The organism is Acinetobacter sp. NEB149 (assembly GCF_012516415.1).
In the GTDB taxonomy this organism is placed as follows: domain Bacteria; phylum Pseudomonadota; class Gammaproteobacteria; order Pseudomonadales; family Moraxellaceae; genus Acinetobacter; species Acinetobacter lwoffii_V.
This window is the reverse complement of sequence record NZ_CP051208.1, coordinates 1,614,797-1,845,482: the sequence shown is the minus strand read 5'-3', so window position 1 is coordinate 1,845,482 and position 230,686 is coordinate 1,614,797. Positions and strand designations below refer to the sequence as shown.

The 230,686-nt window shown below is 42.9% G+C and carries 199 protein-coding genes, 2 tRNA genes, 3 rRNA genes, 11 pseudogenes and 2 riboswitches (1 of these 217 only partly in view); of the genes and pseudogenes, 123 read left to right on the top strand and 92 right to left on the bottom strand.

Features of this window, described 5'->3' with window-relative positions; translation table 11 throughout:
* Nucleotides 1–95: 95 nt before the first annotated feature.
* Nucleotides 96–488, bottom strand: a pseudogene (locus HGD77_RS08805) (transposase family protein); the annotation flags it as partial.
* A 37-nt stretch (nucleotides 489–525) separates the two neighbouring features.
* Nucleotides 526–849 (bottom strand): IS5 family transposase, encoded by a 324-nt coding sequence (locus HGD77_RS08800; protein ID WP_032031561.1) that lies wholly within the window; start codon nucleotides 847–849, stop codon nucleotides 526–528.
* A 268-nt stretch (nucleotides 850–1,117) separates the two neighbouring features.
* Between HGD77_RS08800 and HGD77_RS08795 the strand changes: the two genes are divergently transcribed.
* The 8 genes and pseudogenes from HGD77_RS08795 (at nucleotide 1,118) to HGD77_RS08760 (ending at nucleotide 8,238) form a co-directional block, all read left to right on the top strand.
* The gene (locus HGD77_RS08795; protein ID WP_004645375.1) at nucleotides 1,118–1,552 is read left to right on the top strand and encodes an I78 family peptidase inhibitor; all 435 of its coding nucleotides are present in this window, start codon (nucleotides 1,118–1,120) and stop codon (nucleotides 1,550–1,552) included.
* Nucleotides 1,553–1,665: 113 nt separating this feature from the next.
* Complete coding sequence (locus HGD77_RS08790; protein ID WP_004645374.1) at nucleotides 1,666–2,025, top strand: hypothetical protein; 360 nt, start codon at nucleotides 1,666–1,668, stop codon at nucleotides 2,023–2,025.
* A 209-nt stretch (nucleotides 2,026–2,234) separates the two neighbouring features.
* Nucleotides 2,235–2,504, top strand: coding sequence for a hypothetical protein (locus HGD77_RS08785; protein ID WP_004645372.1), 270 nt, complete (start codon nucleotides 2,235–2,237; stop codon nucleotides 2,502–2,504).
* Between the two features lie 297 nt (nucleotides 2,505–2,801).
* The gene (locus HGD77_RS08780; protein WP_004645371.1) at nucleotides 2,802–5,441 is read left to right on the top strand and encodes a bifunctional aconitate hydratase 2/2-methylisocitrate dehydratase; all 2,640 of its coding nucleotides are present in this window, start codon (nucleotides 2,802–2,804) and stop codon (nucleotides 5,439–5,441) included.
* A 135-nt stretch (nucleotides 5,442–5,576) separates the two neighbouring features.
* Nucleotides 5,577–6,176 carry a hypothetical protein gene (locus HGD77_RS08775; protein WP_228761423.1) on the top strand — a complete coding sequence of 200 codons (600 nt, stop codon included), beginning with the start codon at nucleotides 5,577–5,579 and terminating at the stop codon, nucleotides 6,174–6,176.
* Nucleotides 6,177–6,195: 19 nt separating this feature from the next.
* Nucleotides 6,196–7,223, top strand: a pseudogene (locus HGD77_RS08770) (transposase).
* A gap of 241 nt (nucleotides 7,224–7,464) precedes the next feature.
* Entirely contained in the window at nucleotides 7,465–8,001 is a 537-nt protein-coding gene (locus HGD77_RS08765; protein WP_004645369.1) for a PolC-type DNA polymerase III, read from the top strand.
* A 15-nt stretch (nucleotides 8,002–8,016) separates the two neighbouring features.
* Nucleotides 8,017–8,238 (top strand): hypothetical protein, encoded by a 222-nt coding sequence (locus HGD77_RS08760; RefSeq protein ID WP_004645368.1) that lies wholly within the window; start codon nucleotides 8,017–8,019, stop codon nucleotides 8,236–8,238.
* A gap of 199 nt (nucleotides 8,239–8,437) precedes the next feature.
* Here the strand turns inward: HGD77_RS08760 and HGD77_RS08755 are convergent.
* Nucleotides 8,438–9,300 (bottom strand): annotated as a pseudogene (locus HGD77_RS08755) (alpha/beta fold hydrolase).
* A 117-nt stretch (nucleotides 9,301–9,417) separates the two neighbouring features.
* Here HGD77_RS08755 and HGD77_RS08750 point away from each other — a divergent pair.
* Nucleotides 9,418–9,876, top strand: coding sequence for a hypothetical protein (locus HGD77_RS08750; protein WP_004645285.1), 459 nt, complete (start codon nucleotides 9,418–9,420; stop codon nucleotides 9,874–9,876).
* 113 nt (nucleotides 9,877–9,989) lie between these two features.
* On the opposite strand, the gene HGD77_RS08745 is transcribed toward HGD77_RS08750, so the two are convergent.
* Together HGD77_RS08745 and brnQ are read right to left on the bottom strand one after the other, a co-directional pair.
* Nucleotides 9,990–10,208: a hypothetical protein gene (locus HGD77_RS08745; protein WP_004645284.1), complete on the bottom strand. Its 219-nt coding sequence runs from the start codon at nucleotides 10,206–10,208 to the stop codon at nucleotides 9,990–9,992.
* 593 nt (nucleotides 10,209–10,801) lie between these two features.
* Entirely contained in the window at nucleotides 10,802–12,088 is a 1,287-nt protein-coding gene (brnQ, locus tag HGD77_RS08740; RefSeq protein WP_004645282.1) for a branched-chain amino acid transport system II carrier protein, read from the bottom strand.
* A gap of 350 nt (nucleotides 12,089–12,438) precedes the next feature.
* Here brnQ and map point away from each other — a divergent pair, with 350 nt between their 5' ends.
* On the top strand, nucleotides 12,439–13,233 hold the full coding sequence (gene map, locus HGD77_RS08735; protein ID WP_004645281.1) for a type I methionyl aminopeptidase: 795 nt from the start codon (nucleotides 12,439–12,441) through the stop codon (nucleotides 13,231–13,233).
* A 249-nt stretch (nucleotides 13,234–13,482) separates the two neighbouring features.
* Here map and HGD77_RS08730 read toward each other — a convergent pair whose 3' ends face one another.
* The 4 genes from HGD77_RS08730 to HGD77_RS08715 all read right to left on the bottom strand — a co-directional run bounded on the left by HGD77_RS08730 (nucleotide 13,483) and on the right by HGD77_RS08715 (nucleotide 16,688).
* Nucleotides 13,483–14,382 (bottom strand): LysR substrate-binding domain-containing protein, encoded by a 900-nt coding sequence (locus HGD77_RS08730; protein WP_004645280.1) that lies wholly within the window; start codon nucleotides 14,380–14,382, stop codon nucleotides 13,483–13,485.
* A gap of 86 nt (nucleotides 14,383–14,468) precedes the next feature.
* Complete coding sequence (locus tag HGD77_RS08725; protein ID WP_004645279.1) at nucleotides 14,469–15,173, bottom strand: SIR2 family NAD-dependent protein deacylase; 705 nt, start codon at nucleotides 15,171–15,173, stop codon at nucleotides 14,469–14,471.
* A gap of 19 nt (nucleotides 15,174–15,192) precedes the next feature.
* On the bottom strand, nucleotides 15,193–16,125 hold the full coding sequence (locus HGD77_RS08720) for an alpha/beta fold hydrolase (RefSeq protein ID WP_004645278.1): 933 nt from the start codon (nucleotides 16,123–16,125) through the stop codon (nucleotides 15,193–15,195).
* A 14-nt stretch (nucleotides 16,126–16,139) separates the two neighbouring features.
* The gene (locus tag HGD77_RS08715; protein ID WP_004645277.1) at nucleotides 16,140–16,688 is read right to left on the bottom strand and encodes a PadR family transcriptional regulator; all 549 of its coding nucleotides are present in this window, start codon (nucleotides 16,686–16,688) and stop codon (nucleotides 16,140–16,142) included.
* 166 nt (nucleotides 16,689–16,854) lie between these two features.
* On the opposite strand from HGD77_RS08715, the gene HGD77_RS08710 reads away from it, so the two are divergent.
* From HGD77_RS08710 to HGD77_RS08685, 6 genes are all read left to right on the top strand, one after another.
* Complete coding sequence (locus tag HGD77_RS08710) at nucleotides 16,855–18,879, top strand: NADPH-dependent 2,4-dienoyl-CoA reductase (RefSeq protein WP_004645276.1); 2,025 nt, start codon at nucleotides 16,855–16,857, stop codon at nucleotides 18,877–18,879.
* 184 nt (nucleotides 18,880–19,063) lie between these two features.
* On the top strand, nucleotides 19,064–20,296 hold the full coding sequence (locus HGD77_RS08705; protein WP_004730312.1) for a transposase: 1,233 nt from the start codon (nucleotides 19,064–19,066) through the stop codon (nucleotides 20,294–20,296).
* A gap of 146 nt (nucleotides 20,297–20,442) precedes the next feature.
* Nucleotides 20,443–21,675 (top strand): transposase, encoded by a 1,233-nt coding sequence (locus HGD77_RS08700; RefSeq protein WP_004730312.1) that lies wholly within the window; start codon nucleotides 20,443–20,445, stop codon nucleotides 21,673–21,675.
* Nucleotides 21,676–21,868: 193 nt separating this feature from the next.
* Complete coding sequence (locus tag HGD77_RS08695; protein WP_004730312.1) at nucleotides 21,869–23,101, top strand: transposase; 1,233 nt, start codon at nucleotides 21,869–21,871, stop codon at nucleotides 23,099–23,101.
* A gap of 79 nt (nucleotides 23,102–23,180) precedes the next feature.
* Complete coding sequence (locus HGD77_RS08690; RefSeq protein ID WP_004645275.1) at nucleotides 23,181–23,591, top strand: nuclear transport factor 2 family protein; 411 nt, start codon at nucleotides 23,181–23,183, stop codon at nucleotides 23,589–23,591.
* A gap of 71 nt (nucleotides 23,592–23,662) precedes the next feature.
* The gene (locus HGD77_RS08685) at nucleotides 23,663–24,775 is read left to right on the top strand and encodes a YheT family hydrolase (protein WP_004645273.1); all 1,113 of its coding nucleotides are present in this window, start codon (nucleotides 23,663–23,665) and stop codon (nucleotides 24,773–24,775) included.
* 56 nt (nucleotides 24,776–24,831) lie between these two features.
* Here the strand turns inward: HGD77_RS08685 and HGD77_RS08680 are convergent, their stop codons facing one another.
* On the bottom strand, nucleotides 24,832–25,254 hold the full coding sequence (locus HGD77_RS08680) for a hypothetical protein (RefSeq protein ID WP_370940779.1): 423 nt from the start codon (nucleotides 25,252–25,254) through the stop codon (nucleotides 24,832–24,834).
* A 225-nt stretch (nucleotides 25,255–25,479) separates the two neighbouring features.
* Between HGD77_RS08680 and HGD77_RS08675 the strand changes: the two genes are divergently transcribed.
* From HGD77_RS08675 to rodA, 6 genes are all read left to right on the top strand, one after another.
* The gene (locus HGD77_RS08675) at nucleotides 25,480–27,120 is read left to right on the top strand and encodes a CTP synthase (protein WP_004645272.1); all 1,641 of its coding nucleotides are present in this window, start codon (nucleotides 25,480–25,482) and stop codon (nucleotides 27,118–27,120) included.
* Between the two features lie 32 nt (nucleotides 27,121–27,152).
* Nucleotides 27,153–28,010 carry a 3-deoxy-8-phosphooctulonate synthase gene (gene kdsA / locus HGD77_RS08670; protein ID WP_004278721.1) on the top strand — a complete coding sequence of 286 codons (858 nt, stop codon included), beginning with the start codon at nucleotides 27,153–27,155 and terminating at the stop codon, nucleotides 28,008–28,010.
* Between the two features lie 59 nt (nucleotides 28,011–28,069).
* Nucleotides 28,070–29,359, top strand: coding sequence for a phosphopyruvate hydratase (eno, locus tag HGD77_RS08665; RefSeq protein ID WP_004278719.1), 1,290 nt, complete (start codon nucleotides 28,070–28,072; stop codon nucleotides 29,357–29,359).
* 7 nt (nucleotides 29,360–29,366) lie between these two features.
* Nucleotides 29,367–29,759 carry a septum formation initiator family protein gene (locus tag HGD77_RS08660; RefSeq protein WP_004645271.1) on the top strand — a complete coding sequence of 131 codons (393 nt, stop codon included), beginning with the start codon at nucleotides 29,367–29,369 and terminating at the stop codon, nucleotides 29,757–29,759.
* Complete coding sequence (ispD, locus tag HGD77_RS08655) at nucleotides 29,728–30,441, top strand: 2-C-methyl-D-erythritol 4-phosphate cytidylyltransferase (RefSeq protein WP_004645270.1); 714 nt, start codon at nucleotides 29,728–29,730, stop codon at nucleotides 30,439–30,441. The genes HGD77_RS08660 and ispD overlap by 32 nt, the downstream gene beginning before the upstream one ends.
* Before the next feature lie 112 nt (nucleotides 30,442–30,553).
* The gene (gene rodA / locus HGD77_RS08650) at nucleotides 30,554–31,693 is read left to right on the top strand and encodes a rod shape-determining protein RodA (protein ID WP_004645269.1); all 1,140 of its coding nucleotides are present in this window, start codon (nucleotides 30,554–30,556) and stop codon (nucleotides 31,691–31,693) included.
* A gap of 146 nt (nucleotides 31,694–31,839) precedes the next feature.
* Here the strand turns inward: rodA and HGD77_RS08645 are convergent, their stop codons facing one another.
* From HGD77_RS08645 to HGD77_RS08590, 12 genes are all read right to left on the bottom strand, one after another.
* A complete protein-coding gene (locus HGD77_RS08645; protein ID WP_004729329.1) occupies nucleotides 31,840–33,144 on the bottom strand; it encodes an IS4 family transposase in 1,305 nt (434 codons plus the stop codon).
* 103 nt (nucleotides 33,145–33,247) lie between these two features.
* Nucleotides 33,248–33,550 (bottom strand): cyd operon YbgE family protein, encoded by a 303-nt coding sequence (locus tag HGD77_RS08640; protein ID WP_004278714.1) that lies wholly within the window; start codon nucleotides 33,548–33,550, stop codon nucleotides 33,248–33,250.
* Between the two features lie 3 nt (nucleotides 33,551–33,553).
* Nucleotides 33,554–33,655, bottom strand: coding sequence for a cytochrome bd-I oxidase subunit CydX (gene cydX, locus HGD77_RS08635; protein WP_004278713.1), 102 nt, complete (start codon nucleotides 33,653–33,655; stop codon nucleotides 33,554–33,556).
* Between the two features lie 25 nt (nucleotides 33,656–33,680).
* On the bottom strand, nucleotides 33,681–34,826 hold the full coding sequence (cydB, locus tag HGD77_RS08630) for a cytochrome d ubiquinol oxidase subunit II (RefSeq protein WP_004731264.1): 1,146 nt from the start codon (nucleotides 34,824–34,826) through the stop codon (nucleotides 33,681–33,683).
* Nucleotides 34,823–36,409, bottom strand: coding sequence for a cytochrome ubiquinol oxidase subunit I (locus tag HGD77_RS08625; RefSeq protein ID WP_004731262.1), 1,587 nt, complete (start codon nucleotides 36,407–36,409; stop codon nucleotides 34,823–34,825). The genes cydB (HGD77_RS08630) and HGD77_RS08625 overlap by 4 nt, the downstream gene beginning before the upstream one ends.
* Nucleotides 36,409–36,600 carry a cytochrome oxidase putative small subunit CydP gene (gene cydP, locus HGD77_RS08620; RefSeq protein WP_004645265.1) on the bottom strand — a complete coding sequence of 64 codons (192 nt, stop codon included), beginning with the start codon at nucleotides 36,598–36,600 and terminating at the stop codon, nucleotides 36,409–36,411. The genes HGD77_RS08625 and cydP overlap by 1 nt, the downstream gene beginning before the upstream one ends.
* A 383-nt stretch (nucleotides 36,601–36,983) precedes the next feature.
* A complete protein-coding gene (locus HGD77_RS08615; RefSeq protein ID WP_080591915.1) occupies nucleotides 36,984–38,012 on the bottom strand; it encodes a transposase in 1,029 nt (342 codons plus the stop codon).
* Nucleotides 38,013–38,141: 129 nt separating this feature from the next.
* Nucleotides 38,142–39,275, bottom strand: a complete 1,134-nt coding sequence (locus HGD77_RS08610; RefSeq protein WP_004731260.1) for a porin — start codon at nucleotides 39,273–39,275, stop codon at nucleotides 38,142–38,144.
* A gap of 344 nt (nucleotides 39,276–39,619) precedes the next feature.
* Nucleotides 39,620–40,033 carry an HIT family protein gene (locus HGD77_RS08605; protein ID WP_004278705.1) on the bottom strand — a complete coding sequence of 138 codons (414 nt, stop codon included), beginning with the start codon at nucleotides 40,031–40,033 and terminating at the stop codon, nucleotides 39,620–39,622.
* Nucleotides 40,034–40,064: 31 nt separating this feature from the next.
* Nucleotides 40,065–40,334, bottom strand: coding sequence for a YARHG domain-containing protein (locus HGD77_RS08600; RefSeq protein ID WP_004278704.1), 270 nt, complete (start codon nucleotides 40,332–40,334; stop codon nucleotides 40,065–40,067).
* Between the two features lie 86 nt (nucleotides 40,335–40,420).
* The gene (locus tag HGD77_RS08595) at nucleotides 40,421–41,293 is read right to left on the bottom strand and encodes an NAD(P)-dependent oxidoreductase (protein ID WP_004731256.1); all 873 of its coding nucleotides are present in this window, start codon (nucleotides 41,291–41,293) and stop codon (nucleotides 40,421–40,423) included.
* A gap of 61 nt (nucleotides 41,294–41,354) precedes the next feature.
* On the bottom strand, nucleotides 41,355–42,452 hold the full coding sequence (locus tag HGD77_RS08590) for an alpha/beta fold hydrolase (RefSeq protein WP_004731255.1): 1,098 nt from the start codon (nucleotides 42,450–42,452) through the stop codon (nucleotides 41,355–41,357).
* Nucleotides 42,453–42,594: 142 nt separating this feature from the next.
* Between HGD77_RS08590 and HGD77_RS08585 the strand changes: the two genes are divergently transcribed.
* From HGD77_RS08585 to trpB, 9 genes are all read left to right on the top strand, one after another.
* Nucleotides 42,595–43,782 (top strand): O-succinylhomoserine sulfhydrylase, encoded by a 1,188-nt coding sequence (locus tag HGD77_RS08585; RefSeq protein WP_004731253.1) that lies wholly within the window; start codon nucleotides 42,595–42,597, stop codon nucleotides 43,780–43,782.
* Between the two features lie 28 nt (nucleotides 43,783–43,810).
* Nucleotides 43,811–44,140, top strand: coding sequence for a YbaB/EbfC family nucleoid-associated protein (locus tag HGD77_RS08580; RefSeq protein ID WP_004731251.1), 330 nt, complete (start codon nucleotides 43,811–43,813; stop codon nucleotides 44,138–44,140).
* A 13-nt stretch (nucleotides 44,141–44,153) separates the two neighbouring features.
* Complete coding sequence (recR, locus tag HGD77_RS08575; protein ID WP_004731249.1) at nucleotides 44,154–44,750, top strand: recombination mediator RecR; 597 nt, start codon at nucleotides 44,154–44,156, stop codon at nucleotides 44,748–44,750.
* Nucleotides 44,751–44,927: 177 nt separating this feature from the next.
* Entirely contained in the window at nucleotides 44,928–46,070 is a 1,143-nt protein-coding gene (locus HGD77_RS08570) for a ribonuclease D (protein ID WP_004731246.1), read from the top strand.
* 130 nt (nucleotides 46,071–46,200) lie between these two features.
* Nucleotides 46,201–46,506 carry a YcgL domain-containing protein gene (locus HGD77_RS08565; protein WP_004278695.1) on the top strand — a complete coding sequence of 102 codons (306 nt, stop codon included), beginning with the start codon at nucleotides 46,201–46,203 and terminating at the stop codon, nucleotides 46,504–46,506.
* 21 nt (nucleotides 46,507–46,527) lie between these two features.
* Entirely contained in the window at nucleotides 46,528–46,911 is a 384-nt protein-coding gene (locus HGD77_RS08560) for a hypothetical protein (RefSeq protein WP_004731244.1), read from the top strand.
* Between the two features lie 20 nt (nucleotides 46,912–46,931).
* Nucleotides 46,932–47,783 carry an AAA family ATPase gene (locus tag HGD77_RS08555; RefSeq protein WP_004278691.1) on the top strand — a complete coding sequence of 284 codons (852 nt, stop codon included), beginning with the start codon at nucleotides 46,932–46,934 and terminating at the stop codon, nucleotides 47,781–47,783.
* Nucleotides 47,784–47,796: 13 nt separating this feature from the next.
* A complete protein-coding gene (locus tag HGD77_RS08550) occupies nucleotides 47,797–48,984 on the top strand; it encodes a vWA domain-containing protein (protein ID WP_004731242.1) in 1,188 nt (395 codons plus the stop codon).
* 107 nt (nucleotides 48,985–49,091) lie between these two features.
* The gene (trpB, locus tag HGD77_RS08545) at nucleotides 49,092–50,300 is read left to right on the top strand and encodes a tryptophan synthase subunit beta (protein WP_035341010.1); all 1,209 of its coding nucleotides are present in this window, start codon (nucleotides 49,092–49,094) and stop codon (nucleotides 50,298–50,300) included.
* 129 nt (nucleotides 50,301–50,429) lie between these two features.
* Here trpB and HGD77_RS08540 read toward each other — a convergent pair whose 3' ends face one another.
* From HGD77_RS08540 to HGD77_RS08530, 3 genes are all read right to left on the bottom strand, one after another.
* Nucleotides 50,430–50,861, bottom strand: a complete 432-nt coding sequence (locus tag HGD77_RS08540) for a CBS domain-containing protein (RefSeq protein WP_004278688.1) — start codon at nucleotides 50,859–50,861, stop codon at nucleotides 50,430–50,432.
* A 104-nt stretch (nucleotides 50,862–50,965) separates the two neighbouring features.
* Nucleotides 50,966–51,346, bottom strand: coding sequence for a DUF2750 domain-containing protein (locus HGD77_RS08535; RefSeq protein WP_004278687.1), 381 nt, complete (start codon nucleotides 51,344–51,346; stop codon nucleotides 50,966–50,968).
* Nucleotides 51,347–51,497: 151 nt separating this feature from the next.
* Complete coding sequence (locus HGD77_RS08530) at nucleotides 51,498–51,731, bottom strand: hypothetical protein (RefSeq protein ID WP_004278686.1); 234 nt, start codon at nucleotides 51,729–51,731, stop codon at nucleotides 51,498–51,500.
* Nucleotides 51,732–51,955: 224 nt separating this feature from the next.
* Between HGD77_RS08530 and HGD77_RS08525 the strand changes: the two genes are divergently transcribed.
* Both HGD77_RS08525 and HGD77_RS08520 read left to right on the top strand, forming a co-directional pair.
* Complete coding sequence (locus tag HGD77_RS08525) at nucleotides 51,956–52,315, top strand: hypothetical protein (protein WP_004278683.1); 360 nt, start codon at nucleotides 51,956–51,958, stop codon at nucleotides 52,313–52,315.
* Between the two features lie 98 nt (nucleotides 52,316–52,413).
* On the top strand, nucleotides 52,414–52,737 hold the full coding sequence (locus HGD77_RS08520) for a hypothetical protein (RefSeq protein ID WP_004731236.1): 324 nt from the start codon (nucleotides 52,414–52,416) through the stop codon (nucleotides 52,735–52,737).
* On the opposite strand, the gene HGD77_RS08515 is transcribed toward HGD77_RS08520, so the two are convergent.
* Together HGD77_RS08515 and HGD77_RS08510 are read right to left on the bottom strand one after the other, a co-directional pair.
* Nucleotides 52,661–54,235 carry a M16 family metallopeptidase gene (locus HGD77_RS08515; RefSeq protein WP_004731233.1) on the bottom strand — a complete coding sequence of 525 codons (1,575 nt, stop codon included), beginning with the start codon at nucleotides 54,233–54,235 and terminating at the stop codon, nucleotides 52,661–52,663. The two genes, HGD77_RS08520 and HGD77_RS08515, sit on opposite strands and share 77 nt — an antisense overlap.
* Nucleotides 54,235–55,644 (bottom strand): M16 family metallopeptidase, encoded by a 1,410-nt coding sequence (locus HGD77_RS08510; RefSeq protein WP_004731232.1) that lies wholly within the window; start codon nucleotides 55,642–55,644, stop codon nucleotides 54,235–54,237. Before HGD77_RS08510 ends, HGD77_RS08515 begins: the two co-directional genes overlap by 1 nt.
* 177 nt (nucleotides 55,645–55,821) lie before the next feature.
* On the opposite strand from HGD77_RS08510, the gene ftsY reads away from it, so the two are divergent.
* The 9 genes from ftsY to rrf all read left to right on the top strand — a co-directional run bounded on the left by ftsY (nucleotide 55,822) and on the right by rrf (nucleotide 65,294).
* A complete protein-coding gene (ftsY, locus tag HGD77_RS08505; protein ID WP_004278679.1) occupies nucleotides 55,822–56,925 on the top strand; it encodes a signal recognition particle-docking protein FtsY in 1,104 nt (367 codons plus the stop codon).
* 177 nt (nucleotides 56,926–57,102) lie between these two features.
* Nucleotides 57,103–57,792 (top strand): nitroreductase family protein, encoded by a 690-nt coding sequence (locus HGD77_RS08500; RefSeq protein ID WP_004731229.1) that lies wholly within the window; start codon nucleotides 57,103–57,105, stop codon nucleotides 57,790–57,792.
* A 196-nt stretch (nucleotides 57,793–57,988) separates the two neighbouring features.
* Nucleotides 57,989–58,582: a nitroreductase family protein gene (locus HGD77_RS08495; RefSeq protein ID WP_004731228.1), complete on the top strand. Its 594-nt coding sequence runs from the start codon at nucleotides 57,989–57,991 to the stop codon at nucleotides 58,580–58,582.
* Between the two features lie 203 nt (nucleotides 58,583–58,785).
* Nucleotides 58,786–59,400, top strand: a complete 615-nt coding sequence (locus tag HGD77_RS08490; protein ID WP_004731226.1) for a DUF2057 family protein — start codon at nucleotides 58,786–58,788, stop codon at nucleotides 59,398–59,400.
* A gap of 470 nt (nucleotides 59,401–59,870) precedes the next feature.
* Nucleotides 59,871–61,408, top strand: a 16S ribosomal RNA gene (locus HGD77_RS08485).
* Between the two features lie 60 nt (nucleotides 61,409–61,468).
* Nucleotides 61,469–61,545, top strand: a tRNA-Ile gene (locus HGD77_RS08480).
* A 71-nt stretch (nucleotides 61,546–61,616) separates the two neighbouring features.
* Nucleotides 61,617–61,692, top strand: a tRNA-Ala gene (locus HGD77_RS08475).
* Between the two features lie 415 nt (nucleotides 61,693–62,107).
* A 23S ribosomal RNA gene (locus HGD77_RS08470) occupies nucleotides 62,108–65,002 on the top strand.
* A 177-nt stretch (nucleotides 65,003–65,179) separates the two neighbouring features.
* Nucleotides 65,180–65,294, top strand: a 5S ribosomal RNA gene (rrf, locus tag HGD77_RS08465).
* Together the 16S, 23S and 5S rRNA genes with 2 tRNA genes alongside form the textbook arrangement of a ribosomal RNA operon.
* A 399-nt stretch (nucleotides 65,295–65,693) precedes the next feature.
* Here the strand turns inward: rrf and HGD77_RS08460 are convergent.
* The 6 genes and pseudogenes from HGD77_RS08460 to HGD77_RS08435 all read right to left on the bottom strand — a co-directional run bounded on the left by HGD77_RS08460 (nucleotide 65,694) and on the right by HGD77_RS08435 (nucleotide 71,605).
* Nucleotides 65,694–66,275: a lytic transglycosylase domain-containing protein gene (locus tag HGD77_RS08460; protein WP_004731225.1), complete on the bottom strand. Its 582-nt coding sequence runs from the start codon at nucleotides 66,273–66,275 to the stop codon at nucleotides 65,694–65,696.
* 124 nt (nucleotides 66,276–66,399) lie between these two features.
* Nucleotides 66,400–66,891: a GNAT family N-acetyltransferase gene (locus HGD77_RS08455; protein ID WP_004731223.1), complete on the bottom strand. Its 492-nt coding sequence runs from the start codon at nucleotides 66,889–66,891 to the stop codon at nucleotides 66,400–66,402.
* Between the two features lie 113 nt (nucleotides 66,892–67,004).
* Nucleotides 67,005–68,204: an acyl-CoA dehydrogenase family protein gene (locus HGD77_RS08450; protein ID WP_004731221.1), complete on the bottom strand. Its 1,200-nt coding sequence runs from the start codon at nucleotides 68,202–68,204 to the stop codon at nucleotides 67,005–67,007.
* A gap of 23 nt (nucleotides 68,205–68,227) precedes the next feature.
* Nucleotides 68,228–69,514, bottom strand: a pseudogene (locus tag HGD77_RS08445) (acyl-CoA dehydrogenase family protein).
* A 245-nt stretch (nucleotides 69,515–69,759) separates the two neighbouring features.
* On the bottom strand, nucleotides 69,760–71,136 hold the full coding sequence (locus tag HGD77_RS08440; protein ID WP_004731216.1) for an ABC1 kinase family protein: 1,377 nt from the start codon (nucleotides 71,134–71,136) through the stop codon (nucleotides 69,760–69,762).
* A gap of 160 nt (nucleotides 71,137–71,296) precedes the next feature.
* Nucleotides 71,297–71,605 (bottom strand): hypothetical protein, encoded by a 309-nt coding sequence (locus tag HGD77_RS08435; protein WP_004731213.1) that lies wholly within the window; start codon nucleotides 71,603–71,605, stop codon nucleotides 71,297–71,299.
* A 200-nt stretch (nucleotides 71,606–71,805) separates the two neighbouring features.
* On the opposite strand from HGD77_RS08435, the gene HGD77_RS08430 reads away from it, so the two are divergent.
* From HGD77_RS08430 to HGD77_RS08405, 6 genes are all read left to right on the top strand, one after another.
* Nucleotides 71,806–72,192, top strand: coding sequence for a hypothetical protein (locus HGD77_RS08430; protein ID WP_004731211.1), 387 nt, complete (start codon nucleotides 71,806–71,808; stop codon nucleotides 72,190–72,192).
* Nucleotides 72,193–72,395: 203 nt separating this feature from the next.
* Entirely contained in the window at nucleotides 72,396–73,403 is a 1,008-nt protein-coding gene (gene prmB, locus HGD77_RS08425) for a 50S ribosomal protein L3 N(5)-glutamine methyltransferase (protein WP_004731208.1), read from the top strand.
* A 13-nt stretch (nucleotides 73,404–73,416) separates the two neighbouring features.
* A complete protein-coding gene (gene aroC, locus HGD77_RS08420) occupies nucleotides 73,417–74,511 on the top strand; it encodes a chorismate synthase (protein WP_004280471.1) in 1,095 nt (364 codons plus the stop codon).
* A gap of 66 nt (nucleotides 74,512–74,577) precedes the next feature.
* Entirely contained in the window at nucleotides 74,578–75,099 is a 522-nt protein-coding gene (locus HGD77_RS08415; protein ID WP_035341006.1) for a GNAT family N-acetyltransferase, read from the top strand.
* 125 nt (nucleotides 75,100–75,224) lie between these two features.
* Nucleotides 75,225–76,133, top strand: coding sequence for an AEC family transporter (locus tag HGD77_RS08410; RefSeq protein WP_004647100.1), 909 nt, complete (start codon nucleotides 75,225–75,227; stop codon nucleotides 76,131–76,133).
* Nucleotides 76,134–76,446: 313 nt separating this feature from the next.
* Nucleotides 76,447–76,534: riboswitch (glycine riboswitch) on the top strand.
* Nucleotides 76,535–76,669: 135 nt separating this feature from the next.
* The gene (locus HGD77_RS08405) at nucleotides 76,670–77,914 is read left to right on the top strand and encodes a D-amino acid dehydrogenase (RefSeq protein ID WP_004731203.1); all 1,245 of its coding nucleotides are present in this window, start codon (nucleotides 76,670–76,672) and stop codon (nucleotides 77,912–77,914) included.
* Nucleotides 77,915–77,996: 82 nt separating this feature from the next.
* On the opposite strand, the gene HGD77_RS08400 is transcribed toward HGD77_RS08405, so the two are convergent.
* A complete protein-coding gene (locus HGD77_RS08400) occupies nucleotides 77,997–78,650 on the bottom strand; it encodes a hypothetical protein (protein ID WP_004731201.1) in 654 nt (217 codons plus the stop codon).
* Between the two features lie 100 nt (nucleotides 78,651–78,750).
* On the opposite strand from HGD77_RS08400, the gene ispF reads away from it, so the two are divergent.
* On the top strand, nucleotides 78,751–79,239 hold the full coding sequence (gene ispF / locus HGD77_RS08395) for a 2-C-methyl-D-erythritol 2,4-cyclodiphosphate synthase (protein WP_004731199.1): 489 nt from the start codon (nucleotides 78,751–78,753) through the stop codon (nucleotides 79,237–79,239).
* Between the two features lie 2 nt (nucleotides 79,240–79,241).
* Here ispF and HGD77_RS08390 read toward each other — a convergent pair whose 3' ends face one another.
* The 3 genes from HGD77_RS08390 to HGD77_RS08380 all read right to left on the bottom strand — a co-directional run bounded on the left by HGD77_RS08390 (nucleotide 79,242) and on the right by HGD77_RS08380 (nucleotide 81,940).
* Nucleotides 79,242–79,766, bottom strand: coding sequence for a protein tyrosine phosphatase family protein (locus HGD77_RS08390; protein WP_004280464.1), 525 nt, complete (start codon nucleotides 79,764–79,766; stop codon nucleotides 79,242–79,244).
* A 64-nt stretch (nucleotides 79,767–79,830) separates the two neighbouring features.
* Nucleotides 79,831–80,922: a 3-deoxy-7-phosphoheptulonate synthase gene (locus HGD77_RS08385; RefSeq protein ID WP_174893669.1), complete on the bottom strand. Its 1,092-nt coding sequence runs from the start codon at nucleotides 80,920–80,922 to the stop codon at nucleotides 79,831–79,833.
* A gap of 127 nt (nucleotides 80,923–81,049) precedes the next feature.
* Nucleotides 81,050–81,940: a sulfite exporter TauE/SafE family protein gene (locus tag HGD77_RS08380; protein ID WP_004731195.1), complete on the bottom strand. Its 891-nt coding sequence runs from the start codon at nucleotides 81,938–81,940 to the stop codon at nucleotides 81,050–81,052.
* A 387-nt stretch (nucleotides 81,941–82,327) separates the two neighbouring features.
* Between HGD77_RS08380 and lpxB the strand changes: the two genes are divergently transcribed.
* Complete coding sequence (lpxB, locus tag HGD77_RS08375; RefSeq protein ID WP_004280460.1) at nucleotides 82,328–83,500, top strand: lipid-A-disaccharide synthase; 1,173 nt, start codon at nucleotides 82,328–82,330, stop codon at nucleotides 83,498–83,500.
* A 2-nt stretch (nucleotides 83,501–83,502) separates the two neighbouring features.
* On the opposite strand, the gene HGD77_RS08370 is transcribed toward lpxB, so the two are convergent.
* The gene (locus HGD77_RS08370) at nucleotides 83,503–84,453 is read right to left on the bottom strand and encodes an AraC family transcriptional regulator (RefSeq protein WP_004280459.1); all 951 of its coding nucleotides are present in this window, start codon (nucleotides 84,451–84,453) and stop codon (nucleotides 83,503–83,505) included.
* A 188-nt stretch (nucleotides 84,454–84,641) separates the two neighbouring features.
* On the opposite strand from HGD77_RS08370, the gene HGD77_RS08365 reads away from it, so the two are divergent.
* Nucleotides 84,642–85,856 (top strand): alkane 1-monooxygenase, encoded by a 1,215-nt coding sequence (locus tag HGD77_RS08365; protein WP_004280457.1) that lies wholly within the window; start codon nucleotides 84,642–84,644, stop codon nucleotides 85,854–85,856.
* 54 nt (nucleotides 85,857–85,910) lie between these two features.
* On the opposite strand, the gene HGD77_RS08360 is transcribed toward HGD77_RS08365, so the two are convergent.
* Nucleotides 85,911–87,734, bottom strand: a complete 1,824-nt coding sequence (locus HGD77_RS08360; RefSeq protein ID WP_004731193.1) for an acyl-CoA dehydrogenase — start codon at nucleotides 87,732–87,734, stop codon at nucleotides 85,911–85,913.
* A 78-nt stretch (nucleotides 87,735–87,812) separates the two neighbouring features.
* Here HGD77_RS08360 and HGD77_RS08355 point away from each other — a divergent pair, with 78 nt between their 5' ends.
* On the top strand, nucleotides 87,813–88,793 hold the full coding sequence (locus HGD77_RS08355) for a GlxA family transcriptional regulator (RefSeq protein WP_004731191.1): 981 nt from the start codon (nucleotides 87,813–87,815) through the stop codon (nucleotides 88,791–88,793).
* A gap of 6 nt (nucleotides 88,794–88,799) precedes the next feature.
* Here HGD77_RS08355 and HGD77_RS08350 read toward each other — a convergent pair whose 3' ends face one another.
* Together HGD77_RS08350 and HGD77_RS08345 are read right to left on the bottom strand one after the other, a co-directional pair.
* Nucleotides 88,800–90,002 (bottom strand): MFS transporter, encoded by a 1,203-nt coding sequence (locus HGD77_RS08350; protein ID WP_004731189.1) that lies wholly within the window; start codon nucleotides 90,000–90,002, stop codon nucleotides 88,800–88,802.
* Complete coding sequence (locus HGD77_RS08345) at nucleotides 89,999–90,442, bottom strand: MarR family winged helix-turn-helix transcriptional regulator (RefSeq protein ID WP_004280452.1); 444 nt, start codon at nucleotides 90,440–90,442, stop codon at nucleotides 89,999–90,001. Before HGD77_RS08345 ends, HGD77_RS08350 begins: the two co-directional genes overlap by 4 nt.
* 265 nt (nucleotides 90,443–90,707) lie before the next feature.
* Between HGD77_RS08345 and HGD77_RS08340 the strand changes: the two genes are divergently transcribed.
* From HGD77_RS08340 to HGD77_RS08330, 3 genes are read left to right on the top strand one after another with little or no spacing between them, the layout of a single operon-like run.
* Nucleotides 90,708–92,153, top strand: a complete 1,446-nt coding sequence (locus tag HGD77_RS08340; RefSeq protein WP_004731186.1) for a cytochrome ubiquinol oxidase subunit I — start codon at nucleotides 90,708–90,710, stop codon at nucleotides 92,151–92,153.
* On the top strand, nucleotides 92,150–93,154 hold the full coding sequence (cydB, locus tag HGD77_RS08335; RefSeq protein WP_004280450.1) for a cytochrome d ubiquinol oxidase subunit II: 1,005 nt from the start codon (nucleotides 92,150–92,152) through the stop codon (nucleotides 93,152–93,154). Before HGD77_RS08340 ends, cydB (HGD77_RS08335) begins: the two co-directional genes overlap by 4 nt.
* A gap of 9 nt (nucleotides 93,155–93,163) precedes the next feature.
* Entirely contained in the window at nucleotides 93,164–93,271 is a 108-nt protein-coding gene (locus tag HGD77_RS08330; RefSeq protein ID WP_004647088.1) for a hypothetical protein, read from the top strand.
* Nucleotides 93,272–93,361: 90 nt separating this feature from the next.
* Here HGD77_RS08330 and HGD77_RS08325 read toward each other — a convergent pair whose 3' ends face one another.
* Nucleotides 93,362–93,973: a thermonuclease family protein gene (locus HGD77_RS08325; protein ID WP_129717142.1), complete on the bottom strand. Its 612-nt coding sequence runs from the start codon at nucleotides 93,971–93,973 to the stop codon at nucleotides 93,362–93,364.
* Between the two features lie 168 nt (nucleotides 93,974–94,141).
* Nucleotides 94,142–95,059: a LysR family transcriptional regulator gene (locus HGD77_RS08320; RefSeq protein WP_004731182.1), complete on the bottom strand. Its 918-nt coding sequence runs from the start codon at nucleotides 95,057–95,059 to the stop codon at nucleotides 94,142–94,144.
* Nucleotides 95,060–95,154: 95 nt separating this feature from the next.
* On the opposite strand from HGD77_RS08320, the gene HGD77_RS08315 reads away from it, so the two are divergent.
* The 5 genes and pseudogenes from HGD77_RS08315 to HGD77_RS08295 form a co-directional block, all read left to right on the top strand.
* Nucleotides 95,155–96,396, top strand: a complete 1,242-nt coding sequence (locus tag HGD77_RS08315; protein WP_129717140.1) for an acyl-CoA dehydrogenase family protein — start codon at nucleotides 95,155–95,157, stop codon at nucleotides 96,394–96,396.
* Between the two features lie 52 nt (nucleotides 96,397–96,448).
* Nucleotides 96,449–97,570 (top strand): phosphotransferase family protein, encoded by a 1,122-nt coding sequence (locus HGD77_RS08310; RefSeq protein WP_004731178.1) that lies wholly within the window; start codon nucleotides 96,449–96,451, stop codon nucleotides 97,568–97,570.
* A complete protein-coding gene (locus tag HGD77_RS08305; protein WP_004731175.1) occupies nucleotides 97,567–98,265 on the top strand; it encodes a histidine phosphatase family protein in 699 nt (232 codons plus the stop codon). The genes HGD77_RS08310 and HGD77_RS08305 overlap by 4 nt, the downstream gene beginning before the upstream one ends.
* Before the next feature lie 52 nt (nucleotides 98,266–98,317).
* Nucleotides 98,318–99,061, top strand: coding sequence for an SDR family oxidoreductase (locus tag HGD77_RS08300; protein ID WP_004280440.1), 744 nt, complete (start codon nucleotides 98,318–98,320; stop codon nucleotides 99,059–99,061).
* Nucleotides 99,062–99,470: 409 nt separating this feature from the next.
* Nucleotides 99,471–99,746, top strand: a pseudogene (locus HGD77_RS08295) (fatty acid desaturase); the annotation flags it as partial.
* A 15-nt stretch (nucleotides 99,747–99,761) separates the two neighbouring features.
* On the opposite strand, the gene HGD77_RS08290 reads toward HGD77_RS08295, so the two are convergent.
* Complete coding sequence (locus HGD77_RS08290; protein ID WP_080591915.1) at nucleotides 99,762–100,790, bottom strand: transposase; 1,029 nt, start codon at nucleotides 100,788–100,790, stop codon at nucleotides 99,762–99,764.
* 54 nt (nucleotides 100,791–100,844) lie between these two features.
* On the opposite strand from HGD77_RS08290, the pseudogene HGD77_RS08285 reads away from it, so the two are divergent.
* The 3 genes and pseudogenes from HGD77_RS08285 to HGD77_RS08275 all read left to right on the top strand — a co-directional run.
* A pseudogene (locus tag HGD77_RS08285) lies at nucleotides 100,845–101,636 on the top strand (fatty acid desaturase); the annotation flags it as partial.
* A 217-nt stretch (nucleotides 101,637–101,853) separates the two neighbouring features.
* The gene (locus HGD77_RS08280) at nucleotides 101,854–102,564 is read left to right on the top strand and encodes an SGNH/GDSL hydrolase family protein (RefSeq protein ID WP_004731172.1); all 711 of its coding nucleotides are present in this window, start codon (nucleotides 101,854–101,856) and stop codon (nucleotides 102,562–102,564) included.
* A gap of 32 nt (nucleotides 102,565–102,596) precedes the next feature.
* Complete coding sequence (locus HGD77_RS08275; RefSeq protein WP_004731170.1) at nucleotides 102,597–103,181, top strand: uracil-DNA glycosylase family protein; 585 nt, start codon at nucleotides 102,597–102,599, stop codon at nucleotides 103,179–103,181.
* A gap of 86 nt (nucleotides 103,182–103,267) precedes the next feature.
* Here HGD77_RS08275 and HGD77_RS08270 read toward each other — a convergent pair whose 3' ends face one another.
* From HGD77_RS08270 to HGD77_RS08260, 3 genes are all read right to left on the bottom strand, one after another.
* Complete coding sequence (locus HGD77_RS08270; RefSeq protein WP_004731168.1) at nucleotides 103,268–103,750, bottom strand: hypothetical protein; 483 nt, start codon at nucleotides 103,748–103,750, stop codon at nucleotides 103,268–103,270.
* A gap of 159 nt (nucleotides 103,751–103,909) precedes the next feature.
* Nucleotides 103,910–104,347 carry a hypothetical protein gene (locus HGD77_RS08265; RefSeq protein WP_004731166.1) on the bottom strand — a complete coding sequence of 146 codons (438 nt, stop codon included), beginning with the start codon at nucleotides 104,345–104,347 and terminating at the stop codon, nucleotides 103,910–103,912.
* Nucleotides 104,348–104,514: 167 nt separating this feature from the next.
* The gene (locus tag HGD77_RS08260; RefSeq protein ID WP_004731164.1) at nucleotides 104,515–106,071 is read right to left on the bottom strand and encodes a phospholipase D family protein; all 1,557 of its coding nucleotides are present in this window, start codon (nucleotides 106,069–106,071) and stop codon (nucleotides 104,515–104,517) included.
* A 120-nt stretch (nucleotides 106,072–106,191) separates the two neighbouring features.
* Here HGD77_RS08260 and HGD77_RS08255 point away from each other — a divergent pair, with 120 nt between their 5' ends.
* The 3 genes from HGD77_RS08255 to HGD77_RS08245 all read left to right on the top strand — a co-directional run bounded on the left by HGD77_RS08255 (nucleotide 106,192) and on the right by HGD77_RS08245 (nucleotide 109,615).
* Nucleotides 106,192–107,304, top strand: a complete 1,113-nt coding sequence (locus HGD77_RS08255) for an S-(hydroxymethyl)glutathione dehydrogenase/class III alcohol dehydrogenase (RefSeq protein WP_004731162.1) — start codon at nucleotides 106,192–106,194, stop codon at nucleotides 107,302–107,304.
* A 209-nt stretch (nucleotides 107,305–107,513) separates the two neighbouring features.
* Nucleotides 107,514–108,044 (top strand): hypothetical protein, encoded by a 531-nt coding sequence (locus HGD77_RS08250; protein ID WP_004731160.1) that lies wholly within the window; start codon nucleotides 107,514–107,516, stop codon nucleotides 108,042–108,044.
* Nucleotides 108,045–108,565: 521 nt separating this feature from the next.
* Nucleotides 108,566–109,615 (top strand): 3-deoxy-7-phosphoheptulonate synthase, encoded by a 1,050-nt coding sequence (locus HGD77_RS08245; protein ID WP_004731158.1) that lies wholly within the window; start codon nucleotides 108,566–108,568, stop codon nucleotides 109,613–109,615.
* Nucleotides 109,616–110,233: 618 nt separating this feature from the next.
* Here the strand turns inward: HGD77_RS08245 and HGD77_RS08240 are convergent.
* Nucleotides 110,234–111,568, bottom strand: a complete 1,335-nt coding sequence (locus tag HGD77_RS08240; protein ID WP_138743423.1) for an ISNCY family transposase — start codon at nucleotides 111,566–111,568, stop codon at nucleotides 110,234–110,236.
* 195 nt (nucleotides 111,569–111,763) lie between these two features.
* Here HGD77_RS08240 and HGD77_RS08235 point away from each other — a divergent pair, with 195 nt between their 5' ends.
* Together HGD77_RS08235 and HGD77_RS08230 are read left to right on the top strand one after the other, a co-directional pair.
* A complete protein-coding gene (locus HGD77_RS08235) occupies nucleotides 111,764–112,192 on the top strand; it encodes a hypothetical protein (protein ID WP_000877730.1) in 429 nt (142 codons plus the stop codon).
* A 578-nt stretch (nucleotides 112,193–112,770) separates the two neighbouring features.
* Entirely contained in the window at nucleotides 112,771–113,970 is a 1,200-nt protein-coding gene (locus HGD77_RS08230) for a PilT/PilU family type 4a pilus ATPase (protein WP_004731151.1), read from the top strand.
* A gap of 75 nt (nucleotides 113,971–114,045) precedes the next feature.
* Here HGD77_RS08230 and HGD77_RS08225 read toward each other — a convergent pair whose 3' ends face one another.
* The 10 genes from HGD77_RS08225 to HGD77_RS08180 all read right to left on the bottom strand — a co-directional run bounded on the left by HGD77_RS08225 (nucleotide 114,046) and on the right by HGD77_RS08180 (nucleotide 125,991).
* The gene (locus HGD77_RS08225) at nucleotides 114,046–115,221 is read right to left on the bottom strand and encodes an MFS transporter (RefSeq protein ID WP_004731149.1); all 1,176 of its coding nucleotides are present in this window, start codon (nucleotides 115,219–115,221) and stop codon (nucleotides 114,046–114,048) included.
* Nucleotides 115,222–115,459: 238 nt separating this feature from the next.
* Nucleotides 115,460–115,834, bottom strand: coding sequence for a glycine cleavage system protein GcvH (gene gcvH / locus HGD77_RS08220; protein ID WP_004731147.1), 375 nt, complete (start codon nucleotides 115,832–115,834; stop codon nucleotides 115,460–115,462).
* An 82-nt stretch (nucleotides 115,835–115,916) separates the two neighbouring features.
* The gene (locus HGD77_RS08215; RefSeq protein WP_004731146.1) at nucleotides 115,917–116,945 is read right to left on the bottom strand and encodes an AraC family transcriptional regulator; all 1,029 of its coding nucleotides are present in this window, start codon (nucleotides 116,943–116,945) and stop codon (nucleotides 115,917–115,919) included.
* A 451-nt stretch (nucleotides 116,946–117,396) separates the two neighbouring features.
* Nucleotides 117,397–119,250, bottom strand: a complete 1,854-nt coding sequence (locus HGD77_RS08210; protein ID WP_004731143.1) for an ABC transporter ATP-binding protein — start codon at nucleotides 119,248–119,250, stop codon at nucleotides 117,397–117,399.
* A gap of 226 nt (nucleotides 119,251–119,476) precedes the next feature.
* Nucleotides 119,477–120,751: a mechanosensitive ion channel family protein gene (locus HGD77_RS08205; protein ID WP_004731141.1), complete on the bottom strand. Its 1,275-nt coding sequence runs from the start codon at nucleotides 120,749–120,751 to the stop codon at nucleotides 119,477–119,479.
* A 165-nt stretch (nucleotides 120,752–120,916) separates the two neighbouring features.
* Nucleotides 120,917–121,453: a DUF2058 domain-containing protein gene (locus tag HGD77_RS08200; protein ID WP_004731139.1), complete on the bottom strand. Its 537-nt coding sequence runs from the start codon at nucleotides 121,451–121,453 to the stop codon at nucleotides 120,917–120,919.
* Between the two features lie 15 nt (nucleotides 121,454–121,468).
* Nucleotides 121,469–122,143 carry a YoaK family protein gene (locus HGD77_RS08195; protein ID WP_004647063.1) on the bottom strand — a complete coding sequence of 225 codons (675 nt, stop codon included), beginning with the start codon at nucleotides 122,141–122,143 and terminating at the stop codon, nucleotides 121,469–121,471.
* A 42-nt stretch (nucleotides 122,144–122,185) separates the two neighbouring features.
* Complete coding sequence (gene sstT / locus HGD77_RS08190) at nucleotides 122,186–123,382, bottom strand: serine/threonine transporter SstT (protein WP_004731137.1); 1,197 nt, start codon at nucleotides 123,380–123,382, stop codon at nucleotides 122,186–122,188.
* A gap of 328 nt (nucleotides 123,383–123,710) precedes the next feature.
* Nucleotides 123,711–125,459 (bottom strand): SulP family inorganic anion transporter, encoded by a 1,749-nt coding sequence (locus HGD77_RS08185; protein ID WP_004731135.1) that lies wholly within the window; start codon nucleotides 125,457–125,459, stop codon nucleotides 123,711–123,713.
* A gap of 214 nt (nucleotides 125,460–125,673) precedes the next feature.
* Nucleotides 125,674–125,991, bottom strand: a complete 318-nt coding sequence (locus HGD77_RS08180) for an ArsR/SmtB family transcription factor (RefSeq protein ID WP_004647061.1) — start codon at nucleotides 125,989–125,991, stop codon at nucleotides 125,674–125,676.
* A 173-nt stretch (nucleotides 125,992–126,164) separates the two neighbouring features.
* On the opposite strand from HGD77_RS08180, the gene HGD77_RS08175 reads away from it, so the two are divergent.
* The 6 genes and pseudogenes from HGD77_RS08175 (at nucleotide 126,165) to HGD77_RS08150 (ending at nucleotide 131,789) form a co-directional block, all read left to right on the top strand.
* Complete coding sequence (locus tag HGD77_RS08175) at nucleotides 126,165–126,488, top strand: IS5 family transposase (RefSeq protein ID WP_032031561.1); 324 nt, start codon at nucleotides 126,165–126,167, stop codon at nucleotides 126,486–126,488.
* A 37-nt stretch (nucleotides 126,489–126,525) separates the two neighbouring features.
* Nucleotides 126,526–126,918: pseudogene (locus HGD77_RS08170) on the top strand (transposase family protein); the annotation flags it as partial.
* A gap of 306 nt (nucleotides 126,919–127,224) precedes the next feature.
* Nucleotides 127,225–128,223, top strand: coding sequence for a cysteine synthase A (gene cysK / locus HGD77_RS08165; RefSeq protein WP_004731133.1), 999 nt, complete (start codon nucleotides 127,225–127,227; stop codon nucleotides 128,221–128,223).
* A 186-nt stretch (nucleotides 128,224–128,409) separates the two neighbouring features.
* Complete coding sequence (locus HGD77_RS08160; protein WP_004731131.1) at nucleotides 128,410–131,109, top strand: heavy metal translocating P-type ATPase; 2,700 nt, start codon at nucleotides 128,410–128,412, stop codon at nucleotides 131,107–131,109.
* Complete coding sequence (gene cueR, locus HGD77_RS08155; RefSeq protein WP_004731129.1) at nucleotides 131,106–131,516, top strand: Cu(I)-responsive transcriptional regulator; 411 nt, start codon at nucleotides 131,106–131,108, stop codon at nucleotides 131,514–131,516. Before HGD77_RS08160 ends, cueR begins: the two co-directional genes overlap by 4 nt.
* A gap of 78 nt (nucleotides 131,517–131,594) precedes the next feature.
* Nucleotides 131,595–131,789, top strand: coding sequence for a heavy-metal-associated domain-containing protein (locus tag HGD77_RS08150; protein WP_004731127.1), 195 nt, complete (start codon nucleotides 131,595–131,597; stop codon nucleotides 131,787–131,789).
* A 95-nt stretch (nucleotides 131,790–131,884) separates the two neighbouring features.
* Here HGD77_RS08150 and HGD77_RS08145 read toward each other — a convergent pair whose 3' ends face one another.
* On the bottom strand, nucleotides 131,885–132,490 hold the full coding sequence (locus HGD77_RS08145) for a TetR/AcrR family transcriptional regulator (protein ID WP_004280405.1): 606 nt from the start codon (nucleotides 132,488–132,490) through the stop codon (nucleotides 131,885–131,887).
* A 499-nt stretch (nucleotides 132,491–132,989) separates the two neighbouring features.
* Here HGD77_RS08145 and HGD77_RS08140 point away from each other — a divergent pair, with 499 nt between their 5' ends.
* Both HGD77_RS08140 and HGD77_RS08135 read left to right on the top strand, forming a co-directional pair.
* The gene (locus tag HGD77_RS08140) at nucleotides 132,990–134,771 is read left to right on the top strand and encodes an acyl-CoA dehydrogenase C-terminal domain-containing protein (RefSeq protein ID WP_004731125.1); all 1,782 of its coding nucleotides are present in this window, start codon (nucleotides 132,990–132,992) and stop codon (nucleotides 134,769–134,771) included.
* An 83-nt stretch (nucleotides 134,772–134,854) separates the two neighbouring features.
* A complete protein-coding gene (locus tag HGD77_RS08135; protein WP_004280402.1) occupies nucleotides 134,855–136,024 on the top strand; it encodes a thiolase family protein in 1,170 nt (389 codons plus the stop codon).
* A gap of 190 nt (nucleotides 136,025–136,214) precedes the next feature.
* Here HGD77_RS08135 and HGD77_RS08130 read toward each other — a convergent pair whose 3' ends face one another.
* Nucleotides 136,215–137,282, bottom strand: a complete 1,068-nt coding sequence (locus HGD77_RS08130; RefSeq protein WP_004731123.1) for a putative zinc-binding metallopeptidase — start codon at nucleotides 137,280–137,282, stop codon at nucleotides 136,215–136,217.
* Nucleotides 137,283–137,684: 402 nt separating this feature from the next.
* On the opposite strand from HGD77_RS08130, the gene HGD77_RS08125 reads away from it, so the two are divergent.
* Together HGD77_RS08125 and HGD77_RS08120 are read left to right on the top strand one after the other, a co-directional pair.
* Nucleotides 137,685–138,131 carry a GNAT family N-acetyltransferase gene (locus HGD77_RS08125; RefSeq protein ID WP_004731121.1) on the top strand — a complete coding sequence of 149 codons (447 nt, stop codon included), beginning with the start codon at nucleotides 137,685–137,687 and terminating at the stop codon, nucleotides 138,129–138,131.
* Between the two features lie 477 nt (nucleotides 138,132–138,608).
* Nucleotides 138,609–139,495, top strand: a pseudogene (locus HGD77_RS08120) (multidrug transporter).
* Nucleotides 139,496–139,616: 121 nt separating this feature from the next.
* Here HGD77_RS08120 and HGD77_RS08115 read toward each other — a convergent pair.
* From HGD77_RS08115 to HGD77_RS08045, 15 genes and pseudogenes are all read right to left on the bottom strand, one after another.
* Nucleotides 139,617–140,318: an IS1 family transposase gene (locus tag HGD77_RS08115; protein ID WP_004282345.1), complete on the bottom strand. Its 702-nt coding sequence runs from the start codon at nucleotides 140,316–140,318 to the stop codon at nucleotides 139,617–139,619.
* Nucleotides 140,319–140,322: 4 nt separating this feature from the next.
* Nucleotides 140,323–141,144 (bottom strand): 3-oxoadipate enol-lactonase, encoded by an 822-nt coding sequence (pcaD, locus tag HGD77_RS08110; RefSeq protein WP_138743186.1) that lies wholly within the window; start codon nucleotides 141,142–141,144, stop codon nucleotides 140,323–140,325.
* A gap of 59 nt (nucleotides 141,145–141,203) precedes the next feature.
* Nucleotides 141,204–142,409: a 3-oxoadipyl-CoA thiolase gene (pcaF, locus tag HGD77_RS08105; protein WP_004731114.1), complete on the bottom strand. Its 1,206-nt coding sequence runs from the start codon at nucleotides 142,407–142,409 to the stop codon at nucleotides 141,204–141,206.
* Between the two features lie 133 nt (nucleotides 142,410–142,542).
* The gene (locus tag HGD77_RS08100; RefSeq protein WP_004731112.1) at nucleotides 142,543–143,199 is read right to left on the bottom strand and encodes a 3-oxoacid CoA-transferase subunit B; all 657 of its coding nucleotides are present in this window, start codon (nucleotides 143,197–143,199) and stop codon (nucleotides 142,543–142,545) included.
* 19 nt (nucleotides 143,200–143,218) lie between these two features.
* A complete protein-coding gene (locus HGD77_RS08095; RefSeq protein ID WP_004731110.1) occupies nucleotides 143,219–143,890 on the bottom strand; it encodes a 3-oxoacid CoA-transferase subunit A in 672 nt (223 codons plus the stop codon).
* Nucleotides 143,891–143,927: 37 nt separating this feature from the next.
* On the bottom strand, nucleotides 143,928–145,148 hold the full coding sequence (gene benE / locus HGD77_RS08090) for a benzoate/H(+) symporter BenE (RefSeq protein WP_004731109.1): 1,221 nt from the start codon (nucleotides 145,146–145,148) through the stop codon (nucleotides 143,928–143,930).
* A 58-nt stretch (nucleotides 145,149–145,206) separates the two neighbouring features.
* Nucleotides 145,207–145,992: a benzoate diol dehydrogenase BenD gene (gene benD / locus HGD77_RS08085; protein ID WP_004731107.1), complete on the bottom strand. Its 786-nt coding sequence runs from the start codon at nucleotides 145,990–145,992 to the stop codon at nucleotides 145,207–145,209.
* 17 nt (nucleotides 145,993–146,009) lie between these two features.
* Nucleotides 146,010–147,026, bottom strand: a complete 1,017-nt coding sequence (gene benC / locus HGD77_RS08080) for a benzoate 1,2-dioxygenase electron transfer component BenC (protein ID WP_004731105.1) — start codon at nucleotides 147,024–147,026, stop codon at nucleotides 146,010–146,012.
* Between the two features lie 93 nt (nucleotides 147,027–147,119).
* The gene (gene benB / locus HGD77_RS08075) at nucleotides 147,120–147,611 is read right to left on the bottom strand and encodes a benzoate 1,2-dioxygenase small subunit (RefSeq protein WP_004731103.1); all 492 of its coding nucleotides are present in this window, start codon (nucleotides 147,609–147,611) and stop codon (nucleotides 147,120–147,122) included.
* A complete protein-coding gene (gene benA / locus HGD77_RS08070; RefSeq protein WP_004731101.1) occupies nucleotides 147,608–148,996 on the bottom strand; it encodes a benzoate 1,2-dioxygenase large subunit in 1,389 nt (462 codons plus the stop codon). The genes benB and benA overlap by 4 nt, the downstream gene beginning before the upstream one ends.
* Nucleotides 148,997–149,067: 71 nt before the next feature.
* A pseudogene (locus HGD77_RS08065) lies at nucleotides 149,068–149,499 on the bottom strand (catechol 1,2-dioxygenase); the annotation flags it as partial.
* 4 nt (nucleotides 149,500–149,503) lie between these two features.
* Nucleotides 149,504–150,367 (bottom strand): IS982 family transposase, encoded by an 864-nt coding sequence (locus tag HGD77_RS08060; RefSeq protein ID WP_004729973.1) that lies wholly within the window; start codon nucleotides 150,365–150,367, stop codon nucleotides 149,504–149,506.
* Between the two features lie 79 nt (nucleotides 150,368–150,446).
* Nucleotides 150,447–150,974: pseudogene (locus HGD77_RS08055) on the bottom strand (dioxygenase); the annotation flags it as partial.
* Between the two features lie 154 nt (nucleotides 150,975–151,128).
* A complete protein-coding gene (gene catC, locus HGD77_RS08050) occupies nucleotides 151,129–151,419 on the bottom strand; it encodes a muconolactone Delta-isomerase (RefSeq protein WP_004647036.1) in 291 nt (96 codons plus the stop codon).
* Nucleotides 151,420–151,432: 13 nt separating this feature from the next.
* Complete coding sequence (locus HGD77_RS08045; protein ID WP_004731098.1) at nucleotides 151,433–152,542, bottom strand: muconate/chloromuconate family cycloisomerase; 1,110 nt, start codon at nucleotides 152,540–152,542, stop codon at nucleotides 151,433–151,435.
* Nucleotides 152,543–152,657: 115 nt separating this feature from the next.
* On the opposite strand from HGD77_RS08045, the gene HGD77_RS08040 reads away from it, so the two are divergent.
* The 3 genes from HGD77_RS08040 (at nucleotide 152,658) to HGD77_RS08030 (ending at nucleotide 156,631) form a co-directional block, all read left to right on the top strand.
* Entirely contained in the window at nucleotides 152,658–153,569 is a 912-nt protein-coding gene (locus HGD77_RS08040) for a LysR family transcriptional regulator (protein WP_004731096.1), read from the top strand.
* Between the two features lie 230 nt (nucleotides 153,570–153,799).
* Nucleotides 153,800–155,173 (top strand): MFS transporter, encoded by a 1,374-nt coding sequence (locus HGD77_RS08035; RefSeq protein ID WP_004731093.1) that lies wholly within the window; start codon nucleotides 153,800–153,802, stop codon nucleotides 155,171–155,173.
* Between the two features lie 108 nt (nucleotides 155,174–155,281).
* Nucleotides 155,282–156,631 (top strand): DcaP family trimeric outer membrane transporter, encoded by a 1,350-nt coding sequence (locus HGD77_RS08030; RefSeq protein ID WP_004731092.1) that lies wholly within the window; start codon nucleotides 155,282–155,284, stop codon nucleotides 156,629–156,631.
* Between the two features lie 48 nt (nucleotides 156,632–156,679).
* On the opposite strand, the gene HGD77_RS08025 is transcribed toward HGD77_RS08030, so the two are convergent.
* Nucleotides 156,680–158,101: a PLP-dependent aminotransferase family protein gene (locus tag HGD77_RS08025; protein WP_004731090.1), complete on the bottom strand. Its 1,422-nt coding sequence runs from the start codon at nucleotides 158,099–158,101 to the stop codon at nucleotides 156,680–156,682.
* Nucleotides 158,102–158,479: 378 nt separating this feature from the next.
* Between HGD77_RS08025 and HGD77_RS08020 the strand changes: the two genes are divergently transcribed.
* The 4 genes from HGD77_RS08020 to HGD77_RS08005 all read left to right on the top strand — a co-directional run bounded on the left by HGD77_RS08020 (nucleotide 158,480) and on the right by HGD77_RS08005 (nucleotide 163,252).
* Nucleotides 158,480–160,117 (top strand): long-chain-fatty-acid--CoA ligase, encoded by a 1,638-nt coding sequence (locus HGD77_RS08020; protein WP_004731088.1) that lies wholly within the window; start codon nucleotides 158,480–158,482, stop codon nucleotides 160,115–160,117.
* A 298-nt stretch (nucleotides 160,118–160,415) separates the two neighbouring features.
* Complete coding sequence (locus HGD77_RS08015) at nucleotides 160,416–161,438, top strand: flavin reductase family protein (RefSeq protein ID WP_034439364.1); 1,023 nt, start codon at nucleotides 160,416–160,418, stop codon at nucleotides 161,436–161,438.
* 42 nt (nucleotides 161,439–161,480) lie between these two features.
* Nucleotides 161,481–162,647, top strand: coding sequence for a fatty acid desaturase family protein (locus HGD77_RS08010; protein WP_004731085.1), 1,167 nt, complete (start codon nucleotides 161,481–161,483; stop codon nucleotides 162,645–162,647).
* 254 nt (nucleotides 162,648–162,901) lie between these two features.
* On the top strand, nucleotides 162,902–163,252 hold the full coding sequence (locus HGD77_RS08005; RefSeq protein ID WP_004731081.1) for a hypothetical protein: 351 nt from the start codon (nucleotides 162,902–162,904) through the stop codon (nucleotides 163,250–163,252).
* A gap of 69 nt (nucleotides 163,253–163,321) precedes the next feature.
* On the opposite strand, the gene HGD77_RS08000 is transcribed toward HGD77_RS08005, so the two are convergent.
* On the bottom strand, nucleotides 163,322–164,050 hold the full coding sequence (locus tag HGD77_RS08000; protein WP_004731079.1) for an HAD family hydrolase: 729 nt from the start codon (nucleotides 164,048–164,050) through the stop codon (nucleotides 163,322–163,324).
* Nucleotides 164,051–164,331: 281 nt separating this feature from the next.
* Between HGD77_RS08000 and HGD77_RS07995 the strand changes: the two genes are divergently transcribed.
* The 4 genes from HGD77_RS07995 (at nucleotide 164,332) to uca (ending at nucleotide 170,609) form a co-directional block, all read left to right on the top strand.
* On the top strand, nucleotides 164,332–165,225 hold the full coding sequence (locus HGD77_RS07995) for a LysR family transcriptional regulator (protein WP_004280389.1): 894 nt from the start codon (nucleotides 164,332–164,334) through the stop codon (nucleotides 165,223–165,225).
* A gap of 207 nt (nucleotides 165,226–165,432) precedes the next feature.
* Nucleotides 165,433–165,544: riboswitch (guanidine-I (ykkC/yxkD leader) on the top strand.
* Between the two features lie 28 nt (nucleotides 165,545–165,572).
* A complete protein-coding gene (locus HGD77_RS07990; protein ID WP_034439367.1) occupies nucleotides 165,573–166,310 on the top strand; it encodes an urea amidolyase associated protein UAAP1 in 738 nt (245 codons plus the stop codon).
* 11 nt (nucleotides 166,311–166,321) lie between these two features.
* On the top strand, nucleotides 166,322–166,984 hold the full coding sequence (locus HGD77_RS07985) for an urea amidolyase associated protein UAAP2 (RefSeq protein WP_005262889.1): 663 nt from the start codon (nucleotides 166,322–166,324) through the stop codon (nucleotides 166,982–166,984).
* Nucleotides 166,985–166,988: 4 nt separating this feature from the next.
* Entirely contained in the window at nucleotides 166,989–170,609 is a 3,621-nt protein-coding gene (gene uca, locus HGD77_RS07980; protein WP_168730780.1) for an urea carboxylase, read from the top strand.
* Between the two features lie 43 nt (nucleotides 170,610–170,652).
* Here uca and HGD77_RS07975 read toward each other — a convergent pair whose 3' ends face one another.
* Nucleotides 170,653–173,424 (bottom strand): TrlF family AAA-like ATPase, encoded by a 2,772-nt coding sequence (locus HGD77_RS07975; protein ID WP_005266349.1) that lies wholly within the window; start codon nucleotides 173,422–173,424, stop codon nucleotides 170,653–170,655.
* 704 nt (nucleotides 173,425–174,128) lie between these two features.
* Here HGD77_RS07975 and HGD77_RS17145 point away from each other — a divergent pair.
* The 5 genes from HGD77_RS17145 to HGD77_RS07955 are packed head-to-tail and all read left to right on the top strand — an operon-like array spanning nucleotide 174,129 to nucleotide 178,616.
* Nucleotides 174,129–174,260, top strand: a complete 132-nt coding sequence (locus HGD77_RS17145) for a hypothetical protein (RefSeq protein WP_004647016.1) — start codon at nucleotides 174,129–174,131, stop codon at nucleotides 174,258–174,260.
* Nucleotides 174,253–174,696, top strand: coding sequence for a CopG family ribbon-helix-helix protein (locus tag HGD77_RS07970; RefSeq protein ID WP_004280384.1), 444 nt, complete (start codon nucleotides 174,253–174,255; stop codon nucleotides 174,694–174,696). The genes HGD77_RS17145 and HGD77_RS07970 overlap by 8 nt, the downstream gene beginning before the upstream one ends.
* A gap of 11 nt (nucleotides 174,697–174,707) precedes the next feature.
* Entirely contained in the window at nucleotides 174,708–176,516 is a 1,809-nt protein-coding gene (gene atzF, locus HGD77_RS07965) for an allophanate hydrolase (protein ID WP_005266350.1), read from the top strand.
* Nucleotides 176,513–177,535, top strand: coding sequence for an ABC transporter substrate-binding protein (locus tag HGD77_RS07960; RefSeq protein WP_005266351.1), 1,023 nt, complete (start codon nucleotides 176,513–176,515; stop codon nucleotides 177,533–177,535). The genes atzF and HGD77_RS07960 overlap by 4 nt, the downstream gene beginning before the upstream one ends.
* Nucleotides 177,536–177,590: 55 nt before the next feature.
* Nucleotides 177,591–178,616 (top strand): ABC transporter substrate-binding protein, encoded by a 1,026-nt coding sequence (locus HGD77_RS07955; protein ID WP_005222139.1) that lies wholly within the window; start codon nucleotides 177,591–177,593, stop codon nucleotides 178,614–178,616.
* 65 nt (nucleotides 178,617–178,681) lie between these two features.
* Here HGD77_RS07955 and HGD77_RS07950 read toward each other — a convergent pair whose 3' ends face one another.
* The 8 genes from HGD77_RS07950 to HGD77_RS07915 all read right to left on the bottom strand — a co-directional run bounded on the left by HGD77_RS07950 (nucleotide 178,682) and on the right by HGD77_RS07915 (nucleotide 185,770).
* On the bottom strand, nucleotides 178,682–179,581 hold the full coding sequence (locus HGD77_RS07950; RefSeq protein WP_004894896.1) for a hypothetical protein: 900 nt from the start codon (nucleotides 179,579–179,581) through the stop codon (nucleotides 178,682–178,684).
* Entirely contained in the window at nucleotides 179,578–180,591 is a 1,014-nt protein-coding gene (gene ahr, locus HGD77_RS07945) for an NADPH-dependent aldehyde reductase Ahr (RefSeq protein WP_005222137.1), read from the bottom strand. Before ahr ends, HGD77_RS07950 begins: the two co-directional genes overlap by 4 nt.
* 3 nt (nucleotides 180,592–180,594) lie before the next feature.
* Nucleotides 180,595–181,671: an isopenicillin N synthase family dioxygenase gene (locus tag HGD77_RS07940; RefSeq protein ID WP_004894890.1), complete on the bottom strand. Its 1,077-nt coding sequence runs from the start codon at nucleotides 181,669–181,671 to the stop codon at nucleotides 180,595–180,597.
* Between the two features lie 68 nt (nucleotides 181,672–181,739).
* Nucleotides 181,740–182,069 (bottom strand): DMT family transporter, encoded by a 330-nt coding sequence (locus tag HGD77_RS07935; RefSeq protein ID WP_004894887.1) that lies wholly within the window; start codon nucleotides 182,067–182,069, stop codon nucleotides 181,740–181,742.
* A gap of 11 nt (nucleotides 182,070–182,080) precedes the next feature.
* Nucleotides 182,081–182,974 carry an ABC transporter ATP-binding protein gene (locus HGD77_RS07930; protein ID WP_005222134.1) on the bottom strand — a complete coding sequence of 298 codons (894 nt, stop codon included), beginning with the start codon at nucleotides 182,972–182,974 and terminating at the stop codon, nucleotides 182,081–182,083.
* Nucleotides 182,974–183,918: an ABC transporter permease gene (locus tag HGD77_RS07925; protein WP_005266355.1), complete on the bottom strand. Its 945-nt coding sequence runs from the start codon at nucleotides 183,916–183,918 to the stop codon at nucleotides 182,974–182,976. The genes HGD77_RS07930 and HGD77_RS07925 overlap by 1 nt, the downstream gene beginning before the upstream one ends.
* 246 nt (nucleotides 183,919–184,164) lie before the next feature.
* Nucleotides 184,165–185,181 (bottom strand): CmpA/NrtA family ABC transporter substrate-binding protein, encoded by a 1,017-nt coding sequence (locus HGD77_RS07920; RefSeq protein ID WP_005266356.1) that lies wholly within the window; start codon nucleotides 185,179–185,181, stop codon nucleotides 184,165–184,167.
* Nucleotides 185,182–185,191: 10 nt separating this feature from the next.
* Entirely contained in the window at nucleotides 185,192–185,770 is a 579-nt protein-coding gene (locus tag HGD77_RS07915; RefSeq protein ID WP_004280362.1) for an ANTAR domain-containing response regulator, read from the bottom strand.
* A gap of 502 nt (nucleotides 185,771–186,272) precedes the next feature.
* Between HGD77_RS07915 and nirB the strand changes: the two genes are divergently transcribed.
* The 13 genes from nirB to HGD77_RS07850 all read left to right on the top strand — a co-directional run bounded on the left by nirB (nucleotide 186,273) and on the right by HGD77_RS07850 (nucleotide 202,161).
* Nucleotides 186,273–188,819 carry a nitrite reductase large subunit NirB gene (nirB, locus tag HGD77_RS07910; RefSeq protein ID WP_085064538.1) on the top strand — a complete coding sequence of 849 codons (2,547 nt, stop codon included), beginning with the start codon at nucleotides 186,273–186,275 and terminating at the stop codon, nucleotides 188,817–188,819.
* Nucleotides 188,820–188,843: 24 nt separating this feature from the next.
* Complete coding sequence (nirD, locus tag HGD77_RS07905; RefSeq protein ID WP_004647001.1) at nucleotides 188,844–190,454, top strand: nitrite reductase small subunit NirD; 1,611 nt, start codon at nucleotides 188,844–188,846, stop codon at nucleotides 190,452–190,454.
* A 182-nt stretch (nucleotides 190,455–190,636) separates the two neighbouring features.
* Nucleotides 190,637–193,414 (top strand): nitrate reductase, encoded by a 2,778-nt coding sequence (locus HGD77_RS07900; RefSeq protein WP_168730779.1) that lies wholly within the window; start codon nucleotides 190,637–190,639, stop codon nucleotides 193,412–193,414.
* Complete coding sequence (locus HGD77_RS07895; protein ID WP_005266359.1) at nucleotides 193,411–194,037, top strand: molybdenum cofactor guanylyltransferase; 627 nt, start codon at nucleotides 193,411–193,413, stop codon at nucleotides 194,035–194,037. Before HGD77_RS07900 ends, HGD77_RS07895 begins: the two co-directional genes overlap by 4 nt.
* 230 nt (nucleotides 194,038–194,267) lie before the next feature.
* Complete coding sequence (gene moaA / locus HGD77_RS07890; RefSeq protein WP_168730778.1) at nucleotides 194,268–195,293, top strand: GTP 3',8-cyclase MoaA; 1,026 nt, start codon at nucleotides 194,268–194,270, stop codon at nucleotides 195,291–195,293.
* Nucleotides 195,294–195,295: 2 nt separating this feature from the next.
* The gene (locus HGD77_RS07885) at nucleotides 195,296–195,562 is read left to right on the top strand and encodes a MoaD/ThiS family protein (RefSeq protein WP_005266361.1); all 267 of its coding nucleotides are present in this window, start codon (nucleotides 195,296–195,298) and stop codon (nucleotides 195,560–195,562) included.
* A gap of 1 nt (nucleotide 195,563) precedes the next feature.
* Nucleotides 195,564–196,106: a molybdenum cofactor biosynthesis protein MoaE gene (locus tag HGD77_RS07880; protein ID WP_005266362.1), complete on the top strand. Its 543-nt coding sequence runs from the start codon at nucleotides 195,564–195,566 to the stop codon at nucleotides 196,104–196,106.
* 70 nt (nucleotides 196,107–196,176) lie between these two features.
* Nucleotides 196,177–197,133: a bifunctional molybdenum cofactor biosynthesis protein MoaC/MoaB gene (moaCB, locus tag HGD77_RS07875; protein WP_168730777.1), complete on the top strand. Its 957-nt coding sequence runs from the start codon at nucleotides 196,177–196,179 to the stop codon at nucleotides 197,131–197,133.
* Complete coding sequence (locus HGD77_RS07870) at nucleotides 197,096–198,337, top strand: molybdopterin molybdotransferase MoeA (protein WP_005266363.1); 1,242 nt, start codon at nucleotides 197,096–197,098, stop codon at nucleotides 198,335–198,337. Before moaCB ends, HGD77_RS07870 begins: the two co-directional genes overlap by 38 nt.
* Nucleotides 198,338–198,384: 47 nt before the next feature.
* Nucleotides 198,385–199,149, top strand: a complete 765-nt coding sequence (gene modA, locus HGD77_RS07865) for a molybdate ABC transporter substrate-binding protein (protein WP_168730776.1) — start codon at nucleotides 198,385–198,387, stop codon at nucleotides 199,147–199,149.
* Nucleotides 199,150–199,155: 6 nt separating this feature from the next.
* On the top strand, nucleotides 199,156–199,839 hold the full coding sequence (modB, locus tag HGD77_RS07860) for a molybdate ABC transporter permease subunit (protein ID WP_005266364.1): 684 nt from the start codon (nucleotides 199,156–199,158) through the stop codon (nucleotides 199,837–199,839).
* A 1-nt stretch (nucleotide 199,840) separates the two neighbouring features.
* Nucleotides 199,841–200,482 carry an ATP-binding cassette domain-containing protein gene (locus HGD77_RS07855; protein ID WP_005266365.1) on the top strand — a complete coding sequence of 214 codons (642 nt, stop codon included), beginning with the start codon at nucleotides 199,841–199,843 and terminating at the stop codon, nucleotides 200,480–200,482.
* A 329-nt stretch (nucleotides 200,483–200,811) separates the two neighbouring features.
* On the top strand, nucleotides 200,812–202,161 hold the full coding sequence (locus HGD77_RS07850; protein WP_005266366.1) for an MFS transporter: 1,350 nt from the start codon (nucleotides 200,812–200,814) through the stop codon (nucleotides 202,159–202,161).
* A 299-nt stretch (nucleotides 202,162–202,460) separates the two neighbouring features.
* On the opposite strand, the gene cynS is transcribed toward HGD77_RS07850, so the two are convergent.
* Nucleotides 202,461–202,910 (bottom strand): cyanase, encoded by a 450-nt coding sequence (gene cynS, locus HGD77_RS07845; RefSeq protein ID WP_168730775.1) that lies wholly within the window; start codon nucleotides 202,908–202,910, stop codon nucleotides 202,461–202,463.
* 286 nt (nucleotides 202,911–203,196) lie between these two features.
* Between cynS and HGD77_RS07840 the strand changes: the two genes are divergently transcribed.
* The 3 genes from HGD77_RS07840 (at nucleotide 203,197) to HGD77_RS07830 (ending at nucleotide 206,254) form a co-directional block, all read left to right on the top strand.
* Nucleotides 203,197–204,006, top strand: coding sequence for a formate/nitrite transporter family protein (locus HGD77_RS07840; RefSeq protein ID WP_004280337.1), 810 nt, complete (start codon nucleotides 203,197–203,199; stop codon nucleotides 204,004–204,006).
* A gap of 66 nt (nucleotides 204,007–204,072) precedes the next feature.
* Nucleotides 204,073–205,803, top strand: coding sequence for a bifunctional protein-serine/threonine kinase/phosphatase (locus HGD77_RS07835; RefSeq protein ID WP_005266368.1), 1,731 nt, complete (start codon nucleotides 204,073–204,075; stop codon nucleotides 205,801–205,803).
* A gap of 253 nt (nucleotides 205,804–206,056) precedes the next feature.
* Nucleotides 206,057–206,254, top strand: coding sequence for a hypothetical protein (locus tag HGD77_RS07830; protein WP_004646985.1), 198 nt, complete (start codon nucleotides 206,057–206,059; stop codon nucleotides 206,252–206,254).
* Nucleotides 206,255–206,412: 158 nt separating this feature from the next.
* Here HGD77_RS07830 and HGD77_RS07825 read toward each other — a convergent pair whose 3' ends face one another.
* Nucleotides 206,413–206,580: a hypothetical protein gene (locus HGD77_RS07825; RefSeq protein ID WP_004280333.1), complete on the bottom strand. Its 168-nt coding sequence runs from the start codon at nucleotides 206,578–206,580 to the stop codon at nucleotides 206,413–206,415.
* Between the two features lie 329 nt (nucleotides 206,581–206,909).
* Between HGD77_RS07825 and HGD77_RS07820 the strand changes: the two genes are divergently transcribed.
* Complete coding sequence (locus HGD77_RS07820) at nucleotides 206,910–207,827, top strand: LysR family transcriptional regulator (protein WP_004280332.1); 918 nt, start codon at nucleotides 206,910–206,912, stop codon at nucleotides 207,825–207,827.
* A gap of 500 nt (nucleotides 207,828–208,327) precedes the next feature.
* Nucleotides 208,328–210,493, top strand: a complete 2,166-nt coding sequence (locus tag HGD77_RS07815) for a TonB-dependent receptor family protein (RefSeq protein ID WP_005266371.1) — start codon at nucleotides 208,328–208,330, stop codon at nucleotides 210,491–210,493.
* Between the two features lie 65 nt (nucleotides 210,494–210,558).
* Here the strand turns inward: HGD77_RS07815 and HGD77_RS07810 are convergent, their stop codons facing one another.
* Together HGD77_RS07810 and HGD77_RS07805 are read right to left on the bottom strand one after the other, a co-directional pair.
* A complete protein-coding gene (locus tag HGD77_RS07810; protein ID WP_005266373.1) occupies nucleotides 210,559–211,167 on the bottom strand; it encodes a MarC family protein in 609 nt (202 codons plus the stop codon).
* Nucleotides 211,168–211,195: 28 nt separating this feature from the next.
* Nucleotides 211,196–213,230: pseudogene (locus HGD77_RS07805) on the bottom strand (choline transporter).
* Between the two features lie 270 nt (nucleotides 213,231–213,500).
* On the opposite strand from HGD77_RS07805, the gene betI reads away from it, so the two are divergent.
* The 5 genes from betI (at nucleotide 213,501) to HGD77_RS07780 (ending at nucleotide 220,684) form a co-directional block, all read left to right on the top strand.
* Complete coding sequence (betI, locus tag HGD77_RS07800) at nucleotides 213,501–214,079, top strand: transcriptional regulator BetI (RefSeq protein ID WP_004731001.1); 579 nt, start codon at nucleotides 213,501–213,503, stop codon at nucleotides 214,077–214,079.
* A gap of 21 nt (nucleotides 214,080–214,100) precedes the next feature.
* Nucleotides 214,101–215,576: a betaine-aldehyde dehydrogenase gene (gene betB / locus HGD77_RS07795; RefSeq protein ID WP_004730999.1), complete on the top strand. Its 1,476-nt coding sequence runs from the start codon at nucleotides 214,101–214,103 to the stop codon at nucleotides 215,574–215,576.
* 11 nt (nucleotides 215,577–215,587) lie between these two features.
* Nucleotides 215,588–217,243, top strand: a complete 1,656-nt coding sequence (gene betA, locus HGD77_RS07790; protein ID WP_004730996.1) for a choline dehydrogenase — start codon at nucleotides 215,588–215,590, stop codon at nucleotides 217,241–217,243.
* Nucleotides 217,244–217,370: 127 nt separating this feature from the next.
* Entirely contained in the window at nucleotides 217,371–218,141 is a 771-nt protein-coding gene (locus HGD77_RS07785) for a hypothetical protein (RefSeq protein WP_004730994.1), read from the top strand.
* A gap of 341 nt (nucleotides 218,142–218,482) precedes the next feature.
* Entirely contained in the window at nucleotides 218,483–220,684 is a 2,202-nt protein-coding gene (locus tag HGD77_RS07780) for an OsmC domain/YcaO domain-containing protein (protein ID WP_004730992.1), read from the top strand.
* Between the two features lie 292 nt (nucleotides 220,685–220,976).
* Here the strand turns inward: HGD77_RS07780 and HGD77_RS07775 are convergent, their stop codons facing one another.
* On the bottom strand, nucleotides 220,977–222,689 hold the full coding sequence (locus HGD77_RS07775) for an electron transfer flavoprotein-ubiquinone oxidoreductase (RefSeq protein WP_004730990.1): 1,713 nt from the start codon (nucleotides 222,687–222,689) through the stop codon (nucleotides 220,977–220,979).
* Between the two features lie 227 nt (nucleotides 222,690–222,916).
* The gene (locus HGD77_RS07770; RefSeq protein WP_004280319.1) at nucleotides 222,917–223,753 is read right to left on the bottom strand and encodes an IclR family transcriptional regulator; all 837 of its coding nucleotides are present in this window, start codon (nucleotides 223,751–223,753) and stop codon (nucleotides 222,917–222,919) included.
* Nucleotides 223,754–224,255: 502 nt separating this feature from the next.
* On the opposite strand from HGD77_RS07770, the gene HGD77_RS07765 reads away from it, so the two are divergent.
* From HGD77_RS07765 to HGD77_RS07740, 6 genes are all read left to right on the top strand, one after another.
* Nucleotides 224,256–225,410 carry an acyl-CoA dehydrogenase family protein gene (locus HGD77_RS07765; RefSeq protein WP_004730987.1) on the top strand — a complete coding sequence of 385 codons (1,155 nt, stop codon included), beginning with the start codon at nucleotides 224,256–224,258 and terminating at the stop codon, nucleotides 225,408–225,410.
* A 31-nt stretch (nucleotides 225,411–225,441) separates the two neighbouring features.
* Complete coding sequence (locus HGD77_RS07760) at nucleotides 225,442–226,641, top strand: acyl-CoA dehydrogenase (protein WP_004646973.1); 1,200 nt, start codon at nucleotides 225,442–225,444, stop codon at nucleotides 226,639–226,641.
* A 254-nt stretch (nucleotides 226,642–226,895) separates the two neighbouring features.
* A complete protein-coding gene (locus HGD77_RS07755; RefSeq protein ID WP_004646972.1) occupies nucleotides 226,896–228,176 on the top strand; it encodes an MFS transporter in 1,281 nt (426 codons plus the stop codon).
* Between the two features lie 40 nt (nucleotides 228,177–228,216).
* Nucleotides 228,217–228,888: a 3-oxoacid CoA-transferase subunit A gene (locus HGD77_RS07750; RefSeq protein ID WP_004730985.1), complete on the top strand. Its 672-nt coding sequence runs from the start codon at nucleotides 228,217–228,219 to the stop codon at nucleotides 228,886–228,888.
* Nucleotides 228,888–229,547 (top strand): 3-oxoacid CoA-transferase subunit B, encoded by a 660-nt coding sequence (locus HGD77_RS07745; RefSeq protein WP_004730982.1) that lies wholly within the window; start codon nucleotides 228,888–228,890, stop codon nucleotides 229,545–229,547. The genes HGD77_RS07750 and HGD77_RS07745 overlap by 1 nt, the downstream gene beginning before the upstream one ends.
* A 206-nt stretch (nucleotides 229,548–229,753) precedes the next feature.
* Nucleotides 229,754–230,686 carry the beginning of an EAL domain-containing protein gene (locus HGD77_RS07740; RefSeq protein WP_004730980.1) on the top strand. The gene runs 1,647 nt beyond the window's last position, so the window shows 933 of its 2,580 coding nt (coding positions 1–933); the start codon lies at nucleotides 229,754–229,756; its stop codon lies beyond the right edge, outside the window.

Below are 230,686 nucleotides of genomic sequence, written 5' to 3'. Positions count from 1 at the left end.
TTGTTCATTGAGAGAATTTATAGCGTTGAAGTCGTTAATTCACAAAGGTCCTATTTCTATTCTTTAATAGACTTCCTTCATAAATCATTTTTCAATCAATTTAATTGTTTATCTTTCACCCAATCTAAATTGTATATGCCAGCAAGTAAATTAAACCGCAGGTTTAATCTTTTACGACGATTTCTATATACACAAGATAAAATCTTAAAACATTTCATCCTTCCAAATACATGCTCTACTTGAATTCGTCTACGACCAATCTCTGTATTTAACTTTTTTAATTCAGAATCTAATTTTTCAGTTTTCTTTGCTTTAGATGGCATGAGGTATCCAAAACCCAATTTTTTTATCCCTAAATACCCCTTATCAACGATAAAAAAGGGCTTAAATTTTAATTTCCTCATACTTTTTTTAAATATTTTAAAATCATGCATGCTTCCATGACTTCCACATACACTCAGTATTTCACCTGTTGTATAGTGCATAGATAGCTGAAATTTAAAGGTATGTCGCTTTTTTTTACCGCTATACCATTTCTTCTGTTTTTTTTGGACGTTGAACTAATATTTCAGTTGCATCAATCACAACAACTTCCCAATCCACTTCATCTCGATTAGGAAGTTGTTTTGGCAAGTTAAATTTTCCAGAACGGATTAAGGTATCTTCAATAACACGTGTGATACGAATTGCACTCGTTTCAGATACACCGTAACTCATACCAAGATGGAAAAATGTTCGATATTCTCTCCAATATTCTATACATAAGAGCAAACGATCTTCCAACGGTAATTTATGCGGTCGTCCTTTACCAATATGACGAGGTAAATGCTTATTTAGCTCGGCCAACATGAGGTTAAATGTAGCCCAACTAACACCGGTAAGCCTACGAAACTTAACGTTTGATAATTTTTGAATATCTTTGAATTTCATCCAAGGATTATCTCTTGAATTAAATAATTTTGCTGATTAATTTAAGATCAAATAAATTGTACGTTTTTTGATTTATGACGGAAGTCTAATGAAAAAGTACGGTTAAAAATGTACACAGACTTGTGTCTGGCAAGGACAAGGAAATATGCTAAATTGGTGAAGAATTATTGAAGAAGAATAGGCTCTCATGAAAAAAACAATGCTGTTCGGTTTGCTGGCTGTCGCTCTAAGCGCATGTACCACCACGCCGCAATCTGAGACGGAAGCTCCTAAAATAGGTTCAGCGAATCCTGCAAGCGCTTATTGTGTCAATCAGGGTGGCAAGCTTGAAATTCGTACTGAAAGCAATGATCAGGTGGGATATTGCCATTTAAAGAATGGTCAGGTGGTCGAGGAGTGGGAATTATTGCATATGAATCAACCTAAATGTATTGCTGATCAGGCGACAGCGTTGGTCGGTCAGTCCAATTTGACTGAAGCGCAAATCAAGCAGAAAACTAAGGCACAAATCGTACGTATGGTCGAACCGGGTCAAGCGGTGACGATGGATTATCGTGAAGAACGAGTGACTGTAACTGTAGATCCTGCAAGTAAAAAGATTATCGAGGCTTCATGCGGTTAATTACACAAAATGAAAAAGCCCATTGATGGGCTTTTTTTAATTCATTACAACTGGCATTTTGAAATGACAAATCTTCCCCGATCTTTTATATTGCCCCTCGGAAGGAGAAATTCATGAAAAAGTTATTGGCTTTATCGTTTATGCTGGCGCTTGCCGGTTGTGCCGAGAAGAAACCCTTAACCCCTGAAGAGCAGTGGCAAGGTTATTGTCGAAGTGTCGGTAATGCGGCGCGTACCATTATGCTGGATCGTCAGAATGCGATTGAGAAAGAAAAAGCAATCGAGCATGCCAACAAGATCGACGACGAAACCACCAAAGGTTTTATCCTGAATATTATTGATGAAGTCTATGCAATTCCAGCCGAAGAGATTAAGGCAGATGTAAAAGCAGCCCGTGAAAAAGTCCGCGCTGAATTTACTGCAAAGTGTATTGCGACACCGCATGATGAATTACCAGATTACAAACCGTTCTAAGGAACGGTTTTTTTATATCTGGATAAAATTATCCAACCCATATTTCCCATTAAACGTATTTAAATATAAGCATCTTCAAAAGACTAAATAATAAAAATAGCTTAAGCAAAATGTACACGTTGTGACAATTTCTAAATCTAAAATATAGAAATACTTATCTTTATATTGAATAATGAATTTAACTCCAATTAACCGAGGAGTAGCACAATATGGAAGTCGTAAGATATTTGCATCATTCTGATCTGCTGCTGGAAGATGAAGAGGGCGTGGTCATTATTGGCGGCAGTCGCTATGTACTCAGCGTCGGTGACAAAGTCGTTTTAAAGAAGATACTAGAACAAGATAAAAAGCTTTATCAGGTTGATATTTCCTTTGCCAGCAATAATCACAGTAGCACCTATGAAGATGAATGCGTGGTGAAATTCCAAGGCTGCCGAGACTCATATCAGCAGTATTTAAACTCGACCACTGTACACTAAGGTGGAGTATCTTTTTAACTTCAAATCAGGCAACATCAGGGTTGCCTTTTTTATGCATTAAATTCAGTTAAAAGGGCCTATTCATGGGCTTGTTTCGTGTGGTGTAAGCTGGAACTGATTATGGAATAATCATTAAGAGCATCATTTAGTTATAAAATAACGAGCATCACGAAGAAACACTTGAGTTGCATTAACTTTTAACTGGAAATTTAGTAAAATTTCGGAGTCCATATTATTTATGAAGCTTGGAATAAGCAGGAATTCATAAGTAATTTTTTAAAAAAGAGGAATAACACTGTGCTAGAAGCTTACCGCCAACACGTTGAAGAACGTGCCGCACTCGGAGTCCCACCGAAGCCACTTGACGATGCCCAAACAGCTGCATTAGTTGAACTACTAAAAAACCCGCCAGTTGGTGAAGAAGCATACTTGGTAGATTTGCTTGAAAACCGTGTACCAGCAGGTGTTGACCAAGCTGCATATGTAAAAGCTGCGTTCTTAGCTGCATTGGCAAAAGGCGAAGCAACCTCTCCACTCGTTTCTAAAGAACGTGCTGTTTACTTACTAGGTACTATGCTTGGTGGTTATAACGTAGCGCCTTTAGTTGAACTTTTAGACAATGCTGAGCTTGCTGAACTTGCAGCTGAAGCATTGAAAAAAACGCTTCTTGTATTTGATGCATTCCATGACGTTGCTGATAAAGCAAAAGCTGGTAACGCAAATGCTCAAGCAGTTATGCAGTCTTGGGCTGACGCTGAATGGTTCACTAGCCGTAAAGACGTTCCTGAAGAAATCAAACTGACTGTTTTCAAAGTAACTGGCGAAACCAACACTGACGACTTGTCACCTGCACAAGACGCTTGGAGCCGTCCAGACATTCCATTGCACGCAAATGCAATGTTGAAAAACGTACGTGACGGAATCAATCCAGAAGTTCCTGGTGAAGTGGGTCCACTTAACCAGATTAAAGAACTGATCGCGAAAGGCAACCAGGTTGCTTACGTGGGTGACGTTGTTGGTACAGGTTCATCTCGTAAATCTGCAACTAACTCTGTACTTTGGTTCTTCGGTGACGACATCCCGCACATCCCGAACAAAAAAGACGGTGGTTACTGCCTAGGTTCTAAAATCGCTCCGATTTTCTTCAACACCATGGAAGATGCGGGTGCATTACCGATCGAGATCGATGTTGCCAACATGAACATGGGCGACGAAATCGTTCTTAAGATCGATCACGCTGCTGCTAAAGTAACTGCGTTCAAAGACGGCGCACAAATCGCTGAAGCTGAACTTAAAACTCCAGTACTTCTAGACGAAGTTCGTGCTGGTGGTCGTATTAACCTGATCGTAGGTCGTGGTTTGACGACTAAAGCGCGTGAAGCTTTAGGTCTTCCAGTATCTACAATGTTCCGTACTCCGGTTCAGCCTGCTGCAACTGGTAAAGGTTTCACTCAAGCTCAGAAGATGGTTGGTCGCGCTTGTGGTCTTCCTGAAGGTCAAGGTGTACTTCCAGGTACTTACTGTGAACCTAAGATGACTACTGTGGGTTCGCAAGATACAACTGGTCCAATGACTCGTGACGAATTGAAAGACTTGGCTTGCCTAGGCTTCTCTGCTGACCTTGTTATGCAATCTTTCTGTCATACAGCTGCGTATCCAAAACCAGTTGACGTTCAAATGCAACACACGCTTCCTGATTTCATCATGAACCGTGGTGGTGTTTCTCTACGTCCAGGTGACGGTATTATCCACTCTTGGTTAAACCGTATGCTTCTTCCAGATACCGTTGGTACTGGTGGTGACTCGCATACTCGTTTCCCAATCGGTATTTCATTCCCGGCGGGTTCTGGTCTTGTAGCGTTCGCTGCAGCAACTGGTGTTATGCCTCTTGATATGCCTGAATCTGTACTTGTGAAGTTCAAGGGTAAAATGCAGCCTGGTATCACGCTACGTGACCTTGTACATGCAATTCCTTACTACGCAATTAAGGAAGGCGACCTAACTGTAGAGAAGAAAGGTAAGAAAAACATCTTCTCTGGTCGTATCCTTGAGATCGACTTAACAGAAATGGAAACTGACCTGACTGTTGAGCAAGCATTCGAGCTTTCTGATGCTTCTGCTGAACGTTCTGCTGCTGGTTGTTCTATCACGCTTTCTGAAGAGAAAGTTGCTGAATACCTTCGTTCAAACATCACCATGTTGAAGTGGATGATTTCTGAAGGTTATGGCGATGCGCGTACTATGGCTCGTCGTGTTGAGAACATGGAAAAATGGTTGGCTAACCCAAGCCTGATCAAAGCGGATGCTGACGCTGAATACACGAAAGTGTATGAAATCGATCTTGCAGACATCAAAGAACCTATTCTTTGCTGCCCGAACGATCCAGATGATGCGAAACTTCTTTCTGATGTTCAAGGCGCGAAAATTGACGAAGTATTCGTTGGTTCTTGTATGACGAACATCGGTCACTTCCGTGCGACTGGTAAGTTACTTGAGAAAGTTCCAGGTGGTGCGTTGTCAACTCGTTTGTGGATTGCTCCACCTACGCGTATGGACGAACATCAGTTGATGGAAGAAGGTTTCTATAACATTTATGGTAAAGCTGGCGCGCGTACTGAAATGCCAGGTTGTTCATTATGTATGGGTAACCAAGCACGTGTAGCTCCGAACACGACTTGTGTATCGACTTCTACGCGTAACTTCCCGAACCGTTTAGGTCAAGGTGCTAACGTTTACCTGGCTTCTGCTGAACTTGCTTCTGTTGCTGCTGTATTGGGTAAATTGCCTTCTCCAGAAGAATACCAACAGTACGCAGCTCAAATTGACAGCATGTCAGCTGACATCTATCAATACTTAAGCTTCGACAAGATGAGCGAATATACTAACGCCGCTAAAGACGTTGATACGAAGAAAATTGCTGCTGCTCAGTTGACTTAATGAGCTAGGGTTAAGAAAAGTCGAAAGGCTTTTCCCTAGCGCAAGAGCAAATCTATGATTTGCTTTGAAAATTAAGTAATAAGCGGTATAAGATAAGGGCTGAGTAATCAGCCCTTATTTTTTGGTCGGTCAATAATGAATGCTTTCATGAGATGGTTTGAGGAAGTCCGGTTAGTGCATGGATTTCTTTTATGTTGTTTTTTCGCTGTTTTGTTTGCAGGTCTACTAAATCTATTCAAAGATTGTTTCAGCGAAGAAATATTTGGAATTATAACTAATGTAAGTATTGCTTTAGCAGCAAGTATATTTGTTTCTTTTTTGTGGAATAAGGTAATTTTTGATGCAACTAAACATTATAAGAAATCTGGCATATTAGATTATTTTGATGATTTTTCAAAAGTAGAACAGAAATTAAAAAAAGAATTTCGAAATTGTAAAAATATTGAAATTTTCTTCATGTATGGAAGTACTTTTTTAAATAGTAATAGTTCACTTATTAAAGAAGCATTAGCCAAAAAAAATAATGTAATAACTTTTATGTTAGCAGATAAAGAAAACCCATTCTTAAAATCATATCAGAATTATTGGGAATACCCACCGGGGCGATTTGAAGAACTGATTGATACTACTGTAACGAATCTAATTAAATGGCATCAAGATATTCCATCACATGAAAGGGCACAATTATTTATATATAATAGGACTTACGCATTGACGGATTCAAAAAAGTATTAAAATAGTTTATAAAGTATCTGTGATCAGACGAACTAAACATGCTTCTACAGCAACTTGTACATTACCCATTTATATGGGCTTTCTCATGACAGAACCGAACTCTATTAGCTGCACACAACTTGCCGAGACTTATAATATCTCGCATGATAGTGTAAATCGCTTTCTAGAGCGTGAAGACTACACACCTCACGACCTATATCAAGAAGCAATTCAACATATTGATAATAATAAACTTATAGTCAGTATTGATGATACTGTTTTAGATAAACCATATAGTCAACATATGGACTTGGTTAGCTATTTTTGGTCAGGCAAACACCACCGATCCGTCAAGGGGATTAATCTCATTACCTTGTATGCGACAGATCAGAATGGTCAAAATATTCCAATTAATTTCCGAATTTATGACAAATCTGAGGGTAAAACCAAGAATGATTACTTTATGGATATGTTAAGTGAAGTACTTAGTTGGGGTGCAAAGATTCAATTTATTACAGGTGATAGTTGGTATTCATCGACTGCAAATCTAAAAACCATAAGAAAACATGGTATTCGATTTATGTTTGGTATCGACTGTAACCGTAAGGTTTCCCCTGAAAAAGGACAATGGTTTCAACTGCGTTTATTGCCGAATTTCCATCAGGGTCAAGTGGTCTGGCTCAAAGATTTTGGCTTTGTACAATTATTTAAGACTCAGTTAAAAGAACAGCAGAGGTTTTATATTGTGTATCAAGATGAAGATGATTTATTGTCCTTTGAGGGTTTTCATGAATTACATTCAAGTCATTGGAAAATAGAACAATATCACCGAGTGATTAAACAGGTTTGTCATATTGAAAAGTTTCAAGTAAGACGGTCTAAACTGATTTTGAATCATATTTTTTCAGCCTTAATGGCCTACGTTGAGATACAAAAGAACCAGTTTGAGGGGATCTTTGAAAATGTATATCGTTGGCAGAAGAAATTATTTAGACCAATGATCAAAACTTCATTGATGACTTTATTCTCGATAAAAATCATCTGCTACCACAGAGAGTCTATAAATAACAGTGCGTAAGTCCTATATAAGTACACAAAAGGATGTTTTACTTATAGCTATTATAAAATTGATGATAAAATATATTTTGTTCCTAATAAAGCTGTCTCTGAAAAAACGTTTAAGCCAATTACTGTTTTTGCAAGAAAAACCACAGACTCTAATTGTTTATATCAAAGAGTAACTCGTGAAAAAGATGCGATGATCTCGACTAATGAGTTATCACAAATTTATCCTACCTAGGTTTATATAATGTATTGTGTTCTAGATTTAGAAACTACAGGTATTAATCAGTTTTATGATCAACCAATTGAGATTGGTGCAATACTAGTAGATAAGAATCTAAAAATTCTTGATAGATTTCATTCATATATGCATATTCCTGAAACACTGAAGTTTTCTAATTCAGCTAAAGAAACTCATGGATTAGATGAGAGTTTTCTCAGAAATAAGCCGACTCAAGCTATGGTATTAAAAAGATTTTTTCATCAATTTGGATATGATTTTAGATTTGTAACTTGGAATATGTCTTTCGATATTGGTTTTTTTAGGCGTATGTGTTATGAAAATAATTTTCAAAAAGAATTCGATAAACTCAACTATAGACATTTAGATCTACAGTCTATGTTTTTCTATTACTGTGAAAAAAAGGGATACCTTAATTTAAGATCCTTAGATGATGCTTGTCAACATTTTGGAATTTCTAGAAGCCAATATCACAATGCTCTAGAGGATGTACAAATTACTTATAATGTATTTAAAAAATTAATGTCTAAAGTAGATTATTAACTTGGCTGATTAGAAATGCCCAAACAATCCCGCTTCCTCTGTATCGGTGGCTTCCTCAACGGAAGCCAAGTCAAAGACCAAGGTGACAGTTTTATCTGTGTCGAAAAAGGCAAAAATGTCACTTATACCAAAAAGGAAATCTTCCATCCTGATTCATGGGATCACGACTATTATGTTTGTGAAACGACCACAGACAAACAGGCACGAAATTGGGTTTATGACATTGAGACAAAATAATATTTAATTCGATAAAGAAAGACATGGGTTGGCGTTATCGTCAGCCCATTTTTATATCCGTTTTAAAATATTCAGACAATAAAAAGCCCCATGGTTAGGGGCTAGTCGTATATAGGTCAAGCCCATATACTGTAAGAGGCTCATCTCAAACTGCGTGTATTAGAACACAGCAGCCTGAAAATAACCATCTAAATCTGATTTAAACAGCCAATTGCTGTTCAATCACCGGCCATAAATTCTGATGCGACTTTTTAAACATCAGCATATGACCAATGTTTTTATACGCATAACTTTTAGGTCTAAGTTCAATTATCTGGGTTTTTGCGTTTGGATATAAACGTAGTAAATCTTTCACATTGGCTTCGGTGGCAATTTCATCATCCGATGACCAGATTGAGGTAATCGGGCAGGTGACTTGAGCATGATAATCATGGGATGGTGCAATATTTTTACCAATCGCGTTGATTACATAACCCGGTTTACTACAGAACTGCGCCCATTCGCGAGCTACATCTTTCGGCAGGTTTTCACCCATACCAATCGCTTGAGTCGGGCCATAGCCTTTAGTGAAGCGTGCCAGTGGGAAAATGACATTAAACATCACTGGCGCAAGTAACTTGGTTTTGCCTTTGAGTCCTTTCACATGTCCGGTAGAGCCAGAGACAGCCACCACTTTTGCGACTTTATGATGATTTGGTACGATTCCTAAAAGCTGACCACCGGCACTATGTCCAAGTAGTATCACTTTTTCTGCATTAGTACGCGTTGATAAAGCATCTATTGCGGCCGGTATATCCAGTTGACCCCATTGCACAATACTGGCTTTTGAATTTTTCAACGGGCCATGTAGTGAATCACCAATCCCCGGAAATCAAAGACCATAACCGCATAGCCTTGCGCTTGTAACCACACACAAAACTGATGATAAAACTGTTTAGTAATGCCAGTTGCCGGGCAGACTAATACTGGAAGTTTGTCAGTTTCAGAAATAGCTGCATAAAAACGTGCACTTAAGCGATAGCCATCTTGGCACTGGAGAGTCAATGTTTCAAATTCAGACATACGTTACACTATGATTTTTATCATCCCATGAAGCTTTTACTGTATAGATTTTTAGCAGGGTAGGTCGGGGAAAACATGACTTTAAAGTCAGTCAAATAATAAACATGGAATGATCTTATGCAGCTAATGGAACTTGAGCTGGCCGTTAAAATCGGCATTATTTTTAGTGGAATCTTCTTGTGGATCGGGATGTTGACCGGTGTCTGGAAATATTGGCAGATTCGTCAATCGCCTCAGTCACGTGCACATTATTATGTCGATATTGCCCATCGTAGCAGCCTGCTTTATGCACCTGCGACCTTAATTCTGGCAGTATTGGCCTATTGTTCAGTATTGCCGAGTAGGGTGAATCTGATTTGCGTACTCATTAATATAATATTTTTCAGCTTCTCGATTGCCGCTTATATGTTGCATGGTTTCCTGCAAGATACGACGAATCAGTTTAAACAGCCGCATCAACTGGGTAAATTTCATTTGCCTGGAAGTTTAATGACTTTCGCCATGCTGGGTTTAATTGTTGCAGAATTGGGCGGGACAGGGATTTTGCTCTATGGAGCATTTGCGGGATTATTTTAATCTTCTTTTTATAGTTATTCTGAAAGGATGCTGGAATGATTGAAAATTAAAACACTTTTTTCACCAGATGGATGACTGGCCATATCATCCATCTGGGCTAATTTAAAATTTGATTATCGGTATTTCTGGTCTATGGCAGCCCATAGGAAAAATGCAGCTGAGACAATCAGTGCATAGCCAAAGTATTCAAGTTTTAAATTACCTTGAATTAAGCAATGAACGGTTAAAGTCAGCATGAGTGCAAAAGTGGTGCATATAAATGTCACCAGATTGGTGTTGTTGGCTTTAAGAGCGTCAATGAAGACTTGCTTGTTGAAATGTAATGATAACATCTCCATCCCTCCCATTTATTTATGTTATTGAAGATTAAAGCAGATTTAATCAGTCAGAATTGAATATATAGTTGTACTGTTTAATTTGGGCCTTTGCAACTGCCGTGGCAGGCTTTTACAGTCAAAATGGCCATCTTTAGTCGTATAACTACATAATCACTTGATTAGGCAAGAATTATATTTTCAGATTTCACCTCCAGTTAATTTTGGAAATAAGATGTAGTCATCATTTAATTAATGCGACCAGATAGAAAATGCAAATTTTACGCCAAAGATATGTAGGGTTAATCAATACTTTGTAAGTCTGCGTATGACTCGGAAGGGAACTTGGTTTAAGTTGGCAACAATAAGTATCTAACATCAGAAAATCAAAAGTTCTGTTTATATTTATATAAAAAATAAAATAATTAAAGTGCGATCTTATTTATAGAAACGATTTTTTATAGAAAATCTTAGTATCAAGATTTACAGCGGTGATTTGATGTCATCATTAAGAAACAATAAATGTCCGTTTGGATAAAACCTGACAATTATTGATCACGCTCAAACCGGATTTTGGGTAAAAATACGATTTTTCAGACATCCTAGAAGTTTTAGTTTCTAATACGGTCAATCACAGCTGTAATCAGCAATACAATCATGGACGGGATAAACCAGGCCAGATTCTGATCTGATAGAGGTAAATTTTGCAGTAATGCAGGCAATTCAAAACCAGCGACTTTTAATCCATCAAAAATACCAAAGATCAAGGCCACCAGGGTCACTGGCGCAATCACATGAGATGGTTTCTTGAAGAAGCTTGCACAGAAGCTCAGCATAATGACGCTAATGGCAGGCGGATAAATCGCACTTAAGACTGGAACCGAAACAGCGATCAGTTTGGTTAAACCCAGATTTGAAATCACCAGTGAGAAGCCCACCAGAATAAATACAAAGATCTTGTACGGAATTTTGGTCAAGCTGGAAAAATACTCAGCGCAGGCACAGGTCAGACCAATTGCAGTGACCATACAGGCAATAAAAATCATGCCGGACAGGAAGTAAGCACCCATATCGCCAAAAGCATGTTGTACATATGCATGCAGGATAATGGCACCATTGGCTGCATTTGGTGCAATCTCATGGCTACCTAGTCCAAGTTTAAACAGACTTAAATACACCAGAGTTAAACCAATACCAGAAATAATGCCGGCATTCACTGCATATTTGGTAATCAGTTTTTTATCGGTTACACCACGTGAAGTAATGGCTTTAACAATCACAATACCGAAAACTAAAGCGCCCAAAGTATCCATGGTTAAATAACCATTTACGAAGCCTTCAGTCACTGGACTGGTAACGTAATTATCGATCGCTGCAGGCGGATTGCTGGCAGGAATCATCACGGCTGCTACACCCAAAATGATCAAAGAAATAATTTTAAGTGGCGACAGGAAATAGCCGACGGTATCCAGAATCTTATTGGGATATAAGGACACGATGGTCACCACAGCAAAATAGATGATGCTGTAAATGAGCAGGCTGCCAGATTCATTACCAAAGTAAGATGAAAAACCGATTTCATAAGAAACGGTTGCGGTACGCGGCGTCGCAAATAAAGGGCCAACAGCTAAGTAACAGATTACAGTCAGCAAGATGCTGGCTGCTTTGCCAAGAGGCGAGCTTAGTGCCTGAATGGAACCTTCAACGCGAGACAACGCAATAATGGTAATCACGGGTAAGCCGACTGCTGTAATAAGGAAACCTAAAGCAGCGAGCCATACGTGTTCACCGGCTTGTTGAGCCACAATCGGTGGGAAGATAATGTTGCCCGCACCAATAAATAGTGCAAAGGTCATAAAACCTAGGGCGACAATATCCCGGGTACGCAGACTTGTCATAAAGGGAGATCAATAGAACAAAAGAAAGCGATTTTAGTGTATATGTCCAATTTTTTGGAGTTTATTTTAAGGCTGGAAGCCTTGATTCTAGTGAGTTTGCGGATCACATAACCGGTCATTCAAATCTTGGTAGAAATATATGTTTGATAATTCGCTGAAAAATATATTTTTCCTTACAAGCTCAAAAAATATCTGCACTTGATATCAAAATATGTCAGTTATTGTTTGTACAAATAAACAGCAGTGAAAATTCCTATTTCAAGGAAAATTGCTGTGCCGAAACTCAACAACTGCGACATATTTCGCAAAAAAGGGATTATAATTCAGGGATTCATAGTGAGGATAGGTATATGCGCGCTCCAGCGATTAGTCTTAAAACTGAGCAAGATGTTGAAAAATTGCGGATATCTGGGCGTTTGGCTGCAGAGGTTTTAGCGATGATCGGGGAGCATGTCAAGCCAGGTGTCACCACTGAATATCTGGATGATCTCTGTCATGATTTTATTGTAAATACATTAAAGGTGACGCCAGCCAATATTGGCTATTATGGCTATACTAAAACCACCTGTATTTCACCGAATGAAGTGGTTTGTCACGGCATTCCATCATCGAAAGTCGTTCTGCAGGATGGCGATATTATCAATATTGATGTTGCCATTATTAAAGACGGTTATTTTGGTGATACAAGCCGGATGTACTATGTTGGAACTCCTTCTCCAGAAGCCAAGCGACTGGTCAATACCACCTATGAAGCCATGGTGGCCGGGATTCATGCGGTGAAGCCGGGCGCGACTCTAGGTGATATCGGCTATGCGATTCAAACGGTCGCACAGCGTGAAGGCTATTCCATCGTGCGCGAATATTGCGGTCACGGCATCGGTAAGGTCTATCACGAGCAGCCAAACATTCTGCATTACGGTCAGCCAGGTCAGGGCATTAAACTGGTTCCAGGCATGGTGTTTACCATTGAGCCGATGGTGAATATGGGAAAAGCCCGCGTCAAAGAGCTGAAAGATGGCTGGACTGTAGTCACCACGGATAAATCCTGGTCGGCGCAATGGGAACATATGGTCTATGTCACCGAAACCGGGTTTGAAGTCTTGTCGCCTTGGCCTGAAGGCACAGGTGAGTATCCGGAAATTTAAAATATTGATTGAATGATCTTTATTCAGATAATCCACTTACATAAATTACAACTCACTCGTTCTTGCTGACGAAAACATACAAAACACTACATTAAACAGTGGTTTAGGATTTTATATCTGATTAAACTAAGAGTCAGATACATAGGTTCCCTTTTTTTCGCTCACTATGCTGTAGTGAAAGTTTCTCTAGCTCATTTTTCCCCAAGAATGAGCTATTTTTTTGTCTAGTTTTTCTCAAAAGTACTTCATTTAGCGCCGATTTAATTCAGCGACCAGATAATCAATAAAGACCCTTACTGCAGGTAATAAGCCGCGACGTGAAGGATAAACCACATGGAAAATACCATGCGGTGCTTTCCAGTCAGGAAGCACTCGAACCAGTTCACCACTTGCCACGTACTGCTCGACCACGTTATCTGGCAACAAAGTGACGCCTGAGCCTGACGCGGCCAGTTGTGCCAGCATATTTAAGTCAGAACCCATAACCGTTGGACTGACACGAATTTTTTTTTGTTCCTGCTGTTCATTTTGTAAGGTTAGAAACTGTTCGGTATGGTCTTCGGCCATACTTAGGATTTTATGTTCAGCCAGTTGCTCTGGGTTTTTTAGTTCACCAAATTCATTTAAATAACCCTGACTGGCGAATAAATGCTGCTCAATTTTTTCAAACTGGCGGATCACCAGATTTGGGTCATCATCCAGGCTGGAACGGACACGTAAGGCCAGATCAAAGCCTTCATTGATAATATCGACCCGGCGATTGGTGATCATCATCTGGACTTTAATTTCAGGATATTTTTTCAAAAAATCCGGCAGAATTTTTGCCAGTTCGTTCTGGGCAATAGAGACTGGCAGACTGACTTTAATGGTTCCGCGCGGTTCGGTACTCAGATGGTCCACCAGATCATGCGCCGCCTGTGCAGCACTCAGCATAACTTGGGCATGCCGGTAAATATTCATACCGATATCGGTGACGGCAAAATGACGCGAACTGCGCTGAATCAGACGTACACCCAGGCGCTCTTCCAGATTAAACACCCGACGGCTGAGTTTGGATTTGGGAATATCGGTTGCACGTTCGGCTGCACTAAAGCCGCCATGTTCCACCACCTGAGCGAAACAGTAAAAGTCATCCAGATCAGACAGCATGGTTTAATTCCATTCTTGCAACGATAAGTTGATTAAAAATTGATTGTTGCATACTGTCAATCAGAGAATGCAGCATATAAAAAAATCTAATTCCCGGATTTAAGTAAACCTAGCAGTGTTTGCATGCCGTCGGTCGCGTTTTGGGAGATCTTGTAAAACTGTCCAGGTAAATGCTGCTGCTCGGCTTTCGGGTCGATGTAATAGGCCTGACAGTTCGCAGGAATCTCATGAATTAACCCGGCAACTGGATAAACCTGCAAGCTGGTGCCAATCACCACGAAAATATTGGCATCCTGTACACTGTCTTGAGCTTCTTCATACGCGGGCACGGCTTCACCAAACCAGACCACATGCGGACGTAACGGATAGCCTGCCTTACAAAAGTGTTGATTTAAATCTAATTCAGCACTTTCAATTGGATAAAACTCGGTCGTGCTTTGTGCATCGGGGCCTGAGCTTTTGGCCAGACGAATATTGCCATGTAAATGGATCACCTTGGAGCTGCCGGCACGTTCATGCAAGTCATCAATATTCTGGGTGATTACATGCACATCAAACTCATCTTCAAGATTGGCAATCACTTGATGGGCTGCATTCGGCTGTGCTTTCAGAATATTTTTACGACGTGCATTATAAAAGCGTTGCACCAGTTGCGGATTTTTGGCCCAGGCTTCAGGTGTGGCAACCTCTTCAATCCGGTATTGTTCCCAAAGTCCATTACTGTCGCGAAAAGTATTAATGCCACTTTCGGCGCTCATGCCTGCACCGGAAAAGACCACCAGTTTCTTCATTGTTCTATCTCCTGAATCTTTAGGCAGCTGAAGTGCTAGATTGCGAATTTTCTTTTAAGAAGATGCCAAGTTCTCGGGAAAATTTTAGCGGTTCAGTCAGTAAAGGTGTATGGCCGGATTTGCTGAAAAGTATCTGTTTGGCCTGAGGCAGGCTTTCTGCAATCAGGCGCTGACCTTCAAAAGGATATAGCTTGGATTGTACGCCGCTAAAGAAAGTCACCGAACAGCTGAGCTGGGCCAATGCCTCTCGGTAATCCTCACGATGGTATAAATAATTGTTGATATACCACGCCATATAATCCACCCGGCTGGAAGGCATTAACAGACTTTGCAGGCGAGGTTGATTCAAAATGAATTCGAAAGCTTTCAGACTATATTTTTGTTGATTTTGTAGCTGAATAAACTTTAGCCATAGGGCGGCAATTTGTTTACGGACAGAAACGTCAAGATCACGGATCAATTCAACTTGCTGATATTGCGTAAGTAGGACAGAGAGCTGCTGCAGGATGTCGATAAATTCCTGATAACGTGGACCAAAAAGACCAAAATCCCAGGCATCATCGACCGGAATTTTGGGAGTCTGATCAATGTGCAAATAAGCAGAAATCTGACTGGCAAAGTTGTCATAATGCATGCCGTGCATTGCGGTGGTTGCACCCATGGAATAGGCAATGACGATGACTTGATCTAATTCTAGCTGGGTCAGAACTGAACGCACATCCAGCCAGTGACTGGAAATTGCATCGAGATCTTGCGGAATTTTACAGCGACTGGAAGCCCCAAAGCCGCGCCATTCTGGAATAATGAAACAGAAATTTTTCTGATGCGGATAGAGAAAAGCTTTCCATTGCCAGCTCAGCATGCCAAGTCCAGAGAGTACCAGTACCGGCTGTCCCCGACCGTATTCGCGTACAAACAGCTGTTCACCATCGGGCATGCGATAAAAGGGCATGTGTGTCTCCGTATTTATAATTGTTGTGCGTCAAATTGTTGCAGTCGCGGAATAACCTGTTCCAGCCAGGAAATCCAACCCAGTTCCTGATCAATTCCCAGTTGCAGAATCATTTTATGAATATATAAGGTACGGTCAGTTTCGTCCGCTTGAGCAAAGTCCTTGGCAAAAATCTGCTGATAGGTTTTCAATTTCTCTTTATGCAGTTCCAGATGGCGTTCCAGCTCTGCCAAAGTGTTATTGCCACCAAGTTGGGCTTCGGCACGTAAACGTACCATCAGCTCTTCACGTAATTGTGCTGGTGGGCTCTGTTGCAACATCCAGTTGGCCAGTTCTTCGCGGCCCAGACGTTCTACCTGATAAGTCTTTTTGCGGCTATTCGAGTCTTCCTCTTCTATCGTCGAAATCCAGCCTTTTTGCAGCATGGCATTCAGCTCGCGATAAATCTGCTGATGAGTGGCATTCCAGAAGAAGCCCATGGAACGGTCAAAACGGCGAGCCAGTTCGATTCCGGTGCTAGGTTTTTCAATCAGGCTGGTCAATAAAACATGCGCTAAAGACATAAACGTCTCAAAAAAGTGACTCGGGATTATTATGCAACATGTTGCATAAAAATCAATTCTGGCATATAAATTAGTGCAACAAGTTGCATTAAACTGGAAAGATTGAGGGATCAAACTGCCAGTTGCTAAAACAATAGCCAGCCTAAACGCATGCTCAGGAGTTGAAATGTCTAAATATCCGAATTTACTTGCCCCATTGAACTTGGGTTTTACCACACTTAAAAACCGCGTATTAATGGGTTCCATGCACGTTGGTCTTGAAGAAGCACCCGGCGGATATGATCGGATGGCAGCTTTTTATGCAGAGCGCGCCAAAGGTGGAGTCGCTTTAATCGTCACCGGCGGGATTTCACCAAATGATCATGGCGTAACGTTTCATGGCGGTTCCAAACTTGACACCATTGAAGAAGCTGAAAAGCATAAGGTGATTACCCAGGCCGTACATGAAGCGGGCGGGAAAATTGCCATGCAGATTCTGCATACCGGACGTTATTCTTATCAGGCTGAAAATGTCGCGCCATCCCCAATTCAGGCACCGATCAATCCAGTCAAACCGCATGCTTTAACTTCGGCTGAGGTGCAGCAAACCATTGATGATTTTGCCAATTGTGCCAAGCTGGCTCAATACGCCGGTTATGACGGTGTAGAAATCATGGGCTCGGAAGGCTATCTGATTAACGAATTTATTGCAGCACGTACCAACCATCGTGATGATGAGTGGGGTGGAAGCTATGCAAACCGCATCCGTTTCCCGATTGAAATCGTACGCCGTACACGTGAAATGGTCGGTGAGAACTTTATCATTATTTATCGCCTATCTATGCTGGATCTGGTCGAAGGCGGTTCAACTCTGGAAGAAGTCATCCAGTTGGCCAAAGAAATTGAAAAAGCTGGTGCCACCATTATCAATACCGGCATTGGCTGGCATGAAGCGCGTATTCCGACGATTGCCACTAAAGTGCCTCGTGCAGCCTTCACCTGGGTGACGCGTAAGCTGAAAGGTCAGGTGAAGATCCCTTTAATCACTTCAAACCGTATCAATACTCCGGAAATGGCTGAATATGTATTGGCGTCTGGTGATGCTGATATGATTTCCATGGCCCGTCCGATGCTGGCAGACTCTGAGTTTGTCCTGAAAGCGGAGCAGGGTCGTAGCGATGAGATCAATACCTGTATCGGTTGTAATCAGGCCTGTCTGGATCATATTTTCTCAATGAAAATTGCCACCTGTCTGGTCAATCCACGTGCCTGCTATGAAACAGAGCTCATTTTTAAAGAAACCAATGTAGCAAAAAATATTGCCGTGATTGGTGCGGGTCCTGCAGGTTTAAGCTTTGCTGTATATGCAGCAAATCGCGGTCATCAGGTGACGGTATTTGAAGCCGCTGCTCAGATTGGCGGGCAGTTTAATATTGCCAAGACCATTCCGGGCAAGGAAGAGTTTTATGAAACCTTGCGCTACTTCAAGCGTCAGATTGAATTACAACCACGTATCAAATTGCAACTGAATCATAAGGCGAGTCTGGAAGAGCTGGCTCAGTCAAGCTTTGATGATATTGTGGTGGCAACAGGCGTGACACCACGTCAACTTGAGATTCCAGGTATTGATCATGCAAAAGTACTGTCTTATCTGGACGTTTTGAAAGAACGTAAGCCAGTGGGTCAGCGAGTTGCCATTATTGGTGCAGGCGGTATTGGTTTTGATACAGCCGAATTCCTGAGTCATGAAGGAGAAAGTGGCAGTATCAATCCGGAAAAATTCTATGATGAATGGGGTATTGATACTGACTATGAAAATGTCGGTGGCTTAAAAGCTGCAAATGTAGAAAAACCGCAACGTGAAATTTATTTATTGCAACGTAAAGCCGCTTCAGTCGGCGCAAGTTTGGGTAAAACCACAGGCTGGATTCATCGTACTGGTTTAAAACACCGTGATGTGAAAATGATTGCGGGCGCCAGCTATGAAAAAATTGATGATCAGGGCTTACATATAGTCGTGAATGACAAACCTGCGGTACTAGAAGTCGATCATGTGATTATTTGTGCCGGTCAGGAATCTTATACCGCCATGTTTGATGAGCTAAAAGCAGCCGGGAAAAATGTGCATCTGATTGGTGGAGCGAAAGAAGCGGGTGAGTTGGATGCCAAACGTGCCATCCGTCAGGGTGCTGAATTGGCGGCGGTGATTTAATTTAAAAACGTCAAGCTTTATTAACCTCTCCCTTGCGCAGCAGTGCTACTCATCTCCTATAAGGCATAGGTATCTACACAATTCCTGAACTTTGCGTTAAATTGAAGAGCATGCTCTTCAATTTAACATCTCTGGCCTGGATCAGCGTCTTGTCAAGCGCTATAACAGCCTTGTAAAGCTCAATATGAACCCTCTTGCTTCACTTGCTCCGGCAATCAAAGACCTGGCTTCTGCCCAAAAGTCGAGTTTCGCAACCACACAAGCGGTCTGGCGATTCCTGAATAATGACAAAATCTCTTTTAGTCAGTTAAACCAGCCAATTGAACATCTTGCATGTGAACAGATCAAGGCATCACCGCATCAATATGCATTGATTGTTCATGACTGGTCTCAGCTACAGTATGTGAAACACCATCATAAAATTCAGCGCCTGCAAAGAACCCATCAATATGATTCAGGCTATGAATTGCAAAGCAGTCTGCTGGTTGATGCAGCCTCGGGACTACCTATTGCGCCACTGGCGCAGACACTATCAGATGCCTCAGGCTGCTATTCCACATTCAGTCAACACTCTGCTGGGCGCAAATCTCATCTAGATTCACTTACCGAACAAATCAAAGTGATTGAACAATATCCCATTGAGAAAACATGTGTTCATATCATTGATCGTGAAGGTGACTCCATTGCCCACCTAAGGGAAATGAGCAGCCAGGGTTTTAAATGGCTGATTCGGGCGAAAGAAGGCCATCGAATTGAGCATCAGGGCAAAACATGCAAAGTTGCAGAAGCCGCAGAACGAGTAGAAACGCAGCAGGTCCAGCCGATTGCCTATAAAGGAAACCGGCATATGTTGCATGTGGGAGAAACTGCTATCCGGATAACACGTGCAGCAAAACCGAAGAGAAATGACGATTCAGGCCAACGGGTTGCTCCCCAGCCAGGGAGTGCGATTGAAGCCAGATTAATTGTTGCCGTAGTGAAAGATGATCAGGATAAGACCGTCGCAAGATGGTCACTAATCAGCAATGTTCCATCAGAGATTACTACGGTAGAGATGACGACCTGGTATTACTGGCGCTGGACAATTGAATGCTATTTCAAGCTGCTCAAGCAGGCAGGTCATGATATTGAAGCATGGCTTCAGACCAGACCTGAAGCCATTTTAAGGCGGTTACTGATTAGCTGTATGGCTTGTGTTTTAACTTGGCGAATCCAGCGTTCTGAAGATGAACACCATCAGAAAATTCGTGTATTTCTCACCCGTCTTTCAGGTCGGCAGCAGAAAAGAGGTAGGTTGGAAAGTGCACCTGCCTTATTGGCAGGGCTTTCGATTTTACTGAACACTCTTCAACTGCTCTCGGAATATTCAATAGATGAACTCAATGAGATAGCCACAATGGCATTAGGTATCTCATAGATGTGTAGATACCTATGCCTATAAGGCATAGGTATCTACACAATTCCTGAACTTTGCGTTAAATTGAAGAGCATGCTCTTCAATTTAACATCTCTGGCCTGGATCAGCGTCTTGTCAAGCGCTATAACAGCCTTGTAAAGCTCAATATGAACCCTCTTGCTTCACTTGCTCCGGCAATCAAAGACCTGGCTTCTGCCCAAAAGTCGAGTTTCGCAACCACACAAGCGGTCTGGCGATTCCTGAATAATGACAAAATCTCTTTTAGTCAGTTAAACCAGCCAATTGAACATCTTGCATGTGAACAGATCAAGGCATCACCGCATCAATATGCATTGATTGTTCATGACTGGTCTCAGCTACAGTATGTGAAACACCATCATAAAATTCAGCGCCTGCAAAGAACCCATCAATATGATTCAGGCTATGAATTGCAAAGCAGTCTGCTGGTTGATGCAGCCTCGGGACTACCTATTGCGCCACTGGCGCAGACACTATCAGATGCCTCAGGCTGCTATTCCACATTCAGTCAACACTCTGCTGGGCGCAAATCTCATCTAGATTCACTTACCGAACAAATCAAAGTGATTGAACAATATCCCATTGAGAAAACATGTGTTCATATCATTGATCGTGAAGGTGACTCCATTGCCCACCTAAGGGAAATGAGCAGCCAGGGTTTTAAATGGCTGATTCGGGCGAAAGAAGGCCATCGAATTGAGCATCAGGGCAAAACATGCAAAGTTGCAGAAGCCGCAGAACGAGTAGAAACGCAGCAGGTCCAGCCGATTGCCTATAAAGGAAACCGGCATATGTTGCATGTGGGAGAAACTGCTATCCGGATAACACGTGCAGCAAAACCGAAGAGAAATGACGATTCAGGCCAACGGGTTGCTCCCCAGCCAGGGAGTGCGATTGAAGCCAGATTAATTGTTGCCGTAGTGAAAGATGATCAGGATAAGACCGTCGCAAGATGGTCACTAATCAGCAATGTTCCATCAGAGATTACTACGGTAGAGATGACGACCTGGTATTACTGGCGCTGGACAATTGAATGCTATTTCAAGCTGCTCAAGCAGGCAGGTCATGATATTGAAGCATGGCTTCAGACCAGACCTGAAGCCATTTTAAGGCGGTTACTGATTAGCTGTATGGCTTGTGTTTTAACTTGGCGAATCCAGCGTTCTGAAGATGAACACCATCAGAAAATTCGTGTATTTCTCACCCGTCTTTCAGGTCGGCAGCAGAAAAGAGGTAGGTTGGAAAGTGCACCTGCCTTATTGGCAGGGCTTTCGATTTTACTGAACACTCTTCAACTGCTCTCGGAATATTCAATAGATGAACTCAATGAGATAGCCACAATGGCATTAGGTATCTCATAGATGTGTAGATACCTATGCCTATAAGGAGAGGGATAAATCGGTATAAAAAGTGTTATCTCCCTCTCCCTTTGGGCATAGGTATCTACACAATTCCTGAACTTTGCGTTAAATTGAAGAGCATGCTCTTCAATTTAACATCTCTGGCCTGGATCAGCGTCTTGTCAAGCGCTATAACAGCCTTGTAAAGCTCAATATGAACCCTCTTGCTTCACTTGCTCCGGCAATCAAAGACCTGGCTTCTGCCCAAAAGTCGAGTTTCGCAACCACACAAGCGGTCTGGCGATTCCTGAATAATGACAAAATCTCTTTTAGTCAGTTAAACCAGCCAATTGAACATCTTGCATGTGAACAGATCAAGGCATCACCGCATCAATATGCATTGATTGTTCATGACTGGTCTCAGCTACAGTATGTGAAACACCATCATAAAATTCAGCGCCTGCAAAGAACCCATCAATATGATTCAGGCTATGAATTGCAAAGCAGTCTGCTGGTTGATGCAGCCTCGGGACTACCTATTGCGCCACTGGCGCAGACACTATCAGATGCCTCAGGCTGCTATTCCACATTCAGTCAACACTCTGCTGGGCGCAAATCTCATCTAGATTCACTTACCGAACAAATCAAAGTGATTGAACAATATCCCATTGAGAAAACATGTGTTCATATCATTGATCGTGAAGGTGACTCCATTGCCCACCTAAGGGAAATGAGCAGCCAGGGTTTTAAATGGCTGATTCGGGCGAAAGAAGGCCATCGAATTGAGCATCAGGGCAAAACATGCAAAGTTGCAGAAGCCGCAGAACGAGTAGAAACGCAGCAGGTCCAGCCGATTGCCTATAAAGGAAACCGGCATATGTTGCATGTGGGAGAAACTGCTATCCGGATAACACGTGCAGCAAAACCGAAGAGAAATGACGATTCAGGCCAACGGGTTGCTCCCCAGCCAGGGAGTGCGATTGAAGCCAGATTAATTGTTGCCGTAGTGAAAGATGATCAGGATAAGACCGTCGCAAGATGGTCACTAATCAGCAATGTTCCATCAGAGATTACTACGGTAGAGATGACGACCTGGTATTACTGGCGCTGGACAATTGAATGCTATTTCAAGCTGCTCAAGCAGGCAGGTCATGATATTGAAGCATGGCTTCAGACCAGACCTGAAGCCATTTTAAGGCGGTTACTGATTAGCTGTATGGCTTGTGTTTTAACTTGGCGAATCCAGCGTTCTGAAGATGAACACCATCAGAAAATTCGTGTATTTCTCACCCGTCTTTCAGGTCGGCAGCAGAAAAGAGGTAGGTTGGAAAGTGCACCTGCCTTATTGGCAGGGCTTTCGATTTTACTGAACACTCTTCAACTGCTCTCGGAATATTCAATAGATGAACTCAATGAGATAGCCACAATGGCATTAGGTATCTCATAGATGTGTAGATACCTATGCCCTTTGGGAGAGGGCTGGGGTGAGGGAGATTAATTTTTTAATAACAAAAAAGGAATCCAAAATGACCATCGAAAATACAAAAAAATCCATTTCACGCTGGCATGAGATGCTGGAAAGCCGTGATATGTCGATCTTGAATGAACTGCTTGCTGAAGAAGTGGTATTTCGTTCGCCTGTGGCTTTTCAGCCTTATCCTGGAAAACAGGTGGTATTTTTTATTTTGACCAATGTCATTCAAGTCTTTGAAAATTTCACCTATCACCGTGAATTTATAAGTGAAGATGGTAACAATGTCGTACTTGAGTTTTCTGCCAATGTGGGCGATAAAAAACTAAAGGGAGTTGACATGATTCAGTTTAATGAAGAGGGTCAGATGGTTGATTTTGAAGTCATGATTCGACCTAAGTCCGGACTTGAAGCCTTGGCTGTACAGATGGGCCAGCGGATGCAATTATTCCAAGCTAAAACTTAATTCGAACTATTGATTCAAGTCGGCATGAAATTTGTAAATCACAGCTAGTACAACTAGAGGGGGGATGACAGATGAAAATGTTGCTTAAAAAATTGGGTCAGCTTTCCAGTGAATATCTGGATCGTTTCAGCGGAGCAGACGAGCCGACCCTGTATTACAATCCGAATGGTGTATTTTCAGGACTCATTGAACGCTTACCGCAGCTGCAACAAAAATATCGTCCTACACCTTGGTTAGCCAATGCACACGCACATATTCTGTATTTTGATTTAATTAAAAAACGTACCATTAAGCTGAAATACGATGCGCTTGAACAGCTGAAAATGTCAGATGGCGGAATTACCGGTATTGCCTGGTATGGGCTGGATCTTCCGGCAAGTACGCCAACCATTGTCTTACTCCATACTATTACCGGTTCTCCTGAATCGATGCGTGAACTGGTTCGTGATCTGCATAAACATACCGGTTGGCGTGTGGCATTGTGTTTACGCCGTGGTCATGCAGACTTACCCATGCCTGTGCCTAAAATGAACCTGTTTGGTTCAACTCAGGATTTGCGTGAGCAGCTCTTGTATATACAGGACAGATTTCCTCAGTCCGATCTCTATGGGGTTGGATCTTCTGCGGGTACGGGATTGTTGGTGCGTTATCTGGGTGAAGAGGGTGAACAAACCCCACTCAAAGCAGCTTTTGCTTTATGTCCTGGCTATAACACTGAAACCGGTTTTGCCAATGTGCATCCGTTTTACAGTAAAGTCATGGCCAAAAAACTGATTAAGCGCTTTATTCATCCTTATCAAGAAACCTGGCAGGTCTGCCCAAGCTGGAAACAGTTATTAGAAGTTAAAGATCTGTCTGAATTTGAAAAACTTTATTTTGAACTGGCCGGATTTGCGGATTATGCCAGTTATACTCAGGCAACCAATCCGATTTATGTGTTTGAAAGTGTCAAAATCCCACTGATGATTTTAAATGCGGAGGATGATCCGGTTTGTCACATCCGAAATTTAGAACCTTATAAAGAAAAAATTCGGGCGATGTCTAATATTATGGTGATTACCACCAAAAAAGGCAGTCATTGCGGCTTTTATCAGGGCTTGATGCAAACCGAATCTTGGGCTACCCGACTAATGGCAGACTATTTGATTCACTTATCTCGTGCACCGGCAACAGTATCCGCTTAAAAAGTTCCAATAAAAAACCCAGCATCTGCTGGGTTTTTTGATGAATGATACTGTAATTAGTCAAGTGCTGGCATCGCTGCGGCAATTGCGTCAGCAACCGCATCATCCTCAGACTTGTTTTCTGGATTTGAATTGGTTTTAGGTGTGGTCGCAGCAGGCTTTGACGCAGGTTCTTCGCGGGTTTCAGGCACTGGTGCCGGCTCAGTAGTTTCTGGTTTTTTGATTTCACGACGGATTTCAGTCGTGGTGTTTTCAGTTTGCTCACGTTGAATTTCAACCGTTGGCGCTACTTCCTCTTCAATTGCCGCTGGCTCTACAGGTTCAAGCGGTTCAAATTGCGTTGGTTCTGGAGTCGAGATTTCAGATGCTGGAGTAACTTCTACTTGCTCTTCTTCTTTTGGTGCTTCTTTTTTTACACACGCAGTTAATGTCAGGCCAGTCAGGATTAGGGTGGAGATTAAAAGTTTCTTCATCATCATTGCATCAAACATAAAAGTGTGGAGTGGATACACTATTATAGCAGCAAAATGCAAGATAGAAATCATATGAACTTACTGTAATTTTTTATAGGAATTGCTGTTAGAATAGTCAATTGTTTATTGTTCTTTGAATTGATGCGGATTGACTTTGCTTTCTAGGTACAAGGTAAAGTAAAATTGCGCAACATTGCAGGCCGATTTAGGCTCGATTGTACGAGAAACCCAATGACCCATTTTATTTTCGTTACTGGTGGTGTAGTTTCATCACTAGGTAAAGGTATTTCAGCTGCTTCTGTTGCTGCACTTTTAGAAGCTCGTGGTTTAAAAGTGACCATGGTAAAAATGGATCCATACATTAATGTCGATCCAGGGACAATGAGCCCATTCCAGCATGGTGAAGTTTTTGTTACAGAAGATGGTGCTGAAACAGACTTAGACTTGGGTTACTACGAACGTTTCTTGCGTCGTGCGAAAATGACCAAACTAAATAACTTCACATCAGGCCGTGTTTACCAGGATGTTCTAAACAAAGAACGCCGTGGTGACTATCTAGGCGGTACTGTTCAAGTTATTCCACACATTACTGACAATATCAAAGAGCGTGTACTTCGTGCAGGCGAAGGTTATGACGTTGCGATCGTAGAGATCGGCGGTACTGTAGGTGACATTGAATCTCTCCCATTCATGGAATCTGTACGTCAGTTAATGGTTGAACTTGGTCATAAACGTACCATGTTAATGCACTTAACGTTACTCCCATACATTAAGTCTGCAGCAGAATTAAAAACCAAACCAACACAGCACTCTGTTAAAGAACTCCTGTCGATTGGTATTCAGCCAGACATTCTCATCTGCCGTACAGAATACGATGTAGATGCAGATACGACGCGTAAGATTGCATTATTTACTAACGTTGAAGCACGTGCCGTTGTGGTATGTAAAGATGCACGTTCGATCTACCAGATTCCACGTACATTCTACGAACAAAATGTTGACGATTTAATCTGTGAACGTTTTGGTTATAACGATCTTCCTGAAGCTGACTTAACAGATTGGGATAACGTTGTAGAAGCACTGCTGAACCCTGAATACACCGTACGTGTTGCAATGGTCGGTAAATACGTTGAACTTCCAGATGCATACAAGTCTGTCAACGAAGCACTTCTACATGCGGGTATTCAAAACCGTGTGAAAGTTCAGATTGACTACGTAAACGCTGAAGAGCTTGAAAGCCAAGATGTAGCAGAAGTATTGAAAGATGCTGATGCGATTCTGGTTCCTGGCGGTTTCGGTGAGCGCGGTACTGAAGGCAAAATGAAGGCGATTCAATTCGCACGTGAGAACGGTGTGCCGTTCCTCGGTATTTGCTTGGGTATGCAGTTGGCTGTGATCGAATACGCACGTAATGTTGCTGATATTGCAGACGCGACCTCGACTGAATTTAACCGTTCAACCAAATCTCCATTGATTGGTTTAATTACTGAATGGTTAGATGAGCGTGGTGAAGTTCAGCAACGTTCTGCTGATTCTGATCTGGGTGGCACGATGCGTTTAGGCGCGCAAAAATCTGAACTGGTTGCAGGGACTAAAACTGCAGAAGTTTATGGTTCTGAAGAAATCATCGAGCGTCACCGTCACCGTTACGAGATGAACAACCGTTATATCCCAGTGCTGGAAGAAAAAGGCATGAAGATTTCTGGTTATTCTCCGGTACAGCATCTGGTAGAAACTGTTGAAATTCCTGCACATCCTTGGTTTATTGCAGTACAATTCCACCCGGAATTTACCAGCTCGCCACGTGATGGTCACCCATTATTTGCCGGTTTCATTGATGCTGCGAAAAAGCAGTACCAAAAAACCAAATAATCGGTGCGTAGGACACAACTAGGGAAGTTTAAATGTCGCAATTAAAACCACAAGAAATTGTACGTTTGGGCGATATACAAATGGCAAATCATTTGCCATTTGTATTATTCGGCGGAATGAATGTACTTGAATCTAAAGACCTGGCTTTTGAAATCGCAGAGACTTATGTCGATATCTGCACACGTTTGGGCATTCCTTATGTGTTCAAAGCCAGCTTTGATAAAGCCAACCGTTCAAGCCTGAACTCTTTCCGTGGGCCTGGCCTGGAAAAAGGTCTCGAGTGGTTAGCTGACATTAAAAAACACTTTAATGTACCGATCATCACCGATGTGCATGAGCCGTACCAAGCGGCTCCTGTTGCAGAAGTGGCAGACATTATTCAATTGCCAGCTTTCTTAAGCCGTCAGACGGATCTTGTGGAAGCAATGGCAAAAACGGATGCCATCATCAATATCAAAAAAGCCCAGTTCCTGGCTCCACACGAAATGCGTCATATTTTGCATAAGTGTCTGGAAGCCGGAAATGACAAGCTGATCATTTGTGAACGCGGTTCGGCATTTGGCTATAACAATCTGGTTGTAGACATGCTGGGCTTCGACATCATGAAAGAAATGAATGTCCCGGTTTTCTTTGATGTGACCCATGCCTTACAAACCCCAGGCGGCCGTGCAGATTCTGCCGGTGGTCGTCGTGCGCAAATTACAACGCTTGCACGTGCGGGTATGGCAACGGGTCTTGCAGGCTTGTTCCTGGAAGCACATCCAGATCCGGAAAAAGCCAAGTGTGATGGTCCATGTGCGCTGCGCATGTCTCAGCTTGAGCCGTTCCTGGCACAGCTAAAAGAATTGGATACCTTGGTTAAAGGTTTCGAAAAGTTAGATACACACTGAGTTTATCACTCTTGCGCTGCCGTATAGGCAGCTCATATTAATCAACTGAGGAATAGTTCATGAGCCAAATCGTTGACATTCGTGCACGTGAAATTTTGGACTCTCGTGGTAACCCTACCATCGAAGCAGACGTAATCTTAGCATCTGGCGTAGTTGGCCGTGCATGTGCACCATCTGGTGCTTCAACTGGTTCTCGTGAAGCTTTAGAACTTCGTGATGGCGATAAAGCGCGTTACTTAGGTAAAGGCGTTAAAACTGCGGTAAATAACGTCAATACGTTAATCCGTGACGCTTTGGTCGGTAAATCAGTATTCGAACAAAAAGACATCGATAACACGATGATCGCGCTTGACGGTACTGAAAACAAAGAAAAATTAGGTGCAAACGCAACTTTGGCAGTGTCTTTGGCTGCTGCGCGCGCTGCTGCTGAAGAAAAGAAAATTCCTCTTTTCCAATACATCGCAGATCTTCGCGGTCAAACGATTTTGACCATGCCTGTACCAATGATGAACATCATCAATGGTGGTTCACATGCAGACAACAACGTCGATATTCAAGAATTCATGATTGAGCCAGTAGGCTTCACTTCATTCTCTGAAGCGCTACGTGCCGGTGCTGAAATTTTCCATTCACTTAAATCAGTATTAAACAAAAAAGGTTTAAACACTGCGGTAGGTGATGAAGGTGGTTTTGCACCGAACTTACGTTCAAACGAAGAAGCAATTACGGTTATTCTTGAAGCAATTGGTCAAACTGGCTACAAAGCAGGTTCTGACATCATGCTTGCGCTTGACTGTGCATCTTCAGAATTCTACAAAAATGGTCAATACATTCTTGCGGGCGAAGGCAACAAAGCGTTCACAAGCAACCAGTTCTCTGACTATTTAGCAGGTCTTGTAAACCAGTACCCAATTATCTCGATTGAAGATGGTCTGGACGAATCTGACTGGGAAGGCTGGTCTTACCTGACTTCAATTCTTGGTGACAAGATCCAGTTGGTAGGTGATGACTTGTTCGTAACGAATCCGAAAATCCTGCAGCGTGGTATCAACGAAAAAGTGGGTAACTCTATTCTGATTAAATACAACCAGATCGGTACCTTGACTGAAACTTTAGATGCCATCTACCTTGCGAAAGAAAATGGTTACTCTACGGTAATTTCACACCGTTCAGGCGAAACTGAAGATTCAACGATTGCTGATCTTGCAGTAGGTACAGCAGCGGGTCAAATCAAGACGGGTTCACTTTGCCGTTCTGACCGTGTAGCGAAATATAATCAATTACTTCGTATTGAAGAATTGACTAATGCTGCATATCGCGGTAAAGCTGAGTTCAAAGGTTTGAACTAAGCGACTTATGTCAATGTTAAATGTATTCGACTCGACTGCGAGTAAAGTACTGTTGGGCCTTGCGATCATTTTGATCGCAGGGTTTCAATATTTATACTGGTTTGGTGAAGGTGGTTATCATGATCATCAGCAACTGACCCAGAAAATCCAACAACAAATGGAATTGAATGATGAGCTAAAAGAGCGTAATCGCGTTCTGGCAGCAGAAGTTTATGATTTGAAGAATGGTATTGAAGCCATCGAAGAACATGCGCGTTTAGATCTTGGTCTGATTAAGCCACGCGAAACTTTTATTCAAATGAGCACGATCAGTACTCAATATAAACCGATCTATCTTAATCCTAATTCTAAAGTAGACCTGCGAACCAATGAGTCAGCTGAAGCACCAACCACACCCTAAACTTTGGGTCATTCTTCCAGCTGCAGGTTCCGGTAGCCGTTTCTCCAAAACAGAACTGAAACAATATCAGATGATTCAAGAGCGAACTGTTCTTGAACATACGGTGGCTCGTCTGAATCAACTGCCTTTGGCGGGTTATGTCCTGGCGATTGGTGAACAGGACAACGTCGCAAAAATGCTGCCATTTTCCAGTCAAGAGAAAGCCCATTTCTGTCTGGGCGGTGCCGAGCGGGTGAATTCCGTGTTAAATGCACTCACGTATTTATCTCAAATCGCTTCTGAAGATGAGTGGGTGCTGGTACATGACGCGGCGCGTCCCTGTGTCGGTCTGGATTGTCTGCAACAGTTAGTCAATACGGCGATTACAAATGATCAGGCTGCGATTCTGGCGATTCCAGTAAGAGATACACTTAAGCGTGTAGTAACCAATTTTGATATTGAGGAAACAGTGGATCGCTCAATGCTATGGCAGGCACAAACACCACAAATGGCCAAGCTAGGTGTGTTGAAACGGGCGATTGAGCAGGCTTTGCAAGATGGTGCTACGATTACTGATGAAGCCAGTGCGCTGGAACATATCGGCGAACAGGTGAGTGTAGTACAAGGGCGTTCCGATAATATTAAAATTACCTATCCGGACGATCTGGAACTGGCCAAGCTGATTTTACAGGCTCAGGCTTAAAAATATATTCAAATAATATTTAAATAAAAGCAGAATAAATCTGGCTATAGCGATCTATTCGCTATAGCTTTCACTTATAATTTTGCCATCATTCTTTTTCACCTTTTGGCCAATGATACCTTCACAGCAGTATCGGTTTTTACGTCACTCTTTGCGTGATGGACGTAGTATTAACCCGCAAGATTCATCTCGATGGACCAAGTTGCACCTTGATCCCTGGTTATTGTGCTTTCTAGTTCTCAATGCAATCCTGGGTTTAATGGTGGTGTATAGCGCGACATCCGAAGACTCTGGCATGGTGGTGCGTCAGGCGATCAGTTTTGGAATTGGTTTTGTGCTGCTGTTTATCTGTGCGCAGATTCCACCGAAAGTCTATCAGGCGATTAGTCCATACCTGTATGCCTTCGGGATCTTCATGCTGCTTCTGGTCTTTGTGATTGGTGAAAAACGTTTAGGTGCAACCCGCTGGATTACCTTGCCGGGGGTGGGAAGCATGCAACCGAGTGAGGTGATGAAATTTGCGATGCCTTTGATGATGGCATGGTATTTTGCACGTAAGCCGTTTCCTCCCAAATTTTTGCATATTGTCGGGGCTTTGATTTTATTGGGCGTACCATTTGTTTTGGTGGCACTTCAGCCTGACTTGAACATTGGCTTGGTAATTCCTGGTATTTTTGTTCTATTTTTAAGTGGGATGTCGTGGCGTCTGATTGGTGGTGCAGCAGCGGCGGTAGCTGTGGCAGCTCCGGCTGCATGGATGTTCGTGCTACAAGAGTATCAAAAAAAACGTATTACCACGTTATTTGATCCGGAATCGGATGCCTTGGGTGCAGGCTGGAATATCATCCAGTCCAAAATTGCGATTGGTTCAGGTGGTTCCACGGGCAAAGGCTATACCGAAGGTACCCAATCACATTTAGGTTATCTGCCTGAACATCATACTGACTTTATTATGTCGACTTATGCCGAAGAATTCGGTTTTATCGGCGTTTTCCTGCTGTTTAGTTTATTCACTGCCATTATTATTCGCTGTCTGATGATTGGTTTAAACAGCTTTCATAACTTTGGCCGTTTATATGCTGGAGCCATGGGACTGACTTTCTTCTTCTTTGTATTTTTAAACTCAGGCATGGTGAGCGGGATTTTACCTGTAACTGGAGATCCATTACCGCTCATGAGTTATGGTGGAACGGCAGTGATTTCCATGCTGGCCGGGATGGGCATTGTGATGTCGATTCATACTCATCGATAAGTCATTCTAAAAGTCGGACTGGTTCCGGCTTTTTATATACTTAAAATAAGTTGTTTTAAAAATCCTGTTTTGGCCAGAAGAAAAAAGAAGAATATTTTAGAATTCGTATGAAATTAAAAAGCCCTCAAATGAGTAATGCCAGTCAGTTAAGAAATTGACTGGCATTTTCTTGGGTATTTCTGTGGTTTTCCTTTCACAACTCGTGGGCAACTTCTAACCCTCCTCTCAGGCAACACATACCTCTTAGATTTCTCCAGTAAACTTTCTAGATGTTTGGGTAAATTCCCTGCGGAGTCTAAAGAGTCAAATCTTAATATATTCAGGATACCGATAGATGCAATATGAAAGCTGATTCTCAAAGGACTGACTTTTGCTCGTTGAGCCATATGTTTCATTTGTCTTCTTAGAATATTATAGGCAATGAAGACCCCCCATAATTCTTGATAAATTAAATCAGGTTGCTTGCTCCTCAAATGCTTGCCTTCCTGTAAATCACTTTTGATTTCTCGGTAACACATTTCTATTTCCCAGCGCTGGGCATAAAGCTTCGCCAAGCCTATCAGTGGATATGCCTTTGAATCCATTAATGAAGTGATATAACGTCTAATTTTCCCTGCCTGCTCAACTTCAATCAAACGCGCTTCCCAATATTCTCCTAATGATGGATTTAGCTTCCTGGCTCTAGCTGAAAGAGGCATTTTGATTTGAAAGTCATGCGGGGAATTACGTTTAATGATCTCATAGCGTAAATTATCTTTTGCTCTCATTAACCAATGACTGGCTTCTACTCGTGTTTGCCAGTCAATCAAGAAATCAGCAGAGAAATAGGCTCGATCAAACAAGGTAATACTATGCGATGGAGGACATAATCGATTTGCCAGTGTAAGTTCACCCTGATCCATGCTACCTATTTGGGCATCAATGATTTCATGGGTGCTGGTATTTACCAGGCAGGTTGCTCTCACTTGTGGATAAGGGGCTGCAGCGGTTTTACCCTTAGATGAGCCAAAGTGTTCAAAATTCTCGTCTGTATAAGGCATAGACCAAACCACCCCGTCAACAGCACATACACTAAGGCCATGAAAGTTTGAGTATTGCTGTTGGGATTCTTCAAACCAGGCTTGGCTGAGTAGAGAAAACAAGGTATTCAAGGGCTCTCGTCCTAAACGTTGTCGTGCTTGCACTGCTGCACTGGGGACACAATATTCTGTTGTACCAAACACAAGTTTTAGTTGCTCTACGACATACCCGATCGGTTGATCTCGAAATAGGGCAAGCCCAATTACCAGCCATACCACATGTTCGGCAGGTAATTTTCTTCTCCTGATAGAAGCCTTACCTGTTTGATGTAGGCTTTCTTTAATCCAGTTTAAATCAATGAGTTCACTGAAATGGCTGAGTGAAGGCAAAGAATGTTGAAGGGTGCAATCTAAATTTTCAGATAAAGTCATAAAAAAAATGAGCGTATTGGCATACACTCATTTTTACTACATTTTTCTAATGTCTGCTTAACTGACTGGCATTACTCAAATGAGGGCTTTTTAATTTCATACTTTAACTGAGAAACCAGGTGTAATAACCCCAGATCATTAAAGGCCATGCTAGGAAAGGGCTAAACAACCATTTCCAGAACCAGTGGCGCGGCATAAAGCCAACACCATGGACAAAGCCTCCAGAAATACCAATCATGATATACATCATGGCACTATGGCTATATTCACCGTTGGCATCCAGCATTGCAGAAGGATGAACCAATAACACGGCTGCGAGAGGAAAAGCCAATAGGCAGGAAATCATCATCGCAAATTTGTTTGGTTTCTTGTCTACAACGGTTTTCTCAAGCGCAGCTTCGGTCATGTTTTATTCCTCATCCAGGTCTTGGTGTTGTTCCATGTAAATGGCAGCAATCACACTGGCAAAACATGCCATCAGTACACCCAGAATCCAGGCAAAATACCACATAGTTGTCTCTCCTTAAGACATAGCCTTAGTACAGGCTATGTGAATTATCTTCAATGTGTTTGTTGGTAATCACGCCCCACATCTTGTAGTAACACCAGGTGGTATAGATCAGGATCAGTGGAACAAAGATACATGCAGCAACGGTCATGACTGTTAAGGTATTTTTACTAGATACCGCATCCCACATGGTCAGACTTGCAACCGGGTTAATGCTTGAAGGCATCAGGAAAGGAAACAGGGCAAAACCAGCAGTCAGGATGGCACCGATGACAGCCAGAGATGAACCCAGGAAGCTCAAGCCTGCTTTGTTTTTACCTGCTGCCAAGACAATGATCAAGCCACCCAAAATGCCGGCAATTGGAGCAGCCATTGTGATTGGATACGTCGAGTAGTTATTCATCCAGCCTGGATTGGCATTGGTCAATACTTCTTTGGCCAGCGGGTTGGCAACACCATTGGTATCAAAAGGTGTAACTAAGGTATAGCCCTGAATGCCACCAAAATACAACCATGCACCGGCTGCCAGGAAAGTTGCTAAATACACTAGTCCCATGATTTGTGTTGCTTTGGCAGAACGTTGGCGTAGGTCACCATCAGTACGCAGCATTAACCATGCACCACCATGTGCACACAGCATCGATAAACTGACCAGACCACAGACAATCGCAAACGGATTCAGCAGGGCAAAGAAGCTACCAGTATAAGTAGAACGTACAGTTTCATCTAAAGTAAATGGTACACCCAGGAACATGTTGCCGAATGCCACACCGAAGACCAATGCAGGCACTGCACCACCAATGGCTAGACCCCAGTCCCATGAATTGCGCCATTTGGTATTTTCCAGTTTTGAGCGATAGTCAAAACCGACCGGACGCAGGAATAGGGCAAACAGTACCAGCAACAGTGCCCAGTACATGCCAGAGAAGGCGGTTGCATAGACCATTGGCCAGGCAGCGAACAAAGCACCGCCGGCAGTAATAAACCAGACTTGGTTACCGTCCCAATGCGGGGCAATGGTATTGATCGCTGCACGGCGCTCGCTATCATTTTTGCCCACAAATGGCATGATCGCCATAGAGCCCATATCGAAGCCATCGGTGAGGGCGAAGCCAATCAGCAATACGCCGACCAGCACCCACCAAATGATTTTTAATAATTCATATTCGATCATGCTTGAGTCTCCCCATTTGCCTTCTCTGCAGCTGCAAGCTTTTCAAAATGGTATTTACCGGTATGCAGTGAGCTTGGGCCAAGACGTGAGAACTTGATCATCAGATACATCTCAATAATCAGTAACACGGTATAGAATGCTGCCAATGCAAGGATTGAACCCCAGACATCACCTGTACTTAAGCTTGATGCTGAAAGATGCGTCGGTAATACCTCACCAATGGTCCAAGGTTGACGACCTACTTCTGCCACATACCAGCCAGTTTGCGCAGCAACCCAAGGCAGAGGAAGTGCAAATAATGCAAATTTCAATAACCATGGTTTGTTTTCAGCATTACGTTTTGCTACCGCAAAAGTTGCCAGTGCAAATAGAAGTAGCATCAAGAAGCCAGAAGCAACCATGGCACGGAAGGCCCAGAACAGACTTGGCACGTGTGGAATGGTATCTTTAGCAGCTGCTTTGATTTGCTCTTCAGAGGCATCAACGACATTTGGCGTGTATTTCTTCAGCAGCAGACCGTAACCGAGGTCTTTTTGGCTTTCTTCAAAAGCGGTTTTCAGTTCTGGAGACTGATCACCAGCACGTAATTTTTCCAGTTGCGAATAGGCCACCATACCATTACGGATACGCGCTTCATGCTGAACCAGCAGGTCCTTAATACCTGTAACTTGTTCAGTCGTAGAACGTGTAGCAATCAGACCCATTACATAAGGAATTTTCACTGCATAATCTGTAGTCATGGTTTCCTTATTCGGGATACCGAACAAAGTAAATGGCGCAGGTGCAGGGTGAGTATCCCATTCTGCTTCAATCGCTGCCAGTTTGGTTTTCTGTACATCGCCCAGCTCATACCCTGATTCATCACCCAGTAAAATCACTGAAAGTGTAGAAGCAAGCCCGAAGATGGCTGCAATGGCAAAAGAACGGCGTGCAAAAGGCAAGTCACGTTTTTTCAGCATGTAGTAACTTGAAATAGCCAGGACGAAGATGGCACCTGTGACATAACCGGCAGATACTGTATGTACAAATTTAACCTGAGCGACCGGGTTAAAGATCAATGCAGCAAAGTCCACCATTTCCATACGCATGGTTTCATAGTTAAATGCCGAACCGACCGGGTTTTGCATCCAGCCATTGGCGACCAGAATCCAGAGTGCGGACATGTTCGAGCCTAAAGCCACCAGCCAGGTTACTGCCAGATGTTGCACTTTGGACAGGCGATCCCAACCAAAGAAGAACAAGCCAATAAACGTCGATTCAAGGAAGAAGGCCATCAAACCTTCAATCGCCAGCGGTGCACCGAAAATATCACCGACATAATGCGAGTAATAAGCCCAGTTGGTTCCGAACTGGAACTCCATGGTCAGGCCGGTGGTTACCCCTAAGGCAAAGTTAATACCAAACAGTTTTCCCCAGAACTTGGTCATGTCTTTATAGATTTCTTTGCCGGAAATCACATAGGTGGTTTCCATAATGGCAAGTAGAAAAGCCAGGCCTAAAGTCAGTGGAACAAAAATAAAGTGATACATCGCGGTCATGGCGAACTGGAACCGCGAGAGATCGACCACGCTTTCAGAAATCATCAACGTGTCTCCTGGATTTGGGAAGGATTGCCGGCGATACGCTCGGCGACTTGGTTGTCAAAATTTTTAGGAATCGTAGGCGCATCAAACCAGATATTTTTAATTATCATGAGTAAAATAACCTTGATAATTAAAATAGCAGTTATTTCTCTAACCACTCTCTGGTTTAGATTTTTGGGAACTAAGCTCATTCGACTAAGCCTGTTATATGACTTGTTGTATATTATTAATCTATTGTAACTAAAAAATAAATAGACGATACAGTTTAAATAAATATATATTTACAAGTATCTGAAAATAAAAAATATATATTTATATGAGTTAAAATTTATTCTAAATATTTTTTATTATTTTATGTAATTTTATTGGTTTTTAAATCCGACTAAAATGCTTATATTTATATATTCGAATGTAGATTGTTTTAGTTGGATTAATATTTTTTAATCTGATTAAAATGCTTGGTTTTAAAATAAAGAATAAAATTAATCAAACTAAATTGGTTGGTTTTATAAGAGTTGAATATCAGTGTCACAATCTTTCTCATCATTTTATATTGATTAGGACTTACGCACTGTTATTTATAGACTCTCTGTGGTAGCAGATGATTTTTATCGAGAATAAAGTCATCAATGAAGTTTTTGATCATTGGTCTAAATAATTTCTTCTGCCAACGATATACATTTTCAAAGATCCCCTCAAACTGGTTCTTTTGTATCTCAACGTAGGCCATTAAGGCTGAAAAAATATGATTCAAAATCAGTTTAGACCGTCTTACTTGAAACTTTTCAATATGACAAACCTGTTTAATCACTCGGTGATATTGTTCTATTTTCCAATGACTTGAATGTAATTCATGAAAACCCTCAAAGGACAATAAATCATCTTCATCTTGATACACAATATAAAACCTCTGCTGTTCTTTTAACTGAGTCTTAAATAATTGTACAAAGCCAAAATCTTTGAGCCAGACCACTTGACCCTGATGGAAATTCGGCAATAAACGCAGTTGAAACCATTGTCCTTTTTCAGGGGAAACCTTACGGTTACAGTCGATACCAAACATAAATCGAATACCATGTTTTCTTATGGTTTTTAGATTTGCAGTCGATGAATACCAACTATCACCTGTAATAAATTGAATCTTTGCACCCCAACTAAGTACTTCACTTAACATATCCATAAAGTAATCATTCTTGGTTTTACCCTCAGATTTGTCATAAATTCGGAAATTAATTGGAATATTTTGACCATTCTGATCTGTCGCATACAAGGTAATGAGATTAATCCCCTTGACGGATCGGTGGTGTTTGCCTGACCAAAAATAGCTAACCAAGTCCATATGTTGACTATATGGTTTATCTAAAACAGTATCATCAATACTGACTATAAGTTTATTATTATCAATATGTTGAATTGCTTCTTGATATAGGTCGTGAGGTGTGTAGTCTTCACGCTCTAGAAAGCGATTTACACTATCATGCGAGATATTATAAGTCTCGGCAAGTTGTGTGCAGCTAATAGAGTTCGGTTCTGTCATGAGAAAGCCCATATAAATGGGTAATGTACAAGTTGCTGTAGAAGCATGTTTAGTTCGTCTGATCACAGATACTTTATAAACTATTTTAATACTTTTTTGAATCCGTCAATGCGTAAGTCCTATTGATAAAAAACACGCCAAAAAAAGAACATGCTGGAAACATGTTCTTTTTAAGCTTGGTGAGGGTGGCTAGACTTAGAAGTCGTAACGCATGCCTAGAGATAGACCAGTTGCATCTTCGCCACGTGCACCACCCACGTTATTTGAACGTGCTTGAGCCCACGGTGTTAAGTTTGAATTTTCATCATTCAGTACAGTTGCCAAGTTTGCATATACACGTACTGCTTTGTCTAAACGATGTTCTACACCAAGTGCCAATAATGTTGCATTTGCATCATCTGCATCGACATCGCGGTGGAACACTTGACCACGTAGATACGTTTTTGGTGCAAATTTATATTCACCGGCTACACCAAATACTTGTACATCTGGGTTTGCTTCAGAATTATCATGTTGAAGGAATTGGTATAAACCACCCAAGTTGAATTCAGGTGTGATTTTGTAAGCACCAGCAATACGGAAACCATCGCGTTCGCCACGACCTGCATCTTCTTCATAATGTTCATAGGCAGCAGCAAAATCAACTTTGCCTTCTTTATAGGTTAAAGCGAGATCGTATGCTTTATCATCGCGATTATCTTTATTAGTAGTAGTTGTGGTTCCCGGTACGACTACTGTTACTGGACCATTCACAGTTTCAATTACAGTAGTTTTTGGTGAAGACGTTGATACGCTATCAGGGCTATTACCTTCGTGTAAAGAAAGTGCTGCTAAAACATTAAAGCCACCGCCAAACTTAGGTGATTTATATTCAATTGTATTGGCATTACGTTCATCAAAACGCAGGTTGCCTACACGCGTGACGTTACGAACATCACCAACCATATCGCCAAAGAAGTTGACTGGGCCACGTGCTACTTTGAATGGGCTGTCAAAACGGCCGATACGCGCTTGACCGAAATCACCTTTTAAACCAACAAAAGTATCACGAGTTGCAAATTCAACATCATCATTTGCAGAACCACTTGCAAAGTTAATTTCCTGTTCGATTTGACCAAATACGGTCATACCATTTTCTAGTTTTTGTTCAGCTTTAAAGCCTAGGCGTGAAGAGTTTGAAGAAAGACCTACTTCGTTATAATCCTGGCCATCATCCAGATAATCTAAAGAAACGTGTGCACGACCATACACTTTAACATCAGCAGCAGCTGCCATTACTGGTGTTAAAATTGTTGCCCCGATTGCTAATGCAGATAACGTTTTTTTCATGTGTTGCTCCAATAAAGACTTTTTTATTCATCGTCTTAAAAACAAGTTTCAGTATTGTTTTGAAACATCTACTGCTCTATTGGTGCCAAGTATTCATTACAAATAAGTCAATATGATTAAGGAAATATTTCAGAAATATTAAAGACAATCATTACCTTATTTTTTATAGGATTATGAGTGGGGTAAGCAGGATTGATGCAAATACAGCTAAGCTCGGTGTTTGCTGCAAAACTTAAAAATAGGCTAGGTGACTTTTATTGATATTTTAGTGGCTTAATTCAGGGTGAAATACATCAGACATAAAAAATGGAGCCGAAGCTCCATTTTTAGGTATTAAGAATAGCTTAAAGGGCAGCTTTAATTTTCTCAGCCAGCGCTTTAATTTTTTCCTGGTCGCCCATCTGTGCTGCATGTTTGCCCAGATTGTGCAAAGAGGTAGGAACCAGATGGAAATGTACGTGTGGTACGGTCTGACCCGCTGCGGCACCTGATAATTGCATCAGCACGATACCGTCCACACCTAAACCTTTTTCAATGGCTTTTGCAACTTTCTGTACGATCTGAATCGTATAGGCTGCAGCTTCAGGTGGTAGATCCAGTAAAGTGATCGCCGGAGTTTTCGGAACCACCAGAGTATGACCTTCTGCCTGAGGCATGATGTCCATAAATGCAAGAACCTGGTCATCTTCATACACTTTTATCGCAGGAAGTTCACCGCGTAGAATTCGTGCAAAAATATTCTGATCATCATAAGTCATAAGTACATTCCTTGAGCGTTATTAAACTGAATTATTTACAGTTCAATTCTTTCTGACGATCTTTGATCGCGTCAAGACGTTGTTGCTCTTTTTCCGAGAATTTTGGTTTGGTTGTATAGCAATTGTCATTACCAAACTTGGCTTTTGCTTCAGGATCTTTGAAACAGAAACCTTTAGACGCATAAATCACGTCATGATCATTTTTTAATTTTTTGCACTCTTGTTCAGATGCAAGAACCGATGTTGAAGCCCCGAACAAAGTTGCAAAGCCAATCAATGCTGCAACAGAAAATTTCTTCATGAGAGTTTCCTCTGGGTTATCCACTATATGTGCCTGCCTACTAGTCACAATATGAGGTTTCGTTATCATTATTCAATGGCGAGATATTACTCGATGGTAATATTACTCCATGATTCATACATTTTCACAGCACTGGAAAAATCACTGTTTTTATCCGACAGATCGCTGGCCGCCTGAATCAGATTCTGGGTCAACGAGAGCACAGGCGCAGAAAGTTTGGCTTCACGCGCAAGGTCGATTGCGATACCTGTATCTTTGGCCAAGAGTGGCAGGGCAAAGGTTACAGGAAAACTTCGGTTTAAAATACGCTGTGGCAATACGGTTTCAGTCACCATACTTTTACCACTTGAAGCATTAATACAATCTAGCGCTTCATGCAGATTTATTCCATGCGCTTTTAAGGTAGTAAAGCCTTCTGCGACAGCACACAGGTTTACAGCCATTAACATATTATTTACGGCCTTCACTGCAAAACCCGCGCCAGATTCACCGACATGCTTGATCAGTTTGCCAAAAGCCTGCATCGCAGGAAGGGCTTTTTCATAACCCTCTGTATTACCGCCCACCATCACGGTTAAAGTGCCATTTTCAGCGCCAATGGTTTGACCGCTGACCGGTGCATCCAGAAAGATTACCCCATGTTCAGCCAGTTGTACTGCCAGTTTTTGGGCAGAATCCGGTACACCACTGGTGCAGTCGACCCAGACTGAACCGGATTTAAGCGACAGATTTTCCAGAAGTCGTTCAACGTCAGCGCTGGTGGGCAGGCAAGAAAAAATTACATCTGCCTGTACGGCCTGTTCAAGTGTGACGGCTTGGGTGCCATATTCAGCCGCATGTTGCTCTGCCTTGTTAAAGCTGCGGTTCCAGACATAGACCGTATCAAACTGCTTGGGTAAATGTGCTGCCATACGAAAACCCATTGCACCTAGGCCGATAAATGCCACTGACTGAATCATGCTGTACCCTCTGAATATGTTTAAAGCTATTTAATATTTTTTCTGGTGCGGGGAATCTACACTAAGCATCAAGACATGTAGAGCGCTGCACCAGCCAGGTCGTCATTTTGGGCCAGAATGTATTGGCCGTTTTCTGGTTCGACATTAGTCCAAGATGACCACCCGGTATAAGAGTAAACGTCTTATCCTGGCTACTTGTCAATTCCATCAAAGGCTTAGCCGACTGTTCTGTGACAATCTGATCGGTTTGACCTGCACCTACCAATAGGGAACAGCTGATATTTTTAAGATCAACGACACGGCCATCCAAAGTGATAGAACCCCGTTTTAAAGGATTTTGCAGCCATAAGTGCAGTACCATGTCCTGATTAATCCCGCCTGGATAATCGATCATCTTGTTCAGGAAATTCCCCATGGTGGCGTGTTCATAGACATCTTCGACATGATCTAGATTTAACAGAAACTGTTTCTGGCTTTTGAGCCAGCCAATCGGATCGAGTAATTTAAAGCCCAAGGCATTTACAATACCCGGCGTATGAATATATTGCTTTGGAATCAGTCCTTGATGAATGGCTTGTTGCAGATTTTTGTTTTTAGAAATCAGTTTATTGGTTGTAGAAAAAAGTTTGCCGACACGTCCTGACGCATAACTGTCGATAGGACTGCCCACCACGATCAGATTCTTGACATGTTCAGGCGAATGCAGGGCGGTATAGAGCGTGACAAACACGCCAGCCATACTCCAGCCATGCAGGGAAATGAACTGACTGCCCGAATGCTTGCAGATGGTTTCAATGGATTGAGGAATGGCTGCATCAATAAAAGATAAAAAGTTCAGGTGGCGATGTTTAAAGTTAAAACGTTTCCATTCCACCAGATAGACATCAAAACCGCTATGCTGAAAATGCTTGACCAGAGAGCGATAAGGATACAGATCATAAATATCCATATTAATGGCCAAGGGTGCGATGAAAACCAGAGGCTCCTTATATTTTTTTTCAGGTGAAGCGTAATAACGAATCTTGCAAAACTCGGTGCCGGCAATATATTCAAAAGGGTTTTTTTGCGACAGGATCAGTGAGGAGGCATTAAACATCCGGGTGCTGAGGTGTTTCAATTTTTTTTGCTGGCGCTGAAAGTTTTGTTTTAACTGAATCATGTAAATAAAATATCCGTATCCGCGGGAGGATTGATCGAAGTCTAAGCAATAATCGCTTATTATGCCTTGACCTGAAATAGCTTAGGCGCTCAAAATGTTGGCAAATTTTTACAAAAGGCAGCCTGAGGGCTGAGGTAAAGCGATGAGCCAGCAAGACGATATTTCTTACCAATTAGAAACTTTAGCCATTCGTACCGGCCATACCCGCACTTTTGAAGGTGAGCATGGCGAACCGATTTTTCTAACATCGTCCTTTGTTTATGAAAATGCTGCAGAAGCCGCAGCCAAATTCTCAGGCCAGGAACCGGGCAATATCTATTCTCGCTTTACCAATCCGACCGTTGCCATGTTTGAAAAGCGTCTGGCTGCACTTGAAGGTGCAGAGCGCGCCGTCGCCACCAGTTCGGGTATGGCAGCCATTATGGCAGTGATGATGGCTTTTTTAAAAGCAGGCGATCACGTGATTTGTTCACGTGCAGTCTTCGGTTCTACGGTTTCCATGTTTGAAAAATATGTCGCAAAATTTGGCGTCAGTGTTGATTTCGTCGATTTGACCGATCTTGATGCATGGAAAAATGCCATCAAGCCTGAAACCAAAATTCTCTTTGTTGAATCTCCATCGAATCCTTTAGCAGAAGTAGCCGATATACAGGGACTCGCCGATATTGCGCATGCCAATGATGCTTTACTGGCGATTGATAACAGCTTCTGTACACCTGTATTACAACAACCACTCAAATTTGGTGCAGACCTGGTGGTGTATTCTGCGACTAAATATCTGGATGGTCAGGGCCGCGCCTTGGGTGGTGCTGTTGTCGGTAATTATAAGCTGCTTGAAGAAATTTTTGGCTATGTGCGTACTACCGGCCCGTCAATGAGCCCATTCAATGCCTGGGTTTTTCTAAAAGGCTTGGAAACACTACGTTTGCGTATGCGTGAACATTCAGCAAGTGCCCAACAACTGGCTGAATTTTTGAATCAGCATCCAAAAGTAGAAAAAGTATATTATGCGGGCCTGCCTGAGCATGTCGGTCATGAACTGGCAGCAAAACAGCAGAGCGGTTTTGGTGGCATTGTGTCTTTTGAGGTGAAAGGCGGTCGTGAAGCCGCTTGGACGGTGATTGACAATACCCAGTTTATCTCGATTACCGGGAATCTGGGCGATGTAAAATCGACTATTACCCATCCGGCAACCACCACACACGGTAAATTATCGCCTGAAGCCAAAGAAGCAGCAGGTATTCGCGAAGGTTTAATTCGTGTTTCTGTTGGTTTAGAAGAGATTGGTGATATTATTCGTGATATTACTCGTGGTTTAGATCTTATCTAATTTTATAAATTTATGTTCGGAGATATTTATGAACATTAATATGTTGATGCAGCAAGCTCAGCGCATGCAAAAAGAAGTTGAAAACAATGTAAAAAAAGCCAAAGAAGAGCTGGCACAAACTGAAGTGCATGCCGAAGCGGGCGGTGGTTTGGTCAAAGTCACCATGACTTGCCGCAATGTGGTGAAGCGTATCGAAATCAACCCTGAATTACTTCAGGATGATCCAGACATGATCGAAGATCTGATTGCTGCTGCAATGAATGATGCTGCGCGTCAGGCAGAATTGGTCTCTGATGAAAGAATGAAAGCAGCAAACTCGGGTATGGGTTTACCACCGGGTCTGGCAGGTATGTTCTAAGGAAGAATGCGCAATGTTTAGTGATCGTTTTGATCAACTGGTTCAAGCATTACTCATTTTGCCAAGCGTTGGGCCGAAATCGGCTCAACGTATGGCATTGCATATGATCATGAAAAATCGTGAAGGTGCAATTGGTCTGGCGCATGCGTTGACTGAGGCGACCAACTACATTCATGAGTGTTCGGTTTGTCATTCATTGACTGAAGATGAAGTGTGCAATATCTGTACGTCGCTAGATCGTGATGATGAATTGCTCTGTGTGGTGGAATCACCTGCAGATGTTATGGCGATTGAGCAAAGTGGCAGCTTTAGAGGGAAATACCATGTACTGGGCGGGCATTTGTCACCGCTCGATGGGATTGGTCCTGAAGAAATTGGCATTCCGTATTTGTTGCACCGTTTGGCCAATGGTCAGGTGAAGGAAGTCATTCTCGCTACTAATGCGACGGTAGAAGGTCAGGCCACGGCACATTATCTGGTGGAAGCCAGCAAGCATTTGCCGATCCAGATGACTCGAATTGCCCAAGGTGTACCACAGGGTGGTGAACTGGAATATGTCGATAGTCATACCTTGAGTCAGGCCGTACATAACCGGATGCGCATGAAGTAAGATAGACTTAAAAATCTTGTTAGTTTTAATATAAAAAAGATATTATTTAAAATCCAGAGCCTAATAAATAAGGGGTATTTTTGCTAGATAGAGCAGAATTAGCGTTATTTTTTATACAAAATTCTATAGATCAGTTAATATGGATCTATCGAGAATCTAATCTTAGACTCAGTCTTTATGTTTCAATTTATTCAACATCAAAACGATTTATACCCTGTGCTGAACCTGATGGATCAGAGTTCTGTTTACGGGCTGGATACCGAATTTATCAAGGTCGATACTTTGTGGCCGAAACTGGGTGTGTTTCAGATCAATGTAGACAACAAGGTCTATTTGCTGGATGGAACCACCCTGGATCTGACTGAGTTCTTCAATAAAGTTTTTAACGCCCAGCAGAATATTTTTCATGCTTGTAGCGAAGATATAGATCTGCTTTATCACTATACCCAAAAGAAATCACTGACCAATGTGTTTGATACCCAGGTCGGTATGTCTTTTCTGGGGCATGGTCTGCAAGTCAGCTATCAGAATGCGCTCAAACAGATGCTGGAAGTCGATATCGAAAAAGACCAGACCCGTTCTAACTGGCTGGCACGTCCTTTAAGTTCAGAACAATTACTTTATGCGGCCAATGATGTGCATTATCTGGTCAAGCTGTCTGACAAAATCAAACAAGAGCTGGATACGAAATACCTACTGGATTTTGCCTTGCAAGACTGTCGTTTCTTGACTCAGGAAATTGGCGAAGATACCCCAACTGCCTTGTTGTATCAGGATGTCGGCAATTACCGGCATTCACGCCGTCAGCTGATGCAATTGCAGCAATTAATGGTTTGGCGTGATCAGATTGCCAAAGCACTGAATCAGCCACGCAGTTTCATTTTGAAAAATGCCAGCATGATTGATCTGGTGGAAAAATTCCCGCGCAATAATTTCCAGCTGAGTCATGTGAAAGACATTCGTTCGAATGTGGTTCGTGAGCATGGCAAAACCATTTTAGATTTATTGAAATTCCTGCCGGAGCCGGCAAATTGGCCTTTACGTCTGGCACGTCCAATTCGCCATTCTTCCAAAGATATTGGCGAAAAAATTGATTCAATTATTCAACATGTGGTCAATGAAACCTCGATTCCCAAAGAAGTGCTGATGCGCAAGAAATGGTTGAATGCACTGTATCAGCATGTAGTTTTTTACAAGGATGAACAGGATCTGCCGGATTATCTGCTTGGCTGGCGCTATGAGTTATTAACTCAGCCACTGATTCAGGTATTGCATCAGGATGAATCTTATCTGTCTACCCAGATGAAAGTCAGCGAGTGATTGGTTGCAGGATTGGTTAAAGAAAAAGCAATTATACAAAATCACGACTGATGCATGAGACGTGGCTAATGTTTCTGTCTTTTTTTTGATGTATCCTTGCGGTTGTTTTTCCAGAAAAGTCGTTTGAAATATGCAAGTGTCTATCTACAAATCCAGCAAAAAAAGTGAAATGTATCTGTATGTGGCGCGTCCTGCGAATGAAAGCGAAGCTGAAACATTCGAACCTTTAAGCGTATTGACTGAAGCAGTACAGGCAGCATTTGGACGTGCGACTTTTGTCATGCATCTTGAATTAAGCGAATCACGTAAACTGGCACGTGCCAATGTCTTGCATGTCATGGATTCTATTGAAACCCGCGGTTTCTTCCTGCAAATGCCGCCAGAAGGCTTGATTGATCCAAATGCTGTGGCACCAGAAGGTTTACGCGGTGCTTAATGTTGATTCAGGAGTTGTGAAATGAATGGTTATGTGGGTGTATTAGACTCAATTCCTGAACAGAGCATTGCCGTTGCAGTTTATCTGCTCGGCAGCCTGATTGCTTTATGGTGCTGGTATGGCGTGACCAAGCGTCTGCCTAAACCCATGGGCGGTTTTTTGTGGATTGTGGCCTTTGCCATTCTGCTAACACCGACGGTATCTGAGGGGGCGAATGCATCCATTGCACCCGCGATCTTTGGTCTGTTATTTGGGGTGCTGACCAAAGAGCAGTCCCTGGTTTGGATTAATGCGTCACTTATTTTATTTGTCATTGGGATTGGATCTGTGGTTGGCTATTGCTGGTCGACCTATGTGTCGAACAAAAGCAATATTCGTGTTCACGAGAAAAGTTCACCGCTGTAAGTAAAAAATAAGGTTCAATCATGTCTGCTGATATTCAACAATTTTCAGGTACCGATCAGTACATTGCGACTGACAGTTTAAAACTTGCGGTGAAAGCTGCACGCAGTTTGCAAAAACCGTTGCTGGTCAAAGGTGAGCCGGGTACAGGTAAGACTTTGCTGGCCGAGCAAGTCGCAGAAAGTCTGGGTTTGAAGCTGATCACCTGGCACATCAAGTCCACTACCAAAGCACAACAAGGCCTGTATGAATACGATGCCGTATCCCGCTTGCGCGATAGTCAGTTGGGTGATGACCGTGTCTATGACATCAAGAACTACATCAAGCCGGGTAAATTATGGGAAGCGTTTACCAGTGAAGAGCGCTGTGTCCTGTTGATTGATGAAATTGATAAGGCAGACATCGAGTTTCCAAATGACTTGCTGCATGAACTCGATAAAATGTCGTTCTATGTATACGAGACTGGCGAGACCATTACGGCAACTCAGCGCCCAATCGTGATCATTACCTCAAATAATGAAAAAGAATTGCCAGATGCTTTCCTGCGTCGTTGCTTCTTCCATTACATCGAATTCCCGGATGAAGCCACCATGCGTGAAATCATCGATGTGCATTTTGCCAATATCTCGACCACATTGGTCAATGAGGCTTTGCAAGTCTTCTTTAAATTACGTCAGATTCCGGGTTTAAAAAAACCACCTTCAACTTCTGAACTGATCGACTGGCTCAGCCTGCTTATGGCTGACGACATGCCGGAAGATATTCTGCGCAATACTGATAAATCCAAAGCAATTCCGCCCCTGTACGGCGCATTAATCAAGAATGAGCAAGATGTGCAGTTGCTCGAACGTCTAGCATTTATGTCACGTCGTTAAGGGAGAAACACGCATGTTTGTGCGACTGTTTTATACCTTACGCAAATACGGCGTGCCGGTATCGACTCGTGAGCTGATTGACCTGAATCAGGCGGTTGCTGCAGGTCTGGTGTTTGCCGATCAGGATGAATTCTATCAGCTTGCCAAAACTATAATGGTCAAGGACGAGCGCTATTTCGACAAGTTCGATCGCGCCATGAAAGACTATTTTGATGGTATCGCGACCTTTGATCTGGATGAGCTGCTGAATCGGGTGCATAAGCTGCCCAAAGACTGGTTCGATCTCGAATTACTCGAGAAGCATCTGACCCCGGAGCAGCGCGAAGATCTGAAAAAAGCCGGATCGCTAGAAGAACTGATGAAAATGCTGGAAGAGCGTCTGCGCGAACAGCATAAAAAACATCAGGGCGGCAACAAGATGATTGGTACCGGTGGCACTTCACCCTTTGGTGCCTATGGCGATCATCCTGAGGGTGTGCGTATTGGTGGGCCGGGGCGTAAGCGTTCTGCGGTGAAAGTCTGGGAGCAGCGTCAATACCGCAATCTGGATGATGAACAGATTTTGGGTAGCCGCCAGATGCAGATGGCATTGCGCCGTTTGCGTAAGTTTGCCCGTCAGGGTGCAGCCGAAGAGCTGGATATTGATGGTACGATTCGTGAAACGGCCAAGCAGGGCATTCTGAATGTACAACTGGTGCCCGAGCGTCGTAACCGTATTAAAGTTTTAATGCTGTTCGATGTCGGTGGTTCGATGGATGCGCATATTGCCCAGTGTGAAAAGCTGTTCAGTGCTGCGAAAACCGAATTCAAAACCCTGGAATATTTTTATTTCCATAACTGTCTGTACGACTATGTCTGGAAAGATAATGTCCGTCGTTCCAGTTCACGCATGAATACCTGGGATTTGTTCAATACCTATGGTCGCGATTACCGCGTGATTGTGGTCGGTGATGCCAGTATGGCACCGTATGAGCTGAATTCTGTCGGTGGTTCTGTTGAATATATGAATGATGAAGCTGGACAGGTCTGGTTACAGCGTCTGTGTCAGCATTTTGATAAAACTGCCTGGCTGAATCCGGAAGAAGAAAAATACTGGCATTACACCCATACTATTGGTCTGATCCAGCAAATATTTGAAAATCATATGTTTCCAATGACGCTGAAAGGCATTGAAGACATGACTAAATATCTGGCGCGTTAATTCCATTTATCTATAAGTGACTTTAGTTAGAGTTATTAGTGATTTAAAACAAATTATTCTAGTATAAAGTCACTCATTATCTTTTATTTAAAATCTCGGGCATGATTATGACTCATCAAATTAATGGTATTGCCTTACCCAATGAAGAGGGTTTTTTTGGTCGATATGGCGGTCAGTTTATTCCACCCGATCTGAAACAGGCCATGGATGATATTAATGTGGCCTATCAGGAAATTCGTCAGACTGAAGAATTTCAGAATGAACTGAAAGACCTGTTTGCTCATTACGTCGGTCGTCCAAGTCCACTATTTCATGCCAAACGCCTTTCTGAACAGCTTGGCGGGGCGCAGATTTATTTAAAACGTGAAGATCTGAATCATACCGGCGCACATAAGATCAATCACTGTCTGGGTGAAGCTTTACTGGCCAAATATATGGGCAAGACCAAAGTCATCGCAGAAACTGGTGCCGGCCAGCATGGTGTTGCTTTGGCAACTGCATGTGCCTTGGTGGGTATCCCATGTGAAATTCATATGGGTCAAGTGGATATTGAAAAAGAGCATCCAAACGTCGTCAAGATGAAAATTCTGGGTGCTAAACTGATTTCTGTGACTCGCGGTACAGCTACGCTTAAAGATGCAGTCGATAGTGCTTTTGAAGAATATTTAAAAGATCCGAAAAATTACATCTATGCTATCGGTTCGGTGGTTGGACCACACCCATTCCCGATGATGGTACGTGATTTTCAGTCGATTATTGGCGATGAAATTAAAGTTCAGACCAATGAACGTTTTGGTGCAAATCCTGATTATATCGTTGCTTGTGTTGGTGGTGGTTCTAATGCAGTCGGCGCATTCACTGCATTTTTAAATGAACCGGATGTGAAGCTGGTTGGCGTTGAGCCAGCAGGTCATGGTTTAGATACCGATATGCATTCAGCTACTTTAACTCTAGGTAAGCCGAGCCAGTTACATGGTATGGCCTGTTATGTTCTGGAAGATGAACAAGGCGAGCCATTGCCAGTGCATTCAATTGCTTCTGGTCTGGATTATCCAGGTGTGGGGCCACAGCATAGTTTGCTGAAAGATTTGGGTCGGGTCGAGTATACGACTGCGACCGATCAGGAATGTCTGGATGCATTCATGACCTTGTCACGCGTAGAAGGCATTGTACCTGCATTAGAAAGCTCACATGCGGTGGCTTGGGCCATTCGTGAAGCAGGGAAACTGCCAAAAGATACCAAGATTGTAGTGAACTTATCGGGTCGTGGTGATAAAGACTCAGATTACGCTGCAGAAAAATTAGGTCTCAACTGATTTTATTCAGAAGGTTAATCTAGAAAATCCCGGTACACGTACCGGGATTTTTTATGGATCAGATATAAAACTTTATCTTGGTGTCACTTAAGTGATCTTCAAATGCCTTAGAGAAAGCTAGATGGTGTTTTAACCTGAAATATATTGCTGTAACTGTTCAATTAATTTGCGTTGGTCATCCATGGCGGCTTTGACCAAATCCCCAATTGAAATCAGACCGATCAGTTTTTCATGTTCGACTACGGGTAAGTGGCGTAGGTGGCGTTCAGTCATCAGAGATAAACAGTCTTCTACGCTAGTAGCTGTATTTACGGTAATCACTTTAGAGGTCATGATCTCATTAACAGTGGTGTCGAATGAGGTTCTTTGCATCAGGGCGATCTTACGCGTGTAATCCCGCTCTGACAAAATCCCCACCACGTTGTCTTCATGGGTTACCACAAGCGCCCCGATTCCTTTATCCGCCATCAAGGTGATGGCCTCTAAAACGGTAGAATCTGGACGGATGGTATAAATAGCTTGATGCATTTTTTCACTGAGCACCTGTGCCACATTGGTCATGCTTAATCATCCTTATTGGTCAATTTATTATTAATCCTAGAGTATGTATTCAACCTGAACATCTCTAAGTGTTTAGGTTTTAGTCTTTATAAATAGCATGTTATTTAAGCAATGTGCAGTCTTTGTTGCGAAAAAAACAGATGACGCATCTGTGCAGCAGTCAGTTTGAGTTTGGTTCCATTGGTGTTGAACAGCGCTGGCGTAACATTCAGTCGCGACAGGGTCGGCAATAACGCATTTTCAAAATCTTCAGAATTGATTTTACGTGGAATGTAATCCGGCCAATGTTGCTGGGCATAATTTTTAGCATCCAGCGGATTGAGCCAGAATGGAAAGATACAATCTTCCTGGTCACGCATCATCGCCCAGCCTTGGTGATATGCGCCCCATAGCTCGCCACAATTCATCAAAGATTTAAGCATCGTGATCTTTAACAGAAAGTTTTTGCAGATCGGATCAATTTGAATAATTTTTCGTGGTTTCATTAGAATAAAGTGCTATTGGAGTTCAGGCTCTATTCTAGGAACTTTATATGAAATTACTGTTTCAGCTTTGCAAGGATTCGTAAGAAAATATGTATTGATTGCTATTTATTGAAAAAAGGGCTGAAAAAAACGCCACCTAGGTGACGTTTCTTTATGCTTGCATGGTGGCCATGTTTTGCCAGTACTGGGCTTTGAGTGAATCTCGTTCTACACGGAAACCTTGATAATAAAGTTCTGCTAAAAAGAGCGCTGCTTTACCATGGCCTGCACGAGCGGCTTCTTCAAGCTGTTTTACCGCATCAGCAAAGTTCATTTGCGATTGAATGGTATTCACGGCATCTGCGTACAGATGTTCCAGATCGTGTTGAGAGAGTTGTTGTATCATATAAAAACTCCTTAATTTTAATTATGATTACAGGATAGACTATTTAGTCTAAATACAAATATAAATTAGTATTGTTAAACTAATATTACAAAATAATGGAAAAGTCAACTATTCGATTTTATTTGTTTACTTCAGTTATAGTTTAACTGATTAAACTATACACAACTATAAATATTATTAAGCTACATTGTAAATGGATAGCAAACAATAAGGAGAAGGCCATGATGACAAGAACTCTAGATGGTGTGAAATTTGATATGCCTCCGACTGCAGGTCAAATTATGGAACTTGCCGATTTGCATCGTAAAAAACTCGATCAAGCTATATTCAGTAAATATACCCATCTAGGCGATTATGGGCTGGCACAACGTAAAGAAGTCTACGACTTTACCCGGGCGCTGGACGAAAACCAGCGTGAGCAGTTTTATAAACTCTATAATGGTGAGCTGGTCCGCATTGCAGATGAGGATCGCTTACATCCGCCTGAAGCAGAAGCCGGTTTAAGTAAATTTGCAATTGCACTGGTATTACTTGTTGTTGCATTGGTGCTGTATTCAACAATTATTACTAGAATAATGAATTAATGCCCAAAATAGCAGGATTCAGCTCTTGTGAATATTCAGTGCGCTGACTTGAACTTATGTAACTGCGACCATACACTACCTCTAACCTGAGGTAGTGTATGTCTATAGATACAGAAAAACTAAGCCAATTTTTCAGCAGAATCAAACTGGAACAGATTTATAACAGTGTGGTTATTTTTATTATTGCGGTCATTCTACTTTTAGCCGCATTTGCTTTATATCGTCCGCTTAGCCTTTCCCAAGTCACCCAGATTCAACAACTGTCTAAACAGCAAAACCTTCCCCAAACCCAAGATATGGCACTCGCCTTGTTAGAGCAGCAGCATATCCGTCGTGGGCAGTACCTTAAATTGATGCAGGCTTATCAGCAGGAATCGCTTCGGGCACGTCAGCTTCCGCCGGTCTCTGTAGAGATGCCTTAGGTATAGGATTTGTTGGTAAGTAATAATTGGCATCAATCAAATTTTGCTCCAAACGCATTTTCAAAGCATTTTGATCCAGTTCTTTATTGACAACGACCAGGGTTAAGCGATCAGGATGAAAATGCTTGCGCACTGCATTTTGTACATCTGCCGCTGTGATTTTAGCCAAGCGTTCTGGATAACTGGATAAATAATCAGTTTGCTCACTATAAAAACCCATATTGCCTAGCTGGGCATTAATGGTGGCATTACTGCTGTAATTATTAGGAAAAGCACGTAACATGCCTGCTTTGGTTTCTTCCAGACGCTGAGTATCAATAGGTTGGCTGACAAAGTGGATAAATGCTTGATGTGCGACCTGAATGCTGTCTAGCAGTTGATCCTGACGCGTGGAATACTTAAAGCTGAATACGCCGGGTGCCTGACTAAAGCTCAATGAACTATAAGCGCCATAAGTAAAACCACGTTTCACCCGTAGTTCCTGCATCAATACTGCATTAAATCCGCTACCGCCAAACATGCGATTGGCGACTTCTAAAGCCAGTTTATCTTCAGTAAAGCGGGTTGGGCCTAAATGCCCAAAGGTGACATGCGCCTGAGACGAGTTATAGGGTAGATGTACCACTTCAAAACCAGATTGAATTTCAGGCTGTGGCAATGCTTCTGCTTTTTGCCCTTGAGGTAAGTTGCCGGCAATTCGTTCAGACAGTTCGAGTGCCTGTTTCGGGCTGAGTTTGCCAGTAATGGCAATATTCATATTTTGCGCCACCAAAAACTGATCACGAAATTTTTTCAATAATTCTGCATTAATTTTCTTGGTGCTGCCTTGGGTGCCGCTGATTGGTTCTGCATAAGGGTGCTGACCATATAAAGCGCGATAAAAACGGATATCCATCAGTCGGCTTGGGTTTTCCTGCAGCTGTTTTTGTCCCACTTGGGTATTGCTTAAAGCCAGATTAATGCTGGACGGTTTAAATGACGCATTCTTAAGAACCTCCATCAGCATGCTCAACGCGGGTTCCAGTTTTTCCGGGTCTGAAAGCGTACGCAGACGGACCACAAACATGTCCCGATAGGCTTGTACGCTGAATTGTGCTCCGGTTTGGTCAAAAACTTCCGCCACCTGATTGGCGCTATATTTGTCGGTTCCTTCACGCATCAACTTGGCTGCCATATTGGATAGGCCATATAGACCTTTGGTAATTTCCTGATCACGGGCCGAACCGGCATTAAAGGTCAGCTGGATATCTACCATGGGAAGATCCTGCGTTTCAACGAACAGTGTACGTACCTTATAGCGATTGTTCAGGTCATGAATATAAGGCGCCTGAAATTCTCGTTGCTGATTAATATTTTTTAAACTTTGCAGTAAAGGGATAGACTGTAACTGACTGGGGTTGTCATTTTGGTCAGGTTGAGGGTTAAGATAGTTTTCTGCATGGGTAGCCGAGCTAAGACTTAAAATTGAAATAAGCAAAAATGAACGAAGTTGAAGCATTATAATCCCCGTTGCTGGGTGTTTTGTTCAGGAGAGAGATAAAGCGTGCTGAGATTTTCACGTACAAAATAGGCGTTTGCGACACGCTGGATATCCTGAACGCTGACACTTTCAAAGTGTTTCGGTAATTCATCCATCAGGCGATAACTCAAGCCATTGACCTCTAGATTTCCAATCATTTTGGCTTGTCCGGCAATATCATCCTGGCTATAGATCAAATTGGAAATAAAGCGGGTACTGATACGATCCACTTCCTGTTGGGTCATCGCTGTAGTTTTAAGTAAATCCACTTCATCCTGAATTGCTTGTTGTGCTTCTTGCAAAGAGATGCCCGGTGCAGGTAAGGCAGAAATACCAAACAGGCTGTCGCCGCGATTATAGGAATCATAAGAAACGCTGACAGAGGTCAGAATTTTACGATCACGTACCAATCGGTCTTGCAGACGCGAAGAAATGCCACTGTCCAAAAGACTGCGAATAATGGTCAAGGCATAAGCATCTTGGGGATTTTTTGCAGTGCTGAGGGATTTTACATTCCAGGTCATGTACAGATTGGGCACTTGAACACTGCTATTAATTTCCATATGCCGATAACCCAAACGCTCAAACTCCAGTACATCATTGCGTGCTGGTATTGGGCGTGCGGGAATGTCAGCAAAATATTTTTGTACCTGAGCCAAAGCAGCTTCAGATTCTACGTTCCCCACAATCACCAGAATGGCATTATTCGGACTGTACCAGTCCCGATACCATTTTTTGACATCATTCAACTGAATATTATTCAGGGTTTTCATGTGTCCAATCACCGGTTGGCGATAATGGCTGGTCGGATAACTGATCCATTTAAACCGTTCAAAGGCTTGCGCCCGAGGATTGTCATCGGTGCGTTGGCGCCGTTCTTCCATAACGACTTTAATTTCTGGCTCGAAGTCTTGCTGTCGAAGCAGTAAATTACTCATACGGTCAGACTCAAGTTCCAGCGCCATAGGAAAATAGGCTTTAGGATAGAGCTGATAATAATTGGTGTAATTGGTAAAGGTAGCTGCATTGATACTGCCGCCATAAATCCGGCTCAGGCGGGTAAATTCGTCATTTGGAACTTTATGGGTGCCTTTGAACATCATATGTTCAAGTGCATGTGAAACTCCTAGAATATTTCCAGATTCATCGCTGCTGCCGACTTTGTACCAGATTTGTGTCATTACCATGGGCGCACGATGGTCTTCCCGAATGATGACTTTTAAACCGTTACTTAAAGTGGTTTCAAAAGTAGTCCGTGATAATTCGCTTCGGGTTTGTGCCTGGGCCGGGCTAAAGCTCAGACTAAACAATACCGCTGCACCGAGTGGATAAAGCATCTGTCTGATCATTTGCGAGAAAGAGGAGATAGTCAAAAAGGTGATGAACACTAGATCTCCTGAAATAGGCATTTGTATTTAGAGTTATTTTTAATAAATGTGTGCTTGAAAGCAACCGAGAGCTGTAGCTTTTTGGTATGTTTGTCCAGCATTTGCATTGCTAGCTGCAAAGCAGGCAAGTTATGGTAGAATCTGGGTTTTTAACGCAATGCTTTTCAAGGATTCGGCATGCAACAGCAATCTAATGGGCAAAACAAATTTTTGATTGATGCTGATATCGGAGATGATGATGTCACATTACCGAGCTTACCTGCGGTCAATGTGCCTATCGTAGAAACGCCAAGCGAAACAGCTGTAGTTTCTGCACCTGTCGAAACAGAAACTGAAAATGAAGATTCTGCGGCGAAAGGTGGCTTCTTTAGCCGTATGAAAGTGGGTTTAACCAAAACCCGTAAAAACCTTGCCGATGGGATGGTAAATATCCTGATCGGTGGTAAAGAAATTGATGATGAATTATTAGAAGAAGTCGAAGAGCAGCTTCTGGTGGCCGATATCGGTGTGGAAGCCACCAAGACCATTATCGCTAACCTGACTGAACGTACGGCACGTGGTGATTTGATCTATTCGCATTCACTCTATAAAGCGCTTCAGGAAGAACTGGTGGCTTTATTGGCACCACGGGTAAAACCGCTGCATATTGATCCGAATAAATCGCCTTATGTGATTCTGGTAGTTGGTGTGAATGGTGTCGGTAAAACGACTACCATTGGCAAGTTGGCAAAGCGCCTGCAAGGTGAAGGCAAGACCGTCATGTTGGCAGCAGGCGATACTTTCCGTGCGGCTGCAACTGAACAGCTCCAGATCTGGGGTGAGCGTAATAATATTGCGGTTGTTGCTCAGGGTCATGGTGCTGACTCAGCTTCAGTGATTTTCGATGCTTTTGAAAGTGCGCGTGCCAAAGGTGTGGATGTATTGATTGCAGACACAGCGGGCCGTTTGCATAACAAAGGTCATTTGATGCAGGAATTGACTAAAGTAAAACGTGTAATGCAGAAAATTGATGCCACTGCACCTCATGAAGTGATGTTGGTGGTCGATGCCGGTACTGGTCAGAATGCTATTAATCAGGTCGAGATGTTTGATGAGGCGGTAGGCTTGACGGGCTTAACTATTACCAAACTTGATGGTACTGCCAAAGGTGGGGTACTGTTTAATATCGCCAGTCGTACTCATGTGCCGATTCGCTTTATTGGTGTGGGTGAAAAAATTGATGACCTGCGTCCATTCTCTGCCAAATCTTTTGTTGCTGCATTATTTGAAACTGAAAAATAAATAATGTGCAATGCTTCACATAAACTCCGCCAAGTGCGGAGTTTGTTGTTTTTGGCTGGTTTGAGTGTTGTAAAAACCGACAGTAAAACCACCACTAAATCTGCCCATCTTGATAAAGGCCTTATAATTGTAGGGGATTTTCTAAGCTGATTTGGCTTGTTTTTTGTGGGGTAGAAAATGGCATTGCTAAATAAGATTGGTCAGGTATTAACAAGCGATATAACCAAGGATTTTAAATTTTCAAGAAAAAATAAACTGAATGGTGATTTAGAACTGACTTTTGTCGATCAATTGAAAAAGCGCCGTAGTATCGATCAACTCGGTAAGCGGGTACATTATAGTCAGACTTATCTTGGCGAAATCATTCAGGAAGCAGTGCGCAGTTGCCCTTCGGCTTATGATTCTCAAACTACGCGCATTGTGGTGTTATTTGCAGATTCTCATCATCAATTCTGGGAAATTGTGAAACAGGTACAGCGTCAGCATATGCCGGCATCTATTTACGAAGGAATGGAAATCAAGTTGAATCAATGTGCTGCTGCCTATGGCACGGTTTTGTTTTATGAAGATCAAGCCGTGATTCAACAATTACAAAAGAAAATGCCATTAAATAGTGAGGATTTTCCAGCATGGTCGGAACAAACTTCCGGTATGGCGCAATTTGCCGTATGGACGACGCTGGCAGATTCTGGCTTAGGGGCATCCTTACAGCACTACAATCCACTGATTGATGAAAGGGTCGCAGAGCATTTTCAGATTGAAAAGAACTGGTTGTTACGCGCACAACTTTGCTTTGGGTCAATTGAACAAACAGTAGCAGAAAAATTACAAAAACCGGATCAGCATCGTTTCAAAGTATTTAATTAAAAGTTTATAGAACACTTTATATGTGACAGCATGGAAGCTGCGGATAAAATCAGATACAAATACGCTACTCAGATCTAAATCTGATTGTTCTATAAATAAAACACATTGTTATCGAAATGCACCTGTCTTGGGTGCTTAAAGCACGTAATATAACTTTATCGATTTTCAAATAATCAAAATATACAGAGGTGGGTTCATGGCATTTTTAGATCAAATCAAACAACGCCGTAGCATTTATTCAATTGGAAAAAATGTAGATCTGGATCAAGCAGAAATTGAGAAAATCATTAAAGATGCGGTGAAGCACAGTCCGTCATCTTTTAACTCGCAAACCTCGCGTGTGGTGATTTTATTTGGTCAATCACATGATACTTTCTGGCATATTGTACGTGAAACTTTACGTGACCTGGTTTCAGCAGATGCATTTGAATCAACTAATAGCAAGATCAATGCTTTTGCTGCGGGTTATGGTACCGCATTGTTTTATGAAGATCAGAATGTGGTGAAGTCGATGCAGGAGCAGTTTGCACTCTATGCCGATAACTTCCCGGTCTGGTCTGAGCATTCTTCCGCTATTGCACAGTTTGCAACCTGGACCGCTTTGGCAGAAAAAAATATCGGTGCTTCATTGCAGCACTACAATCCAATTATTGATGAAGAAGTCGCACAAACTTTCGAGATTCCATCTCACTGGAAGCTTCGCGCTCAACTGGTATTTGGGTCAATTGAAGCACCTGCAGGTGAAAAAACCTTTATGGATGATGCAGAGCGCTTTAAGACTTTTGCATAAATGATTTTAGATTATAAAAAAAGAAGCACTTTGATGCTTCTTTTTTTATGTCTTAGAGTTGGATTTGGATATGATGTGATATCTCTAGCAAATAAATGCTAAAAACACAGGCTGTATCGCTCTAGCTTATGTCATAAGATTGTCATTTAAGCGCGGCATAGTGCAGCTAATTTTTAATAAACAACCAAAAATGAGTAAAGGATATGGGTTTACGTATTGCGGCAACTGCAGCAGTGTTTCTGTTTAGCACATCAGTTTTTTCGGCAGTGACCGTAACAGTACCTGAAGAAATAAAAATTATTGCTGTAAATGATCAGGAGGTGAACTCGGGTCTATTGCGTTCTAATCAGACTTATAGCTTGGATGCAGGTATAAATGCGATCAGTGTGCGCTATAACGAATTTTTCCAGCATTCAGACAATTCACATGATATTTTAAAGTCAGGTGTGGTTACGGTAAAAACACCAAGCCTTAAAGATGGCGAAACTTATCGTTTAGCACTCATTCAGGCGCCTAAAGATTTTGATGCAGCGCAAAAATATAAAAATCAGCCCATTATTGGGCTATATGATGCAAAAAATCAGCTCCTAGTCCAGCAGACGGGCGCTAAAGATGCAGCGAAACCATGGTTTGGAAATCGCGTGTTGACTAAAAAATTAGATATGACGACTCAAGTTGCGACACCAGTTCATCAACCGGCAGCTGTATATACTCAGTCAGCAGACCAGAATGATCAGCAGCTGATTCAATTATGGCAAAAGGCTTCTAAAGCTGAGCGTCAAAAATTTATGACTTGGCTGGCTGAGCAGGCAAATTAAAATATTTTGATGAAGAATCAAAAAGATCACCATTAGGGTGATCTTTTTTTATGAGATGAGGGCTGGAAAATTAACATTTGCTTAAACTTTTCATGCGGAATTAGCTAGAAAAACGCAAAAAAAGTGTTAAAAATAGCTTTTTAGATTAAAAAATAAACGTATGGTTGGTTTTTTTGGATATTTTTAAGAAAATCCCTTGCGCTCGTTTTGAAACTGTATAGAATACGCAGCACACCAACGCAATGCATGAAACGAAACGTTAAATAATTGGGTTGGAGCTTGAAACTGACGAGGTTTTAAGAAGATCATTAAGAGATTATGAAGAACAACTTGTGTGGATTTTTACTGGTTGATTGATCGAAATTATTTTCATTGATTGATGGTAGAAATTACTCGAAGTTTATTTGAGAAATATTTGTCAGAAAATTGATGAGCCAAGATTGGTGTCCTTTAAGGCACTACATAGTATTAAACTGAAGAGTTTGATCATGGCTCAGATTGAACGCTGGCGGCAGGCTTAACACATGCAAGTCGAGCGGGGAAAGGTAGCTTGCTACCTGACCTAGCGGCGGACGGGTGAGTAATGCTTAGGAATCTGCCTATTAGTGGGGGACAACATCTCGAAAGGGATGCTAATACCGCATACGTCCTACGGGAGAAAGCAGGGGACCTTCGGGCCTTGCGCTAATAGATGAGCCTAAGTCGGATTAGCTAGTTGGTGGGGTAAAGGCCTACCAAGGCGACGATCTGTAGCGGGTCTGAGAGGATGATCCGCCACACTGGGACTGAGACACGGCCCAGACTCCTACGGGAGGCAGCAGTGGGGAATATTGGACAATGGGGGGAACCCTGATCCAGCCATGCCGCGTGTGTGAAGAAGGCCTTTTGGTTGTAAAGCACTTTAAGCGAGGAGGAGGCTACCGAGATTAATACTCTTGGATAGTGGACGTTACTCGCAGAATAAGCACCGGCTAACTCTGTGCCAGCAGCCGCGGTAATACAGAGGGTGCAAGCGTTAATCGGATTTACTGGGCGTAAAGCGCGCGTAGGTGGCCAATTAAGTCAAATGTGAAATCCCCGAGCTTAACTTGGGAATTGCATTCGATACTGGTTGGCTAGAGTATGGGAGAGGATGGTAGAATTCCAGGTGTAGCGGTGAAATGCGTAGAGATCTGGAGGAATACCGATGGCGAAGGCAGCCATCTGGCCTAATACTGACACTGAGGTGCGAAAGCATGGGGAGCAAACAGGATTAGATACCCTGGTAGTCCATGCCGTAAACGATGTCTACTAGCCGTTGGGGCCTTTGAGGCTTTAGTGGCGCAGCTAACGCGATAAGTAGACCGCCTGGGGAGTACGGTCGCAAGACTAAAACTCAAATGAATTGACGGGGGCCCGCACAAGCGGTGGAGCATGTGGTTTAATTCGATGCAACGCGAAGAACCTTACCTGGTCTTGACATAGTAAGAACTTTTCAGAGATGGATTGGTGCCTTCGGGAACTTACATACAGGTGCTGCATGGCTGTCGTCAGCTCGTGTCGTGAGATGTTGGGTTAAGTCCCGCAACGAGCGCAACCCTTTTCCTTATTTGCCAGCGGGTTAAGCCGGGAACTTTAAGGATACTGCCAGTGACAAACTGGAGGAAGGCGGGGACGACGTCAAGTCATCATGGCCCTTACGACCAGGGCTACACACGTGCTACAATGGTCGGTACAAAGGGTTGCTACCACGCGAGTGGATGCTAATCTCAAAAAGCCGATCGTAGTCCGGATTGGAGTCTGCAACTCGACTCCATGAAGTCGGAATCGCTAGTAATCGCGGATCAGAATGCCGCGGTGAATACGTTCCCGGGCCTTGTACACACCGCCCGTCACACCATGGGAGTTTGTTGCACCAGAAGTAGGTAGTCTAACCTTAGGGGGGACGCTTACCACGGTGTGGCAGATGACTGGGGTGAAGTCGTAACAAGGTAGCCGTAGGGGAACCTGCGGCTGGATCACCTCCTTAACGAAAGATTGACGATTGGTAAGAATCCACAACAAGTTGTTCTTCATACGATGTATCTGAGGGTCTGTAGCTCAGTTGGTTAGAGCACACGCTTGATAAGCGTGGGGTCACAAGTTCAAGTCTTGTCAGACCCACCAAATCTGACTAACGAAGCATGAAAGTGCTGAAGCAAACAGAACAGAACGATACATTGACTTATTGATAAGCTGGGGACTTAGCTTAGTTGGTAGAGCGCCTGCTTTGCACGCAGGAGGTCAGGAGTTCGACTCTCCTAGTCTCCACCATACATTCCTACGGAATGTATAAAGACAAAAGCTAATAAATAGACAATCAGTTGATTGTTAGTTTAGTCCTTAAGCGATCAAGTGATGAGATCCTAGAGATTAACAAGTACAAGCGTTATGATACGCGCACTTGATAACCTCTGTGATTTATCACAGTTTCCTGACCTGACGAAGGCTGGAAAAATCATTAACAGAATATATTTGAGTTGAAATAATTTGTTCAAACTCGTTTCAAGTAGGCAACTACAAGAAATGAGTTCTAGCGAAATTAACTGAATCAAGCGTTTTGGTATATGAATCTAATTGAAGCTGTACAGTAGTTAAGTCTACGAAACGCCAACTGTATGAGTAAGTCGCAAGACGAACTCTGTTGCTTATCCCACTTGTAAGGATAAACGACTGTTTGGGGTTGTATAGTCAAGTAATTAAGTGCATGTGGTGGATGCCTTGGCAGTCAGAGGCGATGAAAGACGTGATAGCCTGCGAAAAGCTCCGGGGAGGCGGCAAATATCCTGTGATCCGGAGATGTCTGAATGGGGAAACCCACTTACCATAAGGTAGGTATTGCAACATGAATACATAGTGTTGCAAGGCGAACGAGGGGAAGTGAAACATCTCAGTACCCTTAGGAAAAGAAATCAATTGAGATTCCCTCAGTAGCGGCGAGCGAAAGGGGAAGAGCCCATTAAGTCATATAAGTTCTAGTGGAACGCTCTGGGAAGTGCGACCGTAGACGGTGATAGTCCTGTACACGAAAGGGCTTATATGATGATGTCGAGTAGGGCGAGGCACGTGAAACCTTGTCTGAATATGGGGGGACCATCCTCCAAGGCTAAATACTCCTGACTGACCGATAGTGAACCAGTACCGTGAGGGAAAGGCGAAAAGAACCCCTGTGAGGGGAGTGAAATAGATCCTGAAACCGCATGCATACAAGCAGTGGGAGCCGGCTTAGTCCGGTGACTGCGTACCTTTTGTATAATGGGTCAGCGACTTATATTCAGTAGCAAGGTTAACCGAATAGGGGAGCCGTAGGGAAACCGAGTCTTAATAGGGCGTTTAGTTGCTGGGTATAGACCCGAAACCAGGTGATCTATCCATGAGCAGGTTGAAGGTTGGGTAACACTAACTGGAGGACCGAACCCACTGTCGTTGAAAAGCCAGGGGATGACTTGTGGATAGGGGTGAAAGGCTAATCAAACTTGGTGATAGCTGGTTCTCCCCGAAAGCTATTTAGGTAGCGCCTCGGACGAATACCATTGGGGGTAGAGCACTGTTTCGGCTAGGGGGTCATCCCGACTTACCAAACCGATGCAAACTCCGAATACCAATGAGTACTATCCGGGAGACAGACTGCGGGTGCTAACGTCCGTAGTCAAGAGGAAAACAATCCAGACCGCCAGCTAAGGCCCCAAAATTATAGTTAAGTGGGAAACGATGTGGGAAGGCATAGACAGCTAGGAGGTTGGCTTAGAAGCAGCCACCCTTTAAAGAAAGCGTAATAGCTCACTAGTCGAGTCGGCCTGCGCGGAAGATGTAACGGGGCTAAAACTATATGCCGAAGCTGCGGATGCATAATTTATTATGCGTGGTAGGGGAGCGTTCTGTAAGCCGATGAAGGTGGATTGAGAAGTTTGCTGGAGGTATCAGAAGTGCGAATGCTGACGTGAGTAACGACAATGCGAGTGAAAAACTCGCACGCTGAAAGACCAAGGGTTCCAGTCCAACGTTAATCGGGGCTGGGTGAGTCGACCCCTAAGGCGAGGCCGAGAGGCGTAGTCGATGGGAAATTGGTTAATATTCCAATACTTCTGTGTAATGCGATGAGAGGACGGAGAAGGTTAAGTCAGCCTGGCGTTGGTTGTCCAGGTGGAAGGTTGTAGGCATGTATCTTAGGCAAATCCGGGGTACTCTATGCTGAGAACTGATAGCAAGCTGTACTTGTACAGTGAAGTGGCTGATACCATGCTTCCAGGAAAAGTCTCTAAGCTTCAGTTACACAGGAATCGTACCCGAAACCGACACAGGTGGTCAGGTCGAGTAGACCAAAGCGCTTGAGAGAACTCTGCTGAAGGAACTAGGCAAAATGGTACCGTAACTTCGGGAGAAGGTACGCTGTTGTCTGTGATAGGACTTGCTCCTTGAGCGGCCGACAGCCTCAGAAACCAGGCCCCTGCAACTGTTTATTAAAAACATAGCACTCTGCAAACACGAAAGTGGACGTATAGGGTGTGATGCCTGCCCGGTGCTGGAAGGTTAATTGATGGGGTTAGCGTAAGCGAAGCTCTTGATCGAAGCCCCAGTAAACGGCGGCCGTAACTATAACGGTCCTAAGGTAGCGAAATTCCTTGTCGGGTAAGTTCCGACCTGCACGAATGGCATAATGATGGGGGCGCTGTCTCCAGCAGAGACTCAGTGAAATCGAATTCGCCGTGAAGATGCGGTGTACCCGCGGCTAGACGGAAAGACCCCGTGAACCTTTACTGCAGCTTGACATTGAACTTTGATCTTACTTGTGTAGGATAGGTGGGAGGCTTTGAAGTCGCGACGCTAGTTGCGATGGAGCCGTCCTTGAAATACCACCCTGGTAATATTGAGGTTCTAACTCTGTCCCGTTATCCGGGACGAGGACCATGTCTGGTGGGTAGTTTGACTGGGGCGGTCTCCTCCTAAAGAGTAACGGAGGAGTACGAAGGTGCGCTCAGCGTGGTCGGAAATCACGCGTAGAGTATAAAGGCAAAAGCGCGCTTAACTGCGAGACCCACAAGTCGAGCAGGTACGAAAGTAGGTCTTAGTGATCCGGTGGTTCTGTATGGAAGGGCCATCGCTCAACGGATAAAAGGTACTCTGGGGATAACAGGCTGATACCGCCCAAGAGTTCATATCGACGGCGGTGTTTGGCACCTCGATGTCGGCTCATCTCATCCTGGGGCTGAAGCAGGTCCCAAGGGTATGGCTGTTCGCCATTTAAAGAGGTACGCGAGCTGGGTTTAGAACGTCGTGAGACAGTTCGGTCCCTATCTACCGTGGGCGTTGGAAATTTGAGAGGATCTGCTCCTAGTACGAGAGGACCAGAGTGGACGAACCTCTGGTGTACCGGTTGTCACGCCAGTGGCATCGCCGGGTAGCTATGTTCGGAAGGGATAACCGCTGAAAGCATCTAAGCGGGAAGCCTACCTCAAGATAAGATTTCCCCGAGACTTTATGTCTCCTAAAGAGCCGTTGAAGACTACGACGTTGATAGGTTGGATGTGGAAGCATAGTGATATGTGAAGCTGACCAATACTAATTGCTCGTGAGGCTTGACTATACAACACCCAAACAGTTGTTGTACGAAGCTCGATTGATTCGATATTAAACAAAACAGCTTGATTTAGTTACGCTAAACGAACAAACTACTGCAACTCAGATATACCTGTTAATGAATTCTATTTGGTAGAAAGCAAGGCATCTCAATAAGACCTAGCAAGTATCCATAAACAGTTGTGCTGGCGACCATAGCAAGAGTGAACCACCTGATCCCTTCCCGAACTCAGAAGTGAAACCTCTTAGCGCTGATGGTAGTGTGGGGTTACCCATGTGAGAGTAAGTCATCGCCAGCTCATTATTCGAAAATCCCCCTCCGCTAAGGCAGAGGGGGATTTTTTTGTGCGTGGAATTTTAGATAAGATATTTAACATATCTATATCTCAAAGTTGATCAGATTCTTCTGAGACAGAGAATTCCTGTTAATTTGTTTGACCTATTGGGATCTCTGTAAAACTAGCGCTATAAGAGTTTACAAGCTGATCTTATAAACCTTACAAAATAAAAAACCAGCGAATCGCTGGTTTTTTATTGCAGACTATTTTAGCTGAATATATATATCATGGCTGAGATTAATAGGTTGTAGGTATACTTTCATGGTAAAAACTTTAATGGACACAATTAGCGATTACTATTTACCAAATATTAAATAAAATAGCCTAAGTATGGTTAAATTAATTCTCTTTATTCAGTCATTAGAGAGAGTCTTTTAGCATTTTTTTATGCTGTTTTACTTGGTTGGCATAACGTTTACCTTGTTTACGCATTTTACGATTATTTTCATAACCTGACGGACCTACATTATAATAGGCAAGCGCTTTCTTCCAGTCACCGGATGATTGATTATATTTAGAAAGAATATATGTACCACATTGGATATTACTGCTTTCATTGTATAAATCACCTGGACAAGTTTGTTGCCAATATCTCGGAATCACTTGCATCAAGCCTACCGCACCTGCTGGCGAAGTTGCTTGGCTACGATAAGTAGATTCCTGACGAATCACAGCCGCCACTAGAAGCGGATCTACACCCTGATTTTGTGCATGTTGAACAATTAAAGGTGAAACACGATTAGCTGTACTGGATGGGGTGGAATAAGCAGTTTGAATGCCTTTAGACAGCTTAGCTGCGCGTTTTTCTACCGAGCCTCCGCCCAAGGATGAACAACCCGCAAAAAGAAAAGTGCTCAATAAAATAGAGGAAAATTTAAAAGATTGAGAATGAAATAGTGAACGTTTAGATTTAATTGGATTGAATAAATGAGAAACAAACAAACTGTGAATTCCATGCCTGAATAAACGTATTTCGATGTTAGGCAGCCTATATACAAGAGTCAAGCTTGCTGCTGATGAAAGCACTTTATTAATGTACAAACTTTATCTATCTACTAAAAAATCTCTAAATTGAAAGGGTCTTTAGCATCCAGATTTCACAGGCATCACTATGTCCGGTATTGCCTTCAGGATAATCAAGATGCTGAAAACCTAATTTTTCATAGAGTTTCACCGCTTGCCAAAGCGCTTTAGTTGTTTCTAGATAGACTGACTTAATTTGATGAGTCTGTGCAAATTCAAAGGATAATTCTAAAATTTTCTTGGCAAAACCCTGCTGACGAATTTCAGGTAAAAAGTACATTTTCTGAATTTCTAAAATAGTTGCATCACCTTTTAATGGCGCAATTCCACCACCCCCGTAAATTTTATTTTGTTGATCCACAACAACCCAGTAGGCTGATTTTGGTTGCTGATAAACTTGATATAGCTCATCTAGAATAGAATCACCTACGGCAAAACCAGATTCTGCTGCCAGTCCAAATTCTTGGGAAACACGACGAATAATGTTTGCAATTTGGGCATTATCTTCAGGCTGAATAGGACGAATAGAGTACATATTGGACTGATTTTATTTTGAAAAAACGATGAATTTTTATAACCTTAAATCCTTAAAAAATCCATCGTTTAATTAACTCATGTAAGTTTAATTCGCTATTTAATGAGTAATCATTATTTTAATTCGCTCGATGATTTTCCTAGTTCCCGACGGGCAATAATCAGTTGCTGAATTTGCTGGGTGCCTTCAAAAATATCCAGAATCTTGGAATCACGCGCCCATTTTTCTAAAAGTTCAGTTTCGTTATAACCAATGGCTGCCGCAAGTTCGACACATTTTAAGGTAATTTCATTACCGATCCGACCGGCCTTGGCTTTGGCAATAGATGCTTCACGTGAATTTGGTTTGTGATTATCGGCCATCCAGGCGGCTTTCAGCATCAGCAAGCGTGCTGCTTCCCATTCAGCTTCCATACGATAGATTTGTGCTGCGATATTAGAGCTTTGTAAATACGGTGTGGCATAAGTGGAGTCCAGCTGATCCTTAAAAATTTCCTTGATGCGTTCCAGCGAGGCTTTCGCACAACCAATCGCCATGGCGGCGACCAGCGGACGAGTATTATCAAAGGTTTCCATCACGCCAGCAAAGCCTTTAGCAACATCGATTTCTGCATGGCCGAGCAAGTTTGCAGCAGGTACTCGACAGTTAATAAAGCTGATCGTGGCAGTATCGGATGATTTAATCCCTAATTTATGTTCCAGTCGTTCAACCTTCATTCCTGGAGTACCTTTGGTCACCACAAATGATTTAATGGCTGATCGTCCCAGCTTTTTATCCAGAGTTGCCCAAACGACCACTGCATCAGCACGCTCTCCAGAGGTCACAAAAATCTTCTCACCATTCAGAATATAATCATCACCGTCTTTGGTCGCAGTGGTACGAATCGCAGCGGAATCTGACCCACAACCTGACTCGGTAATCGCCATGGCCGCCCAAGTTCCATGAAAACGGTGCAATTGCTCCTCATTGGCAACAGCTGCAATGGCTGAGTTTCCTAATCCTTGGCGTGGCATCGAGAGTAATAAGCCAGTATCGCCATAACACATTTCAATAATGCTTAGGGCGGTAGACATATTGATGCCATTTTTATTAGTCGTATCTGCAGCGCCACGTTTATTGACTGCTGCACCAGCATTCATGCCTTCACTACCTTGGTTCATGCCATCCACGACTGAAGCGAGCATGTCTAGCTCTATCGGATAAGCATGTTCAGCCTTATCATATTTACGTGAAATCGGACGCAAAACATTGAGGGCAACTTCATGTGCTTGATCAATCAAAAGCTTGAATTTTTTTGGAGTTTGTAGATTCATCATTGTTCTTCTTTATGTTCTGATCAGGCATGCAAGCCAGAATGGAGAATGGCAGTGGCTCTCAGGTCTCTATACCAGCGTTCTACCGGATGTTCTTTGGTAAAACCATGACCACCCAAAATCTGTACACCATCGGTGCCTATTTTCATGGATTTTTCTGCACAGAGTAGGCGTGCCAGATAAGCTTCACGATGAAAAGCTTGACCGGATTCAGCCAGACTGGCGGCATTCAGGATCAACATTTGCATAGCGTCAATTTCAATGGCCATATCGGCAATCATAAAGGCGACATTCTGACGATGGGAAATCGGTTCACCAAAAGCGATACGTTCATTGGCATATTGCACACAGTATTTTTTGACTGCTTCACAGGTGCCCACCGCCATCGCACACCACATCAAATTGCCCAAATCTACGAATGCACAATAATCAAAATCTTTATCCCCTAGACGATGTGCCGGAGTATTTTCAAATTTGAGCGTGACTGTTTCTGTAGCTTTTAAACCCATAGCAGGCGACTTTTTCGCAGTGAGGGTGCTGTCGCATTGCACCACAAAGATCTCAGCTCTGCCATCCAGATCAGCACTGACCAGATACAGATCGGCACTTTCTCCCAAGAGCACCAAGGTCTTTTCACCCCGAATCAGATAATGTCCCTGATGTGCAACAGCCTTGGTTCTAAGTTGCTCCGGGTTAAACGCTGCTGTTTCTTCCTGCACTGCAAAGGTGGCCTTTAACTCAGGATTCTCTGCGAAAGCGCCCAGATATTCTGCCTGAATCTGCTCTGAGCCCCAGCGGGTAATGGCGTTAATGACACTAAAAGTCGAAAGTAAGCCAGCCGTCAGACTGAAATCACCCTGAGCTAAATGTTGAGCGATTAAAATATTACTGACGATATTCTGTTCTGATGCAACGCCCCCCAATGCTTCAGGCAGGGCATAGAAATTCAAACCTAAATCAGTGCTATATTACCAGAGTTCATGGGGAAATAATTCATGCTGATCTGCATTATGCGCCAAGGGATATAGCACCTCTTGGGCAAATTGCTGCATGGCATTACAGGTCATTTGCTGTTCTTCAGTCAGGTTCAGATCAAATAAGGATTTGGACTGATGCGGCAGACGCTGTTTTTGAATCTTCTGGCCAGATTTCAGGATTTTCTGGGTTTGACTCAGGGTTTTGAATCCTGCTTTTGAACTTTGATAAAGTGATTTTTCTACAAATTTACGCAGTTTTAATTGATCTAATACTTCGCTGCCCGCGATTTTTGTCAGTAGGGATAAGCCAAATCCTTGGGCTTTATTCACCATATTATTCATTCTGATTATCCTAAAGGTGTTGTCACGTTATTTTTTTAATACTGACATGCACTCAGAGATAAAACCATGTCATCCCTGACATGAATGATTGACAATTTTTAGGTTTCGGGGATTGAAGAAATGGAGGAATAAATTAATGAAAAATAAAAGAAAGATAAAAATATAAAAAATCGAATATGTCTAAAAATTGACCCGAATGACAAAATCATCCGGGTCTTTTTGATGCAGGTTTTATTTTAAGAGAGATGATGTTTAATCATGGCACGCACATTGGTTTTGGCATCAATCACGGTCATAAAAGTATAGGCACCAATAAATTTACGGCTAATAAACATAAATTCTTTGGGTGGAACACTGAAATAACGTGAAGCCATAGATCTCGACGCCTGTTGCATCACACGGCTATGCAGCTGGCTTTTTTTCCAGTCATAGCGATTATGTTCATCCATGATGCCGGCTGGCAATTCCTGATTATTTAGCGGTGAACTAAACGCTTCGGTGGCCAGTAAAAAGACTTTGGCCATATCCGGTTTGATGCTTTGTGGAATCGAATCAAAAAATTCATAACCAGTCATCGCTTTGACCATCATATCCGAGTCATGATGATAGCCTGCTTGAATCAGATTACGTGCAACACTCAGCAGATGCTGGTCAAACTGACGGATCGCGCCAAAGTCGAGCAGAATGATCTTGTCGTGCACATCTGCGCCATTGCCGAGACGAACCAGATAATTACCAAAGTTCGGATCGGTTTGCATCTCGCCCCATTCGAAAATTTCACGTACTGCAATTTCCAGAGAGGCTTCACCTAACTGGTTGCGGCGTTCTTGGGGCAGGGACAACATCACCGGGCTATTGATCGGCACACCGCGTTGGAAGGTCATGCACAGCACACGATCAGAGCAATATTCATTAATAATGGTCGGGACGATATAGCGAGGATCATCTTTTAAACGGGCAGCAAAACGACGCGTGGTATCTGCTTCAATCTGATAATTTACTTCACGGTGCATCATCTCACGGACTTCATCGAACCACTGGTCGAATTCGCGGGTCTGCGGCACGATGCGAGTCAATTTCAGCATGTTTTTAAACAGGCTCATATCCGAATCAATGGCTTCTGCCACACCCGGATACTGAATTTTTAACACCAGTTCCATGCCATCAGATTTTCGGGTAGCGCGATGTACCTGTGCCAAAGAAGCTGTGCCCAAAGGTTCATGATCAATGGTGAGATCGTCGAGTTTTGAACCGAGTTGTTGCTGTAACTGGGTCTTGATGGCTGGCCATGCCAATGCCACCGTCTGATTGTTCAGGGTATTTAGAGCTTGAGTGACTTCTTCTGGCAGAAAATGCTCACCATACAGTGCCATCATCTGGCCAATTTTAACGATAGAACCTTTTAGCTTGCCAATTTCTGCCACCAGATAATCAGCCTGTTCTTTCATGGCTTTTTTACGTTTCTTTTCTTTTTCTTCTTCACTTGAGAACATGGAGCTTGCACTAGAAGCCGCCCAACGCGTGCCTGCCAGCAAGGATGCCTTTGCGATCGATAAGCGTCGATCCATAGAGGAGGTTTTCAGTTGTTTAAGCTTATCGTTCTGATCTGACATGTAAACTCGATCCTTTCATCATCAGCATGAAGCAGAATAAATCATTGTAAGGGATAGTAGCGTTTCTGCACGTATTAAAAAAGTTTAAGCCGCTGAATTCATAGTAAAAGCTAGGCAAGCTTTCATTTATTCACCAACTTGTATCAGTTTAGACAGGGCATTATGCCATTTGAAATTGGATTTTTAATTCGGATCGTTGTTGTAACTGTTGTTTATTTGTTTGAATATGTTGATGAATCAGGCGCTGTACGCTGTCATGCATGAAGCCCAAAGCATAGCCTTTTACAATCACAATACTTGGCAAGCCAAAAAACAGATATTTAGCATCGTCCAATGTCGCATCGGTAAATACGCCATGTTGCACTAAGGTCGACTGCAAAAATACCTTTTCTTGCTGCACCTGACTGGAGGCTTTATCATTCCAGTAATTCTGGCGCATCGCCATAAGATTATTGTGCTTATAGCTCATAGATCTGGGCTCATTTGAAGATTGAATGCGGATTATATGTGGGTCATGTGCCAATTTTCAATTGTGCAACTGTTTAATCTTTCATTCCGAGAAAGGCATAGGATTTTTGTCCGGACTGCGTTAATATCAGTGGATAATTAAACAATATTGATTGTTAAAACATTTATTGGGATTGTACCGGTTTCGGTCAAGGGGAAGTTATGCGTCTTGCATGGTTTTTAGTTGCAATTTTTGCGGGTACTGCGGTTCAGACACAAGCTGCTGTTGGGTATTCTAAGGAATATACACAGTGCATGAATTTTAGTTATGGTAATACACCCAAAGCTGAAAAATGCTTGGAAAAAGAGCTGAAATTTCATAATAAACGTTTGAAGAAAAACTATAAAACTTATCTTAAATTGAATCCGAATCAGACTGCAGTTATCCGCAGTCAGCATGTATTGTGGGAGCGTAAACTGGCCCAGCAATGTAACTTTAGAATCTCAGGAAAATATGCCAAGCAGCAACAGGGTCAATGTATGCTGGCTTTGATCATGGATCAGGCCAATCTTTATCAATCCCGCTCTTATGCGTCCGGGTTCCGATAAATCATCATAGTATTAGCATCGACATTTAACAGAAACATTCCTGAATAAAGTAAACATTTATAATCATGATCGCTCACAAAAACAGGAATTTTATAATTTTTGTGGGCGTAGAGAATTCGTGTTTTTCATGCTTTAGCATTATAAAAGCAGGCAAAACAAGGTATCATAAGGCGTTTAAAAAAATGACCTTGGAGACGCCTTAAGTGGATCGACCGACTATTAGCCCTGAACATATGCAGGAAGCCGCTGAAAATTTAACCACCATTCGTGATTTTATTCGTTTTGGTGTGACAGCATTACGTCAATACGATGCACATTTGGGCCAAGGCACAGAAGATTATTTTGCTGAAAGTTCAGCGCTAGTGCTGCAAACCCTGTCGCTAGAATGGAAAGCGGACGCTGAAATTTTAGATGCCAAATTATTACCAAGTGAAAAAGCCGAATTTTTAAGTCTGCTGGAACGCCGTATTAATGAAAAAGTACCAACTTCATATTTATTGAACCTGGCTTACTTCGACGGTAAACCTTATTACGTTGATGAGCGCGTGCTAATCCCTCGTTCACCGATTGCTGAACTGATTCAAAACCGTTTTGCCCCGTATTGCCTGGATGAACATGGTCAAATGGGTGAGGCAGTCAATAACTTGCCGGAAAACCCGAATCCAAAGACGCCTCAACGTATTCTAGATATGTGTACCGGTTCAGGCTGTATCGCGATTGCCTTGGCTTATGCTTTCCCTGAAGCGGAAGTGGATGCGACTGATATTTCCAAAGAAGCCTTAGAAGTTGCGCAAATCAATACTGAGCATCATGACAAGCAATATCAGATCGCATTGCTTGAATCGGATTTGTTCGAAAAAATTCCAGCCGAAAATCAATACGATTTAATCGTATCTAATCCGCCGTATGTCGATGCGGAAGATATGGCGGATTTGCCTGAGGAATTCCATCATGAGCCTGAGCTTGCGCTTGCTGCAGGTCAGGATGGTCTGGATCTGGTACGTAAAATGCTGGCTCAAGCTGCAGATTATCTCACTGAGAATGGCCTGATCGTGATCGAAGTGGGTAACTCAGAATGGGCAATGCGCCAAAACTTCAATTCGGTTGATTTCTACTGGTTGCAATTCCAGAAAGGTGGTACGGGTATCTTTGCATTGACTGCAGAGCAATGCCGTACCTACCGTGATTTATTTATTCAGTCTATTGCATAAGGAGTCGTTTGACATGGCAGGTAATAGTATAGGGCAACTGTTCCGTGTAACGACTTGTGGTGAATCTCATGGTGTTGGCCTGATGGCCATCATCGATGGGGTTCCACCCGGCATTGAGCTGACTGAAGCTGATTTGCAAAAGGATCTGGACCGCCGTAAGCCGGGTACATCGAAATTTGCAACCCAGCGTAAAGAACCCGATGAAGTAGAAATTATTTCCGGTGTGTTTGAGGGTAAAACCACGGGTACTTCAATTGGTTTGTTAATTCGTAATACGGATCAAAAATCGAAAGACTACGGCAATATCGCACAAACTTTCCGCCCGGGTCATGCTGACTATACCTATACCCAAAAGTATGGTTTCCGTGACTACCGTGGCGGTGGTCGTTCAAGTGCGCGTGAAACGGCAATGCGTGTTGCAGCGGGTGCCATTGCCAAGAAATTCCTTTTTGAGAAATTTGGCATTGAGATTCGTGGTCATGTAACCCAAATCGGTACAGAAAAAGCAGAAAAACTGGACTGGAATGAAGTTCCAAACAATCCGTTTTTCTGTGGTGACGTGGATGCAGTACCACGTTTTGAAGCGCTGGTCACGTCTTTGCGTGAGCAAGGCACCAGTTGTGGCGCTAAACTCGAGATCATTGCATCTAAAGTACCTGTGGGTTGGGGCGAGCCTGTATTTGACCGTTTAGATGCAGATATTGCCCATGCCATGATGTCGATTAATGCCGTTAAAGGTGTAGAAATCGGTGATGGCTTTGGCGTCGCTGAACAGTTTGGTCATGAAAGCCGTGATGAACTCACCACAGAAGGCTTCCTGGCCAATCATGCTGGCGGTATTTTAGGTGGTATTTCTAGCGGTCAAGACATCCGTGTTGCGATTGCGTTGAAACCGACTGCATCTATCACCACGCCGGGTAAAACCATCAATATTGAGCGTGAAGATACTGATGTACTGACCAAAGGCCGTCATGATCCTTGCGTGGGCGTGCGTGCAACCCCGATTGCTGAAGCGATGCTGGCGATTGTGCTCATGGATCATTTCATGCGTCACCGTGCGCAAAATGCCGATGTTGTTGCGCCATTTGCACCGATTGAACCTAAATAATTTGCTTTAACTTTAAAGTGAAATTGTTTTAAAGTCAGACTTCGGTCTGACTTTTTTATTTATAAAATGAATCACTATAAAAATATACGATTGGCAAGCAAGGCTGATATTCAGCAACTTACCATACTGATTAATACAGCTTATCGTACTCTGGATGGATGGACGACTGAGGCAGGAATGATCCAAGGTGATCGTATTCAAGAAAAACAGTTATATGACTTGCTCAATTTAGAAAATTTTCAGCTCTTTGTGTTGGAAATTGATAATAAGCTTCTTGGTTGTATTGGCGTGAGCTTAGGACAGCAAGTAGCAGAGATTGGGAGCTTTGCTGTTGCACCTGCTGAGCAAAACTCGGGTTATGGCAAGCAATTATTGGACTTTGCCGAATCCCATATTTTCGAAATATTTAAGAAGAAAGTGATTCAGATGTCAGTATTAAATGTCCGTATTGAACTGCTGGCATATTATCAGCGCCGTGGCTATCAGCTGACTGAAAAGATTGAAGCATATCCACTGGGTCAAAATGTCGGAGAACCGTTGATTCCGTTACATTTGCTGATTTTAGAAAAAATCAGCAAATCAATATGATTAGTTGATGAAAATTCAAGCTTTTTGCCACTTAAATTGAGTAGTGGGAAAGCTCCTGAACATGCTAAGTTTTCTGTTCAGTCTAAGTGACTTAAGATTAGGCAGAAAACAGACCAGGATGTCATATGCTGCATATTATTTTAACTTCTTTATTTCCTCTCATCGGACTGATCAGCTTTGGCTATTTACTTAAGCGCAGGCAATGGTTGAGTGATGATTTCTGGCGAGGCGCAGAAAAGTTAAATTATTATGCACTGTTTCCAGTGATGCTATTTTTAAATCTGGCCACTGCCAAGATTCAAATGGCAGTCATTGAAGATGTGGTGCTGGTTGTATTTAGCATTATGGCTGTGGTCAGTATTGCATTGTATATTTTGCGTCATATTTACCAGATATCTTATGCGCGTTTCGGCGTGTATGTCCAAGGTTTACTACGCTTTAACACCTATATTGGCCTTGCTGCTGTCAGTGCCTTATTTCAGCAGCAGGGTATGACTATTTTCGCGGTGATCATGGTGCTGTGTATTCCTTTGGTGAATGTCTTATCGGTACTGGCATTTACCCGTAATCACGAAATGCAGCTCACCAAAATTATTCTCGGCTTGGCTAAAAACCCATTAATTCTGGGCTGTATTGTCGGTGGTTTATTTAATCTTTCCGGTTTGTCACTCTGGACTGGAGCAGAGCAGTTCCTTAAACAGATTGCACTGTGCAGTTTGCCACTCGGTTTGATGTGTGTGGGCGCTGCCTTACAGTTTCAGGGCTTTCAGCGTGATATGTTGCCACTCAGCCTGATGACCTTTGGTCGCCTGTTCGGAATGCCGCTGATTGCATTTTTAGTGTGTAAAATTTTCCAGATTGATGCATTAACTACTCAGGTATTAGTCTTGTTCTTTGCACTTCCTACCGCCTCAGCTTCGTATGTTTTAACCCGGGTATATGGTGGCGATAGCGAGTTAATGGCCAGTATTATTAGTGTACAAACAGTGGTCGCAGCAGGCAGTTTATTGATGATACTTTCTTGGATTATTTAAAACTCTAAAATGCATGATAAAAGTCTAAATTTTGCTTTGGATGATATATACTTTGAATTATTAAAATAGCCTAAGCCATAATGAAACTCTATTTAAGCGCCAAAACTAAATAAGTCTTAGAATTTTATAAAGGGTAGAACTTACTGGTTTTACTTACGGCAGCAAAATCTAAAAATTTAATATCGAGGCAATATCCTTCATTACACATGTATGCTGTTAATTAAGAAAAAATCATGGATAAATTCACGTGAATTAACATAAATAAAAACTGTGTTTTTCCTAAAAATGGTATATAAATTGCTCATGATAATAAAACATTATTGCAGGAGAGAAATGCTTCTGCATTCGCCGAAGGAGCAAGGTCCCAGGAAACTCTCAGGCAAAAGGACTGTGATAATGGATAAAAACTCTGGAGAGAAGTGTTGAATCACTCACCGAAGGGGAAGGTGGCCGCATTGATGTGCAATGCATCTACCGAAGCTCTCAGGTACACATGACAGATGGGAAAAGACATCAATATAATCAAGGAGGTGTCTATGCATCATGTCGTGGTGATTGGGGCCGGGATTACCGGAGTAACCACAGCTTATGAGCTTGCATTATCAGGCTATCAGGTGACCGTGGTGGATCGGCATCTATATCCGGCAATGGAAACATCCTTTGCCAATGGCGGCCAGCTGTCTGCCTGTAATGCCGAAGTCTGGAACCAGAAAGCCACGGTACTCAAAGGCATCAAATGGATGTCACAAAAAACTGCACCACTTTTACTCAATCCTTCTTTTAGTGTGCATAAATACAGCTGGCTCATGGAATTTCTGGGCAATATCAAACATTATGAAGCCAATACCCGAGAAACTGTACGGTTGGCTTTACTGGCAAGAGCACGTTTGTTTGAAATTGCCCAAACAGAAAATATTGATTTCGATCTGGAAAAACGCGGCATTTTACATTTTTATCATAACAAGACAGATTATGATGTTGCGATCAAAGTCAATGATCTGTTGTGTAGCGGTGGTCTGGAGCGCAATGCCATTTCCAATGCAGAAATCAAGCAGATCGAACCTGCATTAACTGGCGATTATTATGCAGGATTTTACTGTCAGAGCGATGCCACCGGGGATATTCATAAATTTAGTACCGGTTTGGCCAAAGCCTGTATGCAAAAAGGCGTGAAATTTGAGTTTGGTCAAGATGTTTTTGTTGTTGATCATCAGGCTCAGAATATTCGGGTTAAATGCAAACCTAGTACTGAAAATGTCCATTCCTCTCCAGAGGATGTTCTGGAAATTAATGCAGATGCCATTGTGGTCTGTGCAGGGGTTGGCAGCTATCAATTGGCTGAAATACTTGGTGAACGAGTCAATGTCTATCCAGTCAAAGGCTACTCGATTACCGTGCAACTGAATGATGAGCAGAGCCAGAACAACGCACCTTGGGTCAGTCTGCTAGATGAAAGTGCGAAAATTGTCTTGTCACGCCTAGGCAAGGATCGTTTGCGTGTTGCAGGAACAGCCGAGTTTAATGGCTATAACCGGGATATTCGTGCTGACCGAATTCAACCTTTAATTGACTGGACCAATCGTAATTTTGACCTGTGTACTGAGCATGTCTTGCCTTGGGCAGGCTTACGCCCCATGATGCCAAATATGATGCCTGTGGTACGTCGTGGCAAACATGAGCGAGTCTTTTACAATACCGGACATGGTCATCTGGGCTGGACTTTATCAGCTGCAACGGCCGCAATGATCAGTCAGGAAATGGCGCAATACTATCCAGCTTAAATTGATAGCCCGCTTGCGGGCTATTTTTTACACCAAAAATCTCATTTTATATGACAATAAATTATAATATTTTGAAAATAAATCAATCATATAGTCGATAAATACCGGTAAAACGTTCACAGCCTTTTTGCTGGCTACTGACCGCTAAAATGGCTTTACTATAATTAAATTCATAGCGGCAGTCATTTTCGTTATCGGTAATCTGGTTTTTTGTCTCAGGCGTAGTATAGGCTAAAAAAGGAATGATCTGCTTCTCAGCCCGGTTATTCGGATTACGATAGGCAAGACCTTCAACCTTGATCCGGTCTTTGGTCAGTTGATGAATCTTGAGATGAACAGGTTGCTTGGCGATTTGTCCCTGTTCAAACTTGATATAATGCTGGGTCAGACTTTGATTCAGCGAAATATAGACATTTAAATCATCTAAACGCCATTCAAACTGCTGTTTTAAACAATCTATGGTTTTGCATTGCTGTAAGCGGGTTGCCCATAGTTGTTGGCTATCTTGCAATAAGCGCACAGGTGCATCAGTAATCAGAAAAGCAGTAAAGTATTGGTCTGTGATTTTTTCACGAGATTCAGCCAACGATGCTGAGCAGACTTTATTCATGGCAGGCGTTTTTTTGCTGTAATCGCTACAGTCCATTGTGATCGCCGAGCTACCCGTAGAAATCATCCCCAGGCCGAGCATCAGGCCAATTATTTTCAACATATTTATATCAGTTTTCAGTAGCATGATCGCTTATACTTTCACTGTGTTACGCTTGGTCTAACTATAGCGAAATAGAAAGCAAGTGTACAAGATTTCAATGGGCTATTTCTAAAGGATGTATAAGGTGATCGCACAAATTCGTATTGGCCAGGGTCTGGATGTGCATGCATTTGAAGAAGGTGATTTTGTCACTTTGGCAGGCATTCAAATTCCGCATACTCAAGGTCTGAAAGCACATTCGGATGGTGATGTGGTGCTGCATGCACTCTGTGATGCTTTGTTGGGTGCATTGGCGCTTGGAGATATTGGCCAGCATTTTCCGGATACAGATCCTGAGTTTAAAGGTGCAGATAGCCGGGTACTACTCAAGGATGTCTATCAGCTGATTCTGGATCGTGGCTATCACCTGAATAATGCTGATATTACCGTGGCCTGTGAACGTCCAAAACTGGCTAAGCACAATCTGGCGATGCGTCAAAGTATTGCAGATGTCTTGGATGTTGATGTGACTCAAATCAGTATCAAAGCCACCACCACTGAACAGTTAGGTTTTACCGGTCGTCAGGAAGGCATTATGTCCATGGCAACCGTGCTGTTGAGCCACAGTAAATAAAATCAGGCAAAATAATTTGGATTAATCAGGGAAAGTTCCAGTTCCTGCGTTGCTTTACGACCTTGTAGCTGTAGGGCAACCGCATGCATTAAACCGGTCCAGGTTTCATTTGGTTCCCAGATCTGATGCAAGTGTTCTTGTGCTGTAGGCAGATCCATATCCATATAGTACTGACGATATAAATACATCAGACAACTGACATGGTAGTTTTGCGAACAATGTACCCAGACCATTTGCTCTTTTACCAGATGATCGATCAGATCCAGTACCAGCAGGCATTGATTGTCTGATGGGGTTTCCCAGGAAATCGGAACCTGAATATAGTTCAGTCCCAGCTCAAGGCAAATTTTATCTTCATGCGGCAGATACTGTTCGCTATCGGTCAGCGCCACATTGATGACTGTAGATACACCGTATTCTTTCATCAGCTGTAATTGGGTAGTGGTCGGTTGACCAGAGCTAAACAGATGTTCGTGTATGAACTGAAAATTCTCAATCTGGCTTAATGCTGTTTCAATATCATTCATCAGATAAATTTTCCTTGTTCTAGAAATGCAAACGCCATCTTGGCGATGGCGTTGGTCAGATCATTTAACGATTAGGTAAAATGTCTTTCAATGCCTCATGCATGTCGAGTAAAACTTTTTCAGTCGTTTCCCAGTCGATACAGCCATCCGTAACGGATTGACCGTATTCCATCTCATTCAGGTTCGCCGGAATGTCCTGACGACCACCCTTAAGATGACTTTCTACCATAATACCAACAATTGACTTGTTTCCATCAAGAATTTGTTCGGAAATGTTTTTAAGTACAAGTGGTTGCAGGTACGGGTCTTTGTTAGAGTTGGCGTGGCTGGCATCAATCATGATCTTGGTGCTGACTTTGGCCTTGGCTAGAGCAGCTTCTGCATCGGCAACCGAGCCTGCATCGTAGTTCGGTTTGCCATTACCACCACGCAGTACCACGTGAGCATAAGGGTTACCTGAAGTACGAATGACAGCCACCTGACCTTGATCATTCAGACCGAGGAAGCTATGGCCATGTTTTACCGATTGCATTGCATTGGTCGCGACCGTTAAACCGCCGTCTGTACCATTTTTAAAGCCGACTGGTGAGGAAAGACCTGAAGACATTTCGCGATGCGTCTGGCTTTCTGTGGTACGTGCACCAATTGCTGACCATGAAATCAGGTCTTGGTAATACTGTGGCGAGTTTGGATCAAGTGCTTCAGTGGCACATGGCAAGCCCATTTCATTCAGTTCAAGTAATAGCTTGCGACCGATACGCAGACCTTTTTCAATATTGAATGAATCATTCATGTCTGGGTCATTGATCAGGCCTTTCCAGCCTACGGTAGTCCGTGGTTTTTCAAAATAAACCCGCATCACGATGTATAAGCTGTCTTTAACTTTTTCGCTCAGTACTTTTAAGCGTTCAGCATATTCATGCGCCGCCGCCGGATCATGGATAGAACAAGGGCCAATTACAACGAACAGGCGTTTGTCTTCACCATCCAGAATTTTACGAATCGTTTCACGACCATGCAGTACGGTTTGATAAGCAGTTTCAGTCAACGGTAACTCTGCTTTAAGCTCAGCAGGGGTTACAAGAGGAATCATGCTGTGGATATTCACGTCATCAATATCTGATGCTGAAATAGGATTTGACTGTTGTGTATTCATTGCCGTCACTGGTTCGATCATACAAAAGGTTGTTTAATAGCCCGAATATAACATGAATGATGCGTCACTTTGTTATAAAAAAGATGAATACTTCTTTGAAAAAAAAGTGATGAATCGGATAGTTAACTTAAACGGACGGGGAATTTTGGCTTACAATTATCATTGCTGTTTCAGCAGGTTGAGCCGGTTTTGATTTCACAGGATTAATCATGAAATTCACGCCCAGCGCAAACAGGGTAATGCCTAAAATTTTGCGGATCAGTTTTTCCGGCATACGTGAGCTGAGTAAAGTGCCGACAATAATCGCCGGAATAGACCCCACCAATAACCACATGAGCAGCATGAAATCGACGTTGCCTGAAGACATATGACCTAGACCTGCGACCAGTGTCAGTAATACCGCGTGCACCACGTCAGAGCCAATAATACGAATCATCGGCAGATTCGGGAACATCACTACAAGTGCCATGATACCAAATGCACCGGCACCCACTGAAGATAGCGTGACAAATATGCCCAAGATAATGCCCATGATGATGATAGCAACGCGCTTTTCCTTGGCTTGCAGCTTTACTTTTTCCAGATCTTGGGTCATATCCGGTAGTTCTTGTTTTCTGTATTTATTAAAAAGATTTTCGATCTGGCTACGAAACAGAATGGATAAGCCGGTAATAGTCAGCATAAAGCCCAAGACCATGGTCAGGACGGCTTTGTAATGCGTCGATTGGCTCAGATAGTTCTCGAGTACCCAATGCGTTGCAAAAGATGCGGGAATACTGCCAACGGCCAGCCAGATCACAATCGGCCAGACAATATTCATTTTCTTGGCATGCACAAACGAGCCACAGAATTTAGAAATCGCGGCATAGAGCAGGTCAGTACCAATCGCGATATGCGGTTCAATCCGGAATAAACTGATAAGAATTGGCGTCATTAATGAACCGCCACCGACACCGGTGACACCTACACAAAAACCTACCAGAACGCCTGCTAAAATAAATTCAATCGGACCAAACATGCATATATGCCAAAATCAAAAAACGAGCATATCTTATGACTTTTGGATATAAGTCGTTGTCTTGATTATTGATTTACTTATGCATAAAAAAGATAAAGCTAGGTGAAGAATATTAGGTGATCTTTCATGTTTATTCACTGGGTTATGTATAAAGTGCGAATATAATGATTGATTTTAACTATCCGATTTGCCCCATTTCTGTCTAATTGAATGTACCTGTAAATGTCGATTTAATTCTTTTTATGCAAGCTCCCTTATTGACTAAGTTATTCTAAACGGTGGGTTTCTTAAAATTAGAAGATACTTAAGCTTCTTCCGGAATAGCCATAGGATTATGTTAGAATCCCGATTCAATAAATTTCCATGCGGATCTGAGAGGAAACCCACTTGCTAAATCGAAAACTTAAAATTGGAATCGTGGTCGGTGAAGTTTCTGGAGATACGCTTGGCGCAAAATTGATTCGCCGTTTTAGTGAGCAAGGCATTGATGCTGAATTTGAAGGTATCGGTGGGCCACAAATGATCGCTGAAGGCTTTAAAAGCTATTATCCGATGGATATTTTATCGGTGATGGGCATTGTCGAAGTTTTAAAAGATATTAAAAAACTGTTTGCTGTGCGGGATGGTCTGGTGGAAACCTGGACTAAAGATCCGGTCGATATTTTTATCGGGATTGATGCGCCTGATTTTAACCTGCGTTTGTCAAAAACCATTAAACAAAAACAGTTACCGATTAAAACCGTGCAATACGTCAGTCCTTCGGTCTGGGCATGGCGTCAAGGCCGTATACATGGCATTAAAGCCAGTATTGATCTGGTGCTGTGCCTGTTTCCATTTGAAAAAGCGTTCTTTAAAAAATGGGATGTTCCTGCAGCTTTTGTCGGACATCCGCTCGCTAGCCAATTGCCGCTTGAAAATCCAATTCTGGAGGCTCAGACAGAATTAGGCCTAGACCCAGATCAGAAATATATTGCATTATTACCGGGAAGCCGCCGTGGCGAGATTGAGCGTTTGGGACCTTTGGTTCTGGATGCAGCTAATATTCTGCATCACAAATATCCGGATTATACCTTTCTGATTCCTGCGATTAATGATGCACGCAAGCAGCAAATCGAAAGTTTACTGGCCACTTATCCTGAGAGCTTAAAAACCCAAATTCGCTTGATGGAAAATACCAGCGCTGAATCCAAAATTGGCCGTCAGGTCATGAATGCATCCAATATTATTGCACTGGCGTCTGGAACTGCAACGCTTGAAGCGATGTTGCTGCACCGTCCGATGGTGACTTTTTATAAATTGCACTGGCTGACCTATCGAATTGCCAAATTACTGGTAAAAATCCCATATTTTTCATTACCAAATATAATTGCTGGCAAAAAAGTGATTCAAGAACTCATCCAATCCGCTGCTACACCTGAAAATCTGGCAGCTGAAATTGAAAAACTGATGGATATTGAAGCAGCGCAGATTCAGGTTATGCAGCATATCACCATGCACAAGCAGCTACTTTCTGGCAATAGCGAAGATCCGGTCACAGCAGTATTGGCATTAGTCCAGTAATTTTAGTCTGGTAATAAAGACTGGTTCTTCTGACAATTCAGCCGGTATTGGGTCGGCGTCTGTTCAAACTGTTTTTTAAAACTTTGCCTAAACGCCGTCTCGGATGAATAACCAACCAGATAAGCGATCTGCTGGATACCAAATCCACTATTTCTCAAATATTGCGCGGCGAGGCGCAGGCGGTGCTGTTGCAGATAGGCAAGGGGCGGTTCACCGACAATCTGGGTAAACAACTGGGCGAATTTAGAACGTGACATATGACATTGTTCGGCCAGACTTTCTACAGTCCAAGACTGTTCAGGTTTGCCATGAATCGCCGCCAGTGCATTGGATAGTTCCGGATGCGAAAAAGCATTCAGCCAGCTCGAGGCATTTTCCAGGTTTAAAATATAATCACGTACGCATTCAATCAGTAAAATACTGACCAGATGATCCAGAATCTTGTCACGTCCGGGACGAAGCTGCTGGGTTTCCAGTGCCAGAAACTGCAAGCCAACCTGTAACCATTCTGGCGCCGTATCACCCAGAATATGTTGAATATGCAGGTATTTAGGTAATGCACTCAAAAGAGGTTTGGCCATCTGGATATCCAAGCTAGAACGAATAGCCAGTATGAAACTATGCTCCGCCGAATTTTCCCGATTGAGATCAACACATTGCTGTGCATTGCTCTGAAAATAAGGATTAATCGCATGGTGCTCAGAAAAATCGGCATTGTCTGGGCAGGAAACATGATGGGAGGAACCTGCGGGTAATAGCACCAGATCACCTTGTTGCAGCTCCAGCCGATCACCATTCATAAACTTTAATTGCGCCTGTCCTTGTAACAGGATATAGGCCAGCATAAAGGGTTCATGTTGATAGTCAAAGCCGCCCGGATGAAATACATTCAGATAAAGATATTCCGATTTTTCCAGATGAATATCATCAAAAATTTTACTTAAAGCATCCATGCCTAACTCTATTCTTCTGTTTTATTTCATTTAATTGACTATAAATTTTTTAACTTTGTGATTTTAGGCCAGAATTTGGCAGCATGTGCCAAAGACGCTGACATAGCTTTTCTGGACGTTGAATACTGTTCGCTACTGCTGAAATAATCAACTATAAGTGCAGAGTAACATAAAAAAGGAAGGTCGCAATGAATGCCCCTGCACAAATCCAGAAAGCGCAGTTTACGCAGGAAGCGTCGGCACTAAAAGGTGTCAAGCTGGATAAAAAACGTTTTGGCTGGTTGCTCAGCCCAGGTCTGCCTGTGATCGGAATGGGAATTCTGGCCGGTTATCATTTTGGTCCCAAAGCGACTAAAAAAGTCTTTGCCATGGGCGGACTATTATTACTGCACGTAATCATTCCGACTCTGGATGCCCTGATTGGCGATGATGCCAATAACCCAAATGATGAGCAGATCAAGGCACTGGTTAACGATCCTTATTATGACCGCATTGTAAAAGCATTTATTCCCTTGCAAATGGCAGCCAATGCCTTTGCCGGTTATGTCGTAAGCCGGCCAAATGTGTCTTTGCTGGATCAGGTACTGCTTGGAGTTTCTATGGGTGCGATTAATGGTGTGGGGGTGAATACCGCACATGAACTCAGTCATCGTCCACAGAAAAAAGACCATTACTGGTCTCATGCCAGCCTGATGCCTTTGGGCTATAACCATTTCCGGATCGAACATCCTTATGGACACCATAAACGGGTGGCGACACCAGAAGATCCGGCATCTTCAAAAATGGGTGAATCTTTTTACCGTTTCTGGCCACGTACCGTAATAGGCGGATTAAAATCTGCAATCCAGATTGAAAAAAGACGGCTCGAGCGTAAGGGACTGAAATTCTTTAATCAGGAAAATGAGCTGTTTCATGGTTGGGCCATGAGTGCCGGCTATCATGCCTTGATGCTAAAGGCGTATGGCAAGAAAATTATTCCTTATACACTGACACAGGCATTTTATGGCGTTAGCCTGTTTGAGATTGTGAATTATATCGAGCACTACGGACTGAAACGTGGACAGAAAGCGGATGGCAGTTATGAGCGAACCTTGCCGGAACATAGCTGGAATAACAACAATATCGTAACTAATCTGTTTTTGTATCAGTTACAACGCCATTCTGATCATCATGCTTTTCCAAGCCGTCCATTTCAGGCGTTGCGGCATTTTGATGAAGCGCCAGAATTACCCAGCGGTTATGCAACTATGCTGATTCCAGCCTTGATTCCACCTTTATGGTACAAAATCATGGATCAGCGGGTATATCAGCACTATCAGGGCGATTTAAGTAAGGCTAATATCTTGCCTTCCAAGCGTGCCAAGCTATTTAAAAAATTTGGTGTAAATAACTCTACAGCTTAATGAATTACAAAATAAAAATGCGCCGATAAAGGCGCATTTTTTGATTAATTCTGCCTAGAACCAGTCGGCTTGCATATTCAGGCAAGTATCATCCAGATGCATCAGTAATTTGGCCTGATGTTCAATTTCAGGGAGTTCCCAGCGAATAAAATATTGAGCTGCCTGAATTTTCCCTGCCAGAAAAGTCTGATCTTCTGCCTGCGAAGATGTGCCAAACTTGAGTTGAGCCTGATTCGCCATTTCCAGCCATAGCCAGGCTAGGATGGTCTTACCCATCATATCCAGATACAGGCCTGAATTGGCCAAAGCTTCGCTGACTTTGCCTTGATGCAAGGCCTGGCCTAAAATCTGTGTAGTCTTTTGCACAGTGGCAAGATGCTGTTTATAGATCTTTGCGAGTTCCACTATCTTAGGTTCATGAATCTCTGACAAGGTCTTCTGGATGCGCTGCATGAGCAGATTGAGCCCTTTGCCATTATGCTGCCAGAGTTTACGTCCCAGCAGATCCAGAGATTGAATGCCGTAAGTTCCTTCATGAATCGGATTGAGCCGGTTATCACGGTAACATTGCTCCACCGGATATTCACGCGTATAACCCGCGCCGCCCAGGACCTGAATAGCCAGATCATTGGCTTTCGGACCATAGGCAGAAGGGAAAGATTTGACCACCGGGGTGATGAGATCAAGCAGAATTGCACTATCTTCATCTTGAGCTGCCTGAAGTTCATCAATTAATCGGGCTGCAAATAAGCAAAGTGCCAGCGAACCTTCTACATATGACTTTTGCGCCAGTAGCATGCGTTTGACATCGGTATGTTCAATGATATTTACTGGTTTCGAGTCAGGTGTTTTTTCATGAACTGGCCGGCCTTGCGGACGGTTTTTAGCATAATCCAGAGATTCCAGATAGCCACGATAACCAATCATGGCTGCGCCTAGACCGACACCCACACGTGCTTCATTCATCATCTTGAACATATATTTTAAGCCATGACCGGGTTCACCAATTAAATAGCCTAAGCAATTATCATTTTCTCCAAAGCTTAAAACTGTAGATGTAGTACCTCGATAGCCCATTTTGTGTAGTAAGCCAGCCAGCTGTACATCATTAGCTTCACCGAGTGAACCATCCTCGTTGGTTTTGAATTTTGGTACGATAAACAGGGAAATTCCTTTCACGCCTTGCGGCGCATCCTGAATCCGCGCCAAGACCAGATGCACAATATTTTCGGTAATGTCCTGATCGCCACCCGAAATAAACATTTTCTGGCCTTTAATTTTATAAATTCCATCTGCCTGAGGAATGGCTTTAGTGTTCAGATCGCCCAAAGAGGAACCTACATTCGGCTCTGTCATGGCCATGGTGCCAGCAAAGCGGCCACTCAACATATGCGGTAGGAATATTTGCTTTTGTTTTGGGGAGGCAAAAGCCTGTATCAGGTTCGCCGCAGCGGCCGTTAGAAAAGAATAAGCCACGGTGGACGGATTGGCCGACATAAAATAAGCATTGCAGGCCATATTCACCAAAGTGGGCAGTTGCATGCCACCATCTGCATAATCATGCTGGGCGCAAAGCAGGCCGGCATCGGCAAACTGTTGCCAGGCTGTCTTCACTTCATCAATGGTTTTGACCTGTTTGCCATCAAAGTTCGGTTCTTGTTGATCAGCTTTGGCATTATGCGGCGCAAAATAATCAGTCGCGATACCTTTTGCCGTTTCCAGAATACTGTCGAAAGTATTTTTGTCATGATCCTGATAGCGTTGCAGTTTAGTCAGCGCTTCAAGTTTGAATACGTCATAAAGCTGGAAATGCAGATCTTTATCATTAATCAGTTGGGTCACGGTACTGTCCTGAATGTGCAATCCTTGAGATAGCATCAAGACTAGCAGTTGCTTTTATTGAGGAGGATTGTCAATAATGACATGAATCGGGTGAAAAGTGACAATTAGTAAAGTATGCAACAGGTGGTGATTTTAGGCTTTCATGGGGCTCTGGCTTCGGCCATTACGGGTGTGGTCGATTTATTTACCATGGCTGGCGTAAGCTGGAACCGGATCCAGCAGCAGGATGTACAGCGCCTGTTTAAGGTGAGTATCGCCAGTCCGGATGGACACCCGATTCGGTGTATCAATGGGCTGCAGTTGCAGGCACATGTTTCTTATCAAGAGATTCAAACTGCAGATATTCTGGTGGTACCGACCATCGCTGCACCAATTCAGGATGTATTGCAACAAAATCCAGAACTGATTCATTTTTTAAAATCTGCACATGCAGATGCGACTTTAATTGCAGGAAACTGTACCGGAAATTTTTTTCTGGCAGAAGCAGGCATTTTAGATGACCGAGTTGCAACAACGCATTGGGGTTTTCAGGACATGTTCCGTTCACGTTATCCTAAGGTGAAACTGAATGCCGATCTGATGATTAGCCGGGATCAGAATATCTACTGCGCGGGTGGTGGCCTGGCCTGGTTCGACCTAGGCTTACATCTGATTGAACGCTTTTATGGCTTTGAGGTGGCCATGCAATCGGCCAAATCTTTTGTAATTGATTACCGCCGTGATAGCCAGTTGTCTTATTCATTGCTGAATATTGGCCAGCCGCACCATGATGAACTGGTGCAGAAAATCCAGAACTGGCTAGAGCAGCATTTTCATGAAGATTTTACTGTGAATGAGTTGGCAGAACGCTTTAATGTCACCACTCGCACTCTGATCCGTCGTTTTAAACAAGCCTTAGACATACCACCCAATCAGTATCTACAAGCGATCCGGATTGAAGCCGCACGTAAACGACTGGAAGAAACCGATCAAGCTGTGGATGTGATCATGCAAAATGTTGGCTATCAGGATCCAAGTTCATTCCGCCGTTTATTTCATAAAAAAGCTGGTCTGACGCCGTTGGAATACCGGCGCCGGTTTAGCCGGCGCTTTTAAAAGATTTTAATGAGAAGGCTGTACTTTTCCTGCTTTACGGCCATGCAGAAGGTAATACCAGACCACGCAGCTCAGGGTGAGCAGCGCCGAGAACAGATAAAGCTGGCGATAACCAATCTGGTCCAGCAGCATACCCAGGAAATACGGGCCAAAACCAAGACCGGCATCCAGGGCAATAAAGAAGGTTGAGGTTGCTAGACCCATACGCTGCAATGTTGTACTTTTCACCGCAATGGTTTGACACACCGACTGGATATTCCCAAAACCAAAACCGAGTAACGCTGCACTAGAGAGTAACATCACAGAGTTTTGTGCTTGGCTTAAAAGCAAAATCCCTAATGCCATAATCACAATGGCAGGATAGATAATGATATTTTCACCTTTACGGTCCATGAGCGGGCCGGTAAAAGGACGCGAAAGCAAAATGGCAAAAGCATACATCAGGAAGAAAAAAGATGCTGCTTCGACCAGATTAATGTCTTTGGCATAAAAGTGAATAAACGACAATATGCCTGAATAAGAAGTAGCCACCAGCAGTACAATCAGTGCAATCGGTAGCGCATTCGGTTCAATATACTGAGCCAGTTTGCTGGTGCTTTGCGAAGTAGAGGCTGCTGACGAATGACCTGCCTTAAGGCGTGGTGGCTGGATGAACAAGCCACAAATCAGGCAGCTGAGCGCAACGATACTGGTAAAGATGAAAATTACCTGATAATTAAAATTTGTCATCAGCCAGATTCCGGCAAAGGGACCAATCGCTGTGCCGAGGGTGCTGCTCATGCTGAAATATCCAATTCCTTCACCACGTCGTGTGGCAGGAATGGTCTGTGCAATCACTGTACCCAGTACAGTAGAAGCCATACCCATCATAAAGCCATGTATCAGACGGATGCCTAGTAAAACTTCCAGCTTGGCCGGAATCATATACAGTCCGGAAAAGAGTAGGAAACCAGTCAGGCCAATGACAAGCGTATTTTTTAGGCCCAGACGATTCAGTAATTTTCCGATCAATAAGCGTCCGAATAGGGTGCCGACAATAAACAGACCTGATACCAGACCGGCTTGTGCAGTCGAAGCCCCTAGCTCAGCCACTGAGTAGCCGACAATCACAATCACCAGTAAGTAGAACACCAGAACCAGCTGGAAATTCACCAGACTGATCAGGATAAAATTGGGCGTCCATAAAGGCGCTTCTTGTTCTTGGCTCATTGAGGTCTGTCCTGAGATGAGGGATATAACTGCTGAATGAGTTGCATCAAGGTATTTTTACTGCCTTCAAGATCATCTGATTCAACGTGCTCAAGCAACTGATCTTCAAATGCATCGATCTGTTTGGAACACATCGCAAAGGTCTCAATTCCTTGCTCACTCAACTTGAACAGCTTTTGACGTTTGTCTTCAGTTTCGAGTTGGGCAATCAGATCGAGTTCAACCAGTTGCTGAATCCGCTTAGTAATACCGGGCTTGGATACATTGAGATAACTGGAAATATCTGCCAGCGTGCATTGTTGCTTTGACTGGATGACGTATAACACCTGCCATAAGGAATAATTTAATTGAGATGACAACAAGATCGTATTGATCTCATCGCTCATCAGTCGTGCGCAGCGTAATAACAGCGTACGAAGTCGGGGAGATTCGGAAAACATATGGTTAGTTAACCTGGGTAACTAAATTTAGGCCTAATTTACGCCTGTTTTATCTAAAGCTCAAGAGGAGAGTTTTAAAAATTATTCAGAGTAATATTTTCTTTATCAGCAAGAGTTACATAGTTTAACCTGATTAAAAAATAATCAACAAAAGACTACATACTTTTTATAACAGCCACGCCTAAGCTAGCCATGTCACTAGAAAAATTCATGACTTAAAAATTGAAGGGCAAAGATGCCAAATAACAATGCATAGGTGAAGCTTATGACTCTGGGTTTAACTGCATTAGAGTTAGCACGAATACAGTTCGCCTTTACTGTATCTTTTCATATCATTTTTCCGGCAATTTCTATTGGCTTGGCCAGCTTTCTGGCCATTCTGGAATGGCGCTGGCTCAAAACCCAAAATCCGATTTTTCAGGATCTATTCAAATTCTGGGTGAAAATTTTCGCTGTGGCATTCGGGATGGGTGTCGTCTCTGGTGTGGTCATGAGCTACCAGTTTGGAACCAACTGGAGTGAGTTTTCCCGGGTTGCAGGCAGTGTGACTGGGCCTTTATTGGCCTATGAAGTACTCACCGCTTTCTTTCTGGAAGCGGGCTTTCTGGGCATCATGTTATTTGGCTGGGGGCGAGTGGGACCAAAGGCGCACTTTTTCTCGACCTTGATGGTTGCGATAGGCACCTGTATTTCCATGTTCTGGATTCTATCGTCCAATAGCTGGATGCAGACCCCACAAGGCTTTGCGATTGAAAATGGCCTGATTGTTCCGCAAGACTGGCTTGCTATCGTGTTTAACCCATCTTTCCCTTATCGTCTGGCCCATATGGCCATGGCTGCCTTTCTGGTTTCCGCCTTACTGGTCGCTGCTACAGCCGCATGGCACCTCATCAAAGGCCGTCGTGATGCACTGGTCAAGACTTCATTTTCCATGGCGATGTGGCTGCTTCTGGTACTCGCGCCCTTACAGGTCATCGTCGGTGATATGCACGGTATTAATACCCTTGAACATCAGCCAGCCAAACTTGCAGCCATGGAAGGGCACTGGGAAACCAATCATGACGAAGGCATGCCCTTATATCTCTTTGGTATTCCAGATATGGAGGCCGAAGAAACCAAATATGCAGTCGCAATTCCCAACTTGGGTAGCCTGATTCTAACCCACTCGATGGATGGAAAGGTTACAGGACTTAAAGACTTTGCGCCTGAAGACCGGCCGAATTCGCTGGTGGTGTTCTGGAGCTTCCGGATTATGGTCGGACTCGGCGTATTGATGCTGTTACTGGCGTTATGGGGAGCGTGGGCACGTACCCGTGGTCGCTTTTATGAGTCCCGTGCATTGCACCGATTTGCCCTGATTATGGGACCTTCCGGATTTATTGCCATGCTTGCGGGATGGTTTACCACAGAAGTCGGCCGTCAGCCTTGGGTAGTCTACGGCATCATGCGAACCAAGGATGCATTGTCTCCGGTTTCCGCTGAACAGGTGGGGCTGACCCTGATTATTTTTGTAGTTGTCTACTGTGTGGTATTTGGTATCGGAATTTACTACATGTTGCGCCTGATGCACAAAGGTCCAGAGTTTATTCATACCCGACCAGATCATGAATCAGATAGCGATGTAGTTCAGGCCTCGCGTCGACCATTAAGTAGTATTCGCGAACGTATCGAAGAAGTTCCTGAACAACCGGATCAGGAGGACAAAAAATGATTGATTTATCATTAATCTGGATTGTGATTATTGGTTTGGGTGTATTGATTTATACCATTCTCGATGGTTTCGATCTGGGCATCGGCATCTTGTTTCCTTTTTTCCCGCATCAAGATGAACGTGATGTCATGATGAATACCGTGGCTCCGGTCTGGGATGGCAATGAAACCTGGATGGTTTTGGGCGGTGCAGGGTTATTTGCAGCTTTTCCACTCGCTTACTCGACCGTACTCTCGGCGCTGTATATGCCAATTATTCTGATGGTGATTGCTCTGATTTTCCGTGGCGTAGCTTTTGAGTTCCGCTTCAAGGCAAACCGCAGTAAGCATTGGTGGGATAAAGCCTTTATCGGTGGTTCTGCGATTACCAGTTTCCTGCAAGGCATGATTTTAGGGGCCTATATTCAGGGGATTGAAACCCGAAATGGTGTCTATGTTGGGGGTGGTCTGGACTGGCTCACTCCATTCAGTATCTTTACCGGAATCAGTGTGGTGGTGCTCTATGCGGCATTAGGCTGTGGCTGGCTGATTTATAAAACCGGAGATGACTTACAGGATCGAATGTTTAAACTGATGCCTAAGCTGATTATGGCCTTGCTGATCATATTGGGTGCTGTCAGTATTTATACGCCGTTGACCCATCCACAGATTGCCGAACGCTGGTTTAGTCAGCCACAATTTACCTATTTTATGCCAGTTCCAGTTCTGGTTCTGCTATTTACCTGGCTGGCCTTACGTGCCTGCAAAAGACGCAGTGAATTAGGTCCATTTACCTATATGCTGGTTCTGGTTTTCCTCGCTTATACTGGATTCTTGATCAGTCTATGGCCATATATTATCCCGCCGAGCGTGACTATCTGGCAGGCAGCAGCGCATGAAAATAGCCAGCTATTTGCCTTGATTGGCGCCTTGATCCTGATTCCAATTATTGTGATTTATACCGGTATGTCCTATTGGGTGTTCCGGCATAAGGTCAGGGTCGGCGATGATGGCTATCATTAAGGAGCGTGTATGAAAGGCAAACAGGCATTATGGTTTGTAGGATTATGGCTGGCAGGATTTTTAACGCTGGCCCTGATTGCTGGCGCATTCCGCTTTCTGGTGCATTTGGCTTATTAAATCGGTAAAACCAAAATGAGTGAAAGAAAAGTGATCTGAATGTCCTGATCACTTTTTATTATTTGCAATTTATATTTGATAAAACCAAATTTACGATTTTACCTGTTTACGATAAACACTTGGACGTACAGGACGGCTGCTTTTCCAAAGGCCTTTTTTCTGTTTCTTGGCTTTATTTTGTAGTTCCATCATATAGCGTAAATGGTTTTTATCCTTGATATATTCTTCATAGACCCACGCTGCACCACGTTTGACAATCTCTTCATTAATATTTTTGCGATAGCGGTAGACCACACCGACACAGCGGCCATAACGGTCAATATCGGTAATCTTGACCCGAACCATTTTATTATTCACCATGCTTTTGACCAGACGCTGCGATTCTTTACCATAGGCTTGCGATGATTCAGGAGCATCAACGAAGGCAAAGCGCAATTTGGTTTCAGAGCGACGGACGTTAAAACGGTAGCAGGTGAGGGTATCACCATCACTTACGGCTTTTACACGGCACCAGTATTTTTTGCCTTTCTTAAAAGGGCGGAAAACATCTTTTAAATAAACTGTAATTTTATGCAGCAGATAATAAGAAAAACATAGCAATACTAAGCCCAGCACAATTTGCCAGGTGATGGAGAGATTTAACAAAGGCAAGATCCAAATCAGCAAAACCAGCTGTAAAATCACAGCTAAAAGTCGAGCCATTTTAGAGCCAAGCCAGTAGATCTACGGATTAAAAGCTAATCACTCAGTGTTTAGTTTTGTACCAGCTAAAATAGCCTAAGTATATTTTTCTGGCGAAAAGATGAATCTGCAACCATCTAAACTTATATAAAAATAGCCTAAGCAAACTTGCATTCCTTTATAAATAGCCTAAGCAAAAATTTTATAAATTTCACCTCTCAAAAATTGATGTCTCTTATTCTCTTGCAAATCCTTATGCCAATACATCCCCATATTAATTTTCGGCAGTTCCACAGGGACTTCAAAAATATTTAGACTGGTAGCCAATTGTAAATGCGTCAATACATTTTTAGGAATAGTCAGCATGGCTGTCTTTTGCTGCTCCAGAATTTGCAGAGCAGTTGAGTAATGCTGACAGCGTAAAAAAATCTTTCGTGAATATTGTTTCCGACTTAAATAAATATCTTCAACCAAAACACCAGTACGGCGTGATGACACGCCAATATGAGGCGAGGCAAGATAAATCTGCTCATTCATTTCTGTTAATTGTGTACACACTACAAATTCATCTTGCACCAGGCGTTCAAACTGGATTTTTTCAGCAATGTTTTGTTCCAGATCTATGACAAAATCAATCTGTTGAGAGGCGAGGTCTGCTGCTATATTTTTACGGTCCAGCTTCATGCTGCTAAGTTGAATTTCCAGATTGAGTTGCTGAAAGTGCTGAACGAGTCTGGGAAAGATCATTGGCTCAATTTCATCATGAACGGCAATTTTCAAACTCTGAATCATTTCTGGTCTGAACTGCTGATGCTGTATTGAAATATTTTGAATCGAAAAAAGTGCATTCTTCAGCTCAGGATAGATCTGTTCCGCAAACGGCGTAGGCTGCATTTTGCTACCAGTACGTACAAATAAATCATCTTGTAAATGCTGTCTTAAACGTTGCAGAGCATGACTGGCAGCAGACTGGCTAACTGATAAAATCTGTGCAGCTTTAGAAATACTATTCTGCTCATAAATTGCCATAAAAAGCGGATAAAGGTTAATGTCGATACGATGAAAATTTCGCAGGTCCATGACTGTTTTGGAATGAATATTATGCATAATATTGTATGGGTTAAAATCATTTTATTCATAATAGGTTTTGGGTTAAGGTGTTGTAAAGCGTATGAATTAGAATATTTACAGGGATAAAAGAGATGTTTGAGCTTTCAGCACGTGCACAAGATTATTTAAATAGAACCAAAAAATTTATTGCTGAGGAAATTGAACCAGTTGAAGCTGATTTCTGGCAGCAGGTTCATGAGTTGAATCAAGGCGGTGACTGGACCAAATGGCAATGGCCAGCAGAACTGGAAAGCTTAAAAGCCAAAGCCAAGGCAGCTGGCCTCTGGAATATGTTTCTCCCTTGTCCTGAACGTGGCCAAGGTTTATCAGTTCAGGAATATGCACATATTGCCGAACTTTCAGGTCGTAGCCTGATTGCACCAGTCGTATTTAACTGTAATGCGCCAGATAGCGGCAATATGGAAGTATTGTGGCGTTATGGTTCTGAAGAACAAAAACAAGAATGGCTGATGCCACTTTTAGAAGGAAAAATCCGTTCAGTCTTTTGTATGACTGAACCTGCAGTTGCATCCAGTGATGCCACCAATATGCAGGCAACGGCGATGGTGGAAGGTAATGAGATTGTTTTGAATGGCCGTAAATGGTGGTCATCAGGTCTGGGCGATCCTAACGCCAAAATCATTATTTTTATGGCACATACTCCAGATGAAACAAAAGACCGTCATCATCAGCATTCGATGGTTCTAGTTCCGGTAAATACCGCAGGGGTAAAAATTGAACGTATGCTGCCAGTGTTTGGTGACTACGATGCACCACATGGCCACGGCGAAGTCAGTTTTGAAAATGTCCGCGTTCCGGTAGCGAATTTTATTGGTGGCGCCGGTCAGGGTTTTGAAATTGCTCAAGGTCGTTTAGGACCAGGCCGTATTCATCATTGCATGCGCTGTATTGGTGCTGCGGAAAAATCCTTAGAGTTGATGATTGACCGTGGTATGAGCCGTAGCGCATTTGGCAAAGAGATTTTAAAACTCGGTGGCAACCTGGAGCGTGTCGCGGAAGCACGGGTTGCGATTGATCAGGCACGTCTTTTGACCTTGTATGCCGCCTATAAAATGGATACTTTAGGGAATATGGCAGCACTGACTGAAATTTCTGCAATTAAAGTCGTTGCGCCAAGTGTGCTGGAAAAAGTTGTTGATATGGCCATCCAGATCCACGGCGGTGCCGGTGTTTCTCGGGATACACCATTAACCGGATTTTTTGCTCAGGCACGTGCCTTGCGTTTGGCTGATGGCCCGGACGAAGTGCATAAGGGCATGATTGCCAAACTGGAACTGGCAAAACGTGGCTACAATACTCGTCGCAAAAAATAAGCTGGCTTTAACTAGAAAATTGCAACGTATTAAAAAATTTTAAGGAAAAATTATGGCGGTTATTGATGTAGGTGGAGCAGTTCGTGCAGGTGAAGAACTGGATGTACAAGCCATCACCAATTGGTTAATTCAGCAAAATGTGAATGTTGAAGGCCCTGTGCAAGTGACCCAATATTCAGGCGGAGCTTCAAACTGGACCTACCGTTTACAGTATGCCAATGCCGATTTAATTTTACGTCGTCCGCCACAAGGTACCAAAGCCAAATCTGCACATGATATGGCACGTGAATATCATGTGCAGAAAGCCTTGGCTGAACATTATCCCGTCGTGCCTGAAATGGTCGCGCTTTGTCAGGATGAATCAGTGATTGGTTGTGATTTCTATGTGATGAAACGGCTTGAAGGAATTATTCCTCGCGCCAAAATGCCAGCTGAGCTGCAGCTTACTGAATCCGATATCCGGACTTTATGTATCAATGTGATTGATAAACTGATCGAATTGCATCAGGTGCCTTATCAAGGAACTGAACTTGAAAATCTCGGTAAGGGTGAAGGCTATTGTCGCCGCCAGGTCGAAGGCTGGGATGTACGTTATGAAAAGGCTAAAACTTTAAATGTTCCATCGTTTAAATATGTGCGCAACTGGCTTAAAGATAATATTCCTTCAGATTCTAAAACCTGTGTGATTCATAATGACTGGCGTTTTGATAATGTCATCTTAAATCCGGAAAATCCGACTGAAGTGATTGGCGTACTGGACTGGGAAATGGCGACACTCGGCGATCCGCTCATGGACCTAGGTTCTGCTTTAGCCTATTGGGTGGAAGATACTGACAATGCCATCTTTAAGGCAACACGCCGCCAGCCGACCAATCTAAAAGGTATGTTTACCCGTAAAGAAGTGGTGGATTACTACTTGGGAAAAACCGGCCTGCAACCGGAAAACTGGGCGTTTTATGAGGTGTTCGGAATTTTCCGTCTCGCGGTGATTGCCCAGCAGATCTATTATCGTTATTACCATAAACAGACTAATAATCCAGCGTTCAAGGATTTTTGGGTGGTGATTCATGCCTTGCATATTCGTGCCTTAAAACTGATTGGCAAGCAAAAACTGGAAGCCAATGAGATTGCACAAAAGTATGTGCTTAAATTTAAAGAGATAATGCCAAAATGACAACCATTTACTTGATCCGGCATGGCCAGGCCTCTTTTGGCGCAGAAAGTTACGATCAACTTTCGCCCAACGGCGAGTTACAGGCAAAGCTTTTGGGTCGCTATTTTGACGAAATCCTGAAAGAAGCGCCTTATGTGGTGGCTGGTTCCATGCAACGCCATCAACAGACAGCGCAATTATCACTGGACAAATGTTTTCCGGAAAGTGAGATTCTGACCGATAGTGCCTGGAATGAATTTAATCATCAGCAGGTATTCGCCCGTTATGAGCCGCGCTTTAATCAGCCTGAATTGCTGAAACAGGATGTATCAGAACATGAAAATCCACGGGATTATCTGAGCAAGATTTTTAGCGGTGCAATTGCACGCTGGACTGGCGATGATTATCACCATGAATATGATGAATCTTGGCCAAGTTTCAAAGCACGCGTGGAAAGCGGCTTAGAAAATCTGTGTGACCAGTTGTCCAAAAGCCGTCCGCGCTATGCAGTGGTCTATACCTCAGGTGGTGTGATTTCTGTTGCAGTGGGTAAAATTTTAGGGCTGAGCGCGGAGAAAACCTTTGCCCTAAATTGGGCGATTACCAATACCAGTATCACGACACTGCGTCTAGTGGGTAATGAACCGCAACTACTCAGTTTAAATGAACATCATTTTATTAAAGCACAGCGTCCAGACTTATTGACCTGGATTTAAGAAGATATTGGAATCGTGACAGTTTAGAAAAATAAAGGAATAGGGTAAATACATGGCTAAAACAATTTTAATTACCGGTGCAAGTTCAGGGATTGGCGCCGGTATGGCACGTGAATTTGCAAAAAAAGGCTATAACCTGGCGATTTGTGCACGTCGTTTGGAGCGTCTGGAAATCTTAAAGCAGGAACTGGAAAGCCAATATGGCATCAAAGTCATTGCCAAAACACTAGATGTCACCGATTACGATCAAGTGTTTGAAGTGTTTCGTGCTTTTAAAGAAGACTTTGGCACCATTGACCGAGTTATTGTGAATGCTGGTGTCGGTGAGGGCCGTCGAATCGGTAAAGGTAATTTCGCCATTAACAAAGCCACGGTTGAAACCAACTTTATTTCGGCATTAGCACAATGTGAAGCTGCAGTTGAAATCTTCCGCGCCCAAAACTCTGGCCATCTGGTGATGATTTCATCTATGAGTGCAATGCGCGGTATGCCAAAACATTTAACGGCTTATGGTGCAAGTAAGGCCGGCGTGGCTCATTTAGCGGAAGGCATTCGAGCTGAATTGATCGATACGCCAATAAAAGTGACCACCATTTTCCCAGGATATATTCGTACTGAAATTAATGAAGGGGCAAAAAAGCTACCTTTTGAAGTAGATGAAAAAACTGGTTCGCGTTTATTGGCAGCAGAAATTGAAAAAGCACCAGTTAAGGCTTATGTGCCGAAATGGCCTTGGTTGCCACTCGGTCTAGCCATGAAAGTATTACCACTTAAACTGGTGAACAAGTTAGGTTAAAAGCGCTCTTAGATCTATAAAAAGAGAAGCTAGAGCGCTTCTCTTTTTATTTTTTATGACAAACTGAGAAAAATTTCTGAATCAGTATTTTTTTCTAAAAAATGTATAGCTTGAATTTACAAAAAAGCGAAATCTTATAAATCCTAATATATTGATTATTAAAATAAAGTTTTAAATTATCAAAAATTATATTTTTATTTTATTGATGAATTTGCAATTAAATCAATTACTTTTAAATTTTCATTTCATGAGAAAGACCCTCTTTAACTTTTCCTAATTTTCGCCAATTTTAAGAACTTTTCCAAACTGTCCAAAACTTAGACATACTCACTCTAAAAGTGGAAAGATAACTTCTCTTTTTTAGAATTTCCTTTAATGTACAACCGTCCAGAAATTAAAGGTTGTCCATATGTCTACATCTGCGGATATGACTGACCAGCAGCGAATCTCCAAGGTCAGAAGTATCGTTACCCAGGCCGGGGAAGAGGTGCGTGCTCGTTATCCCATACTCAAACATCAGAACTTTATCGGTGCGAGTATTTTAGGCTTTGCCTGGGCAGGCATGATTGCATGCGCGGTAGCATATGGAACAGGTTATCTCTCAGCATGGTTTACCATTCCCTTGATTGCGATTTTTGCGTCATTGACCCATGAATTGGAACATGACCTGATTCATTATATGTATAGGACTTACGCACTGTTATTTATAGACTCTCTGTGGTAGCAGATGATTTTTATCGAGAATAAAGTCATCAATGAAGTTTTTGATCATTGGTCTAAATAATTTCTTCTGCCAACGATATACATTTTCAAAGATCCCCTCAAACTGGTTCTTTTGTATCTCAACGTAGGCCATTAAGGCTGAAAAAATATGATTCAAAATCAGTTTAGACCGTCTTACTTGAAACTTTTCAATATGACAAACCTGTTTAATCACTCGGTGATATTGTTCTATTTTCCAATGACTTGAATGTAATTCATGAAAACCCTCAAAGGACAATAAATCATCTTCATCTTGATACACAATATAAAACCTCTGCTGTTCTTTTAACTGAGTCTTAAATAATTGTACAAAGCCAAAATCTTTGAGCCAGACCACTTGACCCTGATGGAAATTCGGCAATAAACGCAGTTGAAACCATTGTCCTTTTTCAGGGGAAACCTTACGGTTACAGTCGATACCAAACATAAATCGAATACCATGTTTTCTTATGGTTTTTAGATTTGCAGTCGATGAATACCAACTATCACCTGTAATAAATTGAATCTTTGCACCCCAACTAAGTACTTCACTTAACATATCCATAAAGTAATCATTCTTGGTTTTACCCTCAGATTTGTCATAAATTCGGAAATTAATTGGAATATTTTGACCATTCTGATCTGTCGCATACAAGGTAATGAGATTAATCCCCTTGACGGATCGGTGGTGTTTGCCTGACCAAAAATAGCTAACCAAGTCCATATGTTGACTATATGGTTTATCTAAAACAGTATCATCAATACTGACTATAAGTTTATTATTATCAATATGTTGAATTGCTTCTTGATATAGGTCGTGAGGTGTGTAGTCTTCACGCTCTAGAAAGCGATTTACACTATCATGCGAGATATTATAAGTCTCGGCAAGTTGTGTGCAGCTAATAGAGTTCGGTTCTGTCATGAGAAAGCCCATATAAATGGGTAATGTACAAGTTGCTGTAGAAGCATGTTTAGTTCGTCTGATCACAGATACTTTATAAACTATTTTAATACTTTTTTGAATCCGTCAATGCGTAAGTCCTATATGTATTTCAAAAAAACACCTTGGGCACATCATCTGATGCTGGCACTGGTCTGGTTGGCACGTCCAAACACCATCAGTCCGTGGGCACGTCGTCGTTTACATTTGCATCATCATAAATATTCAGGCACTGAACATGACCTGGAAGAACGTGGCATCAGTAATGGTATGCCTTGGGGCATTCGCCGAATTCTGGTGATTAGTGACCAGTTGATGTCAGTGTATCTGCGTCCATTTCAGATGATTAAAATGATTCATCTTTTTCTGGAAAAACAGCCTGAAAAAGAACGTAAAATTGCCATGATTTCTCAGCTATTTGGCTTTTTACCTCTCAGCATTATTTACTATGGATTGTGCTACCTGTTTGTGGTCTTTCATGGTTTAAATGCAGTTTCACCGCTATTCGGTTATGAGATGCTCTGGTCGCAAGGCATTGTCGACGCGATGCCGATTGTAAATCTGCTGGCAGTCATCTGGGTGATTCCGAACTTTATCCGTTCTTTTAGCTTGCAGTTTGTCAGCTCAAATATGCATTACTATGGCGATATTGATCCACGTGATGTGATCAAACAAACCCAAGTGCTCAATCCATGGTGGATGGTTCCGTTCCAGTTATTCTGCTGTAATTTTGGTTCGACCCATGCGATTCATCATTTTGTGGTCAAAGAGCCATTTTATATCCGTCAACTGACGTCCAAAACGGCGCATAAAGTAATGAAAGAAGTGGGCGTGCGTTTTAATGATGTGGGAACTTTTAAGCGTATGAATCGCTGGAATGACTATAAAATCTAAGCTTTAATTTCCATAAGAAATCCCGTTTTTAAGCGGGATTTTTTTATATTTATCCTTGATGTTTTACCCAATGGCAAGATGTATAAGCCTGTATTTTGCAAGAATCCTATCTTAGTTAAATTTAGGTGAACATTCATTTAAAATGACTGTTGAGGAAATAGTTCAAAAGAATAAACTCAGGTAAAATTAAGTATATCCCTATATAAATTAGCCCGCTATGTTGCTGAAAGCCGCCACCATTGCCTTGATTCCTGCACTTGTCATTCAGGGTAATCGTGTCAAGAAAAATACCCTAAGACTGCCGGAACCTGAAGGTGCACGTGAAGGTCAAACCGGAACCGGCAACAAACTGTCTCTGCTGATTTTAGGGGATTCGGCAGCAGCAGGTGTAGGAGTAGAACATCAGGATGACGCATTACTGGGTGCAATTCTGCATGAACTGAAAGATGACTTTGAAATTGACTGGAAATTACAGGCCAAAACAGGCGATACCAGCTCAAAAGTAATTCATGCTTTGGACCAGATGGAAGTCCAGCACTATGATGTAATCGTCACGTCGGTTGGCGTCAATGATGTGACCAAACTGATACCTGTCGAGGTTTGGATTCAGAAACAGGAACAGCTTTATAGTAAAATTCAGCAAAAATTTAGTCCGAAACTGATCATTGCTGCCGGTGTGCCGCCAATGAATATGTTTCCGGCGCTACCGAATCCTTTAGCCTGGCTATTTGGCCAGTATGCTAAACAGATGAACCAGCAACTAGAAAATTTTGTGAATCAGCAAGTGAATATGCAATGGATTGAATACGATATTGAGAAGTATCGTGCCATGAATTTACAAATGGCTGCAGATGGTTTTCATCCGAGTAAGGAAGTTTATACACTTTGGGGACAAGAAGTAGCTGGCAAGATTCGGAAGACCTTCTAAAATAGTTGAAATCTCTCAATTTAGCTAATTCTATGTCTGATATTGAAACACATCCGCTACCGCCATTTTTACCACCCAATGCAAAATTGCTGATGTTGGGCAGCTTCCCGCCACCTGCCACACGCTGGAAAATGAACTTTTATTATCCAAACTACCAGAATGATATGTGGCGGATTTTTGGACTGATTTTTTTTGAGAATAAAGATTACTTTTTGGACTTACCCAATAGGAAATTTCAGGAAAACTTAATCCGGGATTTTTTAACTGAAACGGGGATTGCGATTTTTGATAGTGGCTATCAGATCCGGCGTTTAAAGGGCAATGCTTCAGACAAATTTTTGGAAATTGTAGTACCTACCAATATTGAGCAACTGCTCAGCCAAATGCCGCAGTGCAATCATATTATGACCACAGGCGACAAGGCCACAGACACCATGATGCTGTCCATGCCTGAAGGGACTTTAAAGCCGAGTATTGGTCAACCTAGCCAAGCCCATTTTGTCGGACGTGATCTGTATTTATATCGCATGCCTTCATCTTCTCGAGCCTATCCGGTTTCTCTGGAGAAAAAAGCCGAAAGTTACCGGACGATGTTTGAACATGTGGGTCTGGTTTAATATTTAATCCAATAATCAGATAAAATGGTTAAAGAGGTTTTAGGCTACAGACAAGACATAAACTTACTATTTGTAAGTTATTGGCTTTATTTATTCATATTTGGATATTCAACCCAGCGATGGCTATTAATTTTAATCTCCCGGACATGATGAAAGCTGGACCAGATTAACTGGCTACCTTTGGTCCATTTTAAAGCTCGAATACGCGACTCCACCTGCTGTATTTCCTCAGGTGAGGCCGGACGTAAAGGCCCAATTTCTGCATATAAGCGTACTCCTGGATAACGCTTAAATTTACCTTTAAGCAACGAATGAAACCAAAACAGTTTGCTACTGTTCACAGCCTGTATGCAGGCCATCGGCTGATGCTGTAAGTTTTTAGAAAAAGTAGTGGAATAAGTATCAAAAAAGAAACCCGTACTGGTCTTTTTTTTGAGGAATACGGTTCCGATGGGAGTAATACTAGGAAAGCCTTTGGAGTTGACTGTTGCAATAGGGCAATGCATGGCGGCCCGTTGTGCATCAGCGACCACCTGGCGAATCTGTTGCCATTCATTATCAGAAATCATGCCTTGATTCTCTTATTATTTTTATAAATTTTATAACAAGTTACCCAGCTCGGCATTGCCTGAAAAAACTGAAGCTACGGCAGTTTGATCAATCTAAATCGTTATTCAGATTATAAAAAAGAGCCTCATAGGCTCTTTAAAAAATGCAAAACTCGGCGATTAGCCATCGTATTCGACATAATCCCATAAGTTTAAACGTGCTTTAATTTCCTGACGGATCTCGGGCAACATCGGCAAAAGAGTGCCATCAATCCATAAGCTCAATGCTTGGGCAGAGAGTACTTGCTGCAGTTCATCGACCAGTTGTGCACCTTTCAACATAATACCGGTCTCATCAGTGGCTTCGGTTTCTACACTTTTAAATAAAACCTGTAATTCATAACCGCTATCCTGAATCAGCCATTCCAGTTCAAGTTGAATATTTTCACTGGATTTCAAAACTACCTGTCCCTCGACCGTATCGGAGTCGGACAGACAGTCATGTTCCACCCGAATTTTGGCCAAATACCATTCTTGCTGGGATAAATCATGGAGAGTTTTTACAGGCGTCAGAATATCACTGAACTTAAACTGACGGCTTAAATCAAAAAATTGCATGGGAGTGGAGGGCGAACAATCGCAAAATACGAGGAAAGTGTAATTCTAAAGTAAGCGCAATCGACTGTAAAACCTTTTAAAAGATGATCGGACTAAGTTAGGTTAATCGGCTATTCTCGAAATACGGGCTTTTCATAGCATGTAATTTTAAGGTCACTCCAATGTCATTACATTAACCATTCACCGGGAAATTTCGTCACCAGATTCATCATAAAACGCTGGAATTTTGTAGTTTCCGGATCATGTGAATGTTGAATGCTACGGCCATCTTTTTGATGTTCTAGCCAAATCATTTCATTTTTTTCATTCAGCTTAAGCTGATAAGCCACGCGTGGTAAGTACTGATCCATCGCACTGGTAATTTCCTTCTGAAAATCTTCCGACTCAATGACCAGACCGACTTCGGTATTCAGATAGGCTGAACGCGGATCAAAATTAAATGAACCGACAAAAACCATGCCATCCAGATCAAAAAACTTGGCATGCAAACTGGAGCTATTTTTGTTTTTAGCCGGGATAATGTCTCCGGTCATAATTTCATACCAGGTCCGTTCCGGACGGACAATGTAGGGTTTAAATTCCCAGAGTTCGATGCCACTTTTCAATAATTGCTGACGATATTGCTGGTAATAGGCATGCACTGCGGCCACATCATTGGCCTGAAAAGAGTTAGTCAGGATTCTGATTTTCACACCCTGTTGCGCACGGCGGGTTAAATAGTCGGCCCCTTTTTGCGTGGGAATAAAATATGAGGACACTAGTTCCAGATGTTTTTTTGGTTCACCCATTAATTCAAGCATATGGGTATAAATATAATCGCCATTTTTGGCATGAGGACGGGCTTTTGCGGGACTATCCGCAACAAAATAAGCCGGAGCCCAGTGCATCGGTTGTTTTTTTAAGTGTTGTTCGACTTGTTTCTCGGCAATACCCACCCGGCGTTTAAGTTCAGTTTCATCAACATCTTCACGTTCAAATTCAGTTCTGAGCCTTTTGAGCATTTCAGGATGGCCGGTATCATTCAAGACCTGTCGAACGTCATAACTCAGATCATCATTCCAGAAGTTAATAAAGGTCTGATTGGCATCTGTTACGCTTTGCCCCGCGAAGAATATATCCACATCGGTGAATTGAAAATCTTCACTGGCATCAAAATATTCACTGCTGATATTGCGGCCACCAGTCACGGCTGCAGTTCCGTCCGCAATGATTAATTTATTGTGCATGCGATGATTGACCTTTTTCATCCGGAAGCCATAATCCAGCGCACGTAAATGACGAAATTTATAGGGATTAAAAATCCGGACTTCAAAATTTGGATGTTGGCTTAGAGCAAGAAGCTTGTCATCAAGCTGGGTACCATTTTGATCATCAATCTGGACACGCACTTTGACACCGCGATCGGCGGCTTTTAAGAGCTGGGATAAGATCATATTGCCAATATAATCATCTTTCCAGATGTAATATTGCAGGTCGAGATGATATTTGGCCTTGTTAATCAGGTGCAGACGTGCTGCCATACTCATAAAACCATCATAGAGCGGCAAGAAAGCCGTTTTACCACTATTGATCTGCTGTTTTGAAAGTTGATTGTCGATCCAGTGCGCCGGTCGAACCGGCGTGATTTTCGCTTCTTCAGCAGTATTGGGAGCCAGTTCACAGCCAGAAAGCATGATGCTAAAAGTAAAAATGCTCAAACATACAAAGGGCGAAGGTTTAGTCATTGATGTTCCATTAATTATAGGATCTTTTATTCCTTATCTGATGATGTTAATAGTTGAATCTGCGAATAGAAAGAGGTTACTGTTAGTCATCTGTAAATCAGCAAAAAAAGACAGTTTTACATGAAATCACGTGCAGCAGTTGCGTTTGGTCCAGGCCAGCCATTAGAAATTGTAGAAGTGGATGTTGCTCCACCAAAAGCAGGTGAAGTACTGGTAAAAATTAGCCATACAGGCGTGTGTCATACTGATGCATTTACCTTGTCTGGTGAAGATCCTGAAGGTGTATTTCCTGCAATCCTGGGTCATGAAGGTGCGGGTGTGGTCGTTGAAGTCGGTGAAGGGGTCACTAGCCTGAAACCGGGCGATCACGTGATTCCGCTTTATACTGCTGAGTGTGGCGAATGCTTGTTCTGTAAATCAGGCAAGACCAACCTGTGTGTTGCTGTACGGGCGACGCAAGGTAAAGGTGTCATGCCAGATGGTACGACCCGTTTCTCTTATAATGGCGAGCCGATCTATCACTATATGGGTTGTTCAACTTTTTCAGAATATACCGTGGTTGCTGAAGTTTCTCTGGCAAAAATTAATCCTGAAGCCAACCATGAGCATGTTTGCCTGCTGGGCTGTGGTGTGACTACCGGTATTGGTGCAGTACATAACACCGCTAAAGTTCAGGAAGGTGACAGTGTTGCAGTATTTGGTTTAGGTGGTATCGGTCTTGCTGTAGTACAAGGCGCACGTCAGGCCAAAGCCGGCCGTATCATTGTGATTGATACCAATCCGGATAAATTTGAACTGGCGAAACAGTTTGGTGCGACAGATTTCCTGAATCCAAAAGACTATGATCAGCCGATTCAGCAAGTGATTGTCGAAATGACTGGTTGGGGTGTAGACCATTCATTCGAATGTATCGGCAATGTAGATGTGATGCGTTCAGCACTAGAATGTGCGCATCGTGGCTGGGGTCAGTCGGTGATTATTGGTGTTGCCGGAGCAGGTAAAGAAATTTCAACCCGTCCATTCCACTTAGTCACAGGTCGTAAATGGATGGGTACTGCATTTGGTGGGGTAAAAGGTCGTTCACAATTGCCGGGAATGGTAGAGCAATCCATGAAAGGTGAAATTCAACTTGAGCCTTTTGTGACACATACCATGCCACTGGATCAGATCAATGAAGCTTTTGACTTGATGCATGAAGGTAAATCAATCCGTACGGTCATTCATTTTGACTAAGCTTTTTCAATTTTAAAAAAGACCGGTATTAAACCGGTCTTTTTTATGCGGCTTTCACTTGATTCAGGATACATTAGTGCATGAAAGCCTCACAGAGAGTCACTGAAACAAAACACGCCTGCTAATGTCATTACATGCCAGATGCTTATATTAAATAGGACGTATGAAGATACGTGCTAAAACCATTTTAAAGAATAAGGATAAGCTCTATGTCGAATGATAATTTTGATCGTGATGTAATTAAGAATGCGCCTAAAGATGTCCGCGATGATTTAAATGCTGATCCAATTACGGGTGAACCTGGCGCACATCCTGTGGGTACAGGTGTAGGTGCTGCAGGTGGTGCAGCTGCAGGTGCAGCTATTGGTGCTGCAGGCGGTCCAGTGGGTGTCGCTGTCGGTGGCGTTGTCGGTGCTGTTGTTGGTGGTCTGGCAGGTAAAGGTGTAGGCGAAGCTATAAATCCAACAGAAGAACAGGCTTACTGGCGTGATAATTCGATCAATACGCCATACTATTCAGATGCCCGTACTACCTATAGCGATCTGGATTATGACCGTGATTATGATACGGCCTATCGAGTCGGTTATGAAAACCGTGGTAGCTATGATGCCCATACCCGTTTTGAAGACGTAGAACCTGATTTGAGAATGAAATGGGAACAAATAAAAGGCGAATCACGTTTAAACTGGGAACAGGCTAAATTTGCAGTGCGTGATGCCTGGAATCGTGTTTCACGTTAATTTTTAATCTTTGGATTAAACTGAAGTTTCTTTGGTAAAACCCGCAATAGGTTTGTGGGTTTTACTAATTTTAGTGATACATATCACGGTTTGATTGATCGATAAATAAAAGTAGAAAAGTTAATAAATATTTTTTTATATTTAATGCTTGTCAAATGATCACAGAGCGCGTATTTTAATTTCAGAATCACATTTTATGAAAGACATAACATGTTAAAGCAACCTATCATTTCAAACGCATATTTTTATTTCTGGCAGTTTAGCTAATTGCCTGAATGCGTTTGGGCAATGAAAAGGTTGCCCACCAGTTTATACCTGATCGGCAACCCTGATCAGGTTTTTTTATGCCTTTCATTTTTTAAAATATTTTGGAGACAGCCATGACAAACTTTAACTATTCATATTTTAACAACTTTTATTGGTCTTATTTTAGTCAGCTAATGACACTCACAACACTTTCGATTAGACCCATAACGCTCAAATAAAAGTTTGGACTGATTGCCAGTCCCAGGATTAAAGTCATGAATACCCCAAATACATCACAACAACATCATGCTGAAAGCATTTTAATTTTACCTCAGCAGCTTAAGCAGCAATTGCCACTGTCTCCGCAATTGGCCAGCCAAGTCGCTGAACATCGTCAAATCATTCAAAATATATTAGAAGGCAAGGATCATCGTTTGATGGTGGTCACCGGCCCATGTTCCATTCATGATGAAGCTTCGGCGCTAGACTATGCAGAAAAATTAAAACAGCTTCAGTCACAGCTATCTGATCAGATTTTACTGGTGATGCGTGCTTATATCGAAAAACCGCGGACTACCGTAGGCTGGAAAGGTTTCCTTTACGATCCAAATCTGGATGGTTCATCCAATATGCAATTGGGCTTGGAAAAATCTCGTGACTTATACCTAAAAATCATTGAAATGGGTCTGCCCATTGCCTCTGAAATTCTTAGCCCGATGGCAACTGCTTATTTCGATGACTTATTAGCTTGGGGTGCGATTGGCGCACGTACCAGCGAATCGCAAATTCATCGCGAAATTTCCAGCCATATGCCGTACAGCATCGGTTTCAAAAATGGTACTGACGGTTCGATCCAGATTGCATTAGATGCCATTCAGTCTGCCTCTCATCCTCATCAATTCCTGGGGATGAGCCAGTCTGGTTTACCATGCATTTTACACTCGCAAGGTAATCCTAAAGCACATTTGATTTTACGTGGCTCGAATAGCGGACCAAATTACCAATTGTCAGAAATTGAGAAAATCCGGGCCAAACATCAGATCGACTTACCGGCATTGGTGATTGACTGTAGTCATGGCAATAGCTCAAAAAATCCGATGCTGCAGCCTGAAGTATTGGAGCAGATCGTGGCAGAACGCTTACAGACCAATGTTCGTGGCGTAATGCTAGAAAGTCATCTTGTTGACGGCAACCAGAAAATTTCTGAGCAAATGACTTATGGTCAGTCTGTAACTGATGGATGTCTGGGCTGGACAAAAACCGAACAACTATTGTTAAATATGACTGACTCACTACGGCTCGAAGGTTTGAAGCGTAGTGCTTAAAACTGAATGATGTCTTTCCTCAATTGATTGGGGAAAGACAGAATCGGATGAAGCCGATCAGCGCATCTCCCAGATGCTTAAACTAGCTCATCACAGCGTTTGAAAATAAAAATAATGATTAGAACGATTTTATAAATTGAATAAAAATAATTAAATTAAAAAATAAACAATAACAATAATTTATTAGAGGTCTTGCTTCAGCTGATTCTACACGGCTGACCAGTCATGATCTCAGGAATCTCGATATGTATACAACCGAATTGCTCGATGAAGCGCGTAAATTTATGCACCATATGCTAAGCGTAATACGGACTCCAATAATGAACTGCGCTTGCAAATCAAATTGAAAAGTAATCGTCTTAACCCAGTTTTACAGGCGGAAAGTACTCAAATATCTATGCTTGAGCAGTCTAGATCACGCACACTTTCTACCGATTAATACTGAGGATCTGGGCAACGCATAATTTGGCTAAAAACGTATGGCCAATGTCACTTTTAATGTTAGGTGGCATAATCAATGCCAGAGTCTGAAAGCGGATATTTCTATTTTGGACTTACAAGGGCTGTTATTCACCAATTAAAATGTCTATGCGATAAACCATTTAAAATGTCCTGTTTTTAACCACAAGAGTCAAGCACAGGATTTAACTTTCTTTGTTCAATAACAGCTTTCTGAGCTTTACGACTCGGCATACTTTTCTTGAGACGGGAACGTTTATTCTGTTTTTCCAACTCTTCATGCTGTTGCTGAATATGTGCCAGGACTGAACCTAACCGTTTATTCTCAACGATCTCATTCTGCTGTAGCCCAGCTAATTTATTGAAAATGCTGTAGTTGAGCTTTCGTCCCTCGTGCATGAGGGCCACAGTCCCATCCGGGTACTCCAGAAATGAAATATATTGCCCAACAAGCTTATGATTCAGCTCTGTCGGTTCAAGCAGATAAATACATTTGTCATAGGTAATCGTCAGGTTCTTGGTGACCTTACGCGGTTCCTGCCAGGTAAAAATATCATCCAGTTCAAGATCAGATTCGGTTAATGGTCGATGCAGGTTCTTTGAGTTTCGCGCACATTTGGCGAACTTCTGATTGAACTGCTCAATAAAGCAGGGCAACCAGGCATTTGCTTCTGCAATCGAACAGATGCCTTCCAGGCGCATCTCCTTGATCAAACGGTCCTGAAGGGTTCTATTCGCTCGCTCTACGCGACCTTTGGCCTGGGGTGAATTGGCGAAGATAATATCAATGTTTAACTCATTCAGAATCCGCCCAAATTGCGTGATCTGGCTGTCTTGCCTGGATTTCTGGTTGACTCTAAATACCGAGTGTTTATCGCTATAAAAGGCCAAGGGCTTGCCGTATTGCTCAATGTAGGCTCGGGTTGAAAGCATATAGTCAAAGGTCGTTTCAGCCTCACAAAAGCGTAGATGCAACAGCTTGCCGGTAGCATCATCGATATAAACCAGCAAACAGCATTTGGTGGCTCTTCCTTCAAACCAGTCATGATATGAGCCATCAATCTGGATCAGCTCACCGAAGCAATCACGGTTATAGCGTGGCTGGTATGGGCGTTTTAGACGTTTGGATCGCGGAATCCAAAGGTCATTTGCAGTCATCCAGCGCCGAACCGTTTCTACCGGGATATTCAGGTCAAACATGCTGCTGAGCTTCTCATGCGCCAAGGTAGGTCCAAAGCCCAGCAGATGTTCAGAAATAATGGAAAGACATTCTGATTTTAACAGAACGTCATGGCGACGATGACCCGGTTGACCACGACTAGCATGCGTCATGCCTGAAACACCATCTTGATTGAGCTTCTGCAATAACCGGGTAATTTGACGGGTGGAAAGATTCAGGATTTCAGCAGCACGGACTTGGGTAATACGATGATCTCGAACGTCTTGCAGAACTGCAAGACGTTGAATTTCTTTGTCAGACATAGTGATCAGCATCTATATTTTATATCCAGTCCATGGTGATAAAAACCATCATAAACCAGACATTTTTATTGGTGAGAATATAGACACTTTAAATGGGTTCTAACAAGGGCCTTTCGTATAATCGCCATTATGTTAAATAGAATCAAAAACCTCCAATAAAATCGTTATAGTATTATTGTTTATTGAGTAGATAAGAGAATTAAATTAGTGAAATACTCAAATGAAAAAATAGTAAAAGCTCTCTTACTTTCTCCTTTACCACTACTTTTTTTCACAGCAGTCCTGTTTATCGTAATGAATCAGGAATACAGCCTATACTCGATTTTAGTGGTTCTTGTAGGGCACGGTCTGGTCTACTTGGCTTATTGTATTTTGACTGTACCTTTCAGCTTCATATTCTCAATTCTTTTAAATCGTTATAACAGTCTTAATTTATTAACTATCTGTATTGCCTCTATAATTATTGCTACTCCATTTTTTATTCTTTTTGGATGGAGTCACACAGGAGAAATTTCGAAAGAGTGGTGGAAGATGTATACAGATACATGGACTATCTTTATGGCTCTATTTCCTGGCTTATGTTATTGGCTATTTCTGATTAACCTAAAAGATAAGAAATCAAAGAATATTGAATAAACCATTGCATAGAGATTCTTAAATTTCCCTAAAATTAACATAATACACGTTATACGAAATTCTCTATTTTATTTTATATAAATCATATTTTTATAGTCAAATAAAAAGCCTAACTTAGCTGAATCGGGCTTTTTTAATAATTTACCAATTTTCACGCCTGTTATTTGAGCAAAGTTCCACGATTTTGTTCAATTTTCATAAACATTATCCTATTTTTCATAATTCATTATTACATCTAATAGAACCGAAATTGGTACATAAAAAATAGGGGAGTTGGTAATCATAAAGAAAGAAAAATAACATTCTATATGTCGCAAATGACAAATAATGAATCGTCTAACAGAATTCAACCTTTAAAATTACAATCCTATTTTTTTGGCAGAGTTGCTTTAAAAAGCTTGAATACTTCTACTTAATTTAATTTTTAATGAAGTAGGTCACATAAATATTAAAAAAATATTTTCTTTATAAATCAAATATATTTGAGCATATTTATAAAACGCTGCACAATGAAATTAAAATATTTGGCATAAATCTAAGATTGAGATTTGTGCAGTTGTGCATTTCCGGGGGAAAAGATGTTCACGGCAGAATTGTTGGACGAAGCAGAAAAATTCATGCATCACATGCTGACCAAGGTGGTGGAATATGGCGGTTCAGATTTATTTATTACGGCTGATTTTCCACCGAGTATTAAACATCAAGGCTTAATGAAACCTTTTGGACAGCAGGAACTCACAGCTGAAAAAACCAAGCTGTTTGCCTACAGCCTGATGAATGATAAACAGCGTAAAGAATTTGAAACTGAACTTGAGTGCAATTTTGCCATCAATGTGCCGGGCGTTTCCCGTTTCCGGGTAAATGTGTTTGTGCAACAACTTAATGTCGGTATGGTAATTCGTACCATTACTGCAGAAATTCCAAATTTCCAGAAGCTGAAATTACCGGAATCGCTGAAACATGTGATTATGGAAAAACGTGGACTGGTACTGGTAGTCGGAGGAACGGGTTCAGGTAAATCAACTTCACTCGCAGCCATGATTGACTACCGAAATGAAAATTCAGCAGGGCATATCATTACCGTAGAAGATCCGGTTGAATATGTGCATAAACATAAAAAATCCATGATTACTCATCGTGAAGTCGGAGTGGACTGCCATTCTTGGCATAATGCACTGAAAAATACCTTGCGTCAGGCTCCGGATGTAATTCTGATCGGGGAAATTCGCGATACTGAAACTATGGAACATGCGATTGCTTTTGCGGAAACTGGCCATTTGTGTTTGGGAACTCTGCATTCCAATAATGCCAACCAGACTTTGGATCGGATTATCAACTTCTTCCCTGAAGAACGCCGGAATCAGTTATTGATGGATTTGTCTTCAAATATGAAGGCAATTATTTCACAGCGTCTGATTCGGACTCAAGATGGTAAAGGCCGTCGGGCAGCGATTGAAATCATGCTGAATACGCCTTTGATTTCCGACCTGATCCTGAAAGGCGAGTTTCATGAGCTGAAAGCCATTATGGCTAAATCCCGTGAACTGGGCATGCAGACTTTTGACCAAGCCTTATTTGATCTGTATAACCAAGGCGCCATTTCCTATGAAGAAGCTTTGCGTAATGCCGATTCTACCAATGAGTTACGCCTGCAGATCAAGCTGAAAAGTAATCGACAGGACAGTACTGCACCAGCTAGTGAAGCAACCCAATTCACCATGATGCAAGATCCAAAAGCGGATGAGAAAGAAGCAGAGAATACTTCGGTGTCAGAATAAACATTTACTCAAAAAATCACAGGCAGAATTTTCTGCCTGTTTTTATTTATCTTATTTATTATTCAATCCATAAAACTAGACGGTTTTACGTTGCACCACCAGCTTAAAATAAATAATACTGCTTAAGGTTAAAATACCGCATAGCATAAAAGCAAACTGATAACTGTAAGCTGCAATGATGGCACCAATCAGCAGTGAACCGATGGCAATCCCCATATCATAAAAAGTATAAAAAGTTGAAGTTGCATAGCCAATTCGATGCTTGGGCGCACATTGAATCGCCAAAGTTTGAATACACGGCTGCACACTACCAAAGCCCACACCAACCATGACTGCAGCCAGCATAAATCCCCATAAGCTCTGAATCTGGCTCAGTAAAAATAAACCCGAACTAAAAGCCAGCAATGCCGGATAAATCACATATTGCGGGCCTTTACGATCATAAATCTTTCCGGTGATCGGCCGTAAGCTCATCATGGAAATCGCAAAAACCACAAAGAATAAACCTGCATAGGCCATTAAATCCTTGCTGGCTGCGAAGGGTGCGATAAAAGACATGATGCTCGCATAAGAAAAAGAAATCAGCATGGCCAATACTGCGACAGGCAGCACTTTCTTTTCCACAAAATCTGTCAGCTCAAGCGAGGTTTTCTTATTGGTATTTTTGATGATTTTTTCAGGTTCTTTGACCGGAATCAAAAAACAGAAGGCAAATCCGATAAAAACCAAGACGATCAATAGCATACTGACCTGAAAATAAGACCAGTGTTCAATCAGGCTCAAGCCTATAAATGGACCTAAAACAATCCCCAGATTAACCGACATGACAAAATAGCCCATGCCTTCGCCTTTACGTTGCTCCGGAATAAACTGGTTCACCACAGGCACACAAACTGTAGTCAAGATACTGAACCAGATGCCGTGTAAGAAACGGATGATAAACAGAATCGTGAGCTGATCTGCCAACAGATAAGTAAGTGAAAACAGGCTAAAGAACACTTCAGAAATGATCAGGGTTTTACGCACCCCGAATTTTTCGATAATTAAACCGCTAAAAGGTCGCACTGCAATGGCAGACACCATAAACAAGGTCATGGCCAGACCTGCCTGAGTCAGGTTGCCGCCTAATTCTTTTAAGATGTATATTGGCAAAATTGTGGTTTGTGCAAAATAGAAAATAAATAAAAATAGGTTGTTGGCCAAACAAAGCACAAATGACTTGGTCCATAGTGGCGCTGCAATGGCGTTCATGATTTTCCTAAAATGATATGCTGTAAGACGTTGGGCTCAGCATGGGAAATTATTGTTATAAATAAGCGCGACCTATTCAGGAGCGAAGGAGATATGAGCAAGACTTTAAGAAAAATAAGTGAAAAATATAATGATATTTCATGATAAATGCATGAAATTTAATTTGAACTAGGAAATGCAACGCTTGATCTTTAATAAAAAATCAGCCCGGAGGCTGATTTTTTAAAGTTAAAAGGGCTTAGAGGCCAGCTTCATATTCTGTATTGGAAAGCAGCTTTTCGACATCTGCCATATTGTCTGGCTTGATTTTATAGATCCAGCCTTTGCCGTATGGGTCATCATTAATAAAATCAGGATCATCTTCAAGATCAGGATTGATTTCAACCACTACACCAGACACCGGCGCATGAATATCAGAAGCTGTTTTTACTGATTCAACCACGCCAGCTTGTTCGCCTGCAGTGATATGTGAAGCAAGATCTGGTGCTTCGACATAAACCAAATCACCTAACGCATCCTGTGCATGGTCGGAAATACCGGTCACAACAAGATCACCCTCAATGCGCACCCATTCATGTGTACTTGCGTACTTTAATTCTGCAGGATGATTCATTGATAACTCCTTAAAAATCTTAAGATCATTTTTGACATGTTTTATACATTCTTTTTAAGCAAAACAAAAGGCTTATACTCCCTTATAAATAAGGATCTTTGCGCCAGTTGCTCGGGCTGCGACCACTCCAGCGTTTAAACGCCCGACTAAAATTGGCGACATCACTATAACCCAGTTCATCGGCAATCTGTTCCAGGGTAAAATCTGTCCGAGACAATAATGAGGTGGCATGCCGGTAACGCACTTCATCGACGAGTGTAGAAAAGGAGGTGCCTTCGGCGGCGAGTTGACGTTTTAAGGTGCGGTCAGACATGTGTAAGCGATCCGCCACACTTTCAATACTCAGATAATGCTGCTCGGCATGGGTCAAGATATCTCGGACGCGCATCGCAATCCGATGCCGTTCGCCCAAGGCAGAAAGTTCCGTTTCACACTGGTTAATCGCAATCTGGCTGGCAATCGGATCGGCGTGCACCAGCTTATTCATCAGGTAACTTTTATCAAAGCTCAGAATTAAATGCGGTTGTTCAAAACGGAACTGATGCGTTGGAAACTTCGCCATAAAGCGTTCAAAACCTTCCGGCTTCTTAAAATCGAAGTCGATTTCTCCCGTGGCATCGGTAACGCCTGTAATGGCTTTGGCCATACTGATCAGACCAATCATCAAGGCAATGGAAATTTCGGTGCGCAGCGGTTCAAGCTGAATATCGGTTTGCAGCTGTACCGTGGCTTTAGCACCAAAAGTCGAGAAAAACAGTTGCAGGAAGGGTAAACGAAGTTGAATAAATCGATTCGCCAGTACCAGCGCATCGGTAATATTATTCGCCGTCATAATCGCATAGCCAATAAAGCCATGAATCGAGATCCGCATCTGTGTGCCAAGATGATAACCTAAGGTCGGCTCTCCGGTCAGTTTCAGGGCATATTTGACCAGTTCATTGGCGACAGGAGTTGGAATACGAAAATCAGGATCTGCCAACTGTTCACTGGTCAGGCCAAAAGGTTGGAAAAGCGACTCATTGTTATAACCCCAGCGGGAAATGACATCGAGAAGCAAGAGACCGTAAACACCTGGAATTCCTTGGTCTTGGCGTGGAGCAATTGTTTTCATGCGCGATCCGTTGCACTCATTCAAATTTTTTTATTTATAAATAGATATTGGCATGAAGCCACCAAATTTTTCATTAAAATTGTTGGACAAAATTTTGGCGATTGTGATTCTGCCACTGGCAGATTAGCCTGAATTCAGCATTAAAATCAATTTAAACCACATAATTTTATTGATGAAATTAAAATTATTTTATTGAACCGGTCACATCTCTGCATTGGCTGGCTCAGGGCAAGAAGATTGTCTAAGCATTGAATAGGGCTTCATCAGAATGCTTTCAGAACTGGAGAGTTATGTCATTTCATTAAAATACCAGATAGATGGCAACTTGCTGTTCATCTGTAGAGAAAATTTTAAAAAGAAAGGTCTGGGCAAAGTTTTCTTTTATCCCAGACCTGTTCAATATTAAGGACGAGCAAATGATCAGAAGTTTTGAAATCTTCTAGAGATCATATTATTTATGATCTTTCAATGCTTTGACCTGTTGCTGAATCAGCATGCCGCCAGTTTGACGCTGCCAAAGCTGGGCATAGATGCCATTTAATGCCACCAGTTCATCATGCGTGCCTTGCTCGGCAATTCGACCTTGATCCATCACAATCAGACGATCCATCTGAGCAATGGTAGACAGGCGATGCGCAATGGCAATCACGGTTTTACCTTGCATCAAGTCGTCCAGACTGTTCTGAATGGCAGCTTCGACTTCAGAATCCAGTGCACTGGTGGCTTCATCCAGAATTAGAATTGGAGCATCTTTCAGGAATACACGTGCAATTGCAATTCGCTGACGCTGTCCGCCGGAAAGTTTCACGCCACGTTCACCGACATAGGCTTCATAGCCTTTTTTGCCACGCAAATCCGTCAGATTAGGAATAAATTCTTCTGCTTTGGCTTTACGCACAGCTTCAAACATTTCTTCATCAGTCGCATCTGGACGACCATATTTAATGTTTTCCGCGACAGTGCGATGTAGCAGTGAAGTATCTTGAGTCACTAATGCAATATTCTTGCGCAAACTGTCCTGAGTCACATCGTCAATATCCTGACCATCAATCAAGATACGACCCTGGTTAATATGATAAAAATGCAGCAACAGTTGAATCAGGGTAGATTTCCCTGCACCTGAACGGCCGACAATACCAATTTTTTCACCTGGGCGAATGGTCAGATTAAACTGATCAATCACGTTTTTATCATTATAGGCAAAGCTGACATTTTCGAATTTAATTTCACCATGATTGAGCTGTAGCTCTTTGGCACCCGGTTTATCTTCAATGGCAATTTTGCGGCCTAAAGTTTTCATACCATCCTGAATGGTACCGACATTTTCAAACAGGGCTGAGGTCTGCCACATCATAAATTCGGCAATACTGTTCAGTTTCAGTACCATTGCCGTGGTTGCTGCAATAATGCCTAGCTCGGCCTGACCTTCCATCCACAACCAGATCGCGGTACCCAGTACGCCACCGTACAACACCACACTTAAGAGCAAGATGCTGATTTCGTATTGCGCACCCAGACGCATCTGTTTATATACCGTTACCATAAATTCCTGCATTGAGGTCTTGGCATACTGACTTTCACGGCCGGCATGAGCAAACAGCTTCACGGTCTGAATATTGGTATAGGCATCCGTAATACGCCCGGTCATGACGGCACGGGCATCCGCTTGAGCATTGGAAATTTTGCTCAAACGTGGAATGAAATAACACGCTGCACAGATAAACAAGGCTAGCCAGACCATCAATGGAATGATCAGCAAGGGTGAAATTGCACCCAAAACAATATTGATGGTGATGAAATAAATCAGCACATACGCCAGCATGTCACCCAGAATGACCCAGAATTCGCGTACTGCCAGAGCGGTTTGCATAACTTTGGCCGATAATCGTCCGGCAAAATCATTGTGGAAAAAATCCAGGCTTTGTTTCATGAGCAGATTATGAAAGCGCCAGCGTAAACGCATCGGGAAATTGCTATACAAAATCTGATGCTTAATTAGGGATTGGGCGCTAGCGAAAAAAATATTGGCCAGAAGAACAATACTCAGTAAGGTTAAATTGCTAGCATGCTGTTCCAGAAAAGTATCGGGCTGGCTTTTACTGAGCCAGTTCACCAGCTCACCAATTTTTGAATACAGAAAAGCTTCGAAGCTGGCAGCACCGGCAGTACACAGTACCAGAATCAGCAAATAACGGCGGACTCCATAGGCTGCCTGCCAGACAAATGGAAAAAACTTGGTCGGTAAAGGTTGGTTCAGATTTTTGGTGGGATAGGGGTCAACCAGTCTTTCAAGCCATCGAAACATTATCGTACTCTTATCATGCATTTTGCTTTTCGGGAATTATAAAGGATTCTGTTTTTTTAAGCCCGTAATTGGGTGAAATTGCCACAAAATGATTCACTCAATTAAAACTTGGATTATAAAAATTAAACTAAAGCCAGATTTATGCCAGTCAGGTTTTAAATAGATGAGGAAATAAAAAAGCCTGAAATGCAGCAGCACCTCAGGCTTGAGATTGGATGACTTGTGTTTAAGTAATAATAGAAGACGGTTGAGTAAATGCTTCCTTTAAATCAAGACCTGAAGGCGCTTGATACACTTTTAAACCAAATTCCGGAATAATCGCCAGCAGATGATCCATGATATCAGACTGGATATTTTCATACTCCACCCAGGCGGTGGTATTGGTAAAGGCATAAATCTCTAGCGGTAAACCCTCACTGGTTGGCTGCAATTGGCGCACCATTAGGGAATGATTTTTACTAATGCCCGAATGCTGTTGCAGATAAAACTCTACATAAGCACGAAAGGTTCCTAAATTGGTAAGACGGCGCTGGTTATATTGCGAATGATGGCTCAGTTGCAGGTTAAATTGTTCCAGTTCCTCTGATTTGGTATTCAGGTATTGATCCAGCAAAATAAAATTTTTCAGCTTATTCTGTTCTTCAACCGACATAAAATGTACGCTGCTTTGATCAATATGAATCGAGCGCTTGATCCGGCGCGCACCGGCTTCCTGCATACCACGCCAGTTTTTAAAGGTATCCGTCACCAGTTTATTGGTCGGAATCGTGGTCACTGTTTTATCAAAGTTCTGTACCGTAATGGTATGTAATGACATATCAATGACATCGCCATCCGCGTTCAGCGAGGGCATTTCGATCCAGTCGCCAATACGCACCATGTCATAGGATGAAATCTGAACCGACGCCACCAGCGACAAAATGGTATTTTGAAAGACCAGCATCAACACCGCGGCCATGGCACCGAAGCCAGCCAGCAAGGTAAAGACATCCTTTTTCAGGAAAGTGCCGAGAATCATCAGGCCACAGACAATAAAAATAATCAGCTTGACCAGCTGCAAATAACCTTTGATGGGTTTGTTACGTGATTTGGGATTACGCTGATAGACCAGGTTAAAAATATTCAGTAATTCACCCAGGGCCAGGGCAATCGTCAGGAAGATAAAAGCCTGTGCCCCCATTTGCACAAAGGATTCAACCTTGTCAGATAAATGCGGTACCGTGGTAATCCCGTTCATGATCACCACTGCCGGAACAATATTGGCAATCCGGCGAATCACGCTATGCTCAGCAAAAATCTGATTATTGGCAAAAGGCATTCTGGAAATCAGTTGACGTATTCCGCGTACTACAATTTGCTTGGCAAATAGATTGGCAAGAATCGCCAGTAAAATCACAATACTCAGCGAAGATAGCATTTCCAGCCATGGGTACTGATCTGCCCATTCTTGAATATTCCGAATAAAATTAAACTGTTCCAAACGATCTTTCTCTTCAATCAAAAATTTAGATCAAGTTTATAGGTTTGGATCAGATTTTTTAATATTGGATAACTTTTTAAAACATATCTATTGGTGCAAATCGTTCAATAAAAGTGCCTACAAATAAAAAACCGGCGACTTCGCCGGTTTATGATCTTCGATATTTCAGTAATGATATCGCGAGGCTTACCACATCAAATCATCAGGAATAACATAAGCTGCATATGGATCTTCTTCATCGGTGGTTTCTTCATTTTTCTCTGAATTATTCACAATGATAAAGCCCTGCATTTTCGCATTGATACGATCTGCCAGAGCTTTAGGCAAGAAAGCATAGCTGTCATTTTCACGTGCAATCACCAGACTGCCTGCCACCAACGCATTATAGATTTGCTGGTTTAAATAAACTTTTTTGATTTTGCTGTCATCAATGAACTGATACACCGCATCGCCGTCAGTATCACGGATTTTGTGCTGATTAATCATTTGCATGATTGCGGCTTTGAGTTCTTTTTCCTGCAAAGCTGCTTTTTTCTCTTGCTCAATCGCCTGATCTTTAGCCATTTTTTGCTGTTTGTCTTGTTCAATCTTGGCCTTGATTTCAGCCTCGGTACCGTCACCGGTGCGTTTTTCATGCACAGCCTGTTTAGACAGTTTTTTGGCTTTTTTATTATCGACCAATCCTGCCTTTAACAATTGTGCCTGCAATGCATTTTTAACCATGAGAATGTCCAGATATTAGTCGTGTTGATGTCGATAACGTAAATAAATCACCCAATACGTGAGACTGAGAACCAGACTCAGCACTGCCGGGATGAGGAATGCATTTAATTTTAAATAAGGATATAGCCAGCTGGCAAGAATGCCGCCGCTTAAAAAACCGAGCAAAATAAGCAGATGCAAAACCACGCGTCGTGATTCTACCTCCAAACCGCGCAACCGGTAGCCCATCGCTAAGCCGAGGTCAGTCAGTACGCCAGATAAATGCGTGGTGCGAATAATGGCGCCTTTATAATGGCTGACCATGGCATTTTGCACACCCATGGCGACACAGGCCCATAACAAGGCATAGCGCGGGAAATAGGGCAATAATAACCAGCAGATCAAAATAAAAATAGCCACCAAGCTTAAAGGGTAACCATAAAGCTGCCCCAGGCGAAAGTGACTATTTCCAAGAATCAGCCCGCTATAGGATGAACCAATGACATAGCAGAGTGTGACCAGAAAGAGATACAACATCTGTTCTGGTTGCCAGTTCAGCAGGGCCATGGCCAGCATGCTGACATTGCCGGTCATATGTGAAACAGACTGGTGCAGTACCGTCACCAGACCCAGGACGTTAATCATGCCGGCATTGACCGCAAGAAAAAACGCCCCTAATTGTACCCAGGTAGGTAAACGCTGTAATGGCATAACAACATCATTGGCTAAACATATTGATTAATCAATATAAAATCAATTTGATGCGCGGTCTACTGCTGCAGTAAATAAAACATCAGTCGATGAGTTTAGCGCGGTTTCAGTAGAATCCTGCAATACGCTGATGACCATACCAATGGCGACCACTTGCATGGCGATATCCGAAGAAATACCAAACAGGCCACATGCAACTGGAATCAATAGTAATGAACCGCCTGCAACACCTGAAGCGCCACATGCCGAAACGGTTGCCACCACAGAAAGAATGAGCATAGTGCTGAAATCGACGCTAATCCCCAAAGTATTTACAGCCGCCAATGACAATACAGTAATGGTCACAGAAGCACCTGCCATGTTGATCGTAGCACCCAAAGGAATTGCGATACTTGAAGTTGATTCCTTGACGCCCAGACGTTTTGCCAAGTCCAGATTGACTGGAATATTGGCTGCCGAACTACGGGTAAAGAAAGCGGTAATGCCACTTTCGCGCAAGCAAGTGAATACCAGTGGATACGGGTTGTTGCGTGTCATTAAGGCAACCAGAAGCGGATTAATTACCAGTGCAACGAAAACCATCGTTCCGAGCAACACAGCAAGTAAATGTACGTAACTGGTCAGCGTATCCAGACCAGATTCAGCAAAAGTCACTGCAACCAGACCAAAAATACCCAAAGGTGCAAAGCTGATCACTAAACGAATCACATAGTTCACTGCAAAGGCTGCATCATTCAAAAGCGTCTTGGTGCTATCCGATGCATGACGGAAAGCGATGCCTAATGCCACTGACCAAGCCAGGATGCCAATAAAGTTTGCTTCAGCAATTGCAACAACCGGGTTGGCGACAAAGCTGAGCAGCAAATTCTTCAGGATTTCTACCAAACTGCCAGGAGGCTGCAAGTCAGCCTGTGCAGCAATATCCAGGAACAGCGTACTTGGAAATAAGATGCTCGACACCACAGCGCTCAGTGCAGCAAGGAACATACCGACCGCATACATCAGCATAATCGGCTTGATGGCGGCGTTAGATTGGCCCACTTTAAAATTCGCGATAGAAGCTAAAACTAAAATGAAAACCAGAATCGGTGCAACAGACTTCAAGGCTTTAATAAACAGGTCGCCCAATAGGCTTAATGAGGGAGTAGCTTCGGGAAATACCACAGCCACACCCACACCTAAAATAATGGCGATGATGATTCGAGAGACTAAGCTCATGCGCATAAGGGCAGAAAACATAAGGTTGCCTTGTGAAAATTACGAGGGCTAAATTTGGGAAAAAGTTGCGCTATTTTATACTTAATTTAAACAAGGCTTAAAATATATTTTCATATTAAAACCAAGATATTGATATTATTGATATATTCTAAAATTAACGGGTTTAAAACATTGCTTATATTGAAGAAAAACTTCTTACAATGATGAATAAATCAGCATATTTAAAATTGTATTCATGAAATAAATATCAAAGTTAAATAGATAAATTCAAATTATATTTGAAAATTCAGAAAAAACTGCACTTATGACCAGCTGGAATCTCCGGCCATAAGTTCCAGTATCTGCTGTTTTAAATCGTATAATCTTTATGCTGCTCAAAGATCTCTGGCGCCAAGTCCTGAATCGCCTGAAAATGGGTCAGATAAATGCGCCCGCTCAGATGCGTCATCAATTTAGAAGCTTGCAGCTTGTCCATGACCGGACCTTTAACTTCGGCAAAATGCAGGCGAATATCCAGTTTGGCCAGTTCCGCATTTAAATCTTCCAGCATTTCCAAGGCACTCAGATCAATCGCACTGATGCTGGAACAGTTAATAATCACATGTTGCAGCTGGTCATTCAGGCTGATCTCATTGATCAGATAACCTTTGAAGCTATTGGCATTCAGAAACGTCAGATTCTCATCAATCCGCAGTGACAGCACCCGATCGGAGGTACTGACCTGATGCCGCTGAATATTGCGAAAATGCTGGGTTCCTTTGACCAGACCGACGACCGCAATATGCGGCCGGCTGATTCGCCATAGCATCAGCACAAAGGTCGATACGATCCCAATGATCAAACCGGTGGAGATATCAATCAGAACCACGCCGAGAAAGGTAATCCACATGGCAAGGCCATCTGCCTTGGAATAACGCCAGGCATCAACAAATGGCTGGAAATTAACCAGCTTCCAGATGGAAACAATAATCGTCGCAGCCAGAATGGTCAGCGGCAGGTCTTCAAAAAATCCGGTAAAGAACAGGCTTACGAAAATAATCAGGATCGAGGATAAAACACCGGCCATAGGTGATTTAGCACCCGCATCGGCATTCACCACAGTTCTTGACAGACTGCCCGTTACCGGGAAAGCTGAACTTACGCCTGCACTGATATTGGCCAGACCGAGCGCGATCAGTTCCTGATTACTGTTTAAATGACTGCGTTGCTGTAAGGCCGTAGCTTGAGCAATCGACAAGGATTCCACAAAACTGATCATGGCGATCATGCTGGCACCCGGTAACAAGGTCATCACCAGTTCCCAGTTCCAGTGAGGAAAGGACAAGGGCGGGAAACCAGATGGGATTGCACCAACGGTTTTAATGCCCTGAAGCTTTAAATCCAGAAAGACAATCGCCGCAATCCCGAGGCATACCAGAATCAGGGGCACCGCACGGACTAAAAAATCTGTAGAACCGATCCGGCTTTGTACCGCCTGAGATTTTAATAACTTGGGCAGATAGATCAACAGACCGATAGAGAGCAGGCCGAAAATCAGACTCGGCACGTGCAGCAACGGAAAATATTGCAGCAGACTTTTGGCAAACTCCGGAATGTTATTGGCTTTTAAGGGAAGATCGACCAAAAACTTTAATTGCCCAAAAGCAATCAATAAGGCAGAGGCAATAATAAAGCTTTGGATCACTGGATGACTGATCAACTGGATCAGAAAACCAAAACGGAATAATCCCAAAAGCAGGGAAATAATGCCGACCATGAGTGCCAATAAGGTCGCAGCTTCGATATAGACCGGTGAGCCGACTTCAAAAAGTGGATTGAGCGTAGCAAAAGTCATCATGGAAATGATGGCCACGGGGCCAATCGATAAAGTCGAACTCCCACCAAGCAGCGCATAAATGATCATCGGCAGGATGCTGGCGTATAAGCCCATGATCGGCGGCAATCCTGCCAGCATGGCATAGGCCATCCCTTGAGGCACCAGCATCGCCACCACAATCAGGGCGGCTAGCACATCGGACTTAAATTTGACCGGCGTATAGTGGCTTAACCATGCCCAGGCAGGCAGTTTATGCAGAAGTTTAGACTTGGAATTTGGCATAAAAAGGTCTAAATCACAAATATAGATATATTATGCACAAATTCTGCTAAGAAGTCTTAGCTGATCTAGCTTCTTGATGATTCATGTTTAAAATGAATCATCTGGGTCAGTCACGTATCATTCGAAAACTTATGATCGTGATCTTAATGATTTAAAACGACATCAATAAGAGTTTAAAGAAATTCATCTTGATGACTGAAAAAAGAAAGATTCTTTATTTAGCTGGATTGCCGCAATACAATCGATAAAGGGTATTTAAGACCACAATCAAATTTTGATCTTTAATTGAATAATAAATCTGTTTGCCATCGCGCCGGGTATCTACCACATCGCTTTTACGCAGCATCATGAGCTGTTGGGAAAGAGTCGGCTGTTTAATCTCAGTTATTTCCTCAATTTCTGAAACATTCAGTTCCGCTTGAGACAGATGACATAAAATAAGAAGACGGTCGGTATTGGCCAGAGATTTTAAAATGCCAACGACCTGTTCTGCTGAATCGCGCATAGTCGTGATTTCAAAATCGGTTTTCATTCAATAGACTTCCGTCATAAATCAAAAAACGTACAATTTATTTGATCTTAAATTAATCAGCAAAATTATTTAATTCAAGAGATAATCCTTGGATGAAATTCAAAGATATTCAAAAATTATCAAACGTTAAGTTTCGTAGGCTTACCGGTGTTAGTTGGGCTACATTTAACCTCATGTTGGCCGAGCTAAATAAGCATTTACCTCGTCATATTGGTAAAGGACGACCGCATAAATTACCGTTGGAAGATCGTTTGCTCTTATGTATAGAATATTGGAGAGAATATCGAACATTTTTCCATCTTGGTATGAGTTACGGTGTATCTGAAACGAGTGCAATTCGTATCACACGTGTTATTGAAGATACCTTAATCCGTTCTGGAAAATTTAACTTGCCAAAACAACTTCCTAATCGAGATGAAGTGGATTGGGAAGTTGTTGTGATTGATGCAACTGAAATATTAGTTCAACGTCCAAAAAAAACAGAAGAAATGGTATAGCGGTAAAAAAAAGCGACATACCTTTAAATTTCAGCTATCTATGCACTATACAACAGGTGAAATACTGAGTGTATGTGGAAGTCATGGAAGCATGCATGATTTTAAAATATTTAAAAAAAGTATGAGGAAATTAAAATTTAAGCCCTTTTTTATCGTTGATAAGGGGTATTTAGGGATAAAAAAATTGGGTTTTGGATACCTCATGCCATCTAAAGCAAAGAAAACTGAAAAATTAGATTCTGAATTAAAAAAGTTAAATACAGAGATTGGTCGTAGACGAATTCAAGTAGAGCATGTATTTGGAAGGATGAAATGTTTTAAGATTTTATCTTGTGTATATAGAAATCGTCGTAAAAGATTAAACCTGCGGTTTAATTTACTTGCTGGCATATACAATTTAGATTGGGTGAAAGATAAACAATTAAATTGATTGAAAAATGATTTATGAAGGAAGTCTAATATGTCCATTATAAAGTTACAGCCCGCTAATTATACGGGTCTTAGCCCGTAATACCTTGCTAAAAACAGTTAAGTTTTATGGTTTTTAATGAATTGAATTATCAATTAAAATTATATTTTAAATATTGATAGATAAGATAAATTTATTGCATAGTGCAGAAAGTATTTTAGTTCACATTCGTGCAATGAAGTGCAAGTTTCATCAAACATCTACAAAGCAAAAAAATGCTTGTATGATGTTTAAGCGACTTGAACCAATAACATCAGGGATATCATCATGAGTACAGATTCAGCTTTTCCAACACCGAATAATTTAGGTATAGCGGTTTATAGTAATAATGCAGACGCGATTGGAAATACACCGCTTGTTCGTATTAATCGTGTGATTTCCGCTCCGGCCACGGTACTTGCGAAAATTGAAAGCCGTAATCCGGCATTTTCAGTCAAGTGTCGTATTGGTGCCGCGTTGATTAATGATGCTGAAAAATCTGGCAAACTCAAACCCGGTATGCATATTGTCGAGCCAACCAGCGGCAATACCGGGATCGCATTGGCTTTTGTTGCCGCGGCCAAAGGTTATGACATTACTTTGACCATGCCTTCAAGCATGAGTATTGAACGCCGTAAGGTGGTGAAAGCATTGGGTGCCAATCTGGTTTTGACTGATCCGGCCAAAGGTATGAAGGGCGCGATTGAAGAGGCAGAACGTTTGCTGAATGAGAACCCTGAACAATATTTCCTGCCACAACAGTTTGAAAATCCGGCTAACCCGAAAATTCATGAAGAAACCACGGGCCCAGAAATCTGGGAAGCGACTGCGGGCAATGTCGATATTCTGGTCGCAGGTGTCGGAACGGGTGGAACCATTACCGGTATTTCACGCTACTTTGAAAAAGTGAGAAACAAGCCTTTATATTCTGTGGCGGTGGAACCTGCTGAGTCTGCGATTATTGGTCAGGCCAAACGTGGTGAAGACATTACACCTGGACCACACAAAATTCAGGGGATTGGTGCCAACTTCATTCCAGGCAATCTGGACCTAGAACTCGTTGATGAAGTGATTGCCATTAATAGCGCAGATGCAGTCGAGTGGGCACGTAAAACGGCAGCTCAGGAAGGTATCCTAGTCGGTATTTCAAGTGGCGCGGCTATGGCAGCAGCAGCCCAATTGGCGGCTCGCCCTGAAAATGCCAGTAAAAATATTGTGGTGATTTTGCCAGACGGTGGTGAACGTTACCTGTCTTCGATCTTGTTTGAAGATATTTCTGCCGAATAACATTGATGCATTTTATATTTTAAATACTGCCATACAAGCCCGAAGTCATCTTCGGGCTTTTTTATTGGGTAATTTTAAATCGCAGCAGGACGCTGCATTATTTTTAAAATAGTCAGATGAAGCACTTGACCTTACCATGATGGGAATGTTTAAGCTATAACATCAACAGTGAGTTGAGGCATGGAGATGGGTATGGCAGAACAAGATAGCAACCGCTTATATGAGCAGCAGGTGCAGATTGGCGGTATGACCTGTGCCTCCTGTGTCGCTCGCGTGGAAAAAGCCTTGAAAAAAATTGAAGGCGTGGTCGAGGCGTCTGTCAATCTATCGACTGAAAAAGCTTTTATTAAAAGCCAGCAGCCGATTGCTGCCGCTGCGCTGGTTCAAGCAATTGAAAAATCCGGTTTCGATGTACCGACGCAACAGTTTGATTTGAACATTGAAGGCATGACCTGTGCATCCTGTGTGGCTCGCGTAGAAAAAGCCCTAAAAAAAGTGGAGGGCGTGCTGGATGCACAAGTGAATCTGGCCACTGAAAAGGCGCATGTGAGTGCGATCAATTCTGTGCCATTGTCCAAGCTGACTCAAGCCATGCAAAAAGCCGGTTTTGATATTCAGAGCAATCGCATTGAACTGGCTATTGAAGGCATGACTTGCGCTTCATGTGTGGCACGTGTGGAAAAAGCTTTATTAAAAGTAGAAGGTGTCAGCGAAGCACAGGTCAATCTGGCCACCGAAACGGCCTGGGTGAAAGCCTTACATTCCCAGATTCCGGCCTTGATTGCTGCTGTGGAGAAAGCCGGTTATCAGGCCACCGTAAAATCCGGTACGGATATGTCGGCAGATAGTCATGGTGCTTTTCAGGAAAAGAAAGCCAATGAAACGGCACAACTGAAACGAGATTTATGGCTTGCAGTCATTCTGACAGCGCCTGTATTTATTCTGGAAATGGGCTCGCATCTGATTCCGGCATTTCATCATTTTATTGCCCATACGCTGGGAACCCAGAACAGCTGGTATCTGCAGTTTGTACTGACCACTTTGGTGCTGATTATTCCGGGACGGCGTTTTTATCAGCATGGTATTCCAGCTTTATTGCGTCTGGCACCGGATATGAACTCGCTGGTGGCCGTTGGAACGATTGCCGCATATGGCTTTTCCTGTATTGCGACCTTTTTTCCGCAGTTGTTACCGCAGTCCACTGTGCATGTGTATTTTGAAGCGGCCGCCGTTATTGTCGCGCTGATTTTACTGGGGCGTTATCTGGAAGCCAAAGCCAAAGGTAAAACATCGGAAGCGATTCAGTATCTAGTCGGCTTGCAACCGAAAACGGCACGGGTAGAACAGAATGATCACTGGGTTGATCTGGCAATTTCCGATGTGCAACAAGGAATGTTGATTGAAATTCGTCCGGGTGAAAAAGTCGCTGTCGATGGTGAAGTGGTTGCCGGACAAAGTTATATTGATGAAGCAATGATTAGCGGTGAACCTTTGCCTGTGGCCAAACAGGCTGGCGATCAGGTGGTCGGCGGTACAGTAAACCAGAACGGAACCTTGAAAATCAAGGCCACTGCGGTCGGACAGGATTCGGTACTGGCGCAGATTATTCAGATGGTAGAACAGGCACAAGGCTCAAAACTGCCAATTCAGGCCGTGGTCGATAAAGTGACTTTATGGTTTGTGCCGGCTGTTATGGCACTGGCGGCCCTGACCTTTATGGTCTGGTTCCTGTTTGGGCCTGAGCCGAATCTGACCTATGCATTGGTAAATGCAGTCGCCGTACTGATTATTGCCTGTCCATGTGCGATGGGACTGGCGACTCCTACCTCAATTATGGTCGGAACTGGCCGTGCAGCAGAACTGGGCGTGCTATTCCGTAAGGGCGAAGCATTGCAGTTATTGCAGCAAACCAAAGTCGTCGCGCTGGATAAAACCGGAACCTTAACTGAGGGAAAACCACTGCTGACCGACTTTGAAGTCACTGCAGATTTTAATCAGCAGACCGTATTACAGCTCGTCGCTTCAGTGGAGGCCAAGTCAGAACATCCGATTGCCCACGCCATTGTTCAGGCTGCTCGTGAGCAAGAACTGGAACTGAGTAAAGTGACCGATTTTGATTCGATCACTGGTGCAGGGGTAAAAGCACAGGTTGCTGGTCAGCAGCTGCATATCGGTGCAGAACGTCTGATGCAGGACTTGGGCTTAAATGTCGATCTGTTTAGAGCCACTGCACAAAAGCTCGGTGATCAGGGTCGTAGTCCTTTATATGTAGCGATTAATCAGAAACTGGCTGCGATTATTGCAGTAGCCGATCCGATTAAACCAACTACTTATAGCGCGATTCAGGCCTTGCATGACCAAGGTCTTAAAGTGGCGATGATTACTGGTGATCATCAGCATACCGCGCAGGCGATCGCCAAACAGTTGAAAATCGATCAGGTGATTGCGGAAGTTTTGCCGCATGAAAAAGTCGATGCAGTACGACAACTCCAGCAGCAATACGGCGTGCTCACTTTTGTTGGGGATGGAATCAATGATGCACCGGCATTGGCCCAGGCCGATGTCGGTATGGCGATTGGAACCGGTACCGATGTCGCGATTGAAGCAGCCGATGTGGTGTTGATGTCAGGCAATTTACAGCATGTGGCTACAGGCATTGGTTTAAGTCAGGCGACCATGCGCAATATTAAACAGAACCTGTTTTGGGCCTTTGTCTACAATATTGCCTTAATTCCGATTGCCGCGGGTGTGCTTTATCCATTTTGGGGTATATTGTTATCGCCAATGTTTGCCGCAGGTGCGATGGCGTTGTCCTCCGTGTTTGTCGTCAGCAATGCCTTGAGATTAAAAGCTTATCAACCGGTGCAGTTTAAGGAGTCAGTATGATGAATATTGGTCAGGCCGCAAAACGGTCCGGCATCTCTGCAAAAATGATCCGATATTATGAAGAAATCGGCTTGTTGCCGGCTCCGAAACGCAGTGATACAGGTTATCGGATTTATAGTGATGCGGACATTAAAACATTAAGTTTTATTCAGCATGCACGTGAACTTGGATTTTCTTCAGAGCAGATGAAAGAATTACTCGGCCTGTGGCTGAACAGCTCACGCCAGAGCAGCGAGGTTAAACAGCTGGCACAAAAACATATCCAGTTTTTACAACAGAAAATTGCCGATATGCAGCATATGCTATTAATTTTACAGCAATCTGTTGAGCAATGTGCTGGCAATGAACAGTCCGATTGCCAGATTTTAAAACAGATTGAACAGGGTGTCGTCCCCGAGCAGCACTGACGTGATCTGCAGTTCAGCTCAGATTAAATATAGTCTGCCGAATCCCATAAACTTTAAACCAATCCTATGGAGCTAAACATGAAATTTCGTATTGAAAACATGACCTGTGGTGGCTGCGCGCGCAGTGTCACGGCTACGATTAAAGATCTGGATGAAAATGCCACTGTGAATATTGATGTGGCGACTAAGCTAGTTGAAGTTGAATCGACAGCCAGTGAATCTGAGATTGTTGCAGCTTTAACCGAAGATGGTTTTCCACCTGTGGCTGCCTGATCATTGTTGAGTTAGATCGCGAAAGTGATCTTATGAACTCATACAACCAAATAAAAAAATGCCTGATCGAATCAGGCATTTTTTTATTATAGTGATTATACCGATGAGATTTTATCTGGCGTCATGAGTGCCTGATTAATATAAAGTTTAATTAAACGTTCACGTGACCCAATTGCTTTTTGGTAATTGGTCGAATTTAATAACAGCGAAGCGCCATAGGTGACTGTCCAGATATAAGATAAATAATCGCGAATCGACATGGCACTTTCTAAAGCCACCAGATAATCATGGGTGATGTCTTTAATCCGGATAATCCGTTCTTCACGAATACGATAAAGCTCCTGAAATAACTCTTTCAGATTTTTTTCGTTATTGGTTAAACGCTCTTCAATGACATGCAACAGGATGGTTCGGTTTGAATTGAGCATGTGATAGAGCATATATTGTGAAACATAATTTTTAATATCGTTATTATGCTTTTTTGATATTTCTAGAATTCTTTTTTCATTCAGAATAATCAGTTCTAAATATAACTGGTTCTTGCTTTTAAAATGTTTGTAGATGGTTCCTTTTGCGATGTCCAGTTCACTGGCCAGCTCACTCAGGGTAATGTCCTGATTATTATCCAGTAGCAGGCTTTCCGCCATGCTGAGGATCTTCTCTTTACGAAGAAGGAAGTTCTGCTGTCTTACAGTCGTCATCTTCTTGGTCCATACTTTTCGAAAAAGAACCTTTCAAGAATATGCAATTTTGCACGCGATGGCTATAAAACTAAGGTCGTGATATTTATCTCATTTTGTATATTTATGCAGCAACTGCTGACAAATAAAAATAGCGATGCTGAGCAGCCAGAAATATTGTCAAGAAAACTGAACCCTAGAGATCAACTTTGCTAAATAAAATTCCATTTTCAGTATAATTATTTTATTGTTTCAGCGCACGAAGCTAAATCCTTCGACTGTTTTAAGCCCATATTTATCCGGGTTTAGTAGGGAAAGTAGATCAATATTAAGCTGGCATATTCAGTCACTTATACTGAACATGAAGACGTGATTGTCAAGGCAACTTTATGAATCTAGATATAGATTTAATACTGCAAGAATTGGATATCACGATTTTAAAATCGCCCGCTTGGATTCTAATGAAAATTAGAAAATATTTGGCAACAGGATTGAGTATCACCCTTTAAGGAATTTAAAAATGCCGATTTATAATGCGCCGCTAAAAGACATGGAATTTATTTTAAATGATGTATTCCAAGCTGAACAATTTTGGCAAGGTAATGAAAATCTTGCACATTTAGATATGGCGACGGCAAATGCAATTCTGGAAGAGATGGCCAAATTTTCTAAAAATGTCATTCTTGACCTGAATCGTCCTGCTGATGAAGAAGGTGGTGCTCAGTTTAAAAACGGTGAAGTGACGACACCAAAAGGTTTTAAAGAAGCTTTCAGACAGTTTGCCGAAGGTGGCTGGGTGGGCTTGGGTGCTCCTGAAGAATGGGGTGGGCAAAACATGCCGAAAATGCTCACGGTTCTGGCGGATGAAATGATCTGGAGCACCAATCCATCTTTCATGCTTTATCCGCTATTAACGGTGGGTGCAGGTATGGCGATCAATGACCGCGCCTCACAGGAACAGAAAGAAACTTATTTACCAAAATTCTATACGGGTGAATGGTCAGGCACCATGTGTCTGACTGAACCACATTCCGGCACAGATCTTGGCATTATCAAGACCAAAGCTGAACCGAATGAAGATGGTTCATATAATATTACCGGCACCAAAATTTTTATTACCAGCGGTGAGCATGATCTGAGTGAAAATATCATTCATCTGGTGCTGGCAAAAACTCCGAATGCACCAGCAGGTTCACGTGGTATTTCCCTATTTATTGTGCCGAAATTCCTGGTCAATGCCGATGGTTCGCTCGGTGAACGTAATGCAGTCGCTGCCGGTTCGATCGAACATAAAATGGGAATTAAAGGCTCGGCGACCTGCGTCATGAACTTTGACGGTGCCAAGGGCTATATGGTCGGTAATGAAAATGAAGGTCTGGCCGGCATGTTCGTGATGATGAACTACGAACGTTTATCTATGGGGATTCAGGGCATTGGTGCAGCAGAATTTGCCTACCAGAATGCAGCACAATATGCGACGGATCGTTTACAGGGCCGTGCATCAACTGGTGCAAAATCTCCAGAAAAATCAGCCGATTCGATTCTGGTACATGGCGATGTACGCCGTATGCTGCTCAATGTACGAGCCAACAATGAAGCTTCGCGTGCGTTTGCAGTGTATGTGGGTCAACAACTGGATATTACCAAATACTCAACCAACCCTGAAGCCGTGCGTAAAGCGACTGACCGTGTGGCCTTGTTGACGCCAATCGCCAAAGCTTACTTAACCGACAAGGCACTGGATTCTGCACTGGAAGCACAAATGTGCTTCGGTGGTCATGGCTATATCCGTGAATGGGGCATGGAACAGTGTATTCGTGACCTGCGTATTTCACAGATTTATGAAGGCACCAATGGCGTGCAGGCGATTGACCTGATTGGGCGTAAAACCACCAAATGTAATGGTTCTTATATCGCGGAATATATTGCTGAAATCCGTGAATTTGCACAAAGTCTAGATGATTCATTGACGATTAAAACGGTGACATTAGAGACCTGTCAGCAACTCGAAGACATCACCAAATTCATCGTCGAGCAGTCTAAACTGAACCCTGATTTTGCCAACGCGATTGCTGTCGATTATTTACATGCGGTTGGGCTACTAAGTTTCGTGTATATGTATGCGCGGATTAGCAAAGCCGCTGCAGCCAAAGACGACAGCTACTTCCAGAACAAACTGGTACTGGCCAACTATTATGTGGCCAAAATACTTCCGGATTTGAGTGCACGAATCCAACGTATTCAAGCCGGTGCGGAACTGGTGATGCAGTTGCCTGAAGACTATTTTACCGCACAGGCTTAACCCGCAATGATTGCGAAGGACCAGCCCTACAGCGCTTTGGCTATGTAGGGTTGATAACAATGATGAAAAAGGATGAAACTAAAATGATCGTAATTGTAGATGCAGTACGTACCGCGATGGGCGGTTTTCAAGGTTCATTGTCAAGCTGTACCGCGCCGGATTTGGGTGCTGTGGCAATTAAAGAAGTGGTGGCACGTGCAGGATTGGCGGCCAATGATATTGATGAAGTGATCATGGGCTGCGTACTGCCAGCCGGTTTAAAACAGGGTCCGGCACGTCAGGCCATGCGTCAGGCAGGTCTACCGGATTCAACTGGTGCGACCACCATCAATAAAATTTGTGGTTCAGGCATGAAAGCCGTGATGCAGGCAGCAGATGCGATCAAGGCCGGTTCAGCAGAGATTGTGGTTGCAGGCGGGATGGAGTCGATGTCAAACGCACCCTATTTAATGGACAAGGCACGTGCCGGTTTCCGCATGGGACATGGCAAAGTCATTGATCACATGTTCCAGGAAGGTCTGGAAGATGCTGAAACAGGTCTGTCGATGGGAATTTTGGCTCAGGAAATGGCGGATAAAAAAGGCTATACGCGTGAGCAGCAGGATGACTATGCGATTGGCTCATTAAATAAAGCCGTGACCGCCGTCCAGCAAGGCTTCTTTAAAGATGAAATCGTGCCGGTCACTGTCAGCAGCCGTAAAGGTGATGTGATAGTAGAGCAGGATGAGCAACCTTTAAATGCCAAGGCTGATAAAATTCCAACTCTGCGTCCAGCGTTCAAAAAAGACGGCACCATTACTGCGGCAAATGCCAGTTCAATTTCAGATGGTGCTTCAGCATTGGTGATCACCTCGAGCGAAATTGCTGCACAGCGTAACTTAAAACCGCTAGCTAATATTCTGGCCTATGCCAGCCATTCGCAGCATCCGTCAGAATTTACTATTGCACCTGTTGGTGCGATTGAAAAAGTCCTGAAAAAAACCGGTTGGGATGCTCAGGAGGTTGACCTTTGGGAAATCAACGAAGCGTTCGCCATGGTCACTATGTTAGCCATTGATGGCTTTAAACTTGATCCAGCAAAAGTGAACATTAATGGTGGTGCTTGTGCGCTTGGTCATCCATTGGGTTCTTCTGGCTCTCGTATTATTGTGACCTTGATTCATGCCTTAAAACGTACTGGCGGCAAGAAAGGGATTGCGTCCTTATGTATCGGTGGTGGTGAAGCGACTGCGATTGCTGTGGAACTGATTTAAGCACATCCTAAATCGTATATTCAGGTAGCAAACTCAATACTGATTCATTGGAGACTTTCTGCTCTTGGTTTGCCAGGAGCAGGGATTCTTTAAATCATATTAATTTTTAAAATACACAATAAAATCCATATTTTCGGACTTTGCTGATCCCATTCCAGCTATATTTTTACTATAAAAATTACTTTTTAAATTATTTAAAAACTTTTTCCAGCACATGCCGGTGAATAAATCGTAACTTGTCTTTAACTGCTTCGCTCAGCTTGAAGGGGTAGGCATCTTCCAGACCCATACAACGGTTTAAGGCATTCAGATTAAAGGTCAGGGTAACCCAGTTTTCCAGAATATGTTCAAAATCCTGTCCACCAATCGGGCATTCTTTAAAATCCATACTGGCCAGATAGCTGCCATTTCCTTCGACACGCATACCACCATAGTAGGCAGTTTCCAGTGTTTCCATCATATGCAGATAATGTGCCCAGGTTTCTGCCCAGTCTTCCCAGGGATGGGCGGTGGCATAAGCACTGATATACTTTTCCTGCCAGTTGATTGGTGCGCCTTCGTTATAATGGCGTTCAAGTGCCTTGCTGTAGTCTTGCCGCTCATCGCCAAAATACTGACGGAATTCATCTAGCAATTCCGGATGCATATGTTGCATGAGCGCAAAATAATAATGGCCGCTTTCATGACGAAAATGACCCAATAAAGTCCGGTAGTTTTCACCCATATTCACACGTGTAGTTTCACGATAAACCACATCAGCTTCAATGGCATTGAGGGTAATGACACCATTGGCATGACCAATTAAAACAGGCTTGTCTTCTTGGGGCAGGAGAAAATCAAAACGCAGACCAAATGGATCATCTTCAGACTTTTTAGGACGTGGCATCATGTTCATGCGCTGTGCCAAATACAGAAAACGGCGTTTGGCTTCTTCCAGTCGAAACCAGTAAATCAGGTTCTCGGAATTTTCCAGATCAGGAATGACATGAGTCAGCTGACAGGATTCACAAAACTCCTCGTCTTCATCGCTAGGAATCATCCAGTTGCATACCTGATAATTTACATAATTGTGACAGGGTTTATAACTGGCATGCTGGTAGTTTTTGGCGATTGGAACCCATCGCTCAGCACTCTGTTTTTCGAATGCGCATAGCTCTTTTTCCGAAGCGATATAACCGATCGGTGACAGACAGTGATCACAAACTGATTTGTAAAAAAACAGCTGTTGCTTGCAGACGGCACATTCAAAATGTTTCATTAAACTCCCTGTAGGGAAGCGAACGACCTAAAATGTTTATCGATGATGAACACGAAAAAAGGTTCAGAATGCCTACCTAAATTTCTTCCTGATAAAGAAACATCATAAAAATTTCATTGAAAATTCTATATGGATGAATTGTAAATATAGGCTGCTTGATATTAAATGAAACATCAATTGAATCTTTGTTTTAATAAAAAAGTATAGTTAAACAAGCTTTTAAATAAATTTTTAAATAGAGTGAGTTGCCATCTTAAAAAAACGGACAAGGCGTATTGAAGGATATTACCAAATATTCCGACCGGTTTTTAAATTTGGGGGAAGTCCATTCAAGAACAGCTAACTTTTAAGAATAAAAAATTTTTAATGTGAGCAAGCTAATAAAGAGGAATTAAAAAAAACATGAAAATTAGAAAAGCCAATCTTCAGGATACTCGTGCCATTGTCGATGTGATTGCACCCTTTGTCGATGCCGTGATCAGTTCGGAAGAAGGTCGCCAGCGCTTTCAGCCTGAGATGATCCAGACCATTTTCGAGCGTCCGGACATTCATTATTTTGTGGCAGAAATCGATCATCAGGTGATAGGCGTCGTGGCTTATATGGAACCTGCACACTTCATGCATTTTTTCCTGAACCAAGTCTATCAGGGGCAGGGTTATGGCCGCCGGCAAATGTGGCACTTTTTAGAAAGCGAGATCCGCCGTCAAGGCCATTCAATTATTACGGTAAAATCCAGTCTTTATGCCTTGGATATTTACAAGCGCTTTGGTTTTGTGGAAACGGGAAAATACACGGAAGAACATGGAATCCGTTTTATCCCGATGCGAAAGGATTATCCAGATTTTTAAAAGAAAATTAAAAAAACTGTTAGGCACAATTTTATATTCCAAAATTTTCCAAAAAAATGGTCATTTTCTGACTGTTTTATAGGTGATTTCACCTATAACAATGTGCCATTACTTGAGATAGCATCCGGCGATCTGGTACAGGGGTATTCATCTTCACTGATGAATACTTGTTGTTATTGCATTTCATATTGGAGCCAAGTAGAAAAGAGTTCAATTACACTTCAGGTCTAATTACATACTTTAAACATATAGAATAAATACACACTGTACACATCAGCCTAGGAAGGTTTGACTAAGCAAAATTAGTACCATTTTCACGTTTTAAAATGACTGGCAGATCACATTGCATTTTTTCAGCTGGAATCTTTCCAAATTAAGCCAAACTTTCTGCTATTGGCCAGCATCCTATTTTTAATTAGTCAGTCCTTTTGTTAAGACATAGAATTAATTCACTTTTGTAGTAATAGCGATCAGTAGATGGCATTCAGCTGGATTTTTTTCACTTTAATTGCTGCATTTATGCAGGCTTGGCGCAACGCCTTTCAAAAACAGCTCAGCACCACGGTCGATGTGTGGGGAGTCACCCTGGCACGCTTTATTTTCGGTTTGCCATTCGCTGCGCTTTACCTGAGCAGCCTGTATTATTTCAAGCCAGTTGAAAGTGTGATTCACTTCACGCCCAAGTTCTGGGTCTGTGTGGTGATTGCGGGTTGCAGTCAGATTTTAGCTACGGCACTGATGGTGCAACTGTTCAAGCAAAAAATTATGCCGTTGGGGTGGGGCTGGCGAAAAGTGAAGCCATTTTAGCCGCCATTATTGGTGTGACCTTATTAGCAGATCATTTGTCATTTTTGGCCTGGATTGGTGTGGCGCTGGGCGGATATGCGGTATTTTTATTGAGTAAAGGCCAACAGGTCAGCGGGTTTTCAACCAGAACACTGGCTATTGGCATCGGAAGCGGTTTAAGTTTTGCCATCACCTCACTTCTGGTACGCGAAGCCAGTCTGGAATTAACCACTTTACCAACCTTGTATCGTGCGGCCTGGGTGTTGTTAATGGTGATCAGTTTTCAGTGCCTGAGTATGCTGCTTTATCTAAGCCTATTCAGCCGCCAGACTTTAGTGGCTATGTGGCAGCGTCTGGGCTTAACTTTTAAAGTGAGTGTGTGCAGTTTTATGGCATCACTAGGCTGGTTTACTGCCATGAGCATGATGAGTGTGCCGGTCGTGAAAACCTTAGGACAAATTGAGATTCTGTTTAGTATGCTGATTTCGGCATATTTCTTTAAAGAAAAACTGGCACGTACCGAGCATTGGGGTCTGGGCTTAGTAGTGATTGCAGCGATTTTAGTGATCTGGGCCTGATGTAGAACCAGTTTTTTAAATCTAAGCATAAAAAAGCCACTGATCAACAGTGGCTTTTTCTTTGCCTCTAGTATTTAAGCTGCAATAAATTTCTGGTGGTGTTTCAAAAAGTATGCTGGCGTTAAACAAATCCGTTATTAAGGTAAAAGAAAGTCAAATCAAAGGCTTTAAAATGATTTTCGAGCTTTTTAGAAAAGTTGCAACTTCTCCTAAATCCACGCCTGATTCGATGACGAATTCTACAATTGTTACCTTCAATACCGACGGTAAAAAACTTACCAATCACTTGCTTGCAACATTGAAATGCTGTGATAAAACTATCCCAATGATCACTCGCAATTCGAGCATATTGAACCCCAAGCTTTTTAAGTCTAGCTTTAAGACGTTGAACCGTTGCTAAATCCCGCTTACCCCAAACATAAGCAACAATTTCTCCAGATTCTCGATGGTAGGCATAAATAAGCCATTGTTTATTTTTCTTATTCCCTACAAAAGTCCAAAGTTCATCGACTTCAAGACATTCGTAGTGGCTTTGTTTAGGCTGAATCTGATAGATCGATTCACTTAAGGTTCGTAATACCTTGCCAATGCTGATACGCTCGACTTCAGCAATATCTCTTACACCGCTTCCTCTGACCATTAAATGTAATATCTTGCCGGTAATACCTGAGTTACACCCTTGATAGCTTAATGCATGATCACCAATAAATTGACGTTTGCAATCTTTGCACTGATGGTTTTGTTTCCCATCTACTTTGATGCCATTTCTCTTTATATTGTTACTTAGACAGGTAGGACATTTGATTTGTAGCGTTATTTTCATACCTCTATTTTATCAAAAGCCATATTGTTTTTTTCAGCATACTTTTTGAAACACCACCAAATTTCTGAACTGCCTGATTAAAGGCTTCTGGTTGCTCCACATTGGAAATGTGCGAGGCATTGATTTCAAACAGCTGGCTTTGTGAAATTTCAGCTTGCATGGCTTGACCATCTGCAACTGTCGTCACCGGGTCTTGCTGACCGGCCACAATCAGTACGGGCACTGAAATCGTTTTGATCTGTTCACGTAAATCCGCCTTAGCCAAAGCTTCGCAACAACTTGCATAACCTTCCGGGCTGCCAGCTCCAAGGTCGTTTGAAAGTTCTGCAACTGTCGCTGCGTTGCTTTGGATAAAGGGTTCGGTAAACCAGCGTGATGCTGCAGTTGATGCAATCGGTGCCAGACCTTGTTCACGCACCAACGCGGCACGTTCCAGCCAGGCTTGTTCCTGACCAATCTTGGCAGCAGTATTGCAAATAATCACGTGGCTAAAACGTTCAGGCTTGTTAATCGCTAACCATTGACCGGTTAAACCGCCCATCGAGATACCACAGAAAGCGGCTTTCTGGATGTTCAGGTGATCCAGCAGATTCACTACATCCTGTCCTAGCTGGTCCAGGCTATACGGACCTTGTGGTGCAGAGGAAGCGCCATGACCACGAGTGTCATAGCAAATGACAAAATAGTCTTGCTGGAAAAATTCAATTTGTGGTTGCCACATGCTGAATTTAGTACCCAATGAATTAGAAAAAACCAGGGCAGGTTTGCTGGCATCACCAAAGGTCTGGTAATTGATCTGGGCATCGTTGGATGTAAATGTTGGCATTGAAATCCCTCCCGACCTCCCTTTAAAAAAGGGAGGAGGTTTATCTTTTTAATAGGTTGTTAGACGCGTTCAATAATCAAAGCGATGCCTTGACCGACACCAATACACATTGAACAAAGACCGTATTTACCGCCAGTTTGTTCCAGCTGGTTGAGTGCGGTTGTGACTAAGCGTGCGCCAGATGCACCAAGTGGATGGCCCAAAGCAATTGCACCACCATTCGGATTGACTTTCTCTGAACCATCTTCAATGCCAAGGTCACGAGTACAAGCCAAAGCTTGTGCTGCAAAAGCTTCATTCAGCTCGATCACATCCATCTGCTCTAAAGTCAGACCGGTTTGCGCCAGTAATTTCTTAATGGCAGGTGCTGGACCAAAGCCCATGATACGTGGTTCAACACCAACGACGGTTGAACCAATAATTTTGGCACGTGGTTTTAAGCCATGTTGAGCAATTGCTTCATCAGACGCGATCAACAGGGCAGCTGCACCATCGTTAATCCCTGAAGCATTACCCGCCGTTACCGTCCCCTCTGCTTTCACCACAGGCTTCAGTTTTGCCAGAGCTTCTGCAGTGGTAGATGCACGCGGATGTTCATCAGTATCGACAACCACCGGATCGCCTTTACGCTGTGGAATCACTACAGGAATAATTTCATTTTTATAGAAACCTTTGGCCTGTGCTGCTGCAGTACGTTGCTGGCTGGTCAAGGCAAACTTGTCCTGGTCTTCACGGTTGATGTTGAACTGTTCCGCCAGATTTTCAGCCGTTTGCGGCATGGTTTCTACGCCGTACATTTCTTTCAGTTTCGGATTGATAAAACGCCATCCCATGGTGGTGTCTTCAATCTTCTGGCTACGGCCATACGCCGTTTCTGACTTGCCCATCACGAATGGGGCGCGTGACATGCTTTCTACACCACCAGCAATAATCAGATTCGCTTCACCGGCTTTAATCGCACGTGCTGCCATTGCGATGGCATCCATCGATGAACCACACAGGCGGTTCACGGTCGTCGCTGGTACCTGATAAGGCAAACCTGCAAGCAGAGAAGACATACGACCGACGTTACGGTTGTCTTCACCGGCCTGATTGGCACAGCCATAGATCACGTCATCGACCTGTTCCCAGTTCACACTTGGATTACGTTCCATCAAAGCTTTAATTGGCAGCGCACCTAAGTCATCTGCACGGACAGGCGCGAGACCACCGGCATAACGGCCGAATGGGGTACGGATGGCATCGATAATATATGCGTTTTTCATTGTGTATTTGCTCACATATTTAAAAGAAGAAAACTCCTCCCTTTTTAAAGGGAGGTTGGGAGGGATTTAATGAAGTAGTTTTATTCCTCAAATCCTCCCTAAATCCCTCCTTTAATAAAGGAGGGACTTCCCCTTAATTTGATTGAGTCGCATCAATCAGTTTGGCACCAGTCAATGACTGCAATTCTTCAAATGACAGACCTTCAACTTTCTCAATCACTTTCATCCCTTCAGGGGTGACATCAATCACGCAGAGGTCGGTATAGATACGGTCGACACATTTCAAGCCAGTAGCCGGATACGTCAGTTCAGCCACGATTTTTGGCTCGCCTTTTTTGGTCACGTGGTCAGTCGTAATAAAGACTTTCTTCGCGCCCACAGCCAGATCCATCGCACCGCCGACTGCTGGAATTGCATCCGGTGCACCGGTATGCCAGTTAGCCAAGTCACCATTTTCAGCGACCTGGAACGCGCCCAGTACGGCGATGTCTAAGTGACCGCCACGCATCATCGCGAAAGAATCACCATGATGGAAGAATGAACCGCCTTCAAGTAAAGTTACGAATTCTTTACCAGCATTAATCAGCTCAGGATCGCGGTCTTCTTCAGCAGGAGGAGGACCGAAAGCCAACAGGCCATTTTCAGAATGCAGGAAGACGTCTTTATCGCTTGGCAGGTAGCTGGAAATCTTGGTCGGTAAACCAATACCGAGGTTCACATAAGCGCCATCAGGAATATCTTGTGCCACACGTTCAGCGATCTGGTCACGGGTCAGTTTGCTATAGCTCATTATTTATCTCCGATGCCAATTATTGTGCAGGTTTAACTTGAACAACGTGTTGAACAAAAATTCCCGGGGTGATGATGTGTTCCGGATCCAGTGCACCCAGTTCAACCACTTCAGAAACTTGAGCAATCGTCACATCCGCAGCCATCGCCATAATCGGGCCGAAGTTACGCGCAGATTTACGGTAGACCAGATTGCCCCAACGGTCGCCTTTAGAAGCTTTAATTAAAGCAAAGTCAGCTTTAATTGGATTTTCTAAAACGTAGTCTTTACCTTCGTAGTTCATGGTCGGTTTGCCTTCAGCCAGCAAAGTACCAAAACCGGTAGGCGTGTAGATTGGACCTAAGCCCATACCTGCTGCCTGAATACGGCAAGCCAGATTACCTTGCGGCACCAGTTCCAGTTCGATCTTGCCTGCACGATAGAGTTCGTCAAATACCCAGGAATCTGACTGACGCGGGAAAGAACAGATAATTTTACGCACAGCGCCCGCTTTAAGCAGTTTCGCCAGACCATAATCGCCATTACCGGCATTATTGTTGACAATAATCAGGTCTTTAATACCCAATTCGATCAGACCATCAATCAGTTCAGCAGGCTGACCCGCTGTACCGAAACCACCGATCATAATGGTAGAACCGTCCTTGATCTGGGAGAGTGCTTCTTTCAATGATAATGAACTTTTATCTATCATAATCTGGTCCTTACATATCCTAAACTGATGGATGTCTTTAAACTCGTTTTGAATCTGATGCTGTAACCGGAACTGCGTTACGGTTTTTCTGTGACAGCAGAAAATGTGCTACCAGGCCAATGCAAATTCCCCAAAAGACTGAACTCAGTCCCAAGAAATGCATGCCGGAAGCAGTCGCTAAAAAGGTGATCAGTGCTGCATCACGTTGCGACTCTTTGCCCATGGCCACGGAAATGTTGGTGGCAATCGCACCCAGTAATGCCAGTCCTGCCAAAGCCGCAATTAATTCTTTGGGCATCAGGCTAAAAAGCATGACAATGCTGCCGGCAAATAAGCCGCCTAAAATGTAAAAAAGCCCATTCGCCACACCAGCGATATAACGCTTTTCTTTCAGCTCGTGGGCATCTTTCCCCAGACACAAAGCAGCTGTGATCGAGGCCAAGACAATCGTGATACCACCTACACAGGCCACTGCAAGCGAGGCAATACTGGTTGCACTAATAATTGGCTTGGCGGGCATGTCATAACCACTGAGTTTGATAATCGCCATTCCCGGTAAAAACTGGCCAGATAGGCTGACCAGAATCAGGGGAAGGGCCAGATTCAGGGTGGAACTCCAGGTCCATTCCGGTGCAATAAATTGCGGAATCGCCAGACTGAAATCTGCCGTGACCGGGTTAATCTTGCCCAGCAGCATGCTTAAAACCACACCGGCAATCAGCACCCAGACCATGGCATAACGTGGACTGAAACGCTTGGCCAGCAAAAATACCGCCAGCATGCCAAAGACGATATAGGGCATGGTATCGGTCGCGGTGAACAGCCCTAAACCAAACTGCAGTAAAATCCCTGCCATCATCCCGGCAGCCACTTCCTGGGGAATCCAGGACAGCAACTTGTCGAAATAACCGGTAATCCCAATGAAAAAAATCACCACGGCAGAGGTGATATAGGCAGCAACCGCTTCATTGAGCGAAATGTCGGGAAACAGCGTGACTAATAAAGCCGTTCCGGGCGCAGACCAGGCGGTGACGACAGGTATTTTGTATTTAATTGATAAAAAGATACCTGCGAGCGCAGCACCAATAGAAATTCCCCAAATCCATGAAATCATCATGTCCGGGGAAACTTGGGCTTGCTGCGCCGCCTGGAAAAAAATGATCAGTGGCCCCGAATAGGAGATCAGGACTGCTAAAAATCCTGCAACAGTGGCTGAAATGGACCAATCATTTTTTAATGTCTGAAACAGGGTGTTCATTGGTGATGTGCCTCCTTGCGTCGAACCATGAGCCTGTTAAAAATCGTGATGATCAGGATTAGCCCTGATCACCACCACCGACCGGTACTACTGTACCTGTCATATAAGATGATTCATCCGAAGCCAGGAATACAATTGCATTCACTTGCTCCTGAATCGTACCGTAGCGTCCCATGAAAGTACGGTCAATGGTCTGATCAACCACTTGCTGCATCCATTGTTTTTCAGATTCAGTCAGTGGATTGGCATTGCGCGGTACTTTACGTGGTGGTGCTTCAGTACCACCTGTCGCGATTGCATTGACACGGATTCCGTCTTTAGCATGTTCAAAGGCAAGGGAAGCGGTCAGGCCGTTCACACCACCTTTCGATGCCGAATATGGCACACGGTTAATGCCGCGTGTCGCAATAGAAGACACGTTTACAATGGTACCTTTCTGATTTTTAATCATTTCCGGAAGTACTGCACGGCAGCACCACAAGGTCGGGAACAATGAACGGTTCACTTCCTTGATAATTTCCTCTTCAGAAAATTCCTCGAAAGGTTTCATCCAAATCGCGCCACCGACGTTGTTGATGAGCACATCGACACGACCATAGGTTTCTAGCGCTTTTTCAACGACTGATTGAGCACCAGCAAACGTTTCCAGATTGGCTTTGACCGTAATCGCATCACCGCCAGTCGCTTCAATTTCAGCCAGAACTTCTTCTACATAAGGGGAAAGGTCAGCCATGACGACTTGGGCACCTTCGCTCGCCACTTGCAGCGCGACACCGCGACCGATGCCTTGCGCGGCACCCGTCACGATTACAACTTTATTTTCAAATCTTTGACGGTTAGACATTGAACAAATTCCCTCTATTAGTTGGCAGAGAATTTTTCAAACAGGAAGCTTGCAGGTTTAACGCCTTCAGCATCTAACCAGCCGCGAACCGCTTCTACCATTGGTACTGGACCACACAGGTAGACATCTACATCACCGTCATTCAGCCATTCATTTTCGATATGACCGGTCACATAGCCTTTACGCTCATGTGCAGATTCTGGGTTAGCAACCACTGTGCGGTATTCAAACCACGAGAATTTGTCTTGCAGTTCGTTCAGTTTTTCAATCGCTACCAGGTCAAAGTCATTGGTCACACCAAATACTAAACGCACTGGATGCTCTGAACCTTTTTCTTCCAGCACTTGCAGCATCGACATGAATGGTGCGATACCTGTACCACCCGCTAGCATCAAGACAGGGCGGGTCACAGGGCGCAGGTAGAAGCTACCAAATGGACCAGTAAAGGTCATTTTGTCGCCAGCTTGGGCATTGGCACTCAAGAACTCACTCATTTTACCGTTTGGCACGTTACGTACCACAAAGCCGGTTAAACGGTTGCCTGGTTTAGAGCTGAATGAATAAGAACGGGTTTCAGTTGTACCTGGAATACCCACGTTCACATATTGACCCGCAAGGAAGTGAATGTCTGGTTGACCTTCATCTAACTGAATATCAAAGGTAATGGTCGAGTCAGACAGGTTTTCGACACGCGCCAAAGTACCCTGGAATGCGTGAATTTCAGTTTTACACACTTCCGAAGAGGCCTGAATCTGAAATACGGCGTCTGAGGTTGGTTTACATTGGCAAGCAAGAATGTAGCCTTCAGCCGCTTCTTCAGGCGTTAATGCATCTTCAATATAAGTTTCTTCAGGCATGTCAAATGAACCTGATTCACAAAACGCACGACACGTTCCACAAGCACCATCACGGCAGTCCAAAGGAATATTGATCTTTTGACGGTAAGCTGCATCAGACAGGGTCTCGCCTTGGGCAACAGAAATAAAACGTGTAACGCCATCTTCAAATTGAAGTGCAACATTGTGGTTTGACATGGCTGAATATCCTATATAAATCTTTGTAACTGGACCTTTCAGCCAATTTTCCATCTGGCTGAAAGGTTTTACCTGGCTGTAATAAAAACAGTCTTAAAGGTGATAGATGTCGATAACCTGATTGATGTAATCATTTTTCAGTACCACGTATTTGCTTAAAATCTGTGGTTTATCGCCTGAGAAATCGATTTCATAACGAGACATACCGAAGTAGCTGTAACTTGTTTTGTAACGGAAACTCAAGGTGTTCCAGTTAAAACGTACAGTGGCCTTGTCGCCATCACGTTCAACAACTTCAATATTGCTGATGTTGTGGCTGGTACGTGTATCCGGCATGGTGGCAGATGAGCGTTCAGTCTTGATCCGGAACACGCGGTCTTCTAAACCTTGACGGTCTGGATAATAAATCAGGGAGATTTCAGACTGTGGATCTGTAGTCAGTTTGTCGTCGTCATCCCAGGCTGGCATCCAGAAAGAAGCAGTAGGGGCATAACAAGTTAACCAGTCATCCCATTGCTCATCATCCAAAAAGCGAGCTTCTTGATACAGGAACTGCGCAATATTTTCTAAAGTGATGTCGCTCATGCGTTTTCTCCTTCAGTAGATGCTGCAATTTCTTTTTCAGTCGCAATGCCTTTTTTGATCAATTCTAACCAGTACTGGTGCTGAGCCAGGTATAGACCTTCATCTTCAGTTTTAATACCAGACAGTTTTGGTTTTAAACCGATTTCATTGGCAGCATCGTCCGGGCCTTGGATCCAGTGTTTAGAACCACGGCACATGTCGTTCCATTCCAGCGCGATACCGGCATAACCTGCCTGACATGCACGGAATTCTTCAAGATCGTCTGGGGTTGCCATACCTGATGCGTTAAAGAAGTCTTCATACTGACGGATACGACGTGTACGTGCTTCCGGCTCTTCACCTACAGGCGCGATACAGTAGATCGTCACTTCAGTCTTATCGACAGAGATCGGGCGCAGGACACGGATCTGTGAACCGAACTGATCCATGAAGTAAACGTTTGGATAGATACACAGGTTACGTGAACGTTCGATCATCCACTTCGCCATGGCTTCGCCATATTGCGCAGTGTATTCATCTTTCTTGGCAAAGTTAGGACGGTCTTCAGGGTTAGCCCATTGAGTCCAAAGCAGCATGTGACCGTGTTCAAAACCGTAAGAACCACCGCCTTGTTTGCCCCATGAACCCGCGCTCATGGCACGGATGTTATCGCCAGCTTCTTTCTCTTTACGTTGCTGAGTGGTTGCAGCATAGTTCCAGTGTACAGCAGACACGTGATAACCATCAGCACCGTTTTCAGCAGTCAACTTCCAGTTACCTTCATAGGTATAAGTCGAAGAACCACGTAAAACTTCCAGACCTTGTTCAGACTGATCCACGATCATGTCAATGATTTTAGTCGCTTCACCCAGGTATTCTTCCAGAGAAGGAACATCCGGATTCAAGCTACCGAACAGGAAACCTTTATAGTTTTCAAAACGGGCAACCTTTTTCAGGTCATGTGAACCGTCTTTGTTAAAGCAGTCTGAATAACCCGCTTCAGCCGGATCTTTGACTTTTAATAACTTACCTGAGTTATTAAACGTCCAGCCATGGAATGGGCAAGTATAAGTTGCTTTATTGCCTTTCTTGTTACGGCACAATTGTGCACCGCGATGCGAACAGGCATTGATCATGGCATTCAGTTCACCTTGACGGTTACGTGCAATGATGATCGGCTGACGACCAATATAAGTAGTATAGAAGTCGTTATTGTTTGGAATCTGGCTTTCATGTGCTAGATAAACCCAGTTACCTTCAAAGATGTATTTCATCTCAAGGTCAAACAGGGCCTGGTCTGTAAATACTGAACGGTGTAGTTTAAATTCACCAGATTCATAATCATCAACCAGTAATTCGTCAATGCGGTCTAAATGGCTGGTGTTAATTACGGGAATACGAGGCATGTCCTTTCTCCGACTTTCCAAGGGGGAAGTCAGCGGGATATATCTCAAGGCATATCCCGCTTCTTAATGTATTAAGCGCTAGCGCGGCGACGATCAACTTCAGTAGAAGGTACGTTTTGTTTCTCTTTCACAAGTTCAATATCAAATTGAATGTGTTTGAAAGGACCGTTTAGACCACGTTTTGCAATTTCAGCTTCATCAGTCACGTCAACCGCAGTTGCCACCAGGCCTTCACGAGTCGCGAATGCAAAGTCATCCCACAGGTATTGGTCGCCTTCAATGTTGAATTGAGTAGTCAGTTTGCGGTAACCCGGTGCAGATACGAAGTAATGTACGTGCGATGGACGGTTACCGTGACGGCCTAATTTGTCCAGTACAAACTGGGTGGTACCTTCTGGAGGGCAGCCATAACCCACTGGCATTGTAGTCAATGCAGTATATTGACCATCGGCAGCGGTAATGATGCTGCGACGCAAGTTAAAGTCAACCTGAGTTCGATGAAATATTTTAGCTTTTTAGCAAGTTTTGGAAAGTTGGCTTATTTGGATTTAAGCAATAAGCCACTATAGCAGCCATAATATTCACCATAAAGTTATTCACCGAACGATGACGTGAATGGTCAATTTGATGTAAGTTTTTTAACTGATCATTCACTGTTTCGATCAATCCTCTTCTGCAAAGCAATTGTTTTTCTTCTTCAGTTTGGATGGGTTTATTTTTCATATTCTTGCGTGACGGGGTTAATAGTCTGAGCCCCCTTGCTGCTAAAGCTTCAGTTTTTGCTTTACTCAGATAGCCTTTATCGCCCAGTAAAATACCTTTTAACTCTTGGGTTAAAGATTCAAGTACAGCAACATCATGAACACTTCCCGATGTAATCTTGAGATTAATAATTTCACCCAAGTTGTTGATAACAATATGGACTTTAAATCCATAAAACCAACCTGTGCTACTTTTACCACGACCAGCTAAGCCTTTAAATACACGATGTCTTTTAATTCTAAGATTATGGCAAACGACCAATTTAGTCGAATCAATAATACAAATTCCGGTATCTTCTCCTTTAACTTGATGGAAGAAACTACTCAAAGCTTGCAAACAACGCGGCATAATTTCAATAAAACGATTGTAACTAAGAAGCTTGGGAAAAGCTGATTTCCAAAATGGGATGATCATATGACAATAAAAATATTTGAAAAATCTAAACCCGGATTTATGAAATAAAATGACAATGGTCATGACTTCAGACAAGCTTAAAGCTGACTTTTTCATTGTTGTTTTTTGATCAGAAATTAGAGCTTTCTCTAAAGATTCATTAAACTTTTTGCAGAAATCATCCAAGATACAAAATAATTCGGTAATATAGTCCATGAAAAAGCCTTGCTCTGAAATGTTTTGTCTTCGTAACCAAGATATTACAGATGCTAAGGCTTTTTTTATTTATTTTTTATGTCGAACTCAGGTTAAAGTCAGACTGTGACTTGTCAAAGAATGAGTAGTTACCCAGGCTGTTTGCATGCCAGATTTCAACTTTGGCACCTTCAACACGGTTGCCGTCAGTATCCGTCACTGTACCTTCAATGATCAGCGTCGGGATTTTGCCTTCTTCAGAACCATCATCCATACGCGCAAAGCTTACAGTTTCAGGTGCGCCAGCGACATAAAGTGGACCTTCAATCGTACGTGGCGTACCGCCAGTAATACCTGCTTTAGCATCTGCTTCATCAGCACGTAAGTCTAGGTAATGCTCCAGACCCAAACCTGCAGCCAATAAACCTAATTCGTTCGCTTGACCGGCATCAGTAAAGTATTCCAGGCCTTTCCACAGTTCTGACTGGGAAATATCAAGATCTTCGATAGCCTGGAAAAGGTCGCCCAATAAACGCACAACAACTTGTTGTACACGTTCATCTACAGGACCTGTCGCTGTATCAACGTTCATTTGCTTAACTAATGCATCAATTTCTTGGCGATTCATACTATTGCTCCTAAAGTATGTCTTTCATCTTTTAGTGGCGCACTTTTTTAGCTTTCATTGGCTGGCTAAATCTGGCTGGCCACAATCCTTGTTGAGGTACCCTCTGTTTTCGATTCGGAAGGGGAATCCGGTGACTCCCAATCCGCTAATTTAATCAACTGTCGTCATCTCGAACTGAAGATGGGTGACGGTTTAATGCCATCACTTCAATATTCATATAAGGATAGAGCGGCAAGCCTTGTAACAGGTTGTGCAACTCTTCATTGCTTTCAACATCAAAAATACTGATGTTTGAGTACTGGCCCGTGATGCGCCAGATATGACGCCATTTGCCTTGACGCTGCAATTCCTGCGAATAGGCTTTTTCAACAGCCTTAATTTCGTTTGCCTGTTCAACTGGCAGGTCACGTGGAATGTTTACATCCATACGTACGTGAAAAAGCATGGGTTTCTCCTAATTACTGACGACGCAAGTTGTCAATCTTGTTTTCATCCAACTCAATCCCCAGACCTGGTCCTTTCGGAATCTCAAGTTCAAAGTTTTGATAGTTGAGTGGGGTTTTCAAAATATCTTCAGTCAGCAGTAGAGGACCAAACAGCTCGGTACCGAACGCCAGACTTTCAAAAGTAGAGAACACATGTGCCGAAGCAATTGTGCCTACCGGGCCTTCCAGCATGGTGCCGCCATACAGGTCAATACCTGCAAGTTTGGCAATCTTGCCTACTTCGCAACCTTCAATCAGGCCACCCGACTGGGCAACTTTGACTGCAAAAACAGATGAACCGTTTTGTTTGGCAATCTCATACGCTGAGTGCGGGCCCATTAACGATTCGTCTGCCATGATGGCAACATCAAAACGTCGGGTCAGACGGCGCATGGCGTCCAGGTTATCAATTGCACATGGCTGTTCAATCAGATCAACACCGCCATCTTGCAATAACTTAATGCCTTTAATCGCCTCCAGTTCTGACCAGGCACGGTTCACATCGACACGGATCGAAACGTCTTTGCCTAAGGCTTTCTTAATTGCCAGCACATGTTCAACATCTTCTTCTACCGGACGAGAACCGATTTTGAGTTTGAAAATATTGTGACGTTTTGCCGCAATCATTTTCTGGGCTTCAGCAATATCTTTTTCGGTATTGCCAGAAGCCAATACCCAAAGAACTGGAATACTGTCACGTAAGCGGCCACCGAGGACTTCGCTTAATGGCAAACCTAAACGTTGTGCCTGAATGTCTAAAAGTGCAGTCTGAATCGCACATTTGGCAAAACGGTTACCATTAATATTCTTTTTAATTGCTTGTAATGTCTGTGCAACATTTAAACCGGATAATGTCTTTAAAAGAGGCGCAAAATAAGTTTCAATATTAACTTTTACGCTTTCCGGGCTTTCATCACCATAACCTAAGCCACCGATAGTTGTTGCTTCACCCCAACCGATGTAACCATCTTCAGTGGTGATTTTGACCAATACCAGGGTCTGGGTTTGCATGGTTGCGACAGCCATCTTGTGAGGACGGATCGTCGGTATTTGAACCAGCAAGGTTTCAACTGACTTATACATAATACGGGTTCACATTCTTGCTTTAATGCTTTGACTTGATATACCTTAAAAGAATAATGTTGATTGGTCTAAGATCGATTTAGCATTTTTTTATACTTTAAAGGTATTCAAAGCCATGGAACTCAGACATTTACGTTACTTCGTTGCCGTCGTCGAAGAACAAAGTTTTACCAAAGCGGCAGAAAAACTGTTTATTGCTCAACCACCTTTGAGCCGACAGATCCAAAATCTAGAGCAAGAGCTCGATATTCAGCTATTTGAGCGTGGTAGCCGTCCGCTAAAAACCACCGAAGCCGGTCAATTCTTCTATCAGCACGCTGTTAAACTTTTGTCTAATGCTGAAGAAATAAAATCGATGACCAAACGGATTGGCATTGCTGATCGCACCATAACCATCGGTTTTGTTGGCTCTTTATTGTTTGGTTTGCTGTCACGGATTTTATTTTTATTTAAGCAGCAGCATCCTTATCTCAAAATCGAGATGATGGAAATGAATACCTATGAACAGATTCAGGCGCTGAAAGAGGGAAGAATTGATGTCGGTTTTGGCCGTTTAAGAATCTCGGATCCTGCGATAAAACGCGTGTTATTACGTGAAGAAGGCCTAGTGGTGGCGGCTCATTCAAGTCATGTACTGGCCCATCGTGAAAATATACATTTATCTGAACTGGTTGATCAGCATCTGTTCTTATATCCGAATACTGGAAAGGCAAATTTCTCGACCCAGGTTCGTGGCATATTTTCCGAGTATGGTCTGGAGCCGAAAAATATCCGGATTGTCCGTGAGTTACAGCTGGCACTGGGCTTTGTCGCTGCCGGAGAAGGCGTCTGCATCGTACCGGAAAGCGCGCAAAACATTAAATTAGCCCATCTCAACTTTGTACCTCTAGCAGATGCTTTTGCAGTGAGTCCTGTCTTTATGGCGATGCGCAATATGGATGAAAGCGAATACATCCGTTACCTGTTTGATGCTGTGTATCAAGTCTATGATCTTGAAGCGCTAAAATACGATCGATCGGTATTTTAATCGCTAAAAATCGTGTGAATGATATAGCACTAAAAACCGATGAGGACGCTATAAAAACAACCTGTTTTACAAAACATCATGATTGAATAATATATTTATTAATTAATTGAATAGTTTAATTTTACCCAGACCTTATAGGTATAAAGCCATGCCTATTCAGTTTTAGACATTTTTTCCTATTTTCTGCATTGTGAGCAGCATAAGTTGAACTTCACAATTAGGAGGTGGAGATGTCTACAAATAAAGTGAATATAAATACGCTGATTGATGAAGCGAAATTCACACCCTTTCACTGGGGTGTTTTGATCTGGTGTTTGCTGATCATTATCTTTGACGGTTATGACCTGGTCATCTATGGGGTGGCATTGCCGCTACTGATGCAGGAATGGTCGTTAAGTGCAGTGCAAGCGGGAATGCTGGCCAGTACTGCCTTATTCGGGATGATGTTCGGTGCCATGAGTTTCGGAACCTTGTCCGATAAACTTGGCCGTAAAAAAACCATCATGATCTGTGTGGCCATTTTTAGTGGATTTACTTTTATCGGTGCCTTTGCTACATCACCAGTCGAGTTCGGAATTTTACGTTTCCTGGCTGGCCTTGGAATTGGCGGTGTCATGCCTAACGTCGTGGCATTGATGACCGAATATGCGCCTAAACGCATCCGCAGTACATTGGTTGCCCTGATGTTTAGTGGTTATGCCATTGGCGGGATGACTTCTGCACTATTGGGTGCATGGTTGGTGCCACAATTTGGCTGGAAAATCATGTTCCTGCTTGCAGGCGTTCCATTACTCATCTTGCCGATTCTATGGAAATATCTGCCAGAATCCCTGATGTACTTGACCAACAAACAACAGACGGCTCAAGCACACGATATTATTCAAAAGATCTCTCCAACACAGGTCATCACCAGTGACACCCAATTTGTACTGAATGAAGTACAAAAAGGGGATGAGGCGCCATTAAAAGCACTCTTTCAACAAGGCCGTAGCTTCAGTACCTTTATGTTCTGGCTGGCATTCTTTATGTGCCTGTTGATGGTCTACGCATTGGGTAGCTGGTTGCCAAAACTGATGATTCAGGCAGGTTACTCGCTGGGTGCAAGTATGATCTTCCTGTTCGCCCTGAACATTGGTGGAATGGTAGGTGCCATTGGTGGGGGATATCTCGCAGATAAATTCCATATCAAAAAAGTGCTGACTATCATGTTCTTATGTGGCGCCATTGCATTAATTCTGCTTGGATTTAACAGTCCGCAATTCGTTCTATATACCTTGATTGCTGTGGCAGGCGCTGCAACGATTGGCTCACAAATTCTGCTCTATACCTTTGTGGCGCAGTATTATCCATCGACGGTACGTTCTACCGGTATGGGCTGGGCATCAGGTATTGGACGTATTGGTGCGATTGTGGGGCCGGTACTCACTGGTGCTTTATTAACCATGAATTTACCACATCAAATGAACTTCTTTGCAATTGCGATTCCTGGCGTAATCGCTGCGCTGGCAATTTTCCTGGTGAACTTAAAAACTTCCGTAGATGGCCAAGCCCTTGCAACACCTGATGTGAAGCCGAATCCATTGGCAAAAGAAGCGACACATTAAGTTAGATTTCAATCAATAAAGATAATATTCCCAATGATATAGATCGCCATCGTAACGGGTGGTGATCTGTTGCTAGAATCGAAACGCATAATAAAAAGCGAGTTTAGGATGAACACGACACAATTATTTAATCAATCAACAATCATATTTAAGCGCACAGTTCTGATGAGCATGATGGCAATGAGTTTAGGGGGCATCAGCTTATCGACTCAAGCACAAACCTCAGCTCAGTCGAATCAGCAGGAAATTGAACAACTGCGCCAAGAAGTTCAGGCTCTACGCGCCCTAGTTGAGCAACAGCAAAGACAGACGGCCGTGGTCACAGCACATGTTGCAGCAACACCTGCTCCAGCAAGCAAACCTGTCATGAAAATTGCCAGTGGTGCCGAATTTAATCTTTATGGAAATATTCGTGCCGATGCCTCTTATCAGGCTGAAGGTGGTTCAGCAGCACGTATGTATAACCAGATTAATGCTGTACCTTTAGAAGGTGTCGGTGAGCGTAGTGATGAATTTAAATCTACTCTGGCTGCAACCCGTTTAGGCATGGATTTTAAAGCACCAGTCGGTGCTGGAGATAAAGCTTTAAGCGGTAAAGTTGAAGTAGATTTTCTGGGTGGCGCAAGCTTTGATAACTTGCGTATCCGTCATGCTTATATCAGCTATGCCAACTGGTTGATCGGTCAAACCTGGTCGAACTTTGCAGTGCCAGATTATATTCCAGAAACTGTAGATGCATTGGTTTATGCTGGCGGTTCAATTAAACGGACGCCACAAGTTCGTTATACCAGCACAATCAGTCCTGAAACCAATCTGGTATTTGCAGTAGAAGATCCTAAAGATGCAACCATTACTGGTATTAAACAACGTCTACCTGCTTTAACAGCACGTTTAAATCATAAATTTGCTGATAATCTTACAGTCAGTGCCCGTGCGATGGGGAATGAAAAGCGTGTCAATGAAGATGAAAAAATGGCATGGGGTGTAGGTTTAGGTGCCAAGTATGATATTGTACCGGGTACAACGCTCAAAGCTGATTATTACCATGTTAAAGGCGATAGCAGCTTTGTGTCTTATGCAAATACGGGTGTAATTACCACTGCAAATGGCGATTTATTACAAAGTGAATTTGATTCAATTTCGGTCGGCCTAACCCAGCAGTTTAATGACAAATTGCGCGGTACATTGGGTTATGGCTATATGAATTTTAGTAATGATCAAGACTATGTCAATGCACTAATCGCCTCAACTCCTGCGGATGCGACACAATCTAATGCGACCAAGGCTAATAAAGACTTATGGCAAGCTTGGGCGAACGTTTTCTATAGTCCAACCAAGCCTTTAAGTTTCGGTCTAGAATATGTCTATGGTGAACGTGAGGCATTAGGTGCAGCCACGAATGGCAGCACTAAGGGTGAAGATAACCGTATCAATGCGGTTGCCATTTACAATTTCTAAGACTTCTTTGCATAAAAGCGTCTGATCTGTAACAGAAGCGTGGATGAATTAATCCGCGCTTTTGCTATTTTGAAGAATGGTTTCTGTCAGTAGATTGACTGCATTTTCGATCTTGGCTGTCCATTCAAACGAACAGTTCAGGCGAATATAATGTTGGCTGGCAGGCTCCGGCTTAAACAGCAGTGCAGGGGCAATTGAAATATGCTGTTGCAGCAATTGTTCATAGAGCTGCTGGGCATCGACTTCTTTAGGTAATTCAATCCAGAGAAAATAACCACTGGAATAATAGTAAATTTCACAGATGCTTCCCAAACGTGCTTTAAGTTCTTGATAAAATTTCTTTTTATATTTTTCCAGATGCTGCCTTAAATGCCGCAAATGTTTTTCATAATGATGATGTGAAATAAACTCGACCAGTGCATTTTGCAGTAAGGGGCTGACCGTTAAAGTGCTCATGAGCTGTAAGTGCTGAATGGCATCGGAAAATGGACCGGCATACACCCAGCCGACGCGTGCGCCCATTCCCAGCGTTTTCGAAAATGAGGCACAGTGCAGCACCATATGATGCCGGTCAAAATATTTAACCGGTAACGGCTTGGCTGCACCATAATTTAGTTCCTGATAAACATCATCTTCGATTAAATACACCTGATATTCATACAAGAGTTCCGCAATTCTTTGTTTGATTTCAGAACTGACGGTAAAGCCAATCGGATTATGGGCATTCAGCATCAGCCAGCACACCTTGATCGGATACTGTTTTAAAGCCTGTTCAAATGATTCCAGATCAAAGCCAAACTGTGGATGTTCCGGAATCGTAATCACCTGTAATCCCAGACGCTCGGCTGCCTGCCAGGCACCATAAAATATGGTTTGCTGTAGCAGAATAAAATCACCGGGTTGTGTTAAGGCCTGTAAAGACAGATTCAATGCTTCTAGTGCACCGGATGTAATGACAATGTCATCTTGATTGCAGGTAACTCCTTGTAATTGATAACGGTTAGCAATCAGTTGCCGCAAGTTTTGATTGCCGGGCGGCATATGATTCTGGTTGTTATAACTGCTTTTTCTTTTGGCCTGCTGCGCCAGAATCTGCATAAATTTGGCGTTATATAACAGCTCTGCATTGGGAAAGGCAGAACCAAAAGGCACAATCTCTGCTGACTGAGTCGATTTTAAATAATTAAATACCACCGAATTGATTTGAATTTTAGGATTTAAACCAATCTGGGCCGACTGTTTGCTATTGAGCAGAGCTTGAGTGTGTTCTGCAACGTAATAGCCCGATTTGTCTTTGGCATAGACCAGACCTTGTGCTTCAAGTTCCTGATAAGCATTGAGTACCGTCATCAGGCTATAACCAGATAATTGGGTCTGTTCGCGAAGTGAAGGCAATTTTTCATGTGCCTTCCATACACCGTTTTCAATCATCTGACGGATATTCTGTGCCAGTTTTTCAGACTTATACATACACTTTCTTGAACTAAAACTGTTCTAATTATTTTGATTTATAGCATATTTTAGGATGCTTAATATAACAAAAGGGAGGAATAGGATTATTGACATTCTATTTTTAAGCTTGAGTCTTGATGCACGACAATTAAATTGAAAATCAGGTCTCAAATTTTCTGTGGAAATTTTATCTCTACATAAATCATATTCCCATTTTTATACGCCTCAGTCACTTGGCTTAATTTGTCACAATTCGATACTTACAAAGTTAGATTTCCTTGCTAAATTCAATCCACATGATGATAAAAAGTAAGTTACGGTTTCAGACCGAGCCATCATGCAACTATAAAAACGATACGCAAATACGGACCAATAACAAGCACAAAGGAGTGGAAAATGCTCGGAAATATGATGTTTCAGCCTTTACTGATCAGCAGCATGATTGAACATGCAGGACGCTATCATGCCGATACCGAGGTAATTTCCAAAAATACCGATACCACTATTACAGTGACCAATTGGGGAGAAATTCACCAAAACTCGAAACGTTTTGCCAATGCATTACAACAACTCGGCTTGGCGCAGGGAGATCGGGTCGCGACTATTGCCTGGAATAATCATCGCCATTTAGAGTCCTGGTATGCCATTTCTGGCAGCGGCCTGGTCTGTCATACCATTAACCCGCGCTTATTTCCGGAACAGCTCATTTTTATTATCAATGATGCTGCGGATCGCGTGGTGCTGTTTGATAAAACATTTGTCCCTTTAATTAAAGCCGTGAAAGCGCTGTTGACCTCGGTCGAGCATTTTATCTGTCTGGATGCGGCTGATCCGGCAGTTAGAGAAGCGATTCCAGAAGTTCAGTTTTATGATGATCTGATTGCCGGCCAAAATGCAGATTTTGAGTGGCCAACACTTGATGAAAACTCGGCAAGCTCGCTGTGTTATACCTCGGGAACCACGGGCAATCCCAAAGGTGTGCTGTTTAGCCATCGCTCTACGGTATTACATAGCTATGCCATCATTTTACCGGACTCATTAAATGTCTCGGCTGCCGACATTATGTTGCCTGTGGTGCCGATGTTCCATGTGAATGCGTGGGGCACGCCGTATGCCGCTGCAATGGTCGGATGCACTTTGGTTCTTCCTGGACCGGGTCTGGATGGTGTAAGTCTGGTCAACCTGATTGATACCTATCAGGTTTCGGTAGCACTTGGCGTACCGACCATCTGGCAGGGGTTGATTGCAGCCGCAAACCAGTCAGGTTCCAAACTGGAAAGCCTAAAACGGAATGTAGTGGGCGGATCGGCATGCCCACCGGCCATGCTAAGAGCGTTCAAAGAACAGTTTAATTGTGAAACGATCCATGCCTGGGGCATGACGGAAATCAGCCCACTGGGTACGGCAAATCAGCTCAAGACCAAACATTTGCATCTGTCTGATGAAGAAAAATTACAGATTCGGCTGTCCCAAGGCCGTCCGCCATTCGGGGTTGACCTACGTTTGACTGATACAGAAAAAGGGACGCACGAAATTGAACGTGATGGACAGACCACAGGAAATTTACAGGTCAAAGGGCATTGGGTCATCAGCCATTATTTCGGCAAGGAAGAATCAGCTTTGACTGCTGACGGCTGGTTTGATACCGGCGATATTGCTACGCTGGATCAGGATGGCTTTATGAAACTCAGTGACCGTTCTAAAGATCTAATCAAGTCTGGCGGAGAATGGATTTCATCGGTGGAGCTGGAAAATATTGCCATGGGGCATCCGGAAATTGCGATGGCTGCCGTAATTGCCGCCCAGCATCCTAAATGGGATGAGCGCCCGGTATTGATTGCCATTAAAAAACCGGATAGCCAGCTAAGTGAAACTGATCTGCTGGAATATTATGCGGACAAGGTAGCCAAATGGCAGATTCCAGACCGAGTCGTATTTGTTGATACGATCCCACTCAGTGGTACTGGTAAAATGCTGAAAAAGGATCTGCGTGAATTATATGGGACTATTCTTTTGGAGCAGGCAGCAGGTTAAAGCGTCATTTAATCTGAAAATCCCAACATGAAGTTAAAAAACTGATCTCGAATAGAGGTCAGTTTTTTTATGTACAGGCTAAGCAGCGTTGTCTATTTAAAAATGCTTTTTCTCAATCCATATCGCCTTGATCGCTACTTTTAGACGATATTGTCCGACAAAAAGTCATATTATATGGCTTAGGCACATAATTTGACCTGTATTGACATGGTCTGAATGTGAAAATTCTTTATCCTGAGCAATATAATAATTAGACAGTTGTACATTAATGAAGCTGTCTGCGGATAAGGGGATAAAAATGACAAGCATGCCAACCTATCAGCCGCATTGGATCCGGGAAGATTTCATTGATTTTATTGGTGAAAAAATCCATCCAACCTGGGCAATTAAAAAAGTTAAGGCTGCCGTTATGGGCATTCAAGCCATCAGCCCTGACTTTTTCAAAATTCACTTACGTCCAAATCATAATTTTAAAGCCAAGTCATTTCAGGCCGGACAGAATATTGCAGTGACTGTTAGACTCGATGGCATACGACATCAGCGACATTATTCTGTGGTGACGGTATTGAAAAATGGTGATCTGATCATTGCGGTTAAACAGCAGGGTAAAGTGTCACGTGCCTTAAGTCTGATGCAAATTGGTGCGGTGGTTGAAATATCTCAGCCCCAAGGTGAGTTCACATTGCAAAAATCCACCCAGCCGATTTTATTCCTGGCTTCAGGTAGTGGTATTACCGCCATTTACTCCTTGCTGCAAAAAGCAGTCATTCAGTCTCTGGAACAGATCGACCTGATTTATTTCACTCGAGATGATGCCTTTCATGCTGAACTGAAAACATTGGCTCTTATGCATCCAAACTTGAAATATCACCATTTCAATACCGTGGAACACCAGCAGCATCTGACGCAGAGCTTATTACAAAAGCTGGTGCCAGACTTTGCAGAACGAAAAATTTATGCTTGTGGCTCCGCCGGGATGATGAAGGCCGCACTTCGCATCGTTGATAAACTGGAATTGAAATCCAATTTTCATTGGGAATATTTCCAAATTGTGGTCGATGAAAAAATTAAAGCACAGCCGGTACGGTTTTTAAGATCGCAGCAGGAATTTCAAGCCCAGTCCAACTTACTGGAAAGTGCCGAAAAATCCGGCTTGAGACCAGCGCATGGCTGCCGAATGGGTATCTGCAATACCTGTTCCTGTACCAAAGTCAGTGGTTCGGTACGAAATGTCCTGACCGGTGAAATTGATCATGGTAATAATACCCAGATCAAACTGTGCATTTCTCAGGCAGTGAGTCCTGTGGTGATTAATTTATAAACTATTGATAAGCCATTAATTAAACTATAAGAAGGTGCTCCCATGAATATGCAAATTGATTTTAAACGACATAGCAAAAGCCAATTTCTTAGTCCTGAACAGATTGAGGAATTCGGTGCCAAAGTCGATGCGATCCGCCGCGAGGTCATGGATGATCTGGGGGAAAAAGACGCCGAATATATTTATAAAATCCGCAACTTTGTCCGCTATAGCGAAATTGCCTCACGTGGCATGCTGATGTTTGCCGGTTGGTTGCCACCGGTATGGCTGGCGGGGACAGGTCTGCTCGGTCTTTCCAAAATCGTGGAAAATATGGAACTCGGTCACAATGTCATGCATGGCCAGTTCGACTGGATGAATGATCCGAGTCTGAACGGTGCGACCTATGACTGGGATACGATTTCAACCGGCGATGACTGGAAATACACGCACAACTATATTCATCATACTTATACCAATATTGTCGGGATGGATCATGATGTCGGTTATGGCTTGATTCGAGTCAGTGAATCGCAAAAGTGGGAACCACGTTTCCTGTTCAATATTCCACTGGGCATTCAGTTAATGGTGTTTTTCGAATGGTATGTTGGCTTGCAACGCCTGCATCTGGAAGATGTGATTGCTTATAAAACCAAGACCTGGAAAGAAGTCTGGGAAGAAGCAGCACCTTTGCGCCAGAAAATGCGCCGTCAGGTGTTAAAAGATTATGTATTTTTCCCGATCATTGCCGGGCCAAATGCCATTCCGGTATTTACCGGAAATGTGGTGGCCAATGTGATTCGCAGTCTATGGGCTTCTGCTGTTATTTTTAACGGTCATTTCACGGAAGATGCTGAAACCTTTGAAATGGACAATACCGACAATGAAACCCGTGCCGAGTGGTATTTACGCCAGATTCGCGGTTCGAGCAATTTTAGCGGTACCGAATGGTTGCATATACTGAGTGGTAATTTGAGTCATCAGATTGAGCATCATCTATTCCCGGATATGCCAGCGAACCGTTATACGGAGGTTGCTCCAAAGGTCAAAGCACTCTGTGCAGAATATGGCATTCATTATAACGAAGCCAGCTTTATGAAACAGTTTTCTACCGTATGGGTAAGACTGGCTAAATGTTCTCTACCGAATCACTGGACTGAGCAGGTGGTTGAAAAAACCCATGCTGTCAAATCTGTATTCAACTACTTTAAAGCGAAACTATTGTCATAATTCTTAAGTGTTACTTCTTCACCATTTTGGTACTCCTCAATAGATTTGGATGGTCTCTTGAGGATTTTTTTCTTTATCAGATTTAATATCATTAAAATCCTCCTGTTTATGAATAAAATATGGATATAGATTTCAAAAAATGACGAAAGCAAAACAGATCCAGTACTGCTGAAACGCTTTGCCTACAACAACCTGCTTCAGCCCTAAGGGCTTCTCTCTATAATGGCCGCGTCGTTACACTCAAGGTCTCAGTTTTGAAATATCTTAAATATTTTTCAGCAATTCCATTATTAGTACTTTTAACTGCTTGTAATACCACTGAAGCGCCAGCACCAGATTATCAGGGCAATTGGAAAAACACCGTGGAAAATCCAAAACTTGAAAATATTCTGGTTATTTCCAAAAATGGTGAAAATTATCTGATTACCAATACGATCAAAGATAAGGAAACCGGTAAAACCGAGAAAAAGAATCCGATGCCCGCTGCAGTGAACGAAAATGGCATGCTTCAGTTGAACGCAGGTGCAGGTATGGTCGATTTCGCAATCGATGAGAAAACCGGAAATCTGGTTGGTTCTGGCTCAATCTATAAAAAAGCCAAATAGGCAGTAAGATTTTTAAGCCACAAATAGTATTCAAGATGTCATGAATAAGGATATTTCATGGCATCTTTTTTAGTGGATGTTGTTATTGAATGAACTTAATAATTCAGCAAAATCCTCGACAAAATAATTCGCTTTGGCTTTGATCAAATCTATTTCATGAGCGGAGTGCTGATCATAAATTGCCACCACCTCGATACCTGCATGATTTGCTGCTTCTACACCGACCAAAGAGTCTTCAATAATTAGACATTCCTCAGGTCGAAGGTTAAACACTTGCAAAACATTCAGGTAAACCTGGGGATGAGGTTTAATGTTCTGGACATTTTCACGGGTGAGAATCAAGGAAAAGTCCTCATCAAAGCTGATTTTAGAATTAATATTTCGATTGTTATCCTGATAGCGCTGTACATTGAATAAACTGGTGGTTGTGGTTAAGGCCAGAGATATTTGTTGCTGTTTTAAAGCCTGAATCAGGAGGTCTGCCTGAGGTTTTAACTCGACGATATCATCCAGAAAATGTCGGGAAATACTATAACGACGATTTTTTACTTCTTCTTTAGCTGGTTCAAAACCGTATTGTTCTTTTAAAAATCCACAATATTCCAGATAAGGATCTGACCTATGTCTCAAGGCGGTAAGTTGAAGATCGCGCTGTTGCTGAATCTGAATCTCATGTAAATCGACTTTTCTGTTGGAGAGCTCATCAATCAGGGCTGCATCTACCTGATTCCAGATGCCTACAGAATCAATCAACGTACCATCTAGATCAAAACAGACCAGCTTTTTATCCTGAAACATATAAGATTTCTCTGTATTTTTACCATTTATTCGGTGGGGCTGAGTATATCGCATACGATTTAAATGTTTAACTGACCTGAGCAAACCGGGCTGGAAATTTTACGCTAAGGGACTTTTTAATGGATTTATTCACCTGTTAAAAGTATTTATTTACGGAAAATTACAGCGAGTTTAATCCTGAAAATAGTTGCGAAGTGTTATATTTTAATCTGACCCTCAATAGACTTATGCGGATGAAAGACCTGTCCGAATGATGAGAAAGTTAAAGGAAATGTATTTCTGTGTTTGAACTTGACTGTAAATTGCTCAGTATTTTTTATTATGTCTATAAATTTAAAAACGTATCTCAGGCAGCCGATCATTTAGATATGAGCCAGCCAGCGGTGAGCAATCTGCTGAATAAAATTCGCCAGCATTATGGTGATCCTTTATTTTTACGTATTGGCAATGAAATGCTGCCGACAGACCTGTCCAAACAGCTCTTTCCCTTGGTCAGTGAAGCACTGAGCAAAGTTGAAGCCATTAATAACTTTACTATCAATTTTGATCAGGTCACTTCACAGCAGCGCTTTACACTGGCAATGACTGATGTATCGCATCTGGTACTGTTGCCAAAAATTTCACAGTATCTGAAGCAGCATGCGTCCCATATCCGTCTGAATGTGCGTCCGATTACGTCAGAAACCAGCTATCAAATGGCCAATGGCGAGATTGATCTGGCTTTGGGCTTCTTGCCAAATCTGGAGAATGGCTTTTATCAGCAGAAACTGTTTGAGCAATATTATGTAGTGATCGCGGCGAAAGATCATCCGCGGCTCACGGGTGACAGCATCACGACCGAAGAGTATTTACGTGAAACGCATATCGATATTGATGCCGGGATGGGGCATTACCATATTGAAAATGAATTGCTGAATCTGGAACTTAAGCGTGACATTCTAATGCGTCTGCCAAGTTATCTGGGAGTCGGACTGGTAGTGCAGGAAACCGATGCGATTGCGACCGTGCCTTATTATTTGAGTGAAGTCCTGTTATCACGTGGCAATCTCAAGATCTTTAATGCGCCAATTGCGTTCCCGACCTATTCCGTAAAGCAGTATTGGCATATGTCCTGTCATCATAAAACCAGCCATCAATGGTTACGCAATATGCTGCATGAGATTTTAAGTAAATAACTCTACAACTTAAATAGTTTGATTGAGTTCTCATCTCTAGATTTTAAACTCCCGGTTCAAGCCGGGATTTTTTTATTTTGGTACATCTTGATGCCTTTTTCAGAGCCTTGCACCTGAAGTGATCAGTTCCATCTCAAAAAAAAAGTATTACGAATATAAAAAATAGTATTACCAGTTTGGCACGTCCTTTGCATCTATCTACTCAATCATAAAGTGATCTAGGGTTCCGATACATGAAGATTCATGTAGGTCTGCGACCGAGAGTTCACGGCTTAAGTTTCAAGCTCAAGCTACACGGAGGGATAAAAGCCCGGGAGGTAAACCGTACAAGATTGGGATGGATGCATATGAGCACAACTACTTATCACGAAGATCAAGTCCTCTGGACTGAACGTTTACCGGGTGGACACCACTGGTCAGCACGCATCCAGCGTGGCGCAGTTTTACAACTTAAATCTTTAGGCGCAAATGCTAATGTTTCACTGTTTTGTGTGAATAGCGAAGATAAGCTTGAAGCCTATAACATGCCAGACAGCTTAAAAGGTCAACACAGCGCATTTTTAAGTACAGGGCACATTTTGGCGTCTGATTTAGGTCGTGCGATGATCTCGATTGTTAAAGATGACCATGGTTGGAATGATGCCTTTTGTGCGCCAAGTACCGCACAGCAAATCGAACAACAGTTTGGTAAGCAAAGCTTCCAAGATGCGCGTAACGACATGTACCGCAACGGTAAAGACAGCTTGCTTTTAGAGATGACCAAATTTGGCTTATCGGCGACCGATCTTAGCAATACTTTAAATCTATTCTCTAAAGTGCAACCAGATGACAACGGTAACTTGTCTTATGTCGTATCTGACAATACTGATCAAGTAATTGAACTACGCTTTGAAATGGATTGTTTGGTGTTTTTATCCAGCGCACCACATGCACTCGACAATTCTAATGAATATGCACCAGCCGATATTCAGCTCTCACTCTTTAAAGCACTGCCTTTAGGCGACACCGATGTCTGCCGTGACTCATGCCCGCAAAATCAGCGTGCGTTTCAAAATAATAACCGCTACTACGCTTTAACTGCTTAAGGGGAATGATCATGACTGCACTCGTAAACCCAACACAAAATCATGAAAAATCAGTACTTAGCGAAGTTTGTCCTGCCGGTGAAGCATGGATGTGTGAAGTCAAAAAAGGCCAGTATTTCCGTATTGTTGATCTTGAAGGTAATCAAGCGGTGGATACTTTGTTTATTTCCGCACATAACCCTGAAGAGCGTTATAGCGCAACCGATACTTTGGCGATGAACCGTCAAATTTATCTAGAAAAAGGTACGACTTTATATACCAACTTTGGCAATAAAATTGCGAGTATTCATGATGACAACTGCGGTCGCCACGATACTTTAGGCGGTGCATGTTCATGTGAAAGTAACACGGTTCGTTATGCGCATGATAAATATCCAATGCACAGTTGCCGTAACAATTTCATGATTGCATTGTTACAACATCCGATTGCGAAAAAGCATGGTCTGAATGTGCGCCATATCGGTCCAAATATTAATTTTTTTATGAATGTACCTGTAACTTCAGATGGTCACCTGAAATTTGATGATGGGATTTCTGCACCGGGCAAATATGTGGAAATTAAAGCTGAGATGGATTTGATTGTGTTGATCTCAAACTGCCCACAACTAAATAACCCATGTAATGCCTATAACCCAACAAAAATTCAACTGATTGTCCGTGAAGGCGAGGTATAAGACTATGACTTTAAAATATGGGTTTAATAAAGTTCTCATCGCCAACCGTGGTGCAATTGCTTGTCGTGTCATCCGTACCCTTAAAAAATTAGGCATCCAATCGGTTGCGGTGTATTCGGAAGCAGATCGTGATTCCTTGCATGTGACTTTAGCTGATGAAGCGGTCTTTATTGGTGATGCACCTGCAAGCCAAAGCTATCTGAATGTCGATAAAATCTTAGAAGTGGCCAAATATACCGGTGCGCAAGCGATTCATCCGGGCTATGGATTCCTCTCTGAAAATGCCGAATTCTGTAATCTGTGTGAAGCTCAAGGCATTGTATTCTTGGGACCAAATGCCGAGCAAATGAAAGCTTTTGGTCTCAAACATACTGCACGTGAATTGGCAATTCAAGCCAATGTGCCGTTATTGCCGGGTAGTCAATTACTCGCTGATGAAGCTGAAGCACTGCTTGAAGCGGAACGTATCGGTTATCCTGTGATGCTCAAAAGTACCGCTGGCGGTGGTGGTATTGGTATGCGTTTGGTGTGGAATGCTGAAGAGCTGAAAGATGCTTACACAACCGTGTCGTATTTAGCGCAAGCGAACTTTAAAGATGCAGGCCTTTACTTAGAAAAATTCGTACAAAATGCTCGTCATATCGAAGTGCAAATCTTTGGTGATGGCAATGGCTTAGTTTTAGCTTTAGGCGAGCGTGATTGTTCGGTGCAACGTCGTAACCAAAAAGTGATTGAGGAAACACCTGCGCCACACATTACAGATGAACAACGTGCTTATATCCAAAACGTTGCGATTCAATTGATGCAGTCAGTGAATTACCGCTCGGCTGGTACGGTTGAATTTGTGATGGATACCGACACCCAAGAATTCTATTTCTTGGAAGTGAATACCCGTCTACAAGTGGAACATGGTGTCACTGAGCAAGTCTTTCGTGTGGACCTTGTGGAATGGATGGTGACCTTAGGCAGTGGTGATTGGGTTGCTCCAACGTCAAAACTTGAGTCGCAAGGTCATTCGATTCAAGTGCGTTTATATGCCGAAGATCCAATCAAAAACTTTCAGCCAAGTGCAGGGCTTTTAACGCATGTTGAGTTTGATGCCAATGTGCGTAATGAAACATGGGTAGAAACAGGTTCAAACGTGTCATCTTTCTATGACCCGATGATTGCCAAAATCATTGTGACAAGTGAGACCCGTGAATCGGCAATCCAAGCCATGACCGATACATTGGCTAAAACCCAAGTGGCGGGCATTGAAACCAACCTTGAATATCTACAAAACATTATCGACTGCAATGTCTTTAAAGCCGGTACGCAAACCACACGTTTTTTAAATACCTTTGAGTGGAAAACCCAAAAAATTGAAGTGCTCCAAGCGGGTATTCAAACCGCTGTGCAAGATGTCACTGGTCGTTTGGGTTACTGGGATGTCGGTGTACCACCATCAGGTGCGATTGATCCGCTGTCTTTAAATGTGGCAAACCAACTGTTAGGCAATGCACCGAATACCGCAGGGCTCGAATGTACCTTGCAAGGGCCAAGCTTAAAATTCCATTGTGATAGTCAAATTGTGCTTGCAGGTGGTGATATGCTATCGACCTTGGATGGCGTAGCCGTTCCAATGTGGCAAACCGTGAATGTCCATAAAGGTCAAATTTTAAAATGTGGCAAGATCGCCACAGGTTGCCGTACCTATATTGGCATTAAAGGCGGTCTGAATGTGCCTGAATACTTAGGCTCACAAGCAACCTTCACTTTAGGTCAGTTTGGCGGTCATGCAGGGCGTAACTTGCTCATTGGCGATATGCTTCCAATCACGGCATTTACATCCGATGAAGTGAATGCATTAAGCGAAGATCAAATCCCGACATTCTCAAATTCTTGGGAAATTGCGGTGATGTATGGTCCACATGGCGCACCTGATTTCTTTACCAAAAACGACATTGATACTTTCTTTGCCAATGAGTTTGAAATTCACTTTAACTCAAGCCGTACTGGTATCCGTTTGATTGGTCCAAAACCTGAATGGGCACGTCAGGATGGTGGTGAAGCGGGTCTGCATCCATCCAATATTCATGACAATGCCTATGCCATTGGGGCGATCGATTTCACTGGTGATATGCCAATTATTCTTGGGCCTGATGGTCCAAGCCTAGGTGGTTTCGTGTGCCCTGCGGTGGTGATCAATTCTGAGCTGTGGAAATTGGGTCAGCTCAAAGCTGGCGATAAAGTCAAATTTGTCCCTGTGAGCTATCATCAAGCCAAACTTTTAAATGAAAAATATCATGCGCAATTAAATGCACAAGATACACAAGCGGTCACCTTTGATGAATCGTTCTATCCTGAAATCAGCACGCTGAAATCTGCCATTTTAGATACTTTAAAAGGTCAAAATGGCACACCTGATGTGGTGTATCGTCCTGCGGGAAACAACTATATGCTCGTTGAATATGGCGAGTTGGTTTTAGATTTAAACCTGCGTTTCCGTATTCATGCCTTGATGCAATGGGTCAAAGATCAAAATATTCAAGGCATTATCGATCTGACTCCGGGTATTCGTTCACTGCAAATCCATTTTGATTCGACCCAGCTCGATCAGATTGATTTATTGCGTATGCTTCAAGTCGCTGAAGAACAACTGCCTGATGTGACCGAGATGCAAGTGCCATCACGTACCGTGTATTTACCGCTTGCGTGGGAAGATTCACAAACGCAATTGGCTACTGAACGCTATATGCAAACCGTACGTCCAGATGCGCCGTGGTGTCCGGACAATATCGAATTTATTCGTCGTATCAATGGCTTAAAAGACAAACAAGCCGTGAAAGATGTGGTCTATAACGCGAGTTATTTGGTCATGGGCTTGGGCGATGTATATTTAGGTGCGCCTGTGGCAACCCCGCTTGATCCACGTCAGCGTTTGGTGACCACTAAATATAACCCTGCGCGGACCTGGACGCCTGAGAATGCTGTGGGGATCGGCGGTGCGTATATGTGTGTCTACGGTATGGAAGGTCCGGGTGGTTATCAGTTTGTCGGTCGTACCTCACAAATGTGGTCACGCTACCGTAAAAACCCTGATTTTGAGCAAGGTATGCCGTGGTTACTTCGCTTCTTTGACCAGATTAAGTTCTATGAAGTGTCTGAAGCTGAACTCATGCACATGCGTGAAGACTTTAAAGCCGGTCGTCTAAAATTACGCATTGAAGAAGGTGTACTCAACCTGAAAGAATACAATGACTTCTTAACGGAAAACCAAGAGTCGATTTCTGTATTTAAAGCGGTGCAACAAGCCAACTTTGATGCTGAACGTCGTCGCTGGCATGAAGCAGGGCTTGCGGAATATGTATCTGAAAGCCTAGATGCTGTGGATGATGGCGAAGGTGTTGAAGTGCCTGAAGGCGGTTGTGCTGTTGAGTCACATATGCCGGGTTCAATTTGGAAAATTGAATGTCAGTCGGGCGATATTGTCGAAGAAGGTGCAACGCTTGCAGTCATTGAAGCAATGAAGATTGAGATTCCGATTATTGCACCTGAACGCATGAAGGTTGAAGCAATTACCATTGAAAAAGGGCAGACGGTAAAAACGGGGCAGGTGTTGTTTACGTTGGCGCCAGTGGCTTAATGAGATAGGTATAAAAAAGACCGCCTACGCGGTCTTTTTTTCTTTATGAAGCTAAATTATATTTTTGTTCTCGTAATTTAAACGCTCTATCTCCACCTTCAAGAATTTCACAAATATGAGATTTAATTGCTTTTTGACCTAAAGTTGATGAGCAAGATGGGTTGAAATCTAAGGACTCAATACTACCGCCTTTATATTGAAATTTATGATTATTCATATTTGGACTATGAGTCCCATGTTGATTGGCAACAATAATTAGCTCACTATCTGCATTTACCACCACATTTGCGTTGTGAGTCACAAGAATAATTTGTCTTTCCTTTTTCTTTTGTTTTAGGAAAGTAACCAATTCTGAATAGATAGCTCGATTATCTAAGTCATCTTCAGGTTGGTCGATGATAATAGGGCACTTACTTTCACTACAATCTAAAGTCATTTTTAACACTACAAAAGCTTTCTTGCCTTGTGACATTTCATTGTAGTTGTCACCATCATAAATCACGTCAAATTTTATTTTAAACCATGAATTATCAAAGAATTCTTTAGTAAATGTTTCTAAAGTAGTACCACCTCTAAAACGAACTTCTCCTTCTTCTAAGGATTCTACTATTTCATGGTATTTATCTAATAGTTCTATTTGAGAAGTAACTTGCATTTCAGCAAATAGCTTGGCTTTTTCAGGCTGTTGGTTAATTGTTTTTTTGATAAATTCATTGAACTTGAATTTATCAAATATATTCGTTGCAATTATTTGTAGATCTTGGCTGATTGTAATTGATGATATAGCCTGTATTAATTCGGAAGCTACATTGGACATTGATAACCAAATTGTACGTTGAAACTCAGTTGTCAGACTTTCCAAAGATTTTTTTAATTCAGCAATTTTTTCTAAAATATCATCAATTTCTTGAATCTTAGCTTTTTCAATATTTAGCCTTTCTAATAATGGTTTTATAGCGTCAGAAGACCTTAGATAGACTTCGACTTTTTGAAATATGTTAGTACTTTTGATACTTAAAATTTCTTGTTCAACTTTTAGGATCTGATCAGAAATAGTTTTCTGGGATAGCTTTTTGAATTGCTCAAATTGAGTAGCTGTAAATTTTTCTATTTCACTTGCAAAAGATTCAAAGTGTGATTTTACTAGCACATAATTTAAACTAAGTTCAAATGGGTTTAACAGTTGATAGAAATCAGAACTGTGCTTATCTTCAAGTAGTTCTTTAAAAGTAATAAGACCTTCAAGATTTTTATTAAGAATTGTCAAAGTTTCATTCGAAGCATTAAAACTTGCCATTTCTTCTTGAGTTATATTTCCAATATCATTATTTTGGATTTGTATGGATAATTCATTAACTTGATTTTGAATATCATCCTTATTACCTTTCTGTGTCAATTGTGATTGATAGTCAGTTAAAGAGCTTAAAATTGAAAAATAAGTAGATACTTTTCCTGAAATTTCATGTCGTAAAAAATCACTTTGTTCTTTAAATTTAGAGAAAAGCTTATTGTCTTTTTGCTGTATCAAGTCTTTAACTATATCTTCAATACCTTGATCTTTTGACTTTGAATACATATGTCCTTGGTAAAAATATTCAATGGGTCTACTATAATCCTCCTTACCATCTTGCCAAATAATTCTAAAATTTGAACAAAGCTCATCAATATGCTGAGATTGTTCAAGGGAGTTTAGTGCGGTAGGTTTTAATTTATTTGCTAGACATTGTAATAGGGTGGACTTACCTGATGATCGCCCACCGATGATAGAAGTTAAATTACCATTAAAGTAAATTTTTTCGTTTGCAACATTAGTATTATTTAACTCGATATAATCTATTACTTCATATGAGTTTTTTATTTCAGGGCAATGTTGTCCGATATGAACACGACTTTCAGGTTCATGAATAATTTGCTTTAAACCTTCAAAAGTTGGTTCAGCTTTGATCCAACAATAACGATTCATTTTTGGTTCGAATAACTCTTCGAGACAATGAGCATCGCTACCATGAATAGACGGTTTGAGTGAGCGATATTTTGAAATTATTCCCTCAGGGGATTCACTACCTTTTCCTAAAAAATATCTATAGTCCGAAGGTTTTGCAGAGAATAAACCGTCTGCTAATTGATAAATAGAATTTCTAAGGCTATAAACGGATGCATCTTGTTGCTGTAGAAGATCCTCGTGTCCTCTTAAAGCAGAAACACCATCATCACCATTTGCAACAAATACGAGTACTTCATTTCTTAAATTTTTGTTTACTTCAAAAACTTCGATTAATGTGGTGTGAGGAATGCAAAACTGTTCAATCCCTTTCTTGAGTGCTAATTTTTCATCATCTTTTTGATGCTCTAAAAGGTATAAACGTCCTAGACTTTTGAGCCCGAATTCATTAAGAGGATATTTGTTTCCATCACCATGTGCCATTTTAATTTGACTTAATATTTGATTCTCAATTTTCTCAATTGCTAGAGGGTTAAAGATTAAGTGCAAATTAATCAAAGTGCTTGAACTTGTTGTTGGTGAAATTCTTAACTCCATGTTGGGTATCAACAAAATTTTAGATATAAGAGCTTTTTCATCACTATCAAATTCACTACGAGAATCAATTTCCGCTTGGAACTTTTTTACTTCTTTATAATTATCAACACTAAAATAGTCCGTGATACCAATAACTTTTATATTTCGTTCTAAGGCTTTTCTGAAAAGCTGAACACAGTAGTCTTCAAAAGAAATATCCCCAAATTTATCATTTTTGGCTGTACCTTTTGTATGGACATGTAAGTCCCAACGTCCCCACTCAGAGCCACGGCTCATCACTTTTCCCCTTAATATAGTTTTAAAGAACAATTGTTTAATTATTAGATTAATTGTAGATAAATATTGTTTGGAAAAGAACCTATATGGAGGGTTTTTCTCAATTTAAATATATTTTCCACCGAACAGTTAAATTCTCAATACTATGTATCTAGAAACTATAAGCCTCAAACTAAATTGATATACATCAAAAGTGGTAAACTTATTGGGCAAGTTCAAAAAGCAAATCTAGCCACACTTTGATGCACTCTCGAACCCCAATGGTGCAAAATGGGCTATTTTTTAGCCGCACTTAATAAAATTAAATCATCCTTATTCTGGTTTATATATGTATGTGATCGATTTTAAAAGTATTCTGCTTAAATCTATTCTATTTTATATTGTGGCACGCTTAATGCATTTATTTATATACAACATAAATAGAGGAGAGCAATACACTTGATCACTCATAAGCACAAACATCGGTTAACCATTCATGTATAAAAAGAATAGCAAGGACATGAGCAATCAAAATGGAATAAACCGGTGAAATACAAAACTTACTTTTGCTTTAGAACAAGCCCCATCTCACTGTTATGGGGCTTTTTTTTTGCCCTTTTATGTAAGTTTATTCACCTTATCCAAATAACTAAAAATTGGCACGTTTTCTGCATTTTCCTAAGTAATACGAAATTTTGGTTTTGTAATATTTACAGGAGATGCACATGAACAATCCGACATCAAATAAAAAAATGCATCCATGGCTTCACTTTTTGGTTGAGCTGCTCAGCGTACGCGCAGGCTTTCACATTAAACAGTCTTCCCAATACCAACCCAAGGATCAACATCGTGCCTAAACAAAAATTGGCACGGATCAGTATTACCGTGCCAGAAACCACGCTACATGCGATGGACCAAAAAATTGTCGAGCAGCATTATGAAAGCCGTTCACAGGCCATTGTCGACATGATTAACCGCCACCTGATTGATGATCTGGTGATTCGCGATGAAGTCATGGTCGGCACACTCACCTTGCTCTACGACGTCAGCCTGAAACCGCTGCGCAGTCAGCTGGTCGATCTGCAGCAGCAGTATCTGGCGCAAGTGATCAATTCACTTCATATCCAGTTGGATGATGAAAAAATTTTGCAAGTCATGCTGATGCAGGGCGCGAGTAGTGATCTGAAAGAAATTAGCGAACAATTTATTGCACTGAAAGGCGTGATTAAAGGCCATCTCGAACTGATGGATGCCGTCATGCCGCCCATTCCACAAAATACCGAACACACTTAAGGAGAACAGCTGTGCACAACTTATGGACTGTACAGGACTGGCAACACGCCTACCAGAATAACAATATCCAGCTTAGTGACCTGATTGAGTATGTAGCCGAGTTGAATAATGACGATCATGCCTGGATATCAATTGCGACAGCAGCACAATTACAGGCACAAATTGATGCATTGACTGGTGCAGATATTGAAAGCTTGCCACTTTATGGGGTGCCATTTGCAGTCAAGGACAATATTGATGTTGCAGGGTTCTATACCACAGCAGCATGTAAAGAGGCAGCTTATCTGGCGACTTCCGATGCAACAGCAGTAGCCAAATTAAAAGCTGCCGGCGCGATTGTCGTGGGAAAAACCAATCTGGACCAGTTTGCGACGGGTCTGGTCGGTGTGCGCTCCCCATACGGCGCGGTGAAGAACAGCTTTAATCCTGAATATATCAGTGGTGGTTCGAGTTCGGGTTCCAGCGTGGTGGTAGCCAATGGATTAGTACCATTTTCACTGGGTACAGATACTGCAGGTTCAGGACGTATACCAGCAGGGCACAATAACATTGTCGGACTCAAACCGACCAAAGGCTGGTTTTCGACTACAGGCCTGATTCCGGCTTGTCGCACCATCGATGTGATTTCGATTTTTGCATTAACGGTGGATGATGCCTGGCAGGTGGCGCAAGTCATGCAAGGCTATGATGCTAGCGATGATTATTCCCGGGTACATCCTCAAAATGTACCGAGCCAATTTTCAAAAGGGAAAATTGCCATTCCGGATACACTGGAATTTTATGGCGATGCTGAAACTGAAAAAGCATTCCAGCTGGCGATCGCACGTGTACAAAGCTTGGGTTATACGGTTGAGCCGATTGATTTTGTTCCATTTCAACAGCTGGCGACTGCACTTTACAACCGCTCTTGGGTGGCTGAACGTACCAGTGCCGTGGAAAAAATGGTGCAACGTGAGCAGACCCATCCGGTAATTGGCCAGATTATAGCGCAGGCAGACCGGTTCAGTGCGGTCGATGCCATGCAGGATGAATATGAACGCGCCCGCCTGAGCCGTATCATTCAAAATACCTTGACGGATTATGATGCATTGATGGTGCCTACCGCACCTACCATTTATCGCATTACAGAAGTAGAAGCGGACCCTCTGGTAAAAAACAGTCACATGGGCGCTTATACCAATTTTGTCAATTTTGCCGATCTTTCGGCTTTGGCGCTACCCAATAGCATTCGTGCCGATGGTTTGCCAACGGGCGTGACCTTTATTGCACCAGCCTGGATGGATGAAGCACTGGCCAAATTCGGGCAAAAATGGCAGCAGGCGAGCCAGTTAAAGTTAGGCACATCTGAACTTAGCTATGAAAAAACAACTGAAATCTCATCGGGTCACAGCGTCAAACTGGCTGTCGTCGGTGCACATCTAAGCGGAATGCCGCTGAATTTTCAGCTGACCACACGCGGTGGCACCCTGATCAAGCAGACCCGGACTACTTCGCATTACAAACTGTATGCATTAAAAAATACCACACCGCCAAAACCCGGCCTGCAATACAGCGCTAAAGGTTGTTCAATTGAAGTCGAGGTCTGGGACATTCCACGTGCATTGTTTGGCGACATTGTCGCTGAAGTACCGGCACCACTCGGGATTGGCAATGTACAGCTCAGCGATGGCACATGGGTCAAAGGTTTTATTTGTGAAGGCTATGCCTTAGAGGATGCAACAGATATTAGCCATTTTGGTGGTTGGCGCGCCTATATCGAATCTAAAAAAGTCAGCAATACCAAGTTTAAATGCGCATGCATAGGGGAAATCGCACGATGATTAAAAAAGCCTTGTTGTCAGCATCTGTACTGACCACGATTTTATTAGCAGGCTGTGACAATACAGCCAAAGTACCGGAACCAAAAGCCAAAGCTGAAGGCAGCGTGAATACCAAGCCCATTACGATCGGTTACAGTGATTGGCCGGGGTGGGTGGCATGGCAAGTCGCGATTGAAAAAGGCTTCTTTCAAGAGGCAGGGATCAATGTTGAGTTTAAGTGGTTCGATTATTCAGCATCGATGAGTGCTTTTTCGGCCAATCAACTTGATGCCGTTTCGGTATCCAATGGCGATAACTTGGTGATTGCATCCGGTGGTACCAAGGGCATCATGATCATGGCGACCGATTATTCAGCCGGGAATGACGTCATTATTGCTAAAAATGGCATAAATTCGATTCAAGAACTAAAGGGCAAGCAAATTGCGGTCGAAAAAGGCTTAGTTGATCATCACTTGTTAAATACGGCTTTAAGCGATGCGGGTATTGCACATACTGATGTGAACTTGGTCAACGCGGTCACCAATGAACTACCACAAGTCTTTTCAAGTCCTGATGTGGCTGCGATTGCGGTATGGCAGCCGGTGGCCAATCAAGCCTTGAAAGCCGTTGCAGGTTCCAAGATTATTTATTCCTCTCAAGATAAACCTGGTCTGATTTATGACACTTTAACGGTCAATATGACGCATTTGTCTGCACACAAAGAAGAATGGAAAAAAATCATTCAAGTGTGGGATAAAACGGTGAAATATATTAATGATCCAGCCACACGTCCTGATGCCTTAGCCATTATGGCAAAACGCGTTGGTCTTGAAGCCGATCAGTATGCACAGTTTATTGAAGGGACGCATTTATTGGATTTGGCAGCCAATAAAAAGGTATTTGAAAAATCGAACAACTTTGATTCACTCTATGGTTCAAGCTATCACGTCAATGAATTTAACTTTAAAAATGGTGTATATACCCAAAAAGTCGATGTAGATGGGGTCATTTATCCCGAACTTGTACAATCTTTACCATAATCTTTTTTATACAGGCTTTTCGTATCGAAAGGCCTTTTTTCGTTAAGGGGGCTGTATGTTAAAAAAATTATCTCTTTCTGTGTTGGTTGCTTCAAGCTTAATTCTCGTAGGCTGTAGCAAATCATCAGATACCACAACTGAAGCAAAAGCAGTCAATTCAAGTACTGCTCCGATCCGTATCGCCTATAGTGAATGGCCGGGTTCACTCGCTTGGGAAGTGGCAAAGGCAAAAGGATGGTTTGAGGAGGCAGGCTTAAATGTACAACTTGAATGGTTCTCCGACTATAACGCATCAATTCAAGCCTTTTTGGCAGGCAAAATTGATGGGGCGAGTGTCGCCAATGGCGATAACTTTATGCTGTCTTCACAAGGTGTGAACGGGAGCATTATTTTGGTCAATAGTATGTCGACCGGAAATGATATCATTATTGCGAAACCGGGCATTGAGTCTGTTAAAGAGCTTGCAGGGAAAACCGTTGCATTCGAGAAAGGCTTGGTCAGTGAATTGTTCTTTACCACCGCGATGGAGAATGAAGGTCAAGATCCGAGCAAAGTCAAAGTCGTTAATGCGGTGACCCAAGAACTATCACAAGTCTTTAATACACCAGGGATTGATGCGATCACGCTTTGGCATCCATTTGGTTTACAGGCCCTTAAAGCTGTACCGGGTTCTAAAGTCATTTATGATTCAAGCAAAACACCGGGATTAATTTACGATGTTCTTTCGGTGAACTTGCCAAACATTGAAAAACGTAAAGATGAGTGGACCAAATTGATCGTGGTGTGGGACAAGATTGTGAAATATCTTGAAGACCCTGCGACACGTGCAGATGGTATTAAAATCATGGCAGATCGTGCCGAGATTAAACCTGAACAGCTTGAAAACCTGATGGCGGGTACGACCTTGCTCGATTTAGAAGATAATAAAAAAGTCTTTGTTAAAGGTGATGGCTTGGACTCACTGTATGGTTCTTCTTATAACGTCAACAAGTTCAATATGCGTGTCGGAATTTATTCAGAAAGCCCTGTTGTCGAAAATACCATCTATCCACATTTGGTCAATGCTGCACAAGCTGAATAATCCATCTAAGCTTGATAAAAAAGGGCTTTTTAGCCCTTTTTTATGACTCACGATTTAAGCGAAGTTCATGCTTCAATCAGCCAAACTTTCTCAATATCATGTGCAGTGACCCATAACACATCACCACACTGCATTACCGCACCACTTCCAGCATTCTCTTGTGCAGTGATCTGCCTTAAAATCTTGCCAGAAATCAAATCAATTTCGATTAACAATAGATTTGTCGTTCTGACCCAAAGTCTGTTTTTAGATGCAAAAATATCCCCACCATCGCCACGTGCATGTTCAGGGAGTTGAATGGTTTGAACACACTCACAGGAGAGAGCATCAATTTTTGAAACCGTGCCATGCTTTTGATTAAGGCTAAACACATATTGATCATTGGCCGAGATAAACCAAGGGGTTTCATCAACATCAATCACATGTGTTACACGGTTTAAGAAAGGATCAATCCGTTGTACGGAGGCGTGTTGAGTGTTGGTGAGCCAAATTGCACCTGCACCATAGCAAACATTATAAGAGCTCGGTAAGACTTCAATATGTTGTTCAATTTGACCGCGACACGGTGCAATTTTGGTGAGTAATCCTTCTGCGGAGACCACCCAAATGGCATCATCGGATGCCGCCAAACTAAATTCACCCGTTAAATCCGCAAGACCCGTCGGAATGATGGCTAAAACTTCATTACTAATCTGATCTATTTTATAAATGGATTGATTTTCTAGACTCGCCACCCATACTGCTGAAAATGCACACACCGGAATTCCTGCAGCCTTAGGCACTTGAATTTCAGCCACCACCTGATTGTCTTGAGCCGAAAACTTTTGTAAGACATCCTGATTGGTGGCCCAAATATAGCGGCCATTACTCGCCATAAAGTCGACAAAACCGGAAACATGCCGAGTTTGTAGCGCAAGATGTTCAATGGGTACTTCATTTGATTCAAGCAAAACAGCATGATTCATCTATGTAACTCCTGCATATTGATGACAGCACGGTAGCGCAGTTTCCCCTGACGTAACTTCTCAATCGCATCATTGACTTTCGAGATGGGAAATTCCTCCACCCAGGGCTGTATATGGTGACGTGAGCAGAAATCGAGGAGCTGATGCATGGCAATCGGTGTACCTGTGGGTGAACCTGTTAGACTAATTTGTTGATCAATTAGCTGAAAGCTTGAGATTTTAAGAGGAGCTTCGACCAAACCGACCACATGAAACTTTCCTTCAGGAGCCAATAAGCGAATGTATGCATCCCAATCGAGTGCTTGATTGACCGTATCCACAATCAGATCAAAATTTTGTGGGGGAATATCATCAAGCTGAGTCGAGGAAAGGACTTGGTCTGCACCTAATTGTTTTAGTTCATCATATTTTGCAGGGTTTGAACTAAACGCAGTGACTTTGCAGCCCCAAGCTTTGTAAAGTTGCACTGCAATATGTCCTAAGCCACCAATACCAATCACGCCCACATGATGAATCGCTTGAATACCATGTTGCAGTAAAGGGGTAAATACCGTTAAACCACCACAGAGTAATGGTCCAACACTTTGGAGATCCATATTTTCAGGAATAGGAATCACCCAAGAGGCTTGCGCACGGACATGACTCGCAAAGCCACCATGACGTCCTACAATCGTGGATTCAGATTGTTTGCACAGATTAGGTTTGGCCGACAAACAAGGATGACACGTTTGACAATGACCCGATTGCCAACCTAAACCGACCACTTGATTGGGGACTAGATGTTTTACCGTGCTACCAAGCTTTGAAATACGTCCAATGACTTCATGACCCGGAACGAAAGGATATTGTGTTTGTTGCCAATCATTATCAAGCATAGAGAGGTCAGAGTGGCATAAGCCACAGTACATGACCTCAATTTCAACCTCATCGGGGTTTAAGTCGTTAAACTCAAACTGATAAGGTTGAAGTGCTTGCTTAGGCGCATGTGCGGCATAAGCAAATACAGGCATCACTTATGCTCCTAAGTCATCATAATTGTGTTTACCAAAATGGACATTTGGACCAGTCAGTTGAATTTCGCCACGTTTGACCATCTCACGCATATAACGAAAGCCTTGCGCACTGACTTCAAATAGATGTTGACCTGCAATCACAGGCGGATATTTCTCTAAAGCTTCTGGCGTTGCAAATTGAGGCAACGGTTTAATCTCGACATCATAGTCACAAGCAAAGAATAGCGGGAATGAATAACGTTCATCACGGACTTTACGAACACGATGAGAGGTTGCAGTAAAGCGACCGCCACTTAAGGCTTCAATCATGTCGCCAATATTGACCACAAATGCATCTTCAATGGGAGGTGCATCAATCCATTCACCTTTAGAGTTCACCACTTCGAGTCCTGCTGCAGTAGGTAACAAGATGGTGAACAGCTCCATATCGGTATGTGCACCAAAACCAAAGATATCTTCTGCTTCTAGATCATGTGGATAGTGCATTAAACGTAGTTGAGAGGTGGGTCGTGTGACTAAACGGTTAAGCGCATCGGGTTCAAGTTGAAGGGCCAATTCAAAACCGCGCAGCAGCACACGTCCTAAGGCAATCACATCTTCATAATAAGCGCTAACATCTTGCTTAAAATTCGGGAGATCGGCCCATACATTCGAGCCATGCATCGGTTTTTGAGCAATCACGTCAGGATCATCATCAGGTAAATCCCAACTCAAATCGAAAGCTTCTTTATTGTCTGTTTTGTTGGGTAATTCTGCCAAATCAGGACGATCAATCGCTTCAACACGTTCTTCACCCGGTGGCACATATCCACGATGCTTAATGCCAAATTTGCCGGCGTAATACTGCATTTTTTCTTCAAAGGGTAAGGCGAAAAATGCTTTAGCTTGGGCTTGTAATGCTTCTATATGTGCTCTCGGAATGCGATGACCCTTAATATATAAAAAACCGACATGCTCAGCCGCTTTGCCGAGTTCTATCGCAACCTGTTGTTGATCTGCAGGATCTGCACTGTACAACCCTGAAATATCAATGACAGGAATTTCACTGAAATCTTTTTCAATCGTTTGAATGCTCATGTTACCCCCTAAAATGAGGCACGTATGGTGTGGAACAATGCGTGCCTTGTGAATTTACTAATGTCTGCTTAAATTTCAGTACTGTTTGAAAAGACGTTAATAATGACGATACCAAGCACCATAAAGGACAGCCCAATCAGCGCTGCCGTGTCCAAATGCTGTTTATAGAAAATCCAACCAATGCATGAAATCAAAATAATGCCTGCACCCGACCACAGGGCATATGTAATACCCACGGGGATGGTTTTCATGGTGAGCGCTAGAAAGTAAATTGCGATCAGATAGCCAATGACAGTGATCGTGGATGGAATCCATTGGCTAAAACCATTCGATGCTTTTAAAGCAGAGGTCGCAATCACTTCTGCCACAATTGCAATCATTAAATAGAGGTAAGCCATATTGATCTCACTTACTTGCTAGTACTGACTTTGGTCATACGAGGAATCACCGGTAAATCTGCCAAAGCAGGATCAAGTTCATCTTCTTCGGCATGCACCAATTGATCGACACGTTGACGTAAGCTTTTAAACTCAGGTGTCAGCATGAGGTCAGGATGACGTGGGCGTGGCAAGTCGACTTCAATAATTTCTTTAATCTCACCTGGGTTGGCTTTCAGTGCCACGATACGGTCGGCAAGTAGAATGGCTTCGTCCATATCATGGGTAACAAAAATGATGGTAATGTCGATGTTTTTCCAAAGATCCATTAAGTGACGTTGCATTTTTTGGCGCGTATGTGGGTCAAGTGCACCAAAAGGTTCATCCATGAGCAGAATTTTCGGTTCATTGACTAAGGCGCGGGCAATGGCGACACGCTGTTTCATCCCACCTGACAGTTGGTGTGGATATTGATTTTCGTATTTTTCTAAGCCAATGATGTTAATCCACTCGCGTGCTTGGGCTTCGGCTGCTGAATGACTTTGGCCCTTCATTTTTGGACCAAACATTACATTTTCTTTGACAGTTTTCCACGGAAAGAGGGTATAGCCTTGGAACACCATGCCACGCTCAGGACTTGGGCCTGTAATCGGTGTGCCATCCACTAAAATCTCACCACTACTATATGGGTCTAAACCTGCAACCACACGGCTAAAGGTCGATTTACCACACCCAGAGGGTCCAATCACACAAATAAATTCACGTTTATGGATTTTGAGATCTAATGCATTTAAGACCGTGCGTTCTGTTTTGCCATGTTTAAACTTTTGTGTGAGTTGTTTTGCTTCTAAGATCACGGGACGTTGGTAAATCTTGTCAAAATAGTGACGTGAATCAAATGCATCAGTATGTTCAAGCTGTGTCATTAGTGTGCTCCCGCTTTCCATTTAAATAAACGTTGACCGATTTTCATCAGGACGACATCGCAGATCAGACCGATCATCCCAATAATTAAAATTGCAGCGAAGACATTGTCGAAATGTTGGTAGCGTGCTTGCTGGGTGATAAACCAAGTAATGCCAGAGGTGCTGCCAATCAGTTCAGCCACAATTAAGTAAGTCCATGCCCAACCGAGCAGTACACGCAAATTACGGTAAATTTCAGGTAATGCTGCAGGGATCACCACATGTAACAGACTTTTGAGTTTATTTGTGCCCAGAGTAAAACCGGCTTCAATCAAGCTACGGTCAACCAAGCGTGTGGTATTGGCAATAATCAGAATTTGTTGGAACAAAGTGCCAATCACAATAATGGCAATTTTTGGTGCATCGTTGATCCCTAAAATTGCAACGGCTAGGGCACCAAATGCAGGTGCAGGCAAATAACGGAAAAATTCAACAAAAGGCTCGGTCAGTTGGGATAGCTTGTTTGAAAAACCGCATAAAATTCCGAGTGGGACACCGACTAAGGAAGAAATAAAGAACGCAGTAAAGACCAGCTTGATACTGTGCCACAGACTTTCATGAAACCAGGGTGCATTGGCCTGAGCAGGCTCCGTGGTAAAAGCTGTGATCAGTGCAATCGCAACTTCATGCGGTGCAGGCAGATAAATCGGGTTGACCAGAATACCTTGCGGCGGAGCCAGACCCTGATCTACCGCAGACTGCGCAGCAGAAAAAAACTGGTCTTTATCAATACGACTTTCGACCTGTAAATAGGCAACACTACCTGAATCAGTAATCTGGACTTGTGGATGCCAGATAAATGGCAAGTAGCTGACTGCACACCAAATTAAAATTGGTATTAAAAAAGACCCCAAGCCAAACAGCAATTTATTTCTTTGACTGAGTTCACGTGCAACGTAACTCATAGTGTTGCCCCTCAATATTACAAATTTTATAAAACGTAATACTAAATAAGCAAAATGGATGCCATTTCATCCCAAATCCTGAAATGACTTTAAAAAGGACTTATTTTTATAGCAAAAATTAGCAGACAACTCTTAATCATATTCAAGAAGTTAGATCAGAATGCAGAGATTTTTTAATCATTTTTTGGAAAATAGACTCAATGAAAAAGACCTGAAAAATCAGGCCTCTTTTTTCAGTAACATCATTTAGCCAATAATGTCTGCATGCTGGCTTTGCAAACTATAGATGCACTGTTCTGCAATCTGTTTTTTCTCGGCTACGGTCATTTCAATATCTTCCCATTTCTGCATCTGCTGCAGGAGCCAGATAAAATCATCGACTTTCGGTTGGGCACTTTTCCCAACAAAATTCCGGATAATATTCTTGATCTTGTAAAAGTCATAGACATGCCGCTGGGCGGAACATTCAAACTGAATAATCTGATAATCGACTAACATGTCCCATACTTCTGATAAATCACTGCGCTGCTTTAAATCATCCTGCGCTTTTTGTACTGCCTTGACCACTGCCTCTACAGTAAATGGATGCTGTTCTGCCCATTCCTGGGTCATGGCCAAGACTTTATCGGCAACTTTTGGAATGACATTCTGGCTTGCCGCGACGATAAAACTATAGCCTTCAAGTTTGGCCTGAATATTCCAGGGTTCTCCCACGCAAAAGCCATCGAATACCTGTTCCGCGATTCCTTTTACCATGGAAGGCGGTGGAGACGTCATCAGCTGGATATTCTTGGCCAGTTGTGGATCAGTCAGTGCCAGCCATTCTTTTAAGCAGTAATGGTGAATCGAATATTTATACACATAGGCCAGATTGATGGGATGATTCTGTTGTAAAGCCTGTACCAGTTTCTTTGAGGTGCTTTGTTCATCATCCTCAGGCTGGATACCGAGTTCATAGCACCAATCCTGGCGCAGGCTAATAAAAGCCTGATTCACGCTCAGTACTAGAGGGGTTTGCAAAGCCACCTGTAACTGGTCTGTGCCCAGGGCAGCAGCGGGCAACATGGCGGACAGACAATGTGCAGCATCCAGAAAGCCATAGGCCAGACGGTCACGCAAACTTGACCATGAGGCTTCGCGGATTAAATTGATGGTTAATCCTTGCTCGGCAAAATAACCCTGTTTTTCAGCCCAGAGAATGGCAACACAATCAAGTAAAGGAATATAGCCAATATTGAGTTCAGTTTTTTCTAATGTGGACATATGCTTTTCCTTATTGGCCCAGTAACAGCTTCTGTGCATCCAGTAAGCGTCTGGCCATTTCACCAATGGTAATCCGGTGACTCATGGCATTTTTACGCAATAAAGCAAAAGCTTGCTCTTCCGTTAAGGCATGCAGCTGGATGAGCAGGGCTTTGGCTTTATCGATATCTTTACGGTCAATCAGCTTGTCCTGGGTTTCTTTTAAATCGTTCAGCAGCTTTTTATGTTTGCGGAATTGTTCAATTGAAATTTCCAGAATGCTTTCTAGTTTGGTGGGATCAATACCATCGACAATATAAGCCGTGATTCCGGCATCAATCGCACTTTTGATGGTGTCTTTATTGGAGTTCTGGGTAAACAGCACGGTCGGAAGTTCATATTGGCTGACACAGCTTTCAATAATATCCCGATGCGGATGATCCATATTCAGCAGGATCACATCTGCATGAATACCCTTAACATGTACCATATTCAGGTCATTCAGGATTAAACAGGCCACCACCTGAAAATCATGTGAAAGTAAGGATTCCTGGATGAATTGGGCGCGCTCCAGATCATCATCAATAAGAGCAATTCGTAATTTGGACATGGAATATTTTCAAGTAAGGCCTAAGGAATATTCAAGCAGGAGTAAAGCAAAAAACATGCCATTAAATTGGTGCATAAAATTCTATTTTTCTGTTCAATTTAGTGCATAGCTTTAGGGATTTCAGCTGATGGCTGATCAAAATGAAGCGTTTAGGTAGATCATCTGCCTGAAATAAGGCGTTTTCTTATTGGAAAAGTTGGCACGATTTCTGCATTTATTAAATCGTCAAAGATGACTTTCAATACTAACAACGGCCAACGATGTCCGTTCTGATCGTAATTGCACTTTCAAGGAGTGTGATTGGTATTTCGTTCAGCACAGGATAAATGACATGGTCAGTTGTTCAGCAATACAAAACGCACAAGCGTTTCAACCCTTCCTCCAGCATTACAAAGCGCTGGGTTGCGGTATTTACAACATATTCAATCAGCAGACATATCAATGCCTAGACGTGATATGCGGCTTTTTATCATCTTTAAAAAACAATAGTTGGAGTGCAGATATGAAAATTCTCATGATTGGGCATGGCATGGTGGGGCATAAATTCATCGAATCTGTACTGGAACAGGCCGGTGATGACATTGAGCTGACCATTTTGGCAGAAGAGCCACATTTAGCTTATGACCGGGTACATTTGACCGAATATTTCAGCGGCAAGTCGGTCAAGGATCTGAGTCTGTGTCGTAGTGATTTTGCCGATGCTTATGGCATTGATTTGCGACTTAATACTAAAGCGGTTGAAATTGATCAGCTCCATAAAACCGTCACCACCAGCCAGGGTGATGTGCTGAGTTTTGACAAGTTGATTCTCGCTACCGGTTCTTATGCCTTTGTGCCACCATTCCCGGGCAATGACCGTCAGAATTGCTTTGTTTATCGTACTATTGAAGATCTGGATGCCATTCGTGCAGCCAGTCTGAATGCCAAAACTGGCGTAGTGATTGGCGGCGGCTTGCTAGGGCTGGAAGCAGCGAAAGCCCTGCGAGATCTGAATCTGGAAACCCATGTCGTAGAATTTGCTCCGCGTCTGATGGCGGTGCAGATTGATGATCTGGGCGGCCGGGTACTGCGCTCTAAAATTGAAGACCTTGGTGTCAAGGTACATACTCAAAAGGCCACGTCAAGTATTGAAGATGGTGACAGCACTCAGCATGTAATGAAGTTCGGAGATGGTTCGGTGCTTGAAACCGATATCATCCTGTTCTCGGCCGGTATTCGTCCGCGTGATGAACTGGCGCGCCAAAGTGGTTTACTGATTGGTGAGCGTGGCGGCATCATCATTAATGATTATTGCCAGACCTCACATCCGGACATTTATGCCATTGGTGAATGTGCACTTTGGGACAATAAAATTTATGGTCTGGTTGCACCGGGCTATGACATGGCGCGTATCGCGGCAAAACATGTACTGGGCCAAGAGAGTCATGCATTCGCTGGCGCCGACATGAGCACCAAACTCAAACTGATGGGCGTGGATGTTGCTTCTATTGGTGATGCACATGCCATGTCCCCAGGTGCTTTGAGCTATTTCTATGCTGATGAAGCCGCGCAGGTTTATAAAAAAATCGTGGTGTCAGCAGATAAGGCCAAGCTGCTGGGCGCGGTGCTGGTGGGCTGTGCCAAAGAATATAGCGATCTCCTGCAAATGATGCTGAATGGTCTGGCTGTACCGGAACAACCGGAAAGCCTGATCATGCCGGGCTTTGATCAGTCGACCTCCAAATCGGGTGGCAGTGGCATCGATTTGTTGCCTGACAGTGCGACCATCTGTTCCTGTAATAATGTTTCCAAAGCTGATATCTGTTCAGCCATTGATGGCGGTGCAACTTCATTGGGGGCACTGAAAAAATGCACGCAGGCTGCAACAGCGTGCGGTGGCTGTGCGCCATTGGTGACGCAGGTTCTCAAATCTGAATTACAGCGTCAGGGTGTCACGGTGAACAATCACCTGTGCGAACATTTTGCCTATTCACGTCAGGAACTATATCACCTGGTTCGTGTGCATGAAATCAAGAGTTTCTCTGACCTGATCCAGCAACATGGTCATGGGATGGGCTGTGATATCTGCAAACCGACTGTAGCCAATATTCTGGCATCCTGCTGGAATGACTTTGTCCTAAAACCTAGCCATGCCGGTTTGCAGGATAGCAACGACTACTACCTCGGCAATATCCAGAAAGATGGTTCCTATTCGATTGTGCCACGTGTGGCAGGCGGCGAGATTACTCCGGATGGCCTGATTACCATCGGTCAGATTGCCAAAGATTATGGCCTATATACCAAAATCACAGGCGGACAACGAATTGACATGTTTGGTGCGCAGGTACATCAACTGCCTGAAATCTGGGAAAAGCTGATTAATGCCGGTTTCGAGTCCGGACATGCCTACGGCAAATCTTTACGTACGGTGAAATCTTGCGTGGGCAGCACTTGGTGCCGTTTCGGGGTCGATGATTCTGTCGGCTTGGCAATTTTCCTGGAGAACCGTTATAAAGGCCTGCGTTCACCCCATAAAACCAAAATGGCAGTATCCGGCTGTACCCGTGAATGTGCAGAAGCACAGAGCAAGGATGTCGGTGTCATTGCCACGGAAAAAGGCTGGAATCTATATGTATGCGGAAATGGCGGCATGAAACCGCGCCATGCTGAACTGCTCGCTTCGGATCTGGATACTCCCACACTCATCAAATATATCGACCGCTTCTTTATGTTCTATATCCAGACAGCAGACCGTCTGCAGCGCACCAGTGTGTGGCGTGACAATATGGAAGGTGGGCTGGACTATCTGAAAGATGTCATTGTGCATGATTCGCTCGGCATTGCCGCTGAACTGGAAAGCCGTATGCAGCATGTGATTGGTACTTATCAGGATGAATGGCGCACCGCAATTGAAGATCCTGAAGTACGCAAACGCTTTAAGACTTTTATCAATGCCAAAGCAGCCGAGCAGAATGACCCGCATATTCAGTTTGCGCCTGTACGTGGCCAGATTCGTCCAAAGACAGAAGCTGAACGTGATTTAAACCGTATTCCAGTGGTTGAAGCCTAAATACCACAGTCAGGGAGAATGAAAATGACAATTTTAAAAGACATGAACGAACTGAACTGGTACGAAGTCTGCAATCTGGATGAGATCACTCCGAATACCGGTGTGGCAGCCCTGATTGAAGATCAGCAGATTGCAATTTTTCGCGTGGGTCAGGAACAGCGGGTTTATGCACTCAGCAATCAGGATCCGTTTAGTCTGGCCAATGTCATGGCACGTGGCATTCTGGGTGATCTGCAAGGTGAGCGTGTAGTCGCATCCCCAATTTACAAGCAGCATTTCAGTCTGGTGACCGGTCGTTGTCTGGAAGAACAAGAGCAGAAATTACTGGTATTTCCAACCCGAATTGAAAATGGCAAAGTTCTGGTGAGTCCGACTCCACAAAAAACTTATATTTCCAGTAATGGTCAAAACACAGAGCGCTTAAAACTGGTACTGATCGGGAATGGACTGGCGGGTATGCGTTGTCTGGAAGACTTGCTGGATATGGCGCCAGATCGTTATGACATTACCGTGATTGGGGAAGAGCCATGGGGCAATTACAACCGGATCATGTTGTCACCGGTATTGTCTGGTGAGAAAAGCTTTGCCGAAATTATGCTGCATTCAGCCGACTGGTATGCTGAAAAAGGCATTCGATTCATTGCTGGGGATGCAGCCATCGCTATCGACCGTTCGCGTAAACAGGTCCACACCCAAAAAGGCGAAGTCGTTGCTTATGATCGTCTGATTCTCGCCACTGGTTCCAAACCCTTCATGCCACCTATTCCGGGTGCTGAACTTGAAGGCGTGATTAGCTTCCGGGATATTCAGGATGTTAACCGCATGCTGGATTACTGCAAAACCAGGCAAAACGCCGTCGTGATTGGAGGTGGGTTGCTGGGTCTAGAAGCAGCTTATGGACTGAAGCAGCAGGGGATGAATGTGACTGTGCTGCACCTGATGGATCGTATTATGGATCGTCAGCTGGATATGAAAGCCAGTCAAATGCTGAAAAAATCAATTGAAGATAAAGGTATCCGGATCATCACCGAAGCCAACACCGAAGAGCTGCTCGGTATGGATGGTCACGTGACTCAACTGCGGCTAAAAGACGGGACAATGCTGGATGCCGATTTGGTGGTCTTTGCTGTCGGGATTCGACCCAATAAAACCCTGGCTGAACAGGCTGGCTTACGCTGCAATCGCGGAGTACTGGTGAATGACACTATGCAGACCTATGACCCGAGTATTTATGCGGTAGGTGAATGTATTGAGCATCGTGGCCAAACCTTTGGACTGGTTGAGCCATTATGGGGACAGGCCTTTATCTGTGCGACGCATCTGGCTGAACATGGCCGACTGACCTTTAAGGCACCGACTGTTCCGACCCAACTCAAGGTTAGCGGATGTGATGTCTTTTCGGCCGGAAATTTTGAACCTCAGGATGATTTTGAAGATATCGTGCTGAATGATGAGAAGCGTCAGATTTATAAACGGATCATCATTCAACAGGACAAGGTCATTGGTGCTGTGCTATTTGGCGATACCGAAGATGGGGCTTGGTATGCAGAACTGATTGCAGACCAGACACCAATTAGTAATATCCGCAGCAAACTGCTTTTTGGTCGGGATTTTGCATTAAAAAAGGCAGGGTAATCGGATAAACCTCCTCCAAACCCTCTTTGAAAAAGAGGGGAACCTCCCTCCTTTGCTAAAGGAGGGTTGGGGAGGATTAAAACTTTTGAGATATAGAAAATATTTAAATCAAACCTGTAAAAACTAGATATCAGAGATTTGGTGAAACACGTGAATTTGGATGATTAAGGAGCACAGCAGCAATGAATAGTATTCCGGTTATGGAACTACATAGCTCTACTGAATCCCAAATAAAAACCACTCAGACGACCTGTCCTTATTGTGGAGTAGGCTGTGGTGTCATCGCGCATGTAAGCCAAACCCCTATGGGTGAAAAGGTTCAGGTTGAAGGCGATGTTCAGCATCCTGCGAACTTGGGCAAGTTGTGTATTAAAGGCAGTCATCTTGCCGATACACTTGGCTTAAAAACCCGGCTTCTGCATCCGATGACAGGGCGAAAAGAGCAGCGGCAAATAAGCACTTGGGATCATGCTATTTCAAGTATTGCCAATAAATTTCAGCAATATATTGATCAGTATGGACGTGACAGCATCGCCTTTTACGTCTCCGGCCAGCTTTTGACTGAAGACTATTATGTGGTGAACAAGTTTGTAAAGGGCTATCTCGGTACTGCCAATATTGATACCAATTCAAGACTGTGCATGTCATCTGCTGTGGCAGCGCATAAACGGGCTTTTGGCGAAGATCTGGTACCGGCCAGCTATACAGATTTTGAGCAGACAGAAATGGTGGTTCTGGTCGGATCCAATACCGCCTGGTGCCATCCGGTGCTTTATCAGCGCATTATGAAAGCCAAAGAAGAGCGGGATTTATTCGTGGTAGTGATTGATCCACGCTTTACCGCAACCTGTGAAGCGGCAGACTTACACTTGCCGATTTTACCAGGTCAGGATGTCGCGCTGTTTAATGGCTTGTTGCAATATCTTCAGCAAAATGGTCATGCCGATCTGGATTTTGTTACACACCATACTCAAGGTCTGGAGCAGGCGCTTGCCAGTAGCTCGACAGAGTCATCACTTGAAAGCGTGGCAAAACGTACCGGTATTGCTATTGAAAAATTAACCTTATTTTTTCAGAAATTTGCCCAGAACGAAAAAATCATGAGCCTGTTTTCCATGGGCGTAAACCAATCCTCTCAAGGAGTAGACAAAGCCAATAGCATTATCAACTGTCATTTATTGACAGGAAAAATAGGCAAACCCGGTTCGGCACCTTTTTCCATGACCGGACAGCCGAATGCGATGGGCGGACGGGAGGTCGGTGGGCTGGCCAATATGCTGGCCAGTCATCTGGATTTGGATAATCCGCAACATCAGCAACTGGTGCAGGATTTCTGGCAAAGCCCGGTCATCGCGCGGCAGCCCGGATTAAAAGCAGTCGATTTATTTCAAGCGGTGGAAAGCGGGAAAATCAAAGCCATCTGGATTATGGCCACCAATCCGATCGTGAGTTTGCCCGATGCAGATCAGGTTAAACGCGCTCTGGAGAAGTGTGAATTTGTGGTGGTCTCCGATATTTGTCTCAACACCGATACCACGCAATATGCCGATGTACTGTTACCGGCACTGGGTTGGGGCGAAAAAGATGGCACAGTCACCAATTCGGAGCGCTGTATTTCCCGGCAAAAGGCTTTTTTACCGGCTCCGGGTGAAGCTAAAGCAGACTGGTGGGCCATTTCCCGGGTGGCTCAGGTCTTAGGTTTTCGCGGTTTTGACTTTAACAACAGTCATGACATTTTTCTGGAACATGCCCGTTTATCTGCCTATCAGAATAGTTCGCTTTCGCAACGTGAAGATACACCGAATTTTCGCTATTTCAACCTGCAAGGTTTAACTCATCTCGGTTTTGCGGAATATCAGAATCTAACACCGATTCGGTGGCCAGTCTGGGATAAGCAAGAAGTTTATCAGGTTGATCAACTATTTAGTCAAGGCCAGTTTAGCCATGCAGATGGCAAAGCCAGATTGGTGCCAACAGTTGCAGCCGATCCGGTACATGCTATTTCTGCTGAATATCCTCTGATCCTGAATACTGGACGCATTCGCGATCAATGGCACACCATGAGCCGTACCGGATTATCTGCCAGTTTGTCCCAGCATCGTGCCGAGCCTTATTGCGAGCTGCATCCGCAAGATGCACTGAAGTATGGCCTGAAAGATGCCGAGCTGGTCGAGGTGAAATCCGCTTGGGGAAGTTGTGTACTCCGTGTGCAATTTTCACAAAATATACGACGTGGCCAGATTTTTGCACCGATTCACTGGAACGACCAGTTTGCATCCGATGCGCGGATTGGCAAAGTGGTGAATCCGGTGGTTGACCCGATTTCCGGCGAGCCAGAATTTAAGCATACTCCGGTGATGATCCAGCCATTTTATACCCAGTGGCAGGGCGTGCTGTATGTACGGGAAGGCTTTGAGCAGAAAATCCAGACCATGATTAAAAATACGGTGTGGTGGAGCAAAACTCAAACCACTCAGGCCATCCGGTATGAACTGGCAGACCGGCGCCGTTTTTCTGATATCACCGGGCAGATCAAGAGCCTGTTAGCCTTTGATGATGAAAGCTTTGAATGGCTGAATCTCGAAGATCAAACGGCGCATATCAGTCATAGTGTGGTGCTTCAGGATGGCCAGTTAATTGCCAGTTTTTATATCGCACCGGCGGCACTATTGCCAGATCGTGACTGGGTGGCAGGCCTGTTTAGACGTGAACGTCTGAGTGCATTACATCGTAAAGCATTGCTGGCAGGTCAGGCCATGTCGATGGGAAATAGTGAAGGGCCATTAGTCTGTAGCTGTTTTAAGGTCGGTAAGAACCGAATTATTCAAACCATTAAAGATAAAAATATCACGCATGAAAAACAGGTAACTGCATGTCTAAAAGCCGGAGGAAATTGTGGTTCATGTTTGCCAGAAATTAGAGGCCTGATTAAAGCCTGCCAGACGGAGTACATAGAATGAAAAGAAGAGTGATGAAGACGGTGTCTTATCCGGAAACTGATGTGGTGATCCTGGCCGGAGGTTTAGCGCGGCGCATGAATGGCATCAATAAATTGCTGCACAAATTTGATGATGAAATCCAGCTCATTAAAATCCATCAGCAGTTGAAGTCCCGGGCAAGCAAAGTTTGGGTCAATAGTCATCGGGATCACTCCATTTATAAACGGATGATTCCTTCGATCGACTTTTATCAGGACGATGAACCCGGTTTTCAGGGACCATTGATGGGCATGAAGAGTGCTTGGTCACATGTACAATCTGATTATGTGCTGTTCGTACCCTGTGATGTGACCTATATTCCCAAAAAAGTCATTTCACGTTTACATCAGGCCCTGCAACGACATCCTTTATCTGAAGTGGCGGTAGTTGAAATCAATGAAAAGGCATTGTTTCCATTCTGTCTGATGAAACGCAGCAGCTTACCCACTCTTATACAACATCTTGAAAATGATCAGCACAGTTTAAAACTCTGTTTTGCTGACATGCACATGCAGCGGGCAAGCTTTAAAAATCGTGCCCTGTTTTTTCACAGTATTAATTCATTTGACGAGCTACAGCAGCATCAACAGCTTAACTTTCTCTAGCGTTTAAAATGCTAAAAGTCGAATTATCATATTCTGGTTCACCAAAATATTGCTTTTTTTATTTTTCGAGCGAACTTTTGGACTAAAAAAGAACAAATATTACCCATTAATATTCATTAAACATAAATTTGTGCAAAGTTGGAACACTTATTGCTCATTCATTGTGAAGAAATAGGGTAGTAAATCAAGACTGTTAAATAACCGTGCAGATCTCATCATGGACCGCAGCAATGAACAGCATGACAGCTTTAGCACCTCGCAGTATCTTTCAGGATCAGTTTGGACGCCAGAAACGTAAGTTGCGGATCTCGGTGACTGACCGTTGTAATTTCAAATGCAGCTATTGCATGCCTGAACATCCGCAATGGATAAATAAAAAAGATTTGCTCAGTTTTGAAGCCCTGTATGCTTTTTGCGAGTTTATGGTGCGACACGGGATTGAGCAGATCCGGGTGACGGGTGGCGAACCGTTGATGCGTCAAGGTATTGTTCATTTTATTGCTCGCTTGCAGACATTGAAAGCCTTTGGCCTGAAACGTATTTCCATGACCAGTAATGGCCATTATTTAAAAGATTATGCTCAAGCGCTTAAACAGGCAGGACTGGACGATCTGAATATCAGTCTAGACAGTCTTGATCCAAAGCAGTTTCAGCAACTGACCCAAAAACAGTTACAGCCTGTACTTCAAGGTATTTCTGCCGCACAGCAGGCAGGTTTGACCGTCAAGATCAATAGTGTGCTCATCAAAGGCATCAATGACAATCAGATTATTCCTTTGGTGAAATGGGCACAGCATCAGGCTATAGAACTGCGTTTTATTGAGTTTATGCCCCTCGATGGCGATCAGAAATGGAATCCGTCTGATGTCATCAGTGAGCAGGATATCCTGGATCAACTGAAAACTGAATTTTATGTCCAGGTATCTCAAGGACAAGGCGCCAATCCAGCCCGTGGCTATTTGGTCAATGGGCAGCCTTTGGGGATTATTTCCACCATTACCCATTCATTTTGCAGTGATTGTGACCGTCTGCGCCTCAATGCCCAAGGTGAATTTTATAACTGTTTATTTGCCAGACAAGGCCTGAACCTTAAGGCAGATATCGAACAACTGGCGCTGGATCATTTCGCCACACAGACATTTCAGCACAAGCTCCACGCTTATATCTGGCATAAAGAGGCCGGCTTCCATGCGATCCAGCAATCACCAATACAAAAGCCGATCCGAAAAATCAGCATGCACAGCATTGGAGGGTAAATATGTCACTCACTCAGCAAAAATTAATTCATATCAAAATAGAAGCCTTCGGTGCGATTGAACGACAAATTCCCACAGATTTAAATTTGCAATGCGAGTCTGAAATTCAGGTTTCTGAAGTCCTGAACCAGTTGCTATCCCTCTATCCCGATATACAGCCCATGCTGGAACGTTGTGCCTGTGCAATCGGTGAAGACATTATTTCCAGACAGAATGTTTTAAATCGTGACAGTACGCTGGTGCTGTTATCGCCGGTAGCAGGAGGCTGAGATGCAACTCAAGTCACTAAAACAATTTGCCCGAATCCAGCAGACTGCTTTTAGTCTGGAGGATTTTGATGGTATCCAGCATTTTCCGGAATGTGGTGGAATCGGCATCTTTGTCGGAACAGTACGTAACCATCATCAGGGAAAAGCTGTGCGTGCCCTGAAATATACTGCCTATGCGCCTGTGGCTGAAAAAATGATTCGTGAAATTGAACAGCAGATCCAGACCAAATATCAGGTGTCTTATGTGCGGGTGGTACATCGGATAGGTGAGCTGGGGGTTGGAGAAATAGCCATTATTGCTATGGCTTATGCCGCCCATCGTCGTGAGGCTTTTGCGGCCTGTGAGGAAGCTGTGGAACGGGTGAAGCATGAAGTTCCGGTCTGGAAAGAAGAATTTTATACGGATGGTAGCAGTCAATATGTCGAAGGCTGTTGTATCCGAAAAGATCATGGACCTGAAACGGATCACTCTCATCATGCAGAAGAAGCGCATTGTCACCATCACCATGTAGCAGAACACGCTTGCCAATCACCATCTAATTAAATGCGTCCAATGAGGATGCATAAGATGAATCACTTTAAAACAGATTTTAAAAATTAGCCTGGGATGAATCATGAAAAATGTAGGGATGAAAGCAGAAAGTTACCGTACAGCAATTGCCACTGGAATCCTGCATGCACCGCCACATTGCATTGAGCTGCTACGTAATGGCAATACTGAAAAAGGTGATGCCCTGAAAACAGCACGCATTGCCGGCATTCTAGGTGCCAAACGGACCGATGAGCTGATTCCATTGTGCCATCCATTACCGATTTATCGTGCCGATGTGGAATATGAACTGTGTGATGCACATGTCGAAATTATTGCTACTGTTGAAACCATTGGACCAACTGGTGTGGAAATGGAAGCTTTGACAGCGGTCAGTCTGGCAGGTCTGACCTTGTATGACATGCTGAAGCCGCATTGTGAACCGGAAGATTTGTCGCTGGATCAATGCAGGTTGCAGCAGAAAAAAGGCGGAAAATCACATTTTACCCGCGTACTTAAAGAGAGTCTGTCCGCTTCGGTTATTGTGCTGTCCGATACGGTTGCAGCAGGTAAAAAGCCGGACACTGCCGGACAAAACGTAATGGAAATTTTAAAAGAAGCCAATTTTGATTCTATTAGTTATCAGGTTATTCCCGATAGCCCAGAACAGCTCTTGACCCTGATTGAACAGCAGAAAAATCAGTATCCGCTGATTCTAACTGTGGGCGGTACTGGCTTAGGTCCTAAAGACCTGACCGTCGAAACCCTACAACCTTTGCTGCAACGGGAAATTCCCGGTTTAATGGAAGCTTCACGTAGTTTTGGGCAAAAACGTACCCCTTATGCAGCATTAAGTCGTGGCGTGGCTGGCTATATTGAGAACAGTCTGGTGATGACCCTACCGGGAAGTCGTCAGGGTGCGAAAGAATCTCTGATCGCGGTACTTCCGGCTTTAGTGCACTTGTTTGATGTGCAAAAAAATATCCCACATGCGGGGGCTATCAATGAATCAGGCACTATCACATTCAGCCTGCGGTGCTGAACCGGGACTGATTTCTGTTGATCAGGCACTGCAGATGTTACTTGAGCAGACGCATATCTTGGTAGCTGAAAGCCTGCCGCTTGCTCGGGCTCTGAATCGCTATCTGGCAGAGAAGATTGATTCGGCCATACCATTGCCGCTGTTTTCACAAAGTGCTGTAGATGGCTATGCGCTTTGCAGTCCAGAAAATGTTAGTGCTTACAGCACTTTTGAACTCATTGGAGAGATTCGGGCAGGGCAAAGTACTGAAATTGAACTGCGGCCAGGTCAGGCGGTCCGGATTTTTACCGGTGCCAGGATTCCAGCAGGAACTACAACGGTCGCCCGTCAGGAAATTGTCAAATGCCATGCCAATCAAATCATTATTACAACAGACCTAAAGCCTCATACGGATATACGTGATGCAGGCGAGGAAATCGCACAAGGGCAGCGTCTGGCAGATGCAGGTCAAAAACTGCATGTAGGTGCAATTGCAGCTTTGAGCATGGCAGGCGTAAAGCAGGTTTCAGTCTATCGTTATCCTAAAATTGCTGTTGTGATTACTGGAGATGAAGTCGCTTCCAGCATTGAAGACCTGAATTCCGGAAAAATCTTTGACGCCAATGCTCCACTGATTCAGGCCTGGTTTCAATCACAGGGTCAAAACGTAGATATTCTGCATGTTTCAGATAATGAGTATGAGCTGCAAACGTTAATACATCGTCTTAAAAACCAATACGACTTCATATTGACCACAGGCGGGGTTTCGGTGGGTGATTATGATTTCATTCGTCCTGTTGCCCTGGAGCAGGGTTTTGAGCAGATTTTCTGGAAAGTGAAGCAGAAGCCCGGAAAACCGATGTTATTTGCCAAGTATCGTCGAGATGATCAAGGTTACTGTTATCTCTTGGGTTTGCCGGGAAATCCGGCTGCTGTGTATGTCGGGATGCAAATCTATACGACAACTTTACTGAATGCCTTACAAGGGCAAAAGCAGTCACCTGCATGGCTTAGTGCGGTAATGACACATGATTTGAAAGCGGATGCACGTGAACGTTTTTTAAGAATGGCTGCAGAATTTGATCAGGGTACTTTAAAGCTCAAAAGCCTGGCGAAACAGCAGTCGCATATGTTGAGTAATCTGATGCAGGCCAATTGTCTGGTACGTATTCCTGCAGCAACAGAAATCCAAGCCGGGCATGTGGTACAGGGTTTGCTGATTTGAAATGCCTGTCGCAATTCTCAATATTCGAATCACATAGAATGAGAAAGATGGATTTATTCAAAGTTCTACTCACTGGCGTGCTGTTGACTAGCCCCATGCTGTATGCCGAAACAGTTAAAATATATGCCGCAGCCAGCCTGACCAATGCGATTACTGATATTTCCAGACTATATGAGCAACAGCATCGGGACATCCAGATCGTTCCGGTTTTTGCTGCGTCTTCGGTATTGGCGAAACAAATTGCGGCGGGAGCCAGCAGTGATCTATTTTTCTCTGCAGACCTGGACTGGATGAATGATCTGATCAAGAAACAAAAAATTCAGATCGGTCAGATTCGACCTTTGCTTTTGAATGAACTCGTATTGATTAGTCCTATTCAGCAAAAAAATCATTTTAAAATGTCAGCCGACTTTAATCTTGCTAAAGCCTTTCAAGGCTATCTATGTACCGGACAAATGGAATCGGTGCCTGCCGGAAAATATGCCAAGCAAAGCTTAACCCGGCTAGGGTGGTTGAATCCGCTTCGGGGCAGAATAGTCGGTACGGATAGCGTTCGTTCAACCTTGGCTTTTGTAGAACGTAGCGAATGTCAGGTCGGCATTGTGTATAGAACTGATGCCTTGATGAGTAAAAAAGTTAAAATTTCGGGGGTGTTTCCAGCCAGTACACATCGTCCGATTGTGTATCCAATCGCTTTAACCCGGCAGGGCCAGAAAAATCAGGCAGCAGTCCAATTTTCTGAATTTATCCAGACGAGTCCAAGGGCCAGGCAGATTTTCCAGAAATATGGTTTTAAGCTTAAGGTAGGCTAACTGCTCATGCTTACACCAGAAGAACTGAGTGCCTTAGCGCTTTCAGCCAAAGTAGCGGGCTTTGCCACAGCGGTGTGTCTGCCATTTGCTATCGCCGTAGCATGGTTACTGGCGCGTTATGAATTCAGGGCCAAATTTCTTGTAGAGGCGATATTGCAGATGCCCATGGTGCTACCGCCGGTGGTACTGGGGTATCTTCTGCTCCTGCTGTTTGGTCATCAGGGGATGCTGGGGCAATATCTGCATGCATGGGGAATTCAGCTGATATTTAACTGGAAAGGTGCGGTACTGGCAGCAATCATTGTGGCATTTCCTTTAATGGTACAACCGATTCGTTTGTCTTTTCAAATGATCAACCGGCAATTAGAACAGGTGGCAGGATCTCTAGGCGCTGCACCATGGCGGGTATTCTGTAGCATTAGCCTGCCTCTGGCTTTGCCTGGAATTTTAATCGGTAGCATTTTATGTTTCAGCCGCAGTCTGGGAGAATTTGGTGCCACCATTACCTTTGTTGGCAATATTCCAGAAGAAACCCGCACGATTCCCATCGCCATTTATAGCCTGTTACAACAGCCTGATGGAGAAAGTATGGCTATGCGTTTGGTCATTTTATCTCTGATTCTGGCTTTTTCAGCCTTGATTGCAAATTACTGGATCATGCAGAAGTATCAACGTAAATTGGAGGCTTAAGATGCTGAAGTGTGATTTTCAGTTTAATTACGCAAATTTCCAGCTACAGGCCAGTCTGGATATGCAGACGCAGTTGATTGGTATCGTCGGAGCATCAGGAAGTGGAAAAAGCACCTTTTTAAAAAATATTGCAGGGCTATTAAGACCTTCACAAGGCTTTATTCATTTCCAGCAAAAAATATTATTTGATCATCAGCAGAAACTGAATATTCCTGTTCATCAAAGAAAAATTGCCCTGATTTTTCAGCAAGCCTTGCTGTTTCCGCATCTGAATGTCATGCAGAATTTAAAATATGCAGAACAGCTAAATATAAAAAATAAAGGTCAGCAGAAATTTATGTTTGAAGACATTGTGGAGCTACTCGAATTAAAGGCTCTGCTTCGGCATCGGGCGCATCAGCTTTCTGGTGGACAGGCACAGCGCGTTTCTATCGGTCGTGCACTTTTATCTTCTCCCGACCTATTACTTTTGGATGAGCCTTTAAATGGACTGGATCAAAAGCTGAAAAACCAGATTTTACCTTTTCTGAAAATTGTGATTCATCAAACAAACTTACCCATGATTTATGTAACCCATCATGTAGATGAAGTAGCGTATTTACAGGCGCAGGTGCTGCATTTTGAAAAGGGAAAAATTATTTGATCCAGTACTGCACCGATTTAAACCAGCAATGACTCCGAGCAGGTCATCCTCTCGCTTTTTTGCTAATAATGCCTCAGAAGCTATCTATTTTTCTCTCTATTTTTAAAAATGAAAAGTCTAATTTAAGAGCTTAAATATAAATTATTTTATATAAAACAGTATCTTATTTTATTTTAAAAATAATCTGGCATGACCTATGCATATATCTGATTAAAGTCAAAGAAGACTCAACATTTGTATGACGGCCAATGACGTCCGTTCTGATCGTTACTGATATGCCTCGGCATCATAGTGACTTAAATACGTTCAGTTCTGGTAAGGAAATGGCTATGTCTTCAAATACAAGTCTCAATAAAGCAACAAAAATAAGTCTATTTAACTTCAGTAGTTCAGCGATGCGGGCCTTCCATATGAGTTGGCTCGCTTTTTTTGTCTGTTTCTTTGCATGGTTTGCCTGTGCACCTTTAATGCCTGTCATTGCCGGTGAATTCAGCCTGACCAAAGAGCAGATCGCCAATATCAATATTGCCGCAGTCGCCATTACCATTCTGGTGCGTCTGATCGTGGGGCCGCTGTGTGATAAATACGGTCCGCGTAAAACCTATACCGCCTTATTGATTATTGGCAGTATTCCGGTGTTTGGTGTGGCGTCGGCCAACAGTTATGAATCTTTCTTGTTTTTCCGTTTATTGATTGGCGCCATCGGTGCCAGTTTTGTCATCACCCAATATCATACCAGCATCATGTTTGCGCCGAATGTGGTGGGAACGGCAAATGCAACTACAGCAGGTTGGGGGAATGCCGGTGGCGGTGCGACCCAAGCCCTGATGCCTTTAATGCTGGCTGCTTTGGTCATGTTCGGTGTAGAACAGGCGATGGGATGGAGAATTGCGCTTCTGGTGCCGGGCATTCTGATGATCATTGTCGGTGTACTGTACTGGAAATTCACCCAAGACTGTCCACAAGGCAATTTTAAAGAACTTCGTGCGCAAGGTATTTCTGTTGGTAGCGATAAAAAAGGCGGCCTTGCAATCTTGATGCATGCCGCACGTAACTACCGTGTGTGGATTTTGTTTGGAGCTTATGCAGCCTGTTTTGGTATTGAAATTTTCATCCATAACATTATTGCCTTGTACTTTGTCGACAACTTCCAGTTTGGCCTAAAAGAAGCAGGCATGGCTGCCGGGATTTTTGGTTTACTGGCATTGTTTGCCCGTGCCTTGGGTGGCATTGTTTCAGACAAAGTTGCGATTCAAAAAGGTCTGGATGGTCGAACCAAAGTCCTGTTTGCCTTGATCATGCTGGAAGGTCTGTTTCTTATTCTGTTTTCGCAAATGAATAGTGCAACCTTGGCGATCATGGCAATGACCATCTTTGCCTTGTTTACTCATATGGCATGTGGCGCTACCTATGCACTGGTACCCTTTATCGACCGTGATGCCTTGGGTGGTGTGGCTGGTATTATTGGAGCAGGTGGCAATGTCGGCGCGGTGGCTGCGGGGTTCCTGTTAAAAGGGATACTGGATATTCAAACTACTTTGATGGTACTGGGTGGCTTGGTGGTGATTGCTGCAAGTTGTGTTTTGATGATCCGTTTCTCTGTCGAACATAAAGAAAAAGAACAGCTGTTATATGAACAGGCAGTAAATGAACGTCATCTGGCGGAAGCACAGCAATAACACTACATTCCTGATTTAAAATGAATGAACAAAAAGGATAGCAATATCCTTTTTGTTGTTTTTGCTAACTCACTAATAAAGTGATGAACCCAATATTCAGGATGGGAAAGTATTATTTAAACAGGACAGGAGGATTGAATTCATCGAATAAAAATAAAATTATTTATAGGTTGTAAGTTTAATTTGAGATGAAAAAATTATATATATTTTAATAACGATTTTAAAAAATAAATGAATTTAATGAGTGCAGATAAAATAAAAGCCATTTTCAAAATGGCTTTTATTTTTAGAATGATAAATTAATAGGTTTTGTAAGCTAAAAACTTTCCGGATAATACGACGTTCACCCGATCTCCGTTTGGATTATTCTCACGTTGAATATCCATATTGAAATCAATTGCACTCATAATTCCATCACCAAATTCTTCATGGATCAGTTCTTTAATAGTCATACCATAGACGCTGACAACCTCATACCAGCGATAAATCAGCGGATCTGTCGGCACGCTAGTTGGCAGAGAACCTTTATAGGGTACGATTTGCAGCCAGGCGATGGCTTCATCAGTCAATCCAAATATTTCACCAATTTTTTCTGCCTGTTCTTTATTAAAAGCCATCTGACCCAAACATGCGGCTGTCACCCATTCTTTAGAAAGGCCTATTGTTTCAGCGACATCTGCCCATTTGATAGACTTTAAAACTTTCGCTGAAATAATCATGTCTGTCACTTGTTGACGATGGCTAATCATAATCTTCTCCAATAGCTATATTTAAAAAATGACCGCTATAGATAATGCAGAGATTGTGCCAATATAATTATAAGGATGAAATTTTAAAATAATTTATAGGATTTTTATTAGCCATTTAAAATAAGTGGCATGCTATTTGCTTTTATCTATATTAAATATGGCAACGGCGCCATGACACGATTGATCTGTTTGAATAATACAAGGCAAAGACGCCTAGGGTTGAAATAGACCTTAGGCGTTTTTTATTTGCAAACAGGCAAGTAATTTATATAAAGGGGATAAAAATATGGCTTATCTTGCTCCTGCAGAGTTTGCAAAAAAAGTGGTCGATGCCGGTGAGGCAAAACTTCATATGGCAACGCGTGATGTTTTAATTCGTGCGTTTATGGCAGGTGCAATTCTGGCACTGGCAGCAGTATTTGCCGTGACGATTGCGGTACAAACAGGGGTGCCACTGATCGGTGCGCTGCTATTTCCAGTCGGTTTCTGCATGTTATATCTATTAGGCTATGACCTGCTGACCGGGGTATTTGTATTGACTCCATTAGCCTGGTTAGACAAACGTCCTGGGGTGACGTGGGCACGTATTTTAAAAAACTGGGGACTGGTTTTTTTAGGTAACTTTGCCGGATGTTTAACCGTGGCAGTGTTGATGGCCGCAGTCTATACCATGGGTTTCGCAGCTGAACCGAATGCGGTCGGGGTGAAAATTGCCCATATTGGTGAGGACCGGACTTTGGGCTATGCCGAATATGGTTTTGCTGGCTGGATGACGATTTTTATCCGCGGCATGCTGTGTAACTGGATGGTGTCACTCGGGGTAATTGGCGCCATGATGTCAACCACAGTCAGCGGAAAATTTATCGCGATGTGGATGCCAATCATGCTGTTTTTCGCCATGGGCTTTGAACATTCAGTGGTGAATATGTTCCTGTTCCCATTTGCCATGATGATGGGTGGTGATTTCTCGATTACAGACTATTTCTTGTGGAATGAATTACCGGTGGCATTGGGTAATTTAGTGGGTGGTCTGGCACTGACAGGTCTGGCGCTCTATACCACGCATGTACGTACTGGCGATAAAAAAGAATTCTAATCTGAGCATGATGATTTATGTCTTGAGATTAAAGGGATCAATTCGATCCCTTTTTGAGTATTTAAAATGAATAAAAAATTAAAGATCAGCATCGGGCAATATTCTTCCGCTGGAATCAAAGCACAGAATCAGGATTTCCATGGGGTCTATATTCCTGAAGGCCACGCGCTTAGCAGTAAGGGCATTGCCTGTGCAATTGCAGACGGGATCAGTAGCAGCAATGTCAGCCATATTGCAGCAGAAACTGCAGTCAGCAGTTTTTTATCGGATTATTATTCGACTTCGGATGCATGGAGTACTCAAACTTCAGCGGCACGGGTTATTCGTGCGACTAATTCCTGGCTCTATGCACAAACCCAGCAAAGCCGCGGGCGTTTTGATAAAGACCAGGGTTATGTCTGCACCTTTAGTGCACTGATTTTGAAAAAAAACAGGGCACATATCTTTCATGCTGGCGACAGCCGGATTTATCGCATTCAGGCACAAGCCATTGAACAGTTGACGGCTGATCACCGTGTTTGCCTGTCATCAACAGAACATTATTTAAGTCGTGCACTGGGTGCCGACCATCGTATCGATGTCGATTATCAGCAGCTTGAATTATGTGAAGATGATTTATTTATCTTGATGACAGATGGTGTCTATGAGTTTATTGATATGCAGCTCATATCAGATCTGCTGCAACAGCAACAACATCTGGATATCATTGCCAAGTCTATAGTCGAGCTGGCCTTAAAGCGGGGTAGTGATGACAATCTCACCATTCAAATCATTAAAGTGGAACAGTTGCCTGAGGAGGAATCCTTTCATATCAAGAGCCATGTTTTATTTCCGCAACAGCTGAGTCATGGTGATCTGTTTGAAGGTTATCGGATTGATAAAATCCTGCACCAAAATCATCGCAGCAGCCTCTATTTGGCGCGTGATGAAGCAACACAAAATCGGTTGGTCATTAAAACCTTGTCTGTCGATGTGCAGGATGACCTGAAAGCGGTAGAACAATTTCATTTAGAAGAGTGGGTATCGAAACGCTTAAAACATGAAAATCTGCTGCAATGTTATCCGCATAAGGGCAGCAAGAAGTTTTTATTTCAAAGTTATGAATACTTGCAAGGGGAAAGCCTAAACCGATGGCTGCACCGTCATAAAACTGCTTTAACTTTACAGCAGTTGCTTCCGATCATTGAGCAGGTGGCCAAGGCACTGAATGCCATGCACCGTCTTGAAATGCTGCACCAGGATGTACGACCAGAAAATGTCATGCTGCTCGAACCAGCCGATACCTTGAAAGTGAAACTGATTGATTATGGATCGACTGCGGTCAGAGGTCTGGTTGAACTGAATCCCAAACACGCAGATGTTCCTTTGGGAACCTTGGCCTTTATGGCACCTGAGTATTTTATTGGACGCTCGCCCTCAGTAAAATCAGATCAGTTCTCGCTGGCGGTGATGAGTTATTATTTATTAACCCGACAGTTGCCTTATGGGACGGACCTCGCGCGCTGCAAGACCGAAAAGGCCTTAAAGCAGGTTCGATATCATCCTCTCTATGAGTATCGACCGGATCTGCCACATGGCTTGGACGCAATCTTTAAAAAAGCGCTTTCCATTCGCCCGGAGCAGCGCTATGAAGCACTTTCAGCCTTTATATATGATCTGAAACACCCAGATATCAAATTTAAAAAATCAGTTTCACGCCCTATGCTTGAAAAGCATCCAGTCACTTTCTGGAAATCCTGCACAGCGATTCTTTTTTTGTTATTGCTCTGGGTGTTTGCACTATATTTTAGCCAATGAAAATAATCCAAATAAGCTGTTGAACGATTTTTTTGACTGAAGTAAAAAATCAGATGTGATTTGAGCTGAGATGTAGTCAAAATATCTATTTATTCTTATTGCAGATTTTTCTATTTTTACGATGATTGACTCTGTGTTTTCGAAGATTATCCCTATAAAATAGAAAGTGCAGTTAAAATCTAAGTAAGCATAAAAACATTGGAATAATAATTGCTTATTTTTAATACCATTAGAATAAAAAGGCAGATGAGACATGAAAATTCAATTTTTTAAGCTGATTTTAATCTTGAGCAGCAGCATGGTGATGAGCCAAACCAGTCTCGCCGGAGATGGTGGCTTGCGTTTTGCTGAGAAAAATCAGGAAATAGCGGCACAAATTCAGGCCAAGAAAAAAACGGCAGAAATACAAGCGCAGTCCCTACAAGCAAAAGCCTCTACAGAAACGAAATAGTAAAATAGCACTCATCCAAGAAGGTGAGCTGTTCAGATTAGATCAGATGTATAAGATGTGGTGATGCGAAAAACTAGTCCCTAACTTTTTAATACTGAAAAAAAACTCCCCATCTATTTTAAGAATGGGGAGTTTTTTATTTTGCATCTCAGGGAAAATTACTGAATTTGTTCCTCATCCTGTCTTTCCTGACGCAGCTGATCACGTTGTCTCTGTGGATCATGAAGGCCTAATTGACCTCGCTGGATCTCACGATCCTGTTTTTCTTGAGGATCAAGTTGTTCTTCAGTGAGTTCTTCATCATTTCGATCGATTGGATTCGACATAGTCTTTCATCCTCTAAAATACTTTCTAATTTTTATTGTATGAGTGCAGCAAAATTATTCTGTGACTTTTATGCCTGAGTTAGTTTTCTATCTTGTTGCTGCTGTAAGTTTAATCAATATTTTATGGGTTATTTTAATGATGGTTAAGTTAACCAAGAAAATTAAATTAATGAAATTAAGGGAATAGTAATTTAAATCTATAAACCTAATAGTTGAATATATCTCATTATTCTGGTTTTGAAATGAGAAAAACTAAATAAAATAAGAAAAATGGGTTATGCTTAAGACAGATTAAGTGTCATCCGTCTTTTAAATTTCCGGTATTTTTCATGATAGAACTTCGCCATTTAAGAACTTTAACTGCTCTGCGGGAGCATGGTTCTCTGGTTGCAGCAGCAAGTGATTTATGTTTAACCCCATCAGCCTTGTCACATCAGCTACGTGAACTCGACCAATGGTTTGGCGTCGAAGTGGTCAATCGGCGTAGTCGCCCTGTGAGCTTTTCAAATGTTGGGGAGCGGTTGCTAAAACTGGCAGATGAAATATTACCGCAAGTTCAAATTGCACAGAGTGATATCAGCCGAATTGTGCATGGTCAGACCGGACGAATTGTTTTTTCCTCTGAATGTCATAGCTGTTTTGACTGGTTGATGCCGCTACTCAATCAATACCGGATGCAATATCCGGATGTAGACCTGGACTTTGCCTCAGGTTTTGAGTCGAATCCGCATGAATTATTGCAAACTGGAGAGTTTGATCTTTTAATTACGGCTGATCCGATTGCGCTTAAAGGCATTGAATATTTTCCAATATTTGAATACGAATCACGCTTGGTTTTATCCAATACCCATCCATTAGTACGTGCGAAAGAGATTACTGTTCAGGAACTTGCTGAAGAAACGCTGGTGACTTATCCGGTGGATAAACACCGTTTGGACATCATGTCGCGTTTGTTTATTCCCGCTAATATTCTACCAAAAGCCATTCGTACCACCGACTTGACCCAAATGCTGATTCAGCTGGTGGCAAGTGGTCGCGGGATTGGTGCATTACCTGATTGGGTGGTCAATGAATATGAGCAGAAAGGCTGGGTGACATCACGCCGTTTAGACTGTGTGGCGCCTGAAGGCTTACGTCGAACTTTATATGCAGGCTATCGCACAGAAGAAAAACAGAAAGATTATTTTGAAGGCTTCTTGAAACAGCTGGATCGGTTTTCCAAGAAAAGACAGGTCTATTACAGCTAATTTGCGAATAGTTAAATATATTTAGTCCGTTATTTTTAAAAATCCTGCATCGTCAGGATTTTTAAAAATTGATTGTTTTTCTCTCAAGGATTTCAATTTTTCTATAAGGTGATGAGGTTAATCTTGTCTACTTTAAATCAGAAAAATACAACTTCGGCCAACTTTCGAAATTAAAGAACTGGTTTGGTCGATTATAAATTTTTCTACTTATCACATTTTGCCAGGTGGAAATACATCTGTGCAGAATTAAATTACATATTATTAAATATCAGTTACTTAAAAATTAAGTTCTTGGAACTTGTGAGGATGTGGTTTTGATCTTGCAAGTTGATTTTTAATAAAAAGATTAAATAAAATGAAAAAACATACGCTGATCAGTCAATTTTTTGGCAGAAAATAACTCCTGAAAATAACAATGTTGATCTATGCTACAGCATAATTTTTAAACTGATTTCCTCTCATAAAACGGAATCACTTATACAGGACTGTATAAAATCGCCATGCACATGACAAAAATTCCTCTCAAGAAAAGCCCGCTGAGCCTCATGATTCTGTCGATTGTCTCAGGTCATCTTTATGCTGAAACTGCCGTAGAACCGGACAATGTTCAACAGCTGAATACTATTGTGATCAGCGCTGAGCAAAATGCCAATCCGCAGCAGCAATATCAGAAAGAGCTGGCTCAGGTTTCAGGAGGAACGAATTTCATTGGTGAGCAGCAATTAGAACAGCAGCGACTTGCAACCACAGCCGATGTGTTCCGTTTACAGCCAGGAATTTATGCCCAGTCTGCAGGGAATGAAGGTGCAAAAATATCGATCCGTGGCTCAGGAATCAACCGGACTTCAGGTGCACACGCATCCGGTACGCACGTCCTGATTGACGATATTCCATTTACCGGGCCGGGCGGTACAGCGTATGAACTGCTAGAACCCTGGTGGATTGATCATGTCGGCGTCTATCGCGGAGCCAATGGCTTTAAACAGGGTGGACTGGCCTTAGGTGGAACAATCAACTATAGAACCAAGACCGGCGCAGAGCAGAATGGCTCTGAACTCAAATATGAAATGGGTAGCCATGGCTATCAGAAATATCAGTTTAGTACTGGCCGACAACTCGACAAATTAGATTATTATCTGGCAGTGACGGGTTCACAGTTTGACGGGATTCAAGATCATGCCGAAGGTGATGGCAAAGGTCTGGCTTTTAATCTGGGTTATCAGATCAGTCCGGATATCGAGACCCGCTTTTATGCCCGTTACCGTGAAAGCAAACATTTAACGCCAGGGCGCATTACTCAGGAACAGCTTAAGAATAATCCTGAAGCAGCCAATGATTTTAATCTGACTGTAGATGCCAAGCGGATTCAGCCGGGCAGTACCTGGCTGGCAAATACTACCACCTGGAACTTGCAGGATGATGCCAAACTGACCGGTAGTCTGGCTTATCACCATTATCCATTGGATCTACGTGAAAGTAGTTACCGTACCAATGTCGATTATGAAGATATTAGTGCAAGAATCCAGTATGAGAAACCTTATCAGTTATTCGGTCTTGAACATCAAGGACGAGTTGCTTTTCGAAGTACCACGCACCGTCCGAATAGTGGTGTAACCGAAACAATTCGACGCGATACTACAATTGATGGCACGCTTTATCCGGCAGATACCGTAACACGCCGTTATACCTATCGCGGTTCAGACAATGTGCTGCAATTTGATCAGGAAACTCAGTTGAATGATCAGTTTAAGCTTGATCTAGGATTGGCAGCAGCCTATACCCACCGTGAGAGTGAAGTGACTTATCCTGTGGCTAGTCCTGAAGTCAGCCGCTATGAATGGAATTTCGCCCCGCGTATTGGCCTGACTTATCAGCCAAATGAAACACTACAATGGTTTGCCAATTTAAGCCGTAGTATTGAACCGGCACATCCATGGGCGATGGCATGGTCTTCGCCATACTATTTTGACACTGGTGTCGCTTCAGGGCGGGTACGTGAACCTATTTATCTGGACACGCAAACTGCAAATACTTTAGAACTGGGTGGCCGGGGCCAATCAGCCTGGGGTGATTGGGCACTGAGCTACTATTATTCCAAAGTTAAAAACGAGTTATTAACCTCAGAGTTGATCAAAACCTATGAGGATGGATCGGAACGACCTTCTGAACCAATTGCCGTAGAATCCAATGCAACTCCCACCCTTCATCAAGGTGTAGAACTCAGTCTGGATACACCATTGTATGCATCACAGCAGGGTGAACTTCGCCTACGACAGGCTTATACCTTGAGTGATTTCCAATATAAAAACGATCCTTTATTTGGCAAAAACCAGCTGCCGGGAATTCCAAAACATCTTTATCAGGCGCAGCTCAGTTATGCCTTGAATAACGGTCTTTATGTGGGTCTAAATACAGAATATGCATCGAAGATGGCACATGATTATGCCAATAGCCGCTTCAGTGATGATTATCAGATTTGGGGTATTGATCTGGGATATGCGCCAGAAGATCAGTCATGGAGTGGCTGGGTTAACTTCAAGAACATCACCGATGAAAAATATGCAGCAGTGGTAATTCCAGGCTATGACGACAAAGGTGCAGATTTAGCACGATCTTCACCGGGTGAAGGCTTCTCGACTTATGCAGGCGTGTCGTTTAAATTTTAAAATCATCACTTCATAAAAAAAGCGGGCATTTTTGCCCGCTTTTTTTATTGTCAGCTTATATAAAACTAGCCTTCCAGAATTCCACTGACACCTGTCACAATCATATCAATGGCGATGGTTCCGATTAACAGTGCTGCAACACGACCGACAATATCGACATACAGGTCAATGTAGTTGGAATATTTATGCTGTAAATGATCATGCAGGTATTTCATCAGGATCAGCAGGCTACAGGTCAGAAACAGGGTAAAGAAAATCACCAGAATGGTTTGCATTAAACTGAGCTGAATCCCGGTAATCACGGAAGCCGAAATGGTGCCGGGACCGATCATAAACGGCATGGCAATCGTACCCGCCAGATGACTGGGCGCTCCACGCATCACACCAATCGTATCAGCACCTTCAAAGACATAACGATAGCCAATCACCAGAAAAATAATACCGCCAAAAATCTGGAAGGACTCAAACCGTACATGCAAGACTTCATTAAAGAAGGCTTCACCGGTTTTTGCAAAAATGATGAACACAATAAAGCTGATCAGACTGCCCTGAATCAATGCCATGTTGAATACTTTTGCGTCGGAATTACGGATAATTCCGAGCATATAAATACTCATCAAAAATGGGTTGAGCAGGGAGAAAAACAGGGCAAATGCATTCAAACTTTCTGACATCATTCAGTCCTTCCGTAGTTGAGATATCCTAGATTTTACGATCCGGGAACAGCGGACGTTTACCTGGGCTGATCCGGTTAATATGCAGATACATCATATGGCGTTCATATTTATCCAGGATGTCATTGATCACCTGTTCCTTACTATAACCGACCAGATCGTTGCCCTGAGAGCCTTCAAACAGATAACTTTCCAGACGATAGTAATAACGTTTGGTTCGTTTACCACGTGAACTGAAATTTGGCGTGTCATAGCGTACCGGCCATATTTCATAGACAAAGTTTTCTTCTTCATCGAGCTGAATGGTCAGATCAAGGTGATACAGTTCAGGTTCTTCCTCAAGTGATTTTTCCTGAATATTGACTTGAATGCCTTTGTCAATTAACTCGGTTGCAACGGCCTCGATGGCCGGCTTGCAGACATTATCCAGCATGGTCCGGGTCTGGGACAGGCTTGGATGCAGCATGACCCGGCTCAGACGCTTCTTCCAGTTCAAGATATCCACATTACCGACCACAGGTGCCGCATTCAAACTGGTACTGGCCTGCCGAAAATCCTCCAGACGCAAGGACTTATACAGTCCGGCCATCACAAAGAAAATGACGAAACTAAAAGGCAGACCCATAATAATCGTAGTGTTCTGTAATGCTGTTACGCCATTCGCCATGAGCATTGCCAAAGTCAGCAAACCGATGGCAATGGCCCAGAACACACTCAGCCAGCGCGGTGAATCATGTTCAATATTAGTGAATTTGGTCGTGAAATTTCCCAATACCAATGCCCCGAGTCCGCTGAGGTCACATAGAACAGTAAGCCGGTAATGGTGGCGACACCTGCAGTAAAGGTAAAGCCTGGATACTGCGCCAGCAGATCATAAAAACCATGTGCCGGATTTTCTAAAACTGTCGTAGCAAGTTGAGTATTACCATCAAAAATCACGCTGTATAAAGCACTGTTACCGAAAATAGACAACCAGGTCAGGGTAAATAACAGAGGAATAACCAAAGTCCCGGTGACAAATTCACGAATGGTACGACCACGGGAAATACGGGCCAGGAACAGACCGACAAAAGGTGACCAGGCGATCCACCATGCCCAGAAGAACAGGGTCCAGCTATTCATCCACTCTTTCGGTTGTTCAAAAGGAAAACTGCTTAAAGAAAGCTTCGGGAACTGGCTGATATAGTCACCAAAATTCTGGATCAAGGCGGCTAATAAAAACTCGGTATTTCCTACAAACAGAATGAATAGCAACAGCCCAATTGATACATAGATATTAATTTCAGACAGGATCCGGATGCCTTTATTGACACCCGCAGTGACTGAAATAATAGTAATAATCACAGCAACGGTGATGAGTGCGGTTTGAATCCAGATATTTTCCGGTAAATCAAACAGCACATGCAGGCCATAATTTAATTGCACAACGCCAATCCCGCATGTCGTGGCAATCCCGAAAATTGTGCCGAGTACTGCAGCCGTATCCACAGTATGGCCAATTGGACCATTAATTTTTTACCAAAGATCGGATAAAGTGCTGATCGGATCGTTAGCGGTAAATTGTAGCGGTAACTGAAATAACCCAGGGCGACCCCAATCAGCGCATACATACTCCAGCCAGTTAAACCGTAGTGAAACAGGGTCCACACCATGGACTGGCGCGCAGCTTCAAAGGTTTCACCTTCGCCTACAGGTGGATTCATATAATGGGAAAGCGGTTCCGCCACCGAGAAAAACATCAGGTCAATCCCGATTCCGGCAGAAAATAGCATCGCCGACCAACTCAGCAGGCTGAATTCTGGTTTGGAATGTTTAGGGCCGAGTTTAATCTCGCCATAACGGGAACAGGCGATAAAGACGATAAAAACCAGATACAGCGTTGCCGCCAGCAGATAATACCAGCTAAAGGTACGACTGACCCAGTTTAAGATATTGATAATGACTTGATTGGCTTGTTCATTAAATAAAATGGTAATGATAGAAAACAGCAGGATAAGCGTCGCCGAAAAATAAAAAACCACTTTATTCAGACTATCTTGCTTCTCTTCATTTTTCTTTTGCATAAATCTCTAACCATCGTTTTGTTGCCGGATGATCTACAGTGCAGTGTGATTTAAAAGCAAAAGCCTGCGGTAAAGCTTCCTTGTTTTCATGAATTACAAACTTTTGCAAATCCAAAACAAACTGCGCTGTACATCAAGGGTGAGCTGGCACTATAATTTTTATTAATTGAACGTTCAATTAAAAAAGCGTTTATGAATTGTTACATCATTCAGCTATTTGCTTTAGCAGAGTGATTTTTTATTGTTACATCCGTTATTCAGGTTAGTCCTATGCCCAAAGTTGGTATGCAACCGATCCGTCGTCAGCAACTGATCGATGCCACCTTAGCTGCAGTGAATGAGCTAGGTTTTGCAGAAGCTTCAATTAGTCAGATTGCTCAGAGGGCAGGTGTCTCAACCGGCATCATAAGTCATTATTTTCAAGGTAAAAATGGCTTGATTGAAGCCACAATGCGTTACTTATTGCAGCAATTGGGTAAATCTGTTGCACAGATAAAGATACAGGTTGATGACTTACCGGAGCAGCGCTTACTGGCGATCGTACGTGGTAATTTTGCTGCTCCACAAACCGACAAGGCGGCCATGAAAGTCTGGTTGGCGTTCTGGGCTAGCAGTTTGCATCAACCTGAGTTACATCGGTTACAGCAGATCAATCATTACCGCTTACATTCCAACCTTAAATATGAATTCATGAAAAAGTTGAATAAAGACCAGGCAGAGAAAGCCGCTCAAGGTTTGGCAGCATTGATTGATGGATTCTGGTTAAGAGGTGCTTTGGTAAATGGCGAAATTGACCCAGAACTGCCGATTGAACTGTGTAGTGAATATATCCGGCAACAACTCAAATAACCCACCTGCGAGGAAATTCCGTTGACAACATTCAAACTGCAACGTCCTTATATTCATGGACAATATGTCGATGCAACGTCCAATAGCACGTTTCAAACGATTAATCCTGCAACAGGCGAAATTCTGGCAGACGTGCAGGTATGTACGCGAAAAGATATCGATCGCGCTGTTGAATCGGCACAACAAGGACAAAAAGTCTGGGCAGAAATGACGGCGATTCAACGTTCCCGTATTTTGAACAAGGCTGTTGCCATCCTCCGTGAACGTAATGACGAGCTAGCGCGTTTAGAAAGTCTCGACAGTGGTAAAGCTTTCAGTGAAACATCCACCGTCGATATTGCGACAGGTGCAGATGTACTCGAATACTATGCAGGTATTTTGCCAGCATTAGAAGGCCAGCAAATCCCGCTCAGAAGCAGTTCGTTTGTTTATACTCGCCGTGAACCTTTGGGTGTGGTTGCCGGGATTGGTGCATGGAATTATCCGGTTCAAATTGCCTTATGGAAATCTGCACCTGCACTGGCAGCAGGCAATGCCATGATCTTTAAAGCCAGTGAAGTGACGCCTTTAACTGCATTAAAATTGGCAGAAATTTATACTGAAGCAGGTGTGCCGCATGGTGTCTTTAATGTGGTTACCGGCAGTGGTGAAATTGGTGGTTATCTGACTTCGCATCCTGATATTGCCAAAGTGTCGTTTACCGGTGGCGTTTCTACCGGCAAAAAGGTCATGGCGCAAGCTGCAAATTCTAGCCTGAAAGAAGTCACGATGGAGCTGGGCGGTAAGTCTCCGCTGATTATCTGTGAAGATGCCGATCTGGATTTGGCGGCCGATATTGCCATGATGGCCAATTTCTATAGTTCCGGTCAGGTGTGTACCAACGGTACTCGCGTATTTGTGCCTTTGGCATTGAAAGCAGAATTTGAAGAAAAGATTTTGCAGCGTGTTGAACATATCCGTATGGGTGATCCACTTGATCCTGAAACCAATTTCGGTCCGGTTTCCAGCTTTGAGCATATGGAAAAAGTGCTGGGCTATATCGAAAAAGGCAAGATAGAAGGGGCACGCCTATTATGTGGCGGCGGCCGTGCTAAGGATGAACAGTTTGTCCAAGGAGCTTATGTCCTGCCAACCGTATTTACCGACTGCCGTGATGACATGACGATTATCTGTGAAGAAATTTTTGGTCCAGTCATGAGTATTCTGAGTTATGACTCAGAAGAAGAGGCGATTCGTCGTGCCAATGATACCGAATATGGTTTGGCAGCTGGTGTCGTGACACCGAATCTGGCACGTGCGCATCGTATTATTCATCAAATCGAAGCCGGCATTTGCTGGATTAATACCTGGGGCGAATCACCGGCAGAAATGCCTGTCGGTGGCTATAAACATTCGGGTGTCGGTCGCGAAAACGGTATTGTCACGCTACAGCAATATACCCAGACCAAGTCGGTGCAAGTTGAACTTAGTCCTTTCCAGTCTGTATTTAGCGCATAAGGGAGGATTGGATGAATTACGACTATATTATTATCGGTGCAGGTTCGGCAGGGAATGTACTCGCAGCGCGTTTAACTGAAGATCCGGATGTGAAAGTCCTGTTGCTGGAAGCAGGTGGGCCGGATTACCGTCTAGACTTCAGAACACAAATGCCTGCTGCATTGGCTTATCCATTACAGGGACGACGCTATAACTGGGCCTATCTGACCGATCCCGAACCTCATATGAATAATCGTCGTATGGAGTGCGGGCGCGGAAAAGGTCTGGGCGGTTCTTCATTAATTAACGGCATGTGTTACATTCGCGGTAATGCTATGGATCTTGAACAGTGGGCCAGCCTGAAGGGGCTAGAACACTGGAGCTATGCTGAATGTCTGCCGTATTATAAAAAAGCTGAAACGCGCGATATTGGCGGCAATGATTATCATGGTGATTCTGGACCGGTTTCGGTGGCAACACCTAAAAATGGCAATAATGAACTGTTCCATGCCATGGTCGAGGCAGGTGTACAGGCCGGTTATCCACGTACTGATGACCTGAATGGCTATCAGCAGGAAGGTTTTGGACCGATGGACCGTACCGTAACGCCGCAAGGCCGTCGTTCCAGTACAGCACGTGGTTATCTGGATATGGCCAAAGACCGGGATAATCTCACGATTATTACCCACGCTATGACCAACCGGATTCTGTTTAATCGTAATCAGGCAATTGGTGTGGAATATTTTGAAGGACAAAATACCTTACAGCCGATTCAGGTCTTTGTGGATCGTGAAGTTTTATTATGTGGTGGTGCGATTGCCTCACCGCAAATCCTGCAACGCTCCGGTGTAGGTCCAGCCGAACTGTTAAAAAGTCTGGATATTCCTGTGGTTCAGGATTTGCCAGGTGTGGGTGAAAATCTGCAGGACCATCTGGAAATGTACCTGCAATATAAGTGCAAAAGACCGGTTAGCTTATATCCGGCACTCAAGTGGTATAACCAGCCCATGATTGGTGCGGAGTGGCTGTTTTTAGGTAAAGGTATTGGGGCCAGTAACCAGTTTGAAGCCGGTGGTTTTATCCGCTCCTCAGACGAATTTGACTGGCCCAATATCCAGTATCATTTCCTGCCTGTAGCGATTAATTATAATGGCACCAATGCCATTCATGAACATGGTTTTCAGGCACATGTGGGCTCTATGCGTTCACCGTCACGTGGCCGTGTCCGTCTGAAATCCAAAGACCCCTTTGAGCATCCAAGTATTCTGTTCAACTATATGAGTACCGAGCAGGACTGGCGTGAATTCCGCGATGCCATCCGGATTACCCGGGAAATTATGCATCAGCCGGCATTGGATCCCTATCGTGGTGAAGAAATCAGTCCGGGAAAACATCTACAAACAGATGCTGAAATTGATGAATTTGTTCGTAATCATGCAGAAACCGCGTATCATCCATCATGTAGCTGTAAAATGGGTGAGGATGACATGGCGGTTGTCGATGGTTATGGACGCGTACATGAAATGCAGGGGTTGCGTGTGATTGACGCCTCGATTATGCCTTTGATCATTACCGGTAACCTCAATGCAACTACGATTATGATCGCTGAAAAACTGGCAGACCATATTCGTGGCAAACCTGCTCTTGCGCCTTCATCTGCACCTTTTTACAAGGCGCCTCGCACTTAAATTATGGTTTTATTCCTGCCGCCTAGCAAAGCAGGAGTAAAGCGAATTTCAATTTTGTCCCAAAGCGGAGATAAAACCTCGACTGCTTTCGGTTTTATCTCCGCTTTACTTAATACATTTATATTTTATGAAAATATTCAATCAAACAGTGCTGTTTGGCTGTGCTGCTGTTTCAAGTTTTTACTGTTATGCCGATGATGCGGAAGTAAAAAAAATAGAAGCAAGCGGAAACTTGAGTGTGGTCTCCAAGTACGTCTCCCGTGGTTTGACCAATGCACCTGAAAATGACGACGTTGCTGTACAGGCTGCATTGAATCTGGCTTATGGCAATTTTTATGTTGGATATTGGGGATCTACGCTTGGATACTCTTATGCAGAAGTGCAGGGGCGTCCGGGACATCGTTCAGACAAATTCGAGCATGATTTTCTGCTGGGTTATACCTATAGCAGCGAAAATTATGACTGGGATTTATGGAATGCGACCTATTATTATCCGGGCGGTGAGAACACCACTGGAAATGAGTTGGGCTTAAATGTAAGTCGTGCGTTGAATGATCAAACCAGTATCGGCGCCAGCGTATCGACCTATCTGTATGATGTGGCTTATGCCAATCAGGGCGATACTTTTTATACGCTTAACCTGAATCATCAGTTGAATGATCGCCTGAATGCCAGCATTACAGCAGCAGGAAGCTATTTTAACGATGAAGGCAAATATGAGGGCGGTGAACTGGGCGATACCGAAAAGCAGTTTGCCTTTCGTTATGCTTCTGCCGGACTCAGTTATGCGCTTTTACCGCAGTTGAGTATGTCAGGTGAATATATCTTTGGCGGTTATGACCGCTATGATGACAAGCAGCGTAATCTTGCAGTATTTGCACTGAGTTATGATTTTTAAAATTATGAAATCATTCAGACTAGGCGGGTGAAAATCTGCCTTATCTGCAACTTTGATTAATAGTATAAGCCATGACTTGAAGTTGATTCATGCTCCGGCAGCTCAGGAAAGACTGAGGATCTGGTTTAATCTGCCAGAATTTCAGACAAATATTATCAATTTCATAAAATAATTCTATAATAGCGCCCATTCTCGGCAGCGTTATCCAGACACTTCGTCAAATGGTATAACCTGACCATTTTCTATTTTTCATTCAAGTTCTCCTCCGTGAACCGGCTTGTATATTCAGATTCAGCATCTTATTTGTCCGTGACGGCACATAAGAATATTTAGGTATCCACATGGAAATTAAGGTCAATTATCTCGATAATCTTCGTCAGGAAGCCAAGTTCGATGACTTCACGGTAATCGCCGATCAGCCGATCCGCTATAAAGGCGATGGTTCGGCACCCGGCCCATTCGATTATTTTCTGGCATCTTCAGCTTTATGTGCGGCTTATTTTGTCAAAGTCTATTGCGCGGCACGTGATATTCCGACCGACAATATCCGCCTATCTCAAAACAATATCGTTGATCCTGAAAACCGATATAAACAGATTTTTAAAATTCAGGTGGAACTACCGGCTGATATTTCTGAAAAAGATCGCCAAGGAATTTTACGTTCGATTGACCGTTGTACCGTCAAAAAAGTAATTCAAACCGGTCCTGAATTTGTCATTGAAGAAGTGGAAAGCATTGATGCGGATGCTCAAGCTTTATTGATGCCAAGTCTGGCTTCTGACCATACGACTTTCATTCCGGGTAAGGACCTTCCGCTGGAAGAAACGATTGCCAATATGTCTGCCATTCTGGCAGGCCTTGGCATGAAGATTGAAATCGCGTCTTGGCGTAATATCGTGCCGAATGTGTGGTCGCTACATATCCGTGATGCGCAGTCACCAATGTGCTTTACCAATGGTAAGGGTTCGACCAAAGAAAGTGCGCTGGCATCTGCCTTGGGCGAATTTATTGAGCGTCTGAATTGCAACTTTTTCTATAACGACCAGTTCTGGGGTGAAGATATTGCCAATGCAGAATTTGTGCATTATCCAGATGAAAAATGGTTCCAGCCAGGTCCGAATGGCGAATTACCTGCAGAAGTTCTAGATGAACATACCCGTGAAATTTATGATCCTGAAGATGAGTTGTTAGGTACCCATCTTTATGATACCAACTCGGGAAACAAGGCTCGTGGTATCTGCTCACTCCCATTTGTACGTCAGTCTGATGGTGAAACCGTTTATTTTCCGTCGAATCTGATCGAAAACCTGTACTTAAGTAATGGTATGAGCGCCGGTAATACGCTGGCTGAAGCACAAGTACAGTGTCTGTCTGAAATTTTTGAGCGTGCTGTTAAACGTGAAATTCTGGAAGGTGAGCTTGCACTTCCGGATGTGCCTGAACAGGTTCTGGCAAAATATCCAAAAATTGTTGAAGGCATTAAGGGTCTGGAAGAACAGGGCTTCCCGGTTCTGGTCAAAGATGCTTCACTAGGCGGTCAGTTCCCGGTCATGTGCGTTACCTTGATGAACCCGCGTACCGGCGGTGTATTTGCCTCATTCGGTGCCCATCCTAACTTTGAAGTAGCATTAGAACGCAGTCTGACTGAACTTTTACAAGGCCGTAGTTTTGAAGGTCTGAATGATCTGCCAAAACCAACTTTTAGCAGCAATGCAGTAACTGAACCGAATAACTTCGTCGAACATTTTATTGACTCAAGCGGTGTGGTGTCTTGGCGTTTCTTCAGCGCGAAATCAGATTATGATTTTGTCGAGTGGGATTTCACTAATAACGGTCAAAACTCGAATGCGGATGAAGCTCAGGAATTATTCACAATTCTGGAAGACATGGGCCATGAAGTTTATATGGCGGTGTATCAGCATCTAGGTGCAACAGCTTGCCGTATTCTGGTACCGGGCTATTCGGAAATTTATCTGGTAGAAGATCTGGTTTGGGACAATACCAACAAGGCTTTGTTATATCGTGAAGATATCCTGAATCTGCACCGTCTGGATGATGAACAATTGGAAGCATTGGTTGAGCGTCTGGAAGAAGCAGATGAGGATGACTATACCGAAATCAAAACCTTGATCGGTATCGAGTTCGATGAAAATACTGAATGGGGCCAACTCACTATTCTTGAACTGAAACTACTGATTTATGTGGCTTTGCAGCAATTTGAAGAAGCCAAAGATCTGGTTGAGCAGTTCCTGCAGTTCAATACCAATACCGTTGAACGTGGCCTGTTCTACCAGTGCATGAATGTCGTTCTGGAAGTCATTCTGGATGATGAAATGGAACTGGAAGATTATGAACACAACTTCCGTCGTATGTTTGGTGATGCCCGTATGGATGCCGTTTTAGGTTCAATTGAAGGAACAGTCCGTTTCTATGGTTTGACCGAAACCAACATGCAGCTTGAAGGGCTGGATCGTCATCTACGTTTAATTGACAGCTATAAGAAATTGCATGCAGCGCGTGCCAAGTTTGTGGCTCAGCAATAATCCATAGAAGAATGACTAAAATTTTTCGTCATTTGTTTTAAATCTTAAAAAATGGCTTACTCGGTTTCGAGTAGGCTATTTTTATCTCTGACCCTATATGCAATCTTTTCTATTTTTCTATTTTTCTATTTTTCTATTTTTCTATTTTTCTATTTGAAAATTTATTAATCCCAGCTCCCGAGGGAACTGGAATTACCTAAAAAATTAAAGTGAAGTGTTAATACTAACTGCTTCAAGAGTGGGTATATGAATGTGAGAAATAGATGTATTTTTCTCATTCACAGGAATTACCTTACATATTCGGGTAATTCGGACCACCACCACCTTCCGGTGTCACCCAGGTGATGTTCTGGGAAGGGTCCTTAATGTCACAGGTCTTGCAGTGCACACAGTTGGCTGCATTGATCTGGAAGCGTTTCGAACCGTCATTATTTTCCATGATTTCATAAACACCTGCCGGGCAGTAACGCTGTGCAGGCTCATCCCATTTCGGCAGGTTCACTTCCACCGGAATAGAGGCATCGGTGAGTTTCAGATGCGCTGGCTGGTTTTCTTCATGGACCGTATTCGAGACAAACACTGAAGACAGACGGTCAAAGGTCAGCTTGCCATCCGGTTTTGGATAGTTTGGCTTGAAGCTTTCAGCCGCCTGGGTTTTCAACGCGGCATGGTCCTGAACCAGATCATGCAGGGTGAATGGCACTTTAAACACGTTCTGGTCGATAAAGTTAAACGCGCCACCGATCCATTGACCGAACTTGTGCATTGCCGGGCCAAAGTTACGCGAGTTGTATAACTCTTCTTTTAACCAGCTGTTGTTAAACTTGTCGGTATACGCGGTCAGTTCTTTCACGAAGAAATCTTCGCCCTCTACAACACGCGCAACCGCCAGATCACCGCCTTTTTCTACACCGGCCGCAATCGCTTCAAATACCGCTTCACCGCAAAGCATGCCGGATTTCATTGCGGTATGTGAGCCCTTGATCTTGGCAAAGTTCAGGAAGCCGGCATCATCACCAATTAACGAACCACCCGGGAAGGTGAATTTTGGCAGCGAGTTAAAGCCACCTTTGGTCACAGCACGGGCACCATAAGAAATACGCTTACCGCCTTCCAGATACTGCTTGATCAGTGGATGGGTTTTCCAGCGCTGCATTTCCATGAAGGGATACATGTGCGGATTGGTGTAAGACAGATCCACGATCATGCCCAGGGTCACCTGGTTATTCTCGGCATGGTACAGCCACCAGCCGCCTGAAGAACCGGTTTCAGACAATGGCCAGCCGGCACCGTGCATCACCAGACCCGGTTTGTGCTTGGCAGGATCGATTTCCCAGAGTTCTTTAATCCCGATCCCGTAATGCTGCGGATCAGCGTCTTTGTCTAGGTTGAACTTCTGGATTAAACGCTTACCGAGATGACCACGACAGCCTTCAGCAAAAATGGTGTATTTGGCATGTAGTTCATAACCCGGGGTAAAGTTATGCGTTGGTTCGCCATCTTTACCGATACCCATATCACCGGTTTGAATGCCTTTTACCGTACCATCGGCATGATAAAGAATTTCAGAGGCTGCAAAGCCCGGGAAGATCGACACTTCCAGTTCTTCGGCTTTCTGACCTAACCAGCGCACCACGTTGCCCAATGAGATGACATAGTTGCCATCATTATGCATGGTTTTAGGCACCATCCAGTGCGGTGCTTCCTGTGATTTTTCATCTGAAAGCAGGAAGAAGGTTTTATCTTCGGTCACTGGAACATTCAGCGGGGCACCCTGTTCTTTCCAGTCCGGGAACAACTCGTTTATGGCACGCGGTTCAAGCACAGCACCAGACAGAATATGTGCACCGACTTCGGAGCCTTTTTCTACGACACAAACGGACAAATCGTTTAAGTTGTTTTCAATTGCAAGTTGACGGATTTTGATCGCAGCAGAAAGACCCGCAGGGCCTGCGCCTACGATGACGACGTCAAACTCCATCGATTCTCTTGTTATATCTTCCATAATATAAAATCCAATTTCGCTATACGATATTTATAGCATTATCTAAATCGGTTATGAAGCTTATTTTTGATCTTTTTATTTGAAATAGGACTTTATCTATTTTTTAAATCTTATCTATTTCACCGTATTAAAAAGGTTTGCTGTAAATTATAGATAAAGGAAGAAGATGTGTAGATTGGGTATTCAATAAGAAGAGCGACTGAATGTCGCTCTGATGATTAATTTTTTTATATATTATTGAGATTCATAGCAATATTGTTCACCATGTGAATCAGACGCGGCCCAATTTCATTTTCCAGTTTTTCCTGATTTAACAGATAACTTGGAGCACCACAGTTAAACGTTAATATCCCGTGTTTAGGGTGAACCAATGGAACTGCCACGGAATTCACATCCTTAGCCCAGTCACCTAGAGACAGACAATAGCCATAATCCTGATAATCACGGATTGCACGTTCCAGATTACGCTTGATGGTTGGCCACTGATCTTCGTTTCTTTTCTTGATCGCGTCAAATAAATATTCGCGTTCTTTTACATCCATTGCTGCCAGACAGGCACGTCCCATGGCACTGCTATGAATCGGTAAAGTCGAACCGACAGGGCGGCGCATGGTCAGCGTCGATTCTGTATGTACCACTTCCAGATAAATCATGCTCAAACGGTCACGGGTAGCCATTGCCACAGGGGCTTGGGAATAGCGTGACATTTCTTCCATAAACGGATAAGCCTGAGTACGTGCAGAAATATTACTCAAAGCTGCATAGCCCAAAGCCAATACGCCAACATCCAACAGATATTTCGTGGTATTCGGTAGTTGTTTTAAATAACCTAAAGAAACCAGGGTGCTGGTAATACGGGCCACAGTTGGCTTGGGTAAGTTGGTTAATTGTGCAATTTCCTGATTGCCAAGCAATTGATTGGTCGCTGAAAAGCAACGCAAGATTTCCAATCCACGCGCAATAGACGCAATAAATTGAGGATTATTTTCTCTATGAATATGTGAAATCGGATCTAAACGGATTTCATCAAAGTTGGGAATTTCACCAGTTTTATTTTTTGTCATGGTCAGGGCAATTAAAGTTAAATTAATGAATATGATAGCAACATAATTTCACGATACAAAATAAAACACTTCTATAAAAGATAAAATATAAGAAAAAGTGCCGAAGTTATTTGTGGCCGGAAAGAATTTTGTTACTCAAGTTTAAAGACGATATAAAATCATCTAGTTTTTTAGGTTTAATACGTAGCCAAAACATTTAAAAAGTTTCGATTTCTCCGAAAGAGTCAGTGATCGACAAGTATTACAGCAAGAAAAAAGGTTTAATTATCTATTCAAAAAACTGATAAATAAAACAATCATTCATCAAAATATTTCGTATCGTGAAATTAAATCTTAAACATAAATTAACTGGAATGCCAGAAAAATTTCATTTTTTGTTTAAAAAATAAAATTTTTAATAATTTCACTTGCTCAAAATGATTTTATATGATTATTTATTTCGTAATACGAAACAAAAATAAGGGTAAAGGAATTTACCTAAATCATATCCATGGAGATTCATATGATTCGTGATCCGGAAATGCTAGACCAACTTCTGTCAACGATTCGCGATTTTGTAAAAAATGAACTGGTGCCTCTTGAGCATGAAGTAGAAGAGAACAATGCCATTCCTGAACATATTGTGGAACAGATGAAAGAGCTGGGCTTGTTTGGCCTGACGATTCCAGAAGAATATGGTGGTTTAGGCATTACCATGGAAGAAGAAATTCTGGTCGCGATGGAGTTAGGTCATACATCAGCTGCATTCCGCTCTTTAATTGGTACTAACAACGGCATTGGCTCAAGTGGCATCATTATCGACGGTACAGAAGAACAAAAACAGAAATATTTACCGCGTTATGCAACGGGCGAAATTATTGGTTCATTCTGTTTGACCGAACCGGATTCCGGCTCAGACGCTGCTGCTTTAAAAACCAGTGCAGTCAAAGACGGCGATTATTATATTTTAAACGGAACTAAACGCTTTATCACCAATGCACCACGTGCCACGACATTTACCGTGATGGCACGTACCAATCAAGAGATTAAAGGTGCGAGCGGTATTTCAGCATTTCTAGTCGAAGCAGGCACACTTGGTTTAAGCCTAGGTAAAATTGACAAGAAAATGGGCCAACATGGTTCCTATACCTGTGATGTAATTTTTGATAACTGTAAAGTGCATAAAGATCAGCTGATTGGCGGTGTAGAAGGGATTGGCTTCAAAACAGCAATGCGCGTTCTAGATAAGGGCCGTCTGCACATTGCCGGTTATAGCGTCGGCATGGCAGAGCGTATGCTGGAAGATGCACTTAACTATGCAGTGGAACGCAAACAGTTTGGCCAGCCCATTGCGAATTTCCAGCTAATCCAAGGTATGTTGGCAGACTCCAAAGCCGAGATTTATGCAGCCAAATGTATGGTGCTGGATGCTGCGCGTCTACGTGATGCTGGCCAAAATGTTACGACTGAAGCCTCTTGTGCCAAAATGTTTGCAACTGAAATGTGTGGTCGAGTTGCTGATCGCTGTTTGCAGATTCATGGTGGAGCGGGTTATATCAGTGAATATTCAATTGAACGTTTCTACCGTGATGTGCGTCTGTTCCGTTTATATGAAGGAACCACACAAATCCAGCAAATTATTATTGCGCGTGAAATGATTAAACAAGCAACCGCCTAATCTCATAATTTTAAAATAAGGAAATATTAAAATGACGACAAAAATTAGATTTGATTGGCAAGACCCGTTTTTAATAGAACAGCAACTGACATCAGAAGAGCGCATGATTCGCGATGCAGCGGCAGCGTACTGTCAAGACAAACTGATGCCGCGTGTACTGGAACAGTTCCGTCATGAAAAAACCGATCCGGCTATTTTCCGTGAAATGGGAGAACTGGGTTTACTCGGTCCAACCATTCCGGAACAGTACGGCGGTGCAGGTTTAAATTATGTCAGTTATGGTCTGATTGCTCGTGAAGTTGAACGTGTCGATTCAGGTTACCGTTCAATGGCCAGCGTACAAAGCTCTCTGGTGATGGTACCCATTAATGAATTTGGTTCTGAAGAGCAAAAGCAGAAGTATTTACCAAAATTAGCAACCGGTGAATATATTGGTTGCTTCGGCTTGACCGAGCCGGATCATGGTTCGGATCCGGGCAGCATGATTAGCCGTGCTAAAAAAGTCGAGGGTGGTTACCGTTTAACTGGCGCAAAAATGTGGATTACCAATAGTCCGATTGCCGATGTATTTGTAGTTTGGGCCAAAGAAGTTTCTGCCGAAGGTAATATCGGTGACATTCGTGGCTTTATTTTAGAAAAAGGCTGGGAAGGGCTTTCTGCTCCAACGATTCACGGCAAGGTGGGTCTACGTGCCTCAATCACCGGTGAAATTGTAATGGATAACGTCTTTGTTCCAGAAGAAAATGCATTTCCGGAAGTTCGCGGTTTAAAAGGGCCTTTTACCTGCTTGAATAGTGCACGTTACGGGATTGCCTGGGGTGCCATGGGAGCTGCAGAGTTCTGCTGGCATACCGCACATCAATACACCATGGACCGTAAACAGTTTGGTCGACCACTCGCTGCGAATCAGCTGATCCAGAAGAAACTGGCAGATATGCAAACTGAAATTGCACTCGGTTTGCAGGTGGCTTTACGTTTTGGCCGCATGAAGGATGAAGGCATTGCTTCAGTTGAAGGTACATCACTGATCAAGCGCAACAACTGCGGCAAGGCACTGGATATTGCCCGTTTGGCCCGTGACATGATGGGTGGAAATGGCATTAGCGATGAATTCGGTGTAGCCCGTCATTTGGTTAATCTGGAAGTGGTAAATACCTATGAAGGTACCCATGATGTACATGCCCTGATTTTAGGTCGTGCACAAACCGGAATTGCAGCCTTTTGCAACTAAACCTGACATCAACTTCTAGCCAGCATTGCTGGCTAGATTGTTTTACGGGTTTAAGAATTGTGCTTAATCACATCATTCAATGTATTGCTACGTGATTTCTGCAGAGAAAATTTATCAAGAACTTTGAAAATCATTTTATACCACCTTGCTAAAGCGTGGTAATGATCAGCGAATATTCTATATTTCACCTAAATAATTAAGTGAAATATGCGTTTTAAAAAGGCACAGGAGTGCCGAAAAGTAGAAAGAGCATTATGGATACGATCAGTTCACAACAACACCCAGTGGAAGGTGGAAACGAACCCAAGCAAAGAGTCTGGATTCTGGCCTTTATTTTCTCATTTTTAGCATTATTGGTTGATGGTGCTGATATTGCGTTATTAGCCTACAGTCTGACCAGTCTGAAACAAGAGTTTTCATTAAGTAATATGCAGGCCGGTGCCTTAGGGAGCTGGACGCTTGCAGGCATGGCTATCGGCGGTTTTTTTGGTGGCTGGGCTTGTGACCGTTTTGGCCGGGTTCGTGTGATCGTCATTGCCATTGCATTATTTTCTTCATTAACCTTCTGGTTAGGATTCGTAGAAAGTTATGATCAGTTCAAATGGCTGCGCTTTACGTCTGCGATTGGACTAGGTGCTCTATATATTGCCTGTAACACACTCATGGCAGAGTATGTACCCACCAAATATCGCTCTACAGTATTGGCAACGCTTATGACTGGCTGGACTTTAGGCTCGGTGGTCGCAACTGTTCTGGCTGGATGGCTATTGCCTGAATTTGGCTGGCGATACCTCTATTATATTGCCATTATTCCAATTGTACTGGCCTTCGCGATGTACTTCTTGGTGCCTGAGCCGAAAGCCTGGTTAGATGCGCGTAAAGCACGCCTGGATGCAAAAGCCAGTGGTATTCTGCAGGAAAAACCAAAAAATACTTTTAAAATGATTTTTGAAGATGCACTTAGCCGTCGCATGTTTATCCTCTGGTCCTTCAGTACCGCATTTTTACAGTTTGGCTATTATGGAGTCAGCAACTGGCTACCGGCGTATTTAGAGACTGATCTGGGAATCAAGTTTAAAGAAATGACCATGTATATGATCGGGACTTTCCTGATCATGATGTGTACCAAAGTTATTGCTGGTTTTATCGCTGACCGGATTGGCCGTCGTGCGGTATTTGCTTTCGGCACTATGGGTACTGCAATTTTTATCCCTGTGATTGTCTTTGGTAATACGCCGGATAATATCCTCTGGCTGATGTTATTTTTCGGTTTTCTCTATGGTATTCCATACGGTATTAATGCGACTTACATGACAGAAAGCTTCTCCACCAAAGTGCGTGGAACAGCAGTGGGTGGGGCATATAACGTAGGCCGACTGGGTGCGGTGTTTGCACCTCTTACCATTGGCTATTTTGCTCAAGGAGGCTCAATTGGTACCGGCTTACTGATTATGGGCATTGCCTATTTTCTTTGCGGCCTGATACCCGCTTTCTTTATTAAAGACCGCTTATTTGATCCACAAAAGGCAGATTAATCTGCACTCGTAATATAGATAGAACATGCTAGGAAGCAATATGATGAATAAAATCACGCAGGATATCGAGACGGTACTTAAGCAAATTCCTGATGGTGCACACATTATGACCAGTGGTTTTGGCCTGGCAGGTCAGCCGGTAGAATTAATCGAAGCATTAATTGACTTTGGTCCTAGAGACTTAACCATTATTAACAACAATGCAGCTTCTGGAGATCGTGGTCTAACCAATCTGCTGTTGTCTGGACTGGTTAAAAAAATGATCTGTTCATTTCCACGGGCCAATAACTCAACCGTCTTTGAAGATCTGTATAAAGCCGGAAAAGTTGAGCTGGAACTGGTGCCACAAGGCAATCTGGCCTGCCGTATTCAGGCAGCCGGTGCAGGCTTAGGAGCTGTTTTTACTCCAACCGGTTTTGGTACCAAAATAGCTGAGGGTAAAGAAACCCGTAATATCAATGGAAAAGATTATGTGCTGGAATATCCGATACATGCTGATTATGCCTTGGTTTATGCCAATCAGGCAGATCAGTGGGGCAACTTGACCTACCGTAAGGCAGCACGGAATTTTGGTCCGATCATGGCCAAAGCAGCAAAAACCACCATTGCACAAGTCCATCAAGTTGTGGAACTGGGGGAGCTTGATCCAGAGATCATCGTAACGCCAGGGATTTTTGTACAGCATGTGGTCAAGGTTGGAGATATTAAATAATGAATATTCAAAAACGTAGTCGTGAACAGATTGTAGCTAAAGTTGCACAAGACATTCCAACCGGCTCTTTTGTAAATTTGGGTATTGGTTTACCGACACGCGTAGCAGGTTATTTAAAACCTGAACAAGGAGTAATTCTACACTCGGAAAATGGCGTTTTAGGTTTTGCTGCATTGAGTGATCCTGAACAGGCAGATGATGATCTGATTAACGCCGGCAAAGAACTCGTAAGCATGTTGCAAGGTGGCAGTTTTATGAATTCTGCCGACTCTTTCGATATCATGCGAGGCGGGCATCTGGATATCTGTATCATGGGGGCTTTTCAGGTCGCTATTAATGGTGATCTGGCGAACTGGCATACCGGTAATGCTGATGCTGTACCTGCTGTAGGCGGTGCGATGGATCTGGCAGTGGGTGCTCGCTGTGTCTATGTTTGCATGGAACATGTGACCAAAAACGGTGAGGCAAAAATTGTTGAAGAACTGACTTATCCTCTAACAGGTAAACATTGTGTCAACCGTATTTATACTGATTTGTGTGTGATTGAATTAAAAGACCGACAAGCTCAGGTTATTGAAATAGTGGATGGCTTAAGTTTTGAAGAATTGCAACGGCAGACTGGCTGTAAATTAGTGGACAGTCGTCAACAAGCAGCCTAAAAATAAGTCCGCAATATTCTGATTGAGTAAAAGTATAGTTTTAGATCACAGCTTCGGCTGTGATTTTTAAATTTTAGAATTATTATCAAATACACGTAATATTGACCATATTTCCGCATTTTAAAGATATAAATACAAACTTTTGCTAATGATTATTTTAATAATAAGTCTAAAATGTTAACAAGCTAAGGAAGGTGATAGTCTGAATGAATAATAATTGTGATGATCAAGAAATTTTTCATATTTTTAATCTGATTGGTCGCCATACTGAACTTAAACCTATCCTCGATGTTATTAGCCAGTGGCTTGAAGCGCGTATACCAGATGCGCTTGTCACTATTATGCTCTATAAGGATGACACCCAAACTTTAAACGTTATAAGCGGCAAACAGCACTTTTCAAAAGAGTACTGTAATGCTATTCAAGATTTGAAAATTGGGCCAAATCAAGGATCGTGTGGGGTAGCTGCCTTTTTACGGCAGTTGGTCATTAGTCCAAATCTAATGAAAGACCCAAACTGGCAGCCTTACCGTGCTTTGGTAAACGCAGAAAAGTTGTCTAGCTGCTGGTCTATGCCGATTATTAATGCTTCAGATATTCTGTACGGAACGTTTGCCACCTATTATCGAACACCCAAAATACCGACTGAACATCATATTCAGCTTTTACAACAAGCGGCAAAATTAGTTGCCCTCGCAATCGAGCTTGATCAGGAACGTCAAAAAAGACATGAGCTTAATGAAAAATACAGCTCATTTTATACCTATCATCCAGATATTATTTTTGAACTTGACCTGCAGGGACATGTGCTTAATACCAATATTGCTTGCGAAGAAATTACAGGTTTTTCTAAAGCGCAAATCCATGGTCAGCACTATTGTGCCTTCATACCGCCCGAATTCCATGAACTTGCGAATGTTTCATTTTCAGAAGCAGCGCAAGGTAAATCTCAACATTATGAACTTCCAATTTATAATGTTGCAGGCGATATCTTATGGCTGGATCTGACCAATTTACCGATTATTCAAAATCAGAAAGTCACCGGTATTATTGGCATTGCCCGAGATATTACTGTATCGCGTGAAAACAAGGAGTCTCTACGATTATTAAAACGTGGGGTAGAGGCTAGTCCGAATAGT

Coding starts and splice junctions, on each gene's coding strand:
- HGD77_RS07925 (WP_005266355.1), bottom strand. CDS start 183,918: ATGAGTTACGTTGCACGTGAACTCAGTCAAAGAAATAAATTGCTGTTT.
- HGD77_RS08645 (WP_004729329.1), bottom strand. CDS start 33,144: ATGACTTTATCTGAAAATTTAGATTGCACCCTTCAACATTCTTTGCCT.
- HGD77_RS08415 (WP_035341006.1), top strand. CDS start 74,578: ATGAATCACTATAAAAATATACGATTGGCAAGCAAGGCTGATATTCAG.
- HGD77_RS07960 (WP_005266351.1), top strand. CDS start 176,513: ATGATTAAAAAAGCCTTGTTGTCAGCATCTGTACTGACCACGATTTTA.
- HGD77_RS08540 (WP_004278688.1), bottom strand. CDS start 50,861: ATGACCAATGTGGCACAGGTGCTCAGTGAAAAAATGCATCAAGCTATT.
- benA (WP_004731101.1), bottom strand. CDS start 148,996: ATGCCTCGTATTCCCGTAATTAACACCAGCCATTTAGACCGCATTGAC.
- HGD77_RS07990 (WP_034439367.1), top strand. CDS start 165,573: ATGAGCACAACTACTTATCACGAAGATCAAGTCCTCTGGACTGAACGT.
- ispD (WP_004645270.1), top strand. CDS start 29,728: ATGAGTCAGCTGAAGCACCAACCACACCCTAAACTTTGGGTCATTCTT.
- ftsY (WP_004278679.1), top strand. CDS start 55,822: ATGCAACAGCAATCTAATGGGCAAAACAAATTTTTGATTGATGCTGAT.
- HGD77_RS08280 (WP_004731172.1), top strand. CDS start 101,854: ATGTTGCTGAAAGCCGCCACCATTGCCTTGATTCCTGCACTTGTCATT.
- HGD77_RS08685 (WP_004645273.1), top strand. CDS start 23,663: ATGAAAATGTTGCTTAAAAAATTGGGTCAGCTTTCCAGTGAATATCTG.
- HGD77_RS08405 (WP_004731203.1), top strand. CDS start 76,670: ATGCATCATGTCGTGGTGATTGGGGCCGGGATTACCGGAGTAACCACA.
- HGD77_RS08030 (WP_004731092.1), top strand. CDS start 155,282: ATGAACACGACACAATTATTTAATCAATCAACAATCATATTTAAGCGC.
- benD (WP_004731107.1), bottom strand. CDS start 145,992: ATGTCTAACCGTCAAAGATTTGAAAATAAAGTTGTAATCGTGACGGGT.
- HGD77_RS08390 (WP_004280464.1), bottom strand. CDS start 79,766: ATGAATGATATTGAAACAGCATTAAGCCAGATTGAGAATTTTCAGTTC.
- HGD77_RS17145 (WP_004647016.1), top strand. CDS start 174,129: ATGAACAATCCGACATCAAATAAAAAAATGCATCCATGGCTTCACTTT.
- HGD77_RS07955 (WP_005222139.1), top strand. CDS start 177,591: ATGTTAAAAAAATTATCTCTTTCTGTGTTGGTTGCTTCAAGCTTAATT.
- HGD77_RS08360 (WP_004731193.1), bottom strand. CDS start 87,734: ATGCTATCTCAAGGATTGCACATTCAGGACAGTACCGTGACCCAACTG.
- HGD77_RS08365 (WP_004280457.1), top strand. CDS start 84,642: ATGAATGCCCCTGCACAAATCCAGAAAGCGCAGTTTACGCAGGAAGCG.
- HGD77_RS07830 (WP_004646985.1), top strand. CDS start 206,057: ATGAAAATTCAATTTTTTAAGCTGATTTTAATCTTGAGCAGCAGCATG.
- HGD77_RS08495 (WP_004731228.1), top strand. CDS start 57,989: ATGGCATTTTTAGATCAAATCAAACAACGCCGTAGCATTTATTCAATT.
- HGD77_RS08605 (WP_004278705.1), bottom strand. CDS start 40,033: ATGACTTATGATGATCAGAATATTTTTGCACGAATTCTACGCGGTGAA.
- HGD77_RS07770 (WP_004280319.1), bottom strand. CDS start 223,753: ATGACAAAAAATAAAACTGGTGAAATTCCCAACTTTGATGAAATCCGT.
- HGD77_RS08095 (WP_004731110.1), bottom strand. CDS start 143,890: ATGATAGATAAAAGTTCATTATCATTGAAAGAAGCACTCTCCCAGATC.
- HGD77_RS08115 (WP_004282345.1), bottom strand. CDS start 140,318: ATGAAAATAACGCTACAAATCAAATGTCCTACCTGTCTAAGTAACAAT.
- HGD77_RS08675 (WP_004645272.1), top strand. CDS start 25,480: ATGACCCATTTTATTTTCGTTACTGGTGGTGTAGTTTCATCACTAGGT.
- HGD77_RS07840 (WP_004280337.1), top strand. CDS start 203,197: ATGGCTTATCTTGCTCCTGCAGAGTTTGCAAAAAAAGTGGTCGATGCC.
- HGD77_RS08785 (WP_004645372.1), top strand. CDS start 2,235: ATGGAAGTCGTAAGATATTTGCATCATTCTGATCTGCTGCTGGAAGAT.
- HGD77_RS08310 (WP_004731178.1), top strand. CDS start 96,449: ATGGCGGTTATTGATGTAGGTGGAGCAGTTCGTGCAGGTGAAGAACTG.
- HGD77_RS08275 (WP_004731170.1), top strand. CDS start 102,597: ATGTCTGATATTGAAACACATCCGCTACCGCCATTTTTACCACCCAAT.
- HGD77_RS08710 (WP_004645276.1), top strand. CDS start 16,855: ATGTCTAAATATCCGAATTTACTTGCCCCATTGAACTTGGGTTTTACC.
- pcaD (WP_138743186.1), bottom strand. CDS start 141,144: ATGCCAACATTTACATCCAACGATGCCCAGATCAATTACCAGACCTTT.
- HGD77_RS08760 (WP_004645368.1), top strand. CDS start 8,017: ATGCCCAAACAATCCCGCTTCCTCTGTATCGGTGGCTTCCTCAACGGA.
- cynS (WP_168730775.1), bottom strand. CDS start 202,910: ATGATTAGCCATCGTCAACAAGTGACAGACATGATTATTTCAGCGAAA.
- HGD77_RS07780 (WP_004730992.1), top strand. CDS start 218,483: ATGGAAATTAAGGTCAATTATCTCGATAATCTTCGTCAGGAAGCCAAG.
- pcaF (WP_004731114.1), bottom strand. CDS start 142,409: ATGAAAAACGCATATATTATCGATGCCATCCGTACCCCATTCGGCCGT.
- HGD77_RS08160 (WP_004731131.1), top strand. CDS start 128,410: ATGGGTATGGCAGAACAAGATAGCAACCGCTTATATGAGCAGCAGGTG.
- HGD77_RS07880 (WP_005266362.1), top strand. CDS start 195,564: ATGCAACTCAAGTCACTAAAACAATTTGCCCGAATCCAGCAGACTGCT.
- modB (WP_005266364.1), top strand. CDS start 199,156: ATGCTTACACCAGAAGAACTGAGTGCCTTAGCGCTTTCAGCCAAAGTA.
- HGD77_RS08010 (WP_004731085.1), top strand. CDS start 161,481: ATGAATATGCAAATTGATTTTAAACGACATAGCAAAAGCCAATTTCTT.
- HGD77_RS08400 (WP_004731201.1), bottom strand. CDS start 78,650: ATGCTACTGAAAACTGATATAAATATGTTGAAAATAATTGGCCTGATG.
- HGD77_RS08325 (WP_129717142.1), bottom strand. CDS start 93,973: ATGGCTCGACTTTTAGCTGTGATTTTACAGCTGGTTTTGCTGATTTGG.
- HGD77_RS07745 (WP_004730982.1), top strand. CDS start 228,888: ATGAATATTCAAAAACGTAGTCGTGAACAGATTGTAGCTAAAGTTGCA.
- HGD77_RS08230 (WP_004731151.1), top strand. CDS start 112,771: ATGTTCACGGCAGAATTGTTGGACGAAGCAGAAAAATTCATGCATCAC.
- HGD77_RS08100 (WP_004731112.1), bottom strand. CDS start 143,199: ATGAGCTATAGCAAACTGACCCGTGACCAGATCGCTGAACGTGTGGCA.
- HGD77_RS08265 (WP_004731166.1), bottom strand. CDS start 104,347: ATGCAATTTTTTGATTTAAGCCGTCAGTTTAAGTTCAGTGATATTCTG.
- cysK (WP_004731133.1), top strand. CDS start 127,225: ATGAGTACAGATTCAGCTTTTCCAACACCGAATAATTTAGGTATAGCG.
- HGD77_RS08585 (WP_004731253.1), top strand. CDS start 42,595: ATGAGCCAGCAAGACGATATTTCTTACCAATTAGAAACTTTAGCCATT.
- HGD77_RS07885 (WP_005266361.1), top strand. CDS start 195,296: ATGTCACTCACTCAGCAAAAATTAATTCATATCAAAATAGAAGCCTTC.
- HGD77_RS07915 (WP_004280362.1), bottom strand. CDS start 185,770: ATGTCCAAATTACGAATTGCTCTTATTGATGATGATCTGGAGCGCGCC.
- benB (WP_004731103.1), bottom strand. CDS start 147,611: ATGAGCGACATCACTTTAGAAAATATTGCGCAGTTCCTGTATCAAGAA.
- brnQ (WP_004645282.1), bottom strand. CDS start 12,088: ATGACAAGTCTGCGTACCCGGGATATTGTCGCCCTAGGTTTTATGACC.
- trpB (WP_035341010.1), top strand. CDS start 49,092: ATGACTCATCAAATTAATGGTATTGCCTTACCCAATGAAGAGGGTTTT.
- HGD77_RS08315 (WP_129717140.1), top strand. CDS start 95,155: ATGTTTGAGCTTTCAGCACGTGCACAAGATTATTTAAATAGAACCAAA.
- HGD77_RS08140 (WP_004731125.1), top strand. CDS start 132,990: ATGCCGATTTATAATGCGCCGCTAAAAGACATGGAATTTATTTTAAAT.
- HGD77_RS07855 (WP_005266365.1), top strand. CDS start 199,841: ATGCTGAAGTGTGATTTTCAGTTTAATTACGCAAATTTCCAGCTACAG.
- recR (WP_004731249.1), top strand. CDS start 44,154: ATGTTTAGTGATCGTTTTGATCAACTGGTTCAAGCATTACTCATTTTG.
- HGD77_RS07835 (WP_005266368.1), top strand. CDS start 204,073: ATGAATAAAAAATTAAAGATCAGCATCGGGCAATATTCTTCCGCTGGA.
- HGD77_RS08550 (WP_004731242.1), top strand. CDS start 47,797: ATGTTTGTGCGACTGTTTTATACCTTACGCAAATACGGCGTGCCGGTA.
- HGD77_RS08255 (WP_004731162.1), top strand. CDS start 106,192: ATGAAATCACGTGCAGCAGTTGCGTTTGGTCCAGGCCAGCCATTAGAA.
- HGD77_RS08040 (WP_004731096.1), top strand. CDS start 152,658: ATGGAACTCAGACATTTACGTTACTTCGTTGCCGTCGTCGAAGAACAA.
- nirD (WP_004647001.1), top strand. CDS start 188,844: ATGACAATTTTAAAAGACATGAACGAACTGAACTGGTACGAAGTCTGC.
- HGD77_RS08215 (WP_004731146.1), bottom strand. CDS start 116,945: ATGAAAACAATTGCTCCACGCCAAGACCAAGGAATTCCAGGTGTTTAC.
- HGD77_RS08600 (WP_004278704.1), bottom strand. CDS start 40,334: ATGAAGAAATTTTCTGTTGCAGCATTGATTGGCTTTGCAACTTTGTTC.
- HGD77_RS08150 (WP_004731127.1), top strand. CDS start 131,595: ATGAAATTTCGTATTGAAAACATGACCTGTGGTGGCTGCGCGCGCAGT.
- HGD77_RS08715 (WP_004645277.1), bottom strand. CDS start 16,688: ATGTCTTTAGCGCATGTTTTATTGACCAGCCTGATTGAAAAACCTAGC.
- HGD77_RS08555 (WP_004278691.1), top strand. CDS start 46,932: ATGTCTGCTGATATTCAACAATTTTCAGGTACCGATCAGTACATTGCG.
- HGD77_RS07950 (WP_004894896.1), bottom strand. CDS start 179,581: ATGAATCATGCTGTTTTGCTTGAATCAAATGAAGTACCCATTGAACAT.
- HGD77_RS08345 (WP_004280452.1), bottom strand. CDS start 90,442: ATGTTTTCCGAATCTCCCCGACTTCGTACGCTGTTATTACGCTGCGCA.
- HGD77_RS08380 (WP_004731195.1), bottom strand. CDS start 81,940: ATGTTTGGTCCGATTGAATTTATTTTAGCAGGCGTTCTGGTAGGTTTT.
- HGD77_RS08350 (WP_004731189.1), bottom strand. CDS start 90,002: ATGAGCCAAGAACAAGAAGCGCCTTTATGGACGCCCAATTTTATCCTG.
- moaA (WP_168730778.1), top strand. CDS start 194,268: ATGAACAGCATGACAGCTTTAGCACCTCGCAGTATCTTTCAGGATCAG.
- HGD77_RS08705 (WP_004730312.1), top strand. CDS start 19,064: ATGAACCCTCTTGCTTCACTTGCTCCGGCAATCAAAGACCTGGCTTCT.
- sstT (WP_004731137.1), bottom strand. CDS start 123,382: ATGTTTTCTGCCCTTATGCGCATGAGCTTAGTCTCTCGAATCATCATC.
- nirB (WP_085064538.1), top strand. CDS start 186,273: ATGAAAATTCTCATGATTGGGCATGGCATGGTGGGGCATAAATTCATC.
- gcvH (WP_004731147.1), bottom strand. CDS start 115,834: ATGAATCATCCTGCAGAATTAAAGTACGCAAGTACACATGAATGGGTG.
- HGD77_RS08580 (WP_004731251.1), top strand. CDS start 43,811: ATGAACATTAATATGTTGATGCAGCAAGCTCAGCGCATGCAAAAAGAA.
- HGD77_RS08035 (WP_004731093.1), top strand. CDS start 153,800: ATGTCTACAAATAAAGTGAATATAAATACGCTGATTGATGAAGCGAAA.
- HGD77_RS08590 (WP_004731255.1), bottom strand. CDS start 42,452: ATGATTCAGTTAAAACAAAACTTTCAGCGCCAGCAAAAAAAATTGAAA.
- HGD77_RS08330 (WP_004647088.1), top strand. CDS start 93,164: ATGAAAGGCAAACAGGCATTATGGTTTGTAGGATTATGGCTGGCAGGA.
- HGD77_RS08455 (WP_004731223.1), bottom strand. CDS start 66,891: ATGTACTCTATTCGTCCTATTCAGCCTGAAGATAATGCCCAAATTGCA.
- cueR (WP_004731129.1), top strand. CDS start 131,106: ATGATGAATATTGGTCAGGCCGCAAAACGGTCCGGCATCTCTGCAAAA.
- HGD77_RS07750 (WP_004730985.1), top strand. CDS start 228,217: ATGATGAATAAAATCACGCAGGATATCGAGACGGTACTTAAGCAAATT.
- HGD77_RS07755 (WP_004646972.1), top strand. CDS start 226,896: ATGGATACGATCAGTTCACAACAACACCCAGTGGAAGGTGGAAACGAA.
- HGD77_RS08800 (WP_032031561.1), bottom strand. CDS start 849: ATGTTGGCCGAGCTAAATAAGCATTTACCTCGTCATATTGGTAAAGGA.
- HGD77_RS08610 (WP_004731260.1), bottom strand. CDS start 39,275: ATGAAAAAAACGTTATCTGCATTAGCAATCGGGGCAACAATTTTAACA.
- HGD77_RS08765 (WP_004645369.1), top strand. CDS start 7,465: ATGTATTGTGTTCTAGATTTAGAAACTACAGGTATTAATCAGTTTTAT.
- HGD77_RS08700 (WP_004730312.1), top strand. CDS start 20,443: ATGAACCCTCTTGCTTCACTTGCTCCGGCAATCAAAGACCTGGCTTCT.
- uca (WP_168730780.1), top strand. CDS start 166,989: ATGACTTTAAAATATGGGTTTAATAAAGTTCTCATCGCCAACCGTGGT.
- HGD77_RS08515 (WP_004731233.1), bottom strand. CDS start 54,235: ATGCTTCAACTTCGTTCATTTTTGCTTATTTCAATTTTAAGTCTTAGC.
- HGD77_RS07775 (WP_004730990.1), bottom strand. CDS start 222,689: ATGGAAGATATAACAAGAGAATCGATGGAGTTTGACGTCGTCATCGTA.
- betI (WP_004731001.1), top strand. CDS start 213,501: ATGCCCAAAGTTGGTATGCAACCGATCCGTCGTCAGCAACTGATCGAT.
- modA (WP_168730776.1), top strand. CDS start 198,385: ATGGATTTATTCAAAGTTCTACTCACTGGCGTGCTGTTGACTAGCCCC.
- HGD77_RS08530 (WP_004278686.1), bottom strand. CDS start 51,731: ATGATACAACAACTCTCTCAACACGATCTGGAACATCTGTACGCAGAT.
- HGD77_RS07785 (WP_004730994.1), top strand. CDS start 217,371: ATGAAAATATTCAATCAAACAGTGCTGTTTGGCTGTGCTGCTGTTTCA.
- HGD77_RS08025 (WP_004731090.1), bottom strand. CDS start 158,101: ATGTATAAGTCTGAAAAACTGGCACAGAATATCCGTCAGATGATTGAA.
- HGD77_RS08430 (WP_004731211.1), top strand. CDS start 71,806: ATGCGTCTTGCATGGTTTTTAGTTGCAATTTTTGCGGGTACTGCGGTT.
- HGD77_RS08125 (WP_004731121.1), top strand. CDS start 137,685: ATGAAAATTAGAAAAGCCAATCTTCAGGATACTCGTGCCATTGTCGAT.
- HGD77_RS08730 (WP_004645280.1), bottom strand. CDS start 14,382: ATGCTGTCTGATCTGGATGACTTTTACTGTTTCGCTCAGGTGGTGGAA.
- HGD77_RS08525 (WP_004278683.1), top strand. CDS start 51,956: ATGACAAGAACTCTAGATGGTGTGAAATTTGATATGCCTCCGACTGCA.
- HGD77_RS08200 (WP_004731139.1), bottom strand. CDS start 121,453: ATGGTTAAAAATGCATTGCAGGCACAATTGTTAAAGGCAGGATTGGTC.
- HGD77_RS08490 (WP_004731226.1), top strand. CDS start 58,786: ATGGGTTTACGTATTGCGGCAACTGCAGCAGTGTTTCTGTTTAGCACA.
- HGD77_RS08640 (WP_004278714.1), bottom strand. CDS start 33,550: ATGACCGAAGCTGCGCTTGAGAAAACCGTTGTAGACAAGAAACCAAAC.
- HGD77_RS08450 (WP_004731221.1), bottom strand. CDS start 68,204: ATGAATCTACAAACTCCAAAAAAATTCAAGCTTTTGATTGATCAAGCA.
- HGD77_RS08210 (WP_004731143.1), bottom strand. CDS start 119,250: ATGTTTCGATGGCTTGAAAGACTGGTTGACCCCTATCCCACCAAAAAT.
- HGD77_RS08015 (WP_034439364.1), top strand. CDS start 160,416: ATGACAAGCATGCCAACCTATCAGCCGCATTGGATCCGGGAAGATTTC.
- HGD77_RS08520 (WP_004731236.1), top strand. CDS start 52,414: ATGTCTATAGATACAGAAAAACTAAGCCAATTTTTCAGCAGAATCAAA.
- HGD77_RS08355 (WP_004731191.1), top strand. CDS start 87,813: ATGCAACAGGTGGTGATTTTAGGCTTTCATGGGGCTCTGGCTTCGGCC.
- HGD77_RS08595 (WP_004731256.1), bottom strand. CDS start 41,293: ATGATTCAGTCAGTGGCATTTATCGGCCTAGGTGCAATGGGTTTTCGT.
- HGD77_RS08240 (WP_138743423.1), bottom strand. CDS start 111,568: ATGCTGATCACTATGTCTGACAAAGAAATTCAACGTCTTGCAGTTCTG.
- HGD77_RS08625 (WP_004731262.1), bottom strand. CDS start 36,409: ATGATTTCTGAAAGCGTGGTCGATCTCTCGCGGTTCCAGTTCGCCATG.
- HGD77_RS08795 (WP_004645375.1), top strand. CDS start 1,118: ATGAAAAAAACAATGCTGTTCGGTTTGCTGGCTGTCGCTCTAAGCGCA.
- catC (WP_004647036.1), bottom strand. CDS start 151,419: ATGCTTTTTCACGTACGTATGGATGTAAACATTCCACGTGACCTGCCA.
- HGD77_RS08270 (WP_004731168.1), bottom strand. CDS start 103,750: ATGATTTCTGATAATGAATGGCAACAGATTCGCCAGGTGGTCGCTGAT.
- HGD77_RS07820 (WP_004280332.1), top strand. CDS start 206,910: ATGATAGAACTTCGCCATTTAAGAACTTTAACTGCTCTGCGGGAGCAT.
- aroC (WP_004280471.1), top strand. CDS start 73,417: ATGGCAGGTAATAGTATAGGGCAACTGTTCCGTGTAACGACTTGTGGT.
- HGD77_RS08250 (WP_004731160.1), top strand. CDS start 107,514: ATGTCGAATGATAATTTTGATCGTGATGTAATTAAGAATGCGCCTAAA.
- moaCB (WP_168730777.1), top strand. CDS start 196,177: ATGAAAAATGTAGGGATGAAAGCAGAAAGTTACCGTACAGCAATTGCC.
- HGD77_RS08570 (WP_004731246.1), top strand. CDS start 44,928: ATGTTTCAATTTATTCAACATCAAAACGATTTATACCCTGTGCTGAAC.
- HGD77_RS08500 (WP_004731229.1), top strand. CDS start 57,103: ATGGCATTGCTAAATAAGATTGGTCAGGTATTAACAAGCGATATAACC.
- HGD77_RS08130 (WP_004731123.1), bottom strand. CDS start 137,282: ATGAAACATTTTGAATGTGCCGTCTGCAAGCAACAGCTGTTTTTTTAC.
- rodA (WP_004645269.1), top strand. CDS start 30,554: ATGATACCTTCACAGCAGTATCGGTTTTTACGTCACTCTTTGCGTGAT.
- HGD77_RS07985 (WP_005262889.1), top strand. CDS start 166,322: ATGACTGCACTCGTAAACCCAACACAAAATCATGAAAAATCAGTACTT.
- HGD77_RS07895 (WP_005266359.1), top strand. CDS start 193,411: ATGAAAAGAAGAGTGATGAAGACGGTGTCTTATCCGGAAACTGATGTG.
- eno (WP_004278719.1), top strand. CDS start 28,070: ATGAGCCAAATCGTTGACATTCGTGCACGTGAAATTTTGGACTCTCGT.
- HGD77_RS07765 (WP_004730987.1), top strand. CDS start 224,256: ATGATTCGTGATCCGGAAATGCTAGACCAACTTCTGTCAACGATTCGC.
- HGD77_RS07870 (WP_005266363.1), top strand. CDS start 197,096: ATGAATCAGGCACTATCACATTCAGCCTGCGGTGCTGAACCGGGACTG.
- HGD77_RS07940 (WP_004894890.1), bottom strand. CDS start 181,671: ATGAGCATTCAAACGATTGAAAAAGATTTCAGTGAAATTCCTGTCATT.
- HGD77_RS08175 (WP_032031561.1), top strand. CDS start 126,165: ATGTTGGCCGAGCTAAATAAGCATTTACCTCGTCATATTGGTAAAGGA.
- HGD77_RS08435 (WP_004731213.1), bottom strand. CDS start 71,605: ATGAGCTATAAGCACAATAATCTTATGGCGATGCGCCAGAATTACTGG.
- HGD77_RS08385 (WP_174893669.1), bottom strand. CDS start 80,922: ATGAATACACAACAGTCAAATCCTATTTCAGCATCAGATATTGATGAC.
- map (WP_004645281.1), top strand. CDS start 12,439: ATGCGCGCTCCAGCGATTAGTCTTAAAACTGAGCAAGATGTTGAAAAA.
- HGD77_RS08560 (WP_004731244.1), top strand. CDS start 46,528: ATGAATGGTTATGTGGGTGTATTAGACTCAATTCCTGAACAGAGCATT.
- HGD77_RS08320 (WP_004731182.1), bottom strand. CDS start 95,059: ATGCATAATATTCATTCCAAAACAGTCATGGACCTGCGAAATTTTCAT.
- HGD77_RS08145 (WP_004280405.1), bottom strand. CDS start 132,490: ATGACGACTGTAAGACAGCAGAACTTCCTTCTTCGTAAAGAGAAGATC.
- benE (WP_004731109.1), bottom strand. CDS start 145,148: ATGAACACCCTGTTTCAGACATTAAAAAATGATTGGTCCATTTCAGCC.
- ahr (WP_005222137.1), bottom strand. CDS start 180,591: ATGCCTGTATTTGCTTATGCCGCACATGCGCCTAAGCAAGCACTTCAA.
- HGD77_RS08695 (WP_004730312.1), top strand. CDS start 21,869: ATGAACCCTCTTGCTTCACTTGCTCCGGCAATCAAAGACCTGGCTTCT.
- HGD77_RS07810 (WP_005266373.1), bottom strand. CDS start 211,167: ATGTCAGAAAGTTTGAATGCATTTGCCCTGTTTTTCTCCCTGCTCAAC.
- HGD77_RS08790 (WP_004645374.1), top strand. CDS start 1,666: ATGAAAAAGTTATTGGCTTTATCGTTTATGCTGGCGCTTGCCGGTTGT.
- HGD77_RS08060 (WP_004729973.1), bottom strand. CDS start 150,367: ATGGACTATATTACCGAATTATTTTGTATCTTGGATGATTTCTGCAAA.
- HGD77_RS08750 (WP_004645285.1), top strand. CDS start 9,418: ATGCAGCTAATGGAACTTGAGCTGGCCGTTAAAATCGGCATTATTTTT.
- HGD77_RS08245 (WP_004731158.1), top strand. CDS start 108,566: ATGAATACCCCAAATACATCACAACAACATCATGCTGAAAGCATTTTA.
- HGD77_RS08225 (WP_004731149.1), bottom strand. CDS start 115,221: ATGAACGCCATTGCAGCGCCACTATGGACCAAGTCATTTGTGCTTTGT.
- HGD77_RS08680 (WP_370940779.1), bottom strand. CDS start 25,254: ATGATGATGAAGAAACTTTTAATCTCCACCCTAATCCTGACTGGCCTG.
- cydP (WP_004645265.1), bottom strand. CDS start 36,600: ATGAGCTTAGTTCCCAAAAATCTAAACCAGAGAGTGGTTAGAGAAATA.
- HGD77_RS08725 (WP_004645279.1), bottom strand. CDS start 15,173: ATGAAGAAACTGGTGGTCTTTTCCGGTGCAGGCATGAGCGCCGAAAGT.
- kdsA (WP_004278721.1), top strand. CDS start 27,153: ATGTCGCAATTAAAACCACAAGAAATTGTACGTTTGGGCGATATACAA.
- HGD77_RS07930 (WP_005222134.1), bottom strand. CDS start 182,974: ATGACACAGCTTGAACATACTGATGCATTTGATTCACGTCACTATTTT.
- HGD77_RS08000 (WP_004731079.1), bottom strand. CDS start 164,050: ATGTTTCAGGATAAAAAGCTGGTCTGTTTTGATCTAGATGGTACGTTG.
- HGD77_RS08185 (WP_004731135.1), bottom strand. CDS start 125,459: ATGCCAAATTCCAAGTCTAAACTTCTGCATAAACTGCCTGCCTGGGCA.
- cydX (WP_004278713.1), bottom strand. CDS start 33,655: ATGTGGTATTTTGCCTGGATTCTGGGTGTACTGATGGCATGTTTTGCC.
- HGD77_RS08305 (WP_004731175.1), top strand. CDS start 97,567: ATGACAACCATTTACTTGATCCGGCATGGCCAGGCCTCTTTTGGCGCA.
- HGD77_RS08775 (WP_228761423.1), top strand. CDS start 5,577: ATGAATGCTTTCATGAGATGGTTTGAGGAAGTCCGGTTAGTGCATGGA.
- HGD77_RS07920 (WP_005266356.1), bottom strand. CDS start 185,181: ATGTCCACATTAGAAAAAACTGAACTCAATATTGGCTATATTCCTTTA.
- betA (WP_004730996.1), top strand. CDS start 215,588: ATGAATTACGACTATATTATTATCGGTGCAGGTTCGGCAGGGAATGTA.
- HGD77_RS07815 (WP_005266371.1), top strand. CDS start 208,328: ATGCACATGACAAAAATTCCTCTCAAGAAAAGCCCGCTGAGCCTCATG.
- HGD77_RS08340 (WP_004731186.1), top strand. CDS start 90,708: ATGACTCTGGGTTTAACTGCATTAGAGTTAGCACGAATACAGTTCGCC.
- HGD77_RS08300 (WP_004280440.1), top strand. CDS start 98,318: ATGGCTAAAACAATTTTAATTACCGGTGCAAGTTCAGGGATTGGCGCC.
- HGD77_RS08135 (WP_004280402.1), top strand. CDS start 134,855: ATGATCGTAATTGTAGATGCAGTACGTACCGCGATGGGCGGTTTTCAA.
- HGD77_RS08440 (WP_004731216.1), bottom strand. CDS start 71,136: ATGTCAGATCAGAACGATAAGCTTAAACAACTGAAAACCTCCTCTATG.
- HGD77_RS07975 (WP_005266349.1), bottom strand. CDS start 173,424: ATGAGCCGTGGCTCTGAGTGGGGACGTTGGGACTTACATGTCCATACA.
- HGD77_RS08260 (WP_004731164.1), bottom strand. CDS start 106,071: ATGACTAAACCTTCGCCCTTTGTATGTTTGAGCATTTTTACTTTTAGC.
- HGD77_RS08045 (WP_004731098.1), bottom strand. CDS start 152,542: ATGTATAAGTCAGTTGAAACCTTGCTGGTTCAAATACCGACGATCCGT.
- HGD77_RS08180 (WP_004647061.1), bottom strand. CDS start 125,991: ATGAAAACCGATTTTGAAATCACGACTATGCGCGATTCAGCAGAACAG.
- HGD77_RS08660 (WP_004645271.1), top strand. CDS start 29,367: ATGTCAATGTTAAATGTATTCGACTCGACTGCGAGTAAAGTACTGTTG.
- HGD77_RS08745 (WP_004645284.1), bottom strand. CDS start 10,208: ATGTTATCATTACATTTCAACAAGCAAGTCTTCATTGACGCTCTTAAA.
- HGD77_RS08195 (WP_004647063.1), bottom strand. CDS start 122,143: ATGCCATTACAGCGTTTACCTACCTGGGTACAATTAGGGGCGTTTTTT.
- HGD77_RS07825 (WP_004280333.1), bottom strand. CDS start 206,580: ATGTCGAATCCAATCGATCGAAATGATGAAGAACTCACTGAAGAACAA.
- HGD77_RS08370 (WP_004280459.1), bottom strand. CDS start 84,453: ATGGATGCTTTAAGTAAAATTTTTGATGATATTCATCTGGAAAAATCG.
- cydB (WP_004280450.1), top strand. CDS start 92,150: ATGATTGATTTATCATTAATCTGGATTGTGATTATTGGTTTGGGTGTA.
- HGD77_RS08720 (WP_004645278.1), bottom strand. CDS start 16,125: ATGCCCTTTTATCGCATGCCCGATGGTGAACAGCTGTTTGTACGCGAA.
- HGD77_RS08410 (WP_004647100.1), top strand. CDS start 75,225: ATGCTGCATATTATTTTAACTTCTTTATTTCCTCTCATCGGACTGATC.
- HGD77_RS08535 (WP_004278687.1), bottom strand. CDS start 51,346: ATGAAACCACGAAAAATTATTCAAATTGATCCGATCTGCAAAAACTTT.
- HGD77_RS07900 (WP_168730779.1), top strand. CDS start 190,637: ATGAATAGTATTCCGGTTATGGAACTACATAGCTCTACTGAATCCCAA.
- cydB (WP_004731264.1), bottom strand. CDS start 34,826: ATGATCGAATATGAATTATTAAAAATCATTTGGTGGGTGCTGGTCGGC.
- HGD77_RS08020 (WP_004731088.1), top strand. CDS start 158,480: ATGCTCGGAAATATGATGTTTCAGCCTTTACTGATCAGCAGCATGATT.
- HGD77_RS07760 (WP_004646973.1), top strand. CDS start 225,442: ATGACGACAAAAATTAGATTTGATTGGCAAGACCCGTTTTTAATAGAA.
- benC (WP_004731105.1), bottom strand. CDS start 147,026: ATGTCAAACCACAATGTTGCACTTCAATTTGAAGATGGCGTTACACGT.
- HGD77_RS07935 (WP_004894887.1), bottom strand. CDS start 182,069: ATGGCTTACCTCTATTTAATGATTGCAATTGTGGCAGAAGTGATTGCG.
- HGD77_RS07850 (WP_005266366.1), top strand. CDS start 200,812: ATGTCTTCAAATACAAGTCTCAATAAAGCAACAAAAATAAGTCTATTT.
- HGD77_RS08690 (WP_004645275.1), top strand. CDS start 23,181: ATGACCATCGAAAATACAAAAAAATCCATTTCACGCTGGCATGAGATG.
- HGD77_RS08565 (WP_004278695.1), top strand. CDS start 46,201: ATGCAAGTGTCTATCTACAAATCCAGCAAAAAAAGTGAAATGTATCTG.